Origin of the sequence: Rhizobium sp. AP16 (assembly GCF_000281735.1) — a bacterium.
GTDB classification, from domain to species: Bacteria; Pseudomonadota; Alphaproteobacteria; order Rhizobiales; family Rhizobiaceae; genus Rhizobium; species Rhizobium rhizogenes.
Window position 1 is genome coordinate 282,170 of the sequence record NZ_AJVM01000065.1, and the last position, 228,278, is coordinate 510,447.

General features: G+C 60.3%; 216 protein-coding genes, 1 tRNA gene, 2 other RNA genes and 1 riboswitch (2 of these 220 running past the window's edge). Of the genes, 90 read left to right on the forward strand and 129 right to left on the reverse strand.

Annotation, left to right across the window (positions count from 1 at the left end; genetic code table 11):
* Positions 1-303 carry the 3' end of a sensor histidine kinase KdpD gene (locus PMI03_RS19450; protein WP_007696548.1) on the forward strand. It extends 1,227 nt beyond the left edge of the window, so only the last 303 of its 1,530 coding nucleotides appear in the window; its start codon lies off the left edge, out of view; it ends in the stop codon at positions 301-303.
* Between the two features lie 18 nt (positions 304-321).
* Here the strand turns inward: PMI03_RS19450 and PMI03_RS19455 are convergent, their stop codons facing one another.
* Together PMI03_RS19455 and cobT are read right to left on the reverse strand one after the other, a co-directional pair.
* Positions 322-714: a diacylglycerol kinase gene (locus PMI03_RS19455; RefSeq protein WP_007696551.1), complete on the reverse strand. Its 393-nt coding sequence runs from the start codon at positions 712-714 to the stop codon at positions 322-324.
* Positions 715-899: 185 nt separating this feature from the next.
* Complete coding sequence (gene cobT, locus PMI03_RS19460) at positions 900-1,916, reverse strand: nicotinate-nucleotide--dimethylbenzimidazole phosphoribosyltransferase (RefSeq protein ID WP_007696556.1); 1,017 nt, start codon at positions 1,914-1,916, stop codon at positions 900-902.
* 124 nt (positions 1,917-2,040) lie between these two features.
* Between cobT and PMI03_RS19465 the strand changes: the two genes are divergently transcribed.
* From PMI03_RS19465 to PMI03_RS19480, 4 genes are all read left to right on the forward strand, one after another.
* Complete coding sequence (locus PMI03_RS19465; RefSeq protein WP_007696557.1) at positions 2,041-2,823, forward strand: adenosylcobinamide-GDP ribazoletransferase; 783 nt, start codon at positions 2,041-2,043, stop codon at positions 2,821-2,823.
* 19 nt (positions 2,824-2,842) lie between these two features.
* A complete protein-coding gene (locus PMI03_RS19470) occupies positions 2,843-3,064 on the forward strand; it encodes a DUF1289 domain-containing protein (RefSeq protein ID WP_007696559.1) in 222 nt (73 codons plus the stop codon).
* Positions 3,061-3,762 (forward strand): TIGR02281 family clan AA aspartic protease, encoded by a 702-nt coding sequence (locus PMI03_RS19475; RefSeq protein WP_007696566.1) that lies wholly within the window; start codon positions 3,061-3,063, stop codon positions 3,760-3,762. Before PMI03_RS19470 ends, PMI03_RS19475 begins: the two co-directional genes overlap by 4 nt.
* Before the next feature lie 95 nt (positions 3,763-3,857).
* On the forward strand, positions 3,858-4,763 hold the full coding sequence (locus PMI03_RS19480; protein WP_007696568.1) for a DMT family transporter: 906 nt from the start codon (positions 3,858-3,860) through the stop codon (positions 4,761-4,763).
* 14 nt (positions 4,764-4,777) lie between these two features.
* Here the strand turns inward: PMI03_RS19480 and PMI03_RS19485 are convergent, their stop codons facing one another.
* The 6 genes from PMI03_RS19485 to PMI03_RS19510 all read right to left on the reverse strand — a co-directional run bounded on the left by PMI03_RS19485 (position 4,778) and on the right by PMI03_RS19510 (position 10,462).
* Positions 4,778-5,302, reverse strand: coding sequence for a GNAT family N-acetyltransferase (locus PMI03_RS19485; RefSeq protein ID WP_007696571.1), 525 nt, complete (start codon positions 5,300-5,302; stop codon positions 4,778-4,780).
* Positions 5,303-5,304: 2 nt separating this feature from the next.
* Entirely contained in the window at positions 5,305-6,636 is a 1,332-nt protein-coding gene (locus PMI03_RS19490; protein WP_007696573.1) for a folylpolyglutamate synthase/dihydrofolate synthase family protein, read from the reverse strand.
* 175 nt (positions 6,637-6,811) lie between these two features.
* Positions 6,812-7,573 carry an ABC transporter permease gene (locus tag PMI03_RS19495; RefSeq protein ID WP_007696576.1) on the reverse strand — a complete coding sequence of 254 codons (762 nt, stop codon included), beginning with the start codon at positions 7,571-7,573 and terminating at the stop codon, positions 6,812-6,814.
* Positions 7,570-8,496 (reverse strand): ABC transporter ATP-binding protein, encoded by a 927-nt coding sequence (locus tag PMI03_RS19500; protein WP_007696580.1) that lies wholly within the window; start codon positions 8,494-8,496, stop codon positions 7,570-7,572. Before PMI03_RS19500 ends, PMI03_RS19495 begins: the two co-directional genes overlap by 4 nt.
* A 397-nt stretch (positions 8,497-8,893) precedes the next feature.
* Positions 8,894-9,148 (reverse strand): hypothetical protein, encoded by a 255-nt coding sequence (locus PMI03_RS19505; protein WP_007696584.1) that lies wholly within the window; start codon positions 9,146-9,148, stop codon positions 8,894-8,896.
* Between the two features lie 84 nt (positions 9,149-9,232).
* Positions 9,233-10,462, reverse strand: coding sequence for an extensin family protein (locus tag PMI03_RS19510; RefSeq protein ID WP_007696587.1), 1,230 nt, complete (start codon positions 10,460-10,462; stop codon positions 9,233-9,235).
* Positions 10,463-10,714: 252 nt separating this feature from the next.
* Between PMI03_RS19510 and PMI03_RS19515 the strand changes: the two genes are divergently transcribed.
* The 6 genes from PMI03_RS19515 (at position 10,715) to PMI03_RS19540 (ending at position 15,985) form a co-directional block, all read left to right on the forward strand.
* Positions 10,715-11,104: an acyl-CoA thioesterase gene (locus PMI03_RS19515; RefSeq protein WP_007696590.1), complete on the forward strand. Its 390-nt coding sequence runs from the start codon at positions 10,715-10,717 to the stop codon at positions 11,102-11,104.
* Between the two features lie 7 nt (positions 11,105-11,111).
* Positions 11,112-11,702 carry a hypothetical protein gene (locus PMI03_RS19520; protein WP_039974406.1) on the forward strand — a complete coding sequence of 197 codons (591 nt, stop codon included), beginning with the start codon at positions 11,112-11,114 and terminating at the stop codon, positions 11,700-11,702.
* 130 nt (positions 11,703-11,832) lie between these two features.
* On the forward strand, positions 11,833-13,425 hold the full coding sequence (locus PMI03_RS19525) for a tetratricopeptide repeat protein (RefSeq protein ID WP_007696596.1): 1,593 nt from the start codon (positions 11,833-11,835) through the stop codon (positions 13,423-13,425).
* Positions 13,426-13,519: 94 nt separating this feature from the next.
* Positions 13,520-14,701: an SEL1-like repeat protein gene (locus PMI03_RS19530; protein ID WP_007696613.1), complete on the forward strand. Its 1,182-nt coding sequence runs from the start codon at positions 13,520-13,522 to the stop codon at positions 14,699-14,701.
* 99 nt (positions 14,702-14,800) lie between these two features.
* Positions 14,801-15,199 (forward strand): tetratricopeptide repeat protein, encoded by a 399-nt coding sequence (locus tag PMI03_RS19535; protein WP_007696616.1) that lies wholly within the window; start codon positions 14,801-14,803, stop codon positions 15,197-15,199.
* Positions 15,200-15,472: 273 nt separating this feature from the next.
* Positions 15,473-15,985 (forward strand): hypothetical protein, encoded by a 513-nt coding sequence (locus PMI03_RS19540; protein WP_229202592.1) that lies wholly within the window; start codon positions 15,473-15,475, stop codon positions 15,983-15,985.
* A 54-nt stretch (positions 15,986-16,039) separates the two neighbouring features.
* Here the strand turns inward: PMI03_RS19540 and PMI03_RS19545 are convergent, their stop codons facing one another.
* Positions 16,040-17,290, reverse strand: a complete 1,251-nt coding sequence (locus PMI03_RS19545; RefSeq protein WP_007696625.1) for an MFS transporter — start codon at positions 17,288-17,290, stop codon at positions 16,040-16,042.
* 280 nt (positions 17,291-17,570) lie between these two features.
* On the opposite strand from PMI03_RS19545, the gene uvrB reads away from it, so the two are divergent.
* From uvrB to PMI03_RS19565, 3 genes are all read left to right on the forward strand, one after another.
* On the forward strand, positions 17,571-20,405 hold the full coding sequence (gene uvrB, locus PMI03_RS19555; RefSeq protein ID WP_007696628.1) for an excinuclease ABC subunit UvrB: 2,835 nt from the start codon (positions 17,571-17,573) through the stop codon (positions 20,403-20,405).
* Between the two features lie 103 nt (positions 20,406-20,508).
* A complete protein-coding gene (locus PMI03_RS19560) occupies positions 20,509-20,955 on the forward strand; it encodes an SRPBCC domain-containing protein (protein ID WP_007696631.1) in 447 nt (148 codons plus the stop codon).
* Positions 20,956-21,081: 126 nt separating this feature from the next.
* Positions 21,082-22,140 carry an adenylate/guanylate cyclase domain-containing protein gene (locus PMI03_RS19565; protein ID WP_007696634.1) on the forward strand — a complete coding sequence of 353 codons (1,059 nt, stop codon included), beginning with the start codon at positions 21,082-21,084 and terminating at the stop codon, positions 22,138-22,140.
* 261 nt (positions 22,141-22,401) lie between these two features.
* Here PMI03_RS19565 and PMI03_RS19570 read toward each other — a convergent pair whose 3' ends face one another.
* Positions 22,402-23,997 carry a hypothetical protein gene (locus PMI03_RS19570; protein ID WP_007696637.1) on the reverse strand — a complete coding sequence of 532 codons (1,596 nt, stop codon included), beginning with the start codon at positions 23,995-23,997 and terminating at the stop codon, positions 22,402-22,404.
* Between the two features lie 501 nt (positions 23,998-24,498).
* Between PMI03_RS19570 and PMI03_RS19575 the strand changes: the two genes are divergently transcribed.
* Positions 24,499-24,711 (forward strand): cold-shock protein, encoded by a 213-nt coding sequence (locus tag PMI03_RS19575; RefSeq protein ID WP_007696646.1) that lies wholly within the window; start codon positions 24,499-24,501, stop codon positions 24,709-24,711.
* A gap of 428 nt (positions 24,712-25,139) precedes the next feature.
* Here PMI03_RS19575 and dusA read toward each other — a convergent pair whose 3' ends face one another.
* The 4 genes from dusA to PMI03_RS19595 all read right to left on the reverse strand — a co-directional run bounded on the left by dusA (position 25,140) and on the right by PMI03_RS19595 (position 28,849).
* Positions 25,140-26,144, reverse strand: coding sequence for a tRNA dihydrouridine(20/20a) synthase DusA (gene dusA, locus PMI03_RS19580; protein ID WP_007696649.1), 1,005 nt, complete (start codon positions 26,142-26,144; stop codon positions 25,140-25,142).
* A gap of 169 nt (positions 26,145-26,313) precedes the next feature.
* Positions 26,314-27,036: a TfuA-like protein gene (locus tag PMI03_RS19585; protein WP_007696653.1), complete on the reverse strand. Its 723-nt coding sequence runs from the start codon at positions 27,034-27,036 to the stop codon at positions 26,314-26,316.
* Complete coding sequence (locus PMI03_RS19590) at positions 27,033-28,232, reverse strand: YcaO-like family protein (RefSeq protein ID WP_039974357.1); 1,200 nt, start codon at positions 28,230-28,232, stop codon at positions 27,033-27,035. Before PMI03_RS19590 ends, PMI03_RS19585 begins: the two co-directional genes overlap by 4 nt.
* 62 nt (positions 28,233-28,294) lie before the next feature.
* The gene (locus tag PMI03_RS19595; protein WP_007696659.1) at positions 28,295-28,849 is read right to left on the reverse strand and encodes a hypothetical protein; all 555 of its coding nucleotides are present in this window, start codon (positions 28,847-28,849) and stop codon (positions 28,295-28,297) included.
* A 333-nt stretch (positions 28,850-29,182) separates the two neighbouring features.
* Between PMI03_RS19595 and PMI03_RS19600 the strand changes: the two genes are divergently transcribed.
* On the forward strand, positions 29,183-29,878 hold the full coding sequence (locus PMI03_RS19600) for a fumarylacetoacetate hydrolase family protein (protein ID WP_007696662.1): 696 nt from the start codon (positions 29,183-29,185) through the stop codon (positions 29,876-29,878).
* 16 nt (positions 29,879-29,894) lie between these two features.
* Entirely contained in the window at positions 29,895-30,425 is a 531-nt protein-coding gene (locus PMI03_RS19605) for a gamma carbonic anhydrase family protein (RefSeq protein WP_007696665.1), read from the forward strand.
* A 52-nt stretch (positions 30,426-30,477) separates the two neighbouring features.
* On the opposite strand, the gene PMI03_RS19610 is transcribed toward PMI03_RS19605, so the two are convergent.
* Genes PMI03_RS19610 through PMI03_RS19620 form a run of 3 tightly spaced genes read right to left on the reverse strand, consistent with a single transcriptional unit; the run spans position 30,478 to position 32,574 of the window.
* The gene (locus PMI03_RS19610) at positions 30,478-30,876 is read right to left on the reverse strand and encodes a Fur family transcriptional regulator (RefSeq protein WP_007696667.1); all 399 of its coding nucleotides are present in this window, start codon (positions 30,874-30,876) and stop codon (positions 30,478-30,480) included.
* The gene (gene znuB, locus PMI03_RS19615; RefSeq protein WP_007696670.1) at positions 30,873-31,700 is read right to left on the reverse strand and encodes a zinc ABC transporter permease subunit ZnuB; all 828 of its coding nucleotides are present in this window, start codon (positions 31,698-31,700) and stop codon (positions 30,873-30,875) included. Before znuB ends, PMI03_RS19610 begins: the two co-directional genes overlap by 4 nt.
* Entirely contained in the window at positions 31,693-32,574 is an 882-nt protein-coding gene (locus PMI03_RS19620) for a metal ABC transporter ATP-binding protein (protein ID WP_007696673.1), read from the reverse strand. The genes znuB and PMI03_RS19620 overlap by 8 nt, the downstream gene beginning before the upstream one ends.
* Before the next feature lie 99 nt (positions 32,575-32,673).
* On the opposite strand from PMI03_RS19620, the gene PMI03_RS19625 reads away from it, so the two are divergent.
* The 3 genes from PMI03_RS19625 (at position 32,674) to PMI03_RS19635 (ending at position 35,146) form a co-directional block, all read left to right on the forward strand.
* Positions 32,674-33,615 (forward strand): zinc ABC transporter substrate-binding protein, encoded by a 942-nt coding sequence (locus PMI03_RS19625; protein ID WP_007696676.1) that lies wholly within the window; start codon positions 32,674-32,676, stop codon positions 33,613-33,615.
* Between the two features lie 92 nt (positions 33,616-33,707).
* The gene (gene zigA, locus PMI03_RS19630; protein ID WP_007696682.1) at positions 33,708-34,913 is read left to right on the forward strand and encodes a zinc metallochaperone GTPase ZigA; all 1,206 of its coding nucleotides are present in this window, start codon (positions 33,708-33,710) and stop codon (positions 34,911-34,913) included.
* A complete protein-coding gene (locus PMI03_RS19635) occupies positions 34,910-35,146 on the forward strand; it encodes a hypothetical protein (RefSeq protein WP_039974359.1) in 237 nt (78 codons plus the stop codon). Before zigA ends, PMI03_RS19635 begins: the two co-directional genes overlap by 4 nt.
* Here PMI03_RS19635 and PMI03_RS19640 read toward each other — a convergent pair.
* From PMI03_RS19640 to PMI03_RS19705, 14 genes are all read right to left on the reverse strand, one after another.
* Positions 35,112-35,846, reverse strand: a complete 735-nt coding sequence (locus PMI03_RS19640; protein WP_007696683.1) for a PAS domain-containing protein — start codon at positions 35,844-35,846, stop codon at positions 35,112-35,114. The genes PMI03_RS19635 and PMI03_RS19640 overlap by 35 nt on opposite strands.
* A gap of 273 nt (positions 35,847-36,119) precedes the next feature.
* Complete coding sequence (locus PMI03_RS19645; RefSeq protein WP_007696686.1) at positions 36,120-37,052, reverse strand: lipid A biosynthesis lauroyl acyltransferase; 933 nt, start codon at positions 37,050-37,052, stop codon at positions 36,120-36,122.
* Positions 37,053-37,057: 5 nt separating this feature from the next.
* Positions 37,058-38,086, reverse strand: coding sequence for a zinc-binding dehydrogenase (locus PMI03_RS19650; protein WP_007696688.1), 1,029 nt, complete (start codon positions 38,084-38,086; stop codon positions 37,058-37,060).
* 54 nt (positions 38,087-38,140) lie between these two features.
* Positions 38,141-39,427 carry a beta-ketoacyl-ACP synthase gene (locus tag PMI03_RS19655; protein WP_007696691.1) on the reverse strand — a complete coding sequence of 429 codons (1,287 nt, stop codon included), beginning with the start codon at positions 39,425-39,427 and terminating at the stop codon, positions 38,141-38,143.
* Positions 39,428-39,439: 12 nt separating this feature from the next.
* Entirely contained in the window at positions 39,440-40,645 is a 1,206-nt protein-coding gene (locus PMI03_RS19660; RefSeq protein ID WP_007696694.1) for a beta-ketoacyl-ACP synthase, read from the reverse strand.
* Between the two features lie 43 nt (positions 40,646-40,688).
* Entirely contained in the window at positions 40,689-41,162 is a 474-nt protein-coding gene (locus PMI03_RS19665; RefSeq protein ID WP_007696697.1) for a 3-hydroxyacyl-ACP dehydratase FabZ family protein, read from the reverse strand.
* Positions 41,163-41,284: 122 nt separating this feature from the next.
* Positions 41,285-41,569, reverse strand: coding sequence for an acyl carrier protein (locus PMI03_RS19670; protein ID WP_012651689.1), 285 nt, complete (start codon positions 41,567-41,569; stop codon positions 41,285-41,287).
* A gap of 199 nt (positions 41,570-41,768) precedes the next feature.
* Positions 41,769-42,197 (reverse strand): L,D-transpeptidase, encoded by a 429-nt coding sequence (locus PMI03_RS19675; protein ID WP_012651691.1) that lies wholly within the window; start codon positions 42,195-42,197, stop codon positions 41,769-41,771.
* A 122-nt stretch (positions 42,198-42,319) separates the two neighbouring features.
* The gene (cbiB, locus tag PMI03_RS19680) at positions 42,320-43,300 is read right to left on the reverse strand and encodes an adenosylcobinamide-phosphate synthase CbiB (RefSeq protein WP_007696708.1); all 981 of its coding nucleotides are present in this window, start codon (positions 43,298-43,300) and stop codon (positions 42,320-42,322) included.
* Entirely contained in the window at positions 43,297-44,295 is a 999-nt protein-coding gene (gene cobD / locus PMI03_RS19685; RefSeq protein WP_007696713.1) for a threonine-phosphate decarboxylase CobD, read from the reverse strand. Before cobD ends, cbiB begins: the two co-directional genes overlap by 4 nt.
* Positions 44,292-45,599 carry a cobyrinate a,c-diamide synthase gene (locus PMI03_RS19690; RefSeq protein WP_007696715.1) on the reverse strand — a complete coding sequence of 436 codons (1,308 nt, stop codon included), beginning with the start codon at positions 45,597-45,599 and terminating at the stop codon, positions 44,292-44,294. The genes cobD and PMI03_RS19690 overlap by 4 nt, the downstream gene beginning before the upstream one ends.
* Positions 45,596-46,444: a uroporphyrinogen-III C-methyltransferase gene (gene cobA, locus PMI03_RS19695; protein WP_007696718.1), complete on the reverse strand. Its 849-nt coding sequence runs from the start codon at positions 46,442-46,444 to the stop codon at positions 45,596-45,598. Before cobA ends, PMI03_RS19690 begins: the two co-directional genes overlap by 4 nt.
* Before the next feature lie 304 nt (positions 46,445-46,748).
* Entirely contained in the window at positions 46,749-47,699 is a 951-nt protein-coding gene (locus PMI03_RS19700; RefSeq protein ID WP_007696721.1) for a nucleoside hydrolase, read from the reverse strand.
* A gap of 213 nt (positions 47,700-47,912) precedes the next feature.
* Positions 47,913-48,317, reverse strand: a complete 405-nt coding sequence (locus PMI03_RS19705) for a cobalamin biosynthesis protein (RefSeq protein WP_007696724.1) — start codon at positions 48,315-48,317, stop codon at positions 47,913-47,915.
* A 151-nt stretch (positions 48,318-48,468) separates the two neighbouring features.
* On the opposite strand from PMI03_RS19705, the gene PMI03_RS19710 reads away from it, so the two are divergent.
* The 3 genes from PMI03_RS19710 (at position 48,469) to PMI03_RS19720 (ending at position 50,523) form a co-directional block, all read left to right on the forward strand.
* The gene (locus tag PMI03_RS19710) at positions 48,469-49,254 is read left to right on the forward strand and encodes a TSUP family transporter (protein WP_007696727.1); all 786 of its coding nucleotides are present in this window, start codon (positions 48,469-48,471) and stop codon (positions 49,252-49,254) included.
* A gap of 103 nt (positions 49,255-49,357) precedes the next feature.
* Entirely contained in the window at positions 49,358-49,723 is a 366-nt protein-coding gene (locus PMI03_RS19715) for a nuclear transport factor 2 family protein (RefSeq protein WP_007696729.1), read from the forward strand.
* Positions 49,720-50,523 (forward strand): helix-turn-helix domain-containing protein, encoded by an 804-nt coding sequence (locus PMI03_RS19720; RefSeq protein ID WP_007696732.1) that lies wholly within the window; start codon positions 49,720-49,722, stop codon positions 50,521-50,523. The genes PMI03_RS19715 and PMI03_RS19720 overlap by 4 nt, the downstream gene beginning before the upstream one ends.
* Before the next feature lie 18 nt (positions 50,524-50,541).
* Here the strand turns inward: PMI03_RS19720 and cobO are convergent, their stop codons facing one another.
* The 5 genes from cobO to cobU are packed head-to-tail and all read right to left on the reverse strand — an operon-like array spanning position 50,542 to position 57,135.
* Positions 50,542-51,186, reverse strand: coding sequence for a cob(I)yrinic acid a,c-diamide adenosyltransferase (gene cobO, locus PMI03_RS19725; RefSeq protein ID WP_007696734.1), 645 nt, complete (start codon positions 51,184-51,186; stop codon positions 50,542-50,544).
* The gene (locus PMI03_RS19730) at positions 51,183-51,782 is read right to left on the reverse strand and encodes a dimethylsulfoniopropionate lyase (protein WP_007696737.1); all 600 of its coding nucleotides are present in this window, start codon (positions 51,780-51,782) and stop codon (positions 51,183-51,185) included. The genes cobO and PMI03_RS19730 overlap by 4 nt, the downstream gene beginning before the upstream one ends.
* Positions 51,779-55,546, reverse strand: coding sequence for a cobaltochelatase subunit CobN (gene cobN / locus PMI03_RS19735; protein ID WP_007696745.1), 3,768 nt, complete (start codon positions 55,544-55,546; stop codon positions 51,779-51,781). Before cobN ends, PMI03_RS19730 begins: the two co-directional genes overlap by 4 nt.
* A 9-nt stretch (positions 55,547-55,555) precedes the next feature.
* Complete coding sequence (cobW, locus tag PMI03_RS19740; protein WP_007696749.1) at positions 55,556-56,605, reverse strand: cobalamin biosynthesis protein CobW; 1,050 nt, start codon at positions 56,603-56,605, stop codon at positions 55,556-55,558.
* Between the two features lie 5 nt (positions 56,606-56,610).
* Positions 56,611-57,135: a bifunctional adenosylcobinamide kinase/adenosylcobinamide-phosphate guanylyltransferase gene (gene cobU / locus PMI03_RS19745; RefSeq protein WP_007696754.1), complete on the reverse strand. Its 525-nt coding sequence runs from the start codon at positions 57,133-57,135 to the stop codon at positions 56,611-56,613.
* A 140-nt stretch (positions 57,136-57,275) separates the two neighbouring features.
* A riboswitch (cobalamin riboswitch) is annotated at positions 57,276-57,679 on the reverse strand.
* 178 nt (positions 57,680-57,857) lie between these two features.
* Here cobU and PMI03_RS19755 point away from each other — a divergent pair.
* Positions 57,858-59,654, forward strand: coding sequence for a chloride channel protein (locus PMI03_RS19755; RefSeq protein WP_007696758.1), 1,797 nt, complete (start codon positions 57,858-57,860; stop codon positions 59,652-59,654).
* Here PMI03_RS19755 and PMI03_RS19760 read toward each other — a convergent pair.
* Positions 59,651-61,105 (reverse strand): cobyric acid synthase, encoded by a 1,455-nt coding sequence (locus PMI03_RS19760; protein ID WP_007696761.1) that lies wholly within the window; start codon positions 61,103-61,105, stop codon positions 59,651-59,653. The two genes, PMI03_RS19755 and PMI03_RS19760, sit on opposite strands and share 4 nt — an antisense overlap.
* 236 nt (positions 61,106-61,341) lie before the next feature.
* Here PMI03_RS19760 and PMI03_RS31360 point away from each other — a divergent pair, with 236 nt between their 5' ends.
* The 5 genes from PMI03_RS31360 (at position 61,342) to bmt (ending at position 66,699) form a co-directional block, all read left to right on the forward strand.
* Complete coding sequence (locus PMI03_RS31360; RefSeq protein WP_007696763.1) at positions 61,342-61,485, forward strand: hypothetical protein; 144 nt, start codon at positions 61,342-61,344, stop codon at positions 61,483-61,485.
* Positions 61,486-62,332: 847 nt separating this feature from the next.
* Entirely contained in the window at positions 62,333-63,331 is a 999-nt protein-coding gene (locus tag PMI03_RS19765; protein WP_007696765.1) for an ABC transporter substrate-binding protein, read from the forward strand.
* 245 nt (positions 63,332-63,576) lie between these two features.
* Complete coding sequence (locus tag PMI03_RS19770; RefSeq protein WP_007696767.1) at positions 63,577-64,488, forward strand: proline/glycine betaine ABC transporter permease; 912 nt, start codon at positions 63,577-63,579, stop codon at positions 64,486-64,488.
* A complete protein-coding gene (locus PMI03_RS19775) occupies positions 64,481-65,533 on the forward strand; it encodes a glycine betaine/L-proline ABC transporter ATP-binding protein (protein WP_007696770.1) in 1,053 nt (350 codons plus the stop codon). Before PMI03_RS19770 ends, PMI03_RS19775 begins: the two co-directional genes overlap by 8 nt.
* A gap of 152 nt (positions 65,534-65,685) precedes the next feature.
* Complete coding sequence (gene bmt, locus PMI03_RS19780; protein WP_007696779.1) at positions 65,686-66,699, forward strand: betaine--homocysteine S-methyltransferase; 1,014 nt, start codon at positions 65,686-65,688, stop codon at positions 66,697-66,699.
* Between the two features lie 87 nt (positions 66,700-66,786).
* Here the strand turns inward: bmt and PMI03_RS19785 are convergent, their stop codons facing one another.
* The 5 genes from PMI03_RS19785 to PMI03_RS19805 all read right to left on the reverse strand — a co-directional run bounded on the left by PMI03_RS19785 (position 66,787) and on the right by PMI03_RS19805 (position 73,446).
* Positions 66,787-68,631, reverse strand: a complete 1,845-nt coding sequence (locus PMI03_RS19785) for an FkbM family methyltransferase (protein ID WP_007696781.1) — start codon at positions 68,629-68,631, stop codon at positions 66,787-66,789.
* A gap of 61 nt (positions 68,632-68,692) precedes the next feature.
* Entirely contained in the window at positions 68,693-70,150 is a 1,458-nt protein-coding gene (locus tag PMI03_RS19790; protein WP_039974361.1) for a glycosyltransferase, read from the reverse strand.
* Positions 70,151-70,254: 104 nt separating this feature from the next.
* On the reverse strand, positions 70,255-70,995 hold the full coding sequence (locus PMI03_RS19795) for a phosphodiester glycosidase family protein (protein WP_007696787.1): 741 nt from the start codon (positions 70,993-70,995) through the stop codon (positions 70,255-70,257).
* Between the two features lie 76 nt (positions 70,996-71,071).
* Complete coding sequence (locus PMI03_RS19800; protein WP_007696789.1) at positions 71,072-71,761, reverse strand: 4Fe-4S dicluster domain-containing protein; 690 nt, start codon at positions 71,759-71,761, stop codon at positions 71,072-71,074.
* A 104-nt stretch (positions 71,762-71,865) separates the two neighbouring features.
* Positions 71,866-73,446, reverse strand: a complete 1,581-nt coding sequence (locus PMI03_RS19805) for a trimethylamine methyltransferase family protein (RefSeq protein WP_007696791.1) — start codon at positions 73,444-73,446, stop codon at positions 71,866-71,868.
* Between the two features lie 260 nt (positions 73,447-73,706).
* Here PMI03_RS19805 and PMI03_RS19810 point away from each other — a divergent pair, with 260 nt between their 5' ends.
* Positions 73,707-74,408 (forward strand): cobalamin-binding protein, encoded by a 702-nt coding sequence (locus tag PMI03_RS19810; protein WP_012651716.1) that lies wholly within the window; start codon positions 73,707-73,709, stop codon positions 74,406-74,408.
* Between the two features lie 66 nt (positions 74,409-74,474).
* Here the strand turns inward: PMI03_RS19810 and PMI03_RS19815 are convergent, their stop codons facing one another.
* A complete protein-coding gene (locus PMI03_RS19815) occupies positions 74,475-74,633 on the reverse strand; it encodes an entericidin A/B family lipoprotein (RefSeq protein ID WP_007696798.1) in 159 nt (52 codons plus the stop codon).
* 19 nt (positions 74,634-74,652) lie between these two features.
* Here PMI03_RS19815 and PMI03_RS19820 point away from each other — a divergent pair, with 19 nt between their 5' ends.
* From PMI03_RS19820 to PMI03_RS19850, 7 genes are all read left to right on the forward strand, one after another.
* The gene (locus PMI03_RS19820) at positions 74,653-75,291 is read left to right on the forward strand and encodes a DUF1638 domain-containing protein (protein ID WP_007696801.1); all 639 of its coding nucleotides are present in this window, start codon (positions 74,653-74,655) and stop codon (positions 75,289-75,291) included.
* A gap of 240 nt (positions 75,292-75,531) precedes the next feature.
* A complete protein-coding gene (locus tag PMI03_RS19825; protein ID WP_007696804.1) occupies positions 75,532-75,834 on the forward strand; it encodes a virulence factor in 303 nt (100 codons plus the stop codon).
* A complete protein-coding gene (locus PMI03_RS19830; protein ID WP_007696806.1) occupies positions 75,827-76,405 on the forward strand; it encodes a methylenetetrahydrofolate reductase C-terminal domain-containing protein in 579 nt (192 codons plus the stop codon). Before PMI03_RS19825 ends, PMI03_RS19830 begins: the two co-directional genes overlap by 8 nt.
* 3 nt (positions 76,406-76,408) lie before the next feature.
* The gene (locus PMI03_RS19835; RefSeq protein ID WP_007696807.1) at positions 76,409-77,515 is read left to right on the forward strand and encodes a methylenetetrahydrofolate reductase; all 1,107 of its coding nucleotides are present in this window, start codon (positions 76,409-76,411) and stop codon (positions 77,513-77,515) included.
* Positions 77,516-77,610: 95 nt separating this feature from the next.
* Positions 77,611-78,576 (forward strand): methyltetrahydrofolate cobalamin methyltransferase, encoded by a 966-nt coding sequence (locus PMI03_RS19840; protein ID WP_007696811.1) that lies wholly within the window; start codon positions 77,611-77,613, stop codon positions 78,574-78,576.
* Between the two features lie 2 nt (positions 78,577-78,578).
* Positions 78,579-78,932, forward strand: a complete 354-nt coding sequence (locus PMI03_RS19845; RefSeq protein WP_007696814.1) for a hypothetical protein — start codon at positions 78,579-78,581, stop codon at positions 78,930-78,932.
* A gap of 45 nt (positions 78,933-78,977) precedes the next feature.
* Positions 78,978-80,981: an ASKHA domain-containing protein gene (locus PMI03_RS19850; protein WP_052034293.1), complete on the forward strand. Its 2,004-nt coding sequence runs from the start codon at positions 78,978-78,980 to the stop codon at positions 80,979-80,981.
* A gap of 16 nt (positions 80,982-80,997) precedes the next feature.
* On the opposite strand, the gene PMI03_RS19855 is transcribed toward PMI03_RS19850, so the two are convergent.
* On the reverse strand, positions 80,998-81,459 hold the full coding sequence (locus tag PMI03_RS19855; protein ID WP_007696818.1) for a cupin domain-containing protein: 462 nt from the start codon (positions 81,457-81,459) through the stop codon (positions 80,998-81,000).
* Between the two features lie 104 nt (positions 81,460-81,563).
* Complete coding sequence (locus PMI03_RS19860) at positions 81,564-82,505, reverse strand: LysR family transcriptional regulator (protein ID WP_174005839.1); 942 nt, start codon at positions 82,503-82,505, stop codon at positions 81,564-81,566.
* A 77-nt stretch (positions 82,506-82,582) separates the two neighbouring features.
* Here PMI03_RS19860 and PMI03_RS19865 point away from each other — a divergent pair, with 77 nt between their 5' ends.
* The 3 genes from PMI03_RS19865 to PMI03_RS19875 all read left to right on the forward strand — a co-directional run bounded on the left by PMI03_RS19865 (position 82,583) and on the right by PMI03_RS19875 (position 84,431).
* Complete coding sequence (locus PMI03_RS19865; RefSeq protein ID WP_007696824.1) at positions 82,583-82,828, forward strand: hypothetical protein; 246 nt, start codon at positions 82,583-82,585, stop codon at positions 82,826-82,828.
* 75 nt (positions 82,829-82,903) lie between these two features.
* A complete protein-coding gene (locus PMI03_RS19870; RefSeq protein WP_007696826.1) occupies positions 82,904-83,110 on the forward strand; it encodes a hypothetical protein in 207 nt (68 codons plus the stop codon).
* Positions 83,111-83,411: 301 nt separating this feature from the next.
* Entirely contained in the window at positions 83,412-84,431 is a 1,020-nt protein-coding gene (locus PMI03_RS19875; RefSeq protein ID WP_007696829.1) for a GlxA family transcriptional regulator, read from the forward strand.
* A gap of 36 nt (positions 84,432-84,467) precedes the next feature.
* Here PMI03_RS19875 and PMI03_RS19880 read toward each other — a convergent pair whose 3' ends face one another.
* The 6 genes from PMI03_RS19880 to PMI03_RS19910 all read right to left on the reverse strand — a co-directional run bounded on the left by PMI03_RS19880 (position 84,468) and on the right by PMI03_RS19910 (position 92,965).
* A complete protein-coding gene (locus PMI03_RS19880; protein WP_007696831.1) occupies positions 84,468-85,799 on the reverse strand; it encodes a diguanylate cyclase in 1,332 nt (443 codons plus the stop codon).
* Between the two features lie 198 nt (positions 85,800-85,997).
* Entirely contained in the window at positions 85,998-86,828 is an 831-nt protein-coding gene (locus tag PMI03_RS19890; RefSeq protein ID WP_007696834.1) for a response regulator, read from the reverse strand.
* Positions 86,829-87,057: 229 nt separating this feature from the next.
* On the reverse strand, positions 87,058-89,658 hold the full coding sequence (locus PMI03_RS19895; RefSeq protein WP_007696837.1) for a mechanosensitive ion channel family protein: 2,601 nt from the start codon (positions 89,656-89,658) through the stop codon (positions 87,058-87,060).
* A gap of 176 nt (positions 89,659-89,834) precedes the next feature.
* Positions 89,835-90,395, reverse strand: coding sequence for a DUF924 family protein (locus PMI03_RS19900; protein WP_007696839.1), 561 nt, complete (start codon positions 90,393-90,395; stop codon positions 89,835-89,837).
* Between the two features lie 176 nt (positions 90,396-90,571).
* Positions 90,572-91,987 carry an FAD/NAD(P)-binding protein gene (locus PMI03_RS19905; RefSeq protein WP_007696841.1) on the reverse strand — a complete coding sequence of 472 codons (1,416 nt, stop codon included), beginning with the start codon at positions 91,985-91,987 and terminating at the stop codon, positions 90,572-90,574.
* Between the two features lie 378 nt (positions 91,988-92,365).
* A complete protein-coding gene (locus tag PMI03_RS19910) occupies positions 92,366-92,965 on the reverse strand; it encodes an alpha/beta hydrolase (protein WP_007696844.1) in 600 nt (199 codons plus the stop codon).
* A gap of 195 nt (positions 92,966-93,160) precedes the next feature.
* Here PMI03_RS19910 and PMI03_RS19915 point away from each other — a divergent pair, with 195 nt between their 5' ends.
* Positions 93,161-94,378: an SfnB family sulfur acquisition oxidoreductase gene (locus tag PMI03_RS19915; protein WP_007696846.1), complete on the forward strand. Its 1,218-nt coding sequence runs from the start codon at positions 93,161-93,163 to the stop codon at positions 94,376-94,378.
* Positions 94,379-94,622: 244 nt separating this feature from the next.
* Here the strand turns inward: PMI03_RS19915 and PMI03_RS19920 are convergent, their stop codons facing one another.
* From PMI03_RS19920 to PMI03_RS19960, 9 genes are all read right to left on the reverse strand, one after another.
* Positions 94,623-95,093 (reverse strand): Rrf2 family transcriptional regulator, encoded by a 471-nt coding sequence (locus tag PMI03_RS19920; protein WP_007696849.1) that lies wholly within the window; start codon positions 95,091-95,093, stop codon positions 94,623-94,625.
* A gap of 203 nt (positions 95,094-95,296) precedes the next feature.
* A complete protein-coding gene (locus PMI03_RS19925; RefSeq protein ID WP_007696851.1) occupies positions 95,297-96,760 on the reverse strand; it encodes an FAD/NAD(P)-binding protein in 1,464 nt (487 codons plus the stop codon).
* Between the two features lie 698 nt (positions 96,761-97,458).
* Positions 97,459-97,534, reverse strand: a tRNA-Lys gene (locus PMI03_RS19930).
* A gap of 125 nt (positions 97,535-97,659) precedes the next feature.
* Complete coding sequence (locus PMI03_RS19935; protein WP_007696857.1) at positions 97,660-98,577, reverse strand: PhzF family phenazine biosynthesis protein; 918 nt, start codon at positions 98,575-98,577, stop codon at positions 97,660-97,662.
* 79 nt (positions 98,578-98,656) lie between these two features.
* Complete coding sequence (locus PMI03_RS19940) at positions 98,657-99,409, reverse strand: DNA mismatch repair protein MutT (RefSeq protein WP_007696860.1); 753 nt, start codon at positions 99,407-99,409, stop codon at positions 98,657-98,659.
* Positions 99,406-100,518, reverse strand: a complete 1,113-nt coding sequence (locus PMI03_RS19945) for an endonuclease/exonuclease/phosphatase family protein (RefSeq protein WP_007696862.1) — start codon at positions 100,516-100,518, stop codon at positions 99,406-99,408. The genes PMI03_RS19940 and PMI03_RS19945 overlap by 4 nt, the downstream gene beginning before the upstream one ends.
* Before the next feature lie 144 nt (positions 100,519-100,662).
* Complete coding sequence (locus tag PMI03_RS19950; protein WP_007696874.1) at positions 100,663-101,694, reverse strand: ABC transporter ATP-binding protein; 1,032 nt, start codon at positions 101,692-101,694, stop codon at positions 100,663-100,665.
* Positions 101,682-103,376 carry an iron ABC transporter permease gene (locus PMI03_RS19955; RefSeq protein WP_007696877.1) on the reverse strand — a complete coding sequence of 565 codons (1,695 nt, stop codon included), beginning with the start codon at positions 103,374-103,376 and terminating at the stop codon, positions 101,682-101,684. Before PMI03_RS19955 ends, PMI03_RS19950 begins: the two co-directional genes overlap by 13 nt.
* Before the next feature lie 17 nt (positions 103,377-103,393).
* Entirely contained in the window at positions 103,394-104,374 is a 981-nt protein-coding gene (locus PMI03_RS19960; protein WP_007696882.1) for an ABC transporter substrate-binding protein, read from the reverse strand.
* 176 nt (positions 104,375-104,550) lie between these two features.
* Between PMI03_RS19960 and PMI03_RS19965 the strand changes: the two genes are divergently transcribed.
* On the forward strand, positions 104,551-105,609 hold the full coding sequence (locus PMI03_RS19965; RefSeq protein ID WP_007696885.1) for an aldo/keto reductase: 1,059 nt from the start codon (positions 104,551-104,553) through the stop codon (positions 105,607-105,609).
* Between the two features lie 21 nt (positions 105,610-105,630).
* Here the strand turns inward: PMI03_RS19965 and PMI03_RS19970 are convergent, their stop codons facing one another.
* Entirely contained in the window at positions 105,631-106,860 is a 1,230-nt protein-coding gene (locus PMI03_RS19970) for a PLP-dependent aminotransferase family protein (RefSeq protein ID WP_007696888.1), read from the reverse strand.
* Positions 106,861-107,091: 231 nt separating this feature from the next.
* Between PMI03_RS19970 and PMI03_RS19975 the strand changes: the two genes are divergently transcribed.
* From PMI03_RS19975 to PMI03_RS19985, 3 genes are read left to right on the forward strand one after another with little or no spacing between them, the layout of a single operon-like run.
* Positions 107,092-107,301 carry an AbrB/MazE/SpoVT family DNA-binding domain-containing protein gene (locus tag PMI03_RS19975; protein ID WP_007696891.1) on the forward strand — a complete coding sequence of 70 codons (210 nt, stop codon included), beginning with the start codon at positions 107,092-107,094 and terminating at the stop codon, positions 107,299-107,301.
* Entirely contained in the window at positions 107,301-107,681 is a 381-nt protein-coding gene (locus PMI03_RS19980; protein WP_007696893.1) for a type II toxin-antitoxin system VapC family toxin, read from the forward strand. The genes PMI03_RS19975 and PMI03_RS19980 overlap by 1 nt, the downstream gene beginning before the upstream one ends.
* 1 nt (position 107,682) lies before the next feature.
* Positions 107,683-108,270 carry a bifunctional 2-polyprenyl-6-hydroxyphenol methylase/3-demethylubiquinol 3-O-methyltransferase UbiG gene (locus PMI03_RS19985; protein WP_007696896.1) on the forward strand — a complete coding sequence of 196 codons (588 nt, stop codon included), beginning with the start codon at positions 107,683-107,685 and terminating at the stop codon, positions 108,268-108,270.
* A 57-nt stretch (positions 108,271-108,327) separates the two neighbouring features.
* Here PMI03_RS19985 and ilvC read toward each other — a convergent pair whose 3' ends face one another.
* The 3 genes from ilvC to PMI03_RS20000 form a co-directional block, all read right to left on the reverse strand.
* Positions 108,328-109,347 carry a ketol-acid reductoisomerase gene (ilvC, locus tag PMI03_RS19990; RefSeq protein WP_007696899.1) on the reverse strand — a complete coding sequence of 340 codons (1,020 nt, stop codon included), beginning with the start codon at positions 109,345-109,347 and terminating at the stop codon, positions 108,328-108,330.
* A 50-nt stretch (positions 109,348-109,397) separates the two neighbouring features.
* Positions 109,398-110,057, reverse strand: a complete 660-nt coding sequence (locus PMI03_RS19995; RefSeq protein ID WP_034517999.1) for a TetR/AcrR family transcriptional regulator C-terminal domain-containing protein — start codon at positions 110,055-110,057, stop codon at positions 109,398-109,400.
* Positions 110,058-110,163: 106 nt separating this feature from the next.
* Positions 110,164-111,072, reverse strand: coding sequence for an AraC family transcriptional regulator (locus PMI03_RS20000; protein WP_007696906.1), 909 nt, complete (start codon positions 111,070-111,072; stop codon positions 110,164-110,166).
* A gap of 204 nt (positions 111,073-111,276) precedes the next feature.
* On the opposite strand from PMI03_RS20000, the gene PMI03_RS20005 reads away from it, so the two are divergent.
* Entirely contained in the window at positions 111,277-112,320 is a 1,044-nt protein-coding gene (locus tag PMI03_RS20005) for an NAD(P)-dependent alcohol dehydrogenase (RefSeq protein ID WP_007696909.1), read from the forward strand.
* 55 nt (positions 112,321-112,375) lie between these two features.
* Here the strand turns inward: PMI03_RS20005 and PMI03_RS20010 are convergent, their stop codons facing one another.
* From PMI03_RS20010 to PMI03_RS20020, 3 genes are all read right to left on the reverse strand, one after another.
* A complete protein-coding gene (locus tag PMI03_RS20010; RefSeq protein ID WP_039974409.1) occupies positions 112,376-113,638 on the reverse strand; it encodes an NAD(P)/FAD-dependent oxidoreductase in 1,263 nt (420 codons plus the stop codon).
* Between the two features lie 120 nt (positions 113,639-113,758).
* Positions 113,759-114,313 (reverse strand): PH domain-containing protein, encoded by a 555-nt coding sequence (locus PMI03_RS20015; RefSeq protein ID WP_007696917.1) that lies wholly within the window; start codon positions 114,311-114,313, stop codon positions 113,759-113,761.
* A gap of 92 nt (positions 114,314-114,405) precedes the next feature.
* Complete coding sequence (locus PMI03_RS20020) at positions 114,406-114,870, reverse strand: Lrp/AsnC family transcriptional regulator (protein WP_007696920.1); 465 nt, start codon at positions 114,868-114,870, stop codon at positions 114,406-114,408.
* Positions 114,871-115,029: 159 nt separating this feature from the next.
* Here PMI03_RS20020 and PMI03_RS20025 point away from each other — a divergent pair, with 159 nt between their 5' ends.
* The 5 genes from PMI03_RS20025 (at position 115,030) to PMI03_RS20045 (ending at position 119,348) form a co-directional block, all read left to right on the forward strand.
* Positions 115,030-115,749 carry an aspartate/glutamate racemase family protein gene (locus tag PMI03_RS20025; RefSeq protein WP_007696923.1) on the forward strand — a complete coding sequence of 240 codons (720 nt, stop codon included), beginning with the start codon at positions 115,030-115,032 and terminating at the stop codon, positions 115,747-115,749.
* A 74-nt stretch (positions 115,750-115,823) separates the two neighbouring features.
* Positions 115,824-116,753 carry a helix-turn-helix domain-containing GNAT family N-acetyltransferase gene (locus PMI03_RS20030; RefSeq protein ID WP_007696925.1) on the forward strand — a complete coding sequence of 310 codons (930 nt, stop codon included), beginning with the start codon at positions 115,824-115,826 and terminating at the stop codon, positions 116,751-116,753.
* Positions 116,754-116,842: 89 nt separating this feature from the next.
* Positions 116,843-117,349 carry a GNAT family N-acetyltransferase gene (locus PMI03_RS20035; protein ID WP_007696928.1) on the forward strand — a complete coding sequence of 169 codons (507 nt, stop codon included), beginning with the start codon at positions 116,843-116,845 and terminating at the stop codon, positions 117,347-117,349.
* 110 nt (positions 117,350-117,459) lie between these two features.
* Positions 117,460-118,077, forward strand: coding sequence for a TetR/AcrR family transcriptional regulator (locus tag PMI03_RS20040; protein WP_007696930.1), 618 nt, complete (start codon positions 117,460-117,462; stop codon positions 118,075-118,077).
* 56 nt (positions 118,078-118,133) lie between these two features.
* On the forward strand, positions 118,134-119,348 hold the full coding sequence (locus PMI03_RS20045; protein WP_007696933.1) for an MFS transporter: 1,215 nt from the start codon (positions 118,134-118,136) through the stop codon (positions 119,346-119,348).
* On the opposite strand, the gene PMI03_RS20050 is transcribed toward PMI03_RS20045, so the two are convergent.
* Positions 119,349-120,596: an NAD(P)/FAD-dependent oxidoreductase gene (locus PMI03_RS20050; RefSeq protein WP_039974373.1), complete on the reverse strand. Its 1,248-nt coding sequence runs from the start codon at positions 120,594-120,596 to the stop codon at positions 119,349-119,351.
* A 10-nt stretch (positions 120,597-120,606) separates the two neighbouring features.
* A complete protein-coding gene (locus PMI03_RS20055) occupies positions 120,607-121,023 on the reverse strand; it encodes a helix-turn-helix domain-containing protein (RefSeq protein ID WP_007696939.1) in 417 nt (138 codons plus the stop codon).
* A 137-nt stretch (positions 121,024-121,160) separates the two neighbouring features.
* Between PMI03_RS20055 and PMI03_RS20060 the strand changes: the two genes are divergently transcribed.
* The gene (locus PMI03_RS20060; RefSeq protein WP_007696942.1) at positions 121,161-122,048 is read left to right on the forward strand and encodes an SDR family oxidoreductase; all 888 of its coding nucleotides are present in this window, start codon (positions 121,161-121,163) and stop codon (positions 122,046-122,048) included.
* 631 nt (positions 122,049-122,679) lie between these two features.
* Here PMI03_RS20060 and PMI03_RS20065 read toward each other — a convergent pair.
* From PMI03_RS20065 to nthA, 5 genes are all read right to left on the reverse strand, one after another.
* Positions 122,680-123,432, reverse strand: coding sequence for a pyridoxine 5'-phosphate synthase (locus PMI03_RS20065; protein ID WP_007696946.1), 753 nt, complete (start codon positions 123,430-123,432; stop codon positions 122,680-122,682).
* Between the two features lie 186 nt (positions 123,433-123,618).
* Positions 123,619-124,746, reverse strand: coding sequence for an ATP-dependent RecD-like DNA helicase (locus PMI03_RS20070; RefSeq protein WP_007696949.1), 1,128 nt, complete (start codon positions 124,744-124,746; stop codon positions 123,619-123,621).
* 49 nt (positions 124,747-124,795) lie between these two features.
* On the reverse strand, positions 124,796-125,167 hold the full coding sequence (locus tag PMI03_RS20075; RefSeq protein ID WP_007696951.1) for a nitrile hydratase accessory protein: 372 nt from the start codon (positions 125,165-125,167) through the stop codon (positions 124,796-124,798).
* Positions 125,154-125,813 carry a nitrile hydratase subunit beta gene (nthB, locus tag PMI03_RS20080; protein ID WP_007696953.1) on the reverse strand — a complete coding sequence of 220 codons (660 nt, stop codon included), beginning with the start codon at positions 125,811-125,813 and terminating at the stop codon, positions 125,154-125,156. Before nthB ends, PMI03_RS20075 begins: the two co-directional genes overlap by 14 nt.
* Complete coding sequence (nthA, locus tag PMI03_RS20085) at positions 125,810-126,439, reverse strand: nitrile hydratase subunit alpha (protein WP_007696956.1); 630 nt, start codon at positions 126,437-126,439, stop codon at positions 125,810-125,812. The genes nthB and nthA overlap by 4 nt, the downstream gene beginning before the upstream one ends.
* 136 nt (positions 126,440-126,575) lie before the next feature.
* Here nthA and PMI03_RS20090 point away from each other — a divergent pair, with 136 nt between their 5' ends.
* Together PMI03_RS20090 and PMI03_RS20095 are read left to right on the forward strand one after the other, a co-directional pair.
* Positions 126,576-127,865: an SDR family oxidoreductase gene (locus PMI03_RS20090; protein WP_039974375.1), complete on the forward strand. Its 1,290-nt coding sequence runs from the start codon at positions 126,576-126,578 to the stop codon at positions 127,863-127,865.
* A 2-nt stretch (positions 127,866-127,867) separates the two neighbouring features.
* Positions 127,868-128,344, forward strand: coding sequence for a DUF2269 domain-containing protein (locus PMI03_RS20095; RefSeq protein ID WP_039974410.1), 477 nt, complete (start codon positions 127,868-127,870; stop codon positions 128,342-128,344).
* Here PMI03_RS20095 and PMI03_RS20100 read toward each other — a convergent pair.
* On the reverse strand, positions 128,336-128,929 hold the full coding sequence (locus tag PMI03_RS20100; protein WP_007696963.1) for a LysE family translocator: 594 nt from the start codon (positions 128,927-128,929) through the stop codon (positions 128,336-128,338). The genes PMI03_RS20095 and PMI03_RS20100 overlap by 9 nt on opposite strands.
* A 211-nt stretch (positions 128,930-129,140) precedes the next feature.
* Between PMI03_RS20100 and PMI03_RS20105 the strand changes: the two genes are divergently transcribed.
* Positions 129,141-129,986, forward strand: coding sequence for an aldo/keto reductase (locus tag PMI03_RS20105; protein WP_007696966.1), 846 nt, complete (start codon positions 129,141-129,143; stop codon positions 129,984-129,986).
* Here PMI03_RS20105 and PMI03_RS20110 read toward each other — a convergent pair.
* The 3 genes from PMI03_RS20110 to PMI03_RS20120 form a co-directional block, all read right to left on the reverse strand.
* The gene (locus PMI03_RS20110; protein ID WP_007696969.1) at positions 129,983-130,957 is read right to left on the reverse strand and encodes a capsular polysaccharide biosynthesis protein; all 975 of its coding nucleotides are present in this window, start codon (positions 130,955-130,957) and stop codon (positions 129,983-129,985) included. The genes PMI03_RS20105 and PMI03_RS20110 overlap by 4 nt on opposite strands.
* A 157-nt stretch (positions 130,958-131,114) precedes the next feature.
* Complete coding sequence (gene ilvN / locus PMI03_RS20115) at positions 131,115-131,687, reverse strand: acetolactate synthase small subunit (RefSeq protein ID WP_007696970.1); 573 nt, start codon at positions 131,685-131,687, stop codon at positions 131,115-131,117.
* Between the two features lie 115 nt (positions 131,688-131,802).
* Entirely contained in the window at positions 131,803-133,596 is a 1,794-nt protein-coding gene (locus PMI03_RS20120; RefSeq protein WP_007696972.1) for an acetolactate synthase 3 large subunit, read from the reverse strand.
* Positions 133,597-133,924: 328 nt separating this feature from the next.
* Here PMI03_RS20120 and PMI03_RS20125 point away from each other — a divergent pair, with 328 nt between their 5' ends.
* The gene (locus PMI03_RS20125) at positions 133,925-135,970 is read left to right on the forward strand and encodes an ATP-binding protein (RefSeq protein WP_007696974.1); all 2,046 of its coding nucleotides are present in this window, start codon (positions 133,925-133,927) and stop codon (positions 135,968-135,970) included.
* A gap of 6 nt (positions 135,971-135,976) precedes the next feature.
* On the opposite strand, the gene miaA is transcribed toward PMI03_RS20125, so the two are convergent.
* Positions 135,977-136,873, reverse strand: a complete 897-nt coding sequence (miaA, locus tag PMI03_RS20130) for a tRNA (adenosine(37)-N6)-dimethylallyltransferase MiaA (RefSeq protein WP_039974411.1) — start codon at positions 136,871-136,873, stop codon at positions 135,977-135,979.
* Between miaA and serB the strand changes: the two genes are divergently transcribed.
* Together serB and PMI03_RS20140 are read left to right on the forward strand one after the other, a co-directional pair.
* On the forward strand, positions 136,872-137,762 hold the full coding sequence (gene serB, locus PMI03_RS20135; RefSeq protein WP_007696979.1) for a phosphoserine phosphatase SerB: 891 nt from the start codon (positions 136,872-136,874) through the stop codon (positions 137,760-137,762). The genes miaA and serB overlap by 2 nt on opposite strands.
* 35 nt (positions 137,763-137,797) lie before the next feature.
* A complete protein-coding gene (locus PMI03_RS20140; protein WP_007696982.1) occupies positions 137,798-138,373 on the forward strand; it encodes a GNAT family N-acetyltransferase in 576 nt (191 codons plus the stop codon).
* A 3-nt stretch (positions 138,374-138,376) separates the two neighbouring features.
* Here PMI03_RS20140 and PMI03_RS20145 read toward each other — a convergent pair whose 3' ends face one another.
* The 10 genes from PMI03_RS20145 to PMI03_RS20190 all read right to left on the reverse strand — a co-directional run bounded on the left by PMI03_RS20145 (position 138,377) and on the right by PMI03_RS20190 (position 149,180).
* Positions 138,377-140,137: a Do family serine endopeptidase gene (locus PMI03_RS20145; RefSeq protein WP_007696985.1), complete on the reverse strand. Its 1,761-nt coding sequence runs from the start codon at positions 140,135-140,137 to the stop codon at positions 138,377-138,379.
* A 218-nt stretch (positions 140,138-140,355) separates the two neighbouring features.
* Positions 140,356-141,270, reverse strand: a complete 915-nt coding sequence (gene hflC, locus PMI03_RS20150) for a protease modulator HflC (protein ID WP_007696987.1) — start codon at positions 141,268-141,270, stop codon at positions 140,356-140,358.
* Positions 141,270-142,403, reverse strand: a complete 1,134-nt coding sequence (gene hflK, locus PMI03_RS20155; RefSeq protein ID WP_007696989.1) for an FtsH protease activity modulator HflK — start codon at positions 142,401-142,403, stop codon at positions 141,270-141,272. Before hflK ends, hflC begins: the two co-directional genes overlap by 1 nt.
* 175 nt (positions 142,404-142,578) lie before the next feature.
* On the reverse strand, positions 142,579-143,097 hold the full coding sequence (locus tag PMI03_RS20160) for a dihydrofolate reductase (RefSeq protein ID WP_007696992.1): 519 nt from the start codon (positions 143,095-143,097) through the stop codon (positions 142,579-142,581).
* A 108-nt stretch (positions 143,098-143,205) separates the two neighbouring features.
* Entirely contained in the window at positions 143,206-144,042 is an 837-nt protein-coding gene (locus tag PMI03_RS20165) for an NAD(P)-dependent oxidoreductase (protein ID WP_007696995.1), read from the reverse strand.
* Positions 144,043-144,231: 189 nt separating this feature from the next.
* Positions 144,232-145,314, reverse strand: coding sequence for a glycosyltransferase family A protein (locus PMI03_RS20170; protein ID WP_309574424.1), 1,083 nt, complete (start codon positions 145,312-145,314; stop codon positions 144,232-144,234).
* Between the two features lie 423 nt (positions 145,315-145,737).
* The gene (locus PMI03_RS20175) at positions 145,738-146,793 is read right to left on the reverse strand and encodes a 4-oxalomesaconate tautomerase (protein ID WP_007696999.1); all 1,056 of its coding nucleotides are present in this window, start codon (positions 146,791-146,793) and stop codon (positions 145,738-145,740) included.
* Positions 146,786-147,457, reverse strand: a complete 672-nt coding sequence (locus PMI03_RS20180; protein ID WP_007697001.1) for a 4-carboxy-4-hydroxy-2-oxoadipate aldolase/oxaloacetate decarboxylase — start codon at positions 147,455-147,457, stop codon at positions 146,786-146,788. Before PMI03_RS20180 ends, PMI03_RS20175 begins: the two co-directional genes overlap by 8 nt.
* Entirely contained in the window at positions 147,457-148,422 is a 966-nt protein-coding gene (locus tag PMI03_RS20185; RefSeq protein WP_007697003.1) for a VOC family protein, read from the reverse strand. The genes PMI03_RS20180 and PMI03_RS20185 overlap by 1 nt, the downstream gene beginning before the upstream one ends.
* A gap of 23 nt (positions 148,423-148,445) precedes the next feature.
* A complete protein-coding gene (locus tag PMI03_RS20190; RefSeq protein WP_007697005.1) occupies positions 148,446-149,180 on the reverse strand; it encodes a PIG-L deacetylase family protein in 735 nt (244 codons plus the stop codon).
* A 296-nt stretch (positions 149,181-149,476) separates the two neighbouring features.
* On the opposite strand from PMI03_RS20190, the gene PMI03_RS20195 reads away from it, so the two are divergent.
* The 7 genes from PMI03_RS20195 (at position 149,477) to PMI03_RS20225 (ending at position 156,306) form a co-directional block, all read left to right on the forward strand.
* Positions 149,477-150,331 carry a branched-chain amino acid ABC transporter permease gene (locus PMI03_RS20195; RefSeq protein WP_007697007.1) on the forward strand — a complete coding sequence of 285 codons (855 nt, stop codon included), beginning with the start codon at positions 149,477-149,479 and terminating at the stop codon, positions 150,329-150,331.
* Positions 150,331-151,380 carry a branched-chain amino acid ABC transporter permease gene (locus tag PMI03_RS20200; RefSeq protein ID WP_007697010.1) on the forward strand — a complete coding sequence of 350 codons (1,050 nt, stop codon included), beginning with the start codon at positions 150,331-150,333 and terminating at the stop codon, positions 151,378-151,380. Before PMI03_RS20195 ends, PMI03_RS20200 begins: the two co-directional genes overlap by 1 nt.
* Entirely contained in the window at positions 151,377-152,132 is a 756-nt protein-coding gene (locus PMI03_RS20205) for an ABC transporter ATP-binding protein (protein ID WP_007697020.1), read from the forward strand. The genes PMI03_RS20200 and PMI03_RS20205 overlap by 4 nt, the downstream gene beginning before the upstream one ends.
* The gene (locus PMI03_RS20210; protein ID WP_007697024.1) at positions 152,125-152,874 is read left to right on the forward strand and encodes an ABC transporter ATP-binding protein; all 750 of its coding nucleotides are present in this window, start codon (positions 152,125-152,127) and stop codon (positions 152,872-152,874) included. The genes PMI03_RS20205 and PMI03_RS20210 overlap by 8 nt, the downstream gene beginning before the upstream one ends.
* Positions 152,875-152,952: 78 nt before the next feature.
* Positions 152,953-154,119 carry an ABC transporter substrate-binding protein gene (locus PMI03_RS20215; RefSeq protein WP_007697028.1) on the forward strand — a complete coding sequence of 389 codons (1,167 nt, stop codon included), beginning with the start codon at positions 152,953-152,955 and terminating at the stop codon, positions 154,117-154,119.
* A 103-nt stretch (positions 154,120-154,222) separates the two neighbouring features.
* Complete coding sequence (locus PMI03_RS20220; protein WP_007697032.1) at positions 154,223-155,107, forward strand: NAD(P)-dependent oxidoreductase; 885 nt, start codon at positions 154,223-154,225, stop codon at positions 155,105-155,107.
* Positions 155,104-156,306: a LysR family transcriptional regulator gene (locus PMI03_RS20225; protein WP_007697035.1), complete on the forward strand. Its 1,203-nt coding sequence runs from the start codon at positions 155,104-155,106 to the stop codon at positions 156,304-156,306. Before PMI03_RS20220 ends, PMI03_RS20225 begins: the two co-directional genes overlap by 4 nt.
* Positions 156,307-156,333: 27 nt before the next feature.
* On the opposite strand, the gene PMI03_RS20230 is transcribed toward PMI03_RS20225, so the two are convergent.
* Positions 156,334-156,900, reverse strand: a complete 567-nt coding sequence (locus tag PMI03_RS20230) for an XRE family transcriptional regulator (RefSeq protein ID WP_007697038.1) — start codon at positions 156,898-156,900, stop codon at positions 156,334-156,336.
* 332 nt (positions 156,901-157,232) lie between these two features.
* Here PMI03_RS20230 and PMI03_RS20235 point away from each other — a divergent pair, with 332 nt between their 5' ends.
* Positions 157,233-157,760 (forward strand): GNAT family N-acetyltransferase, encoded by a 528-nt coding sequence (locus tag PMI03_RS20235; protein WP_007697041.1) that lies wholly within the window; start codon positions 157,233-157,235, stop codon positions 157,758-157,760.
* Positions 157,761-157,770: 10 nt separating this feature from the next.
* Positions 157,771-158,223 carry a DMT family transporter gene (locus PMI03_RS20240; RefSeq protein ID WP_007697043.1) on the forward strand — a complete coding sequence of 151 codons (453 nt, stop codon included), beginning with the start codon at positions 157,771-157,773 and terminating at the stop codon, positions 158,221-158,223.
* Positions 158,224-158,253: 30 nt separating this feature from the next.
* Here the strand turns inward: PMI03_RS20240 and yghX are convergent, their stop codons facing one another.
* Entirely contained in the window at positions 158,254-159,141 is an 888-nt protein-coding gene (gene yghX / locus PMI03_RS20245; RefSeq protein WP_007697046.1) for a YghX family hydrolase, read from the reverse strand.
* 105 nt (positions 159,142-159,246) lie between these two features.
* The gene (locus PMI03_RS20250) at positions 159,247-160,170 is read right to left on the reverse strand and encodes a thymidylate synthase (protein WP_007697049.1); all 924 of its coding nucleotides are present in this window, start codon (positions 160,168-160,170) and stop codon (positions 159,247-159,249) included.
* Positions 160,171-160,366: 196 nt separating this feature from the next.
* Between PMI03_RS20250 and ssrA the strand changes: the two genes are divergently transcribed.
* From ssrA to PMI03_RS20265, 4 genes are all read left to right on the forward strand, one after another.
* Positions 160,367-160,738, forward strand: a transfer-messenger RNA (tmRNA) gene (gene ssrA / locus PMI03_RS31155).
* Between the two features lie 118 nt (positions 160,739-160,856).
* Positions 160,857-161,366, forward strand: coding sequence for an SspB family protein (locus PMI03_RS20255; RefSeq protein ID WP_007697052.1), 510 nt, complete (start codon positions 160,857-160,859; stop codon positions 161,364-161,366).
* Positions 161,367-161,419: 53 nt separating this feature from the next.
* Positions 161,420-161,614, forward strand: a complete 195-nt coding sequence (locus PMI03_RS20260) for a DUF4169 family protein (RefSeq protein WP_007697055.1) — start codon at positions 161,420-161,422, stop codon at positions 161,612-161,614.
* Between the two features lie 106 nt (positions 161,615-161,720).
* Positions 161,721-161,933, forward strand: coding sequence for a ribbon-helix-helix domain-containing protein (locus PMI03_RS20265; protein WP_007697059.1), 213 nt, complete (start codon positions 161,721-161,723; stop codon positions 161,931-161,933).
* Between the two features lie 28 nt (positions 161,934-161,961).
* Here PMI03_RS20265 and PMI03_RS20270 read toward each other — a convergent pair whose 3' ends face one another.
* Positions 161,962-165,666, reverse strand: coding sequence for an AsmA family protein (locus tag PMI03_RS20270; protein ID WP_007697064.1), 3,705 nt, complete (start codon positions 165,664-165,666; stop codon positions 161,962-161,964).
* Positions 165,667-165,858: 192 nt separating this feature from the next.
* The gene (locus tag PMI03_RS20275; protein ID WP_007697067.1) at positions 165,859-167,271 is read right to left on the reverse strand and encodes an FAD-binding oxidoreductase; all 1,413 of its coding nucleotides are present in this window, start codon (positions 167,269-167,271) and stop codon (positions 165,859-165,861) included.
* 391 nt (positions 167,272-167,662) lie between these two features.
* Between PMI03_RS20275 and PMI03_RS20280 the strand changes: the two genes are divergently transcribed.
* The 4 genes from PMI03_RS20280 to PMI03_RS20295 all read left to right on the forward strand — a co-directional run bounded on the left by PMI03_RS20280 (position 167,663) and on the right by PMI03_RS20295 (position 170,519).
* Positions 167,663-168,424 (forward strand): transporter substrate-binding domain-containing protein, encoded by a 762-nt coding sequence (locus tag PMI03_RS20280; RefSeq protein WP_085946440.1) that lies wholly within the window; start codon positions 167,663-167,665, stop codon positions 168,422-168,424.
* Between the two features lie 64 nt (positions 168,425-168,488).
* A complete protein-coding gene (locus PMI03_RS20285; RefSeq protein WP_007697071.1) occupies positions 168,489-169,160 on the forward strand; it encodes an amino acid ABC transporter permease in 672 nt (223 codons plus the stop codon).
* On the forward strand, positions 169,157-169,816 hold the full coding sequence (locus PMI03_RS20290) for an amino acid ABC transporter permease (RefSeq protein ID WP_007697074.1): 660 nt from the start codon (positions 169,157-169,159) through the stop codon (positions 169,814-169,816). The genes PMI03_RS20285 and PMI03_RS20290 overlap by 4 nt, the downstream gene beginning before the upstream one ends.
* Entirely contained in the window at positions 169,794-170,519 is a 726-nt protein-coding gene (locus tag PMI03_RS20295) for an amino acid ABC transporter ATP-binding protein (RefSeq protein WP_007697076.1), read from the forward strand. Before PMI03_RS20290 ends, PMI03_RS20295 begins: the two co-directional genes overlap by 23 nt.
* A gap of 18 nt (positions 170,520-170,537) precedes the next feature.
* Here PMI03_RS20295 and PMI03_RS20300 read toward each other — a convergent pair whose 3' ends face one another.
* The gene (locus PMI03_RS20300) at positions 170,538-171,431 is read right to left on the reverse strand and encodes an AraC family transcriptional regulator (RefSeq protein ID WP_007697079.1); all 894 of its coding nucleotides are present in this window, start codon (positions 171,429-171,431) and stop codon (positions 170,538-170,540) included.
* A 14-nt stretch (positions 171,432-171,445) separates the two neighbouring features.
* Here PMI03_RS20300 and PMI03_RS20305 point away from each other — a divergent pair, with 14 nt between their 5' ends.
* Positions 171,446-171,853 carry a DUF2000 family protein gene (locus PMI03_RS20305; RefSeq protein ID WP_007697081.1) on the forward strand — a complete coding sequence of 136 codons (408 nt, stop codon included), beginning with the start codon at positions 171,446-171,448 and terminating at the stop codon, positions 171,851-171,853.
* 70 nt (positions 171,854-171,923) lie between these two features.
* On the opposite strand, the gene PMI03_RS20310 is transcribed toward PMI03_RS20305, so the two are convergent.
* The 4 genes from PMI03_RS20310 to PMI03_RS20325 form a co-directional block, all read right to left on the reverse strand.
* Positions 171,924-172,592: an OmpA family protein gene (locus tag PMI03_RS20310; RefSeq protein WP_007697084.1), complete on the reverse strand. Its 669-nt coding sequence runs from the start codon at positions 172,590-172,592 to the stop codon at positions 171,924-171,926.
* A gap of 202 nt (positions 172,593-172,794) precedes the next feature.
* Entirely contained in the window at positions 172,795-173,808 is a 1,014-nt protein-coding gene (locus PMI03_RS20315; protein WP_007697087.1) for a flagellin, read from the reverse strand.
* Positions 173,809-174,056: 248 nt separating this feature from the next.
* Positions 174,057-177,221 (reverse strand): efflux RND transporter permease subunit, encoded by a 3,165-nt coding sequence (locus PMI03_RS20320; RefSeq protein WP_007697093.1) that lies wholly within the window; start codon positions 177,219-177,221, stop codon positions 174,057-174,059.
* On the reverse strand, positions 177,218-178,375 hold the full coding sequence (locus PMI03_RS20325; protein ID WP_007697097.1) for an efflux RND transporter periplasmic adaptor subunit: 1,158 nt from the start codon (positions 178,373-178,375) through the stop codon (positions 177,218-177,220). Before PMI03_RS20325 ends, PMI03_RS20320 begins: the two co-directional genes overlap by 4 nt.
* A 360-nt stretch (positions 178,376-178,735) precedes the next feature.
* Here PMI03_RS20325 and PMI03_RS20330 point away from each other — a divergent pair, with 360 nt between their 5' ends.
* Entirely contained in the window at positions 178,736-181,222 is a 2,487-nt protein-coding gene (locus PMI03_RS20330; protein WP_039974414.1) for a UvrD-helicase domain-containing protein, read from the forward strand.
* On the opposite strand, the gene PMI03_RS20335 is transcribed toward PMI03_RS20330, so the two are convergent.
* Positions 181,223-182,299 (reverse strand): type I restriction endonuclease, encoded by a 1,077-nt coding sequence (locus tag PMI03_RS20335; RefSeq protein WP_007697103.1) that lies wholly within the window; start codon positions 182,297-182,299, stop codon positions 181,223-181,225. It abuts the gene before it with no gap.
* 461 nt (positions 182,300-182,760) lie between these two features.
* Between PMI03_RS20335 and PMI03_RS20340 the strand changes: the two genes are divergently transcribed.
* The 4 genes from PMI03_RS20340 (at position 182,761) to PMI03_RS20355 (ending at position 186,446) form a co-directional block, all read left to right on the forward strand.
* Positions 182,761-183,045, forward strand: coding sequence for a GIY-YIG nuclease family protein (locus tag PMI03_RS20340; protein WP_007697106.1), 285 nt, complete (start codon positions 182,761-182,763; stop codon positions 183,043-183,045).
* Positions 183,046-183,261: 216 nt separating this feature from the next.
* Positions 183,262-184,545 carry an L-fucose:H+ symporter permease gene (gene fucP, locus PMI03_RS20345; RefSeq protein ID WP_007697109.1) on the forward strand — a complete coding sequence of 428 codons (1,284 nt, stop codon included), beginning with the start codon at positions 183,262-183,264 and terminating at the stop codon, positions 184,543-184,545.
* A gap of 112 nt (positions 184,546-184,657) precedes the next feature.
* Entirely contained in the window at positions 184,658-185,281 is a 624-nt protein-coding gene (gene pncA / locus PMI03_RS20350; protein WP_007697111.1) for a bifunctional nicotinamidase/pyrazinamidase, read from the forward strand.
* A 79-nt stretch (positions 185,282-185,360) separates the two neighbouring features.
* A complete protein-coding gene (locus PMI03_RS20355; RefSeq protein WP_007697112.1) occupies positions 185,361-186,446 on the forward strand; it encodes a glycosyltransferase family 1 protein in 1,086 nt (361 codons plus the stop codon).
* A 1-nt stretch (position 186,447) separates the two neighbouring features.
* On the opposite strand, the gene PMI03_RS20360 is transcribed toward PMI03_RS20355, so the two are convergent.
* The gene (locus PMI03_RS20360) at positions 186,448-187,845 is read right to left on the reverse strand and encodes a hypothetical protein (RefSeq protein ID WP_007697115.1); all 1,398 of its coding nucleotides are present in this window, start codon (positions 187,843-187,845) and stop codon (positions 186,448-186,450) included.
* 341 nt (positions 187,846-188,186) lie between these two features.
* On the opposite strand from PMI03_RS20360, the gene panC reads away from it, so the two are divergent.
* Positions 188,187-189,062 carry a pantoate--beta-alanine ligase gene (gene panC / locus PMI03_RS20365; protein ID WP_007697118.1) on the forward strand — a complete coding sequence of 292 codons (876 nt, stop codon included), beginning with the start codon at positions 188,187-188,189 and terminating at the stop codon, positions 189,060-189,062.
* Between the two features lies 1 nt (position 189,063).
* Entirely contained in the window at positions 189,064-189,885 is an 822-nt protein-coding gene (gene panB, locus PMI03_RS20370; protein WP_007697120.1) for a 3-methyl-2-oxobutanoate hydroxymethyltransferase, read from the forward strand.
* Positions 189,886-189,891: 6 nt separating this feature from the next.
* Here panB and PMI03_RS20375 read toward each other — a convergent pair whose 3' ends face one another.
* Positions 189,892-190,143, reverse strand: coding sequence for a DUF2164 domain-containing protein (locus PMI03_RS20375; RefSeq protein ID WP_007697121.1), 252 nt, complete (start codon positions 190,141-190,143; stop codon positions 189,892-189,894).
* Positions 190,144-190,378: 235 nt separating this feature from the next.
* Between PMI03_RS20375 and PMI03_RS20380 the strand changes: the two genes are divergently transcribed.
* Positions 190,379-191,101: an AzlC family ABC transporter permease gene (locus PMI03_RS20380; protein ID WP_007697124.1), complete on the forward strand. Its 723-nt coding sequence runs from the start codon at positions 190,379-190,381 to the stop codon at positions 191,099-191,101.
* 2 nt (positions 191,102-191,103) lie between these two features.
* On the forward strand, positions 191,104-191,415 hold the full coding sequence (locus PMI03_RS20385) for an AzlD family protein (protein WP_007697127.1): 312 nt from the start codon (positions 191,104-191,106) through the stop codon (positions 191,413-191,415).
* 280 nt (positions 191,416-191,695) lie between these two features.
* Here the strand turns inward: PMI03_RS20385 and PMI03_RS20390 are convergent, their stop codons facing one another.
* The gene (locus PMI03_RS20390; protein ID WP_007697131.1) at positions 191,696-193,531 is read right to left on the reverse strand and encodes an aminopeptidase P family protein; all 1,836 of its coding nucleotides are present in this window, start codon (positions 193,529-193,531) and stop codon (positions 191,696-191,698) included.
* Between the two features lie 340 nt (positions 193,532-193,871).
* Between PMI03_RS20390 and PMI03_RS31815 the strand changes: the two genes are divergently transcribed.
* On the forward strand, positions 193,872-194,012 hold the full coding sequence (locus PMI03_RS31815; protein WP_162185011.1) for a hypothetical protein: 141 nt from the start codon (positions 193,872-193,874) through the stop codon (positions 194,010-194,012).
* A 209-nt stretch (positions 194,013-194,221) separates the two neighbouring features.
* On the opposite strand, the gene PMI03_RS20395 is transcribed toward PMI03_RS31815, so the two are convergent.
* From PMI03_RS20395 to PMI03_RS20405, 3 genes are read right to left on the reverse strand one after another with little or no spacing between them, the layout of a single operon-like run.
* The gene (locus tag PMI03_RS20395) at positions 194,222-195,100 is read right to left on the reverse strand and encodes a 50S ribosomal protein L11 methyltransferase (protein WP_007697133.1); all 879 of its coding nucleotides are present in this window, start codon (positions 195,098-195,100) and stop codon (positions 194,222-194,224) included.
* 20 nt (positions 195,101-195,120) lie between these two features.
* Positions 195,121-196,269, reverse strand: coding sequence for an NAD(P)/FAD-dependent oxidoreductase (locus PMI03_RS20400; protein WP_007697137.1), 1,149 nt, complete (start codon positions 196,267-196,269; stop codon positions 195,121-195,123).
* Between the two features lie 7 nt (positions 196,270-196,276).
* Positions 196,277-196,879, reverse strand: coding sequence for an SCO family protein (locus tag PMI03_RS20405; protein ID WP_007697139.1), 603 nt, complete (start codon positions 196,877-196,879; stop codon positions 196,277-196,279).
* 380 nt (positions 196,880-197,259) lie between these two features.
* Between PMI03_RS20405 and PMI03_RS20415 the strand changes: the two genes are divergently transcribed.
* Positions 197,260-197,724, forward strand: coding sequence for a chemotaxis protein CheW (locus PMI03_RS20415; protein WP_007697141.1), 465 nt, complete (start codon positions 197,260-197,262; stop codon positions 197,722-197,724).
* Between the two features lie 265 nt (positions 197,725-197,989).
* On the opposite strand, the gene PMI03_RS20420 is transcribed toward PMI03_RS20415, so the two are convergent.
* Positions 197,990-198,484, reverse strand: a complete 495-nt coding sequence (locus PMI03_RS20420) for a CreA family protein (protein WP_007697144.1) — start codon at positions 198,482-198,484, stop codon at positions 197,990-197,992.
* A 112-nt stretch (positions 198,485-198,596) separates the two neighbouring features.
* Here PMI03_RS20420 and PMI03_RS31820 point away from each other — a divergent pair, with 112 nt between their 5' ends.
* On the forward strand, positions 198,597-198,809 hold the full coding sequence (locus tag PMI03_RS31820; protein WP_309574425.1) for a hypothetical protein: 213 nt from the start codon (positions 198,597-198,599) through the stop codon (positions 198,807-198,809).
* An 84-nt stretch (positions 198,810-198,893) separates the two neighbouring features.
* Complete coding sequence (locus PMI03_RS20425) at positions 198,894-199,430, forward strand: GNAT family N-acetyltransferase (RefSeq protein WP_007697146.1); 537 nt, start codon at positions 198,894-198,896, stop codon at positions 199,428-199,430.
* A 38-nt stretch (positions 199,431-199,468) separates the two neighbouring features.
* On the opposite strand, the gene ligA is transcribed toward PMI03_RS20425, so the two are convergent.
* The 9 genes from ligA to aqpZ all read right to left on the reverse strand — a co-directional run bounded on the left by ligA (position 199,469) and on the right by aqpZ (position 211,871).
* Positions 199,469-201,622, reverse strand: a complete 2,154-nt coding sequence (gene ligA / locus PMI03_RS20430; protein WP_007697148.1) for an NAD-dependent DNA ligase LigA — start codon at positions 201,620-201,622, stop codon at positions 199,469-199,471.
* An 80-nt stretch (positions 201,623-201,702) separates the two neighbouring features.
* Positions 201,703-203,376: a DNA repair protein RecN gene (gene recN, locus PMI03_RS20435; RefSeq protein ID WP_007697150.1), complete on the reverse strand. Its 1,674-nt coding sequence runs from the start codon at positions 203,374-203,376 to the stop codon at positions 201,703-201,705.
* A gap of 12 nt (positions 203,377-203,388) precedes the next feature.
* The gene (locus tag PMI03_RS20440) at positions 203,389-204,258 is read right to left on the reverse strand and encodes an outer membrane protein assembly factor BamD (RefSeq protein ID WP_012651813.1); all 870 of its coding nucleotides are present in this window, start codon (positions 204,256-204,258) and stop codon (positions 203,389-203,391) included.
* A gap of 287 nt (positions 204,259-204,545) precedes the next feature.
* Positions 204,546-205,502 (reverse strand): UDP-3-O-acyl-N-acetylglucosamine deacetylase, encoded by a 957-nt coding sequence (gene lpxC, locus PMI03_RS20445; protein WP_007697155.1) that lies wholly within the window; start codon positions 205,500-205,502, stop codon positions 204,546-204,548.
* Positions 205,503-205,833: 331 nt separating this feature from the next.
* Positions 205,834-207,600, reverse strand: a complete 1,767-nt coding sequence (ftsZ, locus tag PMI03_RS20450) for a cell division protein FtsZ (protein ID WP_007697157.1) — start codon at positions 207,598-207,600, stop codon at positions 205,834-205,836.
* A 110-nt stretch (positions 207,601-207,710) separates the two neighbouring features.
* Positions 207,711-209,042, reverse strand: coding sequence for a cell division protein FtsA (gene ftsA / locus PMI03_RS20455; protein ID WP_007697159.1), 1,332 nt, complete (start codon positions 209,040-209,042; stop codon positions 207,711-207,713).
* The gene (locus PMI03_RS20460) at positions 209,039-209,971 is read right to left on the reverse strand and encodes a cell division protein FtsQ/DivIB (protein WP_007697161.1); all 933 of its coding nucleotides are present in this window, start codon (positions 209,969-209,971) and stop codon (positions 209,039-209,041) included. The genes ftsA and PMI03_RS20460 overlap by 4 nt, the downstream gene beginning before the upstream one ends.
* Positions 209,959-210,885, reverse strand: coding sequence for a D-alanine--D-alanine ligase (locus PMI03_RS20465; RefSeq protein WP_007697164.1), 927 nt, complete (start codon positions 210,883-210,885; stop codon positions 209,959-209,961). The genes PMI03_RS20460 and PMI03_RS20465 overlap by 13 nt, the downstream gene beginning before the upstream one ends.
* 299 nt (positions 210,886-211,184) lie before the next feature.
* Entirely contained in the window at positions 211,185-211,871 is a 687-nt protein-coding gene (aqpZ, locus tag PMI03_RS20470) for an aquaporin Z (protein ID WP_007697167.1), read from the reverse strand.
* Positions 211,872-212,131: 260 nt separating this feature from the next.
* Here aqpZ and PMI03_RS20475 point away from each other — a divergent pair, with 260 nt between their 5' ends.
* Positions 212,132-213,463 carry an MFS transporter gene (locus PMI03_RS20475; RefSeq protein ID WP_007697169.1) on the forward strand — a complete coding sequence of 444 codons (1,332 nt, stop codon included), beginning with the start codon at positions 212,132-212,134 and terminating at the stop codon, positions 213,461-213,463.
* An 89-nt stretch (positions 213,464-213,552) separates the two neighbouring features.
* Here PMI03_RS20475 and murB read toward each other — a convergent pair whose 3' ends face one another.
* The 13 genes from murB to rnpB all read right to left on the reverse strand — a co-directional run.
* Positions 213,553-214,527, reverse strand: a complete 975-nt coding sequence (murB, locus tag PMI03_RS20480) for a UDP-N-acetylmuramate dehydrogenase (protein ID WP_007697171.1) — start codon at positions 214,525-214,527, stop codon at positions 213,553-213,555.
* Complete coding sequence (gene murC / locus PMI03_RS20485) at positions 214,524-215,939, reverse strand: UDP-N-acetylmuramate--L-alanine ligase (protein ID WP_007697173.1); 1,416 nt, start codon at positions 215,937-215,939, stop codon at positions 214,524-214,526. The genes murB and murC overlap by 4 nt, the downstream gene beginning before the upstream one ends.
* Entirely contained in the window at positions 215,936-217,060 is a 1,125-nt protein-coding gene (gene murG / locus PMI03_RS20490) for an undecaprenyldiphospho-muramoylpentapeptide beta-N-acetylglucosaminyltransferase (RefSeq protein ID WP_007697174.1), read from the reverse strand. The genes murC and murG overlap by 4 nt, the downstream gene beginning before the upstream one ends.
* 178 nt (positions 217,061-217,238) lie before the next feature.
* Complete coding sequence (gene ftsW, locus PMI03_RS20495) at positions 217,239-218,393, reverse strand: putative lipid II flippase FtsW (protein ID WP_007697176.1); 1,155 nt, start codon at positions 218,391-218,393, stop codon at positions 217,239-217,241.
* Between the two features lies 1 nt (position 218,394).
* Positions 218,395-219,807 carry a UDP-N-acetylmuramoyl-L-alanine--D-glutamate ligase gene (gene murD, locus PMI03_RS20500; RefSeq protein WP_007697179.1) on the reverse strand — a complete coding sequence of 471 codons (1,413 nt, stop codon included), beginning with the start codon at positions 219,805-219,807 and terminating at the stop codon, positions 218,395-218,397.
* 7 nt (positions 219,808-219,814) lie between these two features.
* Positions 219,815-220,936, reverse strand: a complete 1,122-nt coding sequence (gene mraY, locus PMI03_RS20505) for a phospho-N-acetylmuramoyl-pentapeptide-transferase (RefSeq protein WP_007697182.1) — start codon at positions 220,934-220,936, stop codon at positions 219,815-219,817.
* A gap of 11 nt (positions 220,937-220,947) precedes the next feature.
* Entirely contained in the window at positions 220,948-222,408 is a 1,461-nt protein-coding gene (locus PMI03_RS20510; protein WP_007697185.1) for a UDP-N-acetylmuramoylalanyl-D-glutamyl-2,6-diaminopimelate--D-alanyl-D-alanine ligase, read from the reverse strand.
* Positions 222,405-223,868, reverse strand: a complete 1,464-nt coding sequence (locus PMI03_RS20515) for a UDP-N-acetylmuramoyl-L-alanyl-D-glutamate--2,6-diaminopimelate ligase (RefSeq protein ID WP_007697188.1) — start codon at positions 223,866-223,868, stop codon at positions 222,405-222,407. The genes PMI03_RS20510 and PMI03_RS20515 overlap by 4 nt, the downstream gene beginning before the upstream one ends.
* Before the next feature lie 65 nt (positions 223,869-223,933).
* Positions 223,934-225,685, reverse strand: a complete 1,752-nt coding sequence (locus PMI03_RS20520; protein WP_007697190.1) for a penicillin-binding protein 2 — start codon at positions 225,683-225,685, stop codon at positions 223,934-223,936.
* A complete protein-coding gene (locus tag PMI03_RS20525; protein WP_007697194.1) occupies positions 225,685-226,233 on the reverse strand; it encodes a hypothetical protein in 549 nt (182 codons plus the stop codon). The genes PMI03_RS20520 and PMI03_RS20525 overlap by 1 nt, the downstream gene beginning before the upstream one ends.
* A gap of 1 nt (position 226,234) precedes the next feature.
* Complete coding sequence (gene rsmH / locus PMI03_RS20530) at positions 226,235-227,260, reverse strand: 16S rRNA (cytosine(1402)-N(4))-methyltransferase RsmH (protein ID WP_007697197.1); 1,026 nt, start codon at positions 227,258-227,260, stop codon at positions 226,235-226,237.
* Positions 227,261-227,274: 14 nt separating this feature from the next.
* Entirely contained in the window at positions 227,275-227,715 is a 441-nt protein-coding gene (gene mraZ / locus PMI03_RS20535; protein WP_039974387.1) for a division/cell wall cluster transcriptional repressor MraZ, read from the reverse strand.
* Between the two features lie 429 nt (positions 227,716-228,144).
* Positions 228,145-228,278: RNase P RNA component class A (gene rnpB / locus PMI03_RS30760), an RNA gene on the reverse strand; it runs 266 nt beyond the window's last position.

Sequence of the window (228,278 nt, forward strand, 5' to 3'; positions counted from 1 at the left end):
GGTGGGCAGTATGTGGCAATCAGGGACAATGGACCCGGCATACCCGAAGAAGAAATACCGGTGGTTCTGTCCGCTTTCGGTCAGGGTTCGATCGCCATCAAGAGCGCGGAACAAGGAACGGGCCTCGGCCTGCCGATCGTGCAGGCGATCCTTGCCAAGCATGACGGTCAGTTCATGCTGAAATCCAAGCTGCGCGAAGGCACCGAGGTCATCGCCATCCTGCCAGCCAAGCGCGTGCTGCAAAGCCTGCCGGCCGTCGAGGACGCGCCGTCGGTCGAACGCCGCAAGAAAAGCTTTGCCTGACACTTGAGCCGTAGACGACTAGCGGAAAAACAGGTGGTAGCCGATGGTGTACAGCAGATAGAGGCCGGACGCGACGAGCATGCAGAAAACGGCAAAGGATCCCAGATCCTTCGCATGCTTGCCGACATTGGAAATCTCAGGCGAAATCCGGTCGATCACTTCTTCAACCGCGGTATTCATCGCTTCGACCGCGAAAACGCCGAGAAACAGCACGACGGCAATCATGATTTCGCCAAGCGTCGCGCCGACCGCGATCAACAGGATCAAGGCGACCCCTGCGAACAGGAGTTCCTGCCGGAAAGCGGATTCCTGCAGCAGGCGCTGAAAGCCACCCCAAGAATAGCTGGCAGCGGCAAAAAAATGTCGGATACCTGTTTCCTTGGTTACCGCTGATTTCGAAAACTCGGCCATCTTCGCCCTGTCCGCGCAGTCCTGACTGCAATTTAGCTGCCTTGCGAATACAGTCTCGTCATCGCCAAGGCAAGCCGACCACTGAGTCGGCCCCAGAATTTGTTACGGCTTTATGACATAAATCGAAAGTCGGACGGAATTTTGGAGGCGAGGCGCGCAATCGTCGCGCCTCGCTATTTTATCCGTCAGTGCTTGTTGGTAACGCCAGCGCTCTCAAAGGTCGCCATGCCGGAATGGCAGGCGGCAGCGGCCTTGACGATACCTGCGGCAAGGGCCGCGCCCGTGCCCTCGCCGAGCCGCATACCAAGCGCCAGGAGCGGTGTCTTGCCGAGCTTGTCGATCGCTTTCAGATGCCCCGGCTCCGCCGAGACGTGGCCGATCAGGCAATGATCGAGAGCGGACGGATTAGCGGCCTTGAGGATCGAGGCAGCTGCGGTTGCCACGTAGCCGTCGATGATAACAGGGATACGCTCCATGCGGGCAGCGAGAATGGCGCCGGCCATGGCCGCGATCTCGCGGCCGCCGAGGCGACGGAGCACTTCCAGCGGATCGGAGAGATGCTCGCGATGCAGCGCTACGGCCTTTTCGACAGCGGCGATCTTGCGCTTTAGCATCTCGCCCTCCGAGCCGGTTCCGGGGCCGACCCATTCCGCCGCCGTGCCGCCATAGAGCGCGTAGTGAATGGCGGCTGCGATCGTGGTGTTGCCGATGCCCATTTCACCGATGCAGAGCAGATCCGTGCCGCCGGCGATCGCCTCCATGCCGAAGGCCATGGTCGCGGCACAGTCGCGCTCGGAAAGCGCCGGCTCTTCCGTAATGTCACCGGTCGGATAATCGAGCGCCAGATCGAACACCTTCAGGCCGAGATCATAGGTGACACAGATCTGGTTGATCGCGGCACCGCCTGCGGCGAAATTCTCCACCATCTGCTGCGTCACCGACGGCGGAAACGGCGTGATGCCCTGCTTGGTGACGCCGTGATTGCCGGCGAATATCGCGACGAGCGGGCGGGTGACGGCCGGCGCTCGGCCAGTCCAAGCCGCGAGCCAGAAGGCAATCTCCTCAAGGCGGCCGAGCGCACCCGGCGGCTTGGTGAGCTGCGCGTCGCGCTCGCGCGCCGCAACCAGCGCTCGGGGATCCGGGCCTGGGAGGTCGCGCAGCAGAGTGCGGAAATCGTCGAATGGCAGGCCGGTAACGCTCATGAATGCCGTTCCTTGTCTTTTGGTCTCAAATCAGGTTTTTTGCGTGCGACTCTATTAGTCTTCGGCACGGGCGCGAACAACTGCAAAAAGCGCCCGATGCTGTCGCGGGAATAACGGTGCGAGAATGAATATTCGGGAATATACGAGCGACGTCGCCCGCGCCGTGGCTTTCTTGAGCCGCATTCCCGTGCCCGCGTCCTTCTTCGAGGGCGATGACGGCAAGCTTGCCCGCGTATCGCGTGCCTTTCCCCTCGCCGGCCTGCTGATCGCCCTGCCCGCCGCAATCACCTTCGGCGTGCTGCTGGCCTTCGATGCCGATCCGCTGATGGCGGCACTTCTGGCGCTCGCCATCCAGACGGTAACGACGGGCGCACTGCATGAGGACGGCCTCAGCGATACCGCCGATGGGCTGGGTGGTGGCAAGGATCGCGACCGGGCGCTTGCCATCATGAAGGATAGCCGCATCGGCACCTATGGCGCGGTGGCGCTGATCCTCTCCTTCGGACTGCGCGCTGCCGCCCTTGCCGCTATCGGCCGCGGTCTCGCTCCCCTCGACGCGGCGCTGACCATTCCGGCCGCTGCCGTCTTGAGCCGCGGCGCCATGGTCTGGCACTGGTATGCCCTGCCGGCGGCCAAGCCGGACGGGGTTGCTGCGTCAGCCGGCAAGCCGGACTATGGCCCCATGCAAATCGCATTGATCGCCGCGCTGATACTTTCGGCCTTTCTGCTCTGGCCGAGCCTCAGGCTTCCAGCCTTTGTCCTTTGCCTTCTTGTTACAGTAGTGGCGGCATTTCTCTTCACCCGGCGCGTGCGTCAACGGCTTTCTGGCCACACCGGAGACACCATTGGCGCTGCGCAGCAGATTTGCGAGATCGCCGCTTTCTGCACCCTTGCCATGTGCGTCTGAAGCATCGATATATGATTTTATGCTAACACCTTGCATTCTTGTCTGTTCCATCGATTTAAACACCGGCTATTGCTTCGGATGCGGGCGCACGCGCGAGGAAATCGGCGGATGGATGACCTATAGCGACGCCGAACGCTTTGATATCATGCAGGTCCTGCCGGACCGTCTCGCGACTGTCGAGCGCAGGCCGCGCCGGGAAACCCGCCGCCAACGGCTGGCGCGGGAGCGCAGCGCCGTATGAACCGCCTGAACATCGCCCTCGCTATTATCGGCATCGGTCTTGCCCTCCTGCTCTTCAACAATAATAGCGGCATGACCTTCGGCCTGCCCAATGACGATTTTGCCCGCATCGTTTACCTGCTGCCCCTTTCGCTCATGATGGCTGCAGGCATCTGGGCAAGCCGCCAAACCGTCAGCCAGTCGCTGCGCAATCTGCTGGTCTGGCTGGTGATCATCATGGCGCTGGCGACCGCCTATGTTTACCGGCGCGACGCCCAGGAGGTCGGCAGCCGGCTATTCGCCGGCCTGGTGCCCGGACATGCAGTCGTCGTCACCACCAGCGAGGGCGGCCAGGAGGTCATCCTCCACAAGCTCTCAAACGGCCATTTTCAGGCGCAGGTGATGATCAACGGCCAGCCGATCGACATGCTCGTCGACACCGGTGCCAGCTCCATCGCGCTGTCGCGGGAGGACGCAGAGCGCGTCGGCATCATCCCGGAAAACCTCACCTATTCCATGACCATGATCACCGCCAACGGCCGGGCAAGAGCCGCCCCCGTCGAACTCGGCTCTGTCGCCATCGGCCCGATCGTGCGTCGCGATGTCAAGGCGACCGTCGCCGAGGAAGGCAAGCTCGACCAGAGCCTGCTCGGCATGAGCTTCCTTGAGACACTGGGATCGATGCAGATGCAGACTGACGAATTGCGGCTGCGGGATTGACGGTAATAGTTCGATGAGGCCCGAAGCATTGCGGGCCGAATGCACGCTAGGGATGACGGCTATATCCCAATATCGATCCCGAAAGTTCAGTCGTCATGCCACAGACCAAAACCAACGCCACGACGGAGCTTCTGCTCCTTTTGATGCTCGCGACCCTCTGGGGCGCCTCCTACACGTTCATCCGGATCGGTGTGGCGACGATCCCACCGATCACCCTTATCGCAGCACGCACGCTTATTGCCGGTGGCGTGCTATTTGCAATTATCCGCTGGCGAGGGCTCAGCCTGCCGAGAGATCCGGCGGTATGGCGTCGCTTCCTCGTTCAGGCTTGCCTCAACAGCGTTATTCCCTTCACGCTGATCGCCTGGGCCGAACGTACGGTTGATGCCGGCCTGGCGACCATCCTGAACTCCACCACACCGATCTTCACCTTCCTGCTTGCTGCCATACTGCTGCGCAACGAGCGCGTCACCGCATACAAGCTGTTCGGCATCGCCATGGGATTGGCAGGTATCTGCCTCATCATCGGCTTCGACGCCTTGAACGGCTTCGGTCGGCAATTGCCCGCGCAGCTCGCCGTCGTGCTCGCTTCGGTCTGCTATGCGGGAGCCGCCTTGTTCGGCCGCAATTTCAAGGGCCTCGATCCGATGATGCCCGCCGTCGGTTCCCTACTCTGCGGCGCCGTCATCCTCATCCCGGTTGGCCTTGTCGTGGATCGGCCATGGACGCTCGCGCCCTCCACGGCATCGATCCTGGCACTCCTGGCGCTCGCCATCCTGTCGACTGCGCTTGCCTTTTCGATCTATTTCCGGCTGATCCAAACCCTCGGCTCGATCGGCACCACCGCGCAGGCCTATCTGCGCGTCCCGATCGGTGTGGCCATCGGCGTCGTCTTTCTTGGGGAGCCTCTGACCCAGACGGCTGGCATCGGCCTTGTCTGCGTCATCATCGGCGTAATGGCCATGACGATGGCGCCGCGGAGAAAGACCGTCAGCGAATAACAGCTGGTGCGACGCTACATCAGTAACGTCAGGTCATCCCATACGAAGATGATGTTTTCGGATCGCCAGACCGGGCCGGGATCAGTGTAATGCCCGGTCATTCGCCCACCGAGCAACTGATAAAACGCTATTGCCGGATCGTTGCCGACGACGACACCGAGCGCCGCGCCGGGATAGTCCAAAGCCGCCAGATGCAGCGCCAGTTCGCGCATGAGGCGGCGACCGACGCCCTGACGCTTGATGGCGGGATCGACGTAGAGCGATCGTATCTCGCCCCGCCCCTCGAAAAGCGCCAATGACGGCGCGCCGGCCGCGCCAATGCCAACCAAACGCCCGTTCTGCTCGGCGAGAAGCACCAGCTGATCAGGGCCCGGTTCGGACAATGTGGCCGTCCATCTCGCTCGCCGGAAAGCCTCATCCATGATGCGAAAGGCATCGGGCGTGGCCAGCTCCCGATAGGTTTCCCGCCAGACCGCAAGATGCAGGCGGGCTATGGCCGCAGCATCCTCGGGAACGGCTGGCCGAATAGTGATTTCCATCGTCAACCGGCACCTTCCAGCACGGCGCCTCGCAGCGCTCCCACCAGATAGAGCGACCCGGTCACGAGGATCCAGCCATCATCTTCCGATATCTTCATCGCAGCCCGGTCCAGCGCCTTGCGCGGATCAGGCTCGGCTTCGCAGGCTATCCCCATGGACGTTGCCAGTGTTGCCAATTCATCGGCGGGGTGAGAGCGACCGGACCCGGACGCTTCCGTAAAGACGACATAGGCCACGGATCGGGACAGGACCGTGAGGAAGCCCTCAGCATCCTTGTCGGACGCCAGCGCGACGATGGCGACGCATTGGCCGCTGAAATCGGAAGAGCGGGCAATATCGCGCAGGACAGCCTCGATATTGAACGGAACATGCGCGCCGTCCATCACCATCGGCACCACGCGCCGCGCGGTATTCGACACGGAGGGAAGTGTGAAGGCAAACCGCTCCATTCGCCCTGGCAGACGCGCATTGTCCCTGACCGACTGATCGAGCAGCCACGCGCCGATTGGCGCGCCGGTCTCGGTGCCCTCGCGCACGCATTCGCCCTGCTGTCCCAGATGATCGAGAACCAGGCCGACCAGCGCAGCATTCTTGTCCGCGATCGTCGCATCATCGGCGATGTCGGTGCGCAGCACGCGACAACCGAGTTCATCGGCACGCTGTTGCAAGACACGACCGGCGGCGTCGGTGGCAAGGAGCGTAGTGGCAAGCGTCGCGCCAGGCTTCAATATGCCGACCTTTTCGCCGGCGATCGCCTCGCGCGTACTCCCAAGAATTTCCGTATGCTCAAGCTCGATATTGGTGACAATGGCAACTTCGCCGAAGACCACATTGCTGGAGTCCAGTCGCCCGCCGAGCCCGACCTCGACAACGGCCCAATCCAGACCCGCATCTTTGAACACGACAAAAGCGGCGGCCGTTATCACATCGAACCAGGTGGCGTCCTCGCCCGGCGTTGCCTCCCGCTTTGCGGCTTCGTAGCTGTCCAGCACCTTCTCCAGCGCTTCCGCCAAGCGGTCGTCCTCGACCTCCTGACCCATCACACTGATACGCTCGTTCACACGATCGACATGTGGCGAGGCATAGCGGCCAACCCGCCATCCCGCCCGCAGCAAGGCGGCGGCGGCAAGCGCGCAGACGGACCCCTTGCCCTTGGTGCCGGCGACATGGATGGCACGGAAACTCTGGTGGGGATTGCCCAGGCGCTGCATGAGATCGAGCATGGGCTCCAGCCCGACACGCATTTCCCCGCGCGGTTTGCGCTCCCAATTGGTCAGCCGATCGAGGCGCGAGAGAACGTCTGGCAGTGAACGGCGCTGGGGGATTGTGGGCATGGAACACCTGCAGAAAGGATCGACTTGGATGCCCAGGCATGCTGCATGGCCGTCATCTCGCCCCCGCTTCCCGATGACCTACCATCCTGCTCCGCCTGCTGTATCGGCGCCGAGTTTATGAGCCGCGAGAACAGCGATTGCAACAGTCATGTTTGCGGGAAAAATGTTCCGCCAATCAGTTCCGCAACCGATATCCCGTCTTGAATATCCACCAAAGGGTCGCAAGGCAGATGACGAGGAAAAACGTGATCATGGCAAGGCTCAACACCGGGTTGACGTCGGCAATGCCATAGAAGCTCCACCGGAAGCCGCTGACGAGATAGAGTACCGGATTAAGGTGACTGACCGCTTGCCAGAAGGGCGGCAGCATGTTGATGGAATAGAAGCTGCCACCAAGGAAGGTCAGCGGCGGCACGACCAGCATGGGAATGAGATTGAGCTGCTCGAAATTCCCGGCCCATATGCCGATCATGAAGCCGAACAGGCTGAAGGTCACCGCCGTCAGCACGAAGAACAGGATCATCATGAACGGATGTTCGATGGTGATATCGACGAAGAAATTGGCCGTCAGCAGGATGATCAGCCCGATCAGCATGCCCTTGGTCGCGGCCGCGCCGACATAACCGAGCACGATCTCCGTCATGGCGACGGGCGCGGACAGAATCTCGTAGATCGTGCCGGAAAATTTCGGGAAGTAGATACCGAAGGAGCCGTTGCTGATGCACTGGCCGAGCAGCGTCAGCATGATCAGCCCCGGCGTGATGAAAGCGCCGTAGGAGACGCCCTCAACCTGCTGGATGCGCGAACCGATCGCGGCACCGAAGACGATGAAATAGAGCGACGTCGAAATGACCGGCGAGACGACGCTCTGCAACAGCGTACGGCGCGTGCGCGCCATCTCGAAACCATAGATGGCTTTGACCGCCTCGAAGTTCATTTGCTCTCTCCTACCAGCGATACGAAGATGTCCTCGAGCGAGCTCTGCCGCGTCGACAGGTCCTTGAAATGAATACCCTCGGCCGCCAGGCGCGACAGCAGCACCGCGATGCTGGATTGCTCGTGCTCCGCATCGAAATCGTAGATCAACGTCATGCCGTTCGGCCCCAGCGACAGGCCGTTGCCATCGAGACAGGTCGGAACAGATTCCAGCGGCTCCGCCAGATCTAGGATAAGCTGCTTGCGGCCAAGCTTGGCCATCAGCGACTTCTTGTCCTCCACCAGCAGCAGCTTACCGCCATTGATAACGCCGACACGGTCGGCGATCTCCTCGGCTTCTTCAATGTAATGCGTCGTCAGGATGATGGTGACGCCATTGGCACGCAGCCGCTCGACGACGTGCCACATATCCTTGCGCAGCGTCACGTCGACACCCGCCGTCGGCTCGTCGAGAAAGAGGATCTCGGGCTCATGCGAAAGCGCCTTGGCGATCAGTACACGCCGCTTCATGCCGCCGGAGAGTTGGCGCAGCATGTTGTCCTTCTTGTCCCATAGCGACAGGTCGCGCAGAACCCGCTCGATGTGAGCCGGATTCGGCTTCTTGCCGTGCAGGCCGCGTGAAAAGCTCACCGTGTTCCATACCGTCTCGAACAGGTCGGTGGTCAGCTCCTGCGGAACCAGTCCGATCATTGCGCGCGTGGCACGAAACGCCGTCACCACGTCATGACCGCCAACGATCACAGTGCCGCCACTCGGATTGGCGATGCCGCAGACGATGGAAATCATTGTCGTCTTGCCGGCGCCATTTGGTCCAAGCAGTGCCAGGATTTCACCCCGTTCTATATCGAGGTCGATACCCTTCAGCGCCTGAAACCCGTTGGAATAGGTCTTGGTGAGACTACGGATGGAAATGATCGGGGCCATGATGCAGGCAAAGTCCGGCTTTGTGATTATTTTCGCGGCGTTTGCCCGCTATATAGCCGGGAACAGGCTTTTACCATCCCGCATGACGGAACAGTGCGTTCGCCTAAACGAATAAGTTGTCATCAAACCGTGACTTTCGTCGGGCATATGTTTGCTTAGGTGAGCAACGGTTGTCGCAACCCCGCCCAACGCCTCTTGGTGACAGCGTCAGCGCCGATGATACTTGAAGACTGATTGCCCTCGTATCCATATTTCATGCGTCATTGCGCGATATAGTTTTTTTCCGGAGCCAGCAAAGATCCCCTGTCGTTGCTGAGCGCCACTATAGCCGGCCTTCGTGCCGGCTTTTTTCTTTTTTGCCGGCTAAGTACCGATCAAGCATCGAAAGGCCCGCGGATCACCAGCTGCCGTTCACGCCGCAACCGGCCGGCGGCAACGTCTTGTTTTCAAAACGTGCCTTTAGCATCGCACAGCCCTTCTCGCGGATCGGACCTGGCATCATCGTGTTGAGACCAATGCCGACTTCATCGAACGGATCATCCGCATAGGCGACATAGGCATACCAGCGGCCGCCGATCACGAGAACAATCGCAACAAGGGCAGCGACCAGCGCCCTTCCAAAGCTACTCTTCCTTCTCGGAACGTCTTCCATCGGATGAGTCTCCTAATTTAGCGAGCCGCAGTTAACTGCGATTCCCTTCATAGGTAAACCGCGTTTATCCCAGCAAACCGGCCATTACATGCTGCAATAACGTCGCCCGCCCTTGCGATCCCTGAGATCGAAGTGGAAATGGTTCCAGTGTTCGGGATTGCTGCCGGGGCCGAGCACGGTGTCGAAATAGCGGCAGCTGTCGCTCCGCACCGCCTTCAGCAACCGCCCTTCGCGGAAGGAGAACAGCCCCTTCTTGCGCACATCGATCACATGGCCGTTTTTCAGGACGAAGGTGCCGACATCTATGGCGTTGCCATGGGCATGTTCCGACATTGGGTTGTAGCGTTGCCGGCTATTGTTCATTCGCCGGCAGGAATAGCCCCCCAAGGGAACGATCGTGCCGATGCCTGACCAGTAGCGCGTGCGCGCCGCCGGTGCCAATTCGTTCTTGACCCATTTCGCGAAGGCAAGCGTCACCTGGCAATTCAGGGTCACCGCCGGCCTGACGGCGATATTGCCCGAGAGGCCGCTCAGCGAAACCGGGTAAGGAACCTGGCAGGCCGGGCCATTCGAGATCGACGGCTTGTCGGTATAAACGACACCCATGCGCTGCAACTCTTGCCGGCAGGCGATTTCCGAAGCCGGCATGGCGCCCGGCGATGACTGCGGCGCCTCCATCTGCCGGTCGATGCGCGGCATCGGATTGTCGACGCGAGGCAACATTGCCACCTGCGTATCCGGCTGCTGCCGGCGGATCGGCGACTGGTTGAGTTCGGCCTGCGCGGATGGACGCTGAATGATGGAGCGGTTGGTCTGTACCGGCGCGTCGGAACCGATGCCGTCGACAACAGGCTGATCGGTCTGCCCTTCGGCTATGTTCTGCTCTTCTTCCTGCGCCAGCCCAACGACCGATCCGGACTGCGCCTCCTCGCTTGGACCGACGCCGAGTTCGGCATCCATGTTGACGCCCTGGGACTGCGCATTCGATTGTTGCGCAAGACCCTGCTCGACATCCGTGGTGGTCACGGCCTCATCACTGCCGTTCGTCGGCAGGCGGCCCTGCCTGGCCACAGCTTGCGGGTTGCCGGAGGAATCGTAGGTGTTGGCATAGTTGGCGGACGCTGAGTTCACGGGCGCCTGGCCACCCTGATAGGTGAACTGCCGCGACTGCACGCTGCGATGCGGCTTGATCGAGCTTACGCGGCTGCTGTCGATGCCGGACGGCGGCACCAGGCTGTCGGCCGTGCAGGCGACCAGCGCCGACGACAACAGCAAAGGCAGCGCCGTGCGCCTTAGAAAGGATAAATACGCCATACTTCGGATCCGCTCTCGCTGCCCCAGCCACGGCCGACAACACTTACGAAGATTAAATAAAAACGGTGAATGAATACTTACCGCCCATGAGGGACATCCGGTGGGGTGGCCGCGAATTGCGGGAGGCGTGCTGGAAAAGGTCACCCTCGGGCACGATTGCCTGGTGACGACATGTTGAGGCAGCTTTCCCATCCCGGCCCGATTGCGTAGGCTACTCGCCGGAATCAAGCCTTGATCGATAGGAGCGAGTGAATGAACGACAGCCCCAAGCCGAGAGGCGAATTGACCCTGCGCACGCTGGCCATGCCCGCCGATGCCAATCCCGCCGGCGATATCTTCGGCGGCTGGGTCATGGCGCAGATGGACTTGGCAAGCGGTATTCGCGCCGCCGAGCGCGCGCGCGGCCGCGTCGTCACCGCCGCCGTCAAGGAGATGGCGTTCGAGCTGCCGGTAAAGATCGGCGATACGCTGAGCGTCTACACCGAGATTGAACGCGTCGGCCGTACCTCGATCACGCTCGTCGTCGAAGCCTGGGCGCACCGTTCGCGCTATAACCAGATGGAGAAGGTTATCGCCGGGACATTCATCATGGTCGCGCTCGACGAGAACGGCGCGCCGAAACCGGTTCCCGCGGAGAGCTGACAGGATGATGGAAGCCGCACGGACGCCCGAGGTTTACGTCTATATCAGGACGGTCATGAGCATGGTCATTGGCCTTGCCCTCGCCCAGCTCCTGACGCGGCTCGCCGGCTTCGTGCAGGCGCCCGGCAAGAACCGCGTCTATCTCGTCCATCTCGGCTGGGTCTTGTCGATGTTCCTGTTCATCATCCATTTCTGGTGGTGGGAATATCGGCTGCATTCCGTCGCGGAGATCAGCTTCGGCGTCTACCTCTTCCTCATCTGCTTCTGCTGCCTGTTCTATTTCCTCTGCGTGCTGCTAAACCCGCCCTCGATCGAGGACTATGGCGGCTTCGAGGAATATTTCATCTCCCGCCGCCGCTGGTTCTTCGGCCTGCTCGCCGTCACCTATGCCGTCGATCTCATCGACACGCTGCTCAAGGGGGAGACCTATTTCCGATCGCTTGGCTGGGAATACCCGACCCGCAACGTCGTCTACATCGTCCTCTGCATTATCGCCGCCATCACCGCCAACAGGCGCTTCCAGGCCGCCTTCGTGACGATCGGCTTGATCTATCAGATCACCTGGATCTTCCGGCTCTACGATGTCCTGCCGGGATAGAGGCAGGGATCTGCATCTGATTGGCAGCGAGAAAACAACCATCGTCCCCAGGCGTTGCAGCCAGCGGCCAAGACATCGCCATATTGTTCAGATCGATTGCGCTTCAGCGCGCAGGCGGGGAGAATAAGTTTTGAAAATCGGAAGATTGGCATTTGGACTGGCGGTAGCCCTTTCGCTCGCGCCACTTGCCCATGCCGAAGATCCCGCGCCGACGCCTGGCGACACCTCGATCTCGCTGAAATATTGGGTGCAATTCGCAAAGGACGGCAATGCAGCCGCCCAATACGGCCTCGGCTATCGTTACGCCAAGGGCCAGGGCGTGGAGCATGACGACGCGCAGGCGGTGCAATGGTATCGAAAGGCCGCCGCGCAGGGAAACGTGCAGGCCGAATACGCCCTCGCCTACATGTATTCCAACGGCCTCGGCGTCGATAAGGACCTGAAAGAAGCAAATACGTGGTATCGCAAGGCGGCGGAACATGGCTATGCCGACGCGCAGTACGCCATCGGCTATTCCTATGCCAACGGCCGCGGCAAGGATGTCGATAACGAGCAGGCGGTCGGCTGGTATCAGAAATCCGCCGCCCAGGACCAAGCACAGGCGCAATATGCGCTCGGCTACATGTATGGGCATGGCCTCGGTGTGCGCGAGGACGATGCGATCGCGCTCGGCTGGTATCGCAAGGCGGCCGATCAGGGTCGCGCCGATGCGCAATATGCGCTTGGCTACATGTACGACAAAGGTCTTGGCACGGCTGCGGACCAAAGCCTGGCGATCGACTGGTATCAAAAATCAGCGGATCAGGGCGACCCCCAGGGTGAATACGCCCTCGGCTATGCCTACACCAATGGCCGGGGTGTCGATCAGGACGATGGTCAGGCCTATTCCTGGTACAAGAAATCCGCCGAGCAGGGCCGTGCCGATGCGCAATACGGGCTTGGCTACAGCTTCGCCAACGGCCTCGGCGTTCCCCGGGATTACAAGCTGGCGCTGCAATGGTATCGCAAGGCGGCCGATCAGGGCCGCGCCGATGCGCAGTATGCCGTCGGCTACCTCTATGCCAACGGCAAGGGTGTGCCGGTTAACGACAACGTCGCTGTCGAATGGTACCGCAAGGCCGCTGCTCAAGGCGACGCGGAGGGCGAATACGCCCTTGCCACCATGTATACCGACGGCCGCGGCCTTTCCAAGAACGACGGCAAGGCGCTGGAATGGTACCGCAAATCGGCCGAACAAGGCCATCCGGACGCGCAATATGCGCTCGGCTATATCTATGACAAGGGTCAAGGCACGGCGCCGGACAAAGGTCAGGCGGCAGCCTGGTATCGCAAGGCGGCCGACCAGGGCAGCGCGGGAGGTCAATATGCCCTCGGCTATCTCTATTACAACGGCAGCGGCGTTCCCAAGGACTATGGGCAGGCGGCTGATTTCTTCCGCAAAGCCGCAGAGCAAGGCAACGCCCGCGCCCAGTACGGCCTCGGCTCCATGTATTATAGTGGCGACGGCGTGCCGAAGGATATCGGCCAGGCCACCAAATGGTTCCGCAAGGCAGCGGGCCAGGGGCTGCCGGAAGCGCAACATAGCTTGAGCTACATGGCAGCAAATGGCGAAAACCCGCTCAAAAGCGCCAGCCCAGAAGGCAATAAACCGACCACGACGACCAGCCAAAGCGAAACACCGGGCTGGGTCATTCTCCAGATATTGGCGACGCTGTTGCCATAAGCCGATCATGTATGTGTGCGGAGGCGCCTTGCGCCCTCACCTGTCACATTATTTAGTATTCACACACAAAAGACGACTGATTGAGGGGTAGATTGTGCATTTCAAGCGAGCAGCCATCGCACTGTTCTTCGCGCTGGCATCCAGCGGCCTTGCCCATGCCGACACCGGACAAAATGCCTATGACCAGGGCGACCACAAGGCAGCGCTGGATTATTGGCGCCCGCTCGCAAACAAGGGCGATGCGACGGCACAACTGAAGCTCGGCGAAATGTACAAGCTGGGCGATGGCATCGAGAAAGATCTCAAGCAAGCTCTCAAGTGGTATCGCAAAGCAGCCGATCAGGGCAATGCAAAGGCCGAATTCGATCTCGGCGCCATGTACGATAAGGGCGAAGGCATGGCCAAGAACCATGCACAGGCCATCCTCTGGTATCGCAAGGCGGCAGATCAAGGCTATGCCGACGCGCAATACAATCTCGGCGTCATATATGACGAGGGCGAAGGCGTGCCCAAGGACAGGACCCTGGCTTTCGTCTGGTACAGCAAGGCGGCCGAACAGGGAAATGCCGCCGCGCAGTTCAATGTCGGGGTGATGTACGACAACGGCGATGGCGTCGATCAGGACAAGAGCCAGGCCATCGCCTGGTATCGGAAGGCCGCCGACCAGGGCAATGTCGATGCGCAATACAATCTTGCCATCATGTATGACAGCGGCGAAGGCATAACCAAGGACAGCGGTCAGGCTCTCGCCTGGTACCGCAAAGCGGCCGATCAGGGCAAGATCGAGGCGCAATACAACCTCGCGGTCATGTATCGCGACGGCGCCGGCGTGCCGAAGGACGGCGCTCAGGCCGTCACCTGGTTCCGCAAGGCCGCCGACCAGGGCGACGCCGACGCGCAATATAACCTTGGCACCATGTATGCCGATGGCGATGGGATCGCTGAAGACGACGTCGAAGCGATCGCCTGGTTTCGCAAGGCAGCGGATCAGGGAGACGTCGAGGCTGAATATAACCTCGGCGTGATGTATCGCGACGGCGAAGGTGTTGCGAAGAACGGTCCCGAAGCGGTCGGCTGGTTCGAAAAGGCAGCTGCCGAGAACTACGCCGACGCGGCTCTCAATCTCGGCGTCATGTATCGCGATGGCGACGGCGTGCCCGCGGATCGGGCGAAGTCCCTGGAATGGTTCAGCCGCGCCAAAGCCATGAGCGGCGACGATAGTGAACCTGACGGCAATGAGGACATGCCGCTGCAGCGGAAAAGCATTCCGATCTGAGGCGAACGGACAAACAAGGCCATCTCCAACCTTGCTCGGACACCGGGGATAGGCCTAGCTCTTGCATGAATTGAAATCACGGATGGGAGATATCTCCGGATGCGGCTCAAACAGATAGGCCTCGGACTGGCGCTGGCACTCTCGATCGCCTTCCATGCCCAAGCCGAGGATGGGCAAGTGGCCTACGACAAGGGCGACTACGGCAGCGCCCTCGCCTCCTGGCAGCCTTTGGCGGACAAGGGAGACGCGGCCTCGCAGGACAATATCGGCAGCCTCTATGCCCTCGGCAAAGGCGTTCCGCAGGATTATGCCCAAGCTATCGGCTGGTTTGCCAAGGCCGCCGATCAAGGCCTGCCCAAAGCGCAATTCCATCTCGGCTACGCCTATCTTCGCGGCGACGGCGTCACGAGGGACCGTAACATGGCGATCGCCTGGTTCCGCAAAGCCGCCGCTCAAGGATATGCGCCTGCGCAAAGCATTCTCGACCAGATGAACTGAGTTCGATGGTTCCCGCTCAGAGCATATCCCCCGAAGCTCCAATGGTTGCTCCATCGCATGATATCGCCAGCCTCATAATCGACGGCAAGCCAGTAATCCCCTGATCGTCTGGCGCGGTCAAACCCTTTATGATCACTTCACCAGCTGCAAAGTGATGAGGGGCTGAGCCGCCGCGCCTCATCTTTGCCGCAGATACGGCATTGCTAGCTGGGCTCGATGCGTGAAGAATATCGCAAACATCTTCCCGATTCAGCCACCAAGGGATTGACCGCAGTGATCAAGATATCCGCCGCATTGCCCTCCTCGCTTCTGCCGCCACTCCGCATGGGATTGTTGGCCGCCGCAATCATCCTGCCGCTGTCGCCCTTGCCCATGGCGGCGACGCCGGCGCAGGCAGCGCCCGGCTCCTGCTGGTCGCTGCTGCAGAGCAAATTCGGCCCGCAGATCGAGAAATCGGTAAACGAAGCTGACCCTTGCAAGAAGCTGCCTGGCCTCGATCGCAAGGAGAAATTCGAGGTCAAATCGCTGGATGTGTGCAGCGCCCCCGGCGGCGTACAGATCAACGCTCGCGCCGACCTCGCCTGCAAATCGCATGGCGTGTTGCAGGCAACGGTGAAAGGACAGCTGGAAGCCTCGGTGACCGTCGATGTCGGCGCCTGCCGCATCACCGATTCGCATGTCGGCATCAGCGGCCCGATCGGCGATCTGATATCCTCCGTCGGTGGCATGCAGGAGCTTGCCCGCGGTTTCGCGCAGGCGAAAATCTCCGAGATTTGCGGCAAATAAGATGGCGGCCGGCGGCACTAAGCCGCCGGCCATGCTTCGACGGGGCACGGCGATCTAGATCGGCATCGTGCCGGGGGTCTCCTCCACTCCCTTTCCGCCGAAGCGAATATCCTTCTTCTCGAAGCCGAAACCGGCAAGCACCGCCACCACGGCGGCGACGATCACGGCTACAATCAATAACGCGAAAGCATAGTCACCGTTCCAATGCACCGCCAGGCCCGCCTGAATCGACGCATTGCCCGAGGCCAGCAGATTGCCGAGCTGATAGGCGAAACCGGGGAACGTGCCACGTATCTCGTCCGGCGATAATTCGTTGAGATGCACCGGCACGATACCCCATGCACCCTGCACGAAGAACTGCATCAGGAAGGCGCCGATAGCGAGCATGACCGGTCCATGCGCGTAGACCCAGAGCGGTGCGATCGGGATCGCCAGCAGCGCCGCAATGACGATGCCCCGCCGCCGGCCGAGGCCCTGCGACAGCGCCCCGAATGTCAACCCGCCGATCATCGCGCCAATATTGTAGACGATCGCGATGGCGCCGACCGTGTGGCTGTCATATTGCCGCTGGGTTTCGAGGAAGGTCGGATAGAGATCCTGCGTGCCGTGACTGAAAAAATTGAATGCCGTCATCAGCAGCACCGCCCAGAGGAAGAGCGGGATGTTCTCTCGCAACACAGTGAAGAACGGCCGTTGCGGCCTCTTCTGCCGCTCCACGAAAGCCGGCGACTCCTCGACGTTGCGACGGATATAGAGCACCAGCAGCGCCGGAAGAGCGCCGACCATGAACATGCCGCGCCAGCCGATCACCGGGAACAACAGGAAGAACACGATCGACGCCAGCAGATAACCGGAGGGATAACCTGCCTGCAGGATGCCGGAGACGATGCCGCGTGATTCCGGCGGCACGGTCTCCATCGTCAGCGATGCCCCAACGCCCCATTCGCCGCCCATGGCGATGCCGAAGAGCGCCCGCAACACGAGGAACATGGTCAGGCCGGTCGAAAAGCCGGTCAGGAACTCGAACACCGAATAGAGCAGCACATCTGCCATCAGCGTCGCGCGCCGGCCGTATTTGTCGGCGGCAAAGCCGAAAATCAACGCCCCAAGCGGCCGCATGGCGAGCGTCAGGAAGATCGCCACCGCGACCGCCGGAACATCGGTATGAAACTCCTCTGCGATATGCTTGAGAACAAACACCAATATGAAAAAATCGAAAGCGTCCAGCGTCCAGCCGAGATAGGCGGCGATGACGGTGTTGCGTTGCTGGGGGGACAAGGAACGTAAGCTATCCAATGCGGTCATCATGATCCTCCGACCGGATGGCGGCGGCGAGGCGGGCAAAGTCCGGATGCCGTCGAAGCTGGGGGAACCCGGCCTTGGCCGGGTATATCGACGTTGCGGCCGGCTCCTCCCTTGGCGCCTTTGAGGATCGCGCTATGCCGACGAGATCAGCGATAACGCACCAGCCTGCTTGGCTTGTAACATATTTGACATATTGGGCGAACGGAAAAATCCACCGCTTGTTTCCCTTTTGTACTCTTCCCCTCTTCACATCGGCACTGACTCTCGCCATATTCGCCCGATGGCCAGATCACCGAAAAAGTCCCCCGCCCCGACCGGTTTCGAAGAGGCGCCGCAAGCACCATTTGAAGGCGCGCCGCTCAGCGGCAGCGTCGCCGACTGGGTGAAGCAACTGGAATCGGAAGCCGAGACATCCGGCATCGAGACGCAGCGGCAGATCGCCTCGAAGGCCGGCAAGCATCGCAAGAAGGTGGAAATCGCCGCCTCGAAATCGGGACGCGGCACCTCCATGGGCGGCTCGACCGATCCGAAGACGCGCGCGGCTGCCGGCCTCAATCCGGTGTCCGGCATGGATACCTCGCTGGAAAATGCCGCCAATGCCGGTACGGCCGTCACCGCGACGGTCGAAGCATTGTCGGCGCTGATCGAGAGCGGCAATCCGCTCTTCAAGGACGGCAAGCTCTGGACGCCGCACCGCCCGGCCCGCCCGAACAAATCCGAAGGCGGCATCCCGATCCGCATGGTCTCCGACTATGAGCCGGCCGGCGATCAGCCGACCGCCATCCGCGACCTCGTCGAGGGTCTTGATAATGGCGACCGCAGCCAGGTGCTGCTCGGCGTCACCGGCTCCGGCAAGACCTTCACCATGGCGAAAGTGATCGAGGCGACGCAGCGCCCCGCCGTCATCCTCGCCCCGAACAAGACACTGGCCGCGCAGCTCTATTCCGAGTTCAAGAACTTCTTCCCCGACAATGCGGTGGAATATTTCGTCTCCTACTACGACTATTACCAGCCGGAAGCCTATGTGCCGCGTTCGGATACCTTTATCGAGAAGGAATCCTCGATCAACGAACAGATCGACCGCATGCGCCACTCGGCGACACGCTCGCTCCTGGAGCGTGACGACTGCATCATCGTCGCCTCGGTCTCCTGCATCTACGGTATCGGCTCGGTCGAGACCTATACGGCCATGACCTTCCAGATGAATGTCGGCGACCGGCTCGACCAGCGGCAATTGCTGGCCGACCTGGTGGCACAGCAATACAAGCGCCGCGACATGGATTTCATTCGCGGCTCCTTCCGTGTGCGTGGCGACACGATCGAGATCTTCCCGGCCCACCTGGAGGATGCCGCCTGGCGCATCTCCATGTTCGGCGACGAGATCGACGCTATCACCGAATTCGATCCGCTGACCGGCCAGAAGACCGGCGATCTGAAATCGGTGAAGATCTATGCCAATTCGCACTATGTCACGCCGCGCCCGACGCTGAACGGCGCCATCCGCCATATCAAGGAAGAGCTGAAGATCCGGCTCGCCGAGCTGGAAAAGGCCGGCCGTTTGCTGGAGGCGCAGCGCCTGGAGCAGCGCACCCGCTACGATGTCGAAATGCTGGAAGCCACCGGCTCCTGCGCCGGCATCGAGAACTATTCGCGCTACCTCACCGGCCGTAACCCCGGCGAGCCGCCGCCGACCCTGTTCGAATATATCCCCGACAATGCCCTGCTGTTCATCGACGAAAGCCACGTCTCCGTCAGCCAGATCGGCGGCATGTATCGCGGCGACTTCAGGCGCAAGGCGACACTGGCCGAATACGGCTTCCGCCTGCCCTCCTGCATGGACAACCGGCCGCTCCGCTTCGAGGAATGGGATGCCATGCGCCCGGACACGATCGCGGTCTCGGCGACGCCAGGCGCATGGGAAATGGACCAATCCGGCGGCGTCTTTGCCGAACAGGTCATCCGCCCGACCGGCCTGATCGACCCGCCGGTTGAGGTTCGCTCCGCCCGCAGCCAGGTCGACGACGTGCTCGGCGAAATCCGCGAGACCGCCGCCAAGGGCTATCGCACCCTCTGCACCGTGCTCACCAAGCGCATGGCCGAGGACCTGACGGAATATCTGCATGAACAGGGCGTCCGCGTCCGCTACATGCACTCCGACATCGACACGCTGGAGCGCATCGAGATCATCCGCGATCTCCGTTTGGGTGCTTTCGACGTGCTTGTCGGCATCAACCTTCTGCGCGAGGGTCTCGACATCCCCGAATGCGCCCTTGTCGCCATCCTCGACGCCGACAAGGAAGGCTTCCTGCGCTCGGAGACCTCGCTGATCCAGACCATCGGCCGCGCCGCCCGTAACGTCGACGGCAAGGTCATCCTCTATGCCGACAACATCACCGGCTCGATGAAGCGGGCGATGGAGGAAACCAGCCGCCGCCGCGAAAAACAGATGGTCTACAACACCGAACACGGCATCACGCCGGAATCGGTGAAGGCGAGGATCTCCGACATTCTCGACAGCGTCTACGAGAAGGACCACGTCCGCGCCGATATCGGCGGCGTCTCCGGCAAGGGCTTTGCCGATGGCGGCCATCTCGTCGGCAACAATCTGCAGGCCCATCTTAACGCGCTGGAAAAAGCCATGCGCGACGCCGCCGCCGATCTCGACTTCGAAAAGGCCGCGAGACTGCGCGACGAGATCAAGCGCCTCAAGGCCGCCGAACTCGCCGTCATGGACGATCCGATGGCAAGGGAAGAGGCGAAGAGCATTGAGGGGAAAGGACCGTCATCCTCAGCCAAACGCAGCGCGAGCCCATCATCCTCGGGCTCGACCCGAGCACCGGCTGCGGCAGACGGAAACGCCGATCAATCCACATCCTACTTCACCAAACCAAGCCTAGACGAAATGGGTCCCGGCAGCGACGCCGGCACGCCGCTCTTCCGCAGGAACACCCTCGACGAGATGACCGTCGGCCGCACCGAAAAGCCAGTGACTGGCAAGGTGCCGGACAAGCCGGTCATCCGCGCGAAGCCGGGCGTCGGATCCTATGAGGATGCGGTGGACGAGAAGCAGAGAAAGAGCCGCACCAAGGGCAAGACCGGGCGACCTGGGCGGTAGAATACACGCTCCCCTTGTTGAGATCGCGCTTTTGCCTACATGCTGCCGGGTGAGGAGAAGCCCCGCCGAGCGGAGCAAGCGATAACAACAACGGGAGAGAGACATGCAAGAGGCCCTCGTCGTCCGCCGTGAAACCCATATCGCGGCGCCACCCGCCGCTGTGTTTGCCCTGCTGACCGATCCGGAAAAGATACTGCGCTGGATGGGAACGGAAGCGCAGGTCGAGCCTCAGCCCGGAGGGCTCTATCTCGTCAATGTCACCGGCGCCCGTTTTGCACGCGGCTCCTTTCGCGAGGTGGTGCCGGTGCATCGACTGGCCTACAGCTTCGGCTGGGACGGCAGTGAAATCGTGCCGCCGGGCTCGAGCCTGGTCGAGATCGACCTGATCGAACAGCCGGACGGAACGCTGCTGCGCCTGACCCACACCGGCCTGCCCAATGCCGACCAATGCGCGGGCCATGCGGAAGGCTGGGCTCACTATCTCGGCCGGCTGGCCGAAGTCGCGGCCGGGCGCACGCCGCCTCCGGACTCGTTTTCCGGCCGGGTATGACCGCTTTCCGCTGGCATCTCGATTGAACAGGCGCCCCTTCCAAAGTAAGCGGCGCAACATGGCGGCCGAAATCGCCATCGCCATGGCGCGGATGACAACCCTCGGCTGCCATGGCATGATCGCGGCATGGATCTGCCCGCCCCCCTCGCCTGGCTGGTTGACGAGGCCGGCACCTCGCCCGGCCCTGAATCCTTCCTCGCCGATCTCGGCAGCCGGCTGCTGGCCGATGGCCTGCCGCTGGCAGGCGGCGCCCTGACGCTCGCGGTGCCGCATCCGATCATCGCCCGCCGCACCTGGCTGTGGCGGGCCGAAACCGGAGCAGTGATCGAGGCGCTGGGTTTCGCCGGCAGTCCGCTCAGCCAAGCCGGGCACGACTGGCTGAGCGGCCTCGGCCCGGTGCAGGAAACGACGATCGGCGCGGCGCTGGACAGTCCGCTGCTGGGCTGGGCCGGAACCCGGCCCTTCAGCCCCGCCGAGACCGAACGGCTGCACGAGATCGCCCGCTTCGCCGCCGCACCCCTGGCCGCCTTGTCCGCGCGGGCGGCACAGGCAGCATTGCTCGAAGCCTATCTCGGCCGGCGCAGCGCGGCGCGCGTTCAGGCCGGCTCGCTCTCCCGCGGCACCGGCGAGACCATCCGCGCCGCGCTTCTCTGCGCCGACCTGCGCGATTTCACCGCCCTGTCCGAAGTGACGGAGCCGGCGGCGATGATCGCCATTCTCGACGCCTGGTTCGACCGCGTCACCGGCTCGGTGAACGCCTTCGGCGGCGAGGTGCTGAAGTTCATCGGCGACGGCGCGCTGGCGATCTTCCCGGTCACCGGCACCCCAAGCGAAGCCTGCGACGCGGCCCTGCGCGCGGCAGCCGCCGTCCGCGCCGGCATGACCCATCTCGACGGCGTGCGGCAAGCGCAGGGGCTGCCGCCGCTCCCCTTCGGCATGGCCCTGCACTTCGGCGAAATATTATGGGGCAACATCGGCGCCGCCGACCGCCTGGATTTCACCGCCATCGGCCCCGCCGTCAACCTGGTCAGCCGCCTTGAGGGACTATGCAAACCGCTTGGCTACAACGTGCTCATCTCGGGGGCGATCGCGGCGGAGACGAGGACGGCGCTGATGCCGCTGGGCGAGCATGTGTTGCGGGGAATTGTGGAGCCGTGCGGGGTTTTTGCTTTGGTGGGGGATTGAGGTCAGTGGCACGTGCGGCAGTCCCTCTTCGGCAAAAATAGCGTTGGCGAGATGACCGTTGCCGCATAGAGAAGCTGGTAACGTGCGAGGTGCAGGACAAGCCGGCTATCTGTGCTAAGCTAGGCGTCGAGTCCTACGACGATGCGGTGGACGAGAAACAACTCAAGTACCGCACCAAGGGTAAAACGGGGCGGACTAGGAGAGAGATTGCAGCAAACAATAACGACTCACCATATGTATACAGAAATCAGCGAAAATATTTCAACTTAAGCGATTCTTCAAATGAGAAGGAAGCCAACCAACGACAATTTGGCTATCCAACGCATTCCAGAAAAAATATATTCTCATACAGTATTTTTCATCCCTGGAGTTCCCTTTACTTACATGGCCGTGAAGGAACTCCCTCCTTCCATTCCATTCTACAAAATATTCGTCACCATACTCGCTTGCACGACTCTCACTTATTGAACCACTTATGTCGAGATGCCGCTCATTTAATAACAAAGTGAATTCTTCTTTACGCATTTCGCCCAGAAAAACCTGCCTATATTCGTTCGCGAGCAACTTTAAAGTATCACAAACGGTGGCAATTTCCTGATAGACTGCGGACTTCAATCCCCTATGTACTCGAGCATGCAGAATAAGTTTTCCTGGAAAATTCCTCTCGACCCATTGTGGAATTTCAGAATACGATATCGGCCTTTCTCCAACTTCAGAATATACTCCTATATTCGCCAGCTTTTGCTCAAGAACGTCAAGCCTACTGCGCGCGGCGAAAAGCTGGCCTTTATAAATTTCGCGTTGAGCATCCGCTTCCTTTCTTAGCTCCTCCTCCTGAACAGCGAGCGCAAACGATGCGTCCGCTTGCTGTTCGGCAGCTTTTCGCGCGCTCTGCTCAGCAAGTAAAGTCTCTGGTTTTGATGAACTATCATCAGTATTTAATTTTTCCAAAAGTTGCTTTGATGCAGCCACCCGTATATCGACAAAACTTGGCACTTTCTGGTTAAGTTGCTTCCGCTCTATCGAAACACGAAAGCAATCCTCCTTGATTGATGCTTCAAATTTTCTTCGAGATAGGTCTGATATATTCTCGAGTTGGCGCCTTAGTATTAGCGGATGCTGCGATTTGTCGTCCTCTTCCGAAAAGTTCGGCCGGTAGAGACGGACGCCCCTGTCAAACACCGAAAGCTCACGCCCAACCAGCTCGGACAACCTATGAGAGCCGTACGGGGTAATGAAATAAACATGCGCTACGCCGCTTAATGACCTAGCTAAACTCGCAGGATCAATAAGCGATGAAAATCCATCGTCACAAGAGACTACCAATACATCTCGCCAGCGCTGAGTATTGGCTATTATCTTATAGAGATCATCTGCAGTTCCATCAGTGTCTACTTTGGTCGCGCTCGAACTCAGCCTTACTCCATAATCGCTTAAGCCAACCTTCTCCACTATTTTGCGTAAGACGCTGGGCGCAGCATGCTCGAAAGCAAAGTCGTAATTGCGAGAACTACAATAGAGCCTACAGCCAAATAATACCTGCGTTCCAAATAGCCCCACGCTTAACTCAACCACCCATGATCTTCCGGGCGTGCTCTCGTCAGGCTCACTGAAGCGTAGCACCCATAACCGCCCTTCTCGAAACACCACTGACGCGGTAGTTACACTCCCGTCTATCTCCTCGAAGTCCTCCAAATTCGCGAGATTAATGGGTAGGCCATCATTTTTCTTTCGAACGTAGGCTATAATTTCACTACGAACTTGCTCTAGAAGAGCCTCGCAATTGGTCGCCTGCGGAACATATCCGTTTGCCGCCAATATCAGCCTGGTTCGCGGGATAGTACCAACCGAAAGCACATCTGCTCCTTGGGAGACGAATCAGCGAAATCAACCAATATATTCTTTCCGTTTTCGAATATTTACAAGCAGTGAGCGCATCATGCACTCTATGAAAGCTAGAACCTAAAGTAAGCTTCTATCCCCATTTGGATAATCACTTACAACACTTTTCACGATTACCGTTTAATTTCGAAAAGGCGCGGAGAAGCCACTCTCAGGCTGCATACTCAACCCCTTGAAATCCCCCTCCAATCCCTCCTCTTTCTTGGCCCGGCCCTAATATTCCCCTTGCCTTTTGCTGCAAATCCTGTCACCCATAGTGTGCTCGGGCATTTGCATGCCGGTGACTGGACTGATTTGGCAATGCCGACTGCGCGAGGCAGCCTCAGGGGGTTAACCTCTGCGTAGACGTTCTTTCCCCGTACGTGAACTTCTCGACTGGCTTTCGCATTTCGCGGGGGCAAAGCCGTCCGGGAGATCTCGGGCAATATTCAGACTGTAGGGAAAAGGACTATCCCAATGGCCACCAAGGGCATCGTAAAATTCTTCAACCAGGACAAGGGTTTTGGTTTCATCACTCCTGATGGCGGCGCTAAGGATGTATTCGTCCATATCTCCGCTCTCCAGGCTTCCGGCATCCAGTCGCTGCGCGAAGGCCAGCAGGTCACCTTCGACACCGAGCCGGATCGCATGGGCAAGGGCCCGAAGGCCGTCAACATCCAGGCTTCCTAAGTCTTAGTTGATATCCGGATAAAGTTTCGAGCGGCGCGGTGCAAACCGCGCCGTTTCGCGTTTGTGGGGATGGGATAACCCTCGTCCTGAAGCACGCTTGGCCTATCTCCCTTACCGCAGGTCCATCGTCTGCCCCGGAATATCCCAACATTCCGTCATCCTCGGGCTTGACCCGAGGATCCAGGCACAAGCCTCACCGCGTCCTCTGGAGAAGAGGGATACACTCCCCAAGCGAAACCAGCACTCTCGTCGATTTAGGCTCACCAATGTGCTTGGGCGTGGATCCTCGGGTCAAGCCCGAGGATGACGGAGTGTGAGGTAATCTTTAAACACGAAACTGCTCCCGTAAGTGTCGGTCGATTAGCCCTCACGTTGAGGCGGCCCGAAGGGCCCTCGAACCACGAGGGCGGGCGGGAATCACCAGCCCCTCAGGCGCTCACCCGCTCCGCATCCCCGCCAAAATCCACCGCCGCAAACGCCGCCGCAATCACCTCCGGCCCTGCCCCAGGCTTGTTGGCGTCGGTCGACAGGATCTGGCGGTAGCGCCGCGAGCCCGGAAGACCGGTGAAGAGGCCGACCATGTGGCGGGCGACGTGGTGCACGCGGCCGCCACCCGCAATATGGCGTTCGGTGTAGGCCATCATCCGGTCGCGCAGGTCGTTCCAGTCCGGCTCGACGGCCGCTTCGCCAAAGAAGCGATGATCGACACCGGCGAGGATGGCGGCGTTCTGATAGGCGGCGCGGCCGAGCATGACGCCGTCGACATGGGCGAGATGCACCTCCGCCTGATCCAGCGTCTGGATGCCGCCGTTGATGCCGATGAAGACATCGGGCCAGCGCTGCTTCATGCGGTAGACGATGTCGTAGTCCAGCGGCGGGATCTCGCGATTCTCCTTCGGCGACAGGCCTTTCAGCCAAGCCTTGCGTGCGTGGATCCAGATAGCGTCGGCGCCGGCATCGAGCACGCGGGTGATCAGCTCCGGCAGTGCCTGTTCCGGCTCCTGCTCGTCAACGCCGATCCGGCATTTCACCGTCACCGGCGCCTTGGACACCGCCTTCATCGCCGCGATGCACTCCGCCACCGTCTCCGGCGTCAGCATCAGGCAGGCGCCAAAGGTGCCGGACTGCACGCGGTCCGACGGACAGCCGACATTGAGATTGATCTCGTCGTAATTATAGGCTTCGGCGATCTGCAAGGCGGTCGCGAGCTTGACCGGATCGGAACCGCCGAGCTGCAACGCGACAGGATGCTCACTGACATCATGCCCCAGCAGGCGGTCGCGCGGCCCATGAATGATCGCATCCGCCACTACCATCTCGGTATAGAGCAGAGCATTGCGGCTGATCTGCCGATGCAGATACCTGCAATGGCGGTCAGTCCAGTCGATCATCGGGGCGACCGCGAAAACTCTGCTTTTATAGTGAGTTAACACTCCATTCCATCCAATCAGTGCTCAATCGATGCTCGTCGAGCCAAAAGTGTTTCTTCGCGCCGAGATAACACCTTCAGGTAAAAAAATGAAGCCCGGGCACTTTTGCTGCTTTTTGGCACTGCTTCGGCTTGCAGCATCCGACTCGCAAGCGACGCCCTTGCGAGATCCCTTACGATGTCGACGAGATGGTCGGAAACGTGGCTTTCCAAAAACTCGTTGCCTCAAATGTCCAGCTGAACTGAGGAACAAAGCGTCGATCGGGTGTTCCGGTAACGGCTTCGATAAGACGCTGCGCATCTTGGAGCTTCTGATTGACGCTATTTGCACGCAATATTGCCAGCACCTCAGACGCCCGGACTCCGTCCGAAATGGATGACAACACCAGTTGCTTATAGGTACGATCCTTGAAGAAGATCGCCTTCGCGGCCGCCAGCAGACGGTCGTGCTCGGCAGCCGTGATCTGCGAGAGCTGCAAGCATCTCAAAATCGTCGCACGGACGTTGACGAGAGGTTCGCTGAGGGGAAGGAAGCCCACCTCGGCTGGCGCATGAGATTGCGCGACATCGGAATCGTCTTCCAGGGCGCCACTCATGTAGCCGTCAAAGATTTCGCCAATGCCGACCATACCGAATGCTGCACATTCCGCCGCTCTCAGGGCGCCCATGCTCGCAGCCCCGAAGATGTGAACGCCTTGAGCAAGTCCGAACAGGATCTCCTTGTGCCAGATGGCAGGAACATATTCATAAACGCCGTCAATAAGCCCGATGACAGTGGCGCCATCCTGAATGGCTTTGTGGAAGTCTCCCTGCCTGGCGGGCGGGCGAAGCTGGTAATCAGCGTTCAATGGCAAATTTGCGCCGTAGAGTGTGGGGCCTGCGAAGATCACCTTCATCTTGATTTCATGATCCTCTTCAGCGCACGAGACCCGAACCTTCGCTTCCGTTTCCCATCCGGATTTTCCAATCCCGGAACCAGGACCTTCGCAACGCTGAAATCAGCCTCGCCTGGATTCAGGTGCACGACGATCGCTGACTTCACTCCCACCGCTTTGAGCTTGCCGATAACGCTCTGGAGCATGTCGTTCAGCGTGGCTCCCATGACCATATTCGATAGCGGAGTATAGCTATTCGGCTGCATGAAGAGCGCATCATGCAGGTGGTCTGGAAGCGGCCGCGCAAAGGTATCGGGATGGATGTCGTCACGGGCACCGCTGATATATGTCAGCCTTGACTGGGCCGCTTCGGTGACGGCCCTGATCGCGGCGCGCACGGGATTTGGATGTGCCCCGGCTCCATATGTCACCTCAATGTAGCGCAATGCCATTTCAGACGGCACAACCGGCGCCATGAAGGCTTCGAAGCAAGGAATGCCGACGTCGCTTGTCGTGTCGAACATCTGAAGTCGAAATCCTGCATCCCACACCCGCTGCGCGAGACCGCTGAGGACAGGGTCGCACAACGAAGCGACGTCGATACAATGTCTTCTTCTCTCTTCCATGGAACCGAACTGCGAGACCACCTCCGCATCACGCTCGATGCGCTCCAGCAAGCCGTGAAACGTCGCTTCGAGGAGCGTGTTGCCAGACGCAAGACCATCCGAAGATTGCCAGAACCTGTTCGCTTGGGTGTCGTCGAGCAGGACGGCGTCACGCGGGACCCAGACATCGCGTTCGGCAATGATGTCATGTCCGAGCGTCCAGGCAACCGTTTCCTCGGGCTGTATGTCGCTTCGACCGACTGAAATCAGGCAGTGCAGCGGATCGACGAAAGACCCTTCGGATTCCAGCTGTCGAACGCTTGCCCGGAGGGTCTCGATTTGTGGATTTCCAGCGACGGCACGCTCCAGTGCCTCCATTGCCGCCGACACCTTGGCGTCTATGTCTTCGATCCCCTTGCCCTGGTTGATCACGATGGAACGTGAATTGGGCGTGATGGCATTCCAGACGGGAATGCCGATCCTGTCCAGATCGGTCAATCGGGCGAGCCGGGTTATTCCATGCTTTGTCAGCGATGGCATGATACGCGCCATTGTCTCATTCGGAGAGCAACTGCGATCTGAATAAGAAGTCAATGGCGCGTCAGAAATCATGCTATTCGACCGAGACCAGAGCGGGCGGAACTCCGTACATTTCGCGACCAGCTACTGGTCGATTATTCGGCGCGTGATCTACCGGAGAACGCTGCTTCCCTGGATTCGAATCCAACGCCGACAACTGCGGCTTTAGACTGGAAGAACTGACCGGAAAAGGCTGCTTCCTTCCGTTCGAAGGCAACGGCGACGTCGGCGTCCGGGGTTTTGTAGTAATGACCAGAGAAGGCCGTTTCCTTCGGTTCGAAGGCAACAGCGACATCTACCCCTGGGGTTCTGAAGACGTGACCGGAAAAGGCCACCTCTTTCGGTTCGAAGCCAACCGCAACATCTGCTGCTTTAGACTGAAAGAACAAACCGGAAAAGGCTGCTTCCTTCGGTTCAAAGCCAACGGCGACATCTGCTGCTTTGGACTGAAAGAGTACACCGGAAAAGGCTGCTTCCTTCGGTTCGAAGCCAACCGCAACATCAAGATCCGTTTCAAATTTATCGTCGCTGTCGTGGCCAGAGATAAAGTCTTCACGATTGCCGTCCATCGCGGTGACGGTGCCTGCGGCAAAGTCAACGAGCCATAGGCCGGCTTCACCCTTTACGCCCAGAATCATCATTTTAGACATGCAATTCTCCTCTGTGGGTGTGAAATCAGATAAACGAGAATAGGTCAGCTAACATGGCATTATCGTACTAACAGCCCACCATAGCATCCGCCGCGCGGGATGACAAAAGCTCCTATCGAAGATTATGGAGTCCTAAACGACAACAATGCGATCCGGCGGTCCAGAAACCTCGGGCGGTTCACCAGCCTACATGGGAAACCCTTCTGCCCGCGCTCCACACCAAAACCTTCTCGAAGGCCAGTTTTCCCGGCGGCAACAATGATGCTAGGTTGATCAACGGAGTCGGAGGGCCGCACGTCTTCCCGATACAGATTGAACATTTGAAGAGTAGCCATGACCGAAACCCCCGCCACCGTCATTCCCCTGCCCGCGCCCGTGCTGCTGCCGATCGAGGGTGAAGCCGCTTTCTTCCCCGTGCGACGCGTCTATTGCGTCGGCCGCAACTATGCCGACCATGCGATCGAGATGGGTCATGATCCCAGCCGCGAGCCGCCCTTCTTTTTCCAGAAGAACCCGGACAATCTGCTGGTGTCGGGGGATTTCCCCTATCCGCCGCTGTCGTCGGATGTGCATCATGAGGTCGAACTGGTGATCGCGCTCAGAAGCGGCGGCGCCGATATTCCGGCCGAACGCGCGCTGGACTGCATCTACGGCTACGGCGTCGGCATCGATTTCACCCGCCGCGACCTGCAGGGCGAAGCCAAGAAGCTCGGCCGCCCCTGGGAAATCGGCAAGGCATTCGAACATTCCGCGCCGGTCTCGGCGCTGGTTCCGGCAACCCAGGTCGGCCATCCCGACAAGGGCGGAATCTGGCTGATGCGCAACGGCGAAGCGGCACAGCGCGGAGACCTCCAGCAGATGATCTGGAAAGTGCCGGAGATCATCGCCGAGCTGTCAAAGCTCTTCACGCTGGCGCCCGGCGACATCATCCTGACCGGCACGCCCGCCGGCGTCGGCCCCGTCGCACGCGGCGACCGGATCACCTGCGCCGTCGACGGCGTGGCAACGCTGGTGCTGAACGTGGTTTGATCGCGAGGAGGATCCAATGCCGCTCTACGCCCTTTCCGGCCTGGTGCCGAAGACGCCCGAACCCGGCCTCTACTGGATCGCGCCGGATGCCACCGTCATCGGCAAGGTGGAGCTCGGCGAGGATGTCGGCATCTGGTTCGGCGCCGTGCTGCGCGGCGACAACGAGCCGATCGTCGTCGGCAAGGGCACGAACATCCAGGAAGGCGTAATGGTGCACACCGATCCCCGCTTTCCCGTCACCATCGGCGAAGGCTGCACCATCGGCCACCACGCCATCATCCACGGCTGCACCATTGGCGACAATTCTTTGATCGGCATGGGCGCGACGGTTCTGAACGGCGCCAAGATCGGCAACAACTGCCTTGTCGGCGCCAATGCGCTGGTGACCGAAGGCAAGGAATTCCCGGATGGCTCCTTGATCGTCGGCGCGCCTGCAAAGGCGATCCGCGTGCTGGACGAAGCCGCTATCGAGGGCCTGCGCCGCTCGGCGCGCAACTATATTGCCAACTGGCAGCGCTTTGCGCGGGATCTCAAGAGACTGGATTAGACGGCGTTCCCAAAAGTGTACTCGGTTTTGGGATAAAACGCCGTCCAGAGACTTAAGCCGCACAGCTCGCGCAATGGCCTCGGATTTCGATGGTCGACTTCTCGGCCTTGAATTTCTGCGATTTCAGCCAGCCCATCAGCCGGTGATCCACTTCATGGTCGTGGAATTCGGTCACCTGTCCGCAGCTCTCGCAGATGGCAAAGGCGACCAGGCCGTGGCTGTGGCAATTCTCATTCGGATGGGCGCAGGCGACGAAGGAGTTGATGCTCTCGAGACGATGCACGACGCCATATTCCAGCAGCTTGTCCAGCGCCCGGTAGACCTGCAGCGGCGCGCGGAAACCGTTGTCGCGCAGCTTGTCGAGGATGGTGTAAGCGCTGAGCGGACCTTCCGCCTTGGTCAGGACATCGAAGACAAGCGTCTGGTTCTTCGTGAGCATCGGAGTGGTCATGATTCCTGTCCTCCTTGTTGCGCCGCCGGCGCGCCGCCCCTGCGAACAAGAGGCAGCAGACTGAAGATAAATAGGATGAGCGCCGCGACCACAATCGACGGGCCGGACGGCGTGTCGTAGCGTAGCGAGCCGAACAAGCCACCAACGACGGCAACCGCACCGACGAGCGAGGCAAACACCGCCATCATCTCCGGCGTCGCGGCAAACCGGCGCGCAGTAGCGGCGGGAATGATCAGCAGCGCTGTAATCAGCAATATGCCGACGATCTTCATGGCAATGGCAATGACGACGGCCATCAACAGCATGAAGAACAACTTCGCCCGCTCCGGCCTTAACCCTTCGGCCTCGGCCAGCTCCGGATTGACGGTGGAGGCGAGCAGCGGCCGCCAAAGCCAGGCGATCGCCGCCAAGACGAAGAGACCGCCGCCCCAGATCATCGCAATATCGGCGCGGCTGACAGCGAGGATGTCGCCGAACAGGAAGGCGATCAGATCGATCCTGACCCAGCTCATGAAAGCCACGATGACAAGGCCGATCGCCAGCGTCGCATGCGACAGGATCCCGAGCAGCGCGTCCGCCGACAGCGCCTGCCGGCGTTGCAGGAAGAGCAGCAGGATCGACACCAGCGCTGCGACCGCAAAGACCGAGAGCGTCAGATTGAGTTGGAAGAGCAGCGACAGCGCCACGCCGAGCAGCGCCGAATGCGAGATCGTATCGCCGAAATAGGCCATGCGCCGCCAGATGATGAAGCAGCCGAGCGGTCCGGTGGTCAAAGCCAGCCCGACGCCAGCGACGACGGCGCGCAGGAAGAAGTCGTCAAACATGGCGCTCCCCCTCGGCGTGATGATGGTCGTGATCATGGTGCTCGTGATCATCATGATGATGATCATGGTCGTGATGGCCGTCATCGGCGTGGCAATGATCGGTGATCGTGCCGTCGGCATGCTGCACCCGGCCATCCGGCAGATGCATATGGTCGTGATGATGGCTGTAGATCGCCAGCGATTGCGCCGCCCGCGTGCCGAACAGCCTGACATATTCCGGGCTCTGGCTGACCGCCTGCGGCGTGCCACGGCAGCAGACATGCCCGTTGAGGCAGACAACCGTATCGGTCTCGGCCATGACCACATGCAGATCATGTGAGATCAGCAGGATGCCGCAGCCTTCGGAATTGCGGATCGATTTGATCAGATCGTAAAGCGCGATTTCGCCGCTGAAATCGACGCCCTGCACCGGCTCGTCCAATACCAAAAGGTCTGGCTTGCGAGCGATGGCGCGAGCCAGCAGCGCCCGCTGGAACTCGCCGCCGGACAGATGCTGCACCTCGGCCTTGGCGAGATGGGCAATCCCCACAGCCTCGAGCGCCGCTCTCAATTCAGTTTCGGGCAAAGGTCCAGTCAAGGTCATCAGGCGGTGGACGCTCAGCGGCAAAGTCCAGTCGATCGCGAGCTTCTGCGGAACGTAACCGACCTTGAGGCCGGCGATACGCTCGACGCTGCCTTCATCCGGCTTCAGAACGCCGATCGCCGCCTTGGCGCTGGTGGATTTCCCCGAACCGTTTGGGCCGATCAGCGTAACGATCTCGCCGCGGTTCACTGAGAAATCAACGCCGCGCACCAGCCAGCGGCCGCCACGGCGGACGCCGACATCATGGAGCGACACCAGCGGCTGTCTCTGATTGTCCACGGAAGAAAGCATGAAATTTCCACTTGCACTGTTGCGCCTTGCTATCGCACACGTTATAGCATAACGCAATTGATGTAATAACATAACAGACCCATTCAAGGGCGATCGCGCATGACCATAGTAAAGTCCTTCCTCCCCCTCACCGCCTCCCTGCTGTTCTCCGGATTTTTCGCAAGCGCCACGATGGCTGCCGATACGCCGGATGTGGTGGTGTCGATCAAGCCCATTCACTCCCTCGTTGCCGCAATCATGGACGGAGTTGGTACGCCAGAGCTGATCGTCGATGGCGCCGCCTCGCCGCATACCTATGCGCTGAAGCCCTCGAACGCGAAGGCGCTCGAAGCCGCCAAGGTGGTCTTCTGGGTCGGACCTGGCATGGAAGCCTTCCTGGAAAAGCCGCTTTCGGCTCTCGGCGCGAACGCCCTGGTGGTCGAACTCGACAAGGCGCCCGGCATTACCAAGCTGAAATTCCGTGAGGGTGGCGCTTTCGAAGCCGATGACGATGGCGACGAGCCCACGGATCATGATCACGATCACGGAGAGTTCGACACGCATCTCTGGCTCGATCCGCACAATGCCAAGGCGATGACGGCCGAAATTACCACCACATTGGTCGCCGCCGACCCCGCCAATGCGTTGACCTATGAAGCCAATCAGAAGGCGCTGGACGACAGGCTGGACGCGCTCGACGCGGAAATCGCCGCCACCCTCGCTCCAGTGAAGAGCAAGCCCTTCATCGTCTTCCATGATGCCTACCAATATTTCGAGCGCCGCTATGGCGTGCGTGTCGCCGGTTCGATCACGGTCAGCCCGGAGAGCATTCCCGGCGCACAGCGCATATCGGAAATTCATGGCAAGGTCGCCGAACTCGGTGCCACCTGCGTCTTCGCCGAGCCGCAATTCGAGCCAAAGCTGGTCAACGTCGTCCTCGAGGGTACATCCGCGAAATCCGGCGTGCTTGACCCGGAAGCGGCAACCCTTCCGCAAGGCCCGGATCTCTATTTCGACCTGATGCGCGGCATCGCCAATTCCCTGAAGACCTGCCTCTCCTGAGACAGGCACTCTATCGCCGAAAGGAGCGAGCTATCTGCTCGCTTTTTTCAGATCCATAAAAGTAATGATATTACATTACAGATGAGGTCATCATGAATAGAAAACTTCCGGTCACGGTGCTTTCCGGCTTCCTCGGCGCTGGCAAGACGACGCTGCTCAATCATATCCTCAACAATCGCCAGGGCCTCAGGGTCGCTGTGATCGTCAACGACATGAGCGAGGTGAATATCGATGCCGCGCTGGTGCGCGACGGTGGCGCCAATCTTTCGAGAACCGAAGAACAGCTCGTCGAGATGACCAATGGCTGCATCTGCTGCACGCTGCGCGATGACTTGCTGAAGGAGGTGCGCCAGCTCGCCGCCCAGGATCGCTTCGACTATCTGCTGATCGAATCGACAGGGATCGCCGAACCGCTGCCCGTCGCCACGACCTTCGAGTTTCGTGACGAAGACGGCAATAGCCTTTCCGACGTCGCCAGGCTCGATACCATGGTCACCGTCGTCGATGCCGCCAATCTGCTGGCCGATTACGGCTCGACCGATTTCCTCGCCGATCGCGGCGAGACTGCGGGGGACGGTGATAACAGGACCATCGTCGATCTCCTCGTCGAGCAGATCGAATTCGCCGATGTCGTCGTCCTCAACAAGATGGGCGCGGCAAGCCCTGAGCAGCAGGACTCCGCCCGCAAGATCATCGTTGGCCTCAACCCCGACGCACGCCTGATCGAGACCGATTTCGGCAAGGTGGAGCCGGCGGAGGTGCTCGGCACCGGCCGCTTCGACATTGACCGCGCCGAGACGCATCCGCTCTGGTACAAGGAGTTGCACGGTTTCAAGGACCATGTTCCGGAGACGGAGGAATACGGCATACGCTCCTTCGTCTATCGCGCGAAGAAACCGTTCGATCCCATGAAATTCCAGGAGTTTCTCAATCGCTCGTGGCCGGGCGTCGTGCGCGCTAAGGGGTTCTTCTGGCTTGCGACCCGCCCGCATTATGTCGGCGAAATGAGCCAGGCGGGCGCGCTGGTGCGTACCGCTAAGATGGGCCTCTGGTGGGCAGCCGTCCCGCAGGAACAATGGCCGACCGATCCCGCCTTCAAGCGCGCAATCGCCCCCTATCTCGACCCGACCTGGGGCGACCGCCGCCAGGAACTGGTTTTCATCGGTGCCGATCCAATGGATCAGCAGAAGATCACCGCTGAACTGGATGCCTGTCTCATCGAAGGGAAGACTTTCACGCCAGAGCGCTGGAAGAAGCTGCCGGACCCATTTGCGAGCTGGAACAGACCAGCCGCATGAGCGAACCGAAAGCCATTAGCTTCCGCTGCTTCTGCTTTGAATGCGAAGCGGAAGACGGCGAGAAAAAACCAGCAAAAGCAATTCCGAAAGCCGCTTCACCGGCTTTCGATCAAGAAGAAGAAAATTTCGACAAACCGGCGGCCCGCAAATTTGCGGGCACGCTTGAACGTTTGTTGTTCGGAGCCCGAAACGGCGTGATCAGGCCACCAGCATGCTGGCAGGAACGACACTGACTTCATGCACAACCAGCAACGCACCAATCACCTCGCCTCTGGGCTTGGTGGCCCGCAGCGGCGTCATGCGGCAATGCAGGGTCTTTCCGGCATCCGTCGGATGCTGCGCCGGATAGAGGCAATCGACCGTCTCACCGAGAAAGCAGGCATCGAGCTTGTTCTTGAAGCTGCTCTCGAAGCATTCGGAGCCGATGAACTCGGCAAGGTGCCGCCCGACCAGCTCGATCGGCTTCGACTTCAGGAATTCGGAATTGGCCGCATTGCTATAGAGATAACGGTAATCGCGCGTGATCACGGCGACCCGATCCGGCAGGCTGTCGAGAATGACGTCGTTCAGAACGTTGTCCTCGTCGAAACCGGAGACCTCGCTCTCATGCTCGTCTCTCTCCGTGGAGAACGCCATCAGCACTTCCGCCGCAGCATCGCTGGCGCCGCCAAAATAGCGATCAATCAGCAACGACAACGACGCGGAATTGCGCAACACACGCGAACGGTCATCCGATTCCTCGCGAATGAGATTGCTCATGAATTGGAGCTGCATGTACATTTCAAGAAGACTGTTGGCCTTGTAGGCCATAATAGCCGCGATCAGCGGTTCCAATTCGCGATCCAGAGAACTAACCAGTTCGTCATCACCCAGCTTGACCGCACGTTGAATCTGGGCGCATTTCGTGGAGAAGGCATGAAAGAGTGCCAGCAAATTGCCCTCCTGCCCTTGCCCATAAACAACTATCGGGCCTCATTCCCAACGCTATCATGACCAAGGATTTTCAGCTTGGTGTCCGCAATCTCACCAAACTTTCTGAAAATTGAAATAACATGACTTACCCTCACGTTCAATCCTGTGATGAATGGAAGTTCTCGGAAAAGGCGAATTTTTCGAAAGCAAGGGCTTACCCAAGGTCAAGTATGCGACCTATTGGGGTTAAAACTGGTTCATTTCGACACAAACCACCCCGTTTTCGGTAATATTTTAGAAAACAGTCTTCTTGATATTCCAGCGGTCGTGATACCAAAGCCACTGTTCGGGATACTCCCTCACCCAGCTCTCGACCTTGTCGTTCAGCAGTTGCGCGGTAGCCGGCAAGTCCAGGTTTCCCCGCTCGTCGCGGGGCATTTCCAGCTTCGGTTCGATCTCCAAACGATAGCGATTGCCCGGCAAACGTATGCATCTGGCCGGATAGACCTCGCAATTGAACTGCCGCACCAGCTTCGGCAGCAGCGGATTGGTCTTCACATCGCGACCGAAGAATAGCGTCTTCAGCCCCTTGCGGAACTTCTGGTCGACCAGCACACCGACCCCGCCGCCATTCTCAAGTTGCCGAGCTAGCGTGAAGGACGATCCCGCATGCGAAGGCACGAGACTGCCCATGCGCTTGGCGCGAAAATCGAAGACTTTCTGTGCCACATAGGGATTATTGGGCGGACGAAAGAGCACGGTGACCTTCAGTCCGAAGGCCGCGCCAGCGACCGGCAGCAACTCGAAGTTGCCCGTATGCCCGGTAAAGACGATGAATGGCCGCGGGTTCTCCCGCAAGTCGAGAAAGATCGGAATGCCGGAGACCTCGATACGGCCCGGTTCATCACGAGACGGATCAAAATCGAAGAGCCGGTCGAGGAAAACATACTCCGCCGCCAGCCGCCCCATATTACCCCAGCTCGCCAGTGCGATCTCAGCGATCTCCGTCTCGCTCTTCTCAGGAAAAGCGTTACGCAGATTGGTCAGCATCAGCTGGTGCCGACGCATGCGCGGCCCGATTTTCCGCGTCAGCCAGTCGGCGAAATTGATGCCGCCATCGGCCGGAAAGAGCTTCAGGAAGTTCAGGAACCCGAAGATGACCTGCGCCACCAGCCATTGCTGGAAGTTCCTGAGCGCAATGACGATCCGGGTGATGACGAGCTTCACGCCGGTCAATCCATCTTGAGGATGATCTTGCCGAAGATCTGGCGCGATTCCATCCGCTCCAGCGCCCGGTCGATATCGCTGAAGCTCACTTCAGTGTCGATCACCGGATGCACCAGCCCGCGCGCCATCTTCTGCATGGCATTCGCCATGTTCTCCATGCGGCAACCGAAGGAGCCGAGCAGTTTCAGCTGCTGCTGGAAGAGCATCATCAGGTTCATCTCGGTGGAGACACCCGAGGTCGAGCCGCAGGTGACGAGACGACCGCCGCGCTTCATGCAGAGCATGGAACCGGCCCAGGTATCCTTGCCGACATGTTCGAAGACGACGTCGACGCCCTTCTTCTTGGTCAGCTTGCGCACCACGCCCTCAAAACGGTCGGTGCGGTAGTTGATGACGTGATCGGCGCCCAGCGCCTTGGCCTTCTCGATCTTGTCGTCGGACCCAACGGTGGTGATGACGGTGCAGCCGATCTTCTTGGCAAGCTGGATCGCCGCCGTGCCGATGCCCGAACCGCCGGCATGAACGAGGATCGTCTCGCCCGGCTCCAGCTTGGCATTGTCGAACAGCATGTGCTCGACCGTGCCGAAGGTGACGGGCGCCAGCGCCGCGCCGATCGCATCGACACCGGGAGGAGCCGGAACCAGCAGGCGCGCCGGCAGATTGACCTTTTCCTGGGCGAAGCCGTCAAGATGGAAGCCATGCACGCCGCCAACATGTTCGCAGAGATTGTCGCGACCCTCGCGGCAATGACGGCAGAGGCCGCAGGTGCGCGCGCCATAGATCGACACAAGCTGGCCCGGCAGCACATTGGCAACGCCCGGCCCGATCGCTTCGACGACACCGGACGCTTCCGCGCCGATCACCAGCGGCATCTTGCGCTTGGCGAATGCCATGCCGCGCCAGCCCCAGACGTCGATATGATTGAGGGCGACCGCCTTGACACGCAGGGTCACCTCGCCCGCGCCTGGAGCCTCTGGCTCCGGCAGATCGGTGATCTCAAGTTTGCGGTCGTCGATCAGTTGCAAAGCACGCATGGCAAAATCCCTCGCCCCTTGGGCGCAGTTATGTCTTGTTCTTCAAAAGTCCGATTAAGCCGGTTCGAGCGCCATGACAAGGCTGGCGTTCTGTCCGCCGAATCCGAAGGAGTTCGAAAGGATGGCGCTGACCTGCTTTTCACGCTTCTGGTTCGGCACGACGTCAAGAATGATCGTCGGATCGGGGTTGTTATAGTTGATGGTGGGCGGCAGCGTGCCGGTCAGCATCGTCTGCAGCGAGAACACCGCTTCAACCGCACCGGCGGCCGTCAACGTATGGCCGATCATCGACTTGTTCGACGAAACCGGGATGGTTGGCAGCCGTTCGTCGAAGACGGCGGACATGGCACCATATTCCATCTTGTCGTTTTCCGGCGTCGATGTGCCATGGGCATTGATATAGCCGATATCTGTCTCGGCCATGCCGGCATCGGCAAGAGCTGCACGGATCGTCGCGATCGCCGGGCCGCCATCGGGCGACGAGCGGGTGCGATGGAAGGAATCGGCCTTGTCGCCGGCGCCCTTCATGATGCCGAGGATCTTTGCGCCACGGGCAACCGCCGATTCCAGCGATTCCAGCACCAGTGTCGCCGCACCCTCGGCGATAACGAAGCCGTCGCGATCCTTGCTGAAAGGCTTGGATGCCTTGGTCGGCGGGTCGTTCTGGGTGGAAAGAGCCGACAGCAGGGAGAAACGGATCAGCGCTTCAGCGCTAAGCGAGCCATCGGTCGCGACCGTCAGTGCCCGCGTCGTGCGACCCTGGCGGATTGCCTCGATGCCGAGCTGGATCGCGGTGACACCCGATGCACAAGCCGTGGACAGGGTTACCGGCAGGCCGCGGGTGCCAAAACGATCGGCAAGACGCTCCGAAATAGCGCCGAACAGCGCCGCCTCATGGAAGGTCGGATCGGGACGCTGACGCATCGCGGCGAGGAAACGATCATAGGCGTCGCCCGGATGATCAGCTGGCGGCGAACGGTCGGCAAGGGCGAAACGCGCGCTCCATTCCGGCTCGATCGGCGGCGCGGCCAGGAACAGCGGCGCATTGAAATCACCGGAAAGCCCAGCCTGCGCAAGCGCCTCGATCGTCGTCTCGCGCGCAAAGGCGTAGGAGCGCTCGACAGCGTTCGGCGCCGGAATATCGATGAAATCCACCGTGCCGGCAATGCGCGTCGAAAGCCCATCGGTCGGAAAGCGGGTGATGCCGTGAATACCCGACGTACCGGAGGAAAGCGCATTCCAATTGTCCTGCAATCCCTGGCCGAGCGAGGTGATGATGCCCATGCCGGTAACAGCGACGATGGGGCGGCCGAGATGATCCTTATAGGCGGATGCGGTCATGATGCTAACTCCTCACGCTTCGGCGGACAGGACGGCGATGCCTTCGCCGCGCGCGTGGCCAACGGTCGTCACGACTGCCTTCGTCGCGCCGGTCTTCATCGGCTTTTCATGTGCGGCGTCGAAAGCCGGCACCTTGGCCTTGTTGGCGACCGCGAGCGCCGCAAAAGCGATCCCGAGCGGAAACTGGCTTTCGAGCCCGTGGCCGGAAACCCCGGCATACCCTCGAATGGCCGATGCTGGGAGCTGCGCTTCCAGCACGGTCTTTTCGCGCGTTGCCAGATCGGCAATCGCCGTCGTGCCGCAGAAGACGAGCGTGTCGTCGCCTTGTACGTCCTTGGCGGGCGCGAGCAGGCGTTCCAGCCGCGCCTCGAACTTGCCACCGTCGCGGCTGCCGCGATCGCCTTCGATCGCGTCAATCGTCGCGTAAATGCGCGCGCCGCGCGCTTCCGCGTGGGCGCGGGATTCCAGCACCAGGAAAGCACCAAGCGAACCCATGATCATGCCGCCGCCGTTTTCCGGCTTGCGGGACCAGAGCGGGTGCCATTCGCCGATCGCATGCGCGTTCACCGATTCGAACAGCAGCATCATGTCCTGCCGCTCAGCCGAAAACGCGCCGCCGACCAATGCATGGCTCGATTCGCCCGACTTGATGCGATGGAAAGCGGTCTCAACCGCTGAGATACCGGCTGCCTCTTCGCCCATGAAGGTGCGCGACGAGCCCGTCACCTTATGGACGATAGAAATATTGCCGGCCAATAGATTAGAGAGCTGTGCCAGGAACAGCGTCGGACGCAGTTCAGTCGTCAGCTTCTCGTTCAGCAGCAATTCGCGGTCGTTGCGCTTCAGACCCTCGTCGACGATCAGCGTATCGACATTGAGGTCGCGCTCGCCACCACCGGCCGCAACAATCATATCCATGCTGCCGCAGGCCTCGAGATCGTCCTTCAAGCCGGCATCGTCCAGCGCCAAGCCGGCGGTGAAGACGCCGATGCGCTGCCAGTTTTCCATCTGCCGCTGATCGCCGCGCTTCTGGATCTGCTGCGACCAGTCGATCTCCGGCAGCGGATGCACGGGATAGGGTTTGAATTTCTCGGTTTCGACGATGGTCGTCGGCGTCTTGTCTGCAGTCAGCAGAGCGACATGCGCTTCCTTGCCAACACCCTGACAGGTGACAATGCCGACACCCGTGATCACCACATCATTCTGAGCCTTGCTCATTCATCAATCCTCTAAGAATGCGGCGCCATCTAAGCCGGAAGCGTCAGCCATTGGCGGCGATGGCGTCGAGAAGCCCGACCTCGCCTGCCCGCTTGCGCACGATGTCGGCGAGCGGCACTTCATTAAACGGCATGGTGCGCAGCTTCAACTGCGCATCGCAGATCTTCTTGCCGGCTATGGTGATCCGCGCCTTTGTCACCGCAAAGCCCGAGCCGTCATGCTCCAGTTCCGCCTCGATGTCGAGCTCCGCCTCGGGCTCGACGAAGGTCCGCATCTTGGCGCCATCGACCGACATCAGAAACGGCATGGAGGCGAAGTTGGTCGCCGCCAGCACCAACATGCCGGACGCCTGAGCCATGGTTTCGATCAGGAGAACGCCGGGAACGAGCGGCATGCCGGGAAAATGACCTTCGAAAACAGGGCTCTTGGCCGGCACGACCGAATGCGCCTTCAACAGGCCCTTGGACAGATCGACGGACACAACCCGATCGATCATCTGGAAATATTCCAGCAGCATCAACGCCTCCGACCCTGCCCCGCTGACCTCTGATGGTCCGGGCAGGATACGATAGTTAAGAATGAAACCGCCCGGCCGCTATAGTCAGGAGCGGCTGGGCGGCTAAAATGCAAAGACGTTGCTCAGCCCTTGGCGGCGCGCAATTCGTCGATCTTGGCACAGAGATTCTTGAGGACGAAATATTCCTCGGTCGAAGCCTTGCCGTCGTTGACTTCCTGCGTCCACTGTTCCAGCGGAATCTTGATGCCGAATTCCTTGTCGATAGCGAAGACGATGTCGAGGAAATCCAGGCTATCGATGCCAAGGTCGTCGATCGTATGGCTCTCCGGGGTGATCGTTTCACGATCGATTTCGCTTGTCTCAGCGATGATGTCGGCAACTTTGTCGAATGTAGCAGTCACGCCCATACCTCATGAAATAATAATTCAATCCCCCTCATAGGGAAATCCATTCCAAAAGCCAATGGTCTCCGCTCGAAACCCCGGCAATTTGGCAAAGCACTGTTGCGCAAACAGCAAAGACGCTTCTGGCCTTGGATAGCGGCGGGCATGCGAGCAAGATGCGGCAGCATTGCGGCTAACCGTAATGGTTTGCAAATGAAGCCGATCAGTCGCTGATGACAATGCGGGTGTTCTTGAGCCCCGCTTCCGATGTCATCGAGAAGAAGGTCGCGGCGTTTCGCGGCTCCAGCCGCACGCAGCCATGTGACGCCGGCCGGCCAAGACGCTTCAGCTCGTAGGTGCCGTGCACCGCATAGCCGCCATTGAAGAATACCGCGTAAGGCATCGGCGCATCATCATATTTCTTGGAGCGGTGATCGCGCGACAGCCATTTCGCCGTATAGGAACCGGTCGGCGTCACATAACCCTTGCGCGCCGTAGATACTTTCCAACGATACTTGAGGACGCCGTCCTCGGAAACGGTCATCGTCTGTGAGCGAAGATCAATCTTGGCAAGAACAGTTCCGGCCTGCGCCGAAGCGACATGAAACTGCAGGAATAGACATGCGGTAGCAGCTGCCAGTATCCGTTTCATCTTGTCCCCTTCCATCGTTTGCTTCTCTTTGAAACAATTCCGATGAAGGAAACCACTATCATACATCAGATTATGCTAAATTAATACATATGGTATGCGATTCATTAACGCAGACCGACGGATCAAAGCAGCAGCAGGAAGGCTAGGAAAGCAAGGAATGTCAGCATCGAGCAGGCGGAATAGAAGATCGAGATGCCCGTCTCGACATCGCTGACGGTGGCCGTATCCCGACCGGAACCGTTGATCATCGGTTCGCTCACGACTTCGCCGCCATAGACGCGCGGCCCGGCGAGCTGGATATCCAGGGCGCCGGCCATCGCCGCTTCCGGCCTGCCGGAATTCGGCGAGCGATGCAGCCCGCCATCGCGGACCGCGACGCGGATCGTGTTGCCGAGGGCCGAAATCCCCTTCTTGGCGAGCGCACCGGCGGCAATCAGCAGGATCGACAGCCGCGCAGCCGGCCAATTGGCGACATCGTCCAGCCGCGCTGAAGCCCAGCCGAAATCGATATAAGTCTCGGATTTATGGCCAATCATCGAATCGGCGGTGTTCAGCATCTTGTAGATGAACAGGCCCGGCAGACCGAAAACGCCATACCAGAGCGCCGGCGCAACGACGCCATCGGAAAAATTCTCGGCTAGGCTTTCAATCGCGGCGCGGCAGATCCCAGGTTCGTCCAGTGTTTCCGGGTCACGGCCGACGATGCGCGACACGGCGCGGCGTCCGCCTTCCAGTCCCTCGCTGCGCAACGCGCTCGACACCTCGCCGACATGATCGGCCAGGCTCTTCTGCGCCAGAAATATCGCCACCAGCCCCGCCTCGACCAGAATGCCGAACCAGCCGAAGAACGCGAGCAGTCCATGAACGGCCCAGCCGGCAACGGCCGCGCCGAAGAGCAGCGCGGCAATCGACATCACACCATTGCGGCGACGCGTCAGATCCGGCAGGTGCGCGGCATTGAAATGGCGATCGAAAAAGGAAATTGCCTTGCCGAACAGCACGACCGGATGCGGCAGGCGCTGCCAGAGCCAGGCGGGATCACCAATGATCCGGTCCAGCAGCAATGCCAGAATGAGGATGAGCAAATGTTCGTCGATGATCATATCGAATAATTCTCCAGCACCCCGGCCAGCCTGCGATCGCCTTCCTCGTCCGGAGCAAGGCCGAAGCGCAGCCAATTCGGCGCATAATCGAACTTACGGACAAGAATATGATGATGGCAGAGATACGAATAAATGTCGCTTGCCCGCTCATCGGCAACCAGAGCAAACAGCCCGGTGCCGCCGACTATATTGAGTTTGGCGCTGTGAAGAGCGGCGTCCAGCGCTGCGCGCCGGTCGAGAATGCGATTGCGGATAGCGGCGGTATCGCCGTCCATCAGGCAAGCAGCCAGTGAAAGCGCCGGCCCGGAAACCGCCCAGGGGCCAAGCCAATCCTCGAAACGCGCAAGGATCGAGGCTCCAGCGATGACAAAACCGAGGCGCAGGCCAGCGAGACCGAAGAATTTACCGAAGGAACGGAAGATAATGAGGTTCGGCATGGAGGAGGCATGAGGCGCAAGGCTTGTCTCCGGCTCCATATCCCCGAATGCCTCATCGACCACCAATATACCGCCGCGCTCTTGCAGCCGATCATGCAATTCCCGTAGCCGCTCGACGGGCAGCATCCGGCCATCCGGATTATTGGGATTGACGACGACGACAAGGCTCTGCTCGGGGGACAGATCGCCAGTCCCGGCAATCTCACGAGCAGGCAATCCGGCCAGTTTAAAGGCTCGGGCATATTCCCCATAGGTCGGCGACAGGATCGCGACGCTGCCGACCGGTGCCAGTCGCGGCAAAAGCTGGATGACCGATTGCGTGCCTGGAACCGGCAGCGGCAGAATGTCGCCGCTGCGATAATAGCCCCTCGCCGCCTCCCGCGCCCGCTCCACCAGATATTGATCCGGCAGCCTATGCCAGGCGGAAACGGGTATGTCGGTCAATGGGACGGGATTGGGATTGATCCCGGTCGACAGATCGAGCCAGTCTGCCGGTCGTCCGCCGTAAAGACGCGCCGCGGCGGTGATGCCGCCGCCATGTACGATCCTGCCCGTCACGCGACGTCACCGACAAGGTCGATCAGATGCATATAGGACCCGGCGACATTGCCGCGCTGCAGACCCGCCGCGCCCAGGTCAGCGCCAAGTGCATCCGCGACCGCGAAGAGCCGATCCGCCTCACCTTCCGAGATGATGGTCGAATAGTGAAACTCATGCGCCGTCATCGGCCGCTCGAAGAAAGACCCTGCCAGCGGTGTCACGCGCCGGTAGCCGAGATGGCGTTGACGCTTCTCATAGCTGGTGACGACCGGCAACAGGCCAAGCATTGCATGGCGCATGCCGGCGGCATCCACCAATCCATCGCCAAGCACCATATAGCCGCCGCACTCGCCATAGATCCGCACGCCTCGCGACGCCGCAGCCTTTATCCCTTCATGGAATTGCGTTGCAGCCCCGAGCTTGCCCGCATGCAGCTCGGGATAACCGCCCGGCAGATAGATGGCGTCCGCATCCGCCGCCGGAGCCTCGTCAGCCAGTGGCGAGAAAAATGAAATCTCCGCCCCGCGCCGGCGCCAGCCGAGGAGCATATGCTCGTAGCAGAAGGCGAAGGCGATATCGCGGGCGACAGCGATCCGCTGACCGAAGGGCATAAGCCGCGCAACGTTGGCCGCCGATGGCCGGACGACATTCTGTTGCGCGGCGCGCAGCAGCAATCCGAAATCACACGCCTTGGTGAGTGTTTCCGCCGCGTGTTCGATAAACTCTTCCAGCCCTGCATGTTCGCCAGCCTGCACCAGCCCCAAATGCCGCTCCGGCAATGTCAGCCCCTTGTCGGCGCGAATGACGGCGGCGACAGGAATGCGAACCGCTTCCAGCGCCCGGCGCAGCATCGTTTCATGCCGGTCGCTGCCGACCCGGTTGAGGATGACGCCGGCGATGCGGATATCGGTGCGGAAATTGGCAAAGCCGCTGACGAGAGCGGCGACGGACTGCGACATGCGCGAGGCATCGACCACCAGCACGACGGAAAGCCCCAGGAAAGCGGCAAGATCGGCCGGCGTGCCAGAGCCATCCGCCGCGCCGTCGAACAGCCCCATCATGGCTTCGATGACCAGCATCCGGTCGCCGGCACGATGCAGCGCCGAATTGGCGGAGATCAGCTCATGGCGCATGGCCCAGGGATCGAAATTGAGGCAGGGCGAGCCGCCCGCCGCCGCAAGAAAGGCGGGATCGATATAATCGGGACCGGCTTTACCCGGTGCAACCGCAATCCCCCTTTTCCGCAGCGCCCTGAGCAGGCCGAGCGTGATCGTGGTCTTGCCCGAGCCCGAGGCTGGAGCTGCAATCAGCAGGCCGCTCATGCTGGCACCTTGCGACCGCCACCCGCCCGCATCTCCGTTGCCGGAACGAGCTTGCGACCGGACAAAGCCCCCAGCCAGTCGAGGGACGATCGCAGCCGCACGACATCGCCGACCACGACGATCGCCGGCGGCTCCAGGCCGGAGGCGATGACATCGGCCTCCGCACGCCCAAGCGTGGTCTCCAGCACCTGCTGTGCCGGCGTGGCGGCATTGCAGACGAAGGCGACCGGCTCGTCGGCAGAACGGCCGGCGGCGATGAGATTGGCGCTGATCTGGGCAATATGCTTCATTGCCATATACATGACGATAACGGGCGACCCCTTGCCGATCGCCTCCCAATTGATCGCATCCGGCACGAGGCCTGAGGAATCATGACCTGTGAGGAAAGTGACGGCGTGATTGACGTCGCGATGCGTGACGGGAATGCCGGCATAGGCGAGACCACCGATCCCAGCGGTAATGCCCGGCACAATGCGGAACGGAATGCCGTGCTCCACGAGCATCAACGCCTCTTCGCCGCCGCGCCCGAAGACGAAGGGATCGCCGCCCTTCAGCCGTAGCACCCGCTTTCCGGCCCGCGCCAGCTCGACCAGACGCAGCGAAATGTCCCGTTGCTTGGCGGACGGCTTGCCGCCGCGCTTGCCGGCATATTCGAGTGCGGCGCCAGGGCGCGCGAGCTTCAGGCAATCTTCGTTGACGAGCGCATCGTGCACAATAATGTCCGCCTCCGCCAATCCCTTGGCCGCCAGCAAGGTCAGCAGCCCGGGATCGCCCGGCCCGGCGCCAACGAGCCAAACGGAGCCCGGCTCCAGCGCCGGCAGATTGGAAAATGCGGTATCGTTCATCCCATCTGTCCTATGCCCGGATGGCAAAAATTGCAATCTTGAGAATGGGATAAGAGGGCAGCGGTCGAACTCCCGATTCCTCGATGAAGGATAGATCAGATCGGATCCGGACGGCAGCAATAGTGCGCTATTCGTTTTCCCGACGACGATAAGAGCAAGCCCGATTCAACGCTTTAAGCGCTTGAATCGAATTGCGACAGAGCGACTGCAATTACTTGATAATATTATAGAATAAGAAAATCATAGAGCAAAATTCCATGGAGGGGACAGCATCGCCGCCCCCTCCAAGACTGACTTTAGTGGCTCACTTGCCGAGAATCACATCACGGATCAGATCGATCGTCGCCTCAGAACGGATACCGGTGCAGACGATCTGGCTCGGCAAGTCGTCCCATTCGTTCGGCGGAAAGTGCCGGCCGTTCGGCTTGACGATCGTCTGGCCGTCGGCAATGCCGCCGCAGACGACGCGCACCGCACCCTCGATCGCATCAAACAGCTCCGGCGCCACGACATAGACGCAGGCGCAGCTATCATGCACCATCATACCGTCATCGACGATATGGCCGTAGAAATCGATATAGGATTGCGACAGGTCGGACAGAAGCTGCACGGACGGCCCGCCGACTTTCGCCATATCGGCGAGATAGGTCCGGCTCATCGTCGTGACCGCGGTCACGTCGAGACCGATGACTACGACCTTCCACGATGCGGTCATAACGGCATCTGCCGCTTCGGGGTCGCCATGAATATTGGCTTCCGCCACCGGCGTAACATTGCCCGGAACGTAGAAATTGCCGCCCATGATGACGACATCCTTGACCAGCTTGGCGATCTCCGGATCGTGCTTCAGCGCCAGCGCCAGATTGGTCATGCGGCCGACGGCCACCAGCCGCACCTCGCCCGGATTGGCGCGGACGGTATCGATGATGAATTGATAGGCCGGACGCGGATCGGTAGGCAGATCGATCGTTGCCGGCACCTCGATATCGCCGAGACCGTTATGGCCGTGTACGAAGGTCGGCCACGGCCGCTCCTGCCGCGAGGGATCGAACGTGACGCTGGCGCCGCGGGCAACGGGACAAGGAATGTTCCACTCGCGCTTCAGGAACAGCGCATTGCGCGTAGTCGTATCGACGGAAGCATTGCCGAATACGGTGGTGACGCCGAGAAGATCGATATCCGGATGACGATGCAGAAAGAGAAGCGCCATGGCGTCATCGACGCCAGGGTCCGTATCGTAAATTACCTTATGCATGATATTTCCTTCTTAACATTCTGATAAAATATAAGATTCTCCCAAAATGGCGCTGCAATTTCGGAGATCATGTTTCGGGATTGCCGGGACACGCGAGAACCGCGATCGGCGAGATACCTCACCATACCCACAGCGGCCATTTCTGCAATATCGGAAGCGAGCTCACGCAAATTCGTCACAAATTGCGACGAAACGATGCCAAAAGACCGGTGTTCAGCCGATTTTCGCAATGGCGGCCGTGGCAAAGGCGGATTTGATTTTCGGAACGACAAGCTCAGCATCCGGTCCAGCCGCAGCCAATGCCGCAGCCTCGGCGACACCATGGCAACCGACATGGGCAAAAACGAGATCGGACGGATTCTTCAAACGCGGCGTCTCCCTCTCCAGCGCGGCAACGTTGAAACACCGAAGTGGGAGGCGGAAATGCGTGGCCACCTCCAGCATCGCCGGCTCGTTCATTCGCGTATCGATCGAGACCACCGCAAGGAGCTGATCGGCTCCTATCCCGGCCTCTTGCATGGCCCGTTCGGCAAGCAAACGCACATCATTCCAATCCGTGCCGCGCTCACAACCCAAGCCAAGGAGATAGCGGCGCGTAGAATTGGAATAGGTCGTCATAGTCACTCCTCGGCGGCGGTGGTTATGGTCAAACACATCTACCCAGCCATCCCTTGCCCGTCAATTTCGCGCAATGTGTCCCATCGGCAATTGCCTTGGCACAACAGGAATGCAAGAAGGCGCCTCGATTTCATGCCGCCGAGTTCCCGCCTTGCCAGACATTACCCTTCATCTGCTGCTTCTGCTCTTTGCCGCCGCATTCTTCGCCGGATTTGTCGATTCGATCGCCGGCGGCGGCGGGTTGGTTACTGTGCCCGCCATGCTGCTTGCCGGCATTCCGCCGCTGCAGACACTTGGCACCAACAAGGTGCAATCGATCTGCGGCGCAGCCTCCGCGACCATCGCCTATGCGCGCCAGGGCCATGTGCAGCTTCGCGAGCAATTGCCGATGGCATTGATGGCCGTGATCGGAGGCATGCTGGGCGCGGCACTGGCAACGATCATGCCCGGCAATGTCCTCCGCATCATCCTGCCCTTCCTGCTGATAGCGATCGCCCTCTATTTCGCCTTCAAGCCCAATCTCAACGATGTCGAAAAACACCGCCGCATGAGCGCCGGCCTCTTCGGCATCACCTTGGTGCCGCTGATCGGCTTCTACGACGGCGCCTTCGGTCCCGGCACAGGCTCGTTCCTGATGCTCGCCTTCGTCACGCTCGCCGGCTTCGGCCTGCTGAAGGCGACCGCACATACCAAGCTGCTGAATTTCGGCTCGAATCTCGGCGGCCTGATCGTCTTCATCTTCTCGGGCGCCATCCTCTGGAAGGTCGGTTTGGTGATGGGCTTAGGCCAGTTCCTCGGGGCGCAAGTCGGCTCGCGGCTCGCCATGCGTATCGGCGCGCGGCTGATCAAGCCGCTGCTGGTCATTGTCTGCATCGCCTTCGCCATCAAGCTGCTGGCCGATCCCGCCAACCCCGTCCGGGTCTGGCTGGGATTTTGATATCGGGCAGCTTTGATTACCTGAGGCGTAATTGATACTGTTTAAGGGCTCGCCGATGATCGCCCTGCCTGAACGGTTCAGGCGATCCAAAGGAGACAACCCGATGACCGATGCGAAAACCATTGCCGAACGCTATATCGCCGTCTGGAACGAAACCGATGCCGAGCGCCGACGCGCGCTCATCACCGAAGCATGGACGGAATCCTGCAGCTATATCGACCCGTTGATGCGCGGCGAGGGCCGCGAGCAGATCGATGCCCTGGTCGCCGCCGTGCAGGACCGCTTCCCCGATTTCCGCTTCAAACTCTCCGGTTCCGCCGATCGCCACGGCGACAATATCCGCTTCTCCTGGGATCTCGGCCCGGAAGGTAGCGAACCGCTGGTCAAAGGCACCGATTTCGCCATTCTCGATGGCGAACGGCTGAAAGCCGTTCATGGTTTCATCGACCAGATGCCGGCAGCCGCATGATGATGCCCGCCCGCTCTCTCGGCGATTACCTGCGCGAATGGCGGCAGCGCCGCCGTTTGAGCCAGCTCGAATTCGCCCTTGAAGCAGAGATATCGCAACGGCATCTCAGCTTCATCGAGAGCGGGCGCGCGCTTCCGAGCCGCGATATGCTGATGCATCTCGCAGAGCGGCTGGACGTGCCGCTTAGAGATCGCAATCCGATGTTGCTGGCCGCCGGCTTCGCGCCGGTCTTTCCGGAACGCTCGCTGGACGACCCGGCACTTGCCCCGGCACGCCGGGCTATCGACCTCGTTCTGAAGGGCCACGAACCCTTTCCGGCATTGGCGATCGACCGGCATTGGACGCTGATCGCCGCAAACGCCGCGGTCGCACCCCTGCTCTCCGACGTCGTCGACGCCACACTGCTCAAACCACCGGTGAACGTGTTGAGGCTGAGCCTGCATCCGCGCGGCCTCGCGCCTCACATCCTAAACCTCCCGGAATGGCGCGCCCATCTGCTCGAACGCCTGCGCCAGCAGATCACTGCCACCGGCGATCTCATCCTCACGGCATTGCTGAAAGAACTTGCAGCCTATCCCGCTCCGCCGGCACCAAGGCCAAATCCATACGACCGGGATTATGCCGGTATTGCCGTCCCTCTCGAACTCGTCACCAAAGCCGGGCGCCTCTCCTTGATCTCGACCACCACCGTCTTCGGCACCCCTGTCGACGTCACCCTGTCGGAACTGGCAATAGAATCCTTCTTTCCTGCGGATCAGCAGACGGCTGATCTGTTGAGGGCGACGATGTCAGTCGGCTGAAGCGCGTCACTCCTCCAATCAGAACTCGACGCCCGGCTGTCCCTTGATGCCGGAGCGGAAGGGATGTTTGATCAGCTCCATTTCAGTGACGAGATCGGCGATCTCGATCAGCTCTTCCTTGGCGTTGCGGCCGGTGAGCACAACATGCGTCATGTGCGGCTTTTCGCCCTTCAGGAATTCCACCACCTCGTTGATATCGAGATAATCATAGCGCAGCGCGATGTTGATCTCGTCGAGCAGCACCATCGAGTTGCGCTCGTCGCGGATCAGCTCCTTGGCCTTTTCCCAGGCCGCCGTCGCCGCAGCCACGTCGCGAGCGCGGTCCTGCGTTTCCCAGGTGAAGCCCTCACCCATCGTGTGGAACTGGCAGATGTCGGAGAAATGCGTCTCGATCAGATCCCGCTCGCCCGTCCACATCGCGCCCTTGATGAACTGCACCACCGCGCATGGCTTCTTGTGGGCGATATGGCGAAAGATCATGCCGAAGGCGGAGGATGATTTGCCCTTGCCCTTGCCGGTGTGGACGATGATCAGACCCTTCTCGTCGGTCTTCGTTGCCATGATCTTGTCGCGCGCGGCTTTCTTCTTGGCCATCTTGTCGGAATGGCGGGCGTCGTCGTTTTTCGGTGCGTCAGTGCCGGTTTCGGCTATGTCTTCACTCATTTTTCTCTCCCTGAAATGATGGATTTCTGCGCCAGCGGTCCGCCTCGCCAGAGGTAAAGCGCCACCAGCGGCATCTTCTCGGTCCGCATCGCATGGCGGATGTCCGAGGGATGATGAATGATCTCGCCGGACCAGCGCGGCAGGAAATGTTGGCCGTCCTTGCTCCACAGCGCCCCGTCGGTCAGCGGAATATAGATTTCCTCCGCTGTATGATGATGATCCGGATAATGGACGTCCGGCCCAAGCAGCAGAAAGCCGCCGGCCATATCATCGCCGACGAAGTGACCTCGCGTACCGAACAGCTCGACCCAGCCGTATCTCTGGAGGAAATCCGCACCGAAATCGGCAATGCTATAGGTCTGCCCCCAATGCAGAGCGCTTGCGGTGCTTGAGAGGGCGGAGAACAGATCACGCTCTGCGGCATCGGCCGGCGCGTGAAGGATATTCAGGTGGTCCAATACAGGTAGTCTATGGGCGGCAAGCAGCCGCTCATCCATCCGCCAACCGAAGCCGTCCATGAAACGCTGCAATAGGGGATCGCTCCGCGACGTCACGTAGTCATGAAAAGCCTGAAGAAGATCGCCGGCCGCACTCACGCCACGGCCTCCTTGCCTCGCACGGGGGCCTCCAGATCGAACCGGGCAGAATTGCTGCGCGGCGTCCAGAGCTGGCGGTCGATGGCTTCCAGCAGGCGCTCCTTCATTTCGCAAAGGGCGGCCGGATTCTTCTCGGCCATAAAGTCGCGCACTTTCTGATCGACCACGAAAGCCTGATAAACCGCCTCGAAATGATGATTGCGCACGGCGCCTGTCGTCGCCGCGAAGGCAAAGAGATAATCGACCGTCGCTGCGATCTCAAAGGCGCCCTTGTAACCATGGCGCATGACGCCATCGATCCATTTCGGATTGACGACACGGCCGCGCACGACACGGCCGATCTCCTCTTCCAAGGAGCGGATGACCGGCTTTTCCGGTCGGGAATGGTCGTTGTGGTAGATCGACGGGCGCGCGCCGGCGAGCTGCTCTGCCGCCGCCGCCATGCCGCCTTCGAACTGGTAGTAATCGTCACTATCGAGCAGGTCGTGTTCGCGATTGTCCTGGTTCTGAACCACCGCCTGGATCGAGCGCAGCCGCTCCTCGAACACGCCGCGCTCGGCCTTCCCGTCCTCGCCCGCCCCGTAGGCATAGCTGCCCCAGACGAGATAGGCCTCCGCCAAATCGGCGCGCCGCTCCCAGCCCTTCTCGTCGATCAGCGCTTGCAGCCCGGCGCCATAAGCACCCGGCTTGGAACCGAAGATGCGATAGCCGGCGCGCCGGCTGGCCGAATCCTGATCCAATCCCGCCGCCTCAAGCCGCGTGATCTCGCCGCGCATGCGCGCCGCAATCGGATTGTCCGCCGCATCCTCCTCCAGCGCGCCGACCGCACGGACGGCCTTGTCGAACAGTGCAATCTGCTCCGGGAAAGCATCGCGGAAGAAGCCGGAGATGCGCAGCGTAACATCGACGCGCGGGCGACGCAGCAGAGCGGGCGGGATGATCTCGTAGCCGGTCACGCGCCGCGAGGTCATGTCCCAGACCGGCTTGACGCCAATCAACGCCAACGCCTGGGCAATATCGTCGCCACCGGTACGCATATTCGACGTGCCCCAGGCCGTCAGCCCAAAGGAAACCGGCCATTCGCCATGATCCTGCACATAGCGGCGGATTAACAGCTCTGCCGACTTCCTGCCAAGCTCATAGGCCGCCGGCGTCGGCACCGCGCGGCTATCGACCGAATAGAAGTTCCGTCCTGTCGGCAACACATCCGGCCTGCCGCGCGTTGGCGCACCGGAAGGACCAGGTGGCACGAACCGACCATCCAGGCCCTTTATCAGGGCGGAGATTTCGGCATCTCCGCACGCAAGGATCGAGGGTTTCAGGCAGGTTTCGATTTCGGCGAGAACGGCGAGTGTGTGCGTCCAGTCCTCGGGGCATGCGATACCGCCAGCAACGAATTTCGCGGCCAGAAGTTCGATGCGCTCGACAGTATCGCCTTGCGTGCGCCACGGATCGTCGGAAACGCCGGAGAGAATATCGGGGCGCTGGCCAGTCCATTCGGTGGCCATATCACAATCTAAGGGATCGAACGGCGTATCCTGGCGCAACGCATCCCGCGCAATCGCCCGCTGCAAACTCTGATCGCCCCCTTCGCCCAATCCCCGCGGCACCCGCGCCAGAGCCACCGTCAAATCCGTAAGCAGCCTACCCACCGGCGAGACGCCGAAGATATGCAATCCATCCCGAATCTGCATTTCCTTGAGATCGCAGAGATAGGCGTCGAGCTTCTTTAGCGCCTCATCCTCGCCTTCTCCCTTGGAAATGCCTGCATCCTGATCGAGGCCGATATCGGCGACGAGGTCGAGGATCTGCTTGCGCAGCAGGCGAATACGGCGCGGATCGCCGCCGGAGGCCTCGTAGTATTCGTCCACCAGCGCTTCGAGATCCTTGAGCGGACCGTAGCTCTCGGCGCGAGTCAAGGGCGGCGTCAGGTGATCGATGATCACGGCGCTCGTGCGGCGCTTGGCCTGGGTGCCTTCGCCGGGATCATTGACGATGAAGGGATAGAGATGCGGCAACGGCCCGAGGATCGCCTCCGGATAGCAGACTTCCGACAGCGCCAGGGCCTTGCCCGGCAGCCATTCGAGATTGCCATGCTTGCCCATATGGATGATCGCATGCGCGCCAAAGGATTGGCGCAGGAACGCATAGAAAGCGAGATAGCCATGCGGCGGCACAAGATCCGGGGAATGATAGCTTTCCTTCGGATCGATATTATAGCCGCGCGCCGGCTGGATGCCGACCAGCACCTCGCCGAAGCGGGTGAAGGGCAGCGCGAAAACGCCGTCGCGAACATAGGGATCGCTCTCGGGATTGCCCCAACGAGCAACGATTTCATCCTGAATCTGTATCGGAAGAGACGCGAGGAAATATTTGTATTCGCTTAAAGAAAGTGTCTCGCGAATAACCTTGCCATCGTGACCGGAATTGGTCGGCCCGTCCATCAGATACCGGATCAGCGCATCGCCATCACCAGGCAGATCGGCGACCGGGTAACCCGCCGCCCTCATCGCCTTCAGCACCTCGATCGTACCCGCCGGCGTATCGAGCCCGACGCCGTTGCCAAGCCGTCCGTCCCGATTCGGATAATTGGCCATGACCAGCGCCACGCGCCGCTCCGATGGCGGCGTCCTGCGCAACCGCGCCCAATTGGCGGCAAGCCGCGCCGTATAACACATGCGGTCAACGGCCGGCTCACTGGCAACGATATTGGCCTCGACGCGCTCATCATAGCGCGCCGCCGCCTTGAACGAGACGGCGCGGGCAAGCACACGCCCATCCACCTCGGGCAGCGCGACATTCATGCCGAGATCGCGCGCCGAAAGCCCCTGTGACGAGGCATCCCAGGCCTCTCTCGATGAAGCGGAAAAGATCGCCTGCAGCACGACTGCATCGCTCGTCTCCAGCACGGTCGGCTGGCGATCGGCACCCGGCGCCGAAACCGCAAACCCGGTCGTGTTGATGACGACATCCGGCTTCAATTCGGTGAAAACGCTCTCTAGGATACCGATCGATACCGGATCTTTGAGACTATAGGCAAACACCGGCAGCGGCCGCATGCCCTCGGCGATAGCGGCTTCGATCAAGGCCTCCACAGGCTTGGTTTCACCGCTCTGGACGAGGGCGCGATAGAAGGAGATGGCAATAGTTGGGGGTTCGAGTCCCTCCGGGACCGCCAATTCGGAGATACTCTTCCACTCCTCAACCCCAATCACGCCCCTGCCCGGCCACCAGATCCCGGCCTTCATCAGCGGTGATGCCGTTGCCGGCTTCTCTGCCCCCGACAGCATCGCCTCGGCATAGCCAAGAAACGCCCGCGAATTCGCATCCCCGCCTTCGATCAGGTAGGACCACAGCGCATTGAGATCATCGAGCGCGATATTGGAAAACGGCATCAGCCCCGGATCGGACTTCGAATCCCCCGGCAGCACGGCGATCAGCGTACCGCTACGCGCAGCACAAGCATGCAGCGCCTCGAGCGCATAGTGGAAATAGCTGGCACCTCCAAGCGCCCGGACGATGATCAGCTTCGCATGCCTTGCTGTCCGCTCGACATAGGTATCGACCGACATCGGATGCTTGAGGCTCATCAGGCTGGCGAGCCGCAGCGAATAGCCAGCCTCTCCCTGCCCATGGGCGGCGGCGATTGCCGCAAGCTCGGTATCGGCCGCCGACAGGAACAGGATATCACCCGGCGACTGACCGAGATCGATCGCCTCCTCGCCGTCGCTGATCGTTCCCTTTTGCGCTAGGAGGAGATGCATGGCTCTGCCTTAGACCAAAGCCTCGATCGACTTGCGCACGATCCCTTCGTCCATCTCATGCAGCCCGATCACCACCAGCCGCGTGGCGCGCGCTTCGCCCGGCGTCCATGCGCGGTCGAAATAATGGTCGATGCGGCTGCCGACGGCCTGGATCTGCAGGCGCATCGGCTTGCCGGGCACATCGGCAAAACCCTTGAGACGCAGGACATCATGTTCGGAAATCACGCCCTTCAGCTTTTCGATGAACGAAGTGGGATCGGCGATCGGGCCGAGCTCGACGACGAAGCTGTCGAATTCGTCGTGATCGTGCGGTGCGCCGTCCTCGTGTTCCAGCTCATGATGCGATTTGCGGTTGGCGATATCGGCTTCCGTGCCGATGCCGAGGCCGAGCAGGATGGCGGCCGGGACGTCACCATTCTTCGCCTCGATGATCGTCGGCTTGCGCACGGTGCGCGACGCGACTTCGGCGCGGACGCGGCCAAGGCCGGCGACGTCGATCAGGTCGGTCTTGTTGAGAACGATCAGGTCGGCGCAGGTGAGCTGATCCTCGAACAGTTCCTCGATCGGGCTTTCGTGATCGAGCGAATCGTCCTCGACGCGACGGGCTTCGACGGCGTCGTGATCATCGGCGAAACGGCCGGCGGCGACGGCGGCGCTATCGACCACGGTGATGACGCCGTCGACGGTGACCTGGGTGCGGATATCCGGCCAGTTGAAGGCCGCGACCAGCGGCTGCGGCAGCGCCAGGCCGGATGTCTCGATGACGATATGATCGGGGCGCACGTCGCGCTCCAGAAGCTTGGTCATGGTCGGAATGAAGTCATCGGCGACAGTGCAGCAGATGCAGCCGTTGGTCAGCTCGATGATATCGTCCTCGGTGCAGTTCTCCGCGCCGCAGCCCTTCAGCACGTCGCCATCGACGCCGAGATCGCCGAATTCATTAATGATCAGGGCGATCTTCTTGCCGCCGGCGTTCTGCAACAGATTGCGGATCATCGTCGTCTTGCCGGCGCCAAGGAAGCCGGTGATGACGGTGGCGGGAATCTTTTCCTGGTTCATGCGGATTAACCCTTCATTTTCAGCGGCAGTCCCGCCGCGATAAAATAGACTTCGGCGCTTGCCGCCGCGATCATCTGGTGCAGCCGGCCGGCATGATCGCGAAACTCGCGCGCCATGCGGTTTTCCGGCACGATGCCGAGCCCGACCTCGTTGGAAACGAGAACGAGCCGCGACTTGGCCTTCGGCAGAAATTCGGTGAGAGCGGAAAACTCCGCCGCGATATTACGCTCGGCCATCATCAGGTTGGTGACCCAGAGCGTCAGGCAATCAACGAGAACGGCACGATCATCGCCGTCGATCGCCGCCAGCCGTGCCGTGAGGTCGAGTGGCTCTTCATGCGTCGTCCAGAGGTCGCCGCGATCATTGCGATGCTGTGCAATGCGATCGCGCATCTCTTCATCCCAGGCCTGCCCGGTCGCCACATAATGACGGTCAAGACCGGTATCGGAGATCAGGGATTCGGCGAATCGGGATTTGCCGGAGCGCGCGCCGCCGAAAACGAAGACAGCGCGGGATGGGGGGGATGACATTAGCTATTACCGCCCCCGCACGATCGGGCAGATCGGCACAAAGCAGCTAGGCCCGAAAAGCCGGCGCTTACGCGCGAAAAATTCGTTTGGCGCCATGACAACCTCCGTGCTGGCAACGAGACATGCGTCCCAAAATAGGCTTTGCGCCCGGTACGCATGGCAGGTCTCCTGGCTCGCGGGTAAGGTGCAGCAAGCGGAGGCGAACCGAAACCGGTCGCCCCCGCTCATGCACCAGCGGATCTTCCTCGCCTTCCCGGCAGATCATCATGAAAAAGCGGACGATTCGTAGATATTAGAGGCGTCCAGCCCTGGTTGATCATGATGCCACGCCAGTGGCTTTTTCCGGCTCTGAAGCTGTTTCCACTCGCCCGCACCATTGCGAACTGTCAGCGAAATGCCCCACAACCGAATGGAAAACCCTGACCGCTCTACAGTCGCGGGGTCGGCTGTGATGAGAACGCCCGGATTGGGTCCGTCCCTTCACATTCCCTTTTCATCCCATGCGACAGATCGCCGCTCGGGAACCATTCGTTATGCTGCAATGATTAGGCTTTCGGCCCTGGCAAGTCAATCAAGGCTGCCTATGCGACATCGGCTGTTCCAACAGCGAAAATAGCTCGGGAACCACTGATCGCGCAGTCTTTTTGCCGTAATTGTTTGATGTTAGGAGTTTATGGAAGCCAGGTATATAAACCTGAGCACGAAACTATCGTCAGTTCCCCATGTTGCAGAAATTTCAACCACGCCGTCTTGGTGTTCTCTCCGCCTTTTTCAGCGCTAGCCGGCTGAGAGCGCTTTTTCGTCGTGGCGAGCTAGGGCTCGTCATTGCCGGCGCTTTCGTCGGCGTCACCTCCGGCTGCGCCGTCACGGCGATGAGTCTCATTTCGCGCGAGCTGCACAGCCTCGTCTACGGCATCCCCGATGACGACCGGCTGAGCTCGGCCGCCATGCAGATTACCGACAAGTCGCTGCTGCTGATCGCCCCGATCGCCGGCGGCATCCTGCTCGGTTTGATGATCCTCATTATGTCACGCACCCGCAAAAAGCCGATGATCGACCCGATCGAGGCCAATGCGCTCCACGGCGGCCGCCTGTCGCTCACCGACAGCATCCTCGTCGCCGTGCAGAACCTGATCTCCAACGGTTTCGGCGCCTCTGTCGGGCTGGAGGCCGGCTATACCCAGCTCGCTGCCGGTATCGCCTCGAAATTCGGCTACAAGATGCAGTTCCGACGCGCCGATCTTCGGATGCTGGTCGGCTGCGGTGCGGCCGGCGCCATTGCCGCCGCCTTCAATGCACCGCTCACCGGCGCCTTCTATGCCTTCGAGCTGATCATCGGCACCTATTCCATCCTGACGCTGACCCCGGTCGTCGTCTCGGCGCTGATCTCGACCTTCATCGCCCGTATGCTTGCCGGCGATGATTTCGCCATCGATGTCGGCCGGTTCGGTGCCGTAGTCCCCGCCGACTATATCCCGGCCATCCTGCTCGGCGGCTTCTGCGCCGGCGTCGGCATCCTGATCATGCAGGGCGTTGCCTTCGTCGAGGAACTTGCGCGCAAGAGTTCGATTGCGCCCCCCTTTCGCCCGGCGCTCGGCGGTTTGGTCGTCGGCCTTCTGGCGCTGATCTCACCGCAGGTTCTCTCCGCCGGCCATGGCGCACTGCATCTGAACCTCGGCAGCGAAGTCACCCTATGGGGACTGGCGAGCCTCCTCCTGCTGAAGTCGCTTGCCTCCGCGGTTTCGATCGGCTCCGGCTTCAGGGGCGGCCTGTTCTTCGCCTCGCTGTTCATGGGCGCGCTGCTCGGCAAGATCTTCGCCTATTGCGCTCCCTATTTCGATCACACCACGCTGACGCCGGTCATCTACGCCGTCGTCGGTATGAGTTCGCTTGCGGTCGCCATCATCGGCGGGCCGCTAACCATGACTTTCCTGGCGCTGGAAATCACCGGCGATTTCCCGATTACGGCACTGGTGCTGGCGGCCGTCATCACCTCGTCGCTGGTGGTACGCACCACCTTCGGCTACTCCTTCGCCACATGGCGCTTCCATCTGCGCGGCGAAAGCATCCGCAGCGCCCATGACGTCGGCTGGATACGCAATTTGACGGTCGCGCGGATGATGCGCCCGGATGTACACACGGCAAAAGTCGACATGAGTATCGAGGAGTTTCGGCACGATTTTCCGATCGGCTCGGCCCAGCGCGTCATTCTGCTCGACAGGGAAGAGAAATATGCCGGCATGGTGCTGGTGCCGGACATCTATGCGAGCCCGGTCGAAAAAGACGACGAACAACACGGCCTTGCCGACTTCATCCGCCACCGCAACGACTTCCTACAGCCGCAGATGAACGCCAAGCAGGCCGCTGCTTTGTTCGACCAGACGGCAAGTGAAGCCTTGGTGGTGGTCAATGACCTCATCGAGCGCCGGGTCATCGGTCTGCTCACCGAGAGCTATACGTTGCGCCGCTACAGCGAAGAACTCGACCGCCGCCGCCGCGAGGTCTCCGGCGAGCTTTAACCCGCGAGGCTATCCAGCCAGGCCGGATCAAGCACCGCTTCCAGCTCCATCGCAATCTCGTCCAGCGCCGTCTCGACGCTGGCGCGGTAATCCATCCGCTCGCCGCTCAGACCGAAGCTTGCCAACAGCTTTGCCCGATAGGCATCGCTGCTGAAAAGCCCGTGCAGATAGGTGCCCATGATCAGGCCGTCGCCGGAGCGCGCGCCATCCGGCCGGCCGTCGATCACGGTCGAAGGCCGGTCGCAATCCTTGCCGCGCGTCACGCCGAGATGGATTTCATAGCCGAAGAGCGGCGCATCATATTCCGTGGAGAGAGCCGTGCTGTTGCGCACGGTCTTTTCTGGCGCCATCTCGGTCTCGACATCGAGCAGCCCAAGCCCCGGCGTCTCCGCGACCGATCCCTCGATGCCGAGCGGATCATGGACCATGCTGCCAAGCATCTGGTAGCCGCCGCAAATGCCGATGACGCGGCCGCCGCGCCGAACATGGGCGGTGATATCCCGATCCCATCCCTGCGCCCGCAGATCCATAAGATCGCCGATGGTCGATTTCGAGCCCGGCAGGATCACCAGCCCCGCATCCGCAGGCAGCCGCTCGCCGGCGCGAACGAAGACCAGATCGACATCCGGCTCGGCGCGCAACGGATCGAAATCGTCGAAATTGGCAATGCGCGGCAGAACGGGAACGGCAATCTTCAGCGCGCCGTCGGAACCCCGTGCCAGCCGCTCCAGCACCACCGAGTCCTCCGGCGGCAGCCGGCCTGCCGCCTTCAGCCAGGGCACGATGCCGTGGCAGGGCCAGCCGGTGAAGCTGCCGATGGCTTCGATCCCCGCGCCGAATAGCGAGACGTCTCCGCGAAACTTGTTGATGATATAGCCGCGGATCATCCGCCGGTCTTCCTCCGGCAGGATATGGTAGGTGCCGACCAGGGAGGCAATGACGCCGCCGCGATCGATATCGCCGACCAGCACCACCGGCACGTTGGCGCGGGTGGCAAAGCCCATATTGGCAATATCGCCCTGCCTGAGATTGATTTCGGCGGGCGAACCGGCACCCTCGACGATCACCAGATCGGTTCCGGCACGCATGGTCGCAAAGCTTTCCAGCACGGCGCCGAGCAGTTGCGGCTTCAGCGCCTGGTAATCCCTGCCCTTGGCATGTCCCCAGACCTTGCCCTGCACAATGATCTGGCTACCGGTCTCCGACTGCGGTTTCAGAAGCACAGGGTTCATATGCACCGAGGACGGCACGCGCGCGGCCAGCGATTGCAGCCATTGCGCCCGGCCGATCTCGCCACCATCCTCGGCGACGGCCGCATTGTTGGACATGTTCTGCGGCTTGAACGGACGCACGCGAACGCCCCTATTGGCGAAGAGACGGCAGAGCCCGGCAACCAATACCGTTTTTCCGACATCGGAACCGGTCCCCTGCAGCATGATCGCCTTCGTCATCCGTCATCGCTCCGATCGGTCTTTGTTACTGGAATACCAGGATTTTGCCTTGATTTTGCCGCCATCAGCAAGGGCTGGGAACCTGCTGTCCAGGGAAAGAATGCACCACGTTATCATTTACTCTATTTGCGACATCGGATGACGATTTCATCCATTGCTCGCCCTGTGGAACAGGATTATCTCCACCACCAAATCATACAACAAAAGCCGGCCGATCCGGCCCGGAGGATACCCCGATGCTCTTCATCTTCAACAACAAGAATTCCATCCAGATCGCCTGGAATTCCAAGCTGCCGGCACCCCGCCCCGACACCCGGTTGCAGCAGCTCGACACTCGCTCCGGCCCCGTCGGTTTCATCCGCACCTACAGCGTCGGCTGATCGACCGTCAAGCCACAGCCCGCCGTACAATAAGCCGCCATGCGACCGCATCGGCGGCTTTCCTTATGTTCCCACCATTCATTCAGCGAGCAAAGCTGGCGTCTGCTTATGCGCCGTGACGCATGCATGCTACATCGATTCTGACGGCAACAGTGAGACCAGGGCCTGAAACGCGAAAACCGCGCGATCCGGGGATCGACGCGGTTTGCCAAAAAACGCCGGCTCGCTTGCATATTACACTGCAAGGCTCGCTATCTCCGGGACGCACTACCTGATCCGGAGATGGGGCGGTGTCCCCCGCCACATCTCGATTGATAGCCGGACATCGTTACCGGAGGGTTATTAAGTGCTTAAATAAGGATGAATCCGAAAGATTTTCCGAAAATTTTCGGATTTTTCTCAAGACGTCAAAAACGCCGCGAATGGAATATAAAAAGTCTCTGTCGGACGCGATATTCTAGAGACAATTCATCCCTGCCGGATCCGAGCACTCACCCCCGGCTCCCAATGCCCATTTTACCGCCATGAATAGCGGAAAAGAGGCTAATTCAAACGCTTATATAGGCTTCCCGATAAGTCGCCGTAAGTTGGATTGACCAACAGCAGGTTGATTTCCCCCCTCAAATCATTAGGCTGCCTCACGTCGATGTGAAGAGAGCATGGCTGCGACAGGGTTTCGCGGCCGCATAAAAAGCAAACGCACGACAGCAGCATAGGGGACCGGACAGACGTCGTCAGCGGCGCGTGAACGGTTGTGGTTCGACCACGCTGACGGGGGATCGGCAGGCGTCAAGTCTGCCTGATGCCGATTTCCGTAACTTAACGAGAAACTGGGAGACGTAATCCAATGAAGAAGCTTATCGCTTCCGCCATCTTCGCAGTCGGTGCCTATGCTTTGGCTGGCTCGGCACAGGCTGCAGAATGCGGCGACGTGTCGATCGCCGAAATGAACTGGGCATCCGCCGGCGTCGCCGCGCAGGTCGACAAGATCATCCTGCAGAATGGCTACGGCTGCAACGTAACGCTGGTCACCGGCGACACGCAGCCGACCTTCACCTCCATGAACGAAAAGGGCACACCCGACATCGCGCCCGAACTCTGGATCAACTCGGTGCGTATCGCGCTCGACAAGGCCGTTTCCGAAGGCCGCCTGATCGAGGCGGCGCCGCTTCTGAGCGACGGTGGCGTCGAAGGCTGGTGGATTCCAAAGTTCCTCGCCGACGCCCATCCCGACATCAAGACCGTCCAGGACGCTTTGAAGCATCCGGAACTCTTCCCTGCCCCGGAAGATCCCTCGAAGGGCGCCGTCTACAATTGCCCGTCGGGCTGGAACTGCCAGATTTCCACCGCCAATCTCTATAAGGCGACTGGCGCCGAGAAGCTCGGCTTCACGCTGGTCGACACCGGCTCGGCCGCCGGCCTCGACGGCTCGATCGCCAATGCCTTTGAAAAGAAGACTGGCTGGCTCGGCTACTACTGGGCGCCGACAGCCATCCTCGGCAAATACGACATGGTGCGTCTGAGCTTCGACGTACCGCACGACAAAAAGGAATGGGATGCCTGCACCTCGCAGCAGGATTGCGCCACTCCGAAGGTCAATTCCTATCCCGTTTCCGAGGTCTATACGGTCGTGACCAAGGACTTCGCATCCAAGGCAAGCGTTGCCATGGACTATGTCAAGACCCGCAAATGGGACAATGGCACGGTCGGCAAGGTTCTGGCCTGGATGACGGATAACCAGGGTACCAACGAAGACGCGGCAAAGTACTTCCTGAAGACCTACCCCGACATGTGGACCAAGTGGGTTTCCGCCGATGTGGCGACCAAGGTCAAGGCGTCGCTCTGATAGGAAACGCCGAAACTGGCGGCAGGCGCTCTGTCGGCTGCCAGTTCCGCATTCGCAACGGCTCCAGCAACGCTCATATACCGACAGGTCGGCACGGCCCAAGGTCGCAACAAGTCCAGAATGGCGCCTGCGAATGATGTAAAAAGGAAAAGGCAGCCTGAAGAACCGGCTCAGTGTTGCTGTACCAGCCGGCGTGAAAGCCACACGCACGGGCTGGACAACAACCGGGCAAGAAGGGGAAGTCCATGGCTATTCAATGTAGTTTCTTGCCGGATGTTTTGTGCAATTTTCCGGCGATCGACGACACGCTGATCCGCCTCGCGCGCAAGAACATCGATGACGGCTTCAGGGCGATCGTGCGCTCCTACGGCAATATCATCGATACCGTGGTGCAGCCGCTGCAATGGTTTCTGAACCATCTGGAATGGCTTTTCACCAATACGCCCTGGTTCATCGTGATCCTTGTCATGATGGGCGTCGTCTATGCCGCCAGCCGCAATCTCAAGATCGTCGCCGGCACCGCCATTTCCATGATCCTGATCGGCGTCTGTGGTCTCTGGGGCGACACGATGGTGACGCTCGCCATGGTGACCGTCTGTACCCTCATCGCCATCGTCATCGGCCTTCCGATCGGCATATTGATGGCCCGCTCCGACCGGCTGCAATCGATCATCAATCCGACCCTCGACGTGATGCAGACGATGCCGAGCTTCGTCTATCTCATTCCCGTCGTCGTCATTTTCGGCATCGGCAAGGTGCCGGGCCTGATCGCCGTCGTCATCTACGCCGTCCCGCCGATGATCCGCCTGACCAATCTCGGTATCCGCCTTGTCGACAAGGAAGTGCTGGAAGCGGCCGACGCCTTCGGCTCATCGCACCGGCAGAAACTGTTCAACGTGCAGATCCCACTTGCCTTGCCCACTATCATGGCCGGCATCAACCAGACCATCATGATGTCGCTCGCCATGGTCGTCGTCGCATCGATGGTCGGCGTCGGCGGGCTCGGCAAGAACACGCTGCAGGCCATCAACAACCAGTTCTTCACCGTTGGCTTCCTCAACGGCTTCGCCCTGGTCGCCATCGCCATCATTTTCGATCGGACGAGCCAGGCCTATGGCAGACGGCTCCAGAAGCACTCGGAGGTCATCCATGGCTAGTCACGCGATCCAGATCAAGAACCTCTACAAGATCTTCGGCCGGCGCGGGCGCGACTATGTGGATGCGGTCAAGAACGGCCTCGGCAAGGCCGAGCTCAACGAGACGCATGGCCATGTCCTCGGCCTGCAGGATATCAACATCGACATGCCCGCCGGCGCCATCACCGTCGTCATGGGCCTCTCCGGCTCCGGTAAGTCGACGCTGATCCGCCATATCAACCGGCTGATCGAGCCGACGGCCGGCGAGGTGCTCTATGACGGCGTCGATGTCTGCAAGATGGGCGAGAATGCCCTGCGCGAGTTCCGCCGTCACAAGACGGCGATGGTGTTTCAGAAATTCGCCCTGCTGCCGCACCGCACGGTGATCGAAAACACCATCTACGGCCTGGACATCCAGGGCGTTTCCCGCCCCGAGAGCGCGAAAAAGGGCCAATACTGGATCGAGCGCGTCGGCCTTAGAGGCTTCGAAAATCATTATCCGAATCAGCTTTCGGGTGGCATGCAGCAGCGCGTCGGCCTTGCGCGGGCGCTGACCAACGACGCCGACATCCTGCTGATGGACGAGGCCTATTCCGCGCTCGACCCGCTGATCCGCGTCGACATGCAGAGCGTGCTTCTCGATCTGCAGAAGGAATTGAAGAAGACCGTGGTCTTCATCACCCACGATCTCGACGAAGCGCTACGCCTCGGCGACAAGATCGCCATCCTGCGCGACGGCAAGGTCGTGCAGCAGGGCAGCGGCCAGGAGATCGTGCTCAGACCCGCCGACGACTACATCACCGCTTTCGTCAAGGAGGTGAACCGTGGCCGCGTCATCCAGACCCAAACCGTCATGAAGCCGATTGCCGGCGAGCCCCACGGCCCGCGCGTGCCGGGCGACATGACGCTCGAAATGGCGGCCAAGCAGATGACCGACAACGCGCAGAACTCGGCCGTCGTCACCGATGCCGCCGGCCGGCCGATCGGCACGATCGACCTGCAAGGCATCATCACCGCCATGGTGACACCGACGACGCATGAAACGACGAGAATGGCAGCAGCCTGAAATCAATCACCGTCGCAAGTGGAAAGCGCCCTGCCCGGGCGCGTTTCTTCGACATCGGATCATCGAGCAAGCTCTGCCTTCATCCCGACATTGCGATCACATAAAGAAATGTTTATATCTGCATTTCAATCTAGAACATCCGAGGAGGCCCTATGACCGTCACAGCCAATCCCTTGACCGATCTTCTCGCCGAAAAGGGCGTGCTGCTCGCCGATGGCGCGACGGGCACCAATCTCTTCGCCATGGGGCTGGAGGCCGGTGAAGCGCCGGAAATCTGGAACGAGCAGCATCCAGAGCGCATCACCAAGCTGCATCAGGATTTCGTCGATGCCGGCGCCGATATCATCCTCACCAATACGTTCGGCGGCACGCGTCACCGCTTGAAGCTGCATCATGCGCAGGATCGCGTTCACAGCCTGAACAAGACGGCGGCGGAAATCGCCCGCGCCGTTGCGGACAAGGCCGGCCGCAAGGTCATCGTCGCCGGCTCCGTCGGCCCGACCGGCGAGCTACTGGTGCCGCTCGGCGCGTTGACCTACGAGGATGCCGTTGCCGCCTTTGCCGAACAGATCGAAGGCTTGAAGGCAGGCGGCGTCGATGTCGCCTGGATCGAAACCATGTCGTCGGCGGAAGAAATCCGCGCCGCGGCTGAAGCCGCCGTCAAGGTCGGCCTGCCCTACACCTATACCGGCTCCTTCGACACCGCCGGCAAGACCATGATGGGCCTGCATCCAAAGGATCTCCATGACGTTGCCAAGGACGTCGGCGAGGGTCCGCTCGCCATGGGCGCCAATTGCGGCGTCGGTGCATCGGATATTCTCTCGAGCCTGCTCGACATGACCGAGGCTGATCCGACTGCCACCATCATCGTCAAGGGCAATTGCGGCATTCCCGAATATCGCGGCGCCGAAATCTATTATTCCGGCACGCCGCCGCTGATGGCCGACTACGCACGCCTTGCCCGCGACGCCGGCGCCAAGATCATTGGCGGCTGCTGCGGCACGTCCTGTAACCATCTCGCCGCCATGCGCGAGGCGCTCGACAATTACACACCCGGCCCACGCCCGACGCTGGAAAGCATCATCGAGCGCATCGGCCCGCTGCGCAACAAGACCGCCAATGAAGGCGGAGCCGCACCGGCACGGGAGCGCCGCCGCCGCGGCTAAGGTTCGCCGATATGGAAGCCGGCAGAGACATTACGGCCGGTTTCCGCCGCAACCCGAGTTCCGTGCCTGACGGCTATCTCGGGCGATTTATGCCTCCGACAAAGCTGCCGTGGGCAGGAAACTTGCGGGAGATGTGTTCGGTACGAACCATTTCTCCCATTCGCCGGCACCCGCCAATTTCAGTTCGTTGCCGCCGCGAAGAGTCCAGGCTTTGACCCGCCCCGCATGCCTCGACAGCAATTCGAAATAGGCGGACGCATTACCGCCGCTGCGAGCGATGAGATGCACCTCGCAGAGAAACTCCGGATGAAGCGTCACATTGCGCATGGCCTCGGTTTCATGATCGCAGGTGACGAAAACCACCGGATCGCGCTCGCGCCCGGCGACTGCCAGGATGAACTCCACCAGCCCGTCGGGACGGTCAGCATCCACGAGATAGATGATCGACGAGGCATTCTCCGCATCTGAACTCAGGAGCGAGATCGGATATATCGCCGACAGAACTTCGTCCTGCTTGCTCGAACTGTCATAGGCCGACCCCGTGCCGGCTGCCGATTGCGCATAGATCGTCGCGCGCGGCACCTCTATCGACTTCAGCCAGCCGTCGTTGCGCGGCACGACATAAGAGGGAATACCCCGGCAATGCAAATACTCCGTGAGCCAGATGTCCGCCATATTGCGATGACGAAAATCGGCGAGCGTCATTTGCACCACGCTGGAGTGGAAAGCGCTGGTGCCGGTCGCGGCAACATGGACCCGGCGACGCCGCATCAGGGCGCGCTCATAGTGGAAGACGGCACGACTGCGATCCTTGTAGTAGCCGTGGCTCGGCTGCAAGATGATCGAACCATGTACGCTGACAACGGCTTGCCCTCGTAATTGCGCCAACTCGCCAACCATGCGGGCGACGAAATCATCGGGATAGATAATATCGTCGTCGCAGCTGATATAAATGGCGTCCTTGACCTGCTCCAGCCCCCAGAACTTGCCGGCATCGCCATAGCGGCTGCCATCGGTGTCGATGAAATGCCGGATCTTCGGATGTTCGGCAATGAAGCGTGGCGCTTCGGTGAAGCCGTTGAGATAGACATAGAGCCGATCGACCTGCGGCAAAAGGGACATGACGGTTGCTCGCAACGCGACCTCGTTGCCGGCGACCGTCGCCATGCCGGCAACGATCTCCTCCGTCGGCGGCAGGGCAGCGACGTGCATGGGATCGATCGCCTGGATGCGCTTTTCCGGATAGGCATCCGCAAACTTCGCTTCGAATAGATAGGTCGGCGTTTCGTTGTAAACCTTGATCTTGCGATAGCCGAGTGGCCGCAAAACAGCCTCGACATCCTGCAAGGCCTGCGCCGTCGCCGCTTCGACAAGCAGCTTCGGGCTGCATCGCTCTATCGTGCCGATGGCGCCGCGCAACACGTCCACCTCCATGCCCTCGACATCGATCTTGATCAGGTGCACATGCTGCCCCCGAGCGATGTCGTCAAGGCGAGCTACCGGAACCTGCCCGTCGGCCGTAACCATGACGCGGGCCATTCCCAGCCGTGAGGAATCCTCTTCAATGACATTTCCCATGCCCGCCTCGGCACCCAAGGCTATCGGCTTGATATCGACACGATCCTGCAAGCCGTTCAGACTTACGTTCGCCCGAAGAATATGCAGCGCTTCCCCATTCGGCTCGATTGCCAGTATCCTGGCACCGGCAACAGCGCTGAAGAACAGCGTGTGATTGCCGATATTGGCGCCGACATCGATCACGAAGGCATCCTCCGGCAAGGAGGATCCGATATCTTCCAGCATCGCCCGCTCGTAGAACGCGTGGCTCTGCAGGATGATCCTCTGGATATGATCGTTCGGATTGGGAAGGTGGAACCGGACCGGGGTCCGGTAGCTGTTCACTTCGCAGGCGACCGTGGCTTGCAGAGTCATCGCGGTTCTTTCCAACGTGCAGAGGTTTATCGAAAATATGTCGGCGCGTTCAAGTGCATCATCAGCGGCCGCCGATGACCATCAATCCGCTACCGCCGATGGCATTAAGGCAGAATTTCAGGCCGGAACTGACGCTGGCCCAACGCTTGGCAGCCATCGCCTCGGTGGCGCTGTCCTGGGCGAAAAGGCAGAAGCTGAAGCCGCGCGGCGAAAGGTTGTTTGCCAGCGCCGGCAGGGCGACGAGTGCGCTCTCGGCCGGATAGGACGTGTTCCACAGGTCCACGACCACCAGATCGAACTTGATGTCCTCGCTGATCTGCCTTGTATCCGGAAAGACGGCGGAGACCTCTTCGAAATTTATGTTGGCCGCTTCGGATTCGATGATGGAAATGCCCTCGGTCAGACCGCTGGCAACGAAGCGGGCTTCCATATCGCCGACTTGCTCCGGCGAAAGACACAGGCAGTTCAGCCCGGCATCGAGGCCGGAGAGAATGGACGCCAGCGCCAATGCCGAACGCGGCGCGCCGATGTGCAGAATATTCGGAGTATCCCCCCTGCTCAGGGCCGCACGGCGAAGCGCCCAGATCTGCATCGGCGTCAACGGATTGCGGCCGGCGACCGATTGGGCGTCGAGCAAAGTCGGGTAACCGGCGACGAGGATACCGCCCGCAGTCTCCTGCCAGGCATCCGCAGCTGCCACGACGGGCGCACGGCTTTCGACGAAATCCGCAACGGCGACAGGCGCAGCGACGGCAGCGTTTGCCGGCCGGGTGAGCGGCAGCGGCGGCTTGTTGAATGCTTCCTGTGCAGACCGCTGCTGCGTGGTGGAATTCAGCCCGCGTGACTGCGGATCGAGATTGTGATGCGAATAGGGATTGGTCGCCGTGTAACGATGGGCATTGACCGGGATAAACTCATAGCGTCGGGTCTGATCGAGAATGGGCAGGGCAAGGGCGATGTCGCAGGCCGCCATGAACCATTGTCCGGCATCGTCACGCAAATAACCCTCGGGCACATTATCCAGCAGCGAGGCGCGGAAACTGAAGAGATGGCTGGTCTTCCAGCCCTGCCGGCGCGGCGAAAGGTTGGGATCGAGAGCGCCATTGCCGCCGACCCCGCCGCCATCGGTGACGAAATTCGTCCAGACGACATCCTGCCCACCGGCATAGCTCTCAGACATCCGCTCCAGAATGTTGGGAATGATCAGCTGGTCGTCGCCGTCAAGCATGGCGATGAACTCGGCCATCTTGGTGCACGGCCTCAGATGCTCCCAGACGTTGCGCGACTTTCCGAGCCGCGTCTCGTTGCGGATGAAGGTGTGGCGATTGGGGAAAAGATCTTTGAGGAGTGCCGCTGCGATAACACCGGTGTCGTCGTCGGAGCGATCGTCGATAAAGAGAACGTGCAGATCATCGAGCGTCTGCCTGGAGAGGCTCGCCAGGGATTGCCTGACATACATTTCGCAATCGCGCGCCGTCATGAAGATCAGCGCTTTTGCCTCACCTGCAATTTCCGTCATCGATGTTCGAAGCCCCAATCCGACAATCCGCATCCGAAGGATAAACTCCCTCTGCGATGTGGATTAGCGATTGTGGCTGGTTCCAACCTTACGCCCCGTTGCACTCAGCCCGGCAGCGATTGCGTCACCGCGATGATCGGACCGAGCGGGAAGAGGCCATCCCGCCTTTGCCATTCCGGAATATCGAGGCTGGAGATACTGCCGTCGAGGAAAAGCGCGTTGGCGCAGCCGAGTTCGTCGCGGAACAGGGTTGCGAAATCATGGAAGCGGACGAAACCGTCAGAGACGGCAAAGACGACCTTGCCATCCGCTGAGACGCCAACGCCATTGCGCGTCTTGAAACTGGTGCTATCGGCAAGGAACGACGGATGCAGCTTGCCGTCGATCACCAGCATCGGCCCGGATTGCGTTGCGTAGAAGGGCTTGACGCCGGAGGCAAGGAAGGCCTTGCTTTCCATGATGCCGGCACGGCCTGGCTGGATATAGAAAACGCCGTTCGGCAGGAGATGAAAATTGCCCCAGCCCTTGTTGGTGTTGATCGCCTTCAACTGCTTACCTGCCTCGACGTAGAGGCCGACTGGCGAGAGATCGTCCTGATACATGCCGCCATTCATCGCGAAACGGACAAAGAGGCGGTCCTGGGCGAGATCGCTTTCCAGCGCCCGGAACGAACCATAGGGCTTGCCGCTGTGGTCATATTCATAAAGCTGGATGCCGTCGATGGTGGGATCGAAGGTGCAGACGGTGTAGCTGTCGCCAAGATGCAGAACCTTGCGGCAGGCCTCGTCGGCAAAGACCGTCGTGGCGCAGGCAAGAATGGCGAGCACGGTCAGCAATCGAATCAAGCGACAACTCCAGAGAAATTTTAGTTGCGCCAAAGCGCATCGCAAATGCGGCGAAAGAAGGAATCGCCTCGCCTTTCTAAGGTTGGAGCGCCGCCATGTGAAAGGCAAGCTGCGCCGGCGAATAGCGATAGCTGGCTCCCACGGGACAGGCGTTACGCGCCAGACAGCCGCCGATCATACAGCCAACTTGCCCCATATCCGTCCGCAGATGCGACCGACAGCCCGCAACGTCGAATCCAACGGATGTGACTGCATCGACGGGACAGGCCGTCAGACAAGGTTTTTCAGCACAATGATCACAAGGATGCGCAACAACCTCGGCTGGCTCCCCTGCATCGACGGCATCGGCAAACCCCAGAGCACCACGATAGCCATGCCACAGGCCGTATTCCGGGTGGATCAGAATGCCGAGCGGCGATGCGCTCAAACCTTCCGCCTTCATTGCCCATCGCTGAAATGGCTGCCAGGGCGGATCGGAGGGGAAATAAGCGGTCGCGCCCAAGGCTGCGGCAATCGGCTGGATGATTGCTTTCGACCAGTCGTCGAGTGGGTCGCGACATCCGGTATTTTCGGACAACTGCCACCAGCGCGAAAACGGCTGCCAGATCGAACCACCGATATTGCCGAGCAAAATGACGCTTCGTGCCGGTGTCCCGTCGCGCAGCAACGGCCCCTCGCCGTCGTCAAAACACACCATGCCACGAACAAAAACTCCGTGGACGCCAAGCGCCGCACGGAGTTTTCCAATCATGGGCGAGCCGCTCATCACCGCGGCCCCTTATATTCATAATGCGGTCGCCAGACTTCCTTCTGGATAAGATCGGCAACACGTACCGCACCGCCTTGCTCCCTGGCGGCATCGGGCTCTCTTCAGGTGAAGGCGTCCGGCATCGAATCCTTGCGCTTCTGGACATAGGCCAGCAGCGCCTCGTCGATCGCGGGATCGAGCGGCGGAGCTTCGTAGTGATCAAGCCAGGAGCGGCAAAGCGCATTGGCACGCTGCTCGACACGCTTCTGGCCTTCGATTTCCCACTGCTCGAATGAGTTGTTGTCGGCGAGCGCCGAACGATAGAAAGCGCTCTGGAAATTCGCCTGCGTATGGGCGCAGCCGAGATAGTGGCTGCCGGGGCCGACTTCGCGGATCGCGTCCAGAGCCTGGCCGTTCTCGGAGAGATCGACACCCTCGGCCATCTTCTGCATCATGCCGAGCTGATCCTGGTCGATCATGAATTTCTCGTAGGAGGAAACCAGACCGCCTTCGAGCCAGCCGGCCGCATGCAGCACGAAATTCGTGCCGGCGAGCAGCGTCATGTTCAGCGTATTGGCCGATTCATGCGCCGCCTGCGCATCCGGCACCTTGGAGGCGCAAAGCGAGCCACCGGTCCGGAACGGCAGGCCGAGACGCCGGGCAAGCTGGGCCGAGCCATAGGACACCAGCGACGGCTCCGGCGTGCCGAAGGTCGGAGCGCCCGACTGCATCGAGATCGAGGCAGCGAAAGTGCCGTAAAGCACCGGCGACCCCTTGCGGATCAGCTGCGTGAAGGAGGCGCCCGCCAGCACTTCGGCCAGAATCTGCGTCAGCGTCCCTGCAACAGTCACCGGGCTCATGGCGCCGGAAAGGATGAAGGGCGAAACGACCGAAGCCTGGTTATGACGTGCATAAACCTTCAGCGCACCGAGCATGGTCTCGTCGAACACCATCGGCGAGTTGGCATTGATCAGGTTCAGCGTCACGCAATTGTTTTCAACAAAATCGTCGCCGAAGACGATCTTCGCCATGGCGATCGTGTCCTCGGCGCGCTCCGGCGCGGTGACCGAGCCCATGAACGGCTTGTCGGAATATTTGATATGGCTGTAGATCATATCGAGGTGGCGCTTGTTAACGGGCACGTCGACCGGTTCGCAGACCGTACCGCCGGACGAATGCATCGACGGCGCCATATAGGCAAGCTTCACGAAATTGCGGAAATCCTCGATCGTCGCATAACGGCGATTGCCTTCGAGATCGCGGACGAAGGGCGGGCCATAAACCGGCGCGAAGATCGTCGCCTTGCCGCCGACATGGGCGTTGCGGTCGCTGTTGCGCGCATGCCAAGTGAATTCCTTCGGCGCAGTTTTCAGAAGTTCGCGGCAAAGCCCTTTCGGGAAATGCACCCGCTGACCCTTGACGTCGGCACCGGCGTCTTTCCACAGCGCCAGCGCTTCAGCGTCGTCACGAAACTCGATGCCTATTTCCTCGAGTATGGTGTCGGCGTTGCGCTCGATGAGCTGCAGACCTTCCTCGTCCAGTACCTCATAGACGCCGATCTTTCGGACGATATAGGGAAGTGACGGACCCGGTCCGCCGCCGCTGCGCGACGCTCGCCGCGCGGCCGCACCCCTGCCCTCGCCGCGCGAACGCCGTCCGCCACCATCGCCGCCCGCGGCCGGTTGCTCAATGATATCGTCCATGATGCTTCCTCACTCCTCCGCATGAATGCGTCTATTCTGCTCCATGCTACCCTATTCCGTCGCATGGACATTCCTTTATGCGCCAGCGACTAGCATAGGACAGACATGCGCGCAGCGATATCGCCTCATCTCCATCCGTCGCGAATTATCCGTGCAGCGTCGCTTTCGAAAAGAGTTTTGTCATCGTTGAGGTTTATCGCTTAATGAGGCAGTATTTTATACAAGCTTCCGATGCACTGCACGAAAATGGGATGGAGCGCATGTCTGACGACGAAATCATTCTCGCGGAACTTTCTGATGAGGAACTCGTGCAGCAGATGCATGACGACCTTTACGACGGACTGAAGGAGGAGATCGAGGAAGCCACCAACATCCTCCTCCAACGCGGCTGGACGCCTTATGATGTCCTGACGCAGGCACTCGTCGAGGGCATGCGTATCGTCGGCATCGATTTCCGCGACGGCATTCTCTTCGTTCCCGAAGTGCTGCTGTCCGCCAATGCGATGAAGGCCGGCATGTTTATCCTGCGGCCGCTGCTGGTGGAGACCGGCGCGCCGAAGCTCGGCAAGATGGTGATCGGCACCGTCAAGGGCGACATTCACGACATCGGCAAGAATCTCGTCGGTATGATGATGGAGGGAGCCGGCTTCGACGTCATCGACCTCGGTATCAACAATCCGGTCGAAAACTATCTCGATGCCATCGAGCGCGAACAACCTGACATTCTCGGCATGTCGGCGCTGCTGACGACGACCATGCCCTATATGAAGGTCGTTATCGATACGCTCAAGGAAAAGGGCATGCGCGACGATTACGTCGTTCTCGTCGGCGGCGCGCCGCTGAACGAGGAATTCGGCAAGGCTGTCGGCGCCGATGCCTATTGCCGCGATGCGGCCGTGGCGGTTGAGACCGCCAAGGACTTCATGAAGCGCAAGCACAACAGCATGGCTGCACGAGCCTGATTGCAGCGAATTCCAAACTGGCGACAACCGAAAGGTTGTCGCCGGCCTATTGGCATCCCAAATTGGTTATTGGGCAGCCTTCTTGACGGTATGACCGGCATCTTCCGTCGCGTTGACGGCATTGGCCGTATCCCTGCCCACACCACGAATTGTGTTGGCGCATGAAGCCAGCAGCATAAGAACAGCGCAGGCGGCGGCGATTTTGGTGAATGTCGGTGAAGTCATGATCGGGAACCCTCTCGGAATGGATATTGATCGGCAAAAGGCGGAGAAAAAGCCTCCGCCCAAGAAACGCACAACATCGCAAAAGGTTCATGTGATCGCGTGCGGAGCAATCGCGCGCGAGATACTGGCGGTCACCAGAATTAATAGTCTCGATCACATTGACCTGCACTGTCTTCCCGCGATCTACCATTCCTACCCACAGAAGATCGCACCCGCCCTGGAAGAAGCGATCGCAAACGCACGCGCGCGCGGCTTCGAGACGATCTTCATCGGCTATGCCGATTGCGGCACCGGCGGTGACATCGACAAGATCTGTGAGCGCGAGGGTATCGAACGCCTCTCCGGCCCGCACTGTTATTCCTTCTTCAGCGGCAACGAGGCCTTTGCCGCCCGCGAGGATGATATCACCTCGTTCTTTCTCACCGATTTCCTCGCCCGCCAATTCGAAGCTTTCGTTATCGTACCGCTTGGCCTCGACCGGCATCCGGAGCTGCGAGACATGTATTTCGGCAATTACCGCAAGGTCGTCTATCTCTCGCAAGAAGAGGATCCGGCACTACAGGAAAAGGCGAAAGCCGCGGCCGCCTTTCTCCGCCTGGACTACGAATATCGCTTCACCGGCTATGGCGATCTCGCGCGTGAATTGCTGGCTGTCTGATTACGACATTCCATCCCATATCGCCGCTTGCGGCCTCCCTGCGATATCGCCATGCTGGGCACCATCGAAGGCGTTGAATCACGGCCTAAAACACTTGCCACCTTGCGTGACGGCGAAGTTTACTGCCGTTTGTGAAGGTGCTTTGGATAGAGCGTCGTTTTTCGGCATGTGCCGCGTCGTGGCAAGCGCAGTCCCGGGGTGGACGGACGTGCATTCTTGATCAAAGAGGAGAACTTCTGCATGGCGGATCGCATTGTCGTCTATTGGCGGGATATTCCGGCCCAGGTGATCATCAAGAAGGGGCGGCAGGCGGCGAAGCGTGAGCTCTCTCTGCGCTTCACCGAAGCGATCGACATGTGCGCCATGCGTACCGGCGCCGCCGAGACAGACGATTATCTGGCTGAATGGCGCAAGGCCGATCCCGTACCCGTCTCCGACGATCTGGAAGCCGAGGCCGACAAAGCCGCAAGCGAGCTCGAAACCGCCTATGACCGGGAACGTCTCATTGCGCTGGTAAAGGCCGGGGGCCGCGACAATGGCTGATCCCGCCCTGAAACCGGGCAATGCCGCCCCGGGCGCGAAAGCTGCCAGCGGCGCCTATACGCCCGCCGGCGTCTCGCCGAACCGTCGTGCACGGCGCAAATACACCGTCCGCCTCTGGGCCGTGCGCCATTCGCGCTTCCTCGAATGGTTCTACCGCCGCTTCGCCGATGCTTTTCTGCTGCTGCATCCACTCTGGAAGAAAATCGGTTACGAGCGCATCGAACGTCCCATCACCTTTGTCGAGCGCAATGTGAAGGGCTTCCTCTTCGACTGTCGCATGTGCGGCCAATGTGCGCTGTCATCGACCGGCATGTCCTGTCCGATGAACTGTCCGAAGCAGTTGCGCAACGGCCCCTGCGGCGGCGTGCGCGCCAACGGCAATTGCGAAGTCGAGCCCGACATGCCCTGCGTCTGGGTGCAGGCCTGGAATGGCTCGCGCAACATGGCCTATGGCGATGCGATCTTGAACGTGCAGAAGCCGGTGAATCAGTCGCTACGCGAGACTTCTTCCTGGCTGCGTGTGACGGCGGAAGCCGCCGCTGCCCGCGAAGCGGCAAGCAAGGAATCCTGATCGATGGCGCATATCGATGAAAATCCGCTGGGCGCCCATCTGCCGCTCGATCCCTTGCCCGGCCATTCCTCGCTGGGACGCCTGGAGCGCGTGCTCCGTCGCGGCGAATTTGCCGTCACAGCCGAGCTGAACCCGCCTGACAGCGCCAACCCGGAAGATGTCTATGAGCGCGCCGCCATTTTCTCCGGCTGGGTCGACGGCATCAACGCGGTCGATGCTTCCGGTGCCAATTGCCACATGTCCTCCGTCGGCATCTGCGCGCTGCTGACGCGTATGGGCTATGCCCCGATCATGCAGATCGCCTGCCGCGACAAGAACCGCATCGCCATCCAGGGCGACGTGCTGGGTGCTGCCGCCATGGGCGTCTGCAACATCATGTGCCTGACTGGCGACGGTGTGCAGGCCGGCGACCAGCCAGGCGCCAAGCCGGTTTTCGATCTCGATTGCATGTCGCTGCTCGAAACCGTGCGCGTCATGCGCGACAATGCGAAATTTCTCTCCGGCCGCAAGCTGACCTCGCCGCCGAAGGTCTTTCTCGGAGCGGCCATCAACCCGTTTGCGCCGCCCTACGACTTCCGTCCCTATCGGCTGGCGAAGAAGATCGAGGCCGGCGCTCAGTTCGTCCAGAGCCAATATTGCTACGATGTGCCGATGTTCCGCGACTACATGAAGAAGGTCCGCGATCTCGGCCTGCATGAAAAATGCTTCATCCTGGTCGGTGTCGGGCCGCTGGCCTCCGCCAAGACTGCCCGCTGGATGCGCTCGAACGTGCCGGGCGTGCATATTCCGGATGAGATCATCAAGCGTATCGAGGGCGCCGAGGATCAGAAGAAAGAGGGCAAGCAGCTCTGCATCGACATCATCAACGAGGTGAAGGAGATCGAGGGCGTGTCCGGCGTCCACGTCATGGCCTATCGTCAGGAAGAATATGTTGCAGAGATGGTGCATGATTCCGGCGTGCTGAAAGGCCGCCGGCCGTGGAAGCACGAGGCCAACCGCACCGACGCGCTGGTCGCCGAGAGACTGGAACGCATCCGCGAGGGCAAGGAAGAGAACCAGCAGGAAATGGCCGAAGCCGCCGCTCACCATCCGCCGCATCAGACGCATTGAAATCAAGCGGCGGGCGGAGGAGCCCGGCCCGCTTGTAACCCCCATCGCGGCACGATAGATCTTCTCTATCGTGCCAACTGACCAGAGGATCAGACATGACGCGCACCATCGTTGCATCCGCCACCCGCGAAATCATCATCGGCTTCGATCAGCCCTTTTGCGTGATTGGCGAACGCATCAACCCGACGGGGCGCAAGAAGCTGGCGGCCGAGATGATCGAGGGTAATTTCGATACCGTCATCAAGGATGCGCTGGAACAGGTGGCAGCTGGCGCGACCATGCTCGACGTCAATGCCGGCGTCACCTCGGTCAACCCGAACGAAACGGAACCGGGCCTGCTGGTGCAGACGCTGGAAATCGTCCAGGGCCTCGTCGATGTGCCGCTGTCGATCGACAGCTCGGTGACAGCTGCCATTGAGGCGGCGCTGAAAGTCGCCAAGGGCCGGCCGCTGGTCAACTCCGTCACCGGCGAGGAAGAAAAGCTCGAGGCCATCCTGCCGCTGATCAAGAAATACGATGTGCCGGTCGTTGCCATCTCCAACGACGAGACCGGCATCTCCATGGACCCGGACGTGCGCTTCGCCGTCGCCAAGAAGATCGTCCAACGCGCGATGGACTACGGCATCAAGCCTGAGGACATCATCGTCGACCCGCTCGTCATGCCGATTGGGGCGCTCGGCGACGCCGGCCGCCAGGTCTTCGCGCTGCTGCATCGCCTGCGCAACGAGCTGAAGGTCAACACCACCTGCGGCCTCTCCAACATCTCCTTCGGCCTACCGCACCGCCATGGCATCAATGCCGGCTTCATCCCGATGGTCATCGGTGCGGGCATGACCTCGGCGATCATGAACCCCTGCCGCCCGCAGGAAATGGAAGCGGTGCGCGCCGCCAACGTGCTGAACGGCACCGACGCCAATTGCACCAACTGGATCATGACCTACCGCGACTATAAGCAGGCGGAAGGTGGCGTCGCCCCGACCGCAGCTGCTCCGGCGGCTGGTGGCGGTGGTCGGCGTGGTGGGCGCGCGGCACGAGCCGGCGCAAGCGCAGCGAGGGAATAGCGATGACCTATCCAAGCCAGAAACTTACCAACGACCTCGCCACGTTGTGGTTTCAGGCGCCCATGGTGATCTCCATGCGCCTGTCGCAGATGTGGATGACCGCAATGACGGGCGGCGGCGTGAATTCCACGGAAATCAATCGCATGGTCTCCGAAAAGATGATGGCCGCGGCCGAAAGCGCGACTGCAACCAATATGGCTCTCGCTCAGCAGGGCATCGCGGCAATGACGGCAATGGCAACGGGTGGTCGCGTCTCATCGAGCCGCGCCGCCGATGCAATCGCCCAGGCTTCGGTGAAGCCCTATAGCAAGCGTGTTCGATCGAACGTGCGCCGCCTCAGCAAACAGAAAGGCTGATCCGTGGCTCAAGCCGGCGACAGCACGAATCCCCTGGTCCTTTTTATGCCCTCCGGCAAGCGTGGCCGTTTCGCGGTCGGCACGCCGGTGCTGGAAGCTGCACGGCAGCTTGGCGTCTATGTCGAAAGCGTCTGCGGCGGCCGCGCGACCTGCGGGCGCTGTCAGGTCTCCGTACAGGAAGGCAATTTCGCCAAGCACAAGATTGTTTCCGCCAACGACCATCTCTCGCCGATCGGCCCGAAGGAAAAGCGCTATGCCGAGGTGCGCGACCTGCCGGATGGACGCCGCCTTTCCTGCTCGGCGCTGATCCAGGGTGATCTCGTCATCGACGTGCCGCAGGATACGGTGATCAATGCGCAGGTGGTCCGCAAGGCCGTCGACGAGCGCATTATCGCCCGCGATACGGCCGTGCATATGTGCTACGTCGAGGTTGAAGAGCCGGACATGCACAAGCCGACAGGCGATCTCGATCGGCTGAAAGCGGCACTGGCCGCCGACTGGAAATACGACGATCTCGACGTCGATTTTCACATCATCCCACAGGTGCAGTCGATCCTGCGCAAAGGCGAATGGAAAGTCACCGCTGCAATCCACCGAGATCATGAGAGCGATCCCCCACGGCTGATTGCACTCTATCCGGGCCTCAAGAACGAAGCCTATGGCATCGCCTGCGATATCGGCTCGACCACGATCGCCATGCATCTCTCTTCGCTGCTGTCGGGCCGCACCGTGGCGTCCGCCGGCACATCCAACCCGCAGATCCGCTTCGGCGAAGACCTGATGAGCCGCGTCTCCTACGTGATGATGAACCCGGACGGCCGCCCCGCCATGACCAATGCTGTACGCGAGGCATTGAATGGGCTGATCGACAAGGTCTGCGCCGATGGAGGCGTGTCGCGCCAGGACATTCTCGACGCCGTCTTCGTCGGCAATCCGATCATGCATCACCTCTTTCTCGGCATCGACCCGACCGAACTTGGCGGTGCCCCATTCGCGCTTGCCGTGTCCGGTGCGGTGCATTTGACCTCGGCCGAGATCGCATTGCCGATGAATGCCGGCACGCGCGTCTACATGCTGCCTTGCATCGCCGGCCATGTCGGCGCCGACGCAGCCGCTGCGACACTGGCCGAAGGACCGCACCGGCAGGACGAGATGATGCTGCTGGTTGATATCGGCACCAATGCCGAAATCGTCCTCGGCAATCGCCATCGTGTCGTCGCCGCTTCCTCGCCCACCGGCCCAGCCTTCGAAGGCGCCGAGATTTCCAGCGGCCAGCGTGCTGCTCCCGGCGCAATCGAGCGCGTACGCATCGACCCTGTGACGCTCGAGCCACGCTACCGCGTCATCGGCATCGAACCATGGTCGGACGAGCCCGGTTTTGACGAAGCCGCCGCAACCGTCGGCGTCACCGGCATTTGCGGCTCGGCCATCATTGAAGTGGTCGCCGAGATGTTTCTTGCCGGCATCATCTCCGAGGACGGCGTTGTTGACGGCGGCATGATGGCGCGCTCGCCGCGTATCCTGCAGAACGGCCGCACCTATTCCTACCTGCTGCGCGACGGCGAACAGCGCATTACGGTCACGCAGAATGACGTGCGCGCCATCCAGCTCGCCAAGGCCGCGCTTTATGCCGGCGTCAAGCTGTTGATGGACAAGCAGGGCATCGATCATGTCGACCGCATCGGCCTTGCCGGTGCCTTCGGCACCTTCATCGATCCGAAATATGCGATGGTGCTGGGCCTGATACCGGATTGCGCTCTCGACAAGGTGAAAGCGGTCGGCAACGCCGCCGGCACCGGCGCGCGCATGGCGCTCCTCAACCGCGGCTATCGCCGCGAGATCGAGGAAACCGTGAGCAAAATCGAGAAGATAGAGACGGCGCTTGAATCAAAGTTTCAGGAGCATTTCGTCTACGCCATGGCGCTGCCGAACAAGGTCGATGCCTTCCCGGAGCTGTCGAAAGTCGTGACCCTACCGGAACGCAAGCAGTCCGCCGACGATGCGGGCGGCGACGGTGGCGGCCGCAGACGTCGTCGCAGCCGCGAGTAATTGCAAGGCTGGGACCTTAAGGTTCGGGATAAGCCGTGCCGTCCTTGTGCACGAACCGACCATCGGCATTGGTGCTCATCATGTCGATGTCCGAGCAGGTGGTGATATCGGCGGGTTGACGCGAACCGATTTCGAGATAAACGGCCGTCGCGCCTGATCGGTTGATCATGTGGTGGCCGTTGCCAGTACCCTTCGGAAAGGCCGCGCAATCACCGGCGCGCAGCACCGTCTCACCTTCGTCTTCGATCAGCGTCAGCTCGCCTTCCAGCACATAGACGAATTCGTCCTCGTGCGAATGCCAGTGCCGCTGACTCGACCAGTTGCCCGGCGGCAGGTGCATGAGATTGATCCCGAAATCGGTGAGCCCACCGGCATTGCCCAGCCGTTGCCGTATGCGCTCGACAAGGGGCGCATCGAAGGGCGCCGGATAACCCGAGCCCTTGCGTTTCGGCACGGCGGCGACGTTGATTTTCGGCATGGCAATCTCCCCTGCGACGAGCGATAGAGCTTACGCACTTGTCGCAGCACAGTAAAAAACCACTTTCGTCAAATTCGGTCGTGCCGCCTGATTGGGCTTTGCCCTTACGCCGCCACTCTGCGTCCGATCTCCACGAAAGCTTCGCGGATGCTATCGGCCACCGCCTTCATCGGCCCCGTCATCTGCGATGCCGTCAGCAGGCGAATGTCGAAGGAGGTGAGTTCCGGTAGGCCCTCATTCGGTCCGAGAATTTCCATGTCCTCACCAATGTAGGAGCGCGGAAACGGCGCGACCGCGAGGTCGGAGACAATAGCGGCGCGCTGCGCCATCGTATGGGCGCTGAGATAGGAGACACGGTAAGGGCGCTTGTGCCGTTCGAGCTGGGCCAATGCTTCCGACCGCCAGATGCAACCGTCTTCCCAGATCGAGATTGGCAAGGGATCGCGTCGATAGGCCGTGCCACACTTGGCGCCCGCCCAGACCAGGCGCTCCGTATAGATGACCTCGCCTTCCGTCGGGAAAGGCCGCGTTGCGCAATTGATCAGCGCCAAATCCAGCCGCTGCTCCTCGATGCGCTTCTTCAGCTGGATACTCATATCCACGACAACATCGACCATGATGCTCGGGTAGCTCTCCGAAAAACTCTTCAGGATGCTCGGCAGCAGGCGCTCGCCGATATCATCTGGGGCACCGAGACGCACGACGCCGCTAAGCTCCGGCATGATGAAGCGGGATACCGCCTCATTGGAGAGCGCCAGAATATTGCGGGCATAGGAAAGCAGCATTTCGCCATGCTGCGTCAGACTGACGGAACGGGCGTCGCGCAAGAACAACGTCACGCCAAGCTGCTCTTCCAGCTTCTTGATCTGCATCGAGACGGCCGACGGCGTGCGAAAGACCGCATCGGCGGCGGTGGAGAAATTACCGGTCTCGGCGATGGCGACAAAGGTGCGCAGAACTTCATTGTCGAGCAGCGGTATGGGCCGGCGAAACGGTACGGTCATATCGGCATCCTTCAATTTTTCTGATCTTAAGCACCATATCATTTCGTTTGTCTGAATGTCAACGCGGGACCATATTAGCCCTAACGAAATAGATAAGGCAGCCGAAAAGGAGCACGACCATGGCTGGCACAGTACTTTACGAGGCATCTCGCCTGTTCAACCTCATGCGTGTCCGCGTCGTCCAGCGGACGGCACAGCACACGCTCGATGAGATCGTGGCGCGCTTTCCAGCCCATCTGATCGACGACGTCAACGCACGCGGCTTGCCGCCGGATCGGATGCTATCGGCCCACGAACGAAAGCCCGCGAAAGCTCCATCGTTCAATAATTCTCATGGCAGCTATAAGATCTATTCGCTTGATTGATACGTGAACCAACTTCATATTAGCTCGTAAAGGTCGCGACCTTTCGGGCATCTAAAAACCGAAAGGAACCTGGAAATGACGACGATTATCTATAGAGACACCGGCAGGACGCGGAGCACGCTCCCGGCGAGCGGTAGTTATGTGCCATTTATCACCCGCATCGCCGATCGCTGGCAGCAGTGGCGTTCCGAGCGCGAGCTTGAGTCCCTTTCGGACGACATGCGCAAGGATCTCGGCTGGCCGGTTGCCAACGAAACCAACAATCCCAAGGCCACGCGATGATTGTGATAACTTCTAAATTCTAAGGGCGACGCTCAACCGAAACGAGTGTCGCCTTTCGAACATTTGGCGCATAGAAGCCCGCTTTTCTTTTATCTTGATTATGATCCCCATATATATTTGACCATCTAAGGGAATTGCTTGGCTACCCGGCCCGCTTTCTTTCCTCCGGCAATTTTAATGAGCCAGCACAAATATCTCTTTGCGGCCGCTATTATCCATGCCAGTGTCGCTATTAGACCATCGAGCCGACGCATTTGACGCAAGGTATACGCAATGGTCCTGGAGCATGGATTTTCCCGATATGAGCAAGACTCCGATTAAGACGCGTTCCCTGGTTTTCTTTCTCGTACCCCATTTTACCATGCTGCCGTTTTCCGCGGCGGTTGAAACGCTGCGGATCGCCAACCGCATGCTGGGCTACCCGGCCTACTCCTGGCGGCTTGCCTCCACCGACGGCCAGAAGGTCTATTCCTCCAGCGGCATCGGCCTCGAGGTCAATTCGGCGCTCGCCGATGAGCGCCGCTATCTCGGCGGCGAGAACAGGCCGAACATGGTGCTGGTCTGTTCGGGCATCTATGTCGAGGAGTTCAACAACAAGTCGGTCAATGCCTGGCTGCGCGAGACCTACAATCGCGGCGTTGCCGTCGGCAGCCTCTGTACGGGCGCACATGTGCTCGCCCAGGCAGGTCTCCTGAACGGCAAGCGCTGCGCCATCCACTGGGAAAACCTCCCCGGCTTCTCCGAGACCTTCCCGCAGGCGGAAGTCTATGCCGATCTCTACGAGGTCGACAGCAATCTCTACACCTGCGCCGGCGGCACCGCTTCGCTCGACATGATGCTGAACTTGATCGGCCAGGACTTTGGCGAGAACCTCGTCAACCGCGTCTGTGAGCAGCAATTGACCGATCGCGTCCGCAGCCCCCACGACCGCCAGCGCCTGCCGCTGCGCGCCCGCCTCGGCGTCCAGAACGCCAAGGTGCTGTCGATCATCGAACTGATGGAAAGCAATCTTGCCGAGCCGCTGTCGCTGCTTGAGATCGCCGACGATGCCGGGCTGTCGCGCCGCCAGATCGAACGTCTGTTCCGCCAGGAAATGGGCCGCTCGCCGGCTCGTTACTATCTCGAAATTCGCCTCGATCGCGCCCGCCATCTGCTGGTGCAGTCTTCCATGCCGGTCGTGGAAGTGGCGGTTGCCTGCGGCTTCGTCTCCGCCTCCCACTTCTCCAAGTGTTATCGCGAACTCTACAATCGCTCGCCGCAGCAAGAGCGTGCCGAGCGCAAGCTCACCATGTCGAACAATCGCACCGGCGTGGTGATCTGAAGCCGAAATTGCTACCCAATCAAAAATCGAAGCGGCCTACTCGGCCGCTTCTTTCGTCATCTTGAAGTCGGAGTAGACCTGGTTTCGGCCATTGTGCTTCGCCATGTAGAGAAACTGGTCGGCAGCATTGAGATAATTCTCGAATGCCTCGTAGCCGGCGATCTCCGCCACGCCGATCGATACGGTCACCGACAATTCCTCGTCGTCGGCATTGACCTTCAGGTTCGAGAGACTGACGCGCACATCGTCGCAAATGGCGGTAGCGGCGCGTGAATCCGTCTCCGTGAAGAGAATGGCGAACTCCTCACCACCGAGCCGGGACAACAAGCTATCGCTGCCTTCGAACAGGGATCTGAGCCGGTCGGCGACCGCCTTCAGCACCTGGTCACCGATTTCGTGACCGTAGGTATCGTTCAGCTTCTTGAAATGGTCGATATCGAGGATCGCGACCGAACTCGGTCGCTGACGGCGCAGGCACTCGTTCACGATCCTCGGACCCTGATCATAGAAGTACCGCCTGTTGTAGAGCCCGGTCAGATAGTCGCTCGCCGCCAAAACGCGCAACTGCTTGAGCTGCAACAGTGTCTCGACATTGAGCGCAATGCGGCACTGCAGCTCTTCTTCCACGAAGGGGCGGTAAATGAAGTCGTTGGCGCCGGCTTTGAGGAAGGCCGCTGAAAGCAGCCGATCATTCGAAGAGGAGACGCCGACGACGCGCATCCGATCCGAGCCGAAGCGATGGCGAATGCGCCGCGTCAGCTCCTGACCGTTCATATCGGGCATATGATAATCGGTAAGCACCATTTCGATATCGCTGTATTCCTCGAGCGCCGACAGGGCTTCAACGCCGGAACCGGCTTCAACGACCTTGAACTGCTGTGCCTCCAGAATCTCGACCAGCACACGCCGTGCCGAGGGCATGTCGTCCACCACCATCACGCGCGTACTCCGGTTGGAGATGGCGCGCCTGACCGAGGAGACGAGATTGTCGAGGGCGAATTCATTGTCCTTCAGGACATAGTCGACAATGCGCCGCTCCATGATGCGGCTGCGCATCGCCACATCGAAGGATGCGGTAAAGACGATTGACGGAATATGGTGAGCGATAGCGACATCCAGCGCCTCGCCATGCGGCGAATCCGGCAGGTTGAGGTCGACGACCGCCATAGTGAAACCATGCCCGTCGATCGCAAGCACTTCGTTCAGTTGCTTCAGCGAAGAGCAGTGGGTGACATTAAGTCCAAGTTCTGTTTGGAAGCGGTGGCCAAGGACAGCAGAAAACATGCGCGAATCTTCCACCAGAAGTATCTCCTGGCTGCCACGGCGATGACCTTGGCCATCACTGAGGAAATCCACGCGGACCACCATTTCTTTCACGCCCTCCGAACCGCCTGGCACGGCCTGTTCGTCATCGCTATAGCGGACGAAACGGCAGTGCTATCGACCCCATCGTGACCGGGATTCGTGAAGAAAGCGGAACCATAGATTGTACAAATCTCGGGAAAAACATGAATCATCCTCATGTTTTTCTTGATCGAACATTCATGGCTCTCCCCTTCCAACATGTCAGGCACTCATTCTGACCTGCCGCACAGACTGGATCTGCAGCAGCGTGTCGAGATTCTGGTTCACGCGGCAGTAGAATTCTTCATCGATGAACGGCCGCAACATGAAGTCATTGCCGCCGGCCTTGAGGAAACGCGCCGAGAGCAGCCGATTGGTTGAGGACGAGACGCCGATGATGCGCAGCTCATGCGAACCGATACTGGCGCGGATGCGGCGCGTCAGTTCGAAGCCGTCGATATCGGGCATGTTGTAATCGGTGACCATCAGACCGATGTCGCGGTTTGCCTTGAGGATTTCCAGCGCCTTGGCGCCGTTCTCCGCCACGCTTACGCGGAAATTATAGCGCTTCAGGCGACTGGACAGCAACGCGCGCGCCGTGGCGCTATCGTCGACGATCAGTACATGATGGCGATGATTGGTGAGGAAACGGCAGATCGATTCCACCAGCAGATCGACGGCAAAGACATTGTCCTTGAGAATATAGTCGACAACATCCTTGGCGATCAGCTCGTCGCGCATGCCCGCAAGGAAAGTGCCGGTGAAGGCGATCGTCGGGATACTGAGGTCGATGAGATATTCCAGCGCCTCCCCTTTTTCCGCACCCGGCAGATTGATGTTGGAGATCGCCAGCCGGATCGGCTCCGACGATTTGTCATAGGCAAGCTGCAACTCTTCAAAGTTGCGGCAGATTTCAATGTCGATGTCGAGGAGCTCCTTGAGCTTCGTGCTGATCATCGACGTAAAGACATTCGAATCCTCGGCAAGCAGAATGCGTGCTCCGGAAAGCGACCCACCGGAATATTGCATTCCGGAAATACCCAAAAATGACATGATAAAACCTGCTAATAAAAACTCCGCCTCGTCCGAGTTTCTACAGCAAAGCCTTTGAGTATTTGTTAAGTCGACTGGTTTCCCATAGATGAAGAAAGCAGCCGCCAGAGCACCCGGCTCGTATCTGGATACCAAGCGATGCCCTAGTCTTTCGAAACCAGAGCATCCTTATTCTATACTTTCTTTTTTTGATTTCAGACGGTCGACGCCACAAACCCGTCCGGCCGTATCACTCTGCCGGCGCCCTGCCGCGTCGGCCGCCGACGCTTTTGGTTTCCGATGACTGCGCCGGCTGTTGCGTAGCCGGAGAAACGATCTCTTTCACAACCTCTACGCTCTCGCCTTCTGGCCCGTCCGCCGATTCCGCGAGAATGCTGCTCGGCTTGCCCCGCTTGCCGTCGCGAACAATATGCAATTCCTGATGCGGATAGGGAATGGAAATGCCCTCCTCGCGAAAACGCTTGAGGATTTCGATCCGCAAACTATTACGAATCTCCATGCCGTCGGAGAGATCCGAGAGATAGAAGCGCATCTCGAAATCAAGCGAGGATGGGCCAAAGCGCAGGAATTCAACGTGCGGCTCCGGGTTTTTCAGCACCTTTGGAACGCTGCGCACCAGTTCCAGCAGGATATCCATCACCTTCCTGGGATCGGATTCGAAGCTGACGGAAACCGGGATTTCCGAGCGCGCCAGACGGTTGCGGTGCGTCCAGTTGCCAACGGAAGCGTTGATCAGCTCCGAATTCGGCACGATGATCGACTGCTTGCGGAAGGTCTCGATCTCGGTGGCGCGCACCGAGATGCGCTTGACGATGCCTTCCGAGGCGCCGGAAACGATCCAGTCGCCGACCTTAAAGGGCCGCTCAACGAGAAGAATCAGGCCGGAAACAAAGTTCGATACGATATTCTGCAGGCCGAAACCGATACCGACCGAAAGCGCGCTGGCAACAAGCGCCAGGCTCGACAGGTCGATGCCGGCAGCCGAAATGGCAAAGATGGCCGCCAGGGCAATACCGAGATAGCCGATGCCGGTCTTGACCGAATTGCGCACGCCCAGATCCATCTGGCCGCGCGCCATGACATTGCCGTCCAGCCAGCGCTGGAACCAGCGCGTCACCAGATAGCCGCCGGCAAACAGCAGGACGCCGGCAAGGATACCGACCAGCGAAATCGACATATTGCCGATGCGGATCTCGGTAAACAGCCGATAGGCGAACAGCTCCAGATCCTGGATATGGAAGCCCCAGGACAGCAGGATCAGGGGAATGCCGGTCAGAAGAGCGACCGCATAGGTCGCAAGGCCGGCGACGAGCCCTGCCTGATCGAGCGCGACATCACTGAGCTTAAAGCGGTTTTCCAGGAAACGCCCGATGATCGTTTCGGCAAAGACGCCCTGCCGCGACACGGCCTTGCCCAGCTGGAAGCCGATATACATGGTGACAAGCACGGCGCTGGTCATGATCAGCTGCGTCGCGATGAAGCGCGCCAGACCGACATAGCCGATGACGGCCGTGAAGATCAGCAACGTCCCGAGTACCCGGAGGATGATCGCCATGCCGTGCGGCCAGCGACGGCCGGGGGCATCCGGATCACCGCTCTTGGCGAGAATCGGCTTGCCGAAGGAGGACGTGATCAGGATCAGGCCGATCAACAGCGCGGCGAAGAAGCTCTTCGCCACCGTGACGACGACAGGCGATCCCATGGATTCACTGATGCGGTCGAAGACATAATCCAGGCCGTTGACGACAGCCATGGCCTGCATGCACCAGCTCAGCGACTTCGCACCCTTGTTCGACAGCTTGACCAGCCGCCAATGCGGCCTGAAAGGCGCGAAAACGGCATTGCTCAAACGGCCGACGAAATAGACCAGCCAGATGAAGCCGAAGAAGGCCGCCAGCACCGGCGCAATATCCGGCCGCAGCACATTGAAGTTCGAAAGGCTCAAAAAGGACGTGACGAGAAAGGCGGCCAGCGATAGCGTTCGGATCAATGTCGACCAGAAGGCAACGGAGAGACGACTGATATAAGGCGGGTTCTCGATGTTTTCGTCCCGGACGTAATAACGTCCGAAGAGCCGGTAGCCGCCCAACAGGAAAATCATGGCCGCGGTCAGCGACAGAAAGACGGCGGCAAGGAGCGACCCAAGCTTTGCCTTCACAACGAAGCCGATCCAGCTTGTGATCGCATCGCTGAACTTTACGCCCTCATCGACAAACGCCGTTCCAGCATCCTCGAAGGTTCCCGCGGAAATCCCTGTGCGCTTGAATAGCGTTTCAGCGAACAGCTTGCGGCGCATTTCGACAAGTTGCATCGAAAGATGGTTGGTCGCCGCAACAAGATTATCGACATCAAGGGTGACGGCGCTGATCTGCGAGCGTTCGGCCGTGAGCCGGTCACGTTCTTGGGTAACGATCGGCGCTTCCGGCGGCTGTCCTTCCTTGGGAGCAGCACCGAGCTGCGTCAGACGCGTATCGATCTCGGCAAAGCGTGGCTTCAACCGCGCAGAGAGCGCCGCGACGGAGCGATTGAGATCATCGGCCCGACCGGACAATGCCACCAGCGTATCGTCGTCCGCGCCTTCACTCTTGGAAGCGTCCTCGATCGAGGAGAAATCCTTCTTTGCCTTGTTAAGATCGGCGACGGCAGCGTCCAGCAAACCATTGGCGAGCGGCGGCGATTGCACTGGCTGATCCGATTGCTGGGCCGGCTGTACCTGTTGCTGATCCTGCGCAAAGGCATGCCCGCCGGCCAAAGGACTTGCCAGCACGGCAAAGCTCAATCCCAAAAGCAGCAAGGACAGAAAACGGAGGCGGTGTTTCAGCAGGCGCAAGCAAAGCTCCTCGTCGCGGATAAAGTCGCTGGCGGCCTCAATAAACGGATTCGCCGCGCGGAAGAAATGAAAGAACGGAATCTACCTATACCGCGATTGCACATTTCATAGTCCCTACGCGTAAGCCTTGTAAGGCAAAGAAAGGCGACAGAAAGGCATTTGCCGCCCTTATCCCCTTAGAAACCCGCTCCTGGACGGGCGAGATACTCTTTCTCGGCCTCTGTCGATACGCGCCCAAGCATGACGTTGCGATGTGGGAAACGGCCATAAGCGGCAATAACGGCGCGATGCCGAAGCGCATAGTCGATCTGTTCGTCCAGGCCGAGCGCTTGGAAAAGCGCAACCGAGCGTTCCTGCTCGGCAAGATTCTCGGCATGCTCGAACGGCAAATAGAAGAACGCTCGCCATTCCGCCGGCATCTCTTGATCAGCGCCAACCTCCAAAGCCGCTTTCGCCTCCTGCAATGCCAAGCCGTCGGTTGCGAAAGCAAGCGGAGTGCCGCGATAGATATTGCGGGGGAATTGATCGAGGACAATGATCGAGGCCAGCCGGTTTCCCGGCGTTGCCCGCCAGAGATCGCTCACCCCTGCCGCCAGAGCCAGATGCGTGTCGCGAAACCGACGATAGATCTCTTCGTCGAGTTTGACGGTCGAGCGAAACCAGTCCTCGCTCGTGCACTCCTCGAACCAGAAGCTTAATACCTCTTCCGGCGTACAAACGATCGGTTTTGCTGCCATTGCCTGTCTCCCAACACTGCCCTCGGGAGATAGGTCCATAAGCGAATGGCGGCAATGGCGAAACTCGCCGTCAGTCACCCTTTTCGCAGGATCACGATGAAATCGATGCCGATTGGCGGCTCTCTTGAACGCGAGCACCGGGCCATGCCACCGTTGACCAGCGAGAGACGGCTCTATTACACCGCCTTGCATTGCGGATAGAACCGCCTGGCAATGCCTTCCGCCGCCGCATAGGCCTGCATCACGATCTCCGGCACCAGATCGATATCCGGCAGGCTCCCGAGCCCCAGTGGCCCCACAGCGAAAAGCCCATCCGTCGTTCGACCATCCACGGAAAGCGCGCCGGTGGCCTCGACGGCAAGGCCGAGGCCGAGTTCGTCCGGCATGGCAAGGCCGGCATCGATCAGGCTCTGCATCAGCGGCGTGGTGAGGTCTGGCGCCTGGCAGCGGCAGTCGATCACCTCGTCGGCATAGATCTGCTCAATGCCCTGCTGGCCGGCTGGCCTCATCGTCAAGCCGGTCGGCGTGCGCCGCAGGAAGTGTCCGCGACGCAACAACGTGTTGCCCTCCGCGAGTTCCTGTTGCAGCCGGACATGCAGCGCCTCCGGCAGACGATTTCGGTGGCTGTCGTAAAGGGCGCGCAGATGGCGGTTGAATTGCTGCTTCTGGCCTGCCGGCAGCGACCGCCAGAGCGAACGGGCATGTTTTCGCAGGCCGTTCATGACTGATTGCCAGTTCTGCCCGTTGGCCTCGGCATTTTCGCAGGCCGCGCGAATGAAGCGGACGATCTCGCTGAGATTGCCGGGCATCGCTTCGGCTGGAAAGACCGGATCGGCGTTGCTGCGGGTATGGCTCTGCGGCAGGAAGCCGCGTCTGGAAACGAGGGTAATCTGGCCGTCATAGCCGCTATCGCGCATCTGCAGCAGTCGGTCGACGACGCGCAGGCCGCTGCCGAGCAAGACGGTATGCGGGCGCGACACCAGGCGACGAGCGCGCACCGTCGTCGGCGTTGCCACGGGCTCGCCGCTCTGCGGCTGGTCATCGGCAATGCCGTAACCGGTCGCCAGGACCACCATGTCGAACACCGGATTGGCGACACCGGCGCTTTCCACCAGAAAACGGCCGCCACGGCCACGGCGAAGGCCGACCACCGTCTCGCCACTGACCTGCACCGTAATATCCCGTCGCGAAGACAGCGCCTCGGAGAAGCGCTGATAGACATAATCGCTGAAAATGCTCTTCGGCACGAAGATCTGCAGAAATCCCGGTATCGCCGCCGGTACGGCACTGCGAAACGGAGCGTTGCTACAGAGCCAATCGTTGAAATCATCAGGATCGCCGGCGGAGACCGAGAGATCGCGCACGCGGCTGTTGAGGATTTCGCTGCTATGGCCGGAGGCTAACGCCTGACCGCCGCTGACGCTGGAATTGGGATCGAAGAGCTGCAGGTGAAATGGCGTCCGCACCGTCTTCATCAAGGCGATCGCCATCATCATGCCGGAAAAGCCGCGGCCGATAACGGCGATGCGCGGTATCCCATAGGCCTGTGCCGCGGCATTTGCCTTGGCGGAAAAAAATCCCTGAACCGTCATATCAACTCCTGGGGGGCGAGGTGGTCGATCATGCTTTTCTAAGGGCATACTGATACCTTGCCGGTGAACCTCATACGGTTCGCAGCCATCAGGCCGCGAAGCGCTGCGCGCCCGTAAACACACAAGGGCCGCTTTGGTTCCTTGAACCTGAAGTGCATTTCCCACTTCGGCTCTCATCCGAAAGAGGGATGCTTCAGGCGGGTTTCCGCTCCAGCGCGAAACCCTGTTCCCTTCGTCAACCTTCATACTGCAAGCCCATTGGCCTGGAGGAATGTGGTTGCTCATATAGTCTACTTATTTAGTCGTATATGAAAGCGCGAAAATGCGCCGGTAGCAAGCGCTTTCTTGCGACCGGCGTTTTTGACGGCAAGTGGCGCCCTACGACATGGCCGGGCACAGAACGTCGTACAATCGCGATCTTGCGCGCTTATTCCTTTGGTTTTCAAGCGGCTTGGCGAAATCGGAAAACAGTCGATAGCCCTGCTCCCAGCGACCGAAACCGCTGGCAATATTGATATGGCCGGCATGGCCGAGATCGTGAAACTCGCTGCCCCATTGCGCGGCATAGCGGCGAAGTTTCGCAAAATCCATATAGGGATCGTCCCGGCTGCCGACGACGAGGCTCGGAAACGGCAGGGACCCTGTCGGCATCGCACCGAAATCGATGGCGCCGGGATGCAGCCGCTCCGTCCGCCCGAGATCGCAAGGCGCGACCAGAAAAGCACCCTTCACATGGCGCGCAGCAGGCCGATTTGCGAGGTTTGCGGCAAGCAGGCACCCGAGACTATGGGTGACGAGCCATACTTCCTCCGCCCGCTCCAGTTCGGTCTCCAGCGCCGCCAGCCAATCCTTGAGCGCCGGCCTTGCCCAGGAGGACTGGCGAACGATGGTTGCAGCCGTATGATCGCGCACCCAATGGCGCTGCCAATGCCCCTCGGCGGAGCCGTTCAAACCGGGAACGATCAATGTCGCGACCATAGCGCTCTCCTGGATGGCAATCGGCGGCCGTCGAGCCGCGCGCTTACAATTTCTCCATTCGACGCCTATTATGCCAAACAGCTAGATCGGCATAAGCAAAGAAAATCTAATGTACAGTACATCTATAGAAATTAAGATCTTATCGATTTGGCAAGGCTAAGTCACTGAATATGCCATCGGCTGATGGAGTGATGGATGGGAACTGTTTCGCAGTTGCACGAGCATGTCAGGCCGCCCGCACACCGCATTCAAAGCGAAGAAGAAGCGCTGCAGATCGCCCGATCGCTGGCCGCCCGCTTCGCGCAGCAGGCGAGCGACCGCGACATCAACCGCGTGCTCCCCTACGAGGAAGTGGAGGCCCTGTCGCAATCCGGACTGCTCGGCATCACCACGCCCTCCGAATATGACGGCCTCGACATCTCCAATTCCATTCTCGCCGAAATCGTCGCCATCCTGGCGGAAGCCGATCCTTCGATTGCCGAAATTGCACGGAACCATTTCTATATTCTCGAGGCGCTACGCACCGGCGGCAGCGAAGAGCAGAAGGACGCCTTCTTCGCAAGGGCACTAGCCGGCGATCGCTTCGGCAACGCCCTCTCCGAACCCGGCACTGCAACGGTCGGACAAGACAATACTCGCCTGACGCAGGACGGGCCTGGTCATCGCGTCAATGGCCGCAAATCCTATGCCGCCGGCGTGCTTTTCGCCGACTGGATCGCGATCTCAGCGCTCGATGCGCGGGATGAACTGAGCATCTCCCTCGTCCCACGCGGCACCGAAGGCATCCAGATCATCGACGACTGGGATGGTTTCGGCCAGCGCACCTCTGGCAGCGGCACGACCATCCTGCACAATGTCTATGTCAACGCCGACGCCGTCCTTGACCATCATGCAGGTTTCGAACGGCCGACGACCATAGGTCCGGTGGATCAGATCATCCATGCCGGCATCGATCTCGGCATTGCCAGGGCCGCCTTTGCCGAAACCGTGGAATTCGTGAGGACCAGCGCTCGCCCCTGGATGAACAGCGGCGTCGAGCGAGCGGCGGACGACCCGCTGACCATTGCCAGGATTGGCCAGATCGCCGTCCGCATCGAGGCGGCGGCGGCACTGCTGGATCTTGCGGGCCGGAAAATCGATATCGCCCAGATCAATCCGACCGAAGACCATGTGATCGACGCCACGCTTGGCGTGGCGGCAGCAACGACGCTGACGACGGAAATCGCCATTGAAGCCTCGAACACGCTGTTCGAACTCGCCGGCACCTCATCGACGCGCATCGGCCTCAATCTCGACCGCCATTGGCGCAATGCCCGCACCCACACGCTGCAGGATCCCACCCGCTGGAAATATCATCTGGTCGGCAATTATCATCTGAACGGCGTAACGCCGCCGAAGAACTGGGCGCCGTGAAACGCAAATGCGCTTCCTTTTATCTCGCCCTTGGCGGGCGAGAAAGCAATTTCACTGGTTTAGGAATTGCGATACCGGAATCTCGACGTATTCAAGAGCTGAGCGCAATTTCTAAGCCATTGAAATTGCAAGAGCGGGGGTCTGTATCTTGCGCCCCTGCCTACCCCCTCTCTTGCAAAATCTAGCACTTAGCTGACGCTAAATGCTGATTTTGCTTTCTCGCCCGCAAGGGGCGAGATAGGGCTCAGCCGATCTTCGAAGCGCGGTAGTCTTCCCGCTCTTCCGTATCGATGCCCGGCCCACCGCCGGCAACGAACTGCTCCAGCGTCATGTTGTCGAGAATGTCGGCGATCGCATCACGGACTTCCGTCATGGAGCGCCGCACATGACAGCGCTCTGGATCGGCGCAATCGTCACAGGCCTCGTAGGCAGTGCGGCTGGCACAGCGGATCGGCGCGAGCGGGCCGTCAAGCGTGCGGATGACATGACCGATGCGGATCTCGGAGGCGAGACGCGACAGCGAATAGCCGCCGCCAGGCCCCTTCTTAGACCGCAGCACGCCGGCATTGCGCAATTCCAGCAGAATGGTGTCGAGGAACTTCTTCGGGATATTGTTACGCGAAGCAATGTCGTTGATGAACGCAGTCTCGCCCGGCGCGAGGCGTGCCAGATCCACCAGCGCCTTCAACCCGTATTTTCCTTTTTTCGTGAGCATCGCTGTCCGCTTTACTACAAGTTCGATTGTTGGGAGCCCGGCTAACCGGTCGAGACTCGGCCGCCGATCCTGTCATCATTGGCCACGGGAAGTAATACCGCTACCTTCGACGAACAAGACAATAACTCACAAATTGTATAGTTTATATGAGTAAATTTAGGCAATGTATCGCTTAAGCAACGATTTTGCGGTTTTTTTTGCCTTTACGCGGCGCTGATATCAAATTGCTGGCTATCACGCCTGCGATTTTCATGATCGCCGATTGCCGACGCCACTTGCCCCGCGACGAAGACACCATGCTCGACCACTTCCGGCAGGCCCATGAGTTCGCCGAAAGTCCCCCGCGCCAGCGGCCCCGAAATGAACAGCGACGGTGACACCGCGCCATCCGGCCCCTGTGCCTGGGATGTCGTATTGCAGGCAAGGCCGAGGCGCGTGGCATCGATAGCGAGATAGCCCGCATCCGCAAGTGCGCCGATCCAGCCCTGCGTCTCCAATATGCCGCGATGGCCCGGCCCCGTCGTTACCACCACCGCATCGAACTGACGCTCGATACACCCGGCTGAATGGCTGAGATCGAGCCGACAATCAATCGCCCCATCCTTTGTCTCCACGGATGCGACGGAGGCTGCCAGCACCTCCAGCCTGCCGCCCCGAATCGCTTCCTCGCTGGCGGCTTCCACCTGCGGCGCAACGCGGAAACGGTGCACATCCCAGAAGGGCCGCAAATGCCGCACCACGCGCCGCCGCTCTCCAAGCGGCATCGCCCGCCATAAATCCTGTCCTTGCGCACGCACCTGATCGATGACCGCATGCCAGCTCCGCCCCTCAGCCTCCGCCTCGCGAATGGTGGCACGCACATGCCGCAACAGGTCGAGCGCCGTCCGCGATGGACGACTGACGAAATCGCCGAACAGTTCCTGTCTCACGGGCGCATGGCCGCGCGAGCGCAAGCCACGTCTGGAGATGGCAGTGATCGGCCCCTTGTGACCACGCAGGGTAAGGGAGGCGATAACGTCGGCTGAGGTCAGGCCATTGCCGACCACGAGCACGCGATCATCAGCGCGGATGGCGGCGAGTGCATCCGGCCGCGTCGGATCGACTACAAAACGCGGATGACCTGCCAGAGCGCGCCGCAACGGTTCCGGCGGCAATGGCGACGGATGGCTCGTGGCGATGACGAGGATATCCGCTTCCAGCCGCCGACCCGCCTCGTCCGTGATCATCCAGCGACCATCCCGCCGCAGCACCTCGGCAGTCTTTTCGGCTACATGGCTGATGCGGCCATCGTCGACGAAAGGCTGCACCATGTCATTGATATAACGTCCGAAAACCTCGCGCCGTGGAAACAGGCTGCCATTTGCCGCTACGGCCGTCTCGTCGCCGGCCAGCGCATCATGGGCTTCGATCCAGCGTTGAAAATGTTCGAGATCGTCGGGCAGCAGGCTCATCTTTGCCGCCGGCACATTGATGCGGTGCGCGGGATCCTGGGTATCATAGGCTAACCCCGCCCCCAGTCTGGCGCGCGGCTCAAAAATGAAAAGCTGACCGGGCTGCAGCCGCTGGCGCTGCAGCAGATGAAAGGCGACCGCCGCGCCGGAAACGCCGCCGCCGATAATTGCGATAACTGGCCGGTCACGCGACGAAGCGTGAGAATAAGTGGTCATCGCCAAATCCTTCCAGTCCGATCGATCGCGCGGACGATCTTGATGCCGCCAATCGCGCCTGCTCCACAGCAATATACTCTACAAATTTTATTGACAATAGAATGCCGTGACAAGCCGAATGGTTCCCATGAACCAACGCAACAGCGTCGAAACCGATATCACCTTTGCGAACAAACACTTCCTTGTGCTCTGCACAACAGCGTTATTGCACCGCAGGATGTAAAAACCTTGGCATACACCCAATAAAAGAACATACTAATGATCGTCCTGGTTCATGTTCTCTGGGAGGAGAAACATCATGGAACTGCTCGGCATGCTATCCACCTTCGACTATACGCTGATCCTGCTCCTCGTGGTGATCTTCATCTTCAGCGTGATGGAAGGCGGCGGGCATAAGAGGCATTAGGTAAGCGCTGGCACGAACGTCAGATACCTAAAGTCGATTGTGATCGGTTGAATGCTGGCACCTACGGTTGCCTGCTCTTATGCGTTTTTCTCTGCCAAATTTACGACCTGGATCGCGCTTGGAACAAAAGCAAGCCGCTGCTTCACGTCTCTGTCGACAAAGCGACTGACTCTTAACCAGCAGGTCTACGAGATCCGGCATATTGCAAATGCAAATAGCGCAAACTCGTGCTTCCGCCGCCGGCGGCCAGCTTTAACTGGCGCCGCTATCACAATGATATTCTAAGAAAATTTGGTGGGTGATGTAGGGCTCGAACCTACGACCCGCTGATTAAGAGTCAGCTGCTCTACCAACTGAGCTAATCACCCGTAACCGCTCGCTGGCGGTGTGAACGGGCATATAAATAGGATCGGTTTGATTGTCCAGCGGCCAGATCAATTTTCTTTCGTTATTCGTCAAAAAAATTTCGAAGAACGAAAAAAACTCAATGAAATCAAAGCTCAAGAATTCCGGTCGCAACACGCACCGCTTGACCGCCAATTCGCGCGTTGGCGATCTCGCCGCCGTCGATATCGATATGGAGGTGGATGAAAGACGGGCGACCCATCTCGACTCCCTGCTCGATGATGATCGGATGGTGCCCATCCGGCAGCTGATCGAACCGATGGATAGCGCCTGACAGCGCCGCCACGGCTGCGCCCGTCGCCGGGTCCTCGACAATGCCCATCCCGACCGGGAACATGCGGGCATGGAACTTGGCGGTGTGATTGACGGCGCCGCGACAATAGACGAAGGCGGAGGCAAGCGCGCCATCGACGAAAGGCACCATCTTTTCCCAAAGCTGCAGATCGAATTCCAGCCGCTCGGCCGCTCCGACATCATGCACCGGCACCAGCAGGAACGGCACGCCGGCGCTCCAGATCGACGGTACGTGATTCTCGAAGCCGACCTCGGTGATCTTCAGGCTAAGCGCGTTGGCAATATCCGCCTTGTCGAGCGGCAGCACGATCTGCTGCGATTTGCGCGGCAGGTCGAACTCGGCAAAGCTTGCTTTCTGCTGCCGCAGCCTGACGGCGCAGCGCACCGGCCCTACCCGCTCGTCGAGCACCGAGACCAGATCGATATCACCGCCATGATTGGCATGTGCCCGCTCCGCAAGCGCGATCGCGGTGCCGACCGTTGGATGGCCGGCGAAAGGGAGTTCACGTCCTGGTGTGAAGATGCGCAGGTTTGCCGTATGCGTCGGGTTCTGCGGTGGCAGAACGAACACCGTCTCGGAAAGGTTCATCTCCTTGGCGATCGCCTGCATCGCCTCGTCGCTCAGACCTTCGGCATCGAAGATCACGGCCAGCGGATTGCCCGCAAGCCTGCTGTCGGTGAACACATCATAGACACTGAAGCTACGGGCCACCCCTGCCTCCCTCACATGACTTTAGACTGCATAGCCACCCGGCTTCCTCATACATAACGGCAACACCTTCAAGCGCAAGCTAAAGCTGTTCCGCACGAGCGAAGAACCATGCCAGGATGGGCGGCATCGCCGAGCTGTAGCGATGCGCCGTCGGATCGGCGGAACGGATGGCGACCGCGCCGTCGATCTCCTTTTCCTCGTCCACCAGCATATGAGCCCTGATCTTTTCGAGCATCTCGTCGGCGGTCCAGGGAAAGCGAAAGATACGGAACAGGGTGACGGAGCGATTGGCATGCGTCGCATAATAGCCGGGCTCGGCAACAGCCACGTCAAGATCGAGACCGGTTTCCTCCAGAACCTCGCGCCGCATGTTACCCTCGACATCGCAACGATTATCGACAATGTCGTTTTCATCCATCGAACCCGCGGCGCAATAGACCTGGCCGGGGTTGGCCGTGTGCTGTGCCATGCGGATAGCGATGATTGCGCCATCGGAGGACACGGCGACCGGAAAGGCGAAGACATGAAAGCCGCCGCCGCGCTCTCTGTGCTTGCGCCACCACATAAATGTGGAGAAAGGCGTTACATAGCCCTCGCCCGCCACAGCTTGCTCGCTGACCTCGAGGCGATGCTGAAAGATCATACGGCCGTCGTAAAGGGCCGGATTGGAGGCAATCTCCCTCTTCCAGTTTTCCTGCGCCGCCGCCGCTTCGTTGAGATGAAAGGGATGATCGCCGGTAATCACCTTGAGATCGATGCGCGCGACCGGAAACACGGTATTCTCCGGCGGCCAGCCGGCCATGTCGTTTTGCGGTTTGAAAGCGGAGTTCATAAAAGATCCAATGTCATGACGATGGGGCAATGGTCGGAGGCTTTCGGCCTGTCCCAACCTGTGCGCGGATAGCGTTCCACCTCTTGTCCGGGCGGAAAGATGGTGCGGAAAGGCTGGCCGGAGCGGACGACATCGGGCAACCGCGCCGCATTGGCGCGCGCCAGGGCCGGAGACAGCCAAATGTAGTCGAGCTGGCAGAGCCATTGCTCCTGCGGCCCGCGCGCGTGATAGAGCGTCCAGCGGTCGAGTTCGTCACGTCGTCGCATGACGTTTTCAACGAAACCGTCATGGCTGAAGACATCGAGCGCACTCGCCTCTTCATCCCGGTGCTCGAAGCGATAGCCCGTATGGCGTGTCCCAATAACGTCGACACGTTCCTGATAGTCGTTCATGTCGCCACAAATGGCGAAATTCTTGGCAGCTGTATGACCGGCGCCGAAACGGGTCTCGATGATGTGGCGCACGGCAAGCGTCTCCGCGCGGCGCACCGGCATGGTCGACTGGCGGCCATCGACGCCCTCCCGCGCCGGCCCCATCGACTTCAGATGCACGACATAGAGTGAGAACGGCACGCCGCCGATGGTCAGATCCAGCTCCAGGCAGTCGCGCTTGAAGATCTTGTCGTCCTCGTGAAGGCCCAGCGCCGCCAGTTCGTCGGTGAACAGATCGAAATCGCGATAAGTCACCATGGCGTGACTCTTGATGTCCTTCAGCACGATCGGCTGCCCGTCGCTGGTCTGCTCGCGCATCATCACGGCAACGTCGATACCCCTGGAGTCATTGCCCTCGATCAGAAATTTCTGCCGATAGCCATTGCCGACCATGCGGTAGAGATAGCCATATTCGAAGGCCTGCAGCGCCGCCATGCTGTCAACTTCCTGCAGGCAGATGATATCGGCATTCGCATCGGCAATGGCGAGCGCCGTCATCTGCCGCGTGTCGTCGGTCGCAGCCACCACACGGGCCGCTTCAAGCTGCTGGTAGATGTTCTCGTTCTTCACATCGAACAGCTTCAGCACGCGGTCCTGCCGCAACTGATTGCGAAAACCGGTGTAATCGAAACGGGTCAGCAGGTTTTCGACGTTGAAGGTGGCAAGACGCAGGGACATGAAGCATTCCGGTTTACGGCGCCGAGACCAACCATCGGGAAACCTTGATCCGACATGGCGCGACTCCCATTCGTGACATAAGGCAAATCAAGCACAGGTGGGGGCAGCGAACAACCGTCTTGTCTTTCCGCCCGGCTGCATCGATCAGAGCCGCCAAGCCGAACGGATGGCGACGGCATAGGCATCGCCGGTCTTCACCGCTTCGCGGCTATAGGCGCGCAACACCTGGCCGTCCGGCAGCGACAGCCGCAGCGCATAGCGCTCGCCCTCATAAAGGACGGAGTCCACCCGGCATCCGATGCCCTCTGCATCGGCGACGACATCCTCGGGCCGAACGAGGATGTCGGCCCGAGTCGCATCTCCCTCCTGCTCACCCCACATTGCCTTCAATGCCGGCCAGTCGATCACCCGCGGCCTGCCATCCGGAACGACGAGTGACAGGATCGCTCCCTGTCCGATCAATCCACCGACCAACCGCCCTTCCGGCCGCGCATAGATCTCCGCCGGTGCGGCGACCTGCAGCAGCCGTCCCTCGGACATCACTGCAACATCGGTCGCCAGCGCCATGGCCTCGCTCTGGTCATGGGTGACGTAAACCATGGTAGCGCCAGAGCGCTGATGGAATTCGCGGAACGTCTCCTCCATTTCCTTCTTCAGATGACGATCGAGATTGGCGAGCGGTTCATCCAGCAGCACGACATCGGGCGATGTCACCAAGCAGCGCGCCAGTGCCACGCGCTGCCGCTGGCCGCCGGACAGATCTGCAGGGCGGCGTTCCGCATAGTCCTCCAACCGCACCGTCGCCAGCGCCTCGTGTACTTTCTGACGGTAACGCTCACCGGAAATGCCGCGCACCTTCAGCGGATAACCGACATTGTCGGCGACATTCATATGCGGCCAGAGCGCATAGGACTGGAACACCATCGCCATATTGCGCCGCTCCGGCGGCAGCGTATGCGCGGCATCGGCCAGCAGGCGCTCGCCGAGATGGATCGAACCATCCGTCGGCTGCTCGAAGCCGGCGATCATTCGAAGCACCGTCGTCTTGCCGCAGCCAGACGGCCCGAGCAGTGCCAGGAAACCACCCTCGCGAACATCCAGGGATAGCGCGTGGACAGCCGCGCGGCCGCCCGTGCCGAAATCCTTGCTGACGTGATTGAGGATCAGCTTCGCCACGGCACCACTCCCTTCGGCAGGCGCTTGGCCAGGATTTCCAACAACAGCATCATGGTAACGACCATGGCGATGACGATGACCGACATGGCGGACGCCAGATCGGAGCTGCCGCCGTCATCGAGATTGTAGATGACGACACCCAGCGTCTGTGTCCCCGCCGACCAGAGCAGGGCTGAGACCGTCAACTCGTTGCAGGCAATCAGAAAGACCAGGATCACCGAGGCTCCCGCTGCCGGCGCGATCAGCGGCACGATGATATCGAAGAGACGCCGGAAGAAACCGGCACCCGATAGACGCGCGGCCTCTTCCAGCGCCGGATCGAGCTGCAGGAAAGCACTCATCACCGGCTTGAGACTGACGGCGAAATAGGCGGAGAAATAGGCGAGCAGAATGATCCAGATCGTGCCGTAGAGCGTGACATTGAGGATCGGCAAAGGGGCCGCAAAAACAAGAATGAAGCAGACGGCGATAATGATCCCCGGCAGTGAATAGGGAATTTCGATCAAGCCCCCGACGATCCGGCTCAGCATGTCCTTGCGCTTTGTCAGCGCGTAAGCCGCAAGAATTGTCACCACAAGGAGACCAAACGCCGTCGTTCCGGCCAGAAACAGGGAATTGGAAAATGCGGTGCGCGTCACCGTCTGGCGGAACAGGATTTCGGCAAAGGCATGCAGCGACGCCGTCTTGAAGGTCAGTGGCACGCCATAGGCCGGCACCAGCGCTCCAGCGACCAGCGCGAAGAAGGGCGCGACCAGCATGATGAACAGGATCGCCCAGAGCAGCGGCAGGGCTGCAAAGCGCCAACCACCGAGCGAGAAGGCGGCGGATGCGCCGGACAGGCCGATCACCCGATAATCCCGCCCTCTCAGAGCTCTGCCCTGCACCGCAAGGCCCGCGGCCGAGATCACCGCGATCATCGCCGACAACAGAGCGATGTCGCCGAAGGTGCGCGGACCGAAGGTAGAGAATTTGGTGAAGATCAGCGTCGACAGCGTGAAGATCGAAGCCGGTATTCCAAGAATGGCCGGTATGCCGAAATTGCCGACCGAGGAGACGAAGGCGATGGCCGCGCCCGCAATGACCCCGGGCAGCGACAAAGGCATGATAACATCGCGGAAAACGCGCAACCCCGAGGCGCCCGACAATCTCGCCGCCTCGACACCATCGCGCGGCAGCGCCATCAACCCGGCCCGAAGCGCCAGATAAACCAGCGGCGCATGCTGCACGCCATAAAGCAGCGCAATGCCGCCGACAGAATAGAGCGGTTGCGGCGAACCGAGCGGCGGTGCGATATGCAGCGCCTTCAATAGCGGACTCGACGGGCCGGACATCTGCACCCATGCCAGCGCCGTCACCTGCGGTGGGATCATCATCGGCAGGACGAAGAGAAAGCCGAGCGGTCTCCTGCCCGGCATGTCGGTCAATGTCAGCAGGAAAGCGAAGAGGCAGCCGAGAGCCACGGAAATCACTGTGCCGAGCACGGCCGTCTCGATGGTGTACCAAGCGGAGCGCCAGAGGGCGGGATCGGTGATCAGCTCATAGGCACCGCCGCGCAGCAGCGCTGCTATACCGGCCTCCGCCAGCCGCGCCAGCGGCAGCACGCTCAAGAGCATCACGATGGTGACGACAAAGGGAAACAGCCAGGCTGGCTGGCTGTTTCCCTTACGCATATATCCGTACATCGACAGTCCAGATAGGATCAATTCGATCCGTAATAGGAGGAGAAGGTCTTCAGGTCCTGATCGGTATTCTTCAGGGCTTCGGCAGCATTCAACGGCAAAACCTTGATGCTGTCACGCGCCGGGAAACCGGCAGGCAGCGACATGCCGTTGCGGGCCGGAATATAGCCGAGCTTGAGGAAGCCCTCCTGGCCTTTTTCGGAAAGAACATAATCGACGAACTTCTTGGCGGCGTCGGCATGCTTGGCGCTGGCGAGAATGCCGACCGGCTCGGTCACCGCCGAAACACCTTCGGACGGGAACACGAATTCCAGCGGTGCGCCCTTGGCCTTTTCGCGGATCGGCATGTAGTCGACGACCATGCCATAGGCTTTCTCGCCCGAGGCGACCGACTTCAGCACCGCGCCGTTGCCACCAGCAGCAACTGCGCCATTGGCGGCAAGGTTCTTATAGAAATCCCAGCCGAGGCTGCCGACGCCAGCGAGCGTCTGCGCATGAATGAGCGCAGCGCCCGAAGCAAGCGGGCTTGGCATGGCAACCAGACCCTTGGCTTCCGGCTTGGTCAGATCCTGCCAGCTCGTCGGCTTCATCGAAGCGGCGGTGTTGTAGACGATGCCGGTGGTGATCAGCTTGGTGGAATAATAATAGCCATCGGCGTCATAGAGAGCCGCGTCGTAATTCGCGGCTTCCGGCGACTTATAGGCCAGCAGCTTGCCGGCTTCTTTCAGGCGTTCCAGCGTGACCGTGTCGGCGATCAGGAGAACATCGGCGACCGGAGCGCCGGCCTGGATTTCCGCTTGCAGCTTGGCGATGATCTGCGGCGTGCCGTCGCGGACCCAATCGACCTTGATGCGGGGATTGGCGGCCATGAAACCATCGACGGTTGCCTGCGCATCGGCATTCGGCTGGCTGGTATAGAGGACGAGGTCGGCGGCCGCAGCCGAGCCGGAGAAAAGAGCAACGGCCAGGAGGCCGGCGAAAGCGGAAACAAGCGTCTTCATGGAGCGTCCTCGACTGGGTGATCAGGAGCGTTCCTTAGACGTGTGGCTTAACATGATTGTGACAGTTCAATTTAGAGTGTCAGTACCGTTCATACTATCATTCGACCTTGACCATCGGTGCCCTGCCCTATTTCCTAGCGCACGAATTTCAGATCTGATTTTGGGAGGATAAATCTATGGAATACCGTCTGCTTGGCCGTTCCGGCCTCAAAGTTTCCACCATCACCATGGGCACCATGACCTTCGGCGGTGTCGGCTGGGCAAAGACTGTCGGCGATCTCGGCGTCAGCGAGGCGAAGCGGCTGGTCGACATGTGCCTGGACGCCGGCGTCAACCTGCTCGACACGGCCGATGTCTACTCTCAGGGCGCTTCGGAGGAAATTCTCGGCGAGATCATCGGCGGCCCGCGCAAGAACGGCGTGCTGATCGCCACCAAGGCCCGCTTCCCAATGGGACCTGGCGTCAACGATGTCGGCTCTTCGCGCCAGCACCTGATCCAGGCCTGCGAAGCCAGCCTGAAGCGCATGAAGACCGATGTCATCGATCTCTATCAGGTGCATGAATGGGATGGCCAGACGCCGCTTGAAGAGACGATGGAAGCCCTCGATACGCTCGTCCGCCAGGGCAAGGTGCGTTATATCGGCTGCTCGAATTTCTCCGCATGGCACATCATGAAAGCGCTCGGCGTCAGCGAGCGCGACAAGTACCAGCGCTTCGTCAGCCAGCAGATTCACTACACGCTCGAAGCCCGCGACGCCGAGTACGAACTGCTGCCGGTCAGCATCGACCAGGGCCTCGGCGTGCTGGTCTGGAGCCCGATCGCCGGTGGCCTTCTCTCCGGCAAGCACCGCCGCAACCAAGCGACGCCGGAAGGCACCCGCCAGTTCGCCGGCTGGACCGAGCCGCCGATCCGCGACGAGAACCGCCTGTGGAATATCGTCGATACGCTGGTGGAGATTGCCGATGGCCGCGGCGTCTCGGCGGCGCAAGTGGCGCTTGCCTGGCTGATCGGCCGCAAGGGTGTCACCTCGGTCATCATCGGCGGCCGTACCGACGCGCAATTCAAGGATAACCTTGCCAGCGCCGAGCTGAAGCTGACCGACGAAGAGCGCAAGCGCCTCGACGATGTCAGCCTGCTGCCGCTGCTCTACCCCTATTGGCACCAAGCCAATACTGCCAGCGACCGGCTGAGCGAGGCCGACCTGTCGCTAATCGCGCCGCATTTGAAGAAATAAGCATGAAAATGGCGTGGCGGCTTAGGCCGCCATCGCCCCGATCTCACCCGCGACCAATTTACCGAGACGCGAAATCCCCTCATCGATCATCTGCTCGTTGGCGCAGGAGAAGCTGAGACGGAAGGTGTTCGGGCCAGAGCCATCGGCGAAGAAGGCCTGGCCGGGCACGAAGGCGACCTTGACGGTCTCCAGCGATTTCGCCAGCAGCTTAGCGCCATCCATGCCCTTCGGCAGGGTGACCCAGACGAACATGCCACCTTCCGGCTTAGTCCAGCTCGTACCATCAGGCATGTATTTCGCGAGCGCCGCCAGCATGCAGTCACGGCGGTGGCTATAGGCCTTGCGGACCTTGGCGACCTGCGCATCGAAGCCGCGCTCGGCAACCTGATGGATGGCGATCTGGTTGATGGTCGAGGAATGCAGATCGGCGGCCTGTTTCATCAGCACCAGCTTGCGGATAACAGGCGCATTGGCAACAACGAAGCCGACGCGAAGACCCGGCGCCAAGGTCTTGGAAAAGCTGCCGCAATAGATCGTGCGCGTATCGTTGATATGGCCCTTGCGGGCGATTTCCAGTGCCAGGATCGGCGGGACCGGCTCGCCGTCATAGCGCAACGACTGATAGGCGGCATCCTCGATGATCGCGATGTCCAGCTCGTCGCCGAGGCCGATCAGCTTTTCTCGCGCGGCGAGATCGACCGTTTCGCCGGTCGGATTGGCAAAGTCGGCGGAAAGATAGGCAAATTTCACCCTGCCGCCCGCCTGCTCCGCAGCCGTGCGATAGGAGGCGGGAGTGCGGTTGCCGCCGGGGGTGAGCTGATCATAGGTCGGCTCATAGGCATTGAAGGCCTGCAGCGCACCAAGATAGGTCGGCGCAGTCACCAGCGCCGTATCTTTCGGCGACAGGAACAGCTTGCCGAGATAGTCCAATCCCTGTTGCGACCCGGAAACGATAAAGACGTTCTCAAGCCCGCAGGGAACGCCAAGCGCCACCATCTGGCCGACCAGCCATTCGCGCAGCGGCTTGTAGCCTTCGCTGACCGAATATTGCAGCGCCGCATTGACCGCGGGACCGGAAAAAATGTCCGCATAGGCCTGCTTGAATTCCTGATCCGGAAACAGCGCAGGATCCGGAATACCACCGGCAAAAGAGATGATGTCAGGCCGCTCGAGGAGCTTCAGCAGCTCGCGGATTTCGGAGGCACGCATACGGCTGGAACGCGTCGCAAAGATATTTTCCCAATTCAACATGGGGCTTCCTCGTAATTTTTGGTCTTTGCAGCAACAAAACACGCAACAAAAGATAAGTCAACAATGCTGACCTATTTTGTTTGTAACGGTGACAAGGAATGAGGATTGATCGGCAGAAGGATGTCGCTCAATCAATGCCGCATGTCGATTTCCCGCTTCCGAAAGGACCTACACATTCCGCTGTCCGAGCGTTATTCTTACGCAGCATCAATCGATAGGAAAAACGTAAGAATGGCCACCGCGACCCTCTCATCGAAATTTCAGATATCGATCCCGAAAGAAGTGCGCGATCAGCAACACTGGAGCGCCGGCCAGGAGTTTGTCTTTATTCCGAAAGGTAAAGGCGTACTCCTCATGCCCGTTCCAACTTTGGCAGATCTCAAAGGCATGGCGCGCGGCGCAAATCCGGAAAATGACCGCGACCGAGACGACCGATTCTGATGCGCGTGGTCGACAGTTCCGCGTGGATCGAATGGATTCTTGATAGCCCGCTCGGACAGCAACTGTCCGATCAAATTCCGGAACCCGGCGACTGCATCGTTCCAACGATTGTCCAGCTTGAACTTTCCAAATGGCTTCTTCGCGAACAAGACGAAGACGCACTGAACAATTTCATCGCCTACACGATGCTATGCAATGTCGTGCCGTTGGACACCGCAATCGCGCGTCGCGCCGCAGAGATCGCCATGCAACACAAGCTCGCCACTACCGATGCGATCATCTATGCGACTGCCCTACAGCACGACGCCGACGTCCTGACCTGCGATGCACACTTCAAAGGGCTGGAAAACGTAATTTATCTCCCGAGGGCAATGGTTTGACATGACAAACGACCCCACCTCCTCCTTCTACGACGACAACGCCGTCATCTATGCCACACGCAAACGCAACCTGCCGCGAAGCCGGCTTGATGCCTTCCTGGCCGCCCTTCCCGCAGGTGCATCCATCCTCGAGCTTGGCTGCGGCGCAGGGCAGGACGCGGCCTATATGATCTCGCGCGGTTTCGCCGTGACGCCGACCGATGGTTCGACCGAACTTGCCAAACAGGCGGAGGCCCTGATCGGTAGGCCGGTTCAGATATTGCGGTTCGAAACGCTCGATATCGAAGGCGCTCACGATGGCGTGTGGGCCGAAGCCAGCCTGCTGCATGCGCCTCGCGCCGCCCTGCCCGATATTCTCGATCGGATCCGCCGCGCGCTGAAAGACGGCGGCATCTTCCACGCCAGCTTCAAAGCCGGTGAGGCGGAAGGTCATGATACTTTCGGCCGCTACTATAACTACCCCTCGGCTGCATGGCTGACAGCACTGCTCGGTAAAGGCGGCTGGAGAGACATAGCGATGACCGAAGCCGACGGCGGCGGTTTCGACGGCAAGCCGACGAGGTGGCTCTACGTCAAAGCACGGAAATAGAAAAAAAGGCCGGAGCTCTCGCCCCGGCCTTTCTCATTTCAGCAACAGCCGAAAATCTTAGTTGACGCTCTTGTCGACCAGCTTGTTCTTACCGATCCAAGGCATCATGCCGCGCAGCTTGGCGCCGACTTCTTCGATCTGGTGGCTGTCGTTCATGCGGCGGATACCCTTGAAGCGGGCAGCGCCCGAACGGTATTCCTGCATCCAGTCCGAGGTGAACTTGCCGGTCTGGATGTCCTTGAGGACGCGCTTCATCTCAGCCTTGGTTTCTTCGGTGATGATGCGCGGGCCGGTGACGTATTCGCCCCACTCTGCCGTGTTGGAGATCGAGTAGTTCATGTTGGCGATGCCGCCTTCATAGATCAGGTCGACGATCAGCTTTACCTCGTGCAGGCACTCGAAATAGGCCATTTCCGGTGCGTAGCCGGCTTCGACCAGGGTTTCGAAACCAGCGCGGATCAGCTCGACGAGACCTCCGCACAGAACGACCTGTTCGCCGAAGAGATCGGTTTCGCACTCTTCGCGGAAGTTGGTTTCGATGATGCCCGAACGGCCGCCGCCAACGCCGCAGGCGTAGGAGAGAGCGAGTTCAAGAGCATTGCCGGAAGCATTCTGGTGAACGGCAACGAGGCAGGGAACGCCGCCGCCCTTCTGGTATTCGCCGCGAACCGTGTGGCCCGGGCCTTTCGGAGCGATCATGACGACGTCGACCGAAGCCTTCGGCTCGATGAGGCCGAAGTGAACGTTGAGGCCGTGTGCGAAAGCGATAGCAGCGCCGTCACGGATGTTCGGAGCGATATCGGCCTTGTAGATGTCAGCCTGGAGTTCGTCAGGCGTCGCCATCATCATCAGGTCGGCCCAGCCGGCGGCTTCAGCAACCGTCATGACCTTGAAGCCATCGGCTTCGGCCTTCTTGACGGTCGGCGAACCGGCCTTCAGCGCGATCACAACGTTCTGTGCGCCGCTGTCCTTGAGGTTCAGCGCATGGGCGCGGCCCTGCGAACCATAGCCAATGATGGCAACCTTCTTCGACTTGATGAGATTGAGATCGGCATCACGATCGTAATAGACGCGCATTGTTTTTCCTTCCCTTTGCTTGTCTGGTGTAAGGCGTAAATTGAAACTTCTCAGACGGTTGCGGCTGCTTCCGCCAAAACCTTTTCCGTGCCGTAAAGCTTGAGAAAAGCGGTGACCGCCCTCTCCGCCTGACGGCTCGTATCCTTCAAACCGGGCTCGCCGAGCAGCATGCGGACATGCAGATCGGACACGATGAGCCCGTAAAGCGTGTGATAAGCCTCGTCGGCATCCATGAAGCGCAGCAACCCTGCCCGCTTGCCGGCATCGATGAGGCCACTGGCGCGGCGGTCGATCTGCCGGCGACCGCGCTCCAGCAGCAGCTTGCCGAGCTTGGAGCCATCGCGGTTCGACTGGCCGATCGCCAGGCGGTTCAACGCCAGCGAAACGTCACCCGCCAGAACCTCCAGCAGATCGCGCGAGAACACCACGAGATGATCGTGCAGGCTCGCCGCCGTCAGCCGCTCGCCGTTGCGCTCGAACGTGCGTACCTTGCTGGCCTGATAGGTGATCATCGCCGACAGCAGGCCGTCGCGATCGCCAAACCACTTATAAAGACTTTCCTTTGAGCAATTGGCAGCGCGCGCGACGCCCGAGGTCGTCAGCGCCTTTTCGCCGCCATCGACGAGCAAACGCAACGCCTGCTCCAGAACGGCGTTCTGGCGCGGCGAAAACTCGCTCGACTGTCCTGCTTCGCTAAGCACGATGGCCATCCTCAAATGAGTACCGTACGGTACGGTTCGCGGCGCGTTATGGCGCAGAGCTGAGCGAGCGTCAAGCGAAAATCGTCGCTGCACCGCATCAATAAAGCACGCGAAACTATTCCGCTGCGACCGGACTGCGTATGCCCTCGACGTCCCGGAGCGGCGACAGGCCGTAAAGGCGGCTATATTCGCGACTGAACTGCGAAGGACTCTGATAGCCGACGCGATGACCGGCAGAGCCGACATCGAGCTGCTCCACGATCATCAGCCGTCGTGCCTCATGCAGCCGAAGCTGCTTCTGATATTGTATCGGCGTCATGGCCGTGACGGCCTTGAAATGATGATGCAGCGAGGAAACGCTCATCCCCGCACGTTCGGCCAGCTCCTCGATGCGCAGCGGCTGAGTGAAATTGCCGCGAATCCACGCAATGGCGCGCGCCACCCTGTTGCTCTGGCTCTCGGCCATGGCAACCTGCAGCAGCCGGGGTCCATTCGGGCCGGTCAGCAGGCGGTAGAGGATTTCCTGCTCGATCAGCGGCGCCATGGCCGGAATATCCTCCGGCCGATCGAGCAATCGGAGCAGCCGCAACGAGGCGTCGAGCAACTCCGGCGATGCCGGATTGACCGCCAACCCGCGCACGGGTTCCGCCGTCACCGCCTCGCGCGGAATACCGACGCGCGACAGCAGCTCCTTCAGCCGTTCACTGTCGAGCGCCATGCCGAAACAAAGATAGGGTGTTTCGCTGCCGACATTGGTGACCTGCGTCGATACGGGAAGGTCGAGGGCAGTTAGAATGTACTCGCCAACGCCGTAGTGGTATATATCGGCGCCAACGGTCAGGGTTTTGCGCCCTTGGACCACAATGGCAAAGCAGGGCCGATAAGCCCCGTGCTGCCAGACTGTCGCGGCCGACTGCCGATAAAGATTAAGCCCTTCTATCGGTGTGTGATGCTCTCCATCCCCCGTCGCGAAACGAGCGATGATGGAAGCGAGTTCCTGATTGGGATTGAAAGGCAGGGTCATGCGCAACCAATTGTTTTCGAGGATTTGTCGAAACCTATCTAGGTCTTCGTCCATTGTTTCGAAAGAGCGCCGCTCATCCAGATTCGGAGAATCGTACATAAAGCTTGCAGGATCGCTCTAACGCTATCGCCCGCTTCCGATGCATAGTCAGTCATCAGAATTTCCACTTCATCTGAAGCCAATCCTACCAAAAAGGAAATCCCTATGGCTATTGCAAAAGGCTACGCCGCCACCGACGCGTCCAAGCCGCTCACCCCTTTCACCTTTGAACGCCGGGCGCCGAATGACGATGACGTCGCCATCTCCGTCAAATATTGCGGCGTCTGCCACTCCGACATCCATCAGGCCCGCAACGAATGGGGCGGCTCGAAGTATCCGATGGTGCCAGGCCATGAAGTCGCCGGCATCGTCACCGCCGTCGGCTCGAAAGTGACCAAGTTCAAGGTCGGCGACCGCGTCGGCGTTGGCTGCTTCGTCAACTCCTGCACGACCTGCACCACGCGCGACCTCGACTACGAACATTACATGCCGGGCCTGGTCCAGACCTACAACGACGTCGAAGCCGATGGCGAGACGCCGACTTATGGCGGCTATTCCGACTCGATCGTCGTCAAGGAAGGCTATGTCCTCTCCTTCCCGGACAATATCCCGCTCGACGCAGGTGCGCCGCTGCTGTGCGCCGGCATCACGCTCTATTCGCCGCTCCGCCACTGGAAGGCCGGCCCAGGCAAGAAGATTGCTGTTGTCGGCATGGGTGGCCTCGGCCACATGGGCGTCAAGCTGGCGCACGCCATGGGTGCCGACGTGACGGTTCTCAGCCAGACGCTGTCGAAGAAGGAAGACGGCTTCAAGCTCGGCGCCGACCACTATTATGCCACCAGCGATGCCGAAACCTTCACCAAGCTCGCAGGCAGCTTCGACCTGATCCTCAACACGGTCGGCACCGCCATCGACTGGAATGCCTACCTGAACCTGCTGAAGTACGACGGCAGCATGGTGCTGCTCGGCGTTCCGGAACACGCCGTTCCGGTCCATGCCTTCTCGATCATTCCAGGCCGCCGCAGCCTCTCCGGCTCGATGATCGGTTCGATCAAGGAAACCCAGGAAATGCTGGACTTCTGCGGCGAGCACAACATCGTCTCGGAAATCGAGCTGATCAATATCGACAAGATCAACGAAGCCTATGAGCGCGTTCTGAAGAGCGACGTCCGCTATCGCTTCGTCATCGATATCGCCTCGCTGGCCTAAGCATTACGGGTGCAAAGACCGATTGGAAAAGGGCAGCCGTTTGGCTGCCCTTTTTTCATTCCTCCCGCATGGTTTCTCTCTGCGTAATCAGCCGGGCGCTGTGCTGGCGGCTGATATAGATCCACAGCCAGCTCCAGGCGACGGCGATGCGCCAGCGTGTGCCGATCAGGAAGTAGATATGGGCAAGGCCCCAGACCCACCAGGCAAGCCATCCCTTGAGCTTGATCCGGCCGAAATCGATGATCGCGGCACTTTTGCCGATCGTGGCAAGACTTCCCTGATGGCGATAGTGAAACGGCCCCGGCGCCGGCTGGCCCGCCAGTTTCGCCCTGATCACCTTGGCGACGTAGGCACCCTGCTGCTTGGCGGCCGGCGCAATGCCGGGCACGGGGCTGCCATCCTCGCGCGTCACCGCCGCCGTATCGCCGATGACGAAAATATCCGGCTGGCCCGGCGCGTGCAGCTCCTTGTCGACCACGACGCGGCCAGCGCGATCGGCCGGAACGTCAAGCCATTTTGCCGCCGGTGATGCCTGCACGCCGGCTGCCCAGACGATGGTGCGGCACGGCACGAAAGTATCCCCGATCGTCACGCCCTCAGCGGTGCAGGATGTAACCGGCTTGCCCAAATGGATTTCAACACCGAGCTTTTCCAACGCCTTCTGGGCATAGTCCGACAATTCCTCGACAAAGCTTGCGAGAACGCGTGGGCCTGCTTCGACAAGGATGATCCTCGCCTTGCTGGTATCGATATTGCGGAATTCCTTCGGCAGCGTTTTTCGGGCGAGCTCGGCGATGATGCCGGCAAGCTCGACCCCGGTCGGCCCGGCGCCGACGATCGTGAAGGTCAGGAGCGCATCACGAATGGCCGGATCTTTTTCCAGCTCGGCCTGCTCGAACGCCAGAAGCACACGGCGGCGGATGGTCGTCGCATCCTCGAGCGTCTTCAACCCCGGCGCCACCGGCTCCCATTCGTCATGGCCGAAATAGGCATGGGTCGCGCCCGTCGCCAGCACCAGCGTATCGTAGCCGATCGTGTTGCCATTCTTCAACGTCACGGTATGTGCCTGGCTGTCGACCCCCGCGACTTCCGCCAGCAGCGTCGTCACCTCAGGCCGGTCGCGGAAAAAATTTCGGATCGGCCAGGCGATCTCGGAGGTGGCGAGCAAGGTGGTCGCGACCTGATAGAGCAGTGGCTGGAACAGGTGATGGTTACGCCGATCGATCAAGGTGATGCGGACCGGCGCGCCTTTCAGATCATTGGCGAGCTGCAATCCGCCGAAACCGCCCCCGACGACGACGATATGATGATCCTGCATGACAATACCCCGCATCTATTACATCTCTGCAAACGTAGAGTTGAGGGCGACGGCCAGCAACCGCCTTTTATGCATGGCACCTGTGCGGGCGTGATCCTTACGGCGTAATCGAGAATGCCATCATCGATTACGCGCGCGTTGGATCAGATCGAATGTCTCACGCACATCGGCGATACCGAGAAATTTAGGGGTATTCGAAAGCGCGGGTGTCCAAAGACCGATGCCGCCGCCACGGCGGCCATAGCCGATCTGGACATCGTCTCCGAAGCTGATCGTACCCGTTCCATTACCATTCTGATCCAGATCCAGGGTCTGCAACCGCTCCAGCGATACGGTCAGAAGCTTGGAAAACCAGCCTTCACGCAAGACCATGATACGCTGATCGCTGACCGCATATTGCGTTCTGGCGCGGACAAATGCATCCAGCACGAAACGACCGATGATGAGGTACAAGCCGATCAGGATGAAAGGCAGACCCCACAGCTTGAAAAACAACGGTGCATTGGCCTGGCGCACAGCCATGCTTTCCCAGAAGATAGCAAAGCCACCCCACATAAGCGAAAGCGGCACCAGGAACAGGTCCTTCCTGCTAAACATAAGGCCTTGTTTCGGCCGGCCCTGCCACAACAACTTTTCGCCGGGCAGAGCATAGTTCTGAATGTCCGCATTGCTCATGACAAATTGCCTCTAAAGCACACACGCAATGACACCTTAGCTGAGAGAATTCGCTGGGATAATATGCAAAACCAGCCTGCGACTCTATGGACCTATTGCGCATAGCCGACGGGAATGGAGGCGCCGCTTTTCAGCTCCTCCATCGAGATCGAGGCGGATACATCGAAAAGCTCCACCTTGCGGACGATCTTCTTGTAGATGACGTCATACTGCTCCACACGCGGCAGCACGATCTTCAGGATATAGTCGTAATTGCCCGTCAGCCGATGCGCCTCGACGATCTCGGGAATGTCGCCGATAACCTTACGGAACCTCTCGATCCATTCGTCAGCATGGTGCGCGGTCTTGATCAGCGCATAGAGCGTGGTCGGCACGCCCATCTTCTCGCGATCGAGCACGACGATGCGCCGGGCGATATGGCCGCTCTCCTCCAGCCGCTGGATGCGCCGCGAGCAGGCCGAGACCGACAGCGCCACCCGATCGGCAAGATCGGTCACCGAGATACCGGCATCGGTCTGCAGAAGGTCGAGAATCTTCCGGTCGCGTTCGTCAAGCATGCGCGGCAATCTCCGTAGCAACGCTGTATTTTTGCGTCATCTGACATAATGGCGCAAAAAACTGCAGAAGAAAACGCCCGCGCGACAAAGATTGCAAACATAAGGCGGCTGACATGCCGCACTATTCCGTCATTCAAAATAATAACGGAGAGCGGCATTATGCGTATCATCGGCCTGATCGGCGGCATGAGTTTCGAAAGTTCGGCGGTCTATTATCGCCTGATCAACGAGATGGTTCGCGACCGCCTGGGCGGCCTCGCCTCCGCCGAGGTGCTGATGTACTCCGTCAATTTCGAAGAGATCGTTTCGCTGCAGAAGGCCGGACGCTGGGATGCTGCCGCAGCCCGTCTCGGCGATGTTGCACACCGCCTGCAGGCCGCCGGCGCCGAATGCGTGCTGATCTGCACCAACACCATGCACCTGATCGCACAGGAAGTTGCCGCGCGCATCTCCGTGCCGCTGATCAACATTATCGATGAGACAGCCGCCGCGCTGAAAGCCGCTGGCCGTGTCAAGCCGCTGTTGCTCGCCACCCGCTACACAATGGAGCACGGCTTCTACGCCGACCGCATGGCCCGCAACGGCGTTTCCATCATGGTGCCGGGCGCCGACGACCGCACCCTCGTCCACGACATCATCTTCAACGAACTTTGCGCCGGCATCGTCAAGGACGAGTCGCGCAACACGCTGGTAGAGATCATCGATCGCGCCAAGGCCGCAGGCGCCGACAGCGTCATCCTCGGCTGCACCGAGATCTGCCTGATCCTCGATCCAAACGGGCTCGCTCTGCCGGGCTTTGATTCCACCACGATCCACGCGCAGGCCGCTATCGATTTTGCTCTCGGCGCGGAAAAGACACGCGCCAGCCAGGCGGCGTGAATCAAATCGAATTTACTTGACTGAGTCCAATAAATAATGGACATCGTTCCCCATATTGCAGGGAGACGATGTCCATGTCTGTTACTACCGAGCTCGCGACCATCGACGCGGTCCGCGACTTCAACCGTTTTTACACGAATTTCCTCGGCGTCCTGAACAAAGCCTATCTCGACAGCTCTTACACGTTGACCGACGCCCGCGTGCTGTTCGAGATCGGCTCCCATGGCGGCATCGCCGCCTCGACGCTTACCCGCGATCTGCATCTCGATCCCGCCTATCTCAGCCGCATCCTGAAACGTTTCCGCGAAGACGGCCTGATCGAGACCAAGCCTGATCCTAGCGACCTACGCAGCCAGATCATCACTGTCACCGACAAGGGACAGGCGCAGTTTCTCGAATTTGTCCGCCGTTCCCGCGCCCAACTCGCCGGGCATTTCGACATGCTTGCTCTCGGCGAACCCGAGCGCATCGTCGAGGCAATGCGGACGATCCAGACCATGCTCGGATCGGATCGGAAGACACCGCCGCCCCTCGTCATCCGAACCCATCGTGCGGGCGACATCGGCTGGATCGTGCAAAGTCAGGCCCGCTTCTACACGGAGGAGTTCGGCTGGGATGATCGTTTTGAAGGACTGGTCGCGAAAGTGGGAGGCGAATTCCTGTCCAAGTTCAATCCGGATAAGGAACGATGCTGGATCGCCGAGCGCGGTGGGCAAAACGTCGGCTCCGTCATGATTACCGACGGTGGCGACGGCATCGCGAAGCTCCGGCTGCTTTACATCGACAAGACGGCGCGCGGTCTCGGCCTCGGCAAATTGTTCGTCGACGAATGCATACGCTTCTCGCGCGATGCCGGTTACCGGCAACTCTCGCTCTGGACCAACGACATCCTCGACGCCGCCCGGGCCATCTATATCAAGGCTGGTTTCCGGCTTGTCTCCGAGGAGAAGCACCGGATGTTCGGCCCGGAATTGAACGGCCAGACCTGGGTGCTGGACTTGTGACCCGTTATTGGCGGAGGTGAATATAGACAGCCGCCAGATCGATCAATAATGTCGATATAGCCTTGATTTGCATGGGGATATCGACATCCATGACCGGCACGACCGAGATCCGGATATTGCCGATAGCGAGCCAGCATATCGAGGGTTTTCACAAAGCTCTCGATACGGTCGCGCGCGAGCGAAAATATCTGTCCCTGCTGGAAGCATTTCCGCTGGAAGAAACACGCGGCTTCGTGCTTGGCATGATCAGGGACGGCAATCCGCAATTCGTCGCCCTGGATGGAGAAACGGTGGTCGGCTGGTGCGACATCAGCCGCCATTTTTTTCCTTCGCACGCCCATGGCGGCAAACTCGGCATGGGGATCATTCCGTCCTATCGAGGCCGAGGCCTGGGACAGCGGCTGATAGAAGCGACGCTACAAGCGGCACGCAATGCCGGCTTCGTGCGTGTGGAACTCAGCGTGCACGCCGACAATGCCCGTGCCATCGCCCTTTATGAGCGGGTCGGCTTTGTCCGGGAGGGCATTGCGCGCAAATCCGCCTGCATCGATGGGCGCTATATCGACACCATCAATATGGCGATCCTCTCCGAATAGCCTTGCCAGAGATCGTTGAGATCTCCGAAAACCGGGCGACACTCATCACGATTTTGTTGCGGCGCAAAATTCCTCTTGATTTGGAAACGATCATTTCCTAAACAATCCACATGACAACGGACTCATTGGACATTTCGCCGAAGCTGCGCGGACGCCCGCGGGAATTCGATATGGACGCAGCGCTCGATGAGGCGCTACGGGTCTTTTCTGAGCGTGGCTATTATGCCGCCTCGATCAGCGAATTGACCGAGGCCATGGGGCTGACAGCCGGCAGTGTCTACAAGGCATTCGGTGACAAGCGCGGCGTCTTTCTCGCAACCTTCGACCGCTATCGCAAGGTACGGCGCGGTCTCATGGAAGAGCGTCTCTCTGCTGCCCCCAACGGCTATGAAAAGCTGCGAGCGCTGGTGACATTCTATGCGGAGTCATCCTGCGGTGACATCGGTCGCCGTGGTTGCCTCGTCGTCGGCAGCGCTACCGAATTGGCGCTCTTTGACGAGGAAGCCGCCAGCCGCGTCGCCTTCGCTTTCGAAACTGACGAGCAGCATCTTGTCGACCTGATCCGTCTCGGACAGACGGACGGTTCGGTGCCGAACCATGTCAACGCGGAAAACACCGCGCGCACGATGCATTGCCTCATGAAAGGCATGCGTCTGATCGGCAAGACCGGCCGCACCCGAGAACAGATGACCACCGTCCTCGAGACCGCCATGACATTACTGAACTGACTTCCCGCTAGAATTCGGGGGAGATTGCGTCCCCCAACCGCATCAAGGATCAAGACATGCCCGCCACTGCCGCCGCCACGCGGGAGAGCACGCCGCTCCCCGAAAAGACCATTTCGCCGTTGATGACCTTCATGTTCGCCGCCGCCTGCGGGCTGGTGGCCGCCAATCTCTATTACGGCCAGCCGCTGGCCGGCCCGATCAGCCAGGCACTCGGCTTCACGCCAGCGGCAACCGGCCTGATCGTGACGCTGACGCAGATCGGCTATGGCCTCGGCCTGCTGCTGATCGTACCGCTCGGCGATCTCCTCGAAAACCGCCGATTGGTGCTGACGCTGGTCGCGCTTGCGGCCGTGGCGCTTGTCGGCGCTGCCTTCGCATGGTCGCCGTCGCTCTTCCTGCTGGCCTCGCTCTGTATTGGCCTTGCCTCGGTCGCCGTTCAGGTCCTGGTGCCTTTCGCCGCCCATATGGCGCCGGATGCCAGCCGCGGCGCGGTCGTCGGCAATGTCATGAGCGGCCTGCTCTGTGGTATCATGCTGGCCCGGCCGGCGGCGAGCTTCCTGTCGGAACTGCTCTCCTGGCACGCCGTCTATATCCTTTCCGCCGGTGTCATGATCGGATTGGCCGTCATCCTGCGCATCGTCCTGCCGACCCGCCGTCCACACACCAAGCTACATTATGACCAACTGCTCTCGTCGATGGGCCATCTCGCTCTGCATGAGCCGGTGCTGCAGCGCCGCGCCCTCTATCAGGCCTGCATGTTCGGTGCCTTCAGCCTGTTCTGGACGACGACGCCCTTGCTGCTGGCAAGCCCGGCCTTCGGCCTGACGCAAAATGGCATTGCCCTCTTCGCTCTGGCTGGTGCCGCAGGCGCTATTGCTTCACCGATCGCCGGCCGTCTTGCCGATCGTGGCTTGACGAAGCTCGCCACCGGCTCTGCAATGGTGCTCGCCATCGTCGCCTTCCTTATCGGTCATGCCTCCGGCAGCGGCTCGCTGCTGGCGCTCCTCACCCTGACGCTCTCCGGCATCATGCTCGATTTCGGCGTGCAGACCAATCTCGTCGTCGGCCAGCGCGCCATCTATGCGCTCAGCGCCGAACATCGCAGCCGCCTGAACGGTCTCTACATGGCGACCTTCTTTGGCGGCGGCGCGATCGGCTCGGCGCTCGGCGGCTGGGCCTATGCCACCGGCGGCTGGAACCTTACCTCGTGGATCGGCGTCGCCTTCCCGGTCGTGGCGTTGCTGATCTTCCTGACCGAACGGGGAAAATGATCAGGATGGCTGCGGAACGGCGTTCCGCAGCCAATCGCATTCGCTGAGACCCGCCGTCTCAAAGGGATCGACCAGAGTGCCGGAGACGATCGACGCCAATATCTGCGGTCCCGGCGGCACCTTGGCGATGGTGGCGACCAGCCTGTCGCGGACCCAGGCAAGAGCTGCTGAATCCGACTGGTAGAATGGCGTAAACGCCAGCGACAACAGCTGGAACAGCCGCACATGCAGCCGCCGCGCCTGCGCATAGGCGGCAAGCGCCGTCCCGATATCCTCATTGCCGGCCAAGGCATGCGCAAGTGCGGCCACATCCAGCAGCGCCATATTGGCGCCCTGCCCGAGCTGCGGGCTGGTGGAATGCGCGGCATCGCCGACGAAGACCGTGCGGCCGCTATAGGGTGTGGCCATGGTCCGATGGGCATAGCGCGCCAGCGTCAGTTGCTCCCAATCGCTGATCTGATCGAGCAACGGCTGACATTCCGGCCAATAGCCACGGATCGCCGCCTTCCAGCGATCGAGCCCCTGCCGGCGCACCTCGTCGACATCAGCAACCTTTAGGCTCCAGAACAGCGCCGCCTGCTTCGGCACATCCGGTTTCCGCCGCCCGATCGGCAACACGCCGATCATCACCTTCGCCTGATCGTAGCGCTGCGTCAGCGCTCTCTTATCCACCAGTCCATCCGGACAATCGAGTGTCGCCCAGAACGCGCCATAGGCGAGGTTGCGCGCTCTCGGCGTGACCGGCGAAGCCGTGACCAATTCGGAACGCGCGCCGCTAGCGTCGATGACAAGATCATATGGTCCCAGCCGCTCACCACCCTCGACCACAAGATAGGTCTGACCACCCTCTTCCAGCGACGAGACCACCCGCCTCCCGGTGAAAATCAAATATCTCCGAGTGGAGACTTCATGGTAGAGCGTATCGAATAGTGCGGCACGATGGACCGCAAGCCCATAGCGCCCGCCGGCCAAGGCGTCATAGCGCACGTCGAGAACGGTGCGGCCACGCTTTGTCTCGGTGCCGAACAACCGGTCGATACGATTGCCGGCCGCGTGAATGGCGGGACCAAGACCGAGCGATTCCAGCACGGTCAGCCCGGTCGGCTGCAGCATCAGCGCGGATCCGACCGGTGCGGGATTGTCGAAACGTTCGATAATCTCCGTCGCATGGCCGGCACGCGACAGAAAAAGGGCAGCAGCAAGCCCGGCAGGTCCGGCGCCGACAATGGCAATTTTCAGAGATTTCACGGGGTTGCGCTCAGTCCTGCGATTGATCGAAACGGACGCGCGCAGCACGCACCGCCTCATGATTGGCTTCAGCCCAATTCAAAAGCGGCGCCAGCGGCACGTAGAGCGAACGGCCAAGATCTGTCATGCGATACTCGACGCTCGGAGGCTTGGTCGGGAATACCTCGCGGCCGACATAGCCATCCCGCTGAAGGTCGCGCAGCGTCTGGGTCAGCATGCGCTGAGAAATATCGGGCACCATCCGGCGCAGCTCGCCGAAGCGATAGGGCCGCTGCGCCAATGCCTCGAGCAGCAGGATCGACCACTTGCCGCCGATCTGCGAAATCAGATCCCGCACCGGGCAATTCGTGAAATCGAGTTTGCTGATATCGACGGCACGCAGCGGTGCCTCTATGCTGCGCAGATTGACGACGGTGCTGACGCTCATGCTGGTTCCCTTAAAGTAACCTACAGCTGAAAAACTGCCTCCTTTACAGGCCGAAGTCAATTCCTATTCTAGTGTTAGTCTCTTTTTGAGAGCGACAAGCCTCTGCAAGTCTGCGGCGGTCAAACAAGGATAAAGATATGAGCAGCACCCTCCTCGTTACCGGCGCCGCCGGCCAGCTCGGCCAGCGCGTCATTCATCATCTGCTGGAGACCTACAAGGTTGCGCCCGGCCGCATCATCGCCGCCACCCGCAGCCCCGAGAAGCTCGCCGAGCTCGCCGCCAAGGGCGTCATCACCCGCAAGGCTGATTTCGACGATATAGCTGCCCTTCCCGCTGCTTTTGCCGGCGTCGACCGCCTGCTGATCATCAGCACGGACGCACTTGCAGTTCCCGGTCTGCGCCTGAAGCAGCAGACGGCTGCCGTCGAAGCTGCGAAGAAGGCCGGCGTCAAGCATATCCTCTATACGTCCATGCCCGCCCCGGACGGTTCACTCGTCAGCTTCGCGCCCGACCATCTCGGCACCGAAAATGCCATCAAGGCGAGCGGCATCGGCTACACCATCCTGCGCGACGCCTGGTACTTCGACAATTTCCTCATGGGCCTGCCGCATAGCCTCGAAACCGGCAAATGGTACACAGCGACCGGCGGCGGCCGCACCAGCAACATCAGCCGCGACGATTGCGCACTCGCCATCGCCGCAGCGCTCGCCTCAGACACGTCTGAAAGTGCGACCTATACATTGACCGGCTCCACATCGTTGACGATCGAAGATGTAGCAAGCGTCGTCAACAAGGTCACCGGCCGTCCGCTAGAGGTCGTGCAGGTGAATGATGAACAGTTCGCCGCCGGCCTGACCGGTGCCGGCCTGCCGAAATTCGTGGTCGACATGCTCGTCTCCGCCGACGCCAACGCCCGCGCCGGCAAATTCGACATCCTCACCAATGATTTCAACAAGCTGACCGGCAAGGAGCCACAGACGGTGCGCGCCTTCTTCGAGGAGCATAAGGCTGCGCTGCTGGGTTGAAGCTTGAAGGGGCAGGCGAGACTATCTTTGCCACGCCTTCAAACATGGTCCCTTTCCCCGCCAGGCGGGGAGAGGGAGTTTTTTGCGGTGTATGCGAAAAATCCAACTAATGCAGTCGCCATTCTGCGGAATTCAGTTCAGATGCCACCAATAATGCCAACTTCATTAAGGCAGCTTAGCACCGATTGCCGTTACGCCCCCTCTGGCGGCGGCAATAGCTTGGTTTCTTCGCGTCTAACGGGCCGCCGAAAATCATCTGTGCGGGCCACATGTCCACAACGAACGCATTTCACCAGAGGATTGAGATCGTCCATATGCTCACCCGGTTCCAACTCAAAGCCTCCGTTGTCGCATATCGGGCAGGCCGAGTAGGAGACAACCCTGACAATCTTCGTCCACACCATCGCCTCTCTAACTAAACTGGATAAATTGCAAGAAGAACACATCCTCTCTTATCGAGAGCAACGACGGCTTCGGGCTAAGAGCTGCTGCCGATGGCATCTGCTACATAATGCCGGCATTCCGCGCTGCCATCCTTTCTCGCCGCGAGCACGGATAAAGTCAGGATTAGGGGGCGGGCTTGACTGCTCGTCGACAGCAGTCTCGCCTGACTAGCCTCAAAATCTCTCCCTTACACCGCCTGCCCACAAGCGCGGCAGAACCGCCGCACCGTCTCGGCCATGCCATATTCCAGCGCATCGGCCGTCAGCCCATGCCCAATGGAAGCCTCAGCAAGCGCCGGAATGCGCTTCAGCAGCGCCGGCAAATTCGCAACCGTCAGATCATGGCCGGCATTGACGGCAAGACCGCTGGCAAACGCGGCATCGGCCGTCTTGCCCAGCGCTTCGAGAATGACAGCCGCCCGCTCCGGCGCGTCATAGCAGCCGCCATAAGGACCGGTGTAGAGCTCGATGCGGTCGGCACCGACATCCTTGGCGATCTTCACCGCTTCAACATCGCCGTCACCATCCGCAAACAATGAAACGCGGCAGCCGATCGTCTTGTATTTGGCGACGACATCGGCGAGCAGGTTATGGTTCTTGCAGAAATCCCATCCGTGATCCGAGGTCGCCTGCGATGGGTCGTCCGGCACCAGCGTCACCTGCTCGGGTTCGACGGAGGCGCAGAGATCGAAGAATTCATCGGAGGGATAACCCTCGATATTGAACTCGGCTTGCGGAAACTCGTCGTCGATCAGCGCCCGGATCTCTGGCAGATCGGAGAAGCGGATATGCCGCTGATCGGGCCGCGGATGCACCGTCAAACCGCTGGCGCCGGCGGCCAGCGCAATTCGTCCAAGCCCCGTAACACTCGGCCAGGGCAGATCACGCCGATTGCGCAGCATCGCGATGGCGTTGAGGTTCACGGAAAGCTTGGCAGGCATGATCGAAATCCATGATTTTCAAAGAGGATGATGGCGTCGTTTTATGCCATTGCGCGCCGCAAGACCAACGAGATTCGAACATCGATCCATGCAAAAGATTGATGATCTTCCGCTCGACGCAACGCTACTCACCCTCGCGAGAGGCAAGGAGCGCCGTCATCGACGTTGCGAAAGAGGAACGTGGCCTTAGCGGACGATCGTCAGCGTCTCGGCAGCGCGCGTGATCGCCGTATAGAGCCAGCGCTCGCGCGTATCGCGAAACGCCCAGCTTTCGTCGAACAGCACGACATTGTTCCACTGCGAACCCTGCGCCTTATGCACGGTCAGCGCATAGCCGTAATCGAACTCGTCGTAGCGCTTGCGCGTCGACCATGGGATCTCGCCTTCTACATCCTCGAAGGCCTGCTTCAGCAGCTTGATCTTCGCAGCACCCCGATCCATGTCGTCATCTTCCGGCCGGATAAGCAGGTTGATGCCGGGCTTCGTCGTTTCCTTGGAAGAGGTCATCACCTGCCAGAGCGAGCCGTTGAGGAGACCCTTGGCGGGATCGTTGCGCAGGCAGACCAGCTTGTCGCCGGATTGCGGATATTCGGTCGCAAAACCCTTGAGCTCTCGCAGACGCTGATTATAGCGTTTGCGGGTGCGGTTGGTGCCGACCAGCACCTGATCCGCGTCCATCACCAAGGGCTGCGTGACCTCATTCTTCGAAATCACCTGCGCAGCGCCATAGTCGCCGTGCATGATCTCCTTGCCCTCGCGCACATGCATGGCGAGCTGGATGATCGGATTGTCGCGGGCCTGACGATGAATGTCCGTCAGCAGATAGTCCGGCTCTTCGTTGGTGAAAAAGCCGCCGCCCGAGATCGGCGGCAGCTGGCCGGGATCGCCGAGCACGAGGATCGGCGTGCCGAAGCTCATCAAATCCTTACCGAGCGCCTCGTCGACCATCGAGCATTCATCGACGATGATCAACGCCGCCTTGGCGACCGGGCTCTGCCGATTGATGGTGAACATCGGCGCGATGGAGGTCTTGCCGGTCTCCTCATCCTCGACCGCCTCCTCGCCGCGCGGACGATAGATCAGCGAATGAATGGTCTTGGCGTTGCTGGCACCGCGCGAGCGCAGCACCTGCGCCGCCTTGCCGGTGAAGGCCGCAAACAGCACATCGCCATCGACATGCTCGGCAAAATGCCGCGCAAGCGTCGTCTTGCCGGTGCCGGCATAGCCGAACAGACGGAACAGCGGCGAGCGCCCCTCTTTCAGCCATTTGGCAACGGCCTTGAGCGCTTCATCTTGTTGCGGCGCGAATTGCATCGCTCGACTTGGCAGGATTCGGCCCAAGGACGCAAGCAGTAAAAGCCGTTCAGCGCTGCGGATCGTTTTCCAGCAGGATCGGCTTGCCATGCGGCGTTGCCTTCGCCGCGCGCTGCCAGCTTTTCTGCAAATCGAGTATCACGCCGGCATCGGCGACACCGTGGCTGATCAACAACCCGGACAACGCCGCCACCCAGCAGTCGAAATAGTCGCTGCCATCTTGCGCTCGGCCGGGCTTGTGCAGTTCGGCCGAAAGCCGCTCCGCCCACTGGCCCCAGCTGAACATCCCCTTCTCGTGCAGATGCACGGTCATGGCAAAAGCCTCCGCCGCCCAGGGTTCCGGAAAGGCCGGCTCGCCATCGGCGGATTTCGGCAGTTGCGGCGATTGCGCCAGGGGCGACGCCGTCTCACACGCGCTCAAGATAGCTCTCCCAGGCATCGATGGAGATGGTGAGCGAAGGATCGGCCCCCTCGCCCCAGATTTCTGGCGCGTCAAAGACGACCGTATAGACCCATTGCGGGTTCTCGCCCTTGCCATGGGCGTTATCGTCGGGAAAGACGAACGAGCCCTGCACGGCCTCCACAACCCCCGTCTTTGCGCGGGCATAGCGCGGCAGGCGGGTATGTCCCGTCGGATTAAAATTCTTCGTCCGCACGCGATCGCCGACCGCAAAAAGCGCCGCGGTCTCGGCCGGCCGATCGCATGGGCCACCCTTGGCGAGAACGCCGGCAACCATATCGGCCTTCAGCACACGTTTCGGCACAGTGCCTTGCTGCGACGAATGGCCGGCCCGCAACTCCTCGCTTGTGGCAAAGCCATGCCGTTCCAGCAGCATCTCGATGCCGCGCATCCAGATCTCGTAGTAGCTGGCGGCAAGGTATTTCGCGGGCGGAATGCTTTCCCGCGCATGCCGGCTCTCATCGATATTCCAGGCGCCGAATGCGCCGCAGGACAGCGTAATGCCGAGTGCGCGCTTTTCCCATTCGGCATGGAAATAGGGCTCATTCGGCTCCGGTGCGACCGGCCCGAAACCCATCTGGCCGCCGAGATCATGCGGCCCGTTCATAGCGCCGCCTCAGGTGACTTGGCGATCGCCGTGCCGATCATCGCATCGCGGCTGACGAGATCGGCCAGCGCCGTCTCATCCATACCTTCCGTACCATCTGGACGTTCCGGAATGACGAGATAGCGCAGTTCCGCCGTCGAATCCCACACGCGAATTTTCTGCCCCTCCGGCAGCGTCAGACCAAATTCCGCCAGCACGCCGCGCGGATCTATAACGGCGCGCGAGCGATAGGCCGGCGCCTTGTACCAGACCGGCGGCAGGCCGAGCACCGCCCAGGGATAGCAGGAGCAAAGCGTGCAGACGACGAGGTTATGCGTCTCCGGCGTATTGAACACGGCGCGCATATGCTCGCCCTGCCGGCCCGTGAAACCGAGGCTGGCAATCGCCGCTGTCGCATCGCGCTTCAACCAGTCTGCAAACTCCGGATCGCTCCAGGCCTTCGCCACCACCAGCGCACCGTTGCGCGGCCCGACCTTCGTCTCGTAAGTCTCCACGATAGCATCGATCGCCAGGGGATCGATCAGCCCCTTTTCCGTCAGCAAGGTTTCCAACGCCTTCACGCGCGCCTGCATATCGGAATAGTGATTGTCGTGATCATGGTGATGATGGTCGTCATGATCGTGCATCATGGATCTCCCTGTCGAATGAGACTCAAGTCTAAGCCTTGGCCACACGGTCGCCAAGCACCTTCTTCATTGTTTCAACCGCGCTTAGATGCCGCAACCCACTGCCTTTGTTAGCGCTTTTGGCTACTCTGCCTGCATGAACATTTTGATTCTCGGCGCAACTGGTTTCATAGGTTCCGTGGTCGCGGCGCGATTGCGCGCGGACGGACATATGGTCACGGGCCTTGCCCGCAATCCCGACCGCGCACGTATCCAGCATCCCTCGACCACCTGGATCAAAGCCGATCTCGCGACGATGACCGATCCTGCGGACTGGCGGGCGCTGCTGGGCAGCCATCAGGCCGTCGTCAATTGCGCCGGCGCGCTTCAGGATGGGCTTTCGGATAATCTCTCCGCGACGCAGGAAAGGGCGATGCTCGCCCTTTACGCTGCCGCCAAGCAATCGGCGACCGAGCTTGTCGTGCAGATTTCGGCGCGTACCGACGGCAGCGCCAAGGAACAGCCGTTCCTGACGACAAAACGCAATGCCGACGATGCGCTGGCGGCCAGCGGGCTCAACCATGTCATCCTGCGGCCAGCACTCGTTCTCGGCCGCAACGCGCATGGCGGTACGGCGCTGCTGCGCGCTCTTGCTGCCATGCCCTTTGTCCTGCCCCTCATCCATGCGCAAAGCCCGATCGAAACGGTCTCGGTCGATGATGTCGCCGCGACCGTTTCAAAGGCATTCACTGGTCAATTTCCGCCCAGTGCGGATATCGATCTCGCCGGCGACGATGTGCTGACGCTTCGCGACCTGGTCACCCTTCATCGAAACTGGCTCGGCCTGCTGCCGGCACGGGTGGTGCCGATACCAGCCGGTCTGGCAAGGCCGGTCACATGGGCAGCCGACATCGCCGGGCGGTTCGGATGGCGTTCTCCGCTCCGCTCGACTGCCATGGCGGTGATGTCCGAAGGGGTTCTGAGCCGCCGGGACGCACAACACCGACCCAGCCAGCGTCTGGCAAGGGCGACCGAAATCCTCGACGCCAATCCTTCCGGCATTCAGGATTTGTGGTCCGCCCGCCTCTATCTGTTGAAGCCGCTGATGATCGCCGGTCTGGCGCTGTTCTGGATGCTGTCCGGAATTGTGCCATTGCTGGCCCCGATCGCCGCAAGCCGGCATTTCCTGCCCTTCATGTCGTCGGGCATGGCGACGACATTGACGATCGCCACCTGTTTTCTCGATATTGCCCTCGGCGCGCTCGTGCTCGTGCGGCCTTTCACACGCGCGGCGCTCCACGGAATGCTTGGCGTCACCCTCGCCTATCTCGCCGGCGGCACCTTGCTCGAACCGTCCCTTTGGCTCGATCCGCTCGGGCCGCTCGTCAAAGTCCTGCCGTCGATCCTGCTGACGGTTGCGACGCTTGCGGTCTTGGAGGAACGCTGATGCTGGCGGAAGAGCTTCTTCGCCTGGTGCATGTCATCGGCGCCACCGTGCTGTTCGGAACCGGCGCGGGCATCGCCTTTTTCATGGTCATGGCGCATCGCACCGGCGATCCCAAGCTCATTGCGCATGTCGCCGGAACGGTCGTCATCGCCGATACGATCTTTACCGCGACCGCCGCCATTCTCCAGCCGGTAACAGGCTATCTTCTGGCACAATCGATCGGCTGGTCGCTGCAGGAGGGATGGATCGCCCTGTCCTTGCTGCTCTACGTTCTTACCGGTGTCTTCTGGCTGCCGGTTGTCTGGATACAGATCCGGCTGCGCAATCTCGCCCGCACGGCAGCAGCGGCGGGATTGCCGCTGCCGGCAGCCTATCATCGGCTCTATCGCATCTGGTTTGCCTGCGGCTTTCCCGCTTTTTTCGCCGTGCTCGGCATAATCTGGCTGATGCTCAATAAGCCGGCGATAACGCTACTTTAGCATCGGCCAGAGGCTGAGCACCAGCAGGACCGCCATGGTGATATTGAACCATTTCAGCCGAACGGGATCGGAAAGCCAGTCGCGGAGAGCCGAGCCGAAACCGGCCCAGGTCGAGACGCTGGGCACATTGACGGCCGCAAATGCGAGACCGACGATTACCACGCTGATGAGATAGAGCTCAGGGTTGGTATAGGTCGCCATGGCGGTCACCGCCATCACCCAGGCCTTGGGATTGACCCATTGGAAGGCCGCCGCACTCAGGAAACTCATCGGCTGCGCGCCGCTTTCCTTCTCGGCGATGCTGCGCGACGTCGCGATCTTCCAGGCGATCCAGACGAGATAGGCGCCGCCGGCGAATTTCAGCACGGTGTAGAGGAGCGGCACGGTATGCAGCAGCGCGCCCAACCCCAGCCCGACACCGAGCAGCAGCACGAAGAAGCCGACACCGATCCCGAGCATATGCGGGATCGTGCGGCGAAAACCGAAATTCACGCCCGATGCGAACAGCATCATATTGTTCGGCCCCGGCGTGATCGAGGTTGTGAAAGCGAACAGTAGAAGAGCCAGAAACGTATCCAGCGCCATAAAGCCTCCTCGGACACCGCTCCGTTATGACAAGCGGTGTCCATTTCATTCATTGCGATGCGCCCGGATCATAGCCGCGTATCTCTGGCACATCCCTAATTCGCCCCGGTTTCGAATGCCATAGGACGATTGTCACAGTGACATGAATGCTCCTGATTGAAATCTCGATGAACGGACTTATTCTTGCTTCTGTTCGCAACGAGGACAGGTCATGCACGATCCCATCCCTACCGTCACCCTTCCCTCCGGCATCACAGTTCCGGCGCTCGGCCAAGGCACATGGAATATGGGAGAGAATGCCGCCCGCGCCAAGGACGAGATCGCCAGCCTGAAGACCGGTCTCGATCTCGGCATGACGCTGCTCGATACCGCCGAGATGTATGCCAACGGCGGTTCGGAGGAAATCGTCGGCCGGGCCATCGAGGGACGGCGTGACGAGGTGTTCCTGGTCAGCAAGGTCTACCCCCATAACGCCAGCCGCAAGGGCACGATCGAGGCATGCGAACGCAGCCTGAAGCGGATGAAGACCGACCGCATTGACCTCTATCTGCTGCATTGGCGCGGCGAGCATCCGCTGGCGGAAACGGTGGCCGCTTTCGAAAGCCTGAAGGCTTCGGGTAAGATCGGTGCCTGGGGCGTGTCGAATTTCGATGTCGGCGATATGGAAGAGCTATTTGCAGTTCCCAATGGCCGAAACGTCGCCTCCAATCAGGTGCTATACAATCTCGCCCGGCGCGGCATCGAATATGACGTGCTGCCCTGGTGCCAGGAGCGCAACATTCCGATCATGGCCTATTCGCCGATCGAACAGGGCCGATTGCTGCATCATCCTGATTTGATCCACATTGCAAAGACCTATCAGGCAACGCCTGCCCAGGTGGCGCTCGCCTTCCTGCTGGAGCGCGACGGCGTAATCGCCATCCCCAAGAGCTCCAATACGCAGCGAGTCGCCGAGAACCGCGATGCCGTTTCGCTCGATATCAGTGATGAGGACTGGGCCACCCTCGACGCCGCCTTCCCGCCGCCATCGCGGAAGAAACCGCTGGAAATGCTCTAGGCACGCGCCTCGGCGCGCTGCTGCGCAACGATCAGGTCGATTGCCTGAAAGACATCGATCAATTGCCAGTTCGCGGGATCGCGATAGGTCGGATAGAGCGAAAAAGCAGCCCCGGCGATCTGGTCGACCGTACGCAGCTTCGTTCTGTTCCCGGCAAGCGTCACCTTCGCAAGCACGCCAAAATGATCTTCCGTCACCCCCCAGCCGGCATAGAAAGGCGCGGCATAGCAGCGAACTGGAATGCCCCGCAGCAGCGCATCGAAGCCAAACTGGCTGGAGACCGTCCAGACCTCGTCCACCACACCAAGGATCGACGCCACCGATACGGCATCGTTGACAAAGATCGCTCCACCCTTGGCAGCAATCTCCGTGGTCAGATACCCCTTGGCATGACCGGCCATGACGTCCGGATGCGTCCGGATCAAGCACTGGGCATCGCTTCCCAGCGCATCGGCGAGCATTCGCTCGAACGAGGCGCTTGAACCGAGCGCCTTACCAACGGAGATATCGCCAACGACCTGGTCGACCAGCAAGATGCGGCGCTTCGTAGTGCGTTCGATTGAAGGGATCTTATGCGGCAGGTGATTGTATTTCGAGAGCCTGTGAAGAACGACCTGCTCGCGGATAGCCTTGCCGAGGTCACCCGCCTCGTCCGCACCGGCAATCAGCCGCTCAAGGCGCGACGGCCGGCTTGCATCCACCGGCAGTCCGAGATCGTCAACCACGATGGAGAGCGGCATGGCGCCCGTCTTCCCCAGTCCGACCGAGCGCAGAAAGCCGTCCTCGAGATTCCAAAGCGGCAGTCCGCGCCATCGTGAAATCGCCGCCGCCGTCTTCGCCGGTATGCGGCCACCCCAGGACAGCACGCCGCCGATGCCGGGTGACAGGGTGGTCGCGATCTTCTGCGCGCCGAAATAGTGGCCAAGCCAGGGAAAGGCATTGCGGACGTAGAAGGTGGCGCCGAGGCGCATACCATCAGGCGGATACCAGCTCTTTTCACTGGCTTCCGGCAAATGATCCCCGGTCGAAAACCCCACCTATGCTACCCCATTTGAGATGGGACCCATCACGCCCCGAACGCCGCGAAACCTATGCGACGCCCGGAGATCGGTCAATGATGGGGCTCTCTTACATCCCCTGCGAACCGCGGTTCATCGCCGCGATACCGGTACGGCAGACTTCGATCAGGCCGAGCGGCTTGATGATGGCCACGAACTGGTCGATCTTCGAGGATTTTCCGGTGATTTCGAAAATGAAATGCTCGACGGTGGCATCAACCACCTTGGCGTGGAAGGCGTCGGCCAGACGCAGCGTCTCGGAGCGGGTCTCGCCGTTCCCCGCGACCTTCAGCAGCGCCACTTCGCGCTCGATCGGCCGTTCCTGGCCGAGTTCGCGGGCGCGCACCGTCAGGTCGACGACGCGATGAACCGGCACGATGCGCTCGAGCTGTGCCTTGATCTGTTCCAGCACCTGCGGCGTGCCGCGCGTGACGACGGTGATGCGCGACAGATGTGCCTGATGCTCGGTTTCCGAAACCGTGAGGCTTTCGATGTTGTAGCCGCGACCGGAGAAAAGGCCGATGACGCGGGCAAGCACGCCGGGCTCGTTGTCGACGAGGACCGATAGCGTATGGCTCTCGGCTGCCGCCGTTTCCGGCGAAATGAAATAGGCGGAGCCCGTGGGTTGAAGGTGTGCGTTCATTGTCCTTGTTCCGTTTCCTCGGTTTTTATCTTCAGGAAGTCAGCAGGGCCTCTGCAATATATCGGCTAATCGAAAGGTCCGGGACCCGGGAAATTCCCGGACCCCGGCGATCCGATCAAACGAGCTGCCGGCCCTTGGCGTCGATGGCGTTGGCAACGGCTTCGTCGGTGGCTTCGTCCGGCAGCAGCATCTCGTTATGCGCCTTGCCCGAGGGGATCATCGGGAAGCAGTTTGCGAGATTGGCGACGCGGCAATCGAAGATGACCGGCTTGTTGACGTCGATCATCTCCTGGATGGCGGCATCCAGATCACCGGGCTTCTCGCAGCGCAGGCCGACGGCGCCATAGGCTTCCGCCAGCTTGACGAAATCCGGCATGGCTTCCGTATAGGAGTTCGACAGGCGGTTGCCGTGCAGCAGCTGCTGCCACTGGCGCACCATGCCCATGTACTGGTTGTTCAGGATGAAGATCTTGATCGGCGCATTGTGCTGGATCGCCGCCGACATTTCCTGAATGCACATCTGGATCGAGGCATCGCCGGCGATATCGATGACCAGGCTTTCCGGATGGGCGATCTGCACGCCGAGAGCCGCCGGCAGGCCGTAGCCCATCGTGCCAAGGCCACCGGAGGTCATCCAGCGGTTCGGCTCCTCGAAGCCGAAGAACTGCGCCGCCCACATCTGATGCTGGCCGACTTCGGTCGTGATGTAGGTATCGCGATGCTTGGTCAGCTCATAGAGGCGTTGGATGGCATATTGCGGCATGATGACATCGCCGCTCTGCTTGTAGGCGAAGGAATTGCGCGCGCGCCAGCGGGTGATGTTCTCCCACCAGCCGCCGAGACGATCGGCAGCCGGCTTCTGCGGCAAGGCCCGCCACAGGCGAACCATGTCTTCCAGAACATTGCCGACATCGCCGAGAATGCCGATATCGACGTGAACATTCTTGTTGATCGACGACGGATCGATATCGATGTGGATCTTCTTCGAATTCGGCGAGAAGGCATTCAGGCGGCCGGTAATACGGTCGTCGAAGCGCGCGCCGATGCAGACCATGACGTCGCAATCATGCATCGCCATGTTGGCCTCGTAGGAACCGTGCATGCCGAGCATGCCGAGCCAGCTCTTGCCCGATGCCGGATAGGCACCGAGACCCATCAGCGTCGAGGTGATCGGGAAACCGGTCAGCTCGACCAGCTCGCGCAGCAGCTTGGAGGCTTCCGGGCCGGAATTGACGACGCCGCCGCCGGAGTAGATGACGGGCTGGCGCGCATTCGCCATCAGCTCGATGGCCTGCTTGATCTTGCTGAGGTCGCCCTGAAGCTTGGGCTGATAGCTCTTCTGGACATCATGCGCTTCCGGCGGCGTATAGGTGCCGGTGGCAAACTGGACGTCCTTCGGAATATCGACGACAACAGGACCCGGACGGCCGGACTGGGCGATGCGGAATGCTTCGTGAATGACAGCGGCGAGCTTGTTAACGTCCTTGACCAGCCAGTTGTGCTTGGTGCAGGGCCGCGTAATCCCGACCGTGTCGCATTCCTGGAACGCGTCCGAGCCAATCAGCGACGTCGGAACCTGACCTGTCAGGCAGACCAGCGGGATGGAATCCATCAGCGCGTCCTGCAGCGGCGTGACCGCATTGGTCGCACCGGGACCGGAGGTGACCAGCATGACGCCGACCTTGCCGGTCGAACGGGCATAGCCTTCAGCCGCATGGCCCGCGCCCTGCTCATGGCGAACGAGAATGTGCTGGATATCGTCCTGCTGGAAGATCTCGTCATAGATCGGAAGAACAGCGCCACCCGGATAACCGAAAATGTGCTCGACGCCATTGTCCTTAAGCGCCCGCAACACGATCTCCGCGCCTGTCATCTGATTGCTGCTCGCCTGATTATCTGTGCCGGTCATACGTTTGTTCCGCTATCTGCTGGAGGTTTGGAAAAATGAAATCTCGATTTCGGGCATAAAAAAAGGCTCCTTGGGGAGCCTGTCATCTAGCGCATGGGTGGCTATCGCCGGATGGTTACACCATCCTGCCCATGCGCTGTCCCACCACAATAAGAACCGTCGAGTTTTTCATGGGTCGAAGTGATAGACAGAAAATTTCCAAGCGTCAACGTATTCCGCAATAAAAAATCGCGCCCTATCGCGATCACTTTAAAAAGTGGAGACAGCCGAAAGGGTTTTATTAAGCCGCCCTCCCTATGCTCCATCTCCTAACGCTGGGAGTAGCCGTTTGCTCAATAACGACTTGCAGACGTCCAGCAAAGCTGGAGACCTTGATCGCCGTGACGGACTGAAGCCGGGAAATCGTTTCCTCGGCCGCGTTGTCGCGTGCACAGGTTCCAGGGCAACCATTGCCGCGGTCGCCGAGGATGGCGGCACCGATTTGACCGAGCTTTGGTCCGTCGGCAAGCTGATCTCGATCAGCGTCGGCACCAATCGCGTTGCGGCTCTCGTCTACGCCATGAATACCGGCAGTAGCGGCTGGGGCGAAGGTGAGGACAATGTTTTCCGTATCGAGGTCGAGCTACTGGGCGAAGTCCACGTCGGACCAAACGGCCGCGAGGAGTTTTCAAGCGGCATTTCGGCCTATCCCTATCTCGGCGCCATCGCACATCGCATTCGCGCCGCCGACCTCATACGTATCTATGACGCCGGCAAGGACAGCAGTTGCGTCATCGGCAAGTTGACGCAGGACGAGAGCATCGACGCCGCCATCCATATTCCCTCGATGCTGGCCAAGCATTTCGCCGTTGTCGGCTCCACCGGCGTCGGTAAATCGACCGCTGTCTCGCTGCTCTTGCACAAGGCGATCGCCTCTGATCCCAAGCTGCGCGTGCTGATCCTCGACCCACACAACGAGTTTGCCGCGGCCTTCCCCAAGCACTCCGTCGTCATCGATACCGATACGCTCGACCTGCCCTTCTGGCTGATGCGGCTGGAGGAATTCGCCGAGGTCATTTTCCGCGGTCGTCCGCCGATCGCCGACGAGTTGGACATGTTGCGCGACATTATTCCGGAGGCGAAGCGCGCCTTTCGCGGCAGCGATTCACCGCTGATGCGCCGCCAGTCCGAGAAAAGCTCGGTGACCGCCGATACACCGGTGCCCTATCGCATGGCCGACCTGCTGGCCCTGATCGATGAGCGCATTGGCCGGCTCGAGGGCCGCCAGGAAAAGCCGCATCTACGCTCCCTGAAAATGCGCGTCATCTCAGCGATCAACGATCCGCGCTACCACTTCATGTTCTCCAACAACACGATCAGCGACACGATCATGGAGACGATCGCGCAGATCTTCCGCATTCCGGGCGACGACAAGCCGATCTGCACCTTCCAGCTCGCCGGCATTCCTTCCGAAGTCGTCAATTCCGTCGCCTCCGTCCTCTGCCGCATGGCTTTCGAACTCACGCTCTGGAGCGATGGCGCGATCCACATGCTTGTCGTCTGCGAGGAGGCACATCGCTATATCCCCGCCGATCCGACGCTCGGCTTCTTCCCGACCCGCCAGGCGATCGCCCGCATTGCCAAGGAAGGCCGCAAATACGGCGTATCGCTCGGCATCATCACCCAGCGCCCGGGCGAACTCGACCAGACGATCCTGTCGCAATGCTCGACAGTGTTTGCCATGCGTCTCGCCAATGACCGCGACCAGGACATCATCCGCTCCGCCATTCCGAACTCCTCGATCTCAACCACCAGCTTCCTCTCCTCCATCGGCAACGGCGAGGCCATTGCCTTCGGCGAGGCGATTGCGGTGCCGATGCGTATGCGCTTTTCCCGCGTTGAGGAGCACCTGCTGCCGAAGGCCAATGGCAGCGTCGCGAGAACCAGCGAGGAAACGCCCGATACCGTCGATCTGCGCACCATCGTCAGCCGCATGCGTTCGATCACAGGCCCCGATATCTCCACCTTCCAGCAGAGTTATGCGACCGTGCACGACGCCGCGGACGATGACAATATGGAAGACGATTTCGGCAATGATCATGTCGAGCAGCCCGCACCCACGCCGCAGCCGACAAGAATTGCCGCGCCACCGATAGAGCCCTATCGGCCCGACATGCTGCCGCGCGCTCCGGTACCCGCCGTCGACACCACACCCCGAACATCGATCGACAGCCGGCTTGCCGAACTGCGCCGCGACTATCGCGGCGAGGACAACACGGGCAACCAGCCGTCACCGGCAAGAGACGCCGCCGCACCGCCGCGGCGCGAACCCGGCCTGTCACTGCGCGACAGCATCCTGAAGAAGCCGCTGAGCAGCCTTTACAACAAGGACTGACGCCAATTACGGACTGACGCGCTCCCAGCTCTCATCCATCTGGTTGCGAAACCAGGTCATTTGCCGCTTCGCATATTGCCGTGTCGCGGCCGCGCCGGTATCCAAAACCTCCGCGCGCGTCATCTCACCCCTCAGCATCGCGGCGATCTGCGATACGCCGATCGCCTTCATGACGGGCATTTCCGGTGACAGGCCCAACGCCAGCAGCGCTTTCACCTCAGCTTCGGCCCCCATGGCGAGCATCTTCTCGAAACGGCCGTTGATACGCTGATGCAGGACGGCGCGATCCGGCAGCACCACGATTTTCCGCGCGCGGCCGGCGTCGATAATGACAGGCCCTGTCTTGCCCTGAAAAGCCGCGATGGATTGCCCCGTCGCCTCGATCACTTCCAGAGCCCGCACGATACGCTGGCCGTCCTGGGGGCTGAGACTTTCCGCCACGGTTGGATCGCAAAGAACAAGCTCTCGATAAAGCTCGTCGGTCCCCTCAACCAGCAGCCGCTCCCGCAGGCGGCTGCGAATCTCCGTGGGGATATCGGGCATGTCGGAAAGCCCACCGGTCAGCGCCTTGAAATAAAGCCCTGTGCCGCCGACAAAAACCGGCGTCCGCCCTTCTTCGTGCAATTGCGCCACCAATGCCGCCGCCTCACGCAGCCAGACGCCGGTGGAATAAGCTTGCCCCGCCGGCACATGGCCGTAAAGATGATGCGGAATGCCCTCCATATCGGTTTCAGACGGACGGGCCGTCAGCACGCTGAGCGTGTCATAAACCTGCATGCTGTCGGCATTGACCACAACACCGCCATGCGCGCGCGCCAATTCCACTGCAAGCGCGGACTTGCCGCTGGCGGTCGGCCCGGTTATCAGGATCGCGTCGATATCGCTCATAGGATTTCTGATCATGGCCTTCGTTGCCACGCTTATTGCCAATCCGTCAAACCCCGTTCTCGCTCCGGCCATCGCCGAGCGCGCGTCGGACGCCGTCAAAGCGTCAGGACTTTATTGGCTGGCCGACGGCATCGCCTGCGATATCGCATTGCGCGACGGCACCGACCTCAATGCCGCCGAAACCGATATTCGCGCCGTCATCGGCAGCGCGCCGATCGATCTGGTCATCCAGGACGCGGAGACGCGGCGCAAGAAGCTGCTGATCGCCGACATGGATTCGACCATGATCGGGCAGGAGTGCATCGACGAGCTGGCAGCCGAAGTCGGCCTCAAGGACAAGGTCGCAACGATTACCGCCCGCGCCATGAACGGCGAGATCGCCTTCGAACCGGCAACGCGCGAACGCGTCGCTCTCTTGAAGGGCCTGCCGATCTCCGTTGTCGACGAGGTCATCGCCAAGCGCATCACCCTCACCCCAGGCGGACCCGAACTGATCGCCACGATGAAGGCGAAAGGCTACTACACCGCCCTCGTCTCCGGCGGCTTTACCGTCTTCACGAGCCGCATCGCCGCGACCCTGGGTTTCGATGAGGACCGCGCCAATATCCTGCTGGAAGACAACGGCATCCTGACCGGCCATGTCGCCGAACCGATCCTCGGCAAGCAGGCCAAGGTCGACGCGCTCAACGATATCGCCGAAAAGCTCGGCATTTCCACGGATGACGCGCTTGCCGTCGGCGACGGCGCGAACGATCTCGGCATGCTACAACTCGCCGGCTCTGGCGTCGCCCTCCACGCCAAACCGTCGGTGGCCGCCGAGGCCAGGATGCGTATCGATCATGGCGACCTAACCGCCCTGCTCTACATTCAGGGCTATCGCAAGAGTGATTTCGTCAGAGCATAATTTCGGCGGGAACCCATCAAGGATCGTATGCCATCATGATCATTGCCGAAACCGAACGCCTCATCATCCGCAACTGGCGGGACGAAGATCGTGATCTCGCCTATGAGATCAATTCCGATGATAGGGTGATGGAGTTCTTTCCATTCCGGCGCAATCGCGTGGAAGCGGATGCATTTTTCGAGCGCGTGCGATCCATGATCGCCGACACTGGTCTTGGCCTCTATGTATTGGAGCTCAAAGCCAGTGGCGAGGCCATCGGATATTGCGGGCTGATGCGGACGGATCATCTGGAGCCATTCGTCGCGGCAGGAACCGTCGAGATCGGCTGGCGGCTGGTACCGCAGCATTGGGGCAAGGGGTTTGTCAGCGAAGCGGCACGGACATTGCTCGCCCATGGCTTCGAGACGCTCAATCTCGATCGGATCGTTTCCTTCGCCGTCCATAACAACGTCAGATCGACGTCCGTGATGGAGCGGATCGGCATGCATCGTATCGAGGACGGCGATTTTGATCACCCCGGCGTTCCCGATACCTATCCGCACCTGAAGCGCCATGTTCTCTACAGCCTGGCCGCCGCCGAATGGCGGCTGCAGCAAGCGCCCAAGGACTGACGACTACTCCAGCGCCACGGCGATGAAACGCAGGTCACCACTCGGAGACGCGATCATCAACTGCGCATTGCGCCGGCCTTCCCGCTTCAGCGATGCGACTTTCTCCGAGGCAGCGGTCGGCGTCTGTACGAATTCCTGCGCCACTTCCACAACGACATCGCCGGGCTTCAGCCCCTTCTCGGCCGCGGCCGAACCCGGCGCGACCTCGGTGATGACAACACCGTCGACACTGTCGGCGATGCCGAAGCTCTTGCGGTTTTCGGCATTCAGGGTGGCGAGTTTCATGCCGAGCACGCTCTGGGCAGCCTGCTGCTGCGGTGCCTGCGGTTGCTGGTCGCCGCCCTGATCCTGACCGTCCATGCCGTCATCGCCATCATCGCCCCCGTCGGGATTGATGACACCGTCATTGCCGCCGCTGCCATCGTCGTCCGGCGCGAGCTTCGGCGTCTTGTTCTTGTCGTCGCCCCCGCTCTTGTCGCTGCTTGCCGCGGCGGCCTGGTCGCTGTCCTCGAGCCGGCCGAGCGTGACCTTGACGGTCTGCTGCTTGCCGTCGCGCATGATGACCACGTCGACGGCCTTGCCCACCGGGCTCTCGGCAACGACGCGCGGAAGATCGCGCATCTCGTCCACGTCCTTGCCATCGAATTTCAGGATGACATCGCCGGCCTTGATCGAACCATTGTCGACAGGCCCGCCCTTGATGACGCCGGCCACCAGCGCGCCCTTGGCGCCATCGAGGCCGAGGCTGTTGGCGACATCGTCGGTGACCGGCTGAATACGCACACCAAGCCAGCCGCGGCGGGTCTCGCCGAAATCCATGAGCTGCTTGACGACGCCCTCGGCCAGCTCGGACGGCACGGCAAAGCCGATGCCGATGGAACCGCCGCTCGGGGAAATGATGGCCGTATTAATGCCGATCACCTCGCCCTTCATGTTGAAGAGTGGCCCACCGGAATTGCCCTTGTTGATCGCCGCATCCGTCTGGATGAAATTGTCATAGGGTCCGGCGTTGATGTTGCGGCCCCGCGCCGAGACGATGCCGACAGTCACCGAGCCGCCGAGGCCGAAGGGATTGCCGATGGCCATCACCCAATCGCCGATCCGCATCTTGGCGGAATCGCCGAATTTCACCGACACCAGCGGTCGCTTCGACTCCACCTTGAGCACGGAAAGGTCGGTCTTGGTATCCGTACCGATCAGCCGCGCCTTCAGCTTGTTGCCGTTCGGGAAGATCACCTCGATATCGTCAGCGCCCTCGATGACGTGATTGTTGGTGACGATATAGCCCGTGGGATCGATGACGAAGCCGGAGCCGAGCGAGCTGACCTTGCGATTGCTGTTATCGTTGTTGCGGTTCTTGAAGAAGTCGTTGAAGAAATCCTGGAACGGCGAATTGTCAGGCACCTTGGGGTTTGCCGGACCATCGCCCTGGTCCTTGACCTTCTGCGACGTCGAAATATTGACCACAGCATCGAGCAGGCCGGATGCCAGGTCGGCAACGGAAGCCGGGCCGGCATTCATCGCCGGATTGCCGGCAATGGCAGGCGCTGCTGCTGGATTGGTTGCCGGCGCGGTCGCGCCGCCTGTCGGAGCCTGAGCCGGACTGGTTGCTGCGGCTGGCGCCTGATTATCGGAGGTCGGGGGCGTCTGTGCCGTCTGCGCACGCGCCTGTTCGACATTGCCCAGAACGGGACCGGCAATCAGAGCCACGCTGGCCAGAAGAGCGAACGAACGTCTGAAAGACAGGCGAATGGTCAAAGCCATCAGGCATCCTCATCGAGAAAGGGAAATCTTGTATAAGCATCACCATAAGGCGGAATGATGAAGCGCGTAATCACCTTTTTGCGATATCCCCGCGCCTCGGTCTACCCTTTGCAATCATGGTAAAGCCGACGCGGCTCCACAAAAAAACAAGGGGCCGCCAACCGGCAGCCCCTCGAATTTCGGCTATATGTCGCTCGCCAATTTGCGAGTTTCACCGTTCACGGCTTAGCCGGTGCCGACGTGGTAGCCGAGCCGGCCGAACTGTCGAAATACTTGAAGAATTCCGACTGGTTCGGCGGCAGTACCAGTGTCTTGCCGCCCGAGCCGAACGACGTGCGATAGGCGGCCATCGAGCGATAGAACTCGTAGAAGCTCGGATCACGCGTGGAAGCATCGGCAAAGATGCCATTGCGTTCGGCTTCGCCCTGACCGCGCAGGATTTCCGAATCCTTCTGCGCGTCCGCGATGATCTCGACAACCTGACGGTCGGCGACAGCACGGCGGCGCTGGCCTTCTTCATTACCCCGGGCGCGGATCAGTTCCGCTTCCGCCAGACGTTCGGCCTTCATGCGGTCGTAGGTCTGCTGCGACACCTCCTGGGTCAGGTCGGTGCGGCGGATGCGAACATCCTCGATGTTGAGACCGAGGGTCTCCGCATCGCGATGCAGATCGTCGCGGACTTCCGTCATCATCGAGGCGCGCTCTTCGGAGAGAGCGGCTTCGAAACCGCGCAGACCGTAGACCCGGCGCAGCGAGGCGTCGAGGCGGGTTCTGAGGCGCGATTCCGCCGCATCGCGATCGCCCGATACCGTCTCGCGGAATTTCCGCGCATCGGTGATCCGGTAGACGACGAAGGCGTCGACCTCATAGAACTTGCCGCCCGAAACCTGGACACGGATATTGTCCAGATCGAAGCGCAGTTCCTGATCCTGGATATATTGCACCCGATCAGCATCCATGAAGGCGAAGGGCAGCTTGAAGTACAGGCCCGGCTCGGTCTTGACTTCGCGGATCTGACCGAAGCGCAGAACGATCGCCTGCTCGCGGGCATTGACCACGAAAACCGAGGAATAAACGATCAGCAGCAACACCGCGAGCGCGATGAGAATGGTTGGCAAACGGCTGGACGTCATTATTTGGCCTCCGGCTGAACTGCAGTTGCAGACTTGCCGCCCGTCTGCGTCGTGGACTTGCCGAGATCATTCAGCGGCAAGTAGGGCAAGACGCTCTGCTTGTCGTCGATGATGATGCTGTTGGAATTGCCGATAACGGACTCCATGGTTTCGAGGAACAACCGCTTGCGGGTCACATCCGGCGCCTTGACGTATTCGTCGTAGATCGAGATGAAACGCTGCGCTTCACCCTGAGCTTCCTTGACGACACGATCCTTATAGGCAGCGGCCTCTTCGCGAATCTGGGCGGCACCACCACGGGCCTGACCCAACTTCTGGTTGGCGTATTGATTGGCCTCTTGTACCTGCTGGTCTTCGTTCTGCTCGGCGCGCTGCACCTCGTCGAAGGCATCGGCTACTTCGCGCGGCGGAGACACGTCTTCGATCGGCACGGCATTGATGGAAATGCCGGCGCTATAGCGATCCATCGTGTCCTGAATGATGTTTCTCACCTCGACAGCGACCTGCTGGCGATTGTCACGGTAGATGTCCTGGGCCGGACGACGGCCGACCACTTCGCGCATGGCGCTTTCGGCGACCTGCTGCAAAGTCTCATCGGGGCTTTCAACCTCGAACAGATAGGCCTGTGGATTGGTGACGGTATAGAGCACCGAGAACTGAACATTGACGATGTTCTGGTCGCCCGTCAGCATCAGACCGGCATTGGAGCCGGAACCCGAACGCCCGCCGATATTGCGCTGCTGTTCGGTAACCTTGGCGATCTCGACGCGATCCATCGGCCAGAAATGGAAATGCAGGCCGGGCATGGATACTTCGGCGCGGGGCTTGCCGAACCGCAATTCAACACCGCGTTCGTCCGGCTGAACCGTATAGACGCACTGAATAAGCCAGAAAACGGCAATGACCGCCGCGACAATAAGAAAAGCACCGCCGTTGAAACCGCCGGGAACGAGCCCCTTCAGCCGGTCCTGGCCACGACGAATAATGTCTTCAAGGTCCGGAGGCCCACCGCCGCCGTTACCGCGAGGCCGGTTCGGTCCCTGCCCCCATGGCCCTTGATTATTTCCGCCGCCGCCTCCGCTGCCGCCGCCGCCCCATGGGCCGCCGCCGCCATTCTGATTGCTCCAGGGCATCAAAACCTCTTTGTTAGTGAACTCCCAATCATCGCACCAAACTTTGTCGTTCTCAGTACGAACGTCGCAGATGATGGCGATTGCCCCGTTATAGGTATCGACACACCTGCTTTCAACGCAACTTTAGGAAGTTCCTCGGATTTATTGGAAAATAGTTGCTTTCTAAGTGCAGCTTTTACGCTGGTCTCCTGAAGTAGCGAACAAACCGTGTTGGATAATTGTCCTTCTCGCCCGCCGGCACGGCGAGCTCGCTATCAACCACCCACACGGCTGGATCGATCACCGGAAAGGACGTATCGCCGTCCACCTCGGCTTCCACATGGGTGATCAGCAACCGGTCGGCATGGCTCATCGCCTGCCGATAAATCTCGCCGCCGCCGAGGATGCAGATTTCATCCGCGCCGCTTTCTGCGGCGAGATCAGCCGCGACATCGATAGCGTCATCCAGCGAATGCACGACCGTCACGCCCTCGGCAGAAAAGCCGCTATCACGCGTAATCACCACATTCGGACGGCCCGGCAGCGGCTTGCCGATCGACTGAAACGTCTTGCGCCCCATGATAACGGGCTTGCCGAGCGTCAGGGCCTTGAAGCGCTTGAGGTCGGACGACAGCCGCCAGGGCATGTCGCCATCGCGGCCGATGATGCCGTTGCTCGATACGGCAACGACGATGGTTTTGATTGGTTCGCTCATCCTTCTCCCTCGCTCGGCGATCGACAGCCTCATATGCGCGTCGGGCTCACCGCCTTGCAAGCTGATATCCGCGGCTATGCAGGCAAAATTGCCGGTCCTGCGACAACCTCAAGCGCCGACGTTGAGACGATCCAATTCGCCGGCAAGCACGCCGCCTGCCTCCCGGTCCTCGGCCATCTTGCGATAGAGGCCGGCCATGCCCCTGAAGATCAGGGCGGCGGGATCATCCTCGCCGAGGAATTCGGCGATCTCTTCCATTTCCGCAACCCAGCGATAGGCCTTTGGATACATGTCCGGAATACTCTGGGCAAACTTGCGGTCAAGGTCGGATTGACTTTCCTGGAGCTCCCGTTTCAGACCCTCATCCGCTCCGGACCTGATCGCGGCAAGCAGCATGGCGGTGCCGAGGCCCGTGACGCCTTTGTTGATGCCGGCATAACACATCTTCAGTGCCGACGAAGCGCCAATCCCCCCATCGATACGGCGCACCTGAAGCCCATGGTCGGCCAGCATGCCGCTCCTGTTTGCGGCATCGCCGCTGACGTAGAGCTTGGGGCCTTTCTGGCCGGACTTCGGCGGCGCGCCGATGATCGATCCGTCCAGGACTTCGCCACAGTCGCCACCGAAAACCGAAGCAACCTGGGCCATCGTCTTCGGCGAGATCGCATTGCAGTCTATGAATGTGGTCGTCCTGCCACGGCGTCGCAACGCGGCGGACAGAAGCTCGGCCACGCCAATAGCCTCCGCGGGTGGAACGATGGAAAGGATGATGTCGGCCTCGACAAGGCGATCCAGCCCGACGGCCTTCATGCCCACTGCCTTCGCCCGCTCGACAGTCGCAGCCGATCGACCTTCAACATAAGTGAGAACGTGAGCGCCACCCTCGACCAATCGCCCCGCAATGGCGCTCCCCATCGCACCGGCTCCAATGACTCCGATATCCATCAGCGATCTCCTTCCCCTTGTTTAAAGATGAAGGCTATCTGGGACCTCGCGGAATACATGGCGGGTAAGGCGCGAAACGACGAGGGATAGCTTCGGGCCTATTCGTAAATAAAAATGCACGGGGATGTAAGTCAACTTCACGAGATGAACGGGCTGTACTGATCGACGCCTTGAGAGCCAGGGTCCAGCCTAGAACTCCAAGAGACCTTTCCTGGCAAGACCGATAGCCTTCATGATCAAGGCCGGACTCTGCGCGATGCCGAGCGGGTCCATTTTCAAAAAGCTGAAGATGGCCCCTACGCTCTTGGCACGATCGCGGCGACTGTTGCGCATGATCAAATAGGAGATACCCATTCTCGTCTTGTTGATATGCTCGTCCAGAATCTGTCTATCGTCGTCATCGAGCTTGAAACTCGCACCCACCCTTTTCCAGAACAGAAGGTTGCCGAGCAGGCGGACCAGAACCTTCGGGCTGTCCCAGGAATAGGCGTCGCGATAAACGGAGACGCCCTTGTCCCGATCCCCATTCACATTGCTCGAAAATGTCACCGGCGATCCGCTATTGGCGATCGAAAGCCAGAAGAAATAATCCTCACCCGAATAGCGCAGATCGGAATCGAACCGCAGATCCCTGAATCTGGAAAATCTGTAAACAACGGTGGAGGTCTGCGAGATATATTCTCTGATAAAGGCCTTGAACGCCAATCTCGGCTTGAACTGGAAGATATTCAAAGCGGGCTCGACAATCTCCCAATCGCCAGCACTGGCGGCGCGGCTGAAATACTTGGTTTTCTCGAAAGTCGTAACGGGCCTGTCTTCATAATTGTCGCTGAAGTAGAATACGCCTTCGTCGCCAAGCGCCCTCATGGCGGTCCTGAGATGATCTTCGAACCAGACATCATCGGAATCAAGAAAGGCGACAAACTCCGTCTCTGCGGGAACTGCATCAAGCGCATTGTTTCTGGCCGCTGCCGGGCCGGCATTCTGCTGCGCTATTATTTCAAAACTGACATTCTCCGGAAACTGCAGATGCGAGATTTCAGACAGCGGATCTACGGGGGATTCGTCGTTCACGATCAGGATATGAACCCTGGCGTCATCCGGCAGCCTCTGGCCAATAATGGATTGTACGGCCGCAGTCAGAAAGCCGCTTTTGCGTTGGAAAAAAGGTATAATGGCAGCAATTTTTGTCATCAAAGTCCTTCCAGCGACTATATCGCAGAACGCATGTCGAGATAGCGCACGAATACTGTCCGAAGTGTAACGTGCCACAATTACGGCGGCGGATGCAACAATCCGTAAAGAAGGTTTGCGCTTGATCTTAATAATCTAAATTATAAAATCGAACCCGCGGATATAATAATGCATACTTATCATATCTTTTTATCGAGCATGCACTCATGTCGGCCGCATTCAATTTCGATATTCATGTAATATTTCAAATAGAGAGCAAAATTTCGACGGGATTGTTTCCCAAAATTTCCATAGCAAGCAGTATTATTTCCAGAGCAGCGATCACGCATAAGCCTTACCCCAGTAGCCGTGCAAAATCTGTACTGGTGTTCGCTTCCGTGCCTCAGAAACGGCAATGCCGGCAACCTTGCGGCCGCCGGCACCCCTCTCGTCTTGCACCAATCTTAATCGGTAATCCCGAACTCTAGTCGCCAGCGCGTCGTCTGCTTGACCTAACTTAGATCATCCAGCGAAGACCCGGCCATCAAACAGCTTTCGCGCTGTCCTGACCGTCCCCGCCCCCTTGATCGAGCCGTCGTCGCCGATATCCAGAAAGACCTCCATCGCGCCGGTCGGATGCTCGATCAGATAGCGCCCATCGGATGGAGCCGCCGCCAACGTTGCGGCAGGACTGCCCGCAAGGCGCGTTGCAGTCGCGACGGTAACGGCGGCGAGAACGCCGACGGACGCATGAACCCGGTGCGGGATGAAGCTCCGCGTCGAGATCGCACCATCGTGCTTCGGCGCCGACACCAGGGTCATCTTCGGAACCGAAGCTGCCTTGACATCGCCGAGGTTCATCATTGGCCCCACCTTCAGGCGGATAGCTTCGATCCGGGATTTCAGCTCCGCGTTGGCTTCGATCGCCTCGCGGGTTTCCTCACCCGTCAGCCCGAAGTCGGCGGCCCGCATGATGACACAGGGCATGCCATTGTCGATCAAGGTTGCCTCTATCCCGTCGATGACATCGACCTCGTTCCCGGTCGGCAGCAGCGCGCCGCACATTGAGCCGGCTATATTCATGAACAGCAACGGGACGGCCGCATGACTACCGGGAACACCGGCAATTTCGGTCGCGCCAGCATAGTTCACGCGACCGCCCGGCGTCTCTATTCGAGCGACCGCCACCTCGCCGGAATTCAGCATATGGATGCGGACCTCGGTAACGCCGTCGTTCGACTTGACCAGGCCACGCTCGATGGCCGCCGGCCCGACACCGGCGAGAATATTGCCGCACCCCTGCGCATCGCTGACAACAGCCTGATCCACGAAAACCTGAAGGAACAGATAGTCCACATCGGCGTCGGTGCGCGTCGAAGGCGACAGCACGGCGACCTTCGACGTCAACGGATCGGCCCCTCCGATCCCGTCGATCTGCCGCGGATCGGGCGACCCCATGATTTTCAGCAGCAGTGCATCCCGTTCGGCGGGATCCGCCGGAAGATGTTCGGCGAGAAAATATGCGCCCTTGGAGGTGCCCCCTCGCATCCACAGGCAAGGGATACCGTCCTCATACATATTTCAGCCCCTTTGCGAGCAGCGTCGGCCGCATCCCGTAGATATCCAGCCCGAGTTCCCCGGCGGCGAGCCGCTTGCGTTTGGCGTCCTCGTTGGCCAGGCGGCTTTCAGCCGCGATAACAACGGCTTCCGCCTCCTCCCGCTTGACGACGCAAACGCCATCGTCATCAGCGATGATGACATCGCCGGCCTCGATATAGGCACCGGCACAGACCACGGGCACGTTGACGGAGCCCAACGTCTCCTTGACGGTCCCTTGAGCCGATATCGCCTTCGACCACACAGGAAAGCCCATCTGCGTGAGATCGCGTATGTCGCGGACACCGGCGTCGATGATAAGGCCCTTGCATCCGCGCGCCGATGCCGAGGTCGCGAGCAGATCGCCGAAATAGCCGTTGTCGCAGGGCGATGTCGGCGCGAGAACGAGGATATCCCCCTGCTTCAACTGCTCGATCGCCACGTGTAGCATCCAGTTGTCGCCGGGAGGCGCCGATATGGTTACAGCCGAGCCGGCAATCTGCGCGCCGGCATAGATCGGACGCATATAGCTGGCGAGCATGCCCTTGCGGCCCTGCGCCTCATGCACGGTCGCAACCCCGGCATATGCCAGCCGATCGATCACGTCCTGTGGAACCCGAGCGACGTCCTGCACAACAATACCCATTACGCGTCTCCTTGCTTTTTAACCGGGGGCGTCCCGTGGGTGTGAAACGTCTCGATCGTCTTCAACCCCCAGGCCTGCCCCTTCTTTCGCTCCGTCTCCGTCCAGACCACAGGCTTCCAATCTGGAGCCAGGATCAGGCGTGCGCCGGAATTGGCGAGTTCCACACGGTTGCCGGCAGGCTCCCAGACGTAGAGGAAGAATGTGCCCTGGATCGCATGCTTGTGCGGACCGGTCTCGATGTGCACGCCGTTTTCGAGAAAGATGTCGGCGGCGCGCAATATCTCTTCGCGGCTATCGGTGGCGTAAGTTACGTGATGAAGACGCCCGCCTCCGCCGCCATGCTCTTCGGTGCAGGCAAGATCATAGGTCTTGTTGTTGACGGTGAACCAGCAGCCACCAAGCCTGCCATTGTCGAGCTGGATCATCTCCGTTACGCGCGAACCGAGGCAGGTCTCCATGAAGCGCCTGAACTCGGCAACATCAGAGGCCAGCAAGTTCAGATGATCGAGACGTCGCGGATGGCACCCGCGCGCATGATATCGTTGCGCGACATTCTTCAGCGCCGGTTTTTCATGCTCGGGCGGCGAATAGCGGACGGTGTCCCAATAGATCTCGAACACATGGCCGAACGGGTCCTCAAACCGGAATGCGCGGCCGTGGCCAAGGTCGCCATCGACCCAGCCGACAACCTTGAAACCACTCGCTTCGATCGCCTTGACACGCCGCTCCAGCGCCGCCTCGGATGACACGCGGTAGGCGATGTGCCCGACACCGGTCGTATGATGCCGGGTGAGCTTCAGCGTGTGGAACTCGTAATCGTCCCACGCCCGCAGATAGGCCGACTGTTCGTCCTGACCGGCAAGCGTCAGCCCATAGACGTTCACGAAGAAGTCGAGGCTCTCCTCGAACTTGTCGGAGTACATCTCCACATGCGCCAGATGGGCAATATCAAAGCAGGGTTCCATGTCACGCTCCTCTCGAGAGCTCATTAGAGCTCATCGACCGTGCGTGGGAAGACCGACTGGAAACCCTCTGCATATTTCGAGGCGCGACCGCCCGATTGGCCGCCCGAATTGCGCTGGAAATGATTGGCGCGGTTCTGGGCAACGCGGGTGTAGAACTCCCAGAGATGCTCCTGCCCCTCCATGCATTCGATGGCGGCCCGTTTCTTTTCCCAGACAGATGTAATGTCGAGGAAGACATCGGGCTTCCAGCCCATCTGTTCGGTCTGGTGCGGTTCGAACAGGTAAAGCTGCGGCGCACCGAGCACCTTCTCACCCGGATTGTGGCCCCACGCCTGCGCGATCATCCGGGTCTCAAGGGCAACCTGCGTCGCATACATATGGTCGGTATTATAGGGATCATATTGCGAATGGCTGAGCATGAAGGCAGGCTGCACCTTCCTGATCACGTCGACCAGGCGATACTTGTCCTCGTCCGTCAGGCGAAGCGGATAGTCGCCGAGGTCAAAGCTGATGAGGTCGTGGACGCCAAGCGCCTTGGCCGCCTTTTCCGATTCCGCCCGTCGCGCCGCCTTGACCTGCTCGAGCGTAATGCCCGGCTGCTTCCAGAGCTTGGCGGATTCTCCGCGCTCGCCAAAGGACAAGCAAACGACGGTCACCTTATAACCAAGTTCCGCATGCAGCGCGATCGCGCCGCCGCAGCGCCATACGAAGTCAGCCGCGTGTGCGCTGATGACAAGTGCAGTCTTTTGTTCCGACATGGGATCTCCTTCCGAATTGCGCGTGATTTCACGCCGGAGGGGGCCTTTTGCCAATTTGGATTTGATGCCTCACCGATAAGTTTTGGCTATAGCCACGCAGGCAGGCTCGCACTCCCGACAAGGTGCCTATAGCTTTTTCTTATGAGGAAGCGACCATTTTGAAATGGGCAACTGCCCCGCTTCCCGTCATGGCTAGTCACCATTCAAGACCCAAAAGGTCCTGCGAAAGATGCGTTCGGGAGAAATGGCCAGATCTGGCAGCCTCGGAGGAGCGTCATCCGGGACAGGGAGGAAAAATGCTAACCCTTTTATTCGACGGCCTCGCCTATGGCATGCTGTTGTTCGTGCTCTCGTGCGGACTGGCGGTCACCTTGGGGTTGATGAATTTCATCAATCTGGCGCATGGCGCCTTCGCGATGGCCGGCGGCTATGTGACCGTTATTTTGACCAACAGATGGGGTGTCCCCTTTCTGCTGACGCTGCCGATCGCCTTCATTGCCACGGCAATCGCCGGGGTCATTCTCGAAAAGGCGCTCTATGCACGCCTCTATGACAAGACGCCGCTCGACCAGGTGCTGTTTTCGATCGGCATCGTCTTCATGGCGGTGGCTGGCATCGATTACGTCATGGGATCGCAGCAGCAGATCCTAAACCTGCCCGATTTCCTGCGCGGCCGCATTACCCTGTTCGGCGTCGGCATCGGCGTCTATCGCGCCTTTCTCATCATCGTCTGCGGTGCGCTTGCCGTTGCGCTGCAAATGGTTCTGGCTCGTACGCGGTTCGGGAGCAGGTTGCGCGCATCGGTGGATGACCGGCGCGTCGCTCGCGGTGTCGGCATTCACGTCAACACGATTTTTGCCGTGACGTTCGCGGTCGGATCCGGCCTCGCCGGACTTGGCGGCGCGCTCGGGGCCGAGATCCTCGGCCTCGACCCGACATTCCCGCTCAAGTTCATGGTCTACTTCCTGATCGTCGTCTCCGTCGGCGGCACGTCCAGCATGTACGGCCCTCTCTGTGCTTCCATCCTGCTCGGCGTCGCGGACGTTCTCGGCAAATATTACGTGCCGTCGCTCGGCGGCTTCATCATTTATATCATCCTCGTGGCGGTGCTGGTCGTCCGGCCCCAGGGTCTCTTCGCGAGGGCCAACTGATGCAGACATCCCATTCCACCATCCCTGCTCTGAAGCAGCGGGTATCTGATGTCATGAGGCGCTCGGCGCGCTGGAGCCTCCTTGAGCTGGCGTTCTGGGCTCTGGCTGTCGCCTCCTGGTTCCTCTTCCCCAACCAGCATCTGATCCTGACCGAGATTGTCGGCTTCGCCATTCTCGCACTCTCGATCGATCTGATGCTCGGCTATGCCGGCATTGTCTCTCTCGGACAGGCGGCGATGTATGGCGTCGGTGCCTATGCAAGCGGCCTCTTCTCGATCCATGTCACCGGCGAGCCGCTGTCTGGGCTGGTCGTCGGGGCGCTCTCGGGCGCGGTCGTTGCCTTCCTGACGAGCTTCCTGCTGCTGCGCGGCGGCGACCTGACGCGACTGATGGTAACGCTTGGCGTCGCCGCGGTCTTTGCCGAAATCGCCAATCAGGCAAACTGGCTCACCGGTGGCGCCGATGGCCTGCAGGGCATCAGCATCGACCCCCTCTTCGGCATCTTCGACTTCGATATTTACGGACATACGGGCTATGCCTACAGCCTCGCCGTGCTGTTCCTGCTGTTCCTGCTGGCGCGACTGATCGTGTCCTCGCCTTTCGGCTATTCGCTGAAGGCGATCCGAGACAATCCGCTACGCGCGTCGGCAGTCGGCGTTCCCGTCAATGCACGGCTCGTCGCCATATACACGCTCTCCGGCGCCTATGCCGGGATCGCCGGCGCACTGTTTGCCCAGACACAGCAATTCATCTCGCTAGACGCACTGTCGTTCCAGAAATCCGCTGATGGCCTGATGATCCTGGTCATCGGCGGAACGGGCTATCTGTATGGCGGCATCATCGGCGCCCTGGTCTATGAATTGATCCAGGACGGGCTGTCCTCGCTCACGCCGCAATACTGGCAGTTCTGGCTTGGCATGCTCCTGGTCGCCTTCGTCCTCATCGGGCGTGATCGCCCCCGTCAGCTCGTGCTTTCGCTCTCCGCCCGCCTCGCCACCATTCGCGGCAACCTCTTCAGAGGTCGCACTTCGACCCGGAGGGCACCATGACCGCAGCTGTTCTCGAGACAAAACAACTCAACAAGATGTTCGGCGCCCTGAAGGCCACGACCGACGTCTCGTTTCGCCTGGAAAGCGGTGCTCGCCATGCACTGATCGGGCCGAATGGCGCGGGCAAGACAACGCTCATCAATCTTCTGACCGGCGTGCTCACGCCTTCAAGCGGACAGATCCTGCTGAATGGCGAGGACGTCTCGTCGCTCAAGCGCGAAAAGCGCGTGCAGCGCGGTCTGGTGCGCACGTTTCAGATCAACCAGCTTTTCGGCGATCTGAATGTCGTGGAAAGCCTGGGCCTCGTCATCAGCGAGCGGCAAGGACATGGCAAGGACTGGTTTCGTCTCGCCGGAAAGCTTCCGGGCATCGAGGACGAGATTGCCGGCCTGGTTCAGGATTTCGGCCTGGATACCGTCCTCGACCAGCCATGCTCCGGCCTGCCCTATGGCAAGCAGCGACTTCTCGAAATCGCCATGGCAATCGCCTGCAAGCCCAAGGTTCTTCTTCTCGACGAACCGGCGGCCGGCGTGCCGGAAGCAGACCGGCATGAGGTTCTGGCAAGGCTGACAGCCCTGCCCGCCGATGTCTCGATCCTGCTGATCGAACACGACATGGACCTGGTCTTCAATTTCGCCGACCGGATCTCCGTTCTCGTCGCAGGCGCACTCTTCGCGGAAGGCACCGTCGACGAGATTTCGACGGATCCCCGGGTCAAGGAAGTTTATCTCGGAGGGGCGCACCATGCCTGAGCTCTTGATGCTGGACGGCCTGAAAGCGGGCTATGGCAAGGCCGTCATTTTACACGGCATCAGCCTCTCGGTCGGCCAGGGGGAAGCGGTCGCCCTCCTCGGCCGCAATGGCGTCGGCAAGACGACGACGCTCAACAGCATCGTCGGCCTGACGCGCTATCATGGCGGCAAGGTCACGGTCAGCGGTCAGAGCATCGAACGCATGACGCCGGAACGTCGCGTCGAGGCGGGTGTCGGCTGGGTGCCGCAGGAGCGGGGCATATTCAGGTCACTGACGGTTGAGGAAAACATCACGGCCGTTGCACGCCCCGGCAAATGGAGCCTTCAGGCGGTCTATCTGCTCTTCCCGAGGCTGGAGGAACGCCGAAACAATTACGGCAACCAACTGTCAGGCGGCGAACAGCAGATGCTCTCGATCGCCCGCGCGCTCGTTCTCAATCCGAAGATATTGCTGCTCGATGAGCCTACCGAAGGATTGGCACCGATCATCGTGGAAGAGCTGCTCACCGCTATCCGGCGCATCGTCCGCGATGAGGGCATGGCCGCCATCATCGTCGAGCAGCATGCGCAACAAATTCTCGCGATCACCGACAAGGCCGTGATCCTCGAGCGTGGTGCGGTCGCCTATTCCGGAAGCAGTACCGCCTTGGCACAGGACAGCTCGACACTGGGCAAATTCCTTGGGGTCGGCGCGGGGACATCGGCGCCGGTAACGCCAGGCTCCGCGCAACGAAAACACTGACCGCCCAAGTCCACGCCGGAAAGAGGGCCGGTTTGAACTACGTCCACACCACATCGATTTTACAACTGGAGGAGAGACATGAGCATTAAGAAACTGGCGCTAGGCGCCGTTGCCGCGATCAGCGTGATCGGGGCGCCCGCAATGAGTTTTGCGCAGGACACCGTCAAGGTCGGTGTCGTCATTCCGCTCACCGGCGGATTCCAGTCCAACGGTCGGCAGATCAGCGCCGCGATCAAGACTTACGTCGCGACCAAGGGCGATACCGCCGGCGGCAAGAAGGTCGAGCTGATCGTCAAGGACGACGGGAGTGCCGCCGACAACGCACTCCGTCTCTCGCAGGAACTGGTGACCAACGACAAGGTGTCCATCCTGACCGGCTTCGGCAACACGCCTGCCGCGCTTTCCGTGGCGCAACTGTCCAAGCGCGCGAAGATCCCGCAGGTCATCATGGTGGCCGCGACGTCGTCAATCGTGGATGCCTCGCCCTACATTCTCAGAACATCGTGGACCGTCCCGCAGATGGCCAGCATCATCGGCAAATGGGCTCCGGAAAACGGCGCGAAGAAATTCGTCAGCATCGTCTCGGACTATGGCCCGGGCGCCGATGCGGAAAAGTGGTTCCAGAAGACCATCGAGGCCAATGGCGGCACGGTCGTTTCGAAGCTGAAGGTCCCGCTTGCCAATCCGGACTTTGCGCCCTTCCTGCAACGCGCGGCCGATGAAAAGCCGGAAGCGCTCTTCGTCTTCGTTCCGACCGGCGCGGGTGCCGCCTTCATGAAGCAGTTCGTCGAGCGCGGCCTCGACAAGTCTGGCATCAAGGTCATCGCCATGGCCGACGTCACGGACGACGATCTCCTGAACAATATGGGTGATCCGACCATCGGCGTCATCACCGGCGGCCCCTATTCGGCAAGCCACAATTCGCCTGAGAACAAGGCCTTCGTGGAAGCCTTCAAGAAGGCCAATGACGGCATGCGCCCCAACATGGTCGCAGTCGCCGCCTGGGATGCGCTCGACCTGATCTACAAGACCCTCGACAAGACCAAGGGCGATGCGACGGGCGATACCTTCGTCAATGCAGCGAAGGGAATGCAGTTGCAGAGCCCACGAGGCCCGATCTCAATCGATCCCGCAACCCGCGATATCGTGCAGGATATCTACATGCGCAAGGTCGAGAAGGTCGGTGGAGAATTGTACAACGTCGAGTTCCAGACCTACGACAACGTCAAGGATCCGGCACACTGAGCTAGGGTCGTACAACCTGAGGATCGCGGCGATGTCGCGGTCCTCATGATAAGTTTTCGCTATACCTTTGTTAGGCTGAATGTTCGCACGAGGAACCGGCAGCATGTCGACGATTGCACTCATCGGATTCGGAGAAGCAGCACAAGCCTTTGTCGCCGGCTGGAAGACTGTCGAAGTCAGCCCGATCAAAGCTCCCATCACTACCTTCGATATCAAGATAAAAAGTAGCGATCATCGCCGGGGCCTGCTTGATGCCTGCGCACGGCTGGAGGTCTTGTACAGCGAGAGTCCGCGCGAGGCCACCACCGGCAAAAGAGCAGTCTTCAGTCTGGTGACCGCCGACCGCGCGCTCGAAGCCGCCAAGATGGTGGCCGCCTACCTCGAGAAAGACGCGCTCTATCTCGACTGCAACTCGTGTTCGCCTTCGACAAAGGTGGCCGCCGCAAAAGTCGTCGAAGAGGCCGGCGCCCATTATGTCGACGTGGCTGTGATGGCTCCGGTCTATCCCGCCCGCCATCGCACCCCTCTCCTGCTGGCCGGCAGCGACGCGGCAAAAGCTGAAGCCTTGCTGACACGTCTCGGAATGAATGCCCGCGTCGCCGGCGACACAATCGGACAGGCATCCTCGATCAAGATGCTCCGCTCCGTCATGATCAAGGGGTTCGAGGCGCTCACCGCCGAATGCGTTTTGGCGGCACGCCGGGCGGGCGTGGAGGATGCCGTTCTGGCGTCCTTGCAGGCGTCCGATCCGGGGATCGACTGGGCTGCCCGTTCGTCCTACAACCTCGAACGGATGATGGTGCATGGGACGCGGCGCGCGGCAGAGATGGAAGAAGTGGCGGTGACGCTTCGCGATCTCGGTCTTCCCGACGGAATGGCATCATCCGCCGTCGACTGGCAGCGTCGAATCGGAAATCTTGGCCTCAGCGCCGCCGATCTCTCGCTGACCGAGCGCGTCGACCTGATATTGGAGCACCTCCTGTCTTGAATTCCGCACAGCCGACAGAGCCGGAGCTGCAGCACAATCTTCGCCATCTCAGGGTCTTCCTGATGGTCGTCGATACGGCCTCGGTGACCAAGGCTGCGGAACTATGTCATGTATCCCAGCCGGCCGTGACGCAGGCCCTGTCGAAAATCGAGCGTGGCGTCGGCATGGCGCTCTTCACGCGGACCGCCCAGGGACTGTTCGTGAACAAGCAGGGCGAGGTGCTTGCAAAGCGCGTCCGACGCGCTTTCGGCTATCTCGATCCGGCGCTGTCCGATCTCAGCCCCCGGCTGCGCATCACCGCGACGACGGCGCAGCTTCAGGCGCTGATTGCCGTGCGCGAAATGGAGAATTTCACCCTCGCCGCACGCCGCCTCGGCCTTGCCCAGCCGACCGTGCACCGCGCCGTCACCCAACTCGAGCAAGAGGCAGCCCGTCCCCTGTTTGAGCGGACGTCCTACGGCATCGTCGCAACGCGGACGGCTCAGACGCTCGCGCAGGCAGCAAGACTTGCCTTCGCCGAACTCAGCCAGGCTGAAGCCGATCTTGCCGAAACCGTGTCCGAGGAGGCCGGACGCATCGTCATCGGTGCAATGCCATTGTCGAGATCCTATGTCCTGCCGCAGGCAATCGCCAACTTCCGCACGCTTCGCCCCAAAATACCGATCCAGGTCGTGGAAGGCCCCTATGCCGATCTTCTGGCCGGGCTCAGACGCGGGGAGATCGACTTTCTGATCGGCGCCCTGCGCGATCCCGCGCCAATTGGCGATGTGGAACAGCGCGTGCTTTTCACCGATACGCTGGTCCTGGTCGCCGGCCGCGATCATCCGCTGATCGGGAAGGACAATATCGCCCTTGAAGAGCTTGCCTCCTACCCCTGGGTGGTGGGCTTGAGCGGAACGCCGATCCGGAAGCATTTCGACGCCATGTTCGACAGCCTTGGACGAAGGCCGGCGAGTATCGTCGAATCGGGATCGTTGATCCTCATGCGCGAACTGCTGGATCGCACCGATCATCTCGGCTGCATTTCCTACCTGCAGGCCGAAGCAGAGCTGACACGCGGGCTCATCAAGGCCCTACCCTATAATCTCGACCACACGGCGCGGCCCATCGGCCTGACGCTGCGATCCGGCTGGATGCCAACGGCGGCTCAAGAGCAGTTTCTGGATCTCGTGCGACAAAGGGTCAGCACGCCATTATAGCATTTGCTTATGATGGCGATCCGCATTCTACGAATTGCGCAGAACAATCACAGCGTAGACGCAGGGCCGCTCACTTTCATTCTTGAACACGCAATCTGTCGGCGGACCGAGTTCAAGGCAATCGCCGGCAGACATTCCGTGGCGCGCATCGCCCTCGAGGAATACCAGATCTCCATCGAGGACCCAGATAAGTTGCCGGGCAAAGGCATAGACCGACGCGGGCATCGAGACTTCCGCTCCGGCCGGCAGCTCAATGCGAACAAGATCCAGAGGCAAATCCGACTTTGGGGAAATATGCCGCCGCTCATAGCCGGTTTGCGGGTCGACCCATACGGGTTGATCTCCCTTCCTGAGGAGACGCCCCTGATGCATTTCCGCGCGAGCCATCAAGGTTGACATGCTGAGGCCGAACGCTCCGGAAAGCTTGCCGAGCAAAGTGGCGGTCGGACTGCTGTCGCCGCGTTCGATCTTATGGATCATGGCGCGGGAGACGGCAGACCTTTCGGCGAGCTCCGTCAGCGACCAGCCACGGCTTTCGCGTTCGATCCGGATGCGGGTGCCTATGCGTTTATCAACACTATCAAGCTGAGACATACATGCCACTATAGTGGACAATTTCGCGCGTAGCAATCGAGAGCGGTTATTTCCCTTTTTCGATCGGGCACATTGGGAGACTGATTGGTTTCAGCAAAACTGGAATAGCCGTAGAGTGATCAAGTAGGCCAAAATCTATCTGAAATTCCAGCATATTTCGAAAGTGCTCATCTGCCGGCGACCCGCATCGCTGCGCCTATCGAGGAAAACCAATTTTCATCTTAATAGATATTTGTATCAATATAGTAGACAATTCTAGAAATCCGACGTATCGAAATACATCTCTAGCGACCACAAATATCTAATTTATGAGATTCCCGAAGGAAGAACCGATGCGAATTCGCGATGCGGAAGCCACAGACATCGACGGCATCACCGCAATCTACAATGACGCTGTCGCCAATACCGCCGCGATCTGGAATGAAAAGCAGGTGGACGCCGACAATCGGAGAGAATGGCTCCGAGATCGCCTGAAACTGGGCTATCCGGTGCTGGTCGCTATCGACGACCGGGAGGATGTCGTCGGCTATGCGTCTTTCGGCGATTGGCGCGCCTTCGACGGCTATCGTCATACGGTGGAACACTCGGTCTACGTGAGAAATGATCAGCGCCGAAACGGTGTTGGCAAAGCGCTGATGATTGAATTGATCGGGCGGGCAAAAGCGATCGGAAAGCATGCCATGGTCGCCGGCATCGAGGCTGGAAACACCGGTTCGATTCGGCTGCATGAGAAGCTCGGCTTCCAGCAGGTCGGCCTTCTGCCGGAAGTGGGCACCAAATTCGGGAGATGGCTCGATCTTGCCTTTCTGCAACTGCTACTGGATCGCAGAACGGATCCAGATGCCATGCAAGCCGACTAAGGGCTGTGGCATGTCGAGCTATATCGTATTTGCTACCCTCGCCGTCGCCGGCATCGCGCTTGTCTTGCAGAACATTCTCATGCTGCGGATAACGCAATCCGTTTCCACGGTACTGATCACGCTCGTCATCAATTCGTCGGTAGGACTGACGGTGCTTCTGCTCTTGCTCATTGCCCGCAAGGGCATCGCCGGCATTGCCGAAACCTTTGGCGCGATCCGGCCATGGACCTTCCTGCCTGGCCTCCTCGGCTCCTTCTTCGTTTTCGCTGGAATTTGGGGCTATCAGCGCCTGGGAGCGGCGCCGACCATAGCGGTGCTGGTCGCCAGTCAGTTGCTCGCGGGCTTGGCATTCGATGCTGCACGGTCCGGGCAGATGCCGGTATCCGACAATGTCTGGCAGATCACCGGCGCTGTGCTGCTGGTAATCGGCGCGGTCCTCGTCGCCAGCCGGCACGCTTCCTGACGAAAGGGTGCCGACAGCAATCGCCATCCCTCAAGCCAGATAGCGCTTGAACCAGCCTATCGTTCTATCCCAGGCAAGCTTGGCCGCAGCCTCGTCATAGCGGGGCGTCGAGTCATTGTGGAAGCCGTGATTGACGTCGGGATAGATATGGGCCTCGTAGACTTTGTTCGAAGCCTTCAACGCCGCCTCATAGGCCGGCCATCCATCATTGATCCCTTTGTCCAATCCCGCATAGTGAAGCAGCAGGGGCGCCTTGATGCGCGGCACATCCTCCGCCCTTGGCTGCCGGCCGTAAAAAGGTACGGCCGCTGCCAGCTCGGGATAGGCAACGGCGGCTGCATTCGACACGCCTCCGCCATAGCAGAAGCCGGTAATGCCGACCTTGCCGGTCGTGGCATCATGCTTCATGAGAAGCTCGATCGCGGCGAAGAAGTCGTTCATCAGCTTTTGCGGATCGACCTGCTGCTGCAACTCCCGTCCCTTCTCGTCATTGCCGGGATAGCCGCCGACGGAGGTCAGGCCATCCGGCGCAAGCGCGATGAAGCCCGCTTTGGCGACGCGACGCGCAACATCCTCGATATAAGGGTTCAGCCCCCGGTTCTCATGCACGACAACGACTGCCGGCACCTTCCCCTTGGCCGCAGCCGGCCGGACGAAATAGGCCCGAACGGTTCCGTTCCCCTGCGGCGACGGATAGGTGATATATTCGGGCAGGATGTCAGGGTCGGTAAACTCGACCTGCTGCGCAAGCGCATAATTGGGGCTCATCAGCCCGAGGATCGCCGCGGCCGTCAGACCGCCCACGGCATACTTGCCGGCCCGATCAAGAAACTCGCGTTTCGTAATTTTCCCATGGGCGTAATAGTCGTAGAGTTCCAGCAGTTCCGGATGAAAATCCTTGGCGGTCAGACGTGTCATTGGCGCTCCCCCCCTCGTGTCTACGAAGAGCAGCCTAAACACTTAAGTCAGTTCTTGAATTCACTTTTACGCTATCGCCGGATATGCCCGCGCGGATAACGGTATTTAAACCGCAACTTCCGCCGCTATCGCCGCATGGGGCTCGTAGTCGCTGACCTCGAAATCCTCGATACGGTAATCGTCGATGCTGTCCGGCCGGCGGAGCAATCGCAGGGTCGGAAATGGCCGTGGTTCCCGGCCCAGCTGCTCGCGGATCGCGTCGAGATGGTTGAGGTAGATGTGGACGTCGCCGCCCGCCCAGACCAGTTCACCCACGTCCATGTCCACCTGTTGGGCAACCATGGCCAGCAACACAGCCTGCTGGCAGATATTAAACGGATTTCCCAGAAACAGGTCGCAGGACCGTTGGTAAACCATCAGGCTCAGGCGCGGCCGCTTGGTCTCGCCCGGAGAAGGCAGGTTCGAGACATGGAACTGATAGACCATGTGACACGGAGGAAGCGCCATTCCGGCGAGTTCGCCGACATTCCAGGCATGGAAGATCATCCGGCGGCTGCTTGGATTATGCCTGAGCTGATCAATAACCGTCGCGATCTGATCATGCACTTGGCCGTCGGCATCACGCCACTGCCGCCATTGCTTCCCGTAAACAGGGCCTAGATCGCCCCATGTCTCGGCAAAGGCCTCGTCGGCCAGTATCCGCGCCTCGAAGTCCTCCTGGCTGATAGCCTCTCCCGTCGCCTTGCGATAGGCGGCCAGCGGCCAGTCGGTCCATATCCGCACATTCTGCTTCAGAAGATTGCGAATATTGGTGTCGCCGGTCAGAAACCAGAGCATCTCCTTGACGGCGAGTTTCCAATAGACCCGCTTGGTCGTGAAGACCGGAAGCTGGCCCTTGGAAAGATCGAAGCGCATCATCGCGCCGAGCCCGCTCAGCGTGCCGACACCAGTCCTGTCGATCCGGCGATCACCGTTTTCGAGCAGGTGCGCCATCAGGTCGAGATATTGATATTCCGGGTGGCGAACCATTCTGAGCTCCGACATTTCCGCGAAGGATCCGGGCAACCGTAAAAACAATTGCCCCCGTCGCCGATTCCATTGGCCGCTAATTTAATGGCAAGTCGGTGCAAAACCAACCGCAACCGGGCGCAATCCCGGCAATTCTCGCTCCCGATGGTCAACTATCACGGCAAAGCGATGCCTAGGCGACGCATTTATGACAATTGCCCTTTCCTTCGCCCAAGGAAAACACTATATCAGCCATGCCGGTCTTCGGGCCGGCTATGGCGATAAACGAGCGATGTAATAAACCTATTGGACCCGGGGGCGGTACCCGGCGCCTCCACCAAAAACCGGCCAGACGAGCTTTGCTTCAGACCGGCTTTTGATGGGGGCGAAATAGGATCGACAAGGGCGTAAAGATCGACTTTTTGCTCGGCATTGTACCACCGTTATCGGGCTAAAATTGTAGTTGCAAACGACAACTATGCGGAAGCTCGTCTCGCTGCTTAATCGCAGTGTGACACTTCAAATCAAGTCCTGAAGGTTCGCACCTTAAGGCGGGGTTCGAAGGTACCTGGCAACAGAAACCTTCACCTTCTCCCTATCTTCGATATTATGTATGATCATGCGATGACTCGCGCGGGGGCTTTCCCGTCTGCGCCCGGCGTGGCATAAGCCTTAGAAAAAACATGGCCAACGAAAGACAGGAAAGCATGGGGCAGGATCATATCCGCTACGACATTTTGGCACAGGACGCCCTGCGTGGAGTTATCCGTAAGGTGTTGACCGAGGTCGGCGCCACCGGTCGTCTGCCCGGTGACCATCATTTCTTCATTACCTTTCTGACCGGAGCGCCTGGCGTTCGCATTTCGCAGCACCTGAAGTCGAAATATCCGGAACAGATGACCATCGTCATCCAGCATCAATTCTGGGATCTGAAGATCACCGAAAGCCTGTTCGAGATTGGCCTTTCCTTCTCCGACGTGCCTGAAAAGCTGGTCGTCCCCTTTAATGCGATTCGCGGCTTCTACGATCCATCGGTGAATTTCGAGCTGGAGTTCGACGTGCCGCTCGCCGATGACGAGGAAATGCCGACTGGCGAAATCACCGCTTATCCGGTGGCCGCCGAAGGCAGCGACGAGCCGGTGGTAGAGGCGAAGGAAGGCGAAGAGAAAAAGCCGGGCTCGGTCGTCTCGCTAGACGCATTCCGCAAGAAGCAATAACATCCTTGGGGGAGCGAAAGCTTCCCCTTTCTGCATCGTCCGTGGGGACAGCAATGAGTGCCGAAATCGTCAATCTGCGTCAGTTCCGGAAAAAACAGGCCCGCTCCGAAAAGGAAAAGCAGGCGGAACAAAATCGCATCAGCTTCGGCCGCACCAAGGCGGAGAAGCACCTGACGAAGGCGCTTAACGACAAGGCCACCCAGACGCACGAGGCTGGCCACATCGAGCCGACCAAGACGGACGAGTAGCCTACCGAACCGAGCGAAGTCCTTTCGAAATCAGCAGTTTATTCCAGTACTTTGAATCATTTTCAGAATTCCTCCCCCCTTTCCGAGCTTTTTGATCGATCCACCGATGATCCGCAAACATTCCGCGACGTTGCATGGCCACCGCACGAGCTTTTCCCTTGAAGATGCGTTCTGGAGCGAGCTGAAGGCAATCGCCAAAGCGCGCGGCACCTCGCTTGCCGCGCTGATCTCTGAAATCGACGACGGGCGCGAACCGGAGAGCAATCTCTCCTCCGCGCTTCGGCTCTATGTCCTGAAATGGCTGAAAGAACGCGCTTAGTAAGCCCCCATCCAACGGATGATGTGTCTTATTGGGCGATGCCGGGAAGGCCGTTGAAATTCAGCGGTGCAATCTTCTGCGGTCCCTGTCCGTTGAGAACCGGCAATTGCTGTGCCTGTGCCTTCGCGCGGGCTTCCGCATCGGCCTTCGCCTTGGCCGCAGCTTCCGCTTGCTTCTCGGCAGCAGCCTTTTGCGCCAGTTCCCTTAGGCGCTGCTCTTCAAGGCTCCGCTGCTGCTCGAGTGCCGCGTCGCGCTGGCGCTGGGCTTCGCGCATAGTGGCGGTGTATTTATACAGCGCCACCTCGCGCCGCAGCCGCTGCTTTTCCAATACGCTCGCCTGAAGCCGTTCGACGCGCCGACGCTCACGCTCGAAGGCACGCAGCGACAGGAAGCTGGTGATGTCGGTGACATTCATCGTTCGGCCGGGGCTTGCCAACGGGCCGGCGAAGTCGAGGCGCAGCGCCGGCTCAGCGCCATTCAACACCTCATTGCCGGCGTTGAAATCGATGCCGAGCGACCCGCGCATACGTTCATCCGGCAGGCTGATCTCGGCGCTGCCCGACAGCTTCGCCACATCGTTGCCAGCGCTGAGATTGGTGGCGCGGATGACGCCGGTCGAGATGTTGAAGGGTATGCTCATCGCCGGCAACACCGCCTCGCCGTTGTTCAGCAGCGTCTGTACGATCGGCAACACCTTGTCTGCGGTGATATCGCCCTGGATCTGGTCCGTCGCCGACAACAGCGGTGGGAGTACCGAAAGATTGAGACCGCGGACACGCGTTTCGCCAAGCTTCGCCTCGCCGGAACCGCTGGCATTGGCGGCAAGCTCACCCATACTCTTGCCACTGGTCTCCATGCTCAGATCCAGGCCAAAGCGGCCAGTGGCCAGCGGCGTGCCGTCACGCTGCCAGGCGACGGTCGCGAGATCGCCATTGGTGAGATTGAGCTTCGTCTGCATCAGCCCGGTGCCATCGGAATTGGCAAGCATCAGATTCCCAGCGAGCGCGCCGCCATTCCACGCGCCGGCGATATCGTTCAGCCGCAGCTCTTCGCCCTTATAGGCAGCATTGGCGCTGAAATTGGAAATCGGACCAAATATTCCCGGCCATACCTGTTTGGCCGACAGCTTGATGTTGAGATCGAGCCCGTTAAACGTCGGCAGCCCGAGCTTGGCTTTGGTCAGGTTGCCCGTCGCAGCATCCGTCATCGGCCCGTAGATCGCTTCGCCCAGCCAGCCGAGATCCGCCTTGTCGAGCGCCAGTTCGCCGGTCGCCTTGATGTTCGGAGACTTGCGATCGAAGGTCAACGCGCCAGAGACATTGTTGTCGGCAAGATCGCCTTTCATGTCGGTGAGCGCGATCTTGTCGGCATCTATCACGGCATTCGCCTGGAACTTGACCGGCAGTCCCGTGCCCATCTGTGGCACGCCAATACCATTCATCACGAAATAAGGATCGAGATCGGCACTATCGAGCGATAGTGCAATCTTGCCGCTGAGGAAGGCGCTGGGACGGACATCGACCTTGCCGTTGGCCGTGAACGAGGTCTTGTCGGTCGCGAAGGTCAGCGCCGCATCCGCCGGTTCGGTGCCCTCTGCCGTCACCTTCAGTGTCAGGCGGCCATTGGCGTCGGCTTCGACGGGTAGCGGATCTAGCCCCGCCTGCCCGAACAGGATCGAGGTCACAGAATTTTCAAGCGTTGCCTCCAGCGTCGTCGTGCCCTTGCCGGTCAGCGCCAGCAGGTCGGACATGCGGTAATCGAGATTGACGCGGCTGCCGTTGGACACGCCGGCGAGCGTCACCGTCACACCGTCACCTTCGTTACCGCCGAGGGATAGCGCACCACGCAACGCAGTATTGCCGTACCACGCAGCATTGCGCACCAGCCGATCCATGACCGGATGATGCGGCAGATGTTGGCTCAGCATTTCGAGGAAAGGACCCGGGTCGGTCGCCTTGAACGTGATTTCGCCCGACCCCTTGTAGTCCAGCAGCGAGCCGTCGCCGCGCCCTGTTGCCGTGATCTCGGCCCCGGCAACATCACGCACCGATAGCTTGTCGAGCGTCAACGCTCCGTCGGTGATCGAAAAGGATGTCTCGACATTGTCGGCCTGTACGCCGAACAGGGCGAATTTATCTGCCTTCAGATGCGCCGTAATCCGGTGGTCGAGCAAGGCTTCGCCGGCGTCCTGGCCCGTGAACATGCCTGTCAGCGCCCTCAGCGCATCAAGGTCCAGCGCATCGCCGCTGAGATCGACGGCAAGCTTCGGCGCCTGCTTATCTGGCGCCTGTCGGTCCAGCTTACCCTTGAGCGTCGCCGACCCGATGGCGATTTCAAGGTTGTCGAAGCGCTGTTCTTCATGCCGCAAGCTGACATCGGCTGAGAAGCCGGCCTGCCGCAACTGCCGGATCGATGGATCGACGGAGCCCACCAGCCAGGACGCCAGGCCCGACGGCTGGTTGGAGGCGACAACGAGATTGCCGATGAAATTTGGCTCGCCCTGCAGCATGAGCTTACCGGTGGCCTCGACCTGCGTGCGCCCCGGCAACATGCCGATCGCATGGTCGATCTTCCAGCCGGTTCCAGCAGGCTCCAGATCCAGCTGCACGTCGCGGATGGTCGTGTCGCCGGCAACGATCGCCGGCAGGCGGAATGTCGCCTTGCCAGGCACCTGCGGGATCGGGACCTCGGCGGCAATCGCGATCAGGTTGTTCAGGCGCTGACGCGCGGAGATGGCTGGATTGCGGTTGGTCTTGCCGTTGGAGCCCTGAGTATTGCCGAGGCGATTGACGTCGATCTGCTGGCCATCGGCGGTCAGCAGGAATTCCGGCTTGGTGCCGGTATCCAGCGTCGCTTCGCCGGTCACCACGTAAGGATCGTCCGCCGCTCCAACCTCAAGGCGATATTCAGGGATGCGGATGCGCTCGTTGGTCAGCTCGAAGCGGCCTTTGACGCGGGGTTGAGCTTGCTCATCCGCGGCTTTACGCGCCTGCTTGTCCTCGATCCCCGCGGTAAAGAGACCGAGATAATCCGGCTTGCGATCAACCAGCTTCAACTCGCCATCGAGATCGACAATGAGAGGATGACGATCCGGATTGAGCCGGGTGCGGACACGCAACACGCCGCTATCGTCCGGCTGGCTGCTGGAAATGGTGAAACTGCCGTGCTCGCCATCGAGCGCCGCATCCCCTTCGATCCGCCAGGGACCGGCGAGCGACTTCGCGGACATCTCCGCATTGAAACCGGTAATGTGCCGGGTGCGGCCGGATTGCTCATCGATAAACTGGATATCGCCGCCATCGACATGCACGCTTTCCAGCACGACCGACTTGGCGGGCATTTCCGGCTGGCTGCCGCGCATCCAGTCGAGCGTGCCGTCCTTCAGCAACCGCAGGCGCACCTTCGGCTCGGAGACGCGCATATCGAAGATCAGTGCTTCGCCGGACAGGAACGGTGCCAACTCGGCATCCATGGAGAACTGAGCGATCTGCACTAGCGGCGTCCCGTCGGCCTCCTGGCCAACGCGGACGTCATGCAATGTCACGGAGGGAAATGGCAAAAGGCGGGCATCGACGGTGCCGTGAACGGTCACTTTCTTACCGATGATACGGCTCGCCTGATCTTCGAAATTCTTGCGAAAATCGGTCCAGTCTATGAAGAGCGGAGCGAGCAGCGCCACGAACAGCACCACTACAAGCAATCCCCCCAGGAAAACCAGGACCCTACCTAACAATGCACACCGTCTCCATTCTGCATTCCTATATACAAGGCATCACATATCCAGCCATATAGGCAAAAAAGCAGCCTCGATCCCTTGCGAATCCGATACCTATCCAAACCGCACCGCGGCTCCCGAGATACGGAACGTCATAGCCTAGCGCCATTCACGCAAGGGGCAAGCCGGGATCATGGAGTATTCCATTTTTCAATGGCCATGAAAGATCTTACCCGGGTTGAAAATCGCGTCTGGATCGAGAGCGTGCTTGACCTGGCGCATCAGATCGACGGCGCCGCCAAGTTCCTGCTCGAGAAACGACATCTTGCCCTGCCCAACACCGTGCTCGCCGGTGCAGGTTCCGTCCATGGCCAGCGCCCGCGCATTCAGCCGCGCAACGAAGGCTTCGACGATAGCGATGCCTTCGGGCGTCTTGTCGTCGAACAGCACCAGCACATGAAAATTACCATCGCCGGCATGCCCGACGATCGGCGCCAGCAATCCGTGTTCCTCGATGTCGGCCTGGGTCGCGGCAACGCATTCGGCAAGCCTTGAGATCGGCACGCAGACATCCGTCGACAATGCCGCCAGTTCCGGTGCAAGCGCACGCGCCGCCCAATAGGCATCGTGGCGCGCCTTCCAGAGCTTGTTGCGCTCCTCGAGATTGCTGGTCCAGAGGAATTCGCCACCACCACACTCCGCCGCGATCTCGGCGAACTGTTCCGATTGCAGCGCGACGGTCTCTTCGGTGCCGTGAAATTCGAGGAACAGCGTCGGCTGCTCGTCATAGGTGAGGCCTGAGTAGGCATTGCAGGCCCGCAGCTGGACGGCATCAAGAAGCTCAATCCGCGCAACCGGAATACCCATCTGGATCGTCATGATGACTGCATCGCAGGCTGCATGGATGGTCGGAAAGGCGCAGGCACCGCCTGCGATCTTCTGAGGAATGCCCTGCAGGCGCAGCGTTACCGAGGTCAGCACGCCGAGCGTCCCCTCGGAGCCGACGAAGAGCCGGGTCAGATCATAACCTGCGGAGGATTTCCTAGCGCGACGGGCGGTGCGGATTTCCTCACCATTGGCGGCGACCACGGTCACGGCCAGCACATTGTCCTTCATCGTGCCGTAGCGCACGGCATTGGTGCCGGAGGCGCGCGTCGCCGTCATACCGCCGATCGAGGCATTGGCGCCGGGATCGATCGGGAAGAACAGGCCGGTGTCGCGCAGATAGGTATTGAGCTGTTCGCGGGTGACGCCGGGCTCGACCGTGCAGTCGAGATCCTCGGCATTCACTTCAAGCACCCGATTCATCCGGCTGAAATCGATGGAAATTCCGCCCTGCGGCGCGTTCACCTGCCCCTCCAGCGAGGAACCGGTGCCGAAGGCGACGATTGGAACCTTATGCTCGGCGCAAGCCTTGACGACCGCCTGCACGTCCTCGCTCGTCTCGGCAAAGAGCACTCCATCGGGAAGCTGCGTGGGAATATAGGTAGTTGTATGCGCGTGCTGGGCGCGAAAACTTTCGCCGGTCTGGAAACGCTCGCCGAAGGTCTGTTTCAGAATGCCGAGAACGGCAGCAATCCCTGCCTCGTTGCGTATCCCCGCCTTCGCGTCAGCCAGAGCCATCGTCCCGAATCTCCCATCAAAAACATATAAGAGCGCGTTAACCTTTTGCGGTTCTATGGGGCATCGGAACGACGCTGTCCAGTCATGAAAATCGCCCGTGGTTTCCACACGGCGCGAGCGCTCTCCAGCCCAAGATCAAGCCACCGCGATTGCGATCGCCGACAAGTGTCAGACGATGCGGAGGATCGGCTATTTTTGCATATTTTTTAAGCAAAACTCGGCCGAATTGTGCATTTGCCGCAAATTTCCCTCCGAGAGAAAGCACGTCTTGAGCGAGCGAGCACATCCTTCAGCCGACTGGCATACCTCTTGCGTGCTGTCCGGCAGTTACAGATAGCCACGTTTGGAAGGACATTCGATGAAGCGCAGACAATTGCTCACGGCACTCGGCATGGCGATGCTGGCGATGGGGTCGCTGTCGAGCCCGCACGCAGCCCGGGCGGACGCCTTGAGTGATATCACCTCGCGAGGCACGATCCGCGTTGCCGTTCCCCAGGACTTCCCGCCTTTCGGCAGCGTCGGGCCGGATATGGCGCCCATGGGCTATGACATCGACATGGCAAATCTGATCGGCGAAAAACTCGGCGTGAAGACCGAGCTGGTGCCGGTCACCAGCGCCAACCGCATTCCCTATCTCCAGACCAACAAAGTCGACCTGGTGATTTCGAGCCTCGGCAAGAATGCCGAGCGCCAGGCCGTCATCGACTTCACCGACGCCTATGCGCCCTTCTTCAACGGCGTCTTCGGCCCCGCTGATGTCGCCGCCACCAAGCCCGAGGATCTTTCCGGCAAGACGATCGGCGTCACGCGCGGCGCCATCGAGGATCTGGCGCTGACGAAGGTCGCCCCGCAGGATGCGACGATCAAGCGCTACGAAGATAATAACGGCACCATCTCGGCCTTCCTGTCGGGTCAGGTCGACCTGGTGGCCACCGGCAACGTCGTTGCCGCCGCGATCCTCGCCAAAAACCCGCCGAAGAAGCCGGAGATGAAGTTCCTTATCACCAACTCCCCCTGCTTCATCGGCCTGAACAAGAGCGAACCCGCGCTGCAGAAAAAGGTCAACGACATCATCGCCGCCGCCAAAGCCGATGGCACGCTCGGCAAGATATCGCAGAAATGGCTGGGCGCCGACCTCCCCGCCGGCTTCTGATTAACGCAAGCCCGGCCGCACCCTCATCCGATGGTGCGGCCGGAGCCGAGCGAGGCACCATTTCATGCGCTATCACTTCGATTTCGGCTGGCTCGCCGAATACTATCCGGTTCTGATCAAGGGCGTCCTCGTCACCATAGAACTGACCCTGGTCGGCGCGGTGGTCGGCATCGCCCTCGGCATTGCCTGCGCCTGGGCGCGGGCTCTGGGTCCACGCTGGCTCAAGCCGATTGTCGCGACCTATGTCGAGCTCATCCGCAACACGCCGTTCCTGATCCAGCTTTTCTTCATCTTCTTCGGACTGCCCGGCATCGGCATTCACATGAGCGAAATCACGGCGGCCAATCTCGCCATGATCGTCAATCTGGGCGCCTATAGCTGCGAAATTATCCGCGCCGGTATCCAGGCGACGCCGCGCGGCCAGTTCGAGGCCGGCGCCAGCCTGGCGATGACTCCGTTCGAGACGTTCCGCCACGTCATTCTGGTTCCCTCGCTCCAGCGCATCTGGCCGGCCCTGTCGTCCCAGGTCGTCATCGTCATGCTCGGCTCCGCCGTCGTCTCGCAGATCGCCGCCGAGGATCTGACATTCGCGGCAAACTTCATCCAGTCCCGCTCTTTCCGCGCCTTCGAAGCCTATTTCGTCTCCACGGCGATCTATCTGCTTCTGGCCATCATCCTGCGACAACTGCTCACAGCCGCAGGTTCGCTCATCTTTCCGCGCAGGGTCCGCCGATGATTCAATTCACCACCTGGGACATTCTGCGCGGCCTGCTGCTCGCCACCCGCTGGACCATTCTGCTCTCGCTCGTTTCCTTCATCGGCGGCGGCACGGTCGGAGCGATCCTCCTCTTCCTGCGCATCGGCAAGAACAAGGTTGCTCGCATCGCCGTCAAATATTTCGTCGAGCTCTTTCAGGGCACGCCGCTACTGATGCAGCTCTTCCTCGCCTTCTTCGGCCTCGGGCTCTTCGGTATCGACGTGCCGGCCTGGCTTGCCGCTGCTGTCGCCCTGATCCTCTGGTCCTCGGCCTTTCTCATCGAGATCTGGCGCGGCTGCGTCGAGGCAGTGGCGAAAGGTCAGTGGGAGGCCTCCGCCAGCCTTGGCATGGGCTATCTCCAGCAGATGCGCTACGTCATCCTGCCGCAGGCGCTCCGCATCGCCGTCCCACCGACGGTCGGCTTCTCGGTACAGGTGGTCAAGGGCACGGCCCTCACCTCGATCATCGGCTTCGTCGAGCTGTCGAAGGCCGGCACGATCATCACCAATGCGACGTTCCAGCCGTTCACCGTCTACGGCTTCGTCGCCCTTATCTATTTTGCCCTGTGCTGGCCGCTGTCCAAGAGCAGCCAGATCCTGGAAAGGAAGCTGAATGTCGCTCATCGAGGTCACTGAAGTCCGCAAAAGCTTTGGCGAAAACGAGGTGCTGAAAGGCATCAATCTCGACGTCGAGCCCGGCGAGGTGATCGCCATCATCGGCAAGAGCGGCTCGGGCAAATCGACGCTCCTGCGCTGCATCAACGGGCTTGAAAACATCAATGACGGCTCGATTTCCGTGGCCGGCGCCCAGCTTCTGCCCGACGAGCTGCATCTGAAGGCGTTGCGGTTGAAGGTCGGGATGATCTTCCAGCAGTTCAACCTCTTTCCGCATTTGAGCGCCGGTCGCAACGTCATGCTCTCGCAGATGGTCGTCAAGAAAACCTCCAAGGCCGATGCCGAAGCTATGGCGCGGCGCATGCTCGACCGCGTCGGTCTTGGGCATAAGTTCGACGCCTTTCCCGACGAACTCTCGGGCGGCCAGCAGCAGCGTGTCGCTATTGCCCGAGCGCTCGCCATGCAGCCGATCGCACTCCTTTGCGACGAAATCACCTCCGCACTCGATCCCGAGCTGGTGGCCGAGGTTCTCGCGGTCGTCCGCGAACTCGCCAGCGAAGGTATGACGCTACTTATGGTCACGCATGAGATGAAGTTCGCCCGTGACGTCTGCTCGCGCGTCGTCTTCATGCATCAGGGCCGCGTCCATGAAATCGGGCCGCCGGGCGACGTCTTCGCCAATCCGAAAACGCCGGAGCTCAAGCAGTTCCTCGGCATGCTCTGAGCATTGCCGCGAGGCTGCTTATGGGTGCCGCGCGGCGCCGACCATCCCGCCCCATGCGCCCGGCGCCATGCCGAACGCCTTCTTGAAATGCCGCGTCAGATGGCTTTGATCGGCAAAGCCCGTGGCGGCCGCGACTTCGGCGATAGGCTCGCCGTCGCCGATCATCGCCTTGGCCCGCTGTAGCCGCCGCATCAGCAGGAAGCGATGCGGGCTGGTGGCAAAGGCGGCGCGGAAATGGCGTGACAGAGCGAAACGATCGAGGCCGGTGACGCGCTCAAGCTCCTCCGAGCGAACGCCGCGCATGGCATGCGCCTCCAGATAGTCCCGCGCCGTTTTGACCTGACCCCAAGCGACAAGTCCCAAGGGCTTCTGCGGCAGGCGCGCATGCAAGGCGAGCCCTGTCGCCATGCGTGAAATAAAATCGTCGACGAAAAGCTCATCCAGCTCGCGATCGAGTTCGCCAAGTGCCCCGAGCAACAGACCGGCGAGACGATCATCCTCGATCACCGGCTCATCGACGAAAGGCAGCCCAATACGTGCTGCTTCCAGGCATTGCATCAGCATCGACGGTTCGAGATAGAGCATGCGGTAGATCAGCCCATCATCGGTCGCCGCACCGCCGTCATGAACCTCGTCCGGATGCAGGATGATCACCCGGCCCGGCAAGCTGTAGCGGCGCTCGCCGCGATAGCTAAAGGTCTGCACGCCGCGGATGGTGACGCCAAGAGCATAAGTATCGTGTCTGTGCAAATCGAAGGCGTCGCCATGAAATTGCGCATGAATGCGCTCGATGCCGGGATAGGCGGGCGCCGATACGATGCGGTTCGCCTCCGGCCCCACGCACAAACGTTCAAGACCCTCAAAGGCCCGACCGGCTATCTCTTCGTGCAATGGCTTATTCCCAGACAGCATGAAAGTGGCTACCGATGTTTGATACCAAAATCGCGATCGTTCTGCGAAACAATCTTCAGTCCTGGCAAAAACTGAACGTGACCGCCTTCCTGTCGACCGGGATTGCCGGGCAGTGTCCGGACATTATCGGCGAGCCCTACAGCGATCGCGCAGGCAATCGCTACAACGCTTTATCGATCCAGCCGATGATCGTGCTATCCGCCGACGAAGAAACGATCGCTACGATCCATCGCCGCTCGCTGGAACGCAGCATCACCTCCTCGATCTTCATCGAGGAAATGTTCTCGACCGGCCATGACGCGGCCAACCGTGCGGTCTTCTCGGAGTTCGCTCCCGAAGACGCCAAGGTTGTCGGCATTGCGCTACGTGCCGACAAGAAGATCGTCGACAAGATCACCAAGGGCGCGGCGATGCACGCGTGAAGACACGCTGATTAAAAGCAAAAAGGCCGGATCTTGCGATCCGGCCTTTTCAATTGAGTGGGCTGCAAAATCAGCCGTTCTGCGTAATCGGCGCGATCTGGATTTCGACGCGGCGGTTCTGGGCGCGGCCGGATTCGTTGGCGTTGCTGGCAACCGGCTGCGTCGGGCCGAAGCCGACGGCCGAAACGCGGCGCTGGTCGATACCCTGGCTGCCGAGATAGGAGGCAACCGAGCCGGCGCGGCGCTCGGACAGATCCTGGTTATGCTGCAGGCTGCCGGTCGAATCCGTATGGCCGTTGACGTCGATCAGCGTGCGGTTGAACTTGCGCAGCACAATCGCGACCGAGTTCAGCGTCGCGAAGAATTCCGGCTTGATCTCGTCCCGGTCGATATCGAAGGTGATGGCCGACGGCATGTTCAGGATGATGCGGTCGCCGACGCGAGTGACGGAGACACCCGTGCCCTGCAACTGCGCGCGCAGTTCGGATTCCTGCTGGTCCATGTAGTTGCCGATACCGGCACCTGCGAGCGCCCCGACACCGGCGCCGATCAGCGCGGCGTTGCGGCGCGAAGCCGGTGAATGGCCGATGAGAAGGCCGGCAACCGCACCGACGCCGGCACCGAGCGCGGCGCCCCCCGCAGTATTGGATACCTTCTGCTCGCCCGTATAGGGGTCGGTCGTCGTGCATGCATTAAGAAAGGCTGCCGAAATGGCAAGAATGGCAATTTTTTTGATCATGGAATCGTCGCTCTCCGGTTCGATGGTCCGAAGCAGATATGGAGCATTGCGGCAATATGATGAAGCGGAATCTTCACGTTGCCGCGATCGATCAGCCGCGCCATCGCCCGGCCTTGTATTTCCCCGACCTAGACCACGGGGGGAGAGCGCGACGAGATCCCAGGATACCCGCCCTGTTTCCCTTGAAACACAGGCTCTGTCCTCAGAAATTCTGGAAAAGCTGCGTCAGCGTATTGTAGCTCGCATTGGCGATGGACAGCGATTGTATCCCCAACTGTTGCTGGGTCTGCAACGCCAGCAGCTTGCTCGATTGCTGCTCCATGTCGGCATCGACAAGCTTGCCGACGCCGCTAGTGAGCGAATCACTGAGGTCGCTGGCGAATTGGCTCTGCAGGTTGACGCGTGTTTCCAGTGAGCCAAAGGCCGAGCCTATGGTGTTCAGTTGATGCAACATGGCGGTGACGGTATTGACCATGTCCGTCAAAGCGCCATTCGTCGTATTCGCATCGAGCGAGATTTCCACCTGCCCGCTAGTGTCGCCATATTTACTGCTGACCAATACATAATTCTGGGCCGCACCGGCTTCCGTCGCAAAGGCGGTGGAAGTGAGCACACCATAACCGCCCGTGCCGCCGGACTGATCGTCGATGAGATATCGCGCGTCCGTCGAGGCGATGGAGCCACTGGTCGAGGTGACACCTTCGTAGTTCAACATCCCGATTGAAATGGTGCCATCGGTGTTGCGGATGACCGAGCCTGGGATCCGATGTGGTTCGGTGGGATCTTCTCCATCCTGAAGCACGATCCAATTGACGCCATTGAAGCTCGCGGACTGGCCGACACTGCGAAGCTGATCCTTGAGCTGGGTGATCTCGTCATTGAGCTTGGTCTTGTCGACGCTGCCCTCATAGGCGCTCACCAGCTTCGAGCGGATCTGGGTGACGACATCGATCGCGCTGGTGACGCCCGTGGAGGCGGTGCTGACCGTGGCGGAGGCAAGGCCCAGCGCATCCTGCACGGCCGACACGGCGCCGATATCGGTGCGCGTCAATGCCGAGATCCGCCAATAGGTGGCATCGTCCTTAGCGGTCTGCACGCGCAGGCCGGACGACATCTGCCGCTGGGCGACATTCAAATCCGATTGGGTGTTTCTGAGAACTTCAAGGGCGATATTGACGGAGGGACTAACCCTGATGAAGGTCGAAAAAATACTCACGACACACGGACTCCGGACGCAACGATACACAACAGGCACAAGGAGACATTGGAACCATGCCGCGAGCGCTCATGCACGCGGGCCGACCATGTCGGCGAACGTGAGTCCGGCAAAAAACAGCGCCTGAACTCGGGTGGTTACAGGCACCTATGATTAACAATCATGTTTAATAAACAGCTAATCGAAACGGTCGAGTTACTATAAATCTTTGGTTGAAGTCGATTTATCTATTACGCCGAAACGTGCAGTTACTCCGCCGCCCTGAGTTTCGTCAGCTTCGCCCTGAGCGCGGCATCCGACATTTCCTCGTGCAATCGCTGCTCCTCGTGGGCCTGCGGCTTGGCGAAGCGGGCAATCAGGAGATAGGCGACCGGCGTGACGTAGAGCGTCACCAGAGTCGCGAAACCGAGACCGCCGACAATCACCCAGCCGAGCGCGATGCGCGCTTCCGCTCCGGCCCCATGCGCAAACACCAGGGGCACGCCGCCGAGGATGGTGGCGATCATGGTCATCATCACCGGACGCAGACGCAGCGCGCAAGCTCTCTCGATCGCCTCACGCACGCCCTCACCCGCATCGCGCAGCTGATTGGCGAATTCCACGATCAGGATGCCGTTCTTCGCCATGACGCCGACCAGCAGCACCAGACCGATCTGGCTGTAGATGTTGAGGCTGGAACCAGTGATGACGAGCGCAAAGATCGCGCAGGCGAGACCGAGCGGCACCGTCGACATGATGATCAACGACGACAGCACACTCTCGAACTGCGCGGCCAGCACCAGGAAGATGATGATGATGGCGAAGCCGAAGGTAAGCGCCATGCCGCTGGAATTCTCCTGCAGCGTCGCCGCCTCCGCAAGCGGGATCAGCCGCGCGCCGGGCGGCAGAAGCGGCGCGGCGATCCGCTTCACCTCCTCCACGGCCTGGCCAAGCGACATATTGTTCTTGAGGCCGGCGGTGATTGCCACCGATGCCAGTTGTTGCTCGCGGGTGAGCTGCGGCGCGACCGCCCCCTCCTTCAGGCTGGCAATGACCGACATCGGCACGATCTTGCCGTCTCCGGTCTTCAGGAAGACGTTTTCGAGATCAGTCGGATCGTCGATCGGCCGCATGGTCGAGGTCAGAAGTACCGGATATGCCTCGCCCTTGACGAAAACATCGACGACGGAGCGACCTTCGAGCAGCGATTGCAGCGCCGTCGATAGGCCGGTGATGTCGACGCCGAGATCGGAGGCGCGCTCGCGGTCGATCGCGACGGAGACCTGTGCCTGGGTCGGCTCGTTGTTGAGACGCGGTGTATCGAACTGGCCGGTGGTGTCCAGCGCCTGCACCAGTTTCAGCGCCGCCTGTGTCAGTGCCTCGTGATCATTGCCCGTCAGCGCCATCTGCACACCGCTGCCGGCGCCGCGAATGCGTAGGCTGTTCGACTGGAAGACATTGCCGCGCAGCGCCGGCACGCGGGCCATCGCTCGGTTGATATCGGCAACGATGTCGGTCTGCGTGCGATGGCGCTCGCTCCAGGGCGCTAGCGTCAACACCATGAAGCCGGTGTTCACCTGCCCGTTCTGGCCGGAAATTGCATAGACATTGCGGATATCGCCGCTGTCCATCAAGGGCTGCAGGTTCTCCTCCACGCGCTGCAACTGATCCTTGGTGTAATCGAGGCTGGCGCCCTGCGGCGTGGTCAGCCGGAGCATCACCAGAGCGCGGTCCTCATTCGGCGTTAGCTCGCTCTTGACGCCCAGAAAGGCAAAGATCGCCGCGGCTGAAAAGATCGCGCAAAAGGCGATGACCACCAGCGGCGCATTCAGGCAAGCCCCGAGCGTACGACGATAGACACTGGAGAACAGCGCGCCAAAACGGCCGAGCACGCCGTGATCCTCGCGCATCTCCCTGGTCAGCATGCGCGAGGCCAGCATCGGACAAAGCGTCAGCGCCACGATCGACGACAGGCCGACGGAGAAAGCCAGGACGAATCCGAATTCGCGGAACAGGCCGCCCACCTGCCCCGGCAGGAAGGACAGCGGAATGAAGACCGCGGCAAGTGTCGCCGTCGTCGCGATGACCGCGAAGAAGACCTCGCGCGTGCCAAGCACCGCCGCCGCACGCGGCCCCATCTTTTCCGACCTGCGACGCACGATGTTTTCCAGAACGACGATGGCATCGTCGACCACGAGGCCGGTCGCAAGCACGATCGCCAGCAGCGTCAGGATGTTGATCGAAAAGCCGACCATGTAGAGCGCCGCCAGCGTGCCCGTCAGCGCCACGGGCATGGTGACCGCCGGGATCAGCGTTGCGCGCCAGTCGCGCAGGAAGAGATAGATGACGATGGTAACGATCAGCCCCGACAATATCAGCGCCAGGACCACCTCATGGATCGCACCCTGGATGAACACGGCGTCATCGCTGGTGATCGCGATACGGGTTCCCTCCGGCAGGGATTTCGACAGTTGCGCCACCACGGCTTTCACGCCATTGGAGATGTTCAGCGTGTTCGATTGCGCCTGCCGGATGATGCCGAGGCCGATGCCCTGCACGCCGTTGGAACGCAGGGCGGTAGTCCCGTCGCGGGGACCGAGCGTCACAGTCGCGACATCGGCGAGCCGGACGCGATCCTTGACGATCAGTCGCGAAAAGTCCTCGGGCGTCTGCAACGCGGCCGTGGCGCGCACGACGATATCCTGCCGATTGCTCTTCAACGATCCGGCCGGCACATCGAGCGCCGCCGTTGCCAGCGCCGTCGTCAGGTCGCCGATCGTCAACCCTCGCCCGGCAAGCGCTCCCTGATCGACATCGATACGAAAGACTTTCTCCTGATCGCCATAAAGCTCGACATCGGCAACGCCATCGACAGAAGCCAGCCGATCGGTGATCTCATTGTCGACGAGCTGCGTCAGGTCGTCCATGGTCAGTGTATTGGAGGTGACGGCAAGGCGCATGATCGGCTGCGAATCCGAATCCGCCTTGACGATCTGCGGTGCGTCCGCCTCGTCGGGCAGCTGCTCGGTGATGCGGCCAATCGCATCGCGAACATCGTTGGCGGCAACGGAGAGATCAATGGCGTCGGAAAATTCGAGCGTTACCCGGCTCTGGCCGAAGGAGGAGCTGGACGAGACCGATTTCAGACCACTGACGCGGGCAACCGCGCCTTCGATAACCTTGGTCAGCTCCTGATCCACCGTCTGCGGCGCAGCGCCGTCGAACATGGTTCGCACGGTCACCACCGGACGGTCGACATCGGGCAATTCACGCACCTCGACGCCAAAATAGGCGGCAAGGCCGGCAACGACCATCAGCGTGTTGAAGACCAGCGCCAGGATCGGCCGGCGCACGAAAAGCGCGGTAAAAGCCTGCTTGCCGGAACCAGTGCCTGTCCCGGCCCCATCGCCGGTATCGTTGCCGTGCCCCATCATTGCGTGACGGCCTCCGTGGCCTCGGCGACTTCGCGGGCAAAGCGCACGGCGCCGCCCTCGGTCACGCGCTGCAACCCCTCGGTGACGATCCGGTCGCCATCCTTGAGATCGGCCTGAACCAGCACCGCATCCGGATTGCGCTGCACGACACTGACACGCACCTTGGTCGACTTGCCGTCGACGACGCGCCAAACGTAGGAGCCTTCGCCATCCCACTGCACCGACAGCGGATCGACGGAGGGATAGGTTTCCCCGGCAAAGCGCATGCCGACATTGAAGGACATGCCGGCGCGCAGCTCGTCCGTGGCATTGTCGATGCGGGCGCGAATCCGCAAGGTACGGCTGGCGCCATCGACGCGGTTGTCGACCGCCTCGACCACGCCGGAGAACAACCGTCCCGGCCGCGCCACCGACGTCGCCTCGACCGGCTGATCGACCTTGACCGTATTGGCGAACCGCTCCGGCACCCAGTAATCGACCAGCACTTCCGAACGGTCGTCGAGCGTAACGATGCTGGTCGTCGTCGTGACGTTGTCGCCGATGACGACCGGAACGATACCGACGATGCCGTCAATCGGCGCGACGATATCCCGACGCTTCAGCGCCAGTTCGGCCGATTGCAGCGCCAATTTTGCGCCCTGCTCGGCGATCTCCGAGTCGAAGACATCCATGCGCGACACGCTGGATTTGATGGTGTGATAGAGCTGCGATTTCTCGACAGCGCTCTTCAACGCCACCTCTGCCTGGCCGCGAGCGATGATCTGTTCGTCATCATCGAGGCGGGCCAGCACCTGGCCCTGCTTCACATGATTGCCGGACTTGATGAGGATTTCGCGTATCGTGCCCGTTGCCTGCGGCATGACGACGACGGAACGGATGGCATCGCCGGTACCGATGGCGCTCAGTCGATCATTGACCACGCCGCTGACCACGGCCTCGGTCACCACCAAGGGCGTATCCACGCCACGCCGCGCACCGCCATTCGCTGCCTTCTCACCCTTGGTACCCTTGCCAGGCGCAACCGTCGCCACAACGGCTTCAGGGACGCCAACTGCCCGCAGTAATCCCGCCGTGCCGGGCACGAACGCCACGACCGCGACAATGCCCGCCGCTAGCAGGAGAAAAGACAAGGAAAGCTGCTTCCAGGCGGTCATGTACGTCTCCGGCTCATTGTGTCAGAGGCGATGAAATCGCGTCGTCAGTTTAATATGCCTCGCCGCGTCAGGCGCACTGACTGAGGCCAAGCATCAGGCAAGCGGCGATATAACGCAGGATTGTGCCCGATTTGTTGCACTATCGTTTTTTTGAACATATGCGGCAAGCTTTGCTGCGCATTATGACAAAGTTGTAATTTTGGCGGAGACAACGAGGCATTTCATTCGCATCCCCGCATCCCGGTTCAGGCACGAAAATAGCCTCTTTATGACCTTCATACACCGGTGAATGTGCACTTTTTGTTCTATTTCCAGGCCGTTTCTTTTGCCTTTCAGGGCAGAATCATTACATTGAGCCGCATGACCATCGGACATGACGACATTCCCTTCTTCGACGAGGAGCCGGAACACCTGGTTCCGCGCCGGGCCGCCCCAGCGCCCAGCCCTGCCAGTGTAGGCGGCGGCATTGCGGCCCGCGCCATGGCGGCGCGCGACGGCGGCCGGCGGCCCGACTATCTCACCGGCCTCAATCCGGAACAGACGGAGGCGGTCGAGACGCTGGACGGGCCGGTTCTCGTGCTCGCCGGCGCCGGCACCGGCAAGACGCGGGTGCTGACGACCCGTATCGCCCATATCCTCTCCACCAACCGCGCCTTCCCCAGCCAGATCCTCGCCGTCACCTTTACCAACAAGGCCGCCCGAGAGATGAAGGAACGCGTCGCGCTGCTCGTTGGCGGCGCGGTCGAGGGCATGCCCTGGCTCGGCACCTTCCATTCGATCGGCGTCAAACTGCTGCGCCGCCATGCCGAGCTGGTCGGCCTCTCCTCCAGCTTCACCATTCTCGACACCGACGATGTCATCCGGCTGATTAAGCAGCTGATCCAGGCCGAGGGCCTGGACGACAAGCGCTGGCCGGCCAAGCAATTCGCCGGGATGATCGACACCTGGAAGAACAAGGGCCTCAGCCCCGCCGATATTCCCGAGGGCGACGCCCGCGCCTTCGCCAACGGTAAGGGGCGTGAACTCTATTTCGCCTATCAGGCTCGTCTGAAGACGCTCAACGCTTGCGACTTCGGCGATCTTTTGCTGCATCCGATCAACATGTTCCGGCAGAATCCGGATGTCCTGAAAGACTATCACCAGCGCTTCCGCTACATTCTCGTCGACGAGTATCAGGACACCAACACGGCGCAATATATGTGGCTGCGCCTGCTGGCACAGCGGCCGAAGGGTGAGTTGCAGAATGTCTGCTGCGTCGGCGACGACGACCAGTCGATCTATGGCTGGCGCGGCGCGGAAGTGGACAATATCCTGCGCTTCGAAAAGGATTTTCCCGGCGCCAAGGTGATCAAGCTGGAGCGCAACTATCGCTCCACCGAGCACATTCTCGGCGCTGCGGCCCATCTGATCAACCATAATGAAGGCCGCCTCGGCAAGACGCTGTTCACCGATCGCACCGATCCCGACGACATCAAAGTGCAGGTGCACGCTTCCTGGGATTCCGAGGAGGAAGCCCGCGCCATCGGCGAGGAGATCGAGCAGCTTCAGCGCGGCAATTCCAGCGGCGTTAAGCACAGACTGAACGACATGGCGATCCTGGTGCGCGCCTCTTTCCAGATGCGCGAATTCGAAGACCGTTTCGTCACGCTCGGCCTGAACTATCGCGTCGTCGGCGGCCCGCGCTTCTACGAGCGCCTCGAAATCCGCGACGCCATGGCCTATTTCCGCCTGGTCTGCCAGCCGGCCGACGATCTCGCCTTCGAGCGCATCGTCAACACGCCGAAGCGTGGCCTCGGCGACACCACTGTCCGCGCCCTGCACGACTACGCCCGCGCCCGCGACATCCCGATGCTGGCGGCGTCAGCCGACATTATCGAGACCGACGAGATGAAGCCGAAGCCGCGCAAGGCTTTGTTCGACGTCGTGCAGTCCTTCCGCCGTTGGCAGGGCCTGCTCGAAAACACGCCACACACCGAACTCGCCGAGCAGATTCTCGAAGAGTCCGGCTATACCGACATGTGGAAGAACGACAAATCGGCGGAAGCGCCCGGACGGCTGGAAAACCTGAAGGAACTCATCCGCTCGATGGACAGCTTCGAATCCATGCGTGGTTTCCTCGAACACGTCTCCCTCGTCATGGACGTCGAGCAGAACGAAAATCTCGATGCCGTCTCGATCATGACGCTGCACTCCGCCAAGGGCCTCGAATTCGAAACCGTGTTCCTGCCCGGCTGGGAGGAAGGCCTGTTTCCGCACCAGCGCTCGCTCGACGAGAGCGGCCGCGCCGGGCTGGAGGAAGAACGCCGCCTCGCCTATGTCGGCCTCACCCGCGCCAAGCGCCGCTGCCACATCTGGTTCGTCTCCAACCGCCGCATCCACGGGTTATGGCAATCGACCATTCCGTCACGCTTCCTCGACGAACTGCCGGTCACCCATGTCGAAGTCGCGGAAGTGGAGCAATCCTACGGCGGTTACGGCCGCGGCGGCTATGGCCAGTCTCGCTTCGACAAGACCGAGCCCTTCGCCAATTCCTATTCCACCCCCGGCTGGAAACGCGCCCAGGCAAACAAGACCGACGCCACCCGCGACAACTGGGGCTCCCGCTCCGGCCATGCGGTGGAACGTATCGGCTACGGCGAAAGCGGCCCCAAAACCCGTACCATCGACGGCGAACTCATCGCCAAATCCACCTCCTCCGAACCCTCAAAATTCTTCGTCGGCGACCGCGTGTTCCACATCAAGTTCGGCAACGGCAATGTCTCGGACGTCGAGGGGAACAAGCTGACGATCGAATTCGATCGCGCGGGGCAGAAAAGGGTCTTGGATGGGTTTGTGGAGCGGGTGTGATCAGGAACCGTTGGCAACGTAAGACTGTATCACACCCTGAATTTGCGCTTTGGCCTTAAAGATGTCTGCGGTCTGCGTGATATCAAACCGAGACCCCGCCTTTTCGGCGTCGAAGATCGTTAGGAACTTGGTCTTGGAATTAAAATGGAGCCTGACGATCGGCTTGCGGTTATTGTCATCGAAATTGATGCCGCAATATGATTTCTGATCACGCATAACAATTCGCGATACATCCGCTAGTTCGGCGGCGATAGCTCTTACGATATTAAAGCCATCGATCTCTTCTTGAGTCGTCTCGATGCCGTCCCCGTCATCGTTGATCTGAGTGACCGAATCTACATCCTTTATCGTCGGAATGTTCACGTTCTCATTGAACGCGGCGCTCAACCGTTTTTGAATTTTTTGACGAACCAGATCTTCAAACGCACGTTTAATGATCGGCTTGAACTCGGCAACGACACCAGCGGTGAGCTTGCCATCATATATTTCCTTGGAGATCAGGCGAACGAACTCGTCATCGGGATCATTAAATTGCGCTTCGATACAACTAATCGTCGCCTTCATCCGCTTGAGGGTACTGGCCGAGCTCTTGATATCATCAATCGAGAATTTTTCTTTATGGAATTTTTCGAGTTCTTTCAGATCGTTGTCGTCGTAGTCGAAAAGATCAAACTTAAAGAATGGATTGCTATCGAGCTTATTGGGCGCGTCAAGATCGGTAAAAAACCAGATTTGAATGCCATTTGTAAGGATAGCAATCGAGCAATCCGTCGTCGAAAAATACCGATACAGTTGGCTATATTGAGCTTGCGAAAGATTCGCACTAACTGCTTTCGCCTCAAGAATAAATTCGATCTTGTCGTTGATCTTTACAGCGTAATCGACCTTTTCGCCCTTCTTCAATCCTACATCAGCAACAAATTCCGGCACGATCTGCGTTGGATCGAACACATCAAAACCGAGCGTTCGCAGAAATGGCATAACAAGAGCGTTCTTGGTCGCCTCTTCCGTCAGAGCTATATTTTGCGCAGAGACTGCGCGCTTCGATAGTTCAGCAACCTCTTCCTTGAATGACATGGCGGCCCCTCGATTTGATCCCCAGCCCAAACAATATTACATTCGCTTGCGGATGCAATTGATGCGAGCGTATATTTTTAATTGAATTTATTTTTCATAACTCGCCTCGAAAAACAAATGCGCAATTTCTGGTCGCGGGAAAACTCTGCTCTCTCTCTCTGTGTGTTGCCGTATTCCCCACACACTCCGTCATCCTCGGGCTTGACCCGAGGATCCAGGCTCAAGCATTTCGACGCAGCGTTTAACGTCACTTTAGACATCAGGCTGGGAATGCTACTTGCGATGCTGGAGGCATTGCATCTGGCGGTAAGACTTTTTCGGAAGCAGTGAGCCTTGTGCGTGGATCCTCGGGTCAAGCCCGAGGATGACGGAGTGTATGTTAAGCCACAGTGGCAAACGCGAATACTGTGGTCCGCTCTCAAACTCTTGACGGCCATCATTCCCACCGGCACTATACACGCATGGGTAGATATACCTACATCATCACCAATCAGAAGCGAGGCACGCTCTACATCGGCGTCACCTCAGATCTCGAGCGTAGAATCTACGAACATCGAGAAGGTCTGACACCCGGCTTTGCCTGGAAATACGGCTGCACCCGGCTAGTATGGTATGAAGATCACGCCGATATCAGTGCCGCCATTCAACGCGAAAAGTCGCTGAAGCGCTGGTATCGCCAGTGGAAAATCGAGTTGATCGAGAACGCCAATCCAGATTGGCGCGACCTATATTATGAGTTGTGGTGAGCGCTGCTTAAGCCTCCCGCCCTTGACACGCCTGCCCTGCGGAATCCGCATCGCTAGCAAGCTACCAATCTCGGACCAATCCCTTATATCGAGTTCTGCGGCTTCGAGTCAGCGCGCCTCCCGCGATGTCTCGGCAAGCCGTTGCCAGCCTGCCGTTCGGCACACCTGAAGGGGTCCCACCCTCGCCTGGCAAAAACAAAAATCGAGGATAAAAAAATGGCTGGCATAGCAACAAGCTCTGCGCCCGCCGGCGGTCGCGCCTCCGCGCACCAGGGCCAGGGTAATTATCAATTCGCGCTTATCGCACTCACCTCACTCTTTTTCATGTGGGGTTTCATTACCTGCTTGAACGACATTCTGGTGCCGCACCTGAAGAGTGTCTTTCAGCTCAACTACACGCAGTCGATGCTGATCCAGCTCTGCTTCTTCGGCGCCTATTTTATCGTGTCGCTGCCGGCAGGCGCGCTGGTGAAGCGCATCAGCTATAAATGGGGCATCGTCGTCGGCCTCGTCATCGCCGCCATCGGCTGCGCCCTGTTCATCCCGGCCGCGAGCTACCGCATCTACGCCCTCTTCCTAGGCGCCCTCTTCGTGCTCGCCGCCGGCGTCACCATCTTGCAGGTCGCAGCCAACCCTTATGTTACCGTGCTCGGGCCTCCGGATACCGCCGCAAGCCGCCTGAACCTGACCCAGGCCTTCAATTCGCTCGGCACCACCATCGCCCCGATCTTCGGCGCCATGCTGATCCTCTCGGCCGCAACGGTCGCTGCCACCAACGCCACGCCGGAACAGCTCGATGCCATCAGGCTTGCTGAAGCCGGCGCGGTGAAGCTCCCCTACCTAATGCTCGGCGCAGCCTTCCTGCTGCTCGCCGCCATTTTTGCGGCACTGAAACTGCCCGACGTCGAAGATGAGGAAACGATCGAGCCCATGCGCGGCGGCGGGTCGGCCTGGCAGTATCGCCACCTCGTCCTCGGCGCGGTCGGCATCTTCCTCTATGTCGGCGCTGAAGTCAGCATCGGCAGCTTCCTCGTCAACTTTCTGAGCCAGGCGGATATCGCCCATTTCTCCGAGGCCGAAGCCGCGCATTACGTCTCTTACTTCTGGGGTGGCGCCATGATCGGCCGGTTCATCGGCTCGCTGGTCATGCGCCATGTCGACGATGGCAAGGCGTTGGCCTTCAATGCGATTATCGTCGCCATCCTGCTTCTGGTGACCGTGCTCACGACCGGCCATGTCGCCATGTGGTCGGTGCTAGCGATCGGCCTGTTCAACTCGATCATGTTCCCGACGATCTTCAGCCTGGCGCTGCATGGCCTCGGCAAATATACGAGCCAGGGCTCCGGCATCCTTTGCCTCGCCATTGTCGGCGGCGCCATCCTGCCGATGATCCAGGGCGGACTTGCCGACACCATCGGCATCCACCTCGCCTTCCTGATGCCGATCATCTGCTACGTCTATATCGCCTTCTACGGCCTCAAGGGTCACAAGCCCTCGTAAGCTTTCGAAAACCATTGCGCCGCGCCTGATCATCAGGCGCGGCGCAAAAGGCTTGATCCGCAGCGCAACGCTTGGCATCGTGCAGCGCAACAGAAACGGAAGGACAGGCCTCATGAAAGCATTGCTGCTGATCGACATCCAGAACGGTTTCTGCCCCGGTGGCAATCTGCCGGTTCCCGAAGGCGATCAGGTGGTGCCTGTTGCCAACAAGCTCATCGACAGCGGCAAATACGACATGGTCCTCGCCTCCCAGGACTGGCACCCCGCCGGCCATGGCAGCTTCGCCTCCGCCCATCCCGGCAAGAAACCCTTCGAAATGGGCATGCTCTCCGGCAAGCCGCAGATGATGTGGCCGGACCATTGCGTGCAAAATACCGAGGACGCCCGGCTTCACCCCGCCCTCCATGTCGACGGCATCGATTTCATCCAGCAGAAGGGTCAAAAGCCGGATGTCGACAGCTACTCGGCCTTCCGCGATAATGATCAGGCGGCCCTCACCGGCCTTGCCGCGCAGCTGCGCGCAGAGGGCGTGACCGAGCTTGATCTCTGCGGGCTAGCGACGGACTATTGCGTGAAATTCTCGGCGCTCGACGCCGTCGAGATGCTGCCGGGCGTTACCGTTCGCTTCATCGAGGACGCCAGCCGCGGCATCGATCCAGCCGGCGTTCAAGCGGCGATCAACGAGATGCGGACGCGCGGCGTCGCCATTATCAGCAGCAAAGTCGCTCTTGCTTAAAATCTCTTATCCCAGGCTAAAGCTTCTCTAAAGAAAATGGCGCAAGCTATTCCCGATATTAGGGAATCGGGATATTCGCGTGCAGTCGATCACCATCAACGGGCGTTTTCTCGGCCAGCCTCTGTCAGGCGTGCAGCGCTTTGCGCGAGAGCTGACGCTGGCACTCGACCGCAAGATCGCCGCCGGGGCCGTACCCACCGCACTGAAGGGCGCAACGTGGAGGCTGGCGGTGCCGCGCGACACGCCGGTCGATATCGAACTCTCGGCCATATCGATCGACGCTTTCGGTTCAGGCCTTGGCCATCTCTGGGAGCAGACGGCGCTGCTTGCCCGCTCGCGAGGCGGTTGGTTGATCGGCTTCGGCGGCAGCGGTCCGCTGCTACATCGCCATCAGGCTGTGATCATCCATGACGTGACCATCTTCCGACATCCGCAGTCGTTCAAGCGCAGCTATCGGCTGCTGCATGGCGCGCTCGGTGCGGTCCTGACCCGCACCGCGAAGATCGGCACCGTCTCGGAATTCTCCCGCCAAGAGCTGGCTTCCGTCTTCCGCGTTCCCGCGGACGGCATCGATGTCGTCTATAACGCCGTCGATCATTTCGCCGCCATCGAACCGGACGAAACCATCATCCCACGCCTAGGTCTCAAGAGGAACGGCTTCTTCCTGCTGGTCGGCACGATGAAGCCGAACAAGAACCTCGATTTCGCCATCCGTGCCTTCAAGGCACTTGGCAATTCAGATCAAAAGCTGGTGGTCGTTGGCGGCACCGCGCCGAGCGTATTCAAATCGGAAGGCCCTCAATCCAATGACCACATGCTTTTCCCCGGCCGGCTGAGCGATGCGGAAATCGCGGCACTCGAGCGCCATGCTACCGCCTTCGTCTTTCCGAGCCTCTATGAGGGTTTCGGCATTCCGCCGCTGGAAGCAATGACGCAAGGCTGCCCGGTGCTTGCGGCCGATATCCCTGCCGTACGCGAAGCCTCCGGCACCGCCGCGCTCTATTTCGATCCGACGAAGCAGGATGAGCTGGTCGCGGCCATGCGCCGGATCGCCGGAGATGAGGCGTTGCGCGTGGATCTCCGCCAAAAAGGCCATGAGAATGTCGCCCGCTTCTCTTGGGACAACAGCGCCGAAAAAGTGCTGAGAATGCTCGAAGAACTCTGAGCTACGACGCCATCCGCGGACGGAACATCGTCACGAAATAGCTGTAGAGGCCGAGCAGGCAGAAGATACCGCCACCGATAATCCCCGCCCCAACCGAGATCCATAGCGAATAGTCGAATCCGGCGGTAGCAAGGACCGGCACGGCAAGCCCGACGGCGGAAAGCACGACCGGCTGCCAGACGAAATCGAAGGGTAATGCCATCAGCACCTTCCCCCCGATCACCATCGCGATCAGCGCGCCGACCATGCCGCCCGCCATCAGCGCGCCGTCGCTGAAGGAATGAAGATAGCCGCCCGCCAAGGCTCCGCCGTTGAGCAGCACGCAATCCACCACCGCCAGCAGGAAGATCGCCAATAGCCGATGGCGCAGATGCGCCGGCGTCGGCAGCATGTTGAGCGTCAGAGCCCGGCAGACGGCAAGGCCGGTGACAAACGGCGCGGCACTGAGAAAGCCCTCGCGCAAACCGGGCGCAATGACGAAATGACCGACCGGCTGCAACAACGCGAAAATCCCCGCCGCCGTCATCAGCGTGAAGCCCGATAGCAGCGAATAGTAGCCGCCAAGCTGCCGCTGGAACGCCGGTGTCGCACCCTCGCGATCATAGGTCGCGACCACATCGGGATATTGGATCGCCTGCAGAGCCGCAACAATGAGCACGAAAGGCCGCTGCAGCAGATCAAGCGCCAGCAGCGCGCCCGCAGCACCACCTGCCCCCAAGACCGCCGTCAGGATCGATTTCAGACCAAGCGGCGCCAGAAGCCCGATGACCGAGGCTCCAGCCGCCACACTGCCATAAACGAAATGTTTTCTGACCAGCAGCGGCTGAAAACCCGCCGCCTCGCGGAGGCTGTTGCGGGTAAGAAACATCGCCAGGATGCTATAGGCGACATAACCACCGAGCAGGCCCGCCACCGTAGAAGTGAAATTCGGCGCAATCGCCGCACCGGCCAGCGTGCCAATGGCCAGGATAGTGGCGCGCGAGCCCTGCAAGCGTGAAAAGGCGTGAAACTCCTGGCGGAAACGCAGCATGGTCAGATGCAGGTCGCTGCCACCCTGAAGGATGACCACAAGGCTGCCAAGCACCGCGATCTCGGGCGGCACCGCAAAGAAGATCGAAGCACCGGCAACCAGAATGCAGATCACGGCGCAGGCAGCAAACTCGATGCTCAATGCCGTACGCTCCGCCGCCTCGCTGCCAAGCGCCTGGCCGGGATAGAAGCGGCTGCAGGCAAAGCGGATCCACTCGAAACAGAAGATCGCCGCGAACTGGCTGATAGAGATGAACAACGAATAGGCGGCATAATCCGCCGGCGCCAACAGATGCGCCACCGCGATCAGCAACCCGAAGGCAATCGCTGCCTGATAAAAATATGCCGCCAATGCCACGATCTTCGCCATGGCGGCAGCTAACAGCAAAAGATTGAGAAAAACGCTAAGTTATATGAAAAGCTTTGATGGATCCGGGCCGCCCCAATCCTTCGAGGCGCTGCCCTTTGGGCTGCGCACCTCAGCATGAGGTGGAGTGAACGCCGCGCTGCTCGCAAGCGCTGATTTGGCATTAGATTGCACGGAGCGTTAGCTCTCATGGTGAGGAAGACAGCAATGCCGTCTCGAACCACGAGAGCGGATGACCGCCTCTCCTTGAATTGCCTTTTTGCACTGCACACGTTAGAAGAGCCGCCAAAATCAAAAGACGGGAGACGGACAAGCGTCGGGCGGCGCGTCCGCGGAGGAGCATCATGGAAACGATCAGCACGATAGCCGCATTGCGCGAACGGCTTGCCGCGCATCGCAGAGCCGGCAAAAGCATCGGCCTGGTGCCGACCATGGGCTATCTGCATGCCGGTCACATGGAGCTGGTCTCCCGCGCCAGAGCTGAAAACGACATCGTCGTTGTCTCCATCTTCGTCAATCCGCTGCAATTCGGCGCCAACGAGGATCTGGCGAAATATCCGCGCGATCTCGAGCGGGACAGCGCCATGCTGCGCGACGGCAAGGTCGATTTCATCTTCGCGCCCGGCGTCGCCGACATGTATCCCCGGCCGATGGAAACGGTTGTCGAGGTGCCGAAGCTCGGCACGGAGCTGGAAGGCGCTGTTCGCCCCGGCCACTTCGCCGGCGTCGCCACTGTTGTCACCAAGCTTTTCAATATCGTCCAGCCCGACAGCGCCTATTTCGGCGAGAAGGATTATCAGCAGGTGGCGATCATCCGCCGCATGGTGGAGGATCTGGCTCAGCCGGTCCGTGTCGTGCCGGTGCCGACGATCCGTGATGCCGATGGCCTCGCGCTATCCTCACGCAACGTCTACCTCTCGACGGAACAGCGTGCCGCCGCCGTCATCGTGCCGAAGGCGCTGGCCGAAGCCGAACGACTCTATAACGAGGGCGCCGACGATCCCATCGCATTCGAAGCGGCACTGCGCGACTTCATCGCCAGCGAACCATTGGCAACGCCCGAAGTCACCGCTGTCCGCCATCCAGACACGCTGGAGCCGCTGACGAGCCTGCAGCGCCAGCCCATCCTCGTCGCCCTCTTCGTGCGTATCGGCGCAACCCGCCTGCTCGACAATCGCATCATCGGCCGCAAGCAGGCCGCCAGCGAAAAGGCGGCCTGACATGAGCGCTACCGGACTGACCAAACGCAACACCACCTCCCAGATCGAAGCGATGAAGGGCACCCGCCCGATCGTCAGCCTGACGGCCTATACGACGCCAATCGCCCGGCTGCTCGACCCGCATTGCGACCTGCTTCTGGTGGGTGATTCCCTTGGCATGGTACTCTACGGGATGGAATCGACAGTCGGCGTGACGCTGGAGATGATGATTGCCCATGGTCAGGGCGTCATGCGGGGCGTCCAAAAAGCCTGCGTCATCGTCGACATGCCATTCGGCTCCTATCAGGAATCGAAAGAGCAAGCCTTCCGCAATGCGGTTCGGATCCTGAAAGAAACCGGCTGCGACGGCGTCAAGCTGGAGGGCGGGGAAGAGATGGCCGAGACCGTCGCATTCCTGACCGCTCGCGGCGTACCGGTCTTCGGCCATGTCGGGCTGATGCCGCAGCAGGTGAAAACGGCAGGTGGCTATCGCGCGCTCGGCCGCTCGGAAGAAGAAGCCGAGAAGATCCGTCGGGATGCAAAAGCCATCGAGCAAGCCGGCGCCTTCGCGCTCCTCGTCGAGGGCACCGTCGAAACCCTTGCTCGCGAGATCACCGCTTCGGTCGGTATCCCAACCATTGGGATCGGCGCCTCACCCGCCTGCGACGGCCAGATCCTTGTCTCCGACGACATGCTAGGCCTCTTCAGCGATTTCAAACCTCGCTTCGTGAAGCACTTCGCTCAGCTGGCGCCGACGGTTTCAAAGGCGGTGGAAGCCTATGCGGAAGAGGTGAAGGCGCGGACGTTTCCGGGGCCGGAGCATACGTTCCAACCGAAGAAATAAAGCCGATCAGCGCTTCTCCGCCTCCCTCTCCAGCAGATAGATCGCCTCGCCAAAATCCTCCATCTTGGTCATCAGCGCCGCATGGGCGTCGCGCAGGCCCTGATTGTAAAAATGCGGGCCGATTTCGGTGGTGAAGAAATCGAGCAGGAATTCAGCCGGCAGCGTGCCGATCGTCTGATCAAGTTCGTCGGCGAAATATTTCTGAAGGCGGACCACGATCGCGGCCTTTTCTTCCTTCGGGAAGGTGATTTTCTTCATCGATGACACCCAGGTGTTTCGTGGACATATCCCATCGGTTGTTCAACGGAATCGATTGTCCTATCAAGGAAATTGAATTGCCGATGCTTGCCTCCCAGCTTACAGCTCCTCCGTGCGCCGCGCATCCCACCGGACGCGCAAAGCCAGTTGTATTTTTGCTCCGCACATAGCCCGTTAAATCCACGCGGATTTAGCGGGCTATGTGTTGGGCTTTCAATAAAGGACAAAGCGGACCATGAGTCGCGCGGATTTTTTTGAGGGCCTGAAGGGCGGCACTCCGGTCGCCATCGCGGCGGCACCATTCGGTGCCTTGTTCGGCGCCCTGGCGCATGACCAGGGCATGTCGCTCGGCGAACTCACCCTGATGAGCGGCACGGTCTATGCCGGCGCCAGCCAGATGGTCGGCATCGATCTCTTCGGCCACAACGTACAAGCCTGGTTGATCGTGCTGTCGATCCTGGCGGTCAATTTCCGCCATGTTCTCTACTCGGCCGCGATTGCCCGCTACATCCGGCATTTCTCGCCGGTCCAGAAATTCTTCACCTTCTTCCTGCTGGTCGATCCACAATTTGCCGAAACGGTCAAGCGTCACGAGAGCGGCAAACCCGTCACCTTCGCCTGGTATCTGGGTTTCGCCGCCGTCATCTATGTCGTCTGGGTGGTGCTGAGCCTTATCGGCGGCCTGCTCGGCAGCATGATCGGCGACCCCAAGGCGATCGGCCTCGATATCCTATTGCCGATCTATTTCCTCGGCATCGTCATCGGCTTCCGCAAGCGCGACAATTTCCTGCCCGTGGTGATCGCCAGCGCCGGTGTTTCGGCCATTGCCTATCGCTATGTCGGCTCGCCCTGGCATGTCAGCATCGGTGCGCTCGCGGGTGTCGCCCTCGCCGCCATGCTGCCGCCGATCAAGGCGAACCGCAAGCCCGACCTCGTCAATGAACATCACGAGGTCTGACCATGTTCGATTTCGACTTGCATATGGTCCTGCTGATCCTCACGGCCGCCCTCGTCACCTTCCTGACGCGCATCGGCGGCTACATCCTGATCGTCAAGATGACCCGCATTCCGCCACGCGTCGAAGCCGCGCTGAATGCGGTACCCGCCGCTGTCCTTACAACCCTCGTCGCCCCGGCCTTCTTCAACGGCGGCTGGGACACGAAGGTGGCTATGTTCGCCGCGCTATTGGTCGGCCTGCGCTTCTCATCCACATTCATGCTGATCGCGGGATGGGCCGTCGTGATGGCGTGGCGGCATTTTGCCGGGATTTAAAGCGACATGCAGGCCTTATCTCGCCCTTGGCGAGCGAGAAAGCAATTTCACTGGTTTAGGAATTGCGGTACGGAAAGCTCTGCCCATTCAAAAGCTCATCGCAATTTCTAAGCCATTGAAATTGCAAGAGAGGGGGGCCATTTCTTGGTCCCTTGCTTCAAAGATCCGTGCGTCCCTACCCACCCCCGCCCTTGCGATTTCTAAGAATTAGCCGAGGGACGAGCCCTCATCTAATCCTAAGAAATCGCTTTCCCGCCCGCCAGGGGCGGGATAGGCGCTCTTAGTGACTCAATTCCAGCGTCGCATTCTCCAGCCAGGCCCGGATATCCGGATCGTGGATCAGCGGCATCAGCGCTTCACGAGTCCTGGCGTGATAGTCGTTCAGCCAATGCAGTTCGTCATGGGTCAGCAGCTCCGGAAGGATAACGCTGCGGTCGATCGGGCAGAAGGTCAGCGTTTCAAAGCCGAGCATCGGAATATCGCCGCCTTCGATCTCCTCGGGATCGCGAATATAGATCAGGTTTTCGATACGAATGCCGAAATGGCCCGGACGATAATAGCCGGGTTCGTTCGACAGGATCATGCCGGGAAGCAATTCCTGCGTCGATAGCCGCGAGATGCGCTGCGGCCCCTCATGCACCGAGAGATAGGAGCCGACACCGTGGCCGGTGCCGTGAGCAAAGTCGACGCCGGATTTCCAGAGCGCGATACGCGCCAGCGGATCGAGATCGCAGCCGCGCGTACCCTTGGGGAAACGCGCCGTGCTGATGGCGATCATGCCCTTCAGCACCAGCGTGAACAACCGCTTCTGCTCCTTAGGGACCGCGCCGATGCCGACCGTGCGGGTGATATCGGTGGTGCCGTTGATATATTGCGCGCCGGAATCGATCAGGAACAGCTCTCCGGCCTGGATCAGACGATCGGTCTCCGTCGTCACGCGATAATGCATGATCGCCGCATGCTCGCCTGCGCCGGAGATGGTGTCGAAGGAAATATCCTTCAGCGGGTTCTGCATGCTCTGGCCGACGCGGGCGCGGCTTGCCTCCAGCCGTTCGGCAGCGGTGATTTCGCTCACCGTGCCCGGCTTGCTAGTCTCCAGCCAATAGAGGAACTCGACCATGGCGGCGCCATCCTGCAGATGGGCGGCAGCCGAGCCATTGATTTCCGCGGCATTCTTGCGGGCGCGCGGCAGCTTGGCCGGATCCGTGCCCTCCACCACCTCGCCACCCTCGCGACGAATGATGTCGGTCAGCGCATAGGACGCCAGATCGGGATCGACCAGGATGCTCCCGCCATTCGCGGAGGCAGCAGCCAGTCGCTTGACGAGTTCGGAAGGAGGAAGCTGCTTGCAGATCTGCGTGAGGTAAGCCTCCGCCTCGATCTTGGTCTTGCGCTTGTCGAGGAAAATTTCCGTCTCCCCCTCGGCATAGATGATGGCGCGCGCCAGCGGATGCGGCGTATGCGGCACGTCGTTGCCGCGAATATTGAAAATCCAGGCAACAGAGGACGGATCGGTGATCAGAGCAGCCTTAAGGCTCTTCGCCTTCAGATCGGCCGCAATGGTCGCCAACTTGTCCTTCGCCAAGATGCCAGCCTGCCCGATATCCTGGATGATGACGCCGCCAAGCGGCTCAGCCGGACGGTCGGCCCAGAGCTTGTCCAGCGGGTTATGCGGCAGAAAGACCAGCTTGCCGCCGATCTCCGCCAGCGCCTTTTCCAGCCGCCGGACTTCGGCGCCAGTGTGCAGCCACGGATCGATGCCGAGACGGAAGCCTTTCTTCGCATGACGCGGCAGCCAGACATGCGGCGGCTCATCAACGAGATCGCCGCCGGTGAACACGGATCGGTCCACCTGCTCGGCCAACTGCGTCACATAGCGACCGTCGACGAAAACAACAGCTTGAGACTGTGTCACGAGCGCAACACCTGCCGATCCGGTAAATCCCGTCAGCCAGGCCAGGCGCTCCGAACATTTGGGCACATATTCACCCTGATATTCGTCCGCACGGGGCACAAGGAAGCCGTCAATGCCGAGATTGCTGAACGCAGCACGCAGGCCGGTGACGCGCTCGCGACCGAATTGCGGGGTGGATGTGACGTCGAAAGACTGGAACATGGCTTAATCCGAAACTGACCGAGAATCCGCGAAACTGAGCGGCAACAGCATGTTAGAGCATGATCCCGGCAAGTGCGACACGATTTTCGCACAAGATCACGCGCGAATAGGCGCACGGGACTTCTCAACCGATCCGCCAGTCGGCGATGCGAGTCGCCCGTTAACAATTTCGCCCATTTCGTGAGCAACCGAGATCGATTGTGACATCATAGCGGCAGGCAATATGCATTAATTGCATAGCTCCCATGAAGCATACCCCCTGCCACGCAAGGGGGCGAGTCGCTATATGGTGCACATCAAACGGGGTTCACAGCGAACCCGCTCGAAAAGGACAATGAAAATGCCTATCTCTCGCTCCGCATATGTTAGCCCGGCACTGGCTGGCGAGCGGCGCACCGTACGCCACTCTGTCGGCGCACTTCGCCAGCTCGAAGTCGAAACGTCGAAAGCAATCGGCGCAAGCCGTGGCGGTCGCTACTGACAATTACAAGAGCTAGCGTTCATATTGGATCGGACCGGGACTCCTCCTCCCACCCGGATCGAACCAGAACGGTAGAGCCCGCTTGAGCACTCCTCCACATGCTCGCGGGCAAGATCGGTCAAATACCGATCAGCAAGGCGGTGCTTCGGCATCGCCTTTTGCGTTTTAAGGGCCTTTAAAAGCCACTCCCCAATGGAAGATAGACCGGCTCAAGGCCGGTCGAGATGGATGGTGACCCAGCCGTTGCGCCAGATGGTGCGAACATGGCGCATCTTCGCGCCATTATAGGCCGCCAACACCTTCCAGCGCTGCTCGGCAAGAATGCCCGAGAGGATGACCGAGCCGCCGGGTGCCAGGTGAGCGACCAGCTGCGGCGCCATTTTGATCAGCGGCCGGGCCAGAATGTTGGCGATGATCAGGTCGAAAGGCCCATGGCGGGAAAAGGCCGTGGAATGAAAGCCCGGCGCCGTTTCCAGCGCGATGCCAGATGCAATGCCGTTGCGGCGGACATTCTCGCGGGCGACGCGGACGGCGATCGGATCGATATCGGTGGCGAGAACCGGGATATTGCGCAGCTTACGCACGCCGATCGCCAGAACACCACTGCCGGTGCCGAGATCAAGCGCATTGCGCACCCGCCGGCTGGCAAGTACCGTTTCGATCGTCTCCAGGCAGCCCGCCGTCGTACCGTGATGGCCAGTGCCGAAGGCCTGGCCGGCATCGATCTCGATGGCGATATCGCTCGAGCCGATCTTGTCTCGGTCATGGGAACCATGCACCAGAAAGCGCCCGGCACGGACCGGCTTCAAGCCCTCCAGTGACTTGGCGATCCAATCGACATCGGGAATGACTTCCTTTTTGATGACAAGCTCGGGAAAGGCCGGCTTCAGCAAAGCCGCAAAACGCGCGCGCACGTCGTCTTCGTCATCCGCATAGAGATAGATCGACGCTTCCCAGATGTCGCTCTTCTCATCGATCTCGCTGGTTGCGATAGGTAGTTCTTCATCTTCGAACACCGGCGTCATCAGATCGAGAACCTGCTCGGACTTTTTCTCGGTCGTCGTCACGTAAAGGCGGATTTCACTCAACTCTTCGCTCTCTCTTGTTCTTACTCGGCCCAGTCGATCCAAGGCGGCTTCGGCGTGTCATAGCCGGCGACATTGTAAAGCAGCCTGCGCCGCGCCGGCCCGAAACGCAAAAACAGCGGCACGAACAGATTGCGCACCGCGATCGCCAGCGCATTTTCCATGGTGATCAAGCGGGTCAGACCATAGGTCTGCTTCAGCACTTGCTTCACAGCTGGAATTCTGAGGGCCGAATACTCCTCTTCGCGCCCTTCCGCAATGAGCCAGGCGAGCCAGCAGGCGTCCTCTATGCCAAGATTCATGCCCCGAGCCCCTGCCGGAGAATGAATATGCGCCGCGTCGCCCGCCAGGAACACATTGCCCTTGGCCATCGGCTCGACGTGGCGGAAATGAATGCGGAACTGCGAGACCCAGATCTTTTCGACGACTGTGTCCGGATGAACGATGCGGCTTTCAAAATCCTCCCGCGTCGAGATATAGCGCAGGACATCGGAAGACACCGGCAAGCGCCCGATCAAGCCGGGATCGCAAAGCGTGATCTCGACGAAATGCGAGTCCGTCGGTTTGGCATAGCGAAAATCGGCAATATAGAAATAAGCCTCCAACGCCTCGCCGGGGAAACCGGCGCCGAGCGCCTTGCGCACGGCCGAATGCGCGCCGTCGGCACCGATCAGAATGTCGGGGCGAACGGTTTCCGTGCCGCCATCGGCGCGTCGCAACGTCACCTCAGGCTTCCGAGTATCGGCGATCGTCTCCGCCACGACCGCGGTCTGCCATTCCGGCGCAATGCCGTAGGCGGCGAGCGCCTCGATCAGTAACCGCTCAGTCGCGCCCTGCGCCAGAACGTGCATGGCGCCAAAGCGCCCCGGCACCTGCCGCGTATCGACATCGGCAAGGACTTTCGCTCCGGAACGGATATGAAAATGCATGATCAGCTGAGCTGCCGTGACGATGCGCTCGGCAACGCCGGAAGGCGAAAGCAGCGTCAGTGTGCGGGCATTGATGCCGAGAGCCCGGCTCTCTTCCAAAGGCGTCGGCCCCTGGCCATCATCGATAATGCGAGGCGCAAAACCGCGGCGAGCCAACTCCAGCGCTGCGGTCAGGCCAGCCGGACCCGCACCCGCAATCAGGATGGACTTGGATTTCCTCTCTCCCCCGGCCCTATCCTCCATAGGCGCCCTATCCCTTCTTGATCAGGTTCTCCAGCTTCTTGACTGCAACATCCGGATCCTCCTGATAGGCGATCGTGCCGGCGAAGCGGCCGAAGGCGTCGAGCAGGAAGACAGAGGCGGTGTGATCCATGGTATAATCGCCGTTCGGATCCTTCTCGTCGAGTGGAACTTTCTTGGCGTAGACCCGGAAGCCCTTGATCATGTCCATCACCTTGGCGGGATCGCCGGAAATGCCGGTGATGCGGTTCGAGACATTGGACACGTACTGGTTCATGATTGCGGGCGTATCGCGCTCCGGATCAACAGTGACGAAATAGGCATTGAGCTTCGTGCCGTCAGGGTCAACCTTCTGCATCCAGCCGTTCATTTCAAACAGCGTGGTCGGGCAAACGTCAGGGCAATGCGTATAACCGAAAAACAGCGCCGTCGGCTTGCCGCGAAAGGCCTGCTCACTGATCGGCTGGCCATTCTGCGCCGTAAGCGTAAACGGCACTCCATAGGGACCTTCGGCTGCCGCCTCCGGTGTCTTGCTGCCCTCGATGGTGAACCATCCCAGCACTCCGGCCATGATCAACACGGCCACCCAGACAACAATTCGCACGGTTTTCATCGCTGCTTCTTCCCCACCATGCCCGGCTAACACTCGGCATGCGAGACGGCGGGCGATCACTGCCCGGGTGTAACGGGTCGCACCGGGAGACGCAATTCAAGAAGATGTTTTCACATGCACCGGAATTCGTCCCGGCGTTAAAGCAATCCTAACCTGTCCGCGCCAACATCAAACCCAATAGGCGAAGTCAGATTCGCCGGTCGCAGGGCCTGCGGCAGATCCATCTTGATTCAGAAGGGCATGACGCCCGCCGAAGCAGCCGAGCGCCTTTCGAGCGCCAAAGCCTTCGGATGCTGTAGCAGCATTGAACCGCTCCAGCCGATCCCCCTTGCAATCGCCATTGCCGCGTGCCGCCGGCGCCAAACGGGAAGTCCTTCACCATGACGAATGCCATCAAACAATCGGGCGCCTATCTGGAGATCGTCTCCTTCCATCTCGGCGGCCAGGAATTCTGCATCGACATCATGGCCATCCGCGAAATCCGCGGATGGGCGCCGGTGACGCCGATGCCGCATACTCCGCCCTATGTGCTTGGCCTCATCAATCTGCGCGGCGCAGTGATCCCGGTTATCGACATGGCCTGCCGTCTCGGCATGAAGATGACGGAGCCGTCCGAACGCTCCGCCATCATCGTCACCGATATCGCCGGCAAGCTCGTCGGCCTGCTGGTCGAGCAGGTGTCCGACATGATGACCATCAAGAGCGAAGACCTGCAGCCACCGCCGGAAATCATTCCGGAAGCACAGCGGGCTTTCTGCCGCGGCATCGTGGCACGGGAAAAGACCATGGTCTGCTTCCTCAACCTCGACACCGTCATCGCCGAGCAATTGGCGCAGGCTGCCTGATCTGGGAAAATAGCTTCAACCAAAATCGCCCTGAAGCGGCTGCTTCAGGGCGATTGTGTTATTAAGCCGACGCCAGCAGGGGTGTAGCCGGCGCGGGCGGATCATGCAGGCCGTGAACAGATGGAAGTCCCACTCCCACGTTCGCCCATAAAATTGCACCAAAATGACGCAATGCGGAAGCGTTTAAGTGGGTTTGGCAACTAAAAGGCTAAACTTTTTTTGGTACAATCCTCTTCATGGTTGTTCAACCAGCAGCCAGGCAATCTCAGTTGGGCTTGCCGTTCTTCCAGGTCACGGTCTGGCTGAACAGAGGAATGGTGGAAATCGCCATCTTCGCCGAGCCGTTGGTCAACTCGCGCGAATGAATAAGATAGACCAGCGTATCGTTCTTCTTGTCGTAGATCCGAGTGACCACCAGCTTCTTCCAGATCAGCGACAGCCCGGCGCGAAACACTTCCTCTCCGCCTTGCGACAGGTTGATGTCGCCGATCGAGATCGGGCCGGTCTGCTGGCAGGCGATCGAATTGTTGGAGGGATCCTCGAACCAGTTGCCCTTTCTCAGCCGGTCGATGACGCTGCGGTCGAAATACGTGACGTGGCAGGTGACGCCGGAGACGCCCGGATCAGGCACGGCATCAACCAGAATATCATTGCCGGTCCAGTCCACTCCAACCTTGCCGACGACCTCGGCGGATGCGGAAACGGGCGCCAGCGCCAGGAACGACGCGGCAAGAGCAGCAGGCAACTTCAAAGACGTCATCAATCATCCTCCGACATGCGCCGCCGGGAGTTCAAGCGGCATTGCTAAAGTAAGATAGCGCTCGGGGGATGCAAGAGGTCGACGTGGTCATCACCCGCTCTTAAGCCCAGCCATGAACCTGGCATTTCCCCATTCCATCATGTGGATGACGGCAAGCTTCACCGCATCGCCTGCCACGTCCAACACCATCACAGACGCAGGCCATCCTGTTGACTTCCGGGCAAAAACACCGGAAGCTGGCGGCATGATCGCAAACCGCGCCACCATGATGCATCTTCTCGCCACCTCACCCCTTGCAGGGCGAGTGGAAGCAGCGTTGCGTTAAGCTGACTGCGATCCCCTTCAACCCCTGCCGAGGCGAGCAGGGTTTGAAGTCCTTGCTCTCCTCCTGAACATCAAGGAGAGCCATATGAATTCAGGACAGCAAGAACCGGACCGGCGACGACCACGAAAAGCCGTTGGAGTAGAGATTCGAGCCGCAGCTCCATCTGATGCCGAAGGCATCGCCCTTATTGCCAATCTGCCCGGCTTTCGCGCCGGCACACTCCGCCTGCCCTTTCAGAGCATCGAGGAAACCCGGCAATGGCTGGAAAAGCCGACGCCTGGCGCGATCAGCCTTGTCGCTTTGCTCGAGGGGCAAATCGTCGGCAACGCCGGCCTACGCCGCCATGATGGCCGCCAGATTCACACCGGAAACATCGGAATGGGCGTCCATGACGATTTCATCGGCCGGGGTATAGGTTCTGCGCTGTTTGCTGCCCTCGTCGACACCGCCGACAACTGGCTGGCGATCAAGCGACTGCAGCTGACCGTCTATGTCGACAACGGGCCTGCGATCCGGCTCTACGAGAAATTCGGTTTTGAGACAGAGGGAAGGCTCAAAGCCTTTGCATTTCGCAACGGCGAATATGTGGATGCCTTCACGATGGCGCGGATCAGGATGTAAACGGCCAGAGGCGGCGGTCCATGGATCGCCGCCGCCGATTACCCGCCGATCAGTTCCAGCCATTCATCCTCAGTCATGACCTGCACGTTGAACTCCCGCGCTTTGTCCAGCTTCGAGCCGGCGCCCGGTCCCGCCACCACGATGTCGGTCTTTTTCGAGACCGAGCCGGAGACCTTGGCGCCGAGACTTTCAGCCTTAGCCTTGGCTTCGTCGCGGGTGAATTTTTCCAGCGAACCGGTGAAAACCACCGTCTTGCCGACGACCGGGCTGCCCGAGGTGGTCGGCTGCTCCGCCTCCTGCGGCCTTACCTCGTCAAGCAGCTTCGAGATCACCTCGACGTTGCGCGGCTCCTTATAGAATTCGACGACAGCGCGGGCGACCACCTCGCCGATACCCTCGATATTGTTGAGGTCGTTCCACGCGTCACCCGCGAGCGGGGCCGCCTCCTTCATCCCCGCCTCAAAAGCCTCATAGGTGCCATAGGAGCGCGCCAGGAGCTTTGCCGTGGTCTCGCCGACATGGCGAATGCCGAGCGCGAAGATGAAGCGATGCAGGGCGATATCGCGCCGCTCGTTTATGGCCGCATAGAGCTTGGAAACGCTGACTTTGCCGAAGCCGTCGATATTCTCCAGCTTGGTCAACGACGACTGCTGCCGCCTCTCCAGGGTGAAAATATCGGGCGCGGTACGTACCTGTAGCGCCGGGTCGTCGCTTTCGAAGAAGAAATCGATCTGCTTCGAACCGAGTCCCTCGATGTCATAGGCATTGCGCGAGACGAAATGCTTCAGATGCTCCGTCGCCTGCGCCCGGCAGATAAAGCCGCCGGTGCAGCGCGTCACCGCATCGACCTTGCCGGTCTTTTCATTGATATCACGCACCGCATGGCTGCCGCAGACCGGGCAGGTCTTAGGGAATTCATAGGCGACGCTCGATGCCTCCCGCTTCTCCAGCACGACGTCGACGATCTGCGGAATGACGTCGCCGGCGCGCTGCACGATCACCATGTCGCCAACGCGAATGTCGCGGCCATCGCGGATCGGCTCACCCTTATTGCCGATGCCCTTGATGTAGTCGGCATTGTGCAGCGTCGCATTGGTCACCACGACGCCGCCGACCGTAATCGGCTCCAGTCGCGCGACCGGCGTCAGAGCGCCTGTGCGACCAACTTGGATGTCGATATCGAGCAACCGGGTGAGCGCCTGCTCGGCCGGGAACTTGTGTGCCGTCGCCCAACGCGGCGAGCGCGAGCGGAAGCCGAGGCGTGCCTGCAGTTCCAGGCTATCGACCTTGTAGACGACGCCGTCGATATCATAATCGAGATCCGGACGCTGAAGGCCGATCTCGTCGTAATGGGCGAGAATGTCCGCAACCGAGTTCAGCCGTTTCATCAGCGGATTGACCGGGAAACCCCATTCTCCAAACGTCTGCACCATGCCGAACTGCGTGTCGGCCGGCATGTCGGACATCTCGCCCCAGGCATAGGCGAAGAATTTCAGCTTTCGGCTGGCCGTAACCTTGGCATCGAGCTGGCGCAGCGAGCCGGCTGCGGTGTTGCGCGGATTGACATAGGTCTGCTTGCCCTCCGCCTCCATCTGCGCGTTCAGCGCCAGGAAATCGCTCTTGGCCATATAGACCTCGCCGCGTATCTCGACGACCGCGGGCGCGCCGGCCGGCAGGGTCTGCGGGATCTCCTTGATGGTGCGGATATTGGCCGTGACGTTTTCGCCGGTCGTGCCGTCGCCGCGCGTCGCCGCGCTCACCATCCGGCCATTCTCATAGCGGATCGACATGGAGAGCCCGTCGATCTTCGGCTCGGCGGTGAAGGCGATCGACTGGTCGGGCAACCGGCCGAGGAAGCGATAGACGCCGGCGACGAAATCCTGCACGTCTTCCTGCGAGAAGGTATTGTCGAGCGACAGCATCGGCCGTGCGTGCACGACGGGCATGAAGGTTTCGGACGGCGCGGCACCGACCCGCCGCGATGGGCTGTCGGCCCGAACGAGTGCTGGAAAGCGCGCTTCGATGGCATCGTTGCGCCGCTTCAGCGCGTCATATTCCGCATCCGAAATCTCCGGTGCGTCGTTGCCGTGATAAAGCGCGTCATTGCGCGCGATCTCGGCGGCCAGATAGGCAAGCGCAGCGGCTGCCTCTTCTTCGGTCAAATCTTCGACGGGCTTCTGTTCGCTGCTCATGGATTCGCACTCCCGGATTTCCGAGATGTTTTAGTGAAAATTTGCGGAATGGGAAGTGCGTTGGATGAGGCTTGATGCTCTCAGCCGTTGCCCGCCAACAGCCTCTTGGCCGCCGCCCTCGCCTCTTCGGTAATCGACGCACCGGCAAGCATGCGAGCGATCTCCTCGGTGCGATCCGTCGGCGCCATGGTAGCGACGCGGGTGGAGATCTTCTCGGAACCGTCGGCAACCGGCCCCTTGGAGATCAGGAGATGCGTGGCAGCACGCGCCGCGACCTGCGGCGCATGGGTGACGGAGAGCACCTGCACGCGATCGGAAAGCCGCTTGAGCCTCTGGCCGATTGCATCAGCCACCGCACCGCCGACGCCAGTGTCGATTTCGTCGAAAACCAGGGTCGGCGCTGAGCCGCGATCGGCCAGAGCCACCTTCAGCGCCAGCAGGAAACGCGACAGCTCGCCGCCCGACGCGACCTTCGTGATCGGTCCCGGCCGCGTGCCCGGATTGGTCTGCACATGAAATTCGATGACATCGATGCCCTCGGCCGTAGCTCCCTCGGCATCCGTGGTGATTTCCACCATGAAGCGCGCCCGTTCTAGCTTCAGCGCCGGCAGTTCGGCCATGACGGCGGCGGCAAGCGCTTCGCCGGCATGATGGCGCTTATCGGAGAGGCTGTGTGCGGCGGCATCATAGGCAGCCTTGGCGACGGCCAGTTCGGCATCCAGCCGTGCCAGCCGCTCTTCTCCGGCATCGAGATCGGCGAGATCCGCAATCATCTTCACGGCCAGCGCCGGCAGCTCGGTTACCGGCACGGAATATTTGCGCGAGGCGGCACGCAGCGCAAACAACCGCTCCTCAACCCGCTCCAATTCCCGCGGATCATATTCGGTCTTGCGGAGAGCCGCTTCCACTTCCATCTGGGCGTTGGAGAGCTGGTCCAGGGCCGCATCAAGCAAGGCTACCGTGTCTTCAAGCAGGCCCGGCGCCTCATGGCTCTTACGCTCCAGCCGGCGCACCAGCGAGGCAATATGGGGCACCGGAGAGGCATTGCCGTTCAGGAACTCGGAAGCTTCGGCGATGTCGCCGGCAATGCGCTCGGCTTTCATCATCCGCGAACGCTTCTCGGCCAGCTCATCCTCTTCGCCATCCTGCGGCGACAGCTTCTCCAGCTCCTCGACCGCCGCGCGGATATAATCGGCTTCGCGAGCCGCATTCTCCACCTGCTCACGCTGCTTCCTGAGCGTCCGCTCGGTATCGCGCCAGACCTTGTAGAGCCGCCCGACACCCTGCACGTCGTCGGCAATGCCGGCGAAAGCGTCGAGCAGCATACGATGCGCGTCGGTATCGACCAGAGCGCGATCGTCATGCTGTCCATGAATTTCGACAAGAAGCTGACCGGCTTGGCGCATCAGCTGAACGCTGAGCGGCTGATCATTGACGAAAGCCTTAGTGCGGCCGTCGGCGGATTGGGTACGGCGGAAAATCAGGTCGCCGTCATCATCGATGCCGTTTTCGCGCAGAAGCTTGCGAGCGGCATGCTGCATGCCGACATCGAACACGGCCGTCACCTGGCCGCGTTCCTCGCCATGGCGTACGAGATCGCCGTCGCCGCGCCCGCCAAGAGCCAGCGACAGACTGTCAAGCAGGATGGATTTGCCCGCGCCCGTCTCGCCGGTCAGCACCGAGAGCCCGGTCTCGAAGGCGAGATCCAGCCGCTCGATCAAGACGATATCGCGGATCGAAAGCTGGATCAGCATGCGCGCTCAATCTCACGTCCCAAGAAGAAGTTTCTTGCCCGCCTTCGAAATCCAGGAGCCTTCGTTTTCATTTGGCGAAAGGCCGCCAGTCTTCAGAAGCTTGAAGGAATCGGCGTACCAACGGCTATCCGGATAGTTGTGACCCAGAACCGCGGCTGCAGTCTGCGCTTCCTGAACGATGCCCATGGCATAATAGGCTTCAACCAGGCGAGCCAGAGCCTCTTCGATCTGATTCGTCGTCGGGTATTGCTCGATGACAATACGGAAGCGAGAGATGGCCGCAAGGTAATCCTTGCGCTCGAGATAGTAGCGGCCGATCTGCATTTCCTTGCCGGCGAGCTGGTCGCGCGCGAAACGGATCTTGGCCTGCGCATCGCTGACATATTGCGAGCTAGGATAGTTGGTGACGACCTTGCTCATCGCCTCGATCGTCTGCTGCGCCGCGCGCTGATCCTGCGTCACGCTGACGATCTGCTTGGCATAGGACGAACCGACGAGATACTGCACGTAATCGGCATCTTCGGAGCCGGGATATTGCTTGAGATAGCTATTGCCCGACTGCACGGCATCGTCGTAACGGCCGGTGCGGTACTTGACGAAGGTGCTCATCACCAGCGCTTTGCGCGCCCATTCGGAGAACGGCTGCTGCTGGTTGATGGCGTCGAACTTGCGTCCGGCTTCCGCCATGTTGCCGGCCTTGATGTTGGCAAGGCCCTGATTGTAGAGGGTTTCCGGCGGATCGGTCTCGACACCGAGCTTACTGATGTCGATGTCCTTGTCCGTATTGCAACCCGTTACCACCGCACCGGTACCGGCCAGGAGAAGCGATACGAGCAAAGCCCGTGCTGTAATCTTCATGCTTTCAGACCCTGCAAAACCCATCGGATGACTGTCCCACTAGCCGTTGTTGCGGAAACGGCGTTCTCTCGCTGGCGTTTCTAGCCGCAAAAGCACCATCAGGGCAACGCAATGATGAAGCATTAACGCATTTTTGTGGCAAAGCCCGCCAAATGGCAGGCTTTAATCGTTGTATCGACAAGAGATTTCTTTCCGGGCCACCCGATTGCGAGAAAGTACTCGACCTCCAGATGCCACCCGCGAATCTCCTGTCAAAAAAAGAGCCGCCCCCTCGCGGGAGCGGCAACTTTACCCACCTGGATTTCTGGAGGTCACGCCGACCAGGGAGCGAATTCAGCAGCATTCACGGTGACGAAATCGCGGCTGTGTGCGCGCTGACGCGGCGCCGAAGTTTCGACGACGTCATAGGCAGAGGGATCGCTCAGCAGCGCCTTCAGTGCGTTTGCATTCATGCGGTGACCGCCGCGATAAGAGCGGTAGCAGCCAATGAACTGCGTGCCGGCCAGCGCCAGATCGCCAACGGCATCCAGCGTCTTGTGGCGGACGAACTCATCCTTGGCGTAACGCAGGCCTTCGACATTGATCACCGTGTTGTCGTCGGAGATGACGACGGAATTTTCCAGCGAAGAGCCGAGCGCATGACCAGAAGCCCAGAGCCGCTCGACATCACGCATGAAGCCGAAGGTACGGGCGCGCGACAGTTCTTTCTTGAAGGTCTCGGCAGTCATGTCGCCTTCCCACTTCTGGCGGCCGATCAGCGGGCAATCGAAGTCGATCTCGACTTCGAAGCGTGTGCCGTCATAGGGGCGAAACTCGCACCAGGAGCCGCCGGCTTCGATACGAACCGGCTTGGTGACGCGAATGTAGCGGCGCTTGACGCCAAGCGAGACGATACCGACCTGCTCGATGGCTTCGATAAAGGGATAGGAGCTGCCGTCCATGATCGGCATTTCCGCACCGGTCACTTCGACGATGACATTGTCCAGACCGATCGCGTAGATTGCCGCCATGACATGCTCGACCGTCGCGACCGAGCGCGCCGGAGAGAAACCGAGAATCGTGCAAAGATCCGTATTGCCGACCTGCGAGGAAACCGCGCGCAGTTCCGTCACGTCGCCATTGTCATGCATGCGCTGGAAAATGACACCTGTGCCAGCTTCGGCCGGGTAGAACGTGATCGACACGTTGGCGCCGGAATGAACGCCGATACCCGAAAGTGTCACGGGGTTTGCGATGGTGGTCTGAAAACCCAGCAATCCGATTGCCATATAAAATCTGCCTTCGTCTGTCTGTACCAAGCCGGGGCGGTCACCTTTGGACCCCTGCCTCATTGCTGGTTCAGTCTGTTACCTAGTCCGCGGAAACCACATGCAATCATTGTCTGATGCGATTCCGCAGGCTCGCTTGCCCTTTACATACGCGCGGGGGGATCGCATTCCAAATCACTGTTTCTTTCGCTTTGTTACGAAAGCAGATGATTGAATTTGCTAGGTAATTTTAAGATTAAAGACAGGCCTCAAAAAACGAAATCCGGGGCTCGTGAGCCCCGGATTCACCAAACATGGTTAGCATCCTATTAAAAGGATGTCTTGGACCGGATCAGTTCGACTGCCGGCGCAGGAAGGCCGGGATTTCGAGCTGGTCGTCTTCCTGGTTCGTCATGCGAGCCTGCGGGACCTGACGGCCCTGGTCATCGAGCTGGCCACGACGCGGCGCGTAGAGGCTGGCCTCCGGCGACGGTGCGCGGCGCTGCTGCGGGGCAGCACTCGGAGCCGAAGCCGTCATGTCGTTGAAAGCCGGGTCCTCGTCGCGGCGACCGAGCGAATTGGTGATTCGCTTCAACAAGCCCATCGGACCACGCTCCTCGGCAGCCTGTGCGGCAACCGGCTGAGCGCGATGTTCCATCTCGGCCTTAACAACCGGAGGAAAATCCTCGACCTTCGGCATGCGAACCTGCTCAACAGCCTGCCGGGCGATCGGCTGCTGCATCACCGGCTGCTGATACGCGGCCGGCTGGGGTTGCGGCTGAACCGGAGCCTGACGGACCGGCTGAGCCTCAGGTGCGGCTGCGAAGATGCGGCTCTGCGGACGGAAGCTTTCCTCCTGAACGACAGGCTGCTGCATAGCCGGCTGCGGAGCGGGAACCTGACGAGCTCCCATCTGGATTTCCAACTCGCGTTCCATGTCGGCTTCCGCCATGCGAATGGTCTGCGCGATCGGATCGACGGCTCTAGGAGCCGGTGCAACAGGAGCCTGGTTGACTTGCGCCTGTGCGGTATGGGCCTGCGCGACATGGGCAGGCTGGGCTGCGGCCGCTGCCGGAGCGGCGGCCGCGGAAGGACGGATAGCCGGCTTTGCGACCGGGCGGAATTCCATATTCCGTTCGGCAGCTTCGTTCATCGCACGATCGATACCGGTCGCAACGACGGAGACGCGGATGATGCCTTCCAGCGATTCGTCGAAAGTAGCGCCGAGGATGATGTTGGCGTCCGGATCGACTTCTTCGCGGATGCGCGTTGCAGCTTCGTCGACTTCGAACAGCGTGAGGTCACGGCCGCCGGTGATCGAGATCAGCAGGCCCTGCGCGCCCTTCATCGAGGTTTCGTCGAGCAGCGGATTGGCGATAGCCGCTTCCGCAGCCTGCATCGCGCGGCCCTGGCCGGAAGCCTCACCGGTACCCATCATTGCACGGCCCATTTCGCGCATGACCGAACGGACGTCAGCGAAGTCGAGGTTGATAAGACCTTCCTTCACCATCAGGTCGGTGATGCAGGCAACGCCCGAATAAAGAACCTGGTCGGCCATCGAGAACGCGTCGGCGAAGGTCGTCTTGTCATTGGCGATACGGAACAGGTTCTGGTTCGGAATGACGATCAGCGTGTCAACCGACTTCTGCAGTTCCTGGATGCCCATTTCAGCCAGCCGCATGCGGCGGCCGCCTTCGAAGTGGAACGGCTTGGTGACGACGCCGACGGTCAAGATGCCCTTGTTGCGGGCCGCCTGTGCAACGACCGGCGCAGCGCCAGTGCCCGTACCACCACCCATGCCGGCGGTGACGAAGCACATATGCGTGCCGTTCAGGTGGTCGATGATCTCGTCGATGCACTCTTCAGCGGCGGCGCGACCGACTTCCGGCTGCGAACCAGCACCGAGGCCTTCGGTGACGTTGACGCCGAGCTGAATGATCCGCTCCGCCTTCGTCATCGTCAAAGCCTGTGCATCTGTGTTGGCGACGACGAAATCGACGCCCTGCAAGCCTGCCGTGATCATGTTGTTGACGGCATTGCCGCCACCACCACCAACACCGAACACGGTGATCCGCGGCTTCAGCTCGGTGATATCTGGCTTATGCAGCTTGATAGTCATTGTACCCGTTCCTTCTCTTTATGGCCGCATCGCCACGCCGGCCAATTCACTATATTTCATTCGCCTGACCCCTGCCCGGAAAGCGCTTGTCGCGATCCGGGATCAGGCACTCAGAAACTCTCCTTCAGCCATTGGCCAACACGGCCGATGCGGCTGTTGTTACCTCCAAGCGACGAGAGCAGACCGCTGCCCGCCGCGTGTGTCTCCATGTCCGCGACCTGCGGATAGATCATCAGTCCGACCGCCGTCGAAAAAGCCGGTCCCTTGGCTGCCGTCGGCAGGCCGGATACGCCCATCGGGCGGCCGATGCGAACGTTGCGGGCAAGAATGCGCCGTGCCACGTCCGGCAAGCCGGTCAACTGGCTGGCGCCGCCCGTCAGCACGACGCGCTTGCCGACGATCGGGCTGAAGCCCGAGCGCTGGATACGGTCGCGGATCAGCTCCAGCGTCTCTTCGATGCGGGCTCTGACGATGCGCGACACCAGCGCCTTCGGCACCTGTGTCGGCTGGTCGCGTTCATCCTCGCCGATCGGCGGGATGGAAATCAGTTCGCGCTCTTCCGAGGAATTGGCGAGCGCCGAGGCATGCACCACCTTCAGCCGCTCGGCATCCTCGATGCGGGTCGAAAGACCGCGTGCAAGGTCGGTGGTAACGTGATGGCCGCCAAGGCTGACGGCATCGGTATGCACCAGCTTGCCTTCAGCGAAGACCGAGATCGTCGTCGTGCCGCCGCCCATATCGATGGCGGCGCAGCCGAGTTCGACTTCGTCATCGACAAGAGCCGCAAGACCACTGGCATAAGGCGTTGCGACCATGCCCTCGACAGACAGATGCGCCCGGTTGATGCAAAGCTCGAGATTGCGAAGCGCCGCCCGCTCGGCGGTGACGACATGCATGTCGACGCCCAGCTCGTCACCGAACATCGCAAGCGGATCGCGGATGCCGCGTTCGCCGTCGAGCGAATAACCGGTTGCCAGCGAATGCAGAATGGCACGTTCCTGACGGAGCGACTGCTGGCAAGCGGCGGAAAGAACCTTCTTCAGATCGTTGGCTTCGACTTCCTGGCCGCCGAGATCGATGGTGGCGGTATAGATGTCGCTGCCGAGACGGCCGGCGGAAACATTGACGATCAGGCTGTCGACGGTGAGGCCAGCCATGCGCTCTGCGGCATCGACCGACAGGCGAACGACGTTTTCCAGCGCGTCGAGATCGGCGATTACACCGGTCTTGATACCGCGTGAGCGCTGATGGCCGATGCCGATGATCTCGATATTATGCGTGCGGTTCGGAAGAACCTGGCTTTCCTCGCGCGGCGTAAGCCGGCCGATCATGCAGACCACCTTGGTCGAGCCGATGTCGAGGACCGATACGATGTGCGACCGCTTGGAGGACAGCGGCTTCAGACGCGGCAGACCGAAATGGGACGAACTGAACAAGCTCATGTATCCTGCCCTGCTTTCTTCAAAGCCTTGGTTCTTGCGTCCAGCGCCGTCTGGCGACGAACCACGGCATCCGGGGTCAATTCAATGGCCATGCGATCGTCGAGACGAAGATCCACGGCTGCGATATCACGCTGCAGCAGGCTTTGGTCCTTTTCGAGCTTGGTCAGCCGCGCCAGCGCGCCATCGATATTGTCTTCCGGCAACTTGATGATCACGCCGTTGTCGAGATAGAGATCCCAACGGCGGCCGGCGACACGCACGAATGCCTTCACATGACTGCGAACATCAGGCCAATTGGCAAACTCTTCATCGATCGACGCAGCTGCCGTCTCCGCATCGCGGCCGACAAAAAGCGGCAACTGAGCAAACTTGTTGTCGCGAAGCGGCGCGATGACGCTGCCGTCCTTCTGGATCAGCGAGAGTTCGGAACCATGCTGCCAGATGGCATAAGCCTTGCGCTCCGTGAGCTTCACTTCGATAGCCTTCGGATAGACCTTGCGGACTTCGACGTTCTCCACCCACGGCAAATTGGCAATCTTCTGGCGCGCGGCATCGGCATCGAGCGCCACCAGCGACGTGGTGCCATCAAGACCGAGAAGCTGCAGGATTTCGATTTCCGAGGTCTGGTCGTTGCCGGAAACCTTCACATCTTCGATGGCAAAGCCGGCAGCCGACGTCGTTGCCTGCGCCACATCCTGCGTATGACCACCGATCGACATGCCGTAGAAGCCGGTCGCAGCGAACAGAGCAAGCGCGGAGACGGTACCGGTATGCGCTGGAATATTGACGCGACCCGAACCGAGGCTCACGAGGAAACGTACAACGCGACGCATCGGCCGCGGCAATACGAATGCGTCCTCGACATCATCGATCTCGAGCTGGACACGGTGGCGGGACCGCCTCATATTTTTGACCGTCAGCGCGAACAAGACGAGTCCTCCACCATCCACCGGAGAAATTCACCAAAAGAATAGCCGGCGTGAGCCGCCATTTCGGGCAACAGCGAGGTAGGCGTCATGCCTGGCTGGGTGTTGATCTCCAACCAGATAAGCTCACCCTCCTCGGAGAAGCGATCGTCAAAACGGAAGTCAGACCGGCTGACGCCACGGCAGCCGATAGCTTGATGCGCCCTTAACGCCAATAATTGTATCTTTTGGTAAAGATTCGGTGAAATTTCCGCCGGGATGACGTGTTTTGATCCACCCGCCGCATATTTGGAATCGTAGTCGTAGAAACTATGGCCCTGAGGCACGATCTCGGTGACGCCGAGTGCCGTATCGCCCATGACGCCGCAGGTCAGTTCACGGCCATGGATATAACGCTCGACCATGACCTCATCACCATATCGCCATTCCGACGAGGCGATGATCTGCGGCGGATGCGCCTGCTCTTCCTTGACGATCACAACACCGAAGCTGGACCCTTCCCGCACCGGCTTGACGACGTACGGCGCCGGCATCGGATGCTCGCCGGCAATATCGAAGCGGTTCAGGACAAGCGAAGCAGCGACAGGAATGCCGGCCGAAGCCGCAACCGTCTTGGCGCGGGCCTTGTCCATCGCCAGCGCCGAAGCCATCACGCCGGAATGCGTGTAGGGAATCTGAAGATATTCGAGGACACCCTGGATCGTGCCATCCTCACCGAAAGGACCGTGCAGAGCATTGAAAACGACATCCGGCTTCAGGTCGGCAAGACGCGCGGACACGTCGCGCTCGACGTCGACGCGCGTAACGCGATAGCCTTCGGCCTCCAGGGCATCAGCGCATGCCTTTCCCGAGGACAGGCTGACAGGCCTCTCCGAGGAAAATCCGCCCAAAAGGACAGCCACATGCTTGCCACCCATCAATACCCCCAGCTCACCATCTTCAACTGACGTCCGTTCGGTCCGTCTGGCAGCGATTCTCGCCACCTCTTCTGTGACCCGATTAGAACGACATTAAGGTTAATGAAGCGTTTACTTTCGTTAACTTCTGACCGCTCTCGCCGAAATCGATTTTCTCGAATCAAATCGACCTAAAGAATTCTGCCATTAGAATCAGAGAGTTGCTACGTTGGAAATATCCGCCTTTAGATTTTTTTAAACAAATAGGCCCGCGACGGGGTGTCCGGCGCGGGCCTACGTAAGGATTATGACGCCCGATCTCAGTCTTTATCGTCGACCAATTTCCAGACGAGGCCGCCGATCGCCCCGCCGACGATCGGAGCGACCCAGAACAACCAGAGCTGCTGCAACGCCCAGCCACCGACGAACAACGCCTGCCCTGTCGAACGGGCCGGATTGACCGATGTGTTGGTGATCGGGATCGAGATCAGATGGATCAGCGTCAGCGCGAGGCCGATGGCGATCGGCGCGAACCCCGCCGGCACCTTGCTGCTGGTCGAACCGAGAATCACGACCAGGAAGAACAGCGTCAGGACGATTTCGGCAACCAGCGCCGAAACCAGCGAATAGCCGCCCGGCGAATGTTCGCCATAGCCGTTGGCCGCAAAGCCTCCGAGCTGGAAATCCGCCTTACCGCTGGCGATCAGATAAAGCACGGCCGCCGCCGCGATAGCGCCGATCACCTGCGCGACAATATAGGGAATGAGCTGCGAACCCGGGAAACGACCCGCAACCGTAAGCCCGACGGAAACCGCCGGATTGAAATGGCCACCCGACACACCACCGACCGCATAGGCCATGGTGAGTACGGTCAAGCCGAACGCCAGTGCAACGCCCAGAAAACCAATGCCAAGGCCTGGAAACGCCGCTGCGAAGATTGCACTTCCGCAGCCGCCGAATACGAGCCAGAACGTCCCAAGAAACTCCGCAATAAGCTTTTTCTGCATGAACCCCTTCTCCTTTGCCCTAGACCAAAGCGAAAGTTTGCCCTTTGCGGAAAATAGAGTCTTTCCCAACCCGCCGATTGGATGCCTACAAAAAGGGCAAACACTCGCCTAACTGCTTGCGACTCAACGATTACGGCTAAATGGTAGCACGCATTTGTTGATTTCTTGCTTTTTAAACATTTGCGCTGAACAAAAATTACGCTAAGGACACGCGTTGCCTGCTGAGGCAGCATTTTAGCATCATAAAAATTGGTGAAACCATGACTGACGCGATATCTCCCTTATCGCCGAGCCCCTCGTCATCGAACAGCGTTGTTGCGAACTCCCCGGCGCGCGTTCTGATCGCGAGCCTCATCGGCACGACAATCGAATTCTTCGACTTCTATGTTTATGCGACGGCGGCGGTTATCGTCTTCCCCAAGCTGTTCTTCCCCGCCAGCGACCCGACCTCGGCGACGCTGCAATCCTTCGCGACCTTCTCGATCGCCTTCTTCGCACGTCCGATCGGCGCGATGATCTTCGGCCATTTCGGCGACAGGGTCGGCCGCAAGGCAACGCTGGTGGCGGCATTGATGACCATGGGTCTTTCGACCGTGGTGATCGGTCTCCTGCCCGGCTATGAATCGATCGGTATTCTCGCGCCGATCCTATTGGCGCTTTGCCGTCTCGGCCAGGGCCTCGGCCTCGGCGGCGAATGGGGCGGCGCAGTGCTGCTGGCCACGGAAAACGCGCCGGAGGGCAAGCGTAGCTGGTACGCCATGTTCCCGCAGCTGGGCGCACCCATCGGCTTCATTCTCTCCGCCGGTCTCTTCCTCATCCTGCGCGAGAGCATGTCGGATGCAGCCTTCCTCGACTATGGCTGGCGTGTTCCCTTCCTGCTCAGCCTGTTGCTGGTGGCGGTCGGCCTCTATGTCCGCCTGAAGATCACCGAAACGCCGGAATTCCGCCGCGCCATTGAAAAGGAAGAGCGTGTCTCCGTTCCAATCGTGGTGATTTTCCGCTCGCATTTCCGCAGCCTGATACTCGGCACCATCATTGCGGTGGCGACCTTCGTGCTCTTCTATCTGATGACGGCGTTTACGCTGAGCTGGGGTACGAGAGCACCCGGCAATGGACCGCTGCCTTTGGGCCTCGGCTATTCGCAGGGTCAGTTCCTGGTCGTCCAGCTCGTCGGCGTCGTCTTCTTCGGCCTGACGATCCCGATCTCCGGCCTGCTGTCGGACCGCTATTCGCGCCGGTTGATCCTCGGCCTGACGACGGTCGGCATTCTGATCTTCGGCCTGTTCTATTCGTCGCTGCTGACTGCCGGCCTCGCCGGTGCCTTCGCCTGCTCGATTATCGGCCTGGCATTGATGGGCTTCACCTACGGCCCGATCGGCGCGGCGCTCGCTGCCCCCTTCCCGACGGCGGTGCGCTATACCGGCGCCTCGATGACCTTCAACCTCGGCGGCATCGTCGGCGCTTCGCTGGCACCCTATATCGCCACCTGGCTGGCGACGAACTACGGCCTTGGCTATGTCGGCTACTATCTCGCCGGCGCAGCCGCCCTATCGCTCATCGGCATCCTGCTGTCGAGCAACAAGGAAATCTGAGAATCTCAGCATAACCAATTGAAAAGGCCGGGTGAAAACCCGGCCTTTTTGTTGAGTCGATACGTGAGGTCAAAACGAAGGGAGCAATCCTACTCCGTCGTGACACCCTGGAACGGGCGAACTTCGCGGCCAGGCATGAAGCCGCCGAGACGCTTGATTTCCCATTCGAGCTTCACGCCGGACTTTTCGAAGACTTCACGGCGAACCTGCTCGCCGAGATATTCGAGATCGTAGCCGGTCGCCTGTTCCATGTTGATCATGAAATTGCAGTGCAGCGACGACATCTGCGCACCACCGATCACAAGACCACGGCAGCCCGCTTCGTCGATCAACTTCCAGGCCGAAAGGCCGTCGGGATTCTTGAAGGTCGAGCCGCCGGTCTTTTCGCGAATGGGCTGCACAGTCTCGCGATGCGCGCGCACGGCATCCATCTCGGCCCGGATCTTGGTACGATCCTCGGGATAGCCCTCGAACAGAACATGCGTGAAGATCAGGTCGTCCGCCGCCGCCGAATGACGATAGGTATAACCCATCTCCTCATTGGTCAGCACATGCTTTACGCCCTTGCGGTCGACCGCATGCACCTCGATAACGCGTTCGCACGTCTCGGCACCGTTGGCGCCGGCATTCATGCGCGCAGCGCCACCGATGCCACCGGGGATGCCGTAGTAAAAGTGAAAGCCGCCGATGCCGTTATCCATGGCCATGGCGGCCACATGCTTGTCCGGGCAAATGGCGCCGGCCAGAATGCGGTTCTCGCCAGCAAGCTCCACCGAACCGAAGCCCTTGGCCGAAAGCCGCAGGACGACGCCGGGAATGCCGCCATCACGCACCAGGATGTTCGACCCTACGCCGACCACCGTCAGCGGCACATCATCCGGCAGTATCTTCAGAAAATCGATCAGATCATCCGTATCATGCGGCTGGAACATCAGTTCCGCCAACCCGCCGGCGCGAAACCATGTGACGCGATCCATCGGCGCATCCGGCGTCAGCCGACCCCTGATATCCTTTACACTGTCGCCAAGCGACGCCAGCAGCTTTTCCCCATTTACCTGTTTCATGCGGACTTACCCGAGAGGCCTTCCAATTCCTTTGGCAATGATGCTGCCCAATATGTGATGCTACCAGCCCCCAAGAGAACCACAAAATCACCCGGTTGCGCAATCTCTGCAATCAGAGGGGCTAGATCCTCTTGAGAGGATAGATAGCGCGCGTCGCGATGACCACCAGCCTTGATGCGCGATACCAGCTCCTGCGAATCCACGCCCTCGATAGGCTCTTCGCCGGCGGCATAGACCGGTGCGAGGAAAATGCTGTCTGCATCGTTGAAGCAGGCGGCGAATTCCTCAAAGAGGCTCGCCAGGCGCGTATAGCGATGCGGCTGGTGAACAGCGATGACGCGACCCTTGCACGCTTCGCGCGCCGCCTTCAGCACAGCCTTGATCTCAACCGGATGATGGCCGTAATCATCGAAAACCTTGACCCCGTTCCATTCGCCGGTCAGCGTGAAACGGCGCTTGACGCCGCCGAAGGAAGCAAGCCCCTTGGCGATGGCCTCGTTCGAGATACCAAGCCGGTTAGCAACGGCAACCGCCGCCGTGGCATTGGAAATATTGTGGCGACCGGGCATCGGCATGACGAGATCCTTGATGTGGATCACTTTGCCCGTGCGGCGCCTGCGGATTTCGATATCGAACAGCGAACGCGTGCCGTCGATGCGGACATTCGAAAAACGGACGTCGGACTGCGGGTTCTCGCCATAGGTGATGATCTTGCGATCCTCGATACGGCCGACCAGGGACTGTACTTCCGGATGGTCGATGCACAGGACACCGAAGCCATAGAACGGCACATTCTCGACGAATTGCCGGAAGGCGGCACGCACGGCGTCGAAATTGCCATAGTGATCGAGATGCTCCGGATCGATATTGGTAACAACGGCAACATCGGCTGGCAGTTTCAGGAAGGTGCCGTCCGATTCGTCGGCCTCGACCACCATCCACTCGCCCTCGCCCATGCGGGCGTTGGTGCCATAGGCATTGATGATGCCGCCGTTGATGACGGTCGGGTCAAGCCCACCGGCTTCGAGCAGCGTCGCCACCAGCGAGGTAGTCGTCGTCTTGCCGTGCGTGCCACCAATGGCGATGGCATTGCGGAACCGCATCAGCTCGGCCAGCATCTCGGCGCGGCGCACCACCGGCAGCAGCTTTTCGCGCGCGGCGGCGAGTTCCGGATTGCTCTTCTTGATGGCGGTGGAAACAACCACGACCTCGGCATCACCTAGATTTTCGGCCTTGTGGCCGATATGGACCGGGATACCCTTGTCACGCAGCCGCTGGACGTTGGCGCTCTCCGACTGGTCGGAACCCTGCACGCGATGGCCGAGATTATGCAGCACCTCGGCGATGCCGCTCATGCCGATCCCGCCGATACCGATAAAATGCACAAGGCCGATGGCCTTCGGCAGCTTCATACGCCTGCCCCCTTGAAGTCTTGAATTGAACGTTTTGCCGCAATAGCCTCAACCATATCGGCAAGCAAGCTTGCCGCATCGGGCTTGCCCGCCTGCTTGGCTGCGGCCGCCATCTTTGAAAGCTTGTCCGGCATCGTCATCGCACCGCGAAGGATGGTCGAAAGCTTCTCCGGTGTGAGCTCGGCTTGCGGAATGACCTTGACGCCACCGGTCGCCGCAAGAGCCGCCGCATTGGCCGCCTGATCGTGATCCAGAGCATAGGGATAGGGCACGAGGATTGCCGGACGGCCGATGACGGCCAGTTCCGACACCGTCGAAGCACCGGAACGGCAGAGAACGAGATGGGCAGCGCCGATGCGTTCGGCCATGTCGCTGAAGAACGGCGCGATATCGGCGCCCATCTCCAGCTTCCTGGTGCAGCTATTGACCGTTTCCATATCCTCGGGACGGACCTGCTGTGTGATCCGCAGGCGCTTGCGCAGCGGCTCCTCCAGCAGGCTGATGGCCGTCGGCACCGCCTTGGAAAAATACTGCGCGCCCTGACTGCCGCCAAAGACGACCAGATTGAAAGGATCATCCGGAACGGATGGCACATAAGGCTGTTTGGCGGCCTCGATGACGGCCGGACGCACGGGATTGCCCGTCGTCACCGTCTTATCGGGAAACGTGCCGCCGTTCTCCGGCAGGAAACCACCGGCGATCGCCTGCACACGCGCGGCAAGCGCCTTGTTGGCACGGCCCATCACGGCATTCTGTTCATGGATCATCGCCGGCACGCCCATGCGGGTGGCGGCAAGCAGCGGCGGCACGGTCGGATAACCACCGAAGCCGACGACGCAGAGCGGCTTGATGGTGCGGATCAGCTTGCGCGCAGCGCGGATACCCGTCCACAGCGTCCATAGCGATCGGGCGACCTTGATAGGGTTCTTCGAGCCAATCGTCGCCGATGGTACGACATGAATCTCATCGGCCGGAAACTTGCCGGCATAACGCTCGGCGCGGCTGTCGGTGACGAGGTGCACGGAATAGCCGCGCTCCTTCAGCTTGTAGGCCAACGCCTCGGCCGGAAACACATGGCCGCCGGTTCCCCCGGCGGCAAGCAGGATAATGCCTTTACTCATAATCTTCGCTCCCGCGAATACCCCTCGACGCGGGGCATCTCCCTAATATAGGAAGCCGCCGCAGCCGCGTCATCGAAGCGCGTCATGCTTCCTTCATAGACCGCCATCTTCGCAAATGCGAACAGAGAATGGTCGAAAGCCGGGGGATGGGAGTGAGGAGTAAACAGGTCCAACTCGATCACTCCGCCGGCAGCCCATGCGTCACGCGGAACTGGCTGCGGTCCTGAGCCCGCTTTTCCGGCCGGTGGCGCGTCAGGGCCAGGATGAAGCCCGCCGTTACACAGATGGCAGTCATCGACGAACCACCATAGGAGATGAGCGGCAGCGTCATGCCCTTGGCCGGCAGCAGTTGCAGGTTCACGCCAACATTGATGATCGACTGGATACCGATCTGCAGCACCAGGCCGGCGACGGCAAAGCGGTTGAAGTCGTTCTTTTCCTTGTAGGCATGCGACAGTCCTCGCAGCACCAGGAAGGCGAAGATACAGACCAAAACCATGCAGAAGACGGCGCCGAATTCTTCGGCCGCCACCGAGAAGATGAAGTCGGTATGCGCGTCCGGAATGATGCGTTTCACGATACCTTCGCCTGGACCGACCCCGAACCAATTGCCATGAATGATGGCTTCCTTGGCGGTATCGACCTGGAACGTATCACCCTCGCCGGTCAGGAACTTGTCGACGCGAAGCGCCACATGCGGAAAGACGTAATAGGCCGTCACGAAACCGCCGGCACCGAGACCGCCAAGCACCGAAATCCACAGCCAGGGCATACCGGCCATGAAGAACATGCCGCCCCAAACGGCGGAGGTGAGGATCGTCTGACCAAGGTCCGGCTGGGCGACGAGAAGGGCTGCAACGATACCGAAGAGGATGATAGCGAAGAGATTGCCGGGAATCTCCGGCTGGCGCGCATGCTCGGCAAACAACCAGGCACAGACTACGACAAAGGCCGGCTTCATGAATTCCGACGGCTGGACGGAGAGCGAGGCGATATTGACCCAGCGCCGCGATCCCTTGACCTCGATGCCGAAGAACAAGGCGAACAGCATCATCGCCAGCGAGACGATCAGGAGAATAACCGCCGTTCGCCGCACTTGCCGCGGCGTCATGAAGGAGATGCCTATCATCGCCGCAATCGCCGGAACCAGGAACAGGGCATGGCGCTTGACGAAATGGAAGGGCTCGAGCCCGATGCGCTCGGCAACCGCGGGCGACGCCGCGAAGGAGAGCATGAAGCCGATACCGATCAGCAGGACGAATAATGCCAGGAACACACGGTCGATGGTCCAGAACCATTCGGCCAAGGCCCCACGCTCAACGCGGCTTACCATATCATTTGCCTCCTGTTGCTGAACCAACCAGCATGGTGACACCCTCAATCGCGGCCACATGGCTGACGAAGGCGTCACCCCTGACTTCGAAATTCTTGTACTGGTCGAAGCTTGCGCAGGCCGGTGACAACATCACCGCCGCCGCCTCATGCTCGTCCTTGTCCGCATCATCAGCCGCATGGGCGACCGCGCGCTCCAGCGTGCCAGAAATCTCGTAGGGCACCTGTTCGCCGAGCGTCGCCGCAAAGGCTGGAGCGGCTTCGCCGATCAGGTAGGCCTTAGCGATGTGCGGAAAGAGCGGAGCCAGCGTCGTGATGCCACCCTCTTTCGGCAAGCCGCCGGCGATCCAGTAGATACGATCGTAACTGGAGAGCGCGGGCGCGGCCGCATCCGCATTGGTTGCCTTGGAATCGTTGACGAAGACGACGCGACCACGCCGGCCGACCGGCTGCATGCGATGCTTAAGCCCGGGAAAGGATCGGAGCCCGGCACGGATATCGTCGCCGGAAACACCGACCGCCAGGCAGGCGGCGATCGCGGCGGCCGCGTTCTGGGCATTGTGGCTACCGCGCAATGTCTGGATGCCATCGAGATCGGCGATCTCCTCGATCGCGCAGATCGATGCCTCGATGATACGGCTGCCTTCCGCGTAAAGCCCGCCCGCCAGCGCATGCCGGCGCGAAATGCGAATAACCTTGGCGCCCGCTCGCTCGATACGGTCGGCGATCAGTGAGGAATAGCTGTCGTCAACGCCGACGATGGCCACGCCACTGCCGGCGACGAGACGCTCCTTGATATCGGCATAGTGCTGCATCGTGCCATGCCGATCGAGATGATCAGGCGTCAGATTGAGCAGGATGCCGGCGGAAGGGTCGAGCGTCGGGGCGAGATCGATCTGATAAGAGGAGCATTCGACAACATAATAGCGCTCCGCCTTCGGCGGATCCAACGTCAGAATGGCCGTACCGATATTGCCGCCGAGCTGCGTGTCACGGCCGCTCGCTTGCAGGATATGGGCGATCAGCGCCGTCGTGGTGGATTTACCGTTCGTGCCGGTAATGGCGATGAAGGGGCAATCTGGCGCATGCTCGCGCCGCTCGCGCACGAACAGTTCGACATCACCGATGACCTCGACGCCAGCGGCGCGGGCAAGATCGACCGTCCAATGCGGCTTCGGATGCGTCAGCGGCACGCCCGGCGACAGCACGAAAACCGACAGCCCGTTCCAATCGATGGTTCTAAGATCGGCGACCGGGATCCCTTCGGCCGAAGCCTTCGCCACGCTATCGGGATTGTCGTCCCAGGCAGTCACTTCCGCGCCGCCGGCGACAAGCGCCCGCGCGGTGGCAAAGCCCGAGCCGCCGAGGCCGAACAGAGCGACCTTTTTTCCCTTGAGCGTGGTGACTGGGATCATCGTCGCCTCACCGCAGCTTCAGGGTGGAGAGGCCGATCATCGCCAGGATGACCGCGACGATCCAGAAACGCACGACCACCTGGCTTTCCGTCCAGCCCTTCTTTTCGAAGTGATGGTGGATCGGCGCCATCAGGAAGACGCGGCGCCTGGTCATCTTGAAGAAACCAACCTGGATGATCACCGAAAGCGCCTCCAGCACGAAGAGACCGCCGATGATCGCCATGACGATCTCATGCTTGGTGGCAACCGCCACCGTGCCGATCAGGCCACCAAGCGCCAGCGAACCGGTATCGCCCATGAAAATGGCTGCCGGTGGCGCGTTGAACCAGAGGAATCCGAGACCGGCGCCGATAACAGCGCCGAGCACCACAGCCAACTCGCCCGTGCCAGGCACGAAGTTGATCGCCAGATAGTCGGCAAAAACGAAGTTGCCGGCGAGATAGGCGATAACACCGAAGGACGCCGCCGCGATCATGACCGGCACGATGGCAAGCCCATCAAGGCCGTCGGTCAGGTTCACGGCATTGCCGGCAGAAACGATGACGAAGGCGCCGAACAGCACGAAGAACATGCCGAGATTGAGCATGAAGCTCTTGAAGAACGGGAAGGCGATCGACGAACCGAAGGTCGAGCCGGCGGGGCCGGAGGACAGGGCCGTGTTCATCATGAAGTAGACGGCGATTGCGGCGATGATAAATTCGAGGCCGAGGCGGGCGCGACCGGAAAAACCCTTGTCGCTCTGCTTCGTGACCTTCAGATAATCGTCATAAAAGCCGATGGCACCGAAGCCGAGGGTAACGAGCAAGGTCGCAACCACATAGACATTGGCGAGATCGGCCCACAGCAGCGACGACACCACAATGCCGGCCAGGATCATCAGCCCGCCCATGGTCGGCGTGCCGGCCTTCTTGAAGTGAGTCTGCGGACCATCAGCGCGAATCGGCTGCCCCCGGCCCTGACGCACACGCAGGGAAGAGATGATTCGTGGCCCGAAGAGGAATACGATCAACGCCGAGGTGAACAAGGCGCCGCCTGTACGGAACGTGATGTATCTGAACAGATTGAGAAATCTGAAGTGGGTACTGAAAAAATGAATATGGTCCGACAGTTCGGCAAGCCAGATTAGCATAAGAGCCCTTTCTAAAGCCCCTGATGGGAGTGGGGCTCCGTGTCGGAGAATGCTGGAAACTTGTCAAGCAAAGCCGTCACGATCTTCCCGAAACCTGTCCCCAGCGACGATTTCACCATCAAGACGTCGCCTGGAGCGACGGAATTGAGTACGAATTCCGCGAGCTCTTCCGTGTTCTCGCGATATTCGACATAAACACTTTCAGGCAGCGCATCCCTGAGCGCCGCCATTTCCGGACCCGCCAGCCAGACATGCTCGATGCCGGCCGCAAGCAGCGGCCCGGCAAGGTTGGCATGCACTCTCTGGGCATAATCCCCCATTTCCAGCATGTCGCCGAGAACGGCGATCCGCCTGCCCGCCCTGCTCCCGACATTCGCATCCGGCGAAGATGTAGCCAGCAGCGCGATAGCCGCGCGCATGGATGCGGGATTGGCGTTGTAACTTTCGTCGATCAGCGTGAAATAGCCGTTACCGACGACCCGCTTGTGGCGTTGCCCCCTGCCCTTTTCGGCCTGCAGGGTCGCGAGCGCGTCGATCGCCTTGTCGAGATCGGCATCGACCAGCATCACAGTCCCGAGAACGGCCAGCGCATTTTCCGCGATATGCCGTCCGGGTGCGCCGATCGCCACTTCCATCGTTTCGCCGCCGATCGTCAGCCACAGCGTCGAATTTTCTTCCGAAGCGTTGAATTCCGCCAGCCGAACATCCGCCTTGGCGTGCTGACCGAAGCTATGCACATGCTCGACACCGGCGGCCAGTGCGGCGCGCTCCAGGAATTCGAACTGGTCGTTGTCACGGTTGAGAATGACGTGCCCGCCCGGCGCGACGCCGTCAAAAATCTCCGCCTTGGCGGCGGCGATTTCCGTAATGCTCTTGAAATTGCCGAGGTGAGCCGGCGCTATCGTGGTGATGATCGCCACATGCGGCTCTACCATCTTGGCAAGCGGTCGGATCTCCTCCGGATGATTCATACCGATCTCGAAGACACCGAAATCCGTATCTTCAGGCATACGCGCCAAGGTGAGCGGCACCCCCCAGTGATTGTTGAAGGAGGCGACGGAGGCATGCACCTTGCCGGATGGCGAGAGCGTCCGGCGCAACATTTCCTTCGTGGTCGTCTTGCCGACCGATCCCGTGACGGCGATGATCTTCGCCTGCGTGCGCTGGCGCGCGGCAACACCCAATCTTCCGAGCGCCGCCAGGACGTCGTCGACAACGATCTTCGGCACGGTCAGCCGACCCATGGCCGGCAGCCGCGCCTCGCTGATGACGATCATTGCTGCGCCATTGGCCATCGCCAGGTTCGCATAGTCATGGCCATCGACCCGATCGCCCTTGATGGCAAAGAAGGCTTCGCCGGGCTTGATCGAGCGGCTGTCGATGGAAATCCCCGTAATGCCTTCAGGCATCGCCCCGAAGGAGCGACCCACAATGGCGGCGATCATGTCTTCAGTTGTCCAAAGCCAGCTCAAGACTTTACCTCCTCCAATGCTTTGCGCAATTCGGCATGGTCGGAGAAGGGCAGCGTAACGCTGCCGATCGTCTGACCTTCCTCATGCCCCTTGCCCGCGACAATCAACGTGTCACCGGATGTCAACATGCTAACCGCCGCACGGATCGCTTCGGCGCGATCGGCGATCTCGGTAGCACAGGATGCCGCCGCCATGATCTCGGCGCGGATCGCTGCCGGCTCTTCAGAACGTGGATTATCATCGGTGACGATGACAACGTCGGCCAGACGGCACGCAATTTCCCCCATGATCGGCCGCTTGCCGCGATCGCGGTCGCCGCCGCAACCGAAAACGACGATGATGCGGCCGGTGGTGAACGGCCGCACCGAGGTCAACACATTTTCCAGGGCATCCGGCTTATGGGCATAGTCGACATAGGCAAGTGCGCCATCATGGGTATGACCGACAAGCTCCAACCGGCCGGCGGCACCCACGAGTTTCTCCAGCGCCGCCATCGCGACCGGCGCGGCAACACCGGTGGATATGGCAAGGCCTGCCGCCACCAGCGCGTTGGCAACCTGGAAATCGCCGGCAAGCGGAATGTGAATCTCGAAAATATCGTCGCCGACATGCACTTCGGCAATCTGCTTGTGACGGAAATGCTCGACGCGCTTCAGCGCCAGGAAATCCCCCTTGCGGCCGACGGTGCGTATGTCCTGCCCGGTATCGCGGGCAGCGGCAATCGCCTGTTCCGACCATGGATCATCGGCAAAGATGACCGCCGGGGAACCCTTCGGCAACAGATCCCGGAACAGGCGCATCTTGGCGGCCATGTAATCCTCGACCGTCGGATGATAGTCCATGTGATCACGGCCAAGATTGGTGAAGGCGGCGGCCGCCAACCTGACGCCATCAAGGCGGAATTGATCGAGGCCATGGCTTGAGGCTTCCATCGCCGCATGGGTCACCCCTTCATCGGCGAGTGCTGCGAGCAACTGGTGCAACGACACCGGATCGGGCGTCGTCAGCGAACCGTAATCGTTGCGCGTCGGCGACACGACCCCTGTCGTGCCGATCATCGCGGCCGGATGACCGGCATAGGCCCAGATCTGGCGCGTGAAGGACGCAACCGAGGTCTTCCCGGCGGTGCCGGTAACGGCGACCATCGTTTCAGGCTGCTTGCCATAAAAGCGTGCGGCGGCAACGGCGAGAAAGCGGCGCGGCTCGGCAACGGTCAAAAGCGGGGCGCCGGTAACGGCTGCGCCATGGCCGGCGATAACGACGGATGCACCACGGGAAACAGCGTCGGCGATAAAACTTGCGCCGTCAGCCTTCGTGCCGGCAACAGCGACAAACGCCATGCCCGGTGCAACCTTGCGACTGTCGGCGGAAAGGCCAGTTATCTCAAGATCGCCAAGTGCCCCGCCGACCTGTCCGTTGAGTTCCGGAAACGTATTTCCGGCAATGTCCCGCAAGTTCATCGAATATACTTTTCGTTTTTGATCAGTCCGCCCTCTCGCGAATCGACCCGTGTATTCTTTCACGCTTAATAAGACACCAGCAAGGCCGAGTTATCTTTTCCAAAGCTGGGCTGGATTCCGAGGATCGGCGCGGCCCGCGCGATGATATCACGGGCGATCGGCGCCGCCGTGAAGGCCGAGATCGTGCCGCCATGTTCACCGGTCTTCGGCTCGTCGCAGAAGGTCATGATAATATATTGCGGATTGTCGATCGGGAACGCCGCCAGGAAGGTATTGAAGTTCAGCGTATTCGAATAGCGGCCATGAACGACCTTGTCGGCCGTTCCGGTCTTGCTGCCGACATCATAACCCGGAACGCGGGCAGCGCGGCCGGATCCCTTCGAGCCGTTGAAATCGAGTAGGAAGCGGACATTGTCGCTAGTGCTCTTCTTGATCACGGTTTTCGCGACCTCGTCGGCCTCGGAACGGTTGCGCGGCAGGAAGGTCGGGTCGATCAGCTTGCCGCCGTTGACAAGGGCAGCACCGGCAACGGCCGTCTGCAGCGGAGTGGTGGAGACGCCGTGACCGAAGGAAATGGTGATCGAGTTGATCTTCTTCCACACGCGCGGCTGGCTCGGCATCTTCACTTCCGGCAGCTCGGTATGCATCTTGGTGAGCAGCCCGATGCGCGTCAGAAACTCCTTGTGACCGTCGATGCCGACGAGATCGGCGATCTTCGCCGTGCCGATGTTCGAGGAGTACTGGAAAATTTCCGGAACGGTCAGCACGCGACGCTGGCCATGGAAATCCTTGATGGTGAACCCGCCGATGCGGATCGGGTTGGTGGCGTCGAAGGCGTCACGCAGCGTGACCTTGCCGGAGTCGAACGCCATGGCCATGGTGAAGGTCTTGAAGGTCGATCCCATTTCGAACGTGCCGTTCGTCATGCGGTTCAGCCAGCCTTCCGAGGCACTTTCGTTCGGATAGTTGGGATCAAAATCGGGAGCCGACGCCATTGCCAGCACTTCGCCGGTGTGAACGTCGAGTACCACCGCGCCGGCACCCTTGGCCTGGAAATTATTGACGGCGTTGACGACAGCGTCATGGACGATGTCCTGCACGCGCAGATCGATCGAGAGTTTGACCGGCTGCAGCGGCTGAGAGTTGGTCATACCGGCGGCGGCGAGATCGGCAAGCCCCTGGTCGTCAATGTATTTTTCCATCCCGGCGACGCCGCGATTGTCGATGTTGACGTAGCCGAGAATGTGGGACGCGGTGGAGCCGCCCGGGTAAAAGCGACGCTTCTCCGGACGAAAACCAATACCGGGAATGCCGAGCGCCAGGATCTGGCTCTGCTGCTTCGGCGTCAACTGCCGGCGAAGCCAGGCAAAATGCGAGGTCTTGACCGCAAGCTTCTTGTAGGTGCCCTTGGTGTCGAGATCGGGCAGCACGGTGCGTAATTCCTCGACCGCCTCGTCGGGATCGATGATCTTGTTTGGCTCGGCAAACAGCGACACGGTTCGGATATCGGTGGCAAGCAGTGCGCCATTGCGGTCGACGATGTCAGGGCGCGACGCCATCAGCCGGTCCGGCGGCAGGATGCTCGACGTCGTATCCGGCGCCGTCATGGCAAACTGGGCAAGACGTCCGCCGATGATGCAGTAAACAATAGTAAAGCTTGCAACCAGCAGAACGACGCGGCTCTTGGCCTGATTCGACTTGCGCTTGCGGACGCCTTCGAAGGTTGAATTTCCGAAGCCACCGCTCGGGCGGTTGTTGCCGTCGGTGGAGAAATGCGCCTTGCTTTTCAAGACCATGATGCGCGAAAGAAAAGACATCACTCGTTCACCGATCCCGTTGCGATATTGTCGACATCCTGCTTCTTGCGCTTTGCCAGCGACGGCTGCTTTGTAGCTGGGCGCGGCGCGGGAGCCGAGGCGACATCGGCGATCGCCTTCCTGATCTCCGCATCCGTGCTATCGCCACTCTTCGCGGCCGCAGCAGCAACCTTGCCGCCGCTCGCCTTGGTGCTGCCGGTCTTGGCATTCCCTGCCTTCGCGCCGTCCTTGGCATCGGCGACAATTTCAGGCGGAAGCTGCGTGCGCAGCATCGGCAATTCGCTCGGCTGCACGATCGCGGTCGAGAGGGTCGGCTGCAGCTTGAGTTCGCTATTATAGTTGTTGACCAGCCGCTCCAGGCGGTTCGGCTGAACGACCAGCGCCCAGTCCGCCTTCAGAAGCTCTATCGTGTCCTTCTCCAGCTTGATCTCGGATTCAAGGCGATGAACCTCTTCGAGCTTCAGCTCGGCACGATGCTTGATCGTATAGGTAACGCTGGCCATTGCCGTCATGACGCCAATCAGAACGATGTCAAAAGTCCTCAGCATATCAACCTCCGAGCTTTCCGAGACTGGCGAGATTGGGCAGATCGAAGATAGAAAGATCGGCGGCCTCGGCCTGAACACTGGTGCGAAGGCCGGCGCGAAGCTTAGCCGAACGCGCCCGCGGATTGATCTCCGCCTCCGCATCGCTCGCCGAAATCATCGGCTTGCCGATCGGATCGAACGTCGCCAGCCGCTCATGCACCATGGGCATATGGCGCGAACCGCCGGCGCGGCCGGAGCGATCGGCGAAGAACTTCTTGACGATGCGATCTTCCAGCGAATGGAAAGTGACGACGACCAGACGCCCGCCCGGCTTCAGCGCCCGCTCGGCGGCAAACAGCGCCTGCGCCAGTTCACCAAGCTCGTCATTGACGAAGATGCGCAGCGCCTGAAAGACGCGGGTGGCCGGATGAATCTTGTCCTTGGCCTTTCGCGGCGTGACGATTTCGATCAGACCAGCAAGGTCGCGAGTGGTGACGAAGGGTGCCTCCGCCCGGCGCTTTTCGATCGCATGGGCGATCCGCGGAGCCTGCTTCTCCTCGCCGAGAAAGACGAAGATGCGGATGAGATCGGCAAGCTTGGCGTGATTGACGACATCGGCTGCCGACACGCCGCTTGCCGACATACGCATGTCGAGCGGTCCGTTCTTGCTAAACGAGAAACCGCGCTCGGCCTCGTCGAGCTGCATGGAGGAGACGCCGATATCGAGCACGACACCATCAAGCCCGCCCTGCGGCGCATGATCGGCGAGCTGCGAAAACTGTGACTGAATGAGCGTCAGACGGCCCGCATGCGCGGCGACCATCGCCTGCCCCGCAGCGATCGCCGTCGGATCGCGATCCAGCGCAACCATATCGGCGCCGGCCGCCAGGATGGCCGATGTATAACCGCCGGCACCGAACGTGCCGTCCAGAATGAGCTTGCCGGGAGCAGGCGCCAGCGCCTCGAGTACTTCCTTGAGAAGAACCGGAATGTGGCGAACCGGTCCGCCATCGGCATCAGTCAAACCTCCGCCTGAATTCGCCACCATTCCGTTTCCCCGTTCTATTCCGAGCGCCGCCCCGCCAGCTTGCGCTCCTCTCGTGCCTGCGCCTGCAAGGCTTGGAAAGCCTCCGGCTGCCACAGTTGAAAATGATCCGCCCGACCCACAAAGGTCACCTCGTTGGCGATGCCGGTGAAGTCGCGGATGAAATCCGTGACCATCAACCGCCCTTCCGCATCGAGCTTCATAAAGACCCCGCCCCCGTGAATGAGGAGCGACATCTGGTTCGCCGCCGGCGAAAACGGATCGTCCGCCGCAATCTGCCGCTCGAACCGGTCGAGCAGATCGAGGCCGCCGACGCTGATCGCCGGAAACACAAAATCCTGGAAACAGTACAGCTCCTGGATATTGCGCTCCGCCAGCACGGACCGAAACGCCGCCGGCACGGAAACCCGGCCCTTGGCATCGATCCTGTTTGTCGCATTCGACAGGAAGCGGTTCATGACGCGAAACACCCGTTCCCCATGACCCACGGGCAACTACTCGCCCACAGACACAGCCAAAATCGGACACAGCTTCGCAAGCCGAAAGAACGAACACTCTTCCGACTCCTCCTTGAAGGGAGGGATCATGGCTTTGCGATGAATGGGCACTGATTTGCCCTTGTGCAATGTGCTTTTGGGATACCATGGGACCATATGGGCGTCAATGGGATGAAGCCACACAGACGTGGCCACAGCCTAAATATTCATAAGCCGTTAAGTTTAACGAATGGTTATGATCGCCCTGTACAGACGCTCCAAAACGGTTTGTTTTCACAGGTGAAAACGCTTCCTCCGGACATGGCGGAAAGGCTGAGAATCAAGGCTTTCGATCGCCTGAAAAATGTTCCGCGAGCCCGGATGACGAGGCATCGGCGACGCGAAGGATGATTTGCCAGTTGGCCTGTAAGCCGGGTTCTGTATGGCTCCGACCGAGGCCGGAACGTGGCAGCCATTCATCTGGGACGACGCTTGCGCGCCGCCTCATGCAACCCACCCGGATGACCGGCCCGGAAACGGGCTGG

What these genes read in the sequence shown, in the direction of transcription:
- PMI03_RS19590 (WP_039974357.1), bottom strand. Translation starts at nt 28,232, where the DNA reads ATGATTTCTGACGCGCCATTGACTTCTTATTCAGATCGCAGTTGCTCT.
- PMI03_RS20195 (WP_007697007.1), top strand. Translation starts at nt 149,477, where the DNA reads ATGCTAACCCTTTTATTCGACGGCCTCGCCTATGGCATGCTGTTGTTC.
- PMI03_RS20340 (WP_007697106.1), top strand. Translation starts at nt 182,761, where the DNA reads ATGGGTAGATATACCTACATCATCACCAATCAGAAGCGAGGCACGCTC.
- PMI03_RS19905 (WP_007696841.1), bottom strand. Translation starts at nt 91,987, where the DNA reads ATGACGGTTCAGGGATTTTTTTCCGCCAAGGCAAATGCCGCGGCACAG.
- ilvN (WP_007696970.1), bottom strand. Translation starts at nt 131,687, where the DNA reads ATGAACGCACACCTTCAACCCACGGGCTCCGCCTATTTCATTTCGCCG.
- PMI03_RS20105 (WP_007696966.1), top strand. Translation starts at nt 129,141, where the DNA reads ATGCACGATCCCATCCCTACCGTCACCCTTCCCTCCGGCATCACAGTT.
- PMI03_RS20060 (WP_007696942.1), top strand. Translation starts at nt 121,161, where the DNA reads ATGAGCAGCACCCTCCTCGTTACCGGCGCCGCCGGCCAGCTCGGCCAG.
- PMI03_RS19515 (WP_007696590.1), top strand. Translation starts at nt 10,715, where the DNA reads ATGAACGACAGCCCCAAGCCGAGAGGCGAATTGACCCTGCGCACGCTG.
- PMI03_RS20360 (WP_007697115.1), bottom strand. Translation starts at nt 187,845, where the DNA reads ATGGCGAAGATCGTGGCATTGGCGGCATATTTTTATCAGGCAGCGATT.
- PMI03_RS19975 (WP_007696891.1), top strand. Translation starts at nt 107,092, where the DNA reads ATGGCCACCGCGACCCTCTCATCGAAATTTCAGATATCGATCCCGAAA.
- PMI03_RS20305 (WP_007697081.1), top strand. Translation starts at nt 171,446, where the DNA reads ATGTTTGATACCAAAATCGCGATCGTTCTGCGAAACAATCTTCAGTCC.
- PMI03_RS19495 (WP_007696576.1), bottom strand. Translation starts at nt 7,573, where the DNA reads ATGAACTTCGAGGCGGTCAAAGCCATCTATGGTTTCGAGATGGCGCGC.
- PMI03_RS20030 (WP_007696925.1), top strand. Translation starts at nt 115,824, where the DNA reads ATGTCTGTTACTACCGAGCTCGCGACCATCGACGCGGTCCGCGACTTC.
- PMI03_RS19485 (WP_007696571.1), bottom strand. Translation starts at nt 5,302, where the DNA reads ATGGAAATCACTATTCGGCCAGCCGTTCCCGAGGATGCTGCGGCCATA.
- cobU (WP_007696754.1), bottom strand. Translation starts at nt 57,135, where the DNA reads ATGTCATCCCCCCCATCCCGCGCTGTCTTCGTTTTCGGCGGCGCGCGC.
- PMI03_RS19810 (WP_012651716.1), top strand. Translation starts at nt 73,707, where the DNA reads ATGTCTGACGACGAAATCATTCTCGCGGAACTTTCTGATGAGGAACTC.
- PMI03_RS20300 (WP_007697079.1), bottom strand. Translation starts at nt 171,431, where the DNA reads ATGCTGTCTGGGAATAAGCCATTGCACGAAGAGATAGCCGGTCGGGCC.
- PMI03_RS20425 (WP_007697146.1), top strand. Translation starts at nt 198,894, where the DNA reads ATGAATTCAGGACAGCAAGAACCGGACCGGCGACGACCACGAAAAGCC.
- PMI03_RS20235 (WP_007697041.1), top strand. Translation starts at nt 157,233, where the DNA reads ATGCGAATTCGCGATGCGGAAGCCACAGACATCGACGGCATCACCGCA.
- PMI03_RS31820 (WP_309574425.1), top strand. Translation starts at nt 198,597, where the DNA reads ATGAACCTGGCATTTCCCCATTCCATCATGTGGATGACGGCAAGCTTC.
- PMI03_RS20040 (WP_007696930.1), top strand. Translation starts at nt 117,460, where the DNA reads ATGACAACGGACTCATTGGACATTTCGCCGAAGCTGCGCGGACGCCCG.
- PMI03_RS19690 (WP_007696715.1), bottom strand. Translation starts at nt 45,599, where the DNA reads ATGAGCGGCCTGCTGATTGCAGCTCCAGCCTCGGGCTCGGGCAAGACC.
- PMI03_RS19915 (WP_007696846.1), top strand. Translation starts at nt 93,161, where the DNA reads ATGGGAACTGTTTCGCAGTTGCACGAGCATGTCAGGCCGCCCGCACAC.
- PMI03_RS19600 (WP_007696662.1), top strand. Translation starts at nt 29,183, where the DNA reads ATGACCGAAACCCCCGCCACCGTCATTCCCCTGCCCGCGCCCGTGCTG.
- panC (WP_007697118.1), top strand. Translation starts at nt 188,187, where the DNA reads ATGGAAACGATCAGCACGATAGCCGCATTGCGCGAACGGCTTGCCGCG.
- PMI03_RS20230 (WP_007697038.1), bottom strand. Translation starts at nt 156,900, where the DNA reads ATGTCTCAGCTTGATAGTGTTGATAAACGCATAGGCACCCGCATCCGG.
- PMI03_RS20240 (WP_007697043.1), top strand. Translation starts at nt 157,771, where the DNA reads ATGTCGAGCTATATCGTATTTGCTACCCTCGCCGTCGCCGGCATCGCG.
- PMI03_RS20055 (WP_007696939.1), bottom strand. Translation starts at nt 121,023, where the DNA reads ATGAGCGTCAGCACCGTCGTCAATCTGCGCAGCATAGAGGCACCGCTG.
- PMI03_RS20385 (WP_007697127.1), top strand. Translation starts at nt 191,104, where the DNA reads ATGTTCGATTTCGACTTGCATATGGTCCTGCTGATCCTCACGGCCGCC.
- lpxC (WP_007697155.1), bottom strand. Translation starts at nt 205,502, where the DNA reads ATGGCAATCGGATTGCTGGGTTTTCAGACCACCATCGCAAACCCCGTG.
- PMI03_RS20465 (WP_007697164.1), bottom strand. Translation starts at nt 210,885, where the DNA reads ATGGGTGGCAAGCATGTGGCTGTCCTTTTGGGCGGATTTTCCTCGGAG.
- PMI03_RS19585 (WP_007696653.1), bottom strand. Translation starts at nt 27,036, where the DNA reads ATGAAGGTGATCTTCGCAGGCCCCACACTCTACGGCGCAAATTTGCCA.
- PMI03_RS20205 (WP_007697020.1), top strand. Translation starts at nt 151,377, where the DNA reads ATGACCGCAGCTGTTCTCGAGACAAAACAACTCAACAAGATGTTCGGC.
- PMI03_RS19770 (WP_007696767.1), top strand. Translation starts at nt 63,577, where the DNA reads ATGGCTATTCAATGTAGTTTCTTGCCGGATGTTTTGTGCAATTTTCCG.
- pncA (WP_007697111.1), top strand. Translation starts at nt 184,658, where the DNA reads ATGAAAGCATTGCTGCTGATCGACATCCAGAACGGTTTCTGCCCCGGT.
- PMI03_RS20090 (WP_039974375.1), top strand. Translation starts at nt 126,576, where the DNA reads ATGAACATTTTGATTCTCGGCGCAACTGGTTTCATAGGTTCCGTGGTC.
- PMI03_RS20100 (WP_007696963.1), bottom strand. Translation starts at nt 128,929, where the DNA reads ATGGCGCTGGATACGTTTCTGGCTCTTCTACTGTTCGCTTTCACAACC.
- PMI03_RS19765 (WP_007696765.1), top strand. Translation starts at nt 62,333, where the DNA reads ATGAAGAAGCTTATCGCTTCCGCCATCTTCGCAGTCGGTGCCTATGCT.
- PMI03_RS19985 (WP_007696896.1), top strand. Translation starts at nt 107,683, where the DNA reads ATGACAAACGACCCCACCTCCTCCTTCTACGACGACAACGCCGTCATC.
- PMI03_RS31815 (WP_162185011.1), top strand. Translation starts at nt 193,872, where the DNA reads ATGCCTATCTCTCGCTCCGCATATGTTAGCCCGGCACTGGCTGGCGAG.
- ftsA (WP_007697159.1), bottom strand. Translation starts at nt 209,042, where the DNA reads ATGAGCTTGTTCAGTTCGTCCCATTTCGGTCTGCCGCGTCTGAAGCCG.
- PMI03_RS19455 (WP_007696551.1), bottom strand. Translation starts at nt 714, where the DNA reads ATGGCCGAGTTTTCGAAATCAGCGGTAACCAAGGAAACAGGTATCCGA.
- PMI03_RS19520 (WP_039974406.1), top strand. Translation starts at nt 11,112, where the DNA reads ATGGAAGCCGCACGGACGCCCGAGGTTTACGTCTATATCAGGACGGTC.
- PMI03_RS20285 (WP_007697071.1), top strand. Translation starts at nt 168,489, where the DNA reads ATGCGCTATCACTTCGATTTCGGCTGGCTCGCCGAATACTATCCGGTT.
- PMI03_RS20190 (WP_007697005.1), bottom strand. Translation starts at nt 149,180, where the DNA reads ATGTCGGAACAAAAGACTGCACTTGTCATCAGCGCACACGCGGCTGAC.
- PMI03_RS19700 (WP_007696721.1), bottom strand. Translation starts at nt 47,699, where the DNA reads ATGCATAAGGTAATTTACGATACGGACCCTGGCGTCGATGACGCCATG.
- PMI03_RS20335 (WP_007697103.1), bottom strand. Translation starts at nt 182,299, where the DNA reads ATGTCATTCAAGGAAGAGGTTGCTGAACTATCGAAGCGCGCAGTCTCT.
- PMI03_RS19605 (WP_007696665.1), top strand. Translation starts at nt 29,895, where the DNA reads ATGCCGCTCTACGCCCTTTCCGGCCTGGTGCCGAAGACGCCCGAACCC.
- PMI03_RS19535 (WP_007696616.1), top strand. Translation starts at nt 14,801, where the DNA reads ATGCGGCTCAAACAGATAGGCCTCGGACTGGCGCTGGCACTCTCGATC.
- PMI03_RS20065 (WP_007696946.1), bottom strand. Translation starts at nt 123,432, where the DNA reads ATGCCTGCCAAGCTTTCCGTGAACCTCAACGCCATCGCGATGCTGCGC.
- PMI03_RS19940 (WP_007696860.1), bottom strand. Translation starts at nt 99,409, where the DNA reads ATGAACTCCGCTTTCAAACCGCAAAACGACATGGCCGGCTGGCCGCCG.
- PMI03_RS20265 (WP_007697059.1), top strand. Translation starts at nt 161,721, where the DNA reads ATGATCCGCAAACATTCCGCGACGTTGCATGGCCACCGCACGAGCTTT.
- PMI03_RS20145 (WP_007696985.1), bottom strand. Translation starts at nt 140,137, where the DNA reads ATGGCTTTGACCATTCGCCTGTCTTTCAGACGTTCGTTCGCTCTTCTG.
- PMI03_RS20295 (WP_007697076.1), top strand. Translation starts at nt 169,794, where the DNA reads ATGTCGCTCATCGAGGTCACTGAAGTCCGCAAAAGCTTTGGCGAAAAC.
- PMI03_RS19595 (WP_007696659.1), bottom strand. Translation starts at nt 28,849, where the DNA reads ATGTCTAAAATGATGATTCTGGGCGTAAAGGGTGAAGCCGGCCTATGG.
- cbiB (WP_007696708.1), bottom strand. Translation starts at nt 43,300, where the DNA reads ATGATCATCGACGAACATTTGCTCATCCTCATTCTGGCATTGCTGCTG.
- PMI03_RS20525 (WP_007697194.1), bottom strand. Translation starts at nt 226,233, where the DNA reads ATGCTGAGGACTTTTGACATCGTTCTGATTGGCGTCATGACGGCAATG.
- PMI03_RS20290 (WP_007697074.1), top strand. Translation starts at nt 169,157, where the DNA reads ATGATTCAATTCACCACCTGGGACATTCTGCGCGGCCTGCTGCTCGCC.
- PMI03_RS19830 (WP_007696806.1), top strand. Translation starts at nt 75,827, where the DNA reads ATGGCTGATCCCGCCCTGAAACCGGGCAATGCCGCCCCGGGCGCGAAA.
- PMI03_RS19870 (WP_007696826.1), top strand. Translation starts at nt 82,904, where the DNA reads ATGACGACGATTATCTATAGAGACACCGGCAGGACGCGGAGCACGCTC.
- bmt (WP_007696779.1), top strand. Translation starts at nt 65,686, where the DNA reads ATGACCGTCACAGCCAATCCCTTGACCGATCTTCTCGCCGAAAAGGGC.
- PMI03_RS19825 (WP_007696804.1), top strand. Translation starts at nt 75,532, where the DNA reads ATGGCGGATCGCATTGTCGTCTATTGGCGGGATATTCCGGCCCAGGTG.
- PMI03_RS20185 (WP_007697003.1), bottom strand. Translation starts at nt 148,422, where the DNA reads ATGGAACCCTGCTTTGATATTGCCCATCTGGCGCATGTGGAGATGTAC.
- PMI03_RS20180 (WP_007697001.1), bottom strand. Translation starts at nt 147,457, where the DNA reads ATGGGTATTGTTGTGCAGGACGTCGCTCGGGTTCCACAGGACGTGATC.
- PMI03_RS20400 (WP_007697137.1), bottom strand. Translation starts at nt 196,269, where the DNA reads ATGGAGGATAGGGCCGGGGGAGAGAGGAAATCCAAGTCCATCCTGATT.
- murD (WP_007697179.1), bottom strand. Translation starts at nt 219,807, where the DNA reads ATGATCCCAGTCACCACGCTCAAGGGAAAAAAGGTCGCTCTGTTCGGC.
- PMI03_RS19565 (WP_007696634.1), top strand. Translation starts at nt 21,082, where the DNA reads ATGGATCTGCCCGCCCCCCTCGCCTGGCTGGTTGACGAGGCCGGCACC.
- PMI03_RS19670 (WP_012651689.1), bottom strand. Translation starts at nt 41,569, where the DNA reads ATGGGCGTGACTGCTACATTCGACAAAGTTGCCGACATCATCGCTGAG.
- murG (WP_007697174.1), bottom strand. Translation starts at nt 217,060, where the DNA reads ATGAGTAAAGGCATTATCCTGCTTGCCGCCGGGGGAACCGGCGGCCAT.
- znuB (WP_007696670.1), bottom strand. Translation starts at nt 31,700, where the DNA reads ATGTTTGACGACTTCTTCCTGCGCGCCGTCGTCGCTGGCGTCGGGCTG.
- PMI03_RS20420 (WP_007697144.1), bottom strand. Translation starts at nt 198,484, where the DNA reads ATGACGTCTTTGAAGTTGCCTGCTGCTCTTGCCGCGTCGTTCCTGGCG.
- cobT (WP_007696556.1), bottom strand. Translation starts at nt 1,916, where the DNA reads ATGAGCGTTACCGGCCTGCCATTCGACGATTTCCGCACTCTGCTGCGC.
- PMI03_RS20310 (WP_007697084.1), bottom strand. Translation starts at nt 172,592, where the DNA reads ATGATCAAAAAAATTGCCATTCTTGCCATTTCGGCAGCCTTTCTTAAT.
- PMI03_RS19820 (WP_007696801.1), top strand. Translation starts at nt 74,653, where the DNA reads ATGGATATTGATCGGCAAAAGGCGGAGAAAAAGCCTCCGCCCAAGAAA.
- murB (WP_007697171.1), bottom strand. Translation starts at nt 214,527, where the DNA reads ATGAAACAGGTAAATGGGGAAAAGCTGCTGGCGTCGCTTGGCGACAGT.
- PMI03_RS20320 (WP_007697093.1), bottom strand. Translation starts at nt 177,221, where the DNA reads ATGATGGGGCACGGCAACGATACCGGCGATGGGGCCGGGACAGGCACT.
- PMI03_RS19620 (WP_007696673.1), bottom strand. Translation starts at nt 32,574, where the DNA reads ATGCTTTCTTCCGTGGACAATCAGAGACAGCCGCTGGTGTCGCTCCAT.
- aqpZ (WP_007697167.1), bottom strand. Translation starts at nt 211,871, where the DNA reads ATGCAGAAAAAGCTTATTGCGGAGTTTCTTGGGACGTTCTGGCTCGTA.
- PMI03_RS19500 (WP_007696580.1), bottom strand. Translation starts at nt 8,496, where the DNA reads ATGGCCCCGATCATTTCCATCCGTAGTCTCACCAAGACCTATTCCAAC.
- PMI03_RS20045 (WP_007696933.1), top strand. Translation starts at nt 118,134, where the DNA reads ATGCCCGCCACTGCCGCCGCCACGCGGGAGAGCACGCCGCTCCCCGAA.
- PMI03_RS19545 (WP_007696625.1), bottom strand. Translation starts at nt 17,290, where the DNA reads ATGACCGCATTGGATAGCTTACGTTCCTTGTCCCCCCAGCAACGCAAC.
- PMI03_RS20250 (WP_007697049.1), bottom strand. Translation starts at nt 160,170, where the DNA reads ATGGTTCGCCACCCGGAATATCAATATCTCGACCTGATGGCGCACCTG.
- PMI03_RS19650 (WP_007696688.1), bottom strand. Translation starts at nt 38,086, where the DNA reads ATGCGTGCTTTGCAACTGATCGACGACCGCAAACTTGAGATCACCGAT.
- PMI03_RS19660 (WP_007696694.1), bottom strand. Translation starts at nt 40,645, where the DNA reads ATGAGCAAGGCTCAGAATGATGTGGTGATCACGGGTGTCGGCATTGTC.
- PMI03_RS19955 (WP_007696877.1), bottom strand. Translation starts at nt 103,376, where the DNA reads ATGTACGGATATATGCGTAAGGGAAACAGCCAGCCAGCCTGGCTGTTT.
- PMI03_RS19720 (WP_007696732.1), top strand. Translation starts at nt 49,720, where the DNA reads ATGATGATGCCCGCCCGCTCTCTCGGCGATTACCTGCGCGAATGGCGG.
- PMI03_RS20005 (WP_007696909.1), top strand. Translation starts at nt 111,277, where the DNA reads ATGGCTATTGCAAAAGGCTACGCCGCCACCGACGCGTCCAAGCCGCTC.
- cobW (WP_007696749.1), bottom strand. Translation starts at nt 56,605, where the DNA reads ATGAACCAGGAAAAGATTCCCGCCACCGTCATCACCGGCTTCCTTGGC.
- PMI03_RS20380 (WP_007697124.1), top strand. Translation starts at nt 190,379, where the DNA reads ATGAGTCGCGCGGATTTTTTTGAGGGCCTGAAGGGCGGCACTCCGGTC.
- PMI03_RS20475 (WP_007697169.1), top strand. Translation starts at nt 212,132, where the DNA reads ATGACTGACGCGATATCTCCCTTATCGCCGAGCCCCTCGTCATCGAAC.
- PMI03_RS20210 (WP_007697024.1), top strand. Translation starts at nt 152,125, where the DNA reads ATGCCTGAGCTCTTGATGCTGGACGGCCTGAAAGCGGGCTATGGCAAG.
- PMI03_RS19675 (WP_012651691.1), bottom strand. Translation starts at nt 42,197, where the DNA reads ATGAAACGGATACTGGCAGCTGCTACCGCATGTCTATTCCTGCAGTTT.
- PMI03_RS19510 (WP_007696587.1), bottom strand. Translation starts at nt 10,462, where the DNA reads ATGGCGTATTTATCCTTTCTAAGGCGCACGGCGCTGCCTTTGCTGTTG.
- murC (WP_007697173.1), bottom strand. Translation starts at nt 215,939, where the DNA reads ATGAAGCTGCCGAAGGCCATCGGCCTTGTGCATTTTATCGGTATCGGC.
- PMI03_RS19610 (WP_007696667.1), bottom strand. Translation starts at nt 30,876, where the DNA reads ATGACCACTCCGATGCTCACGAAGAACCAGACGCTTGTCTTCGATGTC.
- PMI03_RS19785 (WP_007696781.1), bottom strand. Translation starts at nt 68,631, where the DNA reads ATGACTCTGCAAGCCACGGTCGCCTGCGAAGTGAACAGCTACCGGACC.
- PMI03_RS20260 (WP_007697055.1), top strand. Translation starts at nt 161,420, where the DNA reads ATGAGTGCCGAAATCGTCAATCTGCGTCAGTTCCGGAAAAAACAGGCC.
- PMI03_RS20015 (WP_007696917.1), bottom strand. Translation starts at nt 114,313, where the DNA reads ATGAGCAATGCGGACATTCAGAACTATGCTCTGCCCGGCGAAAAGTTG.
- PMI03_RS19880 (WP_007696831.1), bottom strand. Translation starts at nt 85,799, where the DNA reads ATGGTGGTCCGCGTGGATTTCCTCAGTGATGGCCAAGGTCATCGCCGT.
- recN (WP_007697150.1), bottom strand. Translation starts at nt 203,376, where the DNA reads ATGCTGATCCAGCTTTCGATCCGCGATATCGTCTTGATCGAGCGGCTG.
- PMI03_RS20165 (WP_007696995.1), bottom strand. Translation starts at nt 144,042, where the DNA reads ATGGATATCGGAGTCATTGGAGCCGGTGCGATGGGGAGCGCCATTGCG.
- ftsZ (WP_007697157.1), bottom strand. Translation starts at nt 207,600, where the DNA reads ATGACTATCAAGCTGCATAAGCCAGATATCACCGAGCTGAAGCCGCGG.
- cobO (WP_007696734.1), bottom strand. Translation starts at nt 51,186, where the DNA reads ATGAGTGAAGACATAGCCGAAACCGGCACTGACGCACCGAAAAACGAC.
- uvrB (WP_007696628.1), top strand. Translation starts at nt 17,571, where the DNA reads ATGGCCAGATCACCGAAAAAGTCCCCCGCCCCGACCGGTTTCGAAGAG.
- PMI03_RS20000 (WP_007696906.1), bottom strand. Translation starts at nt 111,072, where the DNA reads ATGACCCTGCCTTTCAATCCCAATCAGGAACTCGCTTCCATCATCGCT.
- PMI03_RS19465 (WP_007696557.1), top strand. Translation starts at nt 2,041, where the DNA reads ATGAATATTCGGGAATATACGAGCGACGTCGCCCGCGCCGTGGCTTTC.
- serB (WP_007696979.1), top strand. Translation starts at nt 136,872, where the DNA reads ATGGCCTTCGTTGCCACGCTTATTGCCAATCCGTCAAACCCCGTTCTC.
- PMI03_RS19890 (WP_007696834.1), bottom strand. Translation starts at nt 86,828, where the DNA reads ATGTCATTTTTGGGTATTTCCGGAATGCAATATTCCGGTGGGTCGCTT.
- PMI03_RS20140 (WP_007696982.1), top strand. Translation starts at nt 137,798, where the DNA reads ATGATCATTGCCGAAACCGAACGCCTCATCATCCGCAACTGGCGGGAC.
- fucP (WP_007697109.1), top strand. Translation starts at nt 183,262, where the DNA reads ATGGCTGGCATAGCAACAAGCTCTGCGCCCGCCGGCGGTCGCGCCTCC.
- PMI03_RS20070 (WP_007696949.1), bottom strand. Translation starts at nt 124,746, where the DNA reads ATGCAATTCGCGCCGCAACAAGATGAAGCGCTCAAGGCCGTTGCCAAA.
- PMI03_RS19840 (WP_007696811.1), top strand. Translation starts at nt 77,611, where the DNA reads ATGACGCGCACCATCGTTGCATCCGCCACCCGCGAAATCATCATCGGC.
- PMI03_RS20325 (WP_007697097.1), bottom strand. Translation starts at nt 178,375, where the DNA reads ATGACCGCCTGGAAGCAGCTTTCCTTGTCTTTTCTCCTGCTAGCGGCG.
- mraZ (WP_039974387.1), bottom strand. Translation starts at nt 227,715, where the DNA reads ATGAACCGCTTCCTGTCGAATGCGACAAACAGGATCGATGCCAAGGGC.
- PMI03_RS19860 (WP_174005839.1), bottom strand. Translation starts at nt 82,505, where the DNA reads ATGATATGGTGCTTAAGATCAGAAAAATTGAAGGATGCCGATATGACC.
- PMI03_RS19480 (WP_007696568.1), top strand. Translation starts at nt 3,858, where the DNA reads ATGCCACAGACCAAAACCAACGCCACGACGGAGCTTCTGCTCCTTTTG.
- hflC (WP_007696987.1), bottom strand. Translation starts at nt 141,270, where the DNA reads ATGACGTCCAGCCGTTTGCCAACCATTCTCATCGCGCTCGCGGTGTTG.
- PMI03_RS20120 (WP_007696972.1), bottom strand. Translation starts at nt 133,596, where the DNA reads ATGACCGGCACAGATAATCAGGCGAGCAGCAATCAGATGACAGGCGCG.
- PMI03_RS20255 (WP_007697052.1), top strand. Translation starts at nt 160,857, where the DNA reads ATGGGGCAGGATCATATCCGCTACGACATTTTGGCACAGGACGCCCTG.
- PMI03_RS19635 (WP_039974359.1), top strand. Translation starts at nt 34,910, where the DNA reads ATGAGCGAACCGAAAGCCATTAGCTTCCGCTGCTTCTGCTTTGAATGC.
- PMI03_RS19980 (WP_007696893.1), top strand. Translation starts at nt 107,301, where the DNA reads ATGCGCGTGGTCGACAGTTCCGCGTGGATCGAATGGATTCTTGATAGC.
- PMI03_RS20160 (WP_007696992.1), bottom strand. Translation starts at nt 143,097, where the DNA reads ATGAGCGAACCAATCAAAACCATCGTCGTTGCCGTATCGAGCAACGGC.
- PMI03_RS19755 (WP_007696758.1), top strand. Translation starts at nt 57,858, where the DNA reads ATGTTGCAGAAATTTCAACCACGCCGTCTTGGTGTTCTCTCCGCCTTT.
- PMI03_RS19575 (WP_007696646.1), top strand. Translation starts at nt 24,499, where the DNA reads ATGGCCACCAAGGGCATCGTAAAATTCTTCAACCAGGACAAGGGTTTT.
- PMI03_RS19625 (WP_007696676.1), top strand. Translation starts at nt 32,674, where the DNA reads ATGACCATAGTAAAGTCCTTCCTCCCCCTCACCGCCTCCCTGCTGTTC.
- hflK (WP_007696989.1), bottom strand. Translation starts at nt 142,403, where the DNA reads ATGCCCTGGAGCAATCAGAATGGCGGCGGCGGCCCATGGGGCGGCGGC.
- PMI03_RS19855 (WP_007696818.1), bottom strand. Translation starts at nt 81,459, where the DNA reads ATGCCGAAAATCAACGTCGCCGCCGTGCCGAAACGCAAGGGCTCGGGT.
- cobA (WP_007696718.1), bottom strand. Translation starts at nt 46,444, where the DNA reads ATGAACGATACCGCATTTTCCAATCTGCCGGCGCTGGAGCCGGGCTCC.
- PMI03_RS20390 (WP_007697131.1), bottom strand. Translation starts at nt 193,531, where the DNA reads ATGTTCCAGTCTTTCGACGTCACATCCACCCCGCAATTCGGTCGCGAG.
- PMI03_RS20215 (WP_007697028.1), top strand. Translation starts at nt 152,953, where the DNA reads ATGAGCATTAAGAAACTGGCGCTAGGCGCCGTTGCCGCGATCAGCGTG.
- PMI03_RS19705 (WP_007696724.1), bottom strand. Translation starts at nt 48,317, where the DNA reads ATGACGACCTATTCCAATTCTACGCGCCGCTATCTCCTTGGCTTGGGT.
- ligA (WP_007697148.1), bottom strand. Translation starts at nt 201,622, where the DNA reads ATGAGCAGCGAACAGAAGCCCGTCGAAGATTTGACCGAAGAAGAGGCA.
- PMI03_RS19910 (WP_007696844.1), bottom strand. Translation starts at nt 92,965, where the DNA reads ATGGTCGCGACATTGATCGTTCCCGGTTTGAACGGCTCCGCCGAGGGG.
- PMI03_RS19970 (WP_007696888.1), bottom strand. Translation starts at nt 106,860, where the DNA reads ATGTTGAATTGGGAAAATATCTTTGCGACGCGTTCCAGCCGTATGCGT.
- panB (WP_007697120.1), top strand. Translation starts at nt 189,064, where the DNA reads ATGAGCGCTACCGGACTGACCAAACGCAACACCACCTCCCAGATCGAA.
- PMI03_RS19470 (WP_007696559.1), top strand. Translation starts at nt 2,843, where the DNA reads ATGCTAACACCTTGCATTCTTGTCTGTTCCATCGATTTAAACACCGGC.
- PMI03_RS20440 (WP_012651813.1), bottom strand. Translation starts at nt 204,258, where the DNA reads ATGGGTTTTGCAGGGTCTGAAAGCATGAAGATTACAGCACGGGCTTTG.
- PMI03_RS20520 (WP_007697190.1), bottom strand. Translation starts at nt 225,685, where the DNA reads ATGTCTTTTCTTTCGCGCATCATGGTCTTGAAAAGCAAGGCGCATTTC.
- PMI03_RS19835 (WP_007696807.1), top strand. Translation starts at nt 76,409, where the DNA reads ATGGCGCATATCGATGAAAATCCGCTGGGCGCCCATCTGCCGCTCGAT.
- PMI03_RS19960 (WP_007696882.1), bottom strand. Translation starts at nt 104,374, where the DNA reads ATGAAGACGCTTGTTTCCGCTTTCGCCGGCCTCCTGGCCGTTGCTCTT.
- PMI03_RS20330 (WP_039974414.1), top strand. Translation starts at nt 178,736, where the DNA reads ATGACCATCGGACATGACGACATTCCCTTCTTCGACGAGGAGCCGGAA.
- PMI03_RS20415 (WP_007697141.1), top strand. Translation starts at nt 197,260, where the DNA reads ATGACGAATGCCATCAAACAATCGGGCGCCTATCTGGAGATCGTCTCC.
- PMI03_RS19760 (WP_007696761.1), bottom strand. Translation starts at nt 61,105, where the DNA reads ATGACGAAGGCGATCATGCTGCAGGGGACCGGTTCCGATGTCGGAAAA.
- PMI03_RS20375 (WP_007697121.1), bottom strand. Translation starts at nt 190,143, where the DNA reads ATGAAGAAAATCACCTTCCCGAAGGAAGAAAAGGCCGCGATCGTGGTC.
- PMI03_RS20220 (WP_007697032.1), top strand. Translation starts at nt 154,223, where the DNA reads ATGTCGACGATTGCACTCATCGGATTCGGAGAAGCAGCACAAGCCTTT.
- PMI03_RS19920 (WP_007696849.1), bottom strand. Translation starts at nt 95,093, where the DNA reads ATGCTCACGAAAAAAGGAAAATACGGGTTGAAGGCGCTGGTGGATCTG.
- miaA (WP_039974411.1), bottom strand. Translation starts at nt 136,873, where the DNA reads ATGATCAGAAATCCTATGAGCGATATCGACGCGATCCTGATAACCGGG.
- rsmH (WP_007697197.1), bottom strand. Translation starts at nt 227,260, where the DNA reads ATGGTGGCGAATTCAGGCGGAGGTTTGACTGATGCCGATGGCGGACCG.
- PMI03_RS19475 (WP_007696566.1), top strand. Translation starts at nt 3,061, where the DNA reads ATGAACCGCCTGAACATCGCCCTCGCTATTATCGGCATCGGTCTTGCC.
- PMI03_RS19815 (WP_007696798.1), bottom strand. Translation starts at nt 74,633, where the DNA reads ATGACTTCACCGACATTCACCAAAATCGCCGCCGCCTGCGCTGTTCTT.
- PMI03_RS20515 (WP_007697188.1), bottom strand. Translation starts at nt 223,868, where the DNA reads ATGAACTTGCGGGACATTGCCGGAAATACGTTTCCGGAACTCAACGGA.
- PMI03_RS19505 (WP_007696584.1), bottom strand. Translation starts at nt 9,148, where the DNA reads ATGGAAGACGTTCCGAGAAGGAAGAGTAGCTTTGGAAGGGCGCTGGTC.
- ilvC (WP_007696899.1), bottom strand. Translation starts at nt 109,347, where the DNA reads ATGCGCGTCTATTACGATCGTGATGCCGATCTCAATCTCATCAAGTCG.
- PMI03_RS19925 (WP_007696851.1), bottom strand. Translation starts at nt 96,760, where the DNA reads ATGACCACTTATTCTCACGCTTCGTCGCGTGACCGGCCAGTTATCGCA.
- PMI03_RS19775 (WP_007696770.1), top strand. Translation starts at nt 64,481, where the DNA reads ATGGCTAGTCACGCGATCCAGATCAAGAACCTCTACAAGATCTTCGGC.
- PMI03_RS19655 (WP_007696691.1), bottom strand. Translation starts at nt 39,427, where the DNA reads ATGACCGCATCCGCCTATAAGGATCATCTCGGCCGCCCCATCGTCGCT.
- PMI03_RS20025 (WP_007696923.1), top strand. Translation starts at nt 115,030, where the DNA reads ATGCGTATCATCGGCCTGATCGGCGGCATGAGTTTCGAAAGTTCGGCG.
- PMI03_RS20020 (WP_007696920.1), bottom strand. Translation starts at nt 114,870, where the DNA reads ATGCTTGACGAACGCGACCGGAAGATTCTCGACCTTCTGCAGACCGAT.
- mraY (WP_007697182.1), bottom strand. Translation starts at nt 220,936, where the DNA reads ATGCTAATCTGGCTTGCCGAACTGTCGGACCATATTCATTTTTTCAGT.
- PMI03_RS20110 (WP_007696969.1), bottom strand. Translation starts at nt 130,957, where the DNA reads ATGCGCCTCGGCGCCACCTTCTACGTCCGCAATGCCTTTCCCTGGCTT.
- PMI03_RS19560 (WP_007696631.1), top strand. Translation starts at nt 20,509, where the DNA reads ATGCAAGAGGCCCTCGTCGTCCGCCGTGAAACCCATATCGCGGCGCCA.
- PMI03_RS19805 (WP_007696791.1), bottom strand. Translation starts at nt 73,446, where the DNA reads ATGGACGATATCATTGAGCAACCGGCCGCGGGCGGCGATGGTGGCGGA.
- PMI03_RS19900 (WP_007696839.1), bottom strand. Translation starts at nt 90,395, where the DNA reads ATGGCAGCAAAACCGATCGTTTGTACGCCGGAAGAGGTATTAAGCTTC.
- PMI03_RS19490 (WP_007696573.1), bottom strand. Translation starts at nt 6,636, where the DNA reads ATGCCCACAATCCCCCAGCGCCGTTCACTGCCAGACGTTCTCTCGCGC.
- PMI03_RS19995 (WP_034517999.1), bottom strand. Translation starts at nt 110,057, where the DNA reads ATGGCCATCGTGCTTAGCGAAGCAGGACAGTCGAGCGAGTTTTCGCCG.
- PMI03_RS20035 (WP_007696928.1), top strand. Translation starts at nt 116,843, where the DNA reads ATGACCGGCACGACCGAGATCCGGATATTGCCGATAGCGAGCCAGCAT.
- ftsW (WP_007697176.1), bottom strand. Translation starts at nt 218,393, where the DNA reads ATGGTAAGCCGCGTTGAGCGTGGGGCCTTGGCCGAATGGTTCTGGACC.
- PMI03_RS19845 (WP_007696814.1), top strand. Translation starts at nt 78,579, where the DNA reads ATGACCTATCCAAGCCAGAAACTTACCAACGACCTCGCCACGTTGTGG.
- PMI03_RS20010 (WP_039974409.1), bottom strand. Translation starts at nt 113,638, where the DNA reads ATGCAGGATCATCATATCGTCGTCGTCGGGGGCGGTTTCGGCGGATTG.
- PMI03_RS19715 (WP_007696729.1), top strand. Translation starts at nt 49,358, where the DNA reads ATGACCGATGCGAAAACCATTGCCGAACGCTATATCGCCGTCTGGAAC.
- PMI03_RS20200 (WP_007697010.1), top strand. Translation starts at nt 150,331, where the DNA reads ATGCAGACATCCCATTCCACCATCCCTGCTCTGAAGCAGCGGGTATCT.
- PMI03_RS19800 (WP_007696789.1), bottom strand. Translation starts at nt 71,761, where the DNA reads ATGAGCGGCTCGCCCATGATTGGAAAACTCCGTGCGGCGCTTGGCGTC.
- PMI03_RS20280 (WP_085946440.1), top strand. Translation starts at nt 167,663, where the DNA reads ATGGCGATGCTGGCGATGGGGTCGCTGTCGAGCCCGCACGCAGCCCGG.
- zigA (WP_007696682.1), top strand. Translation starts at nt 33,708, where the DNA reads ATGAATAGAAAACTTCCGGTCACGGTGCTTTCCGGCTTCCTCGGCGCT.
- cobN (WP_007696745.1), bottom strand. Translation starts at nt 55,546, where the DNA reads ATGCATCTCCTCCTAGCGCAAAAGGGAACGATCAGCGACGGCGAGGAG.
- PMI03_RS20275 (WP_007697067.1), bottom strand. Translation starts at nt 167,271, where the DNA reads ATGGCTCTGGCTGACGCGAAGGCGGGGATACGCAACGAGGCAGGGATT.
- PMI03_RS20175 (WP_007696999.1), bottom strand. Translation starts at nt 146,793, where the DNA reads ATGTATGAGGACGGTATCCCTTGCCTGTGGATGCGAGGGGGCACCTCC.
- PMI03_RS19865 (WP_007696824.1), top strand. Translation starts at nt 82,583, where the DNA reads ATGGCTGGCACAGTACTTTACGAGGCATCTCGCCTGTTCAACCTCATG.
- PMI03_RS19875 (WP_007696829.1), top strand. Translation starts at nt 83,412, where the DNA reads ATGAGCAAGACTCCGATTAAGACGCGTTCCCTGGTTTTCTTTCTCGTA.
- yghX (WP_007697046.1), bottom strand. Translation starts at nt 159,141, where the DNA reads ATGACACGTCTGACCGCCAAGGATTTTCATCCGGAACTGCTGGAACTC.
- PMI03_RS20405 (WP_007697139.1), bottom strand. Translation starts at nt 196,879, where the DNA reads ATGAAAACCGTGCGAATTGTTGTCTGGGTGGCCGTGTTGATCATGGCC.
- PMI03_RS19850 (WP_052034293.1), top strand. Translation starts at nt 78,978, where the DNA reads ATGCCCTCCGGCAAGCGTGGCCGTTTCGCGGTCGGCACGCCGGTGCTG.
- PMI03_RS19945 (WP_007696862.1), bottom strand. Translation starts at nt 100,518, where the DNA reads ATGTCCCTGCGTCTTGCCACCTTCAACGTCGAAAACCTGCTGACCCGT.
- nthA (WP_007696956.1), bottom strand. Translation starts at nt 126,439, where the DNA reads ATGCACGATCATGACGACCATCATCACCATGATCACGACAATCACTAT.
- PMI03_RS19790 (WP_039974361.1), bottom strand. Translation starts at nt 70,150, where the DNA reads ATGACGGAAATTGCAGGTGAGGCAAAAGCGCTGATCTTCATGACGGCG.
- PMI03_RS31360 (WP_007696763.1), top strand. Translation starts at nt 61,342, where the DNA reads ATGCTCTTCATCTTCAACAACAAGAATTCCATCCAGATCGCCTGGAAT.
- PMI03_RS19665 (WP_007696697.1), bottom strand. Translation starts at nt 41,162, where the DNA reads ATGCTGCTGGAATATTTCCAGATGATCGATCGGGTTGTGTCCGTCGAT.
- PMI03_RS19965 (WP_007696885.1), top strand. Translation starts at nt 104,551, where the DNA reads ATGGAATACCGTCTGCTTGGCCGTTCCGGCCTCAAAGTTTCCACCATC.
- nthB (WP_007696953.1), bottom strand. Translation starts at nt 125,813, where the DNA reads ATGAACGGGCCGCATGATCTCGGCGGCCAGATGGGTTTCGGGCCGGTC.